The following is a 223,397-nucleotide window of genomic DNA, read 5'->3' on the forward strand; positions in this document are numbered from 1 at the left end:
GATCGACCAGCTGGGCCTGATGAACGACATCTGGGCGCTCGGCATGGCCGGCCTGCAGCCCTCGTCGGATTACCTCGACCTCGCCAAGCGCGTGCCGGTGGATGCCGATCCGCAGATCTGGGGCGACGTTGCCGACAGCCTGCGCGGCCTGGACCGTTACTACGAAGGCACGGGTGAGCGCCAGGCGCGCTTTCGCAAGTTCGCCGTCGCCACGCTGCGTCCGGTGATGGCGCACGTGGGCTGGGATGCGAAGCCGGGCGAACCCGATCCGGTGGCGATCCAGCGCACCGACCTGATCGCCGCGCTCTCGCAGCTCGGCGACGAGCAGGTGATCGCCGAAGCGCGTCGTCGCTTCGCCGCTTCGGAGACCGATCCGAACGCGATGCCGGCGCCGCTGCGTCGCACGATCCTCGGCGTGGTCGCTTCGCATGCCGATGCGGCGACGTGGGACAAGCTGCACACGATGGCGAAGAACGAAAAGACGCCGCTCGTGCGCGACCAGCTCTACACCATGCTGTCGATCGCCGATGATGCGGCCATCGCGCAGAAGGCGCTGGACCTGGCGCTCACCGACGAACCGGGCGAGACCAACAGCGCGGGCATGATCGCGGCCGTCGCCGGCGACCATCCGGACATGGCGTTCGACTTCGCCTCCGCGCATCGCGATGAAGTCGGCAAGCGCGTGGACTCGACCTCGAGCAGCCGCTACTACCCGGGCCTGGCGAATGGTTCGCTCGATCCGGCGATGGTCGGCAAGCTGCGCGCCTACGCGGACAAGTACATCGCCGCCGGCTCGCGTCGTCCCACCGACACCGCGATCGCCACCATCGAGTACCGCACGAAGGTGAAGCAGGACCGCCTGCCGGCCATCGACACCTGGCTGAAGAAGAACGGCGGCTGATCCCGGCGCCACGTTGACCCGACGGGGTCGGAGGTTTCCTCCGGCCCCGTTTCTTTTTTGCAAATTCGACAGGTCTCCAATAAATAGGCCATTCGTTCGCGTTCGAACCTGAAGCTGCCTTCCGGCCTTCTGGCCGCCCCCCGGTTGCGATTACCGTTCGGTCCCAATGCCCATGCACGATCCCGCCATCACGCTCGCCACGCCGGACGACCTCCCGCGCCTGCTCGCGGTCTGGGAGTCGTCGGTGCGCGCCACCCATGCGTTCCTCCCGCCCGCGGAAATCGATCGGCTGTCGCCGCTGGTCCGCGATCTCCTCGCGTCCTTCGTGCCCCTGCATGTGATCCGCGATGCCACGGGCGTGCCGTATGCCTTCCTCGGCGTGGCCGATGGCACGATCGAAATGTTGTTCGTGCACGACGACTGGCGCGGGCGCGGTGCGGGCAGGCGCCTCCTCGAACATGCAGTGACCGCGCTCGGTGCGAAACGCGTGGACGTCAACGAGCAGAACGCGCAGGGCGTCGGCTTCTATCGCCACCTCGGCTTCCGCCAGGTGGCGCGTTCACCGCTCGACGGGCAAGGGCATCCCTATCCGGTCCTGCACATGCTGCGACAGGACGCCCCCACGCGGCGGCGCTCGGCCGCATGAGCAAGCGCGCGCTCCTGTCGCTCACCTTCGCCACGCTCGCGTGCATGGCGTGCGGCGCCGCCTTCGCGCAAGGCGCCGCGCTGCGCAACGCACTCACCGCGCCTGCGGCCGCCACCACGACTGCGCAGGGCGCAGGCACCAAGGACCTCGCCGCGCGCATCCAGGCCTTGCGCGCCGTCATCGACCCCGCCGCCGAATCGCTTTCGGAAGACCGCGCGGATTTCCTGCGGCGGCAGTTGCTCGCCTCGCTCGAGCGACGCGAAGACATGGCGCAATCGATCCGCGATGTCGCCCGCCTCGCGCAGCAGCCCTCGGCCACGAAGGTCCCGCCACCGCAGAGCGTGCTGGCGCTCGACGACCAGCGCCGCGAGCTGCAACGCCTCGAACAGGAACTGGCGGGTGGGTTGCGTCGCCGCGCCCTGCTTCAGGAAGAACGCGACGCGTCGGCGCAGATGCTCACGCAGAAACTCAGTGCCCAGCGCGCCCTCGTCGACGCGGGTGCAGCGCCCGCGACGCTGGAAGTGGCCAGGCTCGAAACCGAACTCGTCGAGACCTCCACCGCGGAGATCGACCAGATGCTGGCGTTGATCGACGTGCAGCAGCACCTGGCGCAGGCCCAGCACGATGCCATCGCCACCCGCTTGTCGCACGTCGATGCACGCAAGATCAGTGTCACCGCGCAGGACGAGGCGACCATCGACGCGCGCATCCGCGCGCGGGGCGATGAGTTGCGCCGCCGCATGGCGGTGTCCGCCATCGCCCGCGAACGTGCGCGCGCCGAGCTGCTGCGTGCCAGCCCCGCCACGCCGCCGCTGCGCCTGGAGGCGTTGAAGGAGCGCGTCGCCAACGCAGACATCGATCTCGAACTCGCGCGCGAAGCCCTGACCAACCTCGCCACCGAGCAGGCCGTGTGGCAGACGGTGCTGCGCCATTACCGCGACCGCGATCCCTCTGCACTCGTCGAAGCGCACAAGCTCGGTCCGGTGCTCAAGGAACGCCTGGAGCGTCGCCGCGATTTCCTGCGCGCGATGTCAGAACAGGTGCTGGCCCGCACCGGCGCGCTCGACACCGAGATCGAACAGGCGCCAAACGCCCCCGATGTCGCCGACAAGCGCATGTTGCGCGACGTGTTCGATGCGCGCCTGCAGATGGTGCATCGCGCGCAGTACGACGAAGGACGCGTGGCCGACATGATCGAGCGCGTGCGCGCCGATTTCGACCAGGGCATGCGCATGGCGCCGTGGCAGGAACGTGCGCGCGTGGCCTGGGCCATGATGCGCGACGGCGTGTCGCGCTTCTGGAACTTCGAACTGTTCACCGTGCAGGAGACCGTCGAAGTCGACGGTCGCCAGACCGAGGTGCCGCGGGGCGTGACCGTGGGCAAGGTGGTGAAGGCGCCCTTGCTGCTGGTGTTCGGCCTGTTCGCGGCGATCAAGCTCACGGCCTGGTGGGAGCGCTGGCTGCATCGCCGCCGCGGCGTGGAGGAGGGCAATGCGCGGCTGTTGCGGCGCTGGGTCCTCGCCTTGCTCATCGCCGCCGCGGTGCTGGCGAGCCTGGCCATCGCCGGCATTCCGTTCGCGGCCTTCGCCTTCATCGGTGGCGCGGTGGCGATCGGCATCGGCTTCGGCATGCAGGCGCTGTTCAAGAACCTCATCAGCGGCGTGCTGGTATTGATCGAACGTCCGTTCCGGCTCGGCGACGTGATCGAAGTCGGCGCGCTGCGCGGCACCGTGGTGGACATCGACCTGCGCACCTCCGTGATCCGCGACGCCGACGGCGCCGACACGCTGATCCCCAATTCGGTGTTGATGGAAGAGAACGTCAAGAACGTCACCTACCGCTCGCGCATGCACCACCAGGTGCTCGACGTGGTGGTGGATGGCGACTCGGATTCGCGCGCCGTGGGCGATGCGATGCTGGCGGCGGCCGCGCGCCACGGGCAGTTGGCCGACGATCCGGAACCGACCGTGCTGCTCGACGAATTCGCGGACAACGGCCTGCGTTTTGCATTGCATTACTGGATCGAACTGCGCCCCGGCACCGACCGCCGCCGCATCGCGAGCGACCTGCGCCTGATGATCCTGGGCGCGTTCGCGGACGCCGGCATCAGGATGGCCCCGCCGCCGCCCACATATCGTTGATAGCGGTATGCCACTGGCCAAGCTGACGCGACCCAAGTTGCACCAGGTGTTGGCGCGCGAGCGCCTGTTTGCGCGACTGGACGATGCCACGCGGCCCATCGTGTGGATCGTCGGTCCGCCGGGCGCGGGCAAGACGGCGTTGGTGGCGAGCTGGTTGCACGCGCACAAGGTGGGCGGCGTCTGGTACCAGGTGGATCCGGGCGACCGGGATCTGTCGACGTTCTTCCATTACCTCGGTCTCGCCGCGCCCGCCACGCGCAAGCGCGATGCACCGCTGCCGCCGTTCACCGCCGAACACGCGTCGGATCCCGCGGGGTTCGCGCGCCTGTTCTTCCGGTCGATGTTCGAACGCTTCAAGCCGCCGGCCGCGATCGTGTTCGACAACTACCACGAGCTGCCGCCGGGCGCGCCGCTGCACGCCTTGTTCAACGCGATCGCGCGCGAGGTGCCCGAGCGCACGCTGCTCATCGCCACCAGTCGCGGCGAACCGCCGCCGGAATGCGCGGAGCTGCGCGCGATGGATCGCATCGCGATCGTCGATTGGGACGAATTGCGCCTGACGTTCGATGAAACCTGCGGCATCGCCGCGCTGCGCCAGCACCTGGACGACGCCACGCTACGCGCCGTCCATGCACAGGCCGACGGCTGGCCGGTGGGCCTGGTGCTCACGCTCGACCAGGTGCGACGAGGACACGTGGATGCGACGACCGCCGCCTCGCAGGGGCGCGAAGTGTTGTTTGGCTACTTTGCAGGGCAGATCCTCGCGTCCCTGCCCGAGCCCGTGCAGGCGAGCCTGATGCGCATCGCGCTGTTGCCGCGCGCCACTGCGGCGCAGGCCGCCGCGATTTCGGGCGATGCGGGCGCAGACCATCTGCTCGATTCCCTGTATCGCAGGCGCCTGTTCGTCGAGCGTCGCGGCGAGGCCTATCAGTTCCATGATCTGTTCCGCGCATTCCTGGTCGAACGCCTGGAAGCGACGGTGTCGCCGGAGGCGGTCACGGCCTTGCGTCGCCATGCCTTCACGCTGCTCGCGCAAGCCGACCAGATCGAAGCGGCCTTCGATTGCGCCGCGGCCGCGCGCGATTGGCCGGCGGCTGCGCAACTCGCGTTGCAGTGCGCGCCGCGCTTGCTGGAACAGGGGCGCGTGGCCACGTTGAAGAGTTGGTTCGACGTGTTGCCGTTGGAGGTCCAGGACGCATCGCCGTGGCTGATGCTTTGGCGCGGTGTGTCGCTCTCTCCGTTCGCCCCGTTGCAGTCGCGCGGCATCTTCGAAGCCGCCCATGCGCGCTTCGGCGAAGCCGACACGATCGGCCGCATCCTGAGCCTCGGCGCGATCATCGCCACGCATTACCTGGAGTTCGACCACGGCCAGGTGGACCACTGGCTCGACCTGCTGTTGCCCGAACTGGAAGCCGCGCCGGAGTTCCCCGCCACCGCGGCGGAGGTGCGCGTGAACGCCGCCCTTCTGTTCGCGCTGAGTTTCCAACGCCCGAAGGCGCCGCTCATCGATGCGTGCCTGGCCCGCTTGCGCGTGCTACTGCAGCGCCCGGACGTGCCCGTCAACCCGCGCGTCGATGCCGCGACGCTCATGCTTGCGCACCACCAGACCATCGGCGACCTGGAGGAAGCCGAACGCATCGTGGCGATGGCATCGCCGTGGGTCGCCGATCCGGCCACCACACCGGCCTATCGTGCGCTGTGGTTGTTGCAGCTTGCGCACCTGCGCCCCAAGCAGGGGCGCGAAGCCGAAGCGATGCGCATCTACGACGAATGCGAGAAGGTTGCCGACGACAATGCCTTGTCGTTGCCGCCGCTGCGCATCTTCGTGCACCTGGGGCGCGCGATTGTCGCGTTGCAGGCAGGCGACCCCGACATGGCGGAAGCCGAGCGCGTGAAAGCGGCGGCGTACTGGAACTTCGCGCGCAAGCTGGATCGCGCGCTCGACGCTGCGATCAGCGGTTGGATCGCCCTCCAGCGCGGCGAGCATGAGAAAGCGCTGGCCTGCGCGCGCGCCGAAGTCGAAGGCATGGATGCGTACGGACCGATCTGGTTGCGCTTCGGCGGACGCTTGCTGGTTGCGATCGCGGAGTTCGAAGCCGATCCCGCCGCAGACGTCGCGCCCATCCTCGCCGAGGCGCGCGCCTTGCTCGTGGGCACGTGCCTTGGCCGGTACGAATACGCGATCGATGCCACCGAAGCGTGGATGTGTTTGCGCCGCGATGGCCTCGAAGCCGCGCGGCCCTTGATCGAACGCAGCTTCGCGGGACGCGACGCACACCACGGGCAATTCCTCGTGCGCGCACACCCGACGCTGCTCTCGGAGGTCTACGGCGCCGCACTGGAACTCGGCATCTCCGAAGGCGACGCACGCCGCGCGATCCGCGACTTCTCGCTGCGCGCCCCCAACCCCGATCCGCCGCGCTGGCCGTGGCCCTTCGAAGTGCGCACGCTCGGCGGCTTCGAAGTGTTGCGCGAAGGCCAGCCGCTCGCATTCTCGCGCAAGCTGCCGCGCAAGACGCTCGCGTTGCTCAAAGCCATCATCGCCTTGGGCGGACGCAGCGTGTCGGAGCAACGCCTGCTCGATGCGCTGTGGCCGGACGAAGAGGGCGATGCAGGTGCACGCGCACTCGATGCGACCGTGCTGCGCCTGCGCACCTTGCTGGGCGATGCGGCGGCGATCGAACAACGCGGGGGGCGCGTCTCCCTGAATCCGCAGCGCGTGTGGGTCGACATGTTCGCGTTCGACCGCGCGCTCGTGATGGCCGACGAAGCGGCGCATCGCCATGATGCGGGCGCCGAACGCGCACCGCTGCAACGTGCGCTGGAACTCTACCGTGGCGCGTTCCTTGTTGAGGACGAGGGCGAATCCTGGCCCGTCGCCGCGCGCGAACGCCTGCGCGGCCGCTTCATCCATGCGCTCGCGCGCCAGGCCGAAACCTTCGAACGCGAGGGCGACGACACCGCCGCCATCGCCGCCTATCTGCGTGGCATCGACGCCGACCCGGCCATCGAATCCTTCTACCAGGGCCTGATGCGCTGCTACGACCGCCTGGGTCGCCGCAGCGAAGCCATTGCCGCTTACCAGCGCATGCGGCAGATCCTCTCGATCACCCTCGGATTGCAGCCCTCCGGCGCGAGCGAACGGCTCTACCAATCGCTCCGCCATTGATGAGCTTCAGGCACGACGGCAATCCGTAGCCAATAAGTGCCGCCCCCCGGGCGACCCTCTCCGTGCCCTCTCCGGAGACCCCGCTTGGCCCCCATCCGCTCTTTCGTCGTGCGCATCTACCGCAGCGGGCGGAACGGCCTCCACGGTGTCGTCGAGGACGTGAAGACCGGCCGCACGCGGCCGTTCCACTCCATCGCCGAACTGTGGGAGGCAATGCGCACGACACGTCGGTCCCCTGGGCACAAGGACGTGCCACCTCCTTCTTCCGAATAGTCCCCACGACTGGAACCCCCATGTCCCGTTTCGTTCGTCCGTTGCTGCTCCCGGCCGCCCTGGCCCTTGCCCTCGTCGCGTGCTCGCGCGCCGCAACGCCGACCGAAGAGGACGCGCGCCCCGTGCGCGCGTTGCGCGTCGGTGCTGCCGAAGACACCGCCGGCGCCACGTACTCCGGTGAAATCCGCGCACGCCGCGAAGCCGCGCTCGGCTTCATGGTCGGTGGCCGCATCCAGCAGCGCGCGATCGAAATCGGCGACACGGTCGAGAAGGGCGCGGTGCTGTTCCGCCTGGATCCCACCGACGCTGCGCTCAACGCGAATGCCTCGCGCAGCCAGGTCGCTTCCGCGCGCAGCCAGTACGAACAGGCGAAGGCCGACTACGCGCGGTTCTCGCAGCTCTCGGGCATGCAATACGTTTCGCGCTCGGAACTCGACAAGGCACGCATGAACCTGCAGACCGCGCAGGAAGCCTTGCGCGCGGCCGAAGCCAACAACGGCGTGGTTGCCAACCAGGCGAGCTACACGACCTTGCGTTCGACGGTGGCCGGTGTGGTCACCAGCCTCGAAGCCGAATCCGGCCAGGTGGTCTCCGCTGGCCAGGTCGTCGCGCGCATCGCCGAAGACGGCGAACGCGAACTGCTCGTCAGCGTGCCCGAGTCGCGCATCAACGAACTGCGTGCGGCGCGCAACCTCAGCGTCGAACTGTGGGCCGACCCGAGTCATCGCTACCCGGGCCGCCTGCGCGAACTCTCGCCCGACGCCGACTCGGTGACGCGCACCTACACCGCGAAGATCAGCGTACTCGGCGCCGACGACGCGGTGCGTCTCGGCATGACGGCGAAGCTGCATGTCGCGCTGCCCGCCTCGGGCACGTTGCGTCGCCTGCCCCTCACCGCCATCTACGACCCGGACGGCAAGTCCTATGTGTGGGTGGTGGATCCGAAGACCCAGCGCGTGGCGATGCGCCAGGTCGAACTCGCGCACGCGCAGGACGATGGCGTGCTCGTGAGCCGCGGGCTGCGCGACGGCGAAGTCGTCGTCACCGCCGGCGTGCACATGCTGCATGCGGGCCAGAAGGTCCGCACCACGCCCGCTTCCTGAGGTCATTCGTGAAAGGTTTCAATCTCTCGCGTTGGGCGCTCGCCCATCCGCAATTCGTGCTGTTCCTGATGCTCCTGTTCGTCGCGGGCGGCGTCTATTCGTGGCGGCATCTCGGCCAGGCCGAAGACCCGAACTTCACCGTCAAGGCGATGGTCGTGCAGGCGCAGTGGCCCGGCGCGAGCGCCGACACGATGGCGCAGCAGGTCACCGATCGCCTGGAGCGCAAGCTGCAGGAAGTCGCGGAAGTCGACTACCTCAACAGCTACTCAAAACCCGGCATCACGCAGATCACCGTGGTGCTGCGCGAGTCCGTGCCGCCCAAGCGCGTGCCCGACGTCTGGTACCAGATCCGCAAGAAACTCAGCGATGCGCAGGGCGAGTTGCCGGAAGGCGTGCAGGGCCCGTTCTTCAACGACGAGTTCGGCGACACCTTCGGCAACCTGTATGCGTTCACCAGCGACGGTTTCAGCTACGCGGAGCTGCGCAAGTTCACCGACCAGGCACGCGACGAATTCCTGCGCGTGCCCGACGTGAGCAAGGTGCAGTACCTCGGCTTGCAGGAAGAAAAGGTCTTCGTCGAGACGTCCTCGGCCAAGCTCGCGTCGATCGGCCTCGACCCCAAGGTGCTCGAAGACACGCTGCGCGCGACCAACACCGTCGTGCCCGCCGGCATCGTGCAGGCCGGCGAACAACGCGTGGCCCTGAAGATCACGGGCGAGTTCGACTCGGTCGAATCCATCGCCGACATCGGGCTGAACGCGAACGGACGCATCGTGCGCCTGGGCGACGTGGCACGCGTGTATCGCGGCTACAGCGACCCGGTCGAAAGCAAGATGCACTTCAACGGCAAGGACGCGATCGGCTTGGCCATCGCCATGCGCGACGGCGGCGACGTCATCCGCATGGGCCACGACCTCGACGCCGCGGTGGAACGCGTGCGCCGCGCGATGCCGGTCGGCGTCGAGATCCATGCGGTCTCCAACCAGCCGAAGGTCGTGCACGAATCGGTGCACGAGTTCACCAAGAGCCTGGCCGAAGCCATCGTCATCGTGCTCGCGGTGAGCTTCCTGTCGCTCGGTTGGCGCACGGGCATCGTGGTCGCGCTGTCGATCCCGCTCGTGCTCGCGACGACCTTCCTGGTGATGTATGCGCTGGGCATCGATCTGCAGCGCATCTCGCTCGGCGCGCTGATCATCGCGCTCGGCCTGCTGGTCGACGACGCGATCATCGCGGTGGAAATGATGGCGCTGAAGCTCGAACAGGGCTGGGATCGCACGCGTGCGGCGACCTTCGCCTACACGGCCACGGCCTTCCCGATGCTCACGGGCACGCTGATCACCGCCGCTGGCTTCCTGCCGGTGGGCCTGGCGAAGTCGAGCGCGGGCGAATACACGATCTCGATCTTCCAGGTCGTGGGCATCGCGCTGATCCTGTCGTGGCTGGTGGCGGTGTTGTTCACGCCCTACCTCGGTTACAAGCTGCTGCCCGAGCCCAAGGCCGGCGCGCACGCGCACGATCATGCGATCGATGCGAAGCACGGCTTCTATGGGATGTTTCGCCGCCTGCTCGAATGGTGCCTGGCGCGTCGCGGCCTCGTGCTCGGCTGGACGGTCGCGATGTTCATCGGCGCGATGGCCTTGTTCCAGGCCGTGCCGCAGCAGTTCTTCCCGGCCTCCAGCCGCCCGGAACTCATGGTGGACCTGTGGTTGCCGGAAGCGGCGAGCATCGCCGCCACCGACGCCGCGGTGTCGCGCCTGGAAGCGAAGTTGCAGCACGATCCCGACGTCGAAGCCGTCACCGGCTACATCGGCACGGGCAGCCCGCGCTTCTACCTGCCGCTGGACGTGCAGTTGCCGAACACCAACTTCGGCCAGGTCATGGTGATGACCAAGGGCGAGGAGGCGCGCGAGCAGGTGTATGCGCGCCTGGAAAAGACGCTGCGCGAAGACTTCCCCAACCTGCGCGGACGCGTGTCGCGCCTGGAGAACGGCCCGTCGGTCGGCTATCCGGTGAAGCTGCGCGTGTCGGGCCCCGACCCGCAGAAGCTCGACGAAGTCGTCCGCCAGGTGCAGGCCGTGCTGCGCAAGGACCCGGCGATCCGCGACGTGAACTCCGACATGGGCGAACGCCTGCAGACCGTGCGCCTGATCGTCGACCAGGACAAGGCGCGCACGCTGGGCGTGTCGTCGAAGCAGATCGCCGACACCACGCAGAACTCGCTGTCGGGACACGCGACCACGCAGTATCGCGAAGGCGACCAGCTGATCGACGTGGTGACGCGCCTGGAAGGCGCCGAACGCACCGACCTGGATAACATCAAGGACGCCAAGCTCTATACGCGCGATGGCAAGTTCGTGGCGCTCTCGCAGGTCGCGCGCATCGAGCTGGGCAGCGAGCAGAGCGTGGTGTGGCGTCGCAACCGCATGCCGACCGTCACGGTGCGCGCGGATGTCGTGGGCGCGGAAGGCCCGGACGTCACCGCGCGCAACTGGCCTGCCGTGCAGAAGATCATCGACACGCTGCCGCTGGGCTATCGCATCGAGATCGGTGGCGCGGCCGAATCCAGCGCGACGAGCCAGGCCTCCATCGCCGCGGTGGTGCCGTTCGCGATCGCCGTGATCCTCGTGCTGCTGATGATGCAGCTGCAGGACATGAAGAAGACCGCGCTCGTGCTGGCCACCGCGCCGCTGGGCATGATCGGTGTGTCGCTGATCCTGGCGATCTTCCGCGTGCCCTTCGGTTTCGTCGCGCTGCTCGGCACGATTGCGTTGGCCGGCATGATCATGCGCAACTCGGTGATCCTGATCGACCAGATCGACCAGGACCTGGCGCAGGGCCATACGCCGTGGGAGGCCATCGTGGGCTCGACCCTGCGCCGCTTCCGCCCGATCGTGCTGACCGCGCTGGCCGCCATCCTCGCGATGATCCCGCTCACGCGCTCCACGTTCTGGGGCCCGATGGCCTGGGCGATCATGGGCGGGCTCACGGTCGCCACGCTGCTGACGCTGATCGTGCTGCCCACCCTGTATGCGTGGGCCTATCGCATCCGTCGTGACACCCCCGCACGCGCCCCCGTGGCCGCTCCCGACGCCCCGGAACCGCCGATCGACGCGTTGCCGCAACCAATTTGATCCCTCGTGCATCCGAAGATGAAATCCGCTCGCTCCCACGCCATGGATCTCCGCCCCGCGCTGTTCTTCCTGCTGCTTGCCGTGTGCGGCCTGGTCGCGGCCGCCACGGTGGCCGTCACGGGCAACGACTCGGCGTGGCGGCACATGGCGGAACAGGACCTGGCGACGATCCGCGACACGATCGGCGAGCGCCATCCCGGGCCATTGGACACGCGCAATCCGGCCTTCGCGCAATGGAATGCGAAGGGTTACGACGAAGCGATGGCGCTTGCGGCGAAGGCGACCGATTTCCCGGGGTACGAGAGTGCGTTGCGCGCCTACGTCAACGGCTTCCACGACGGGCACTTGTCGTTGAATCTCGACATGCAAACCAGCCGCGCGTGGTGGCCTGGTTTCGTGATGGCCTGGCGCGACAACGCGTGGCGCGTGCACTCGGTGGCGAGCGATGTCGCCTCGCCCCATGCAGGCGATGTGCTGGTGGCCTGCGACGGCGTCGGCGCCGACGATCTGTATGCGCGCCGCGTGGCTCCGTTCTACGGCAATCCGGAAATCCGCAGCAGTCGCGTGGTGTCCGCGCCGCGCCTGCTGGTCGACACATCCACCGAGAAGCCTGCGTCACCGGCGAATTGCACGTTCCATAGCGCAAGCGGTGAACACACGATCGCGCTGGATTGGCGACGCGCGCAGTGGGATCGCCTTGCGCCGTTGCTGGCGGCCGCACGCACGGGCGCACCGCCGCCATTGGGCGTGCGTGCGGTCGCCGGCAACGGCACGTGGGTGAGCCTGCCGAGCTTCACGCTGCAGGGCACGGAGATCGACGCGACCAAGGCCGTGCTCGCGCAACTCGCCACGCATCGCGACAGCGATTACATCGTGGTCGACGTGCGCGGCAACGGCGGCGGCAGCTCCTACTGGGGCAGCGCCACCCTCGCGGCGATCTACGGCGAGGCCTTCGGCAAGTGGATGGATGACGAGGCGACGCGCAAGCAGGCGAACACGTACGTCGAGTTCCGCGTGTCGCAGGCCACGGCGGATCACTTCCGCAACGAATTGCCGCGCATGGCGAAAGGTGCGGGCAAGGAATCGGGCGACTACCGCTACTTCGAACGCATCGTCGCGGCGCTGGATTCGGCCGTTGCGCGCGGCGACAAGCTGCTCGACGATCGCGCGATCCAGCGTGCCGTCTACGGCGCGCCAAACACCACGCCTGCGCCGCGCCCCGATCCTGCGTACCACGGTCGCGTGTTCTTCCTCACCGATGCAAATTGCGCGAGCGCGTGCCTGGATTTCGCGGACCTGATGCTGTGCGCGCCGAACGTCGTGCACGTGGGTGGCGAGACCAGCGGCGACACCGCGTACATGGACGTCGCCCGTCGCCCGCTGCCGAGTGGTACCGGCACCATCGTGTATGCGACCAAGGTCTACCGCGACCGCGCACGCGGCCACAACGAAACCTACGCGCCGTCGCTCGCCTGGACGGGCGATGCGTGGGACACGCCTTCCATCGAAAAGTGGATCGCCGACCTGCAGCAAAGCGGCAAGGTGCCGGCGCAGAAAACGCCGAAGCACTGCTGACGCGTCAGAGACGCTCGGTCGGTTCCAGCGCCGCCGACTCGCCCGCGATGGGGGCGGGCATGCGCGCATTCGCGCTGGACTCCCAACGCCAGAACAACCAGCCCAGCGTGCTGAAGACCGCGGCGCCCAGCGCCAGGTGCATCGCGGAATGGCTGAGCAAGGGCGAGAGTACGCCAGCGATCACAGCGTTCGACACCAGCCCGCAGAAGGCCTGCAGCGACGACGCACTGCCGCGCTGGCGCGGATACATGTCGAGGATGGCGAGCGTGAGGATCGGAAAGACCAGCGCGATGCCGAAGGAGTTGAGCATCATCGGCAACACGGCCCACGGCACGGAAGGCTGCGGCACCAGCAGGTTGTAGCCGATGTTCGCGAAGACGGCGAGCGCGCAGAACGCAAACCCCATGCGCACCTGGCGGGTGCCGTCGATCCTGCCCGCGATGCGGCCCGACACGTACGCGCCGAGCATCATGCCGCTGATCATCGGCACGAAGAACCACGCGAAGCTGCGTTGGTCCAGGTGCATCAGGTCCATCACGAAGGCAGGGGCCGAGGCGATGTAGAGGAACAGTGCGCCGAAATTGAAGGTGCCCGCCGCCGCGAGCCGCTGGAAACGCGGATTGAGGAAGATCGCAACGTAGTCGCGCAACAAGGGCTTCGCACGCAGCGGCAAGCGCGCCTGTGGCGGATGCGTTTCGGGCAGCGCCACGAACGTGGCGAACCACAAGAGCGTGGAGAACGCGACCAGGAACCAGAAGATCATCGGCCACGCCGACCATCCCAGGATCCAACCGCCGATCACCGGCGCGATGGCGGGCGCGATGCCGAAGATCATCGACACCTGGCTCATGAGGCGTTGCGCGTCGTGCCCGTGCAGCACGTCGCGGATGACCGCGCGGCCGACGATAAGCCCGACGCCCGCACTCAATCCCTGCAGGCCGCGGAACCACAACAACGTCGTCAGGTCATGCGCGAGCGCGCAGCCGACCGACGCAACGGCGAACACCGCCAGGCCGCCCAGGATCACGCGGCGGCGGCCGATCGCATCGGACAAGGGCCCGTGCACCACGCTCGTCAGCGCATAGGCGATGAGGTAGGCGCTGATCGTCTGCTGCATCGCCACCTTGTCGGCGGCGAGCTGGGCGCCCATCTGCGGGAACGCCGGGAAGATCGTGTCGATCGAAAACGGGCCGAACATCGCCAGCCCGCCGAGGAGGACGGCCAGGCGACGCGTGGAAAGTGTTGCCGTCCCTGGCCCAGCCACGATCAGCGTTCCTCTTCTTCCTCGCGCTGTTCGTCGGTCACGGGGACCTCGAGCTTGCACGACTGCTGCGCACCGGCGGCGGTGCACGTGCACTGGCCGTCGCCCGCGAGCGAACGCGCGCGGCCCGCGGACTTGCCTTGCTTCACCCAATCGCGCGCCTGCTTGTTGGCGGCATCGCACGCGGCCTTTTCGGACGCGCCGGTCGCGGTGAAGGTCTTCTTCGCGTCCTGCGCATGCAGCGCGGGCGCGAGGAGAAGCAGGGCGGAAGCAATGAGGGCAAGACGCATGGCGACCCCTTGGGCTTGTGAACGTGCGCCGTATTCTACTTGCCGTTCCTGTACGTCGCCCGCAGCAGCTCGTGGAAATGGTGGACCGCGTTCTCGCGCAGCGGATTGAGCCGCCCGGGGACGTAGGAGCCCGACGACAATCCGCGCTGCACGTCCTCGCAGATGGTCAGGTCCTCCACCTGCACCTCGTCGCTGAAGCTCAGGTCCGCCGCGCGACGCGCCTTGCCGGCGTCGCTCTCGTCCATCGCGTAGTAGAAGTCGAACTCCACGCGGCATCGGTCCGCGCCCTTGGGGATCACGCGGTTGGTCTGCAGGCGGCCGGGGACGATGTTGAGCATCGTGTTGGGCCACATCCAGTAATACAGCGCGTCGCCGCCGCCGTAGAGGCTGTCGTCGCTTTCCAGCGGGCTCCACTGGAACGAATACCACTCGGCCGTCGCGGTGACGTAGCTGCGGTAATCCAGCAGTCGGTTGAGGCCCGGATGGATGTGCGGGACGTGGTAGCCCTCCAGGTAATTGTCGACGTACACCTTCCAGTTGCACGGCACGTCGTACCCGACGCGATGGTGATGGCCGTAATGTTCGAGTCCACGATCGGGGCCGATGCGTGCATCGATGCCGGCGACGAATGCATCGAAATCCGGGGAGCGCGTCGGATCCACGCACGCGAACACCATGCCTTGCCACACGCGCACCGCGAGTTGCGGGAGCTTCACGTCGGAGACGTTGAAGTCCGGCGCGCCGCTCATTTCGGGCGCGGAACGCAAGGTGCCGTCGAGCGTGTACGTCCAACCGTGGTAGCGACAACGCAGCGCCTTCGCCCCCAGGCCATCGCATTGCGCGAGCGGGCCGGCGCGATGGCGGCACACGTTGTGGAAGACGCGAATGACCTCGTCCGCACCGCGCACCGCGATGACCGGCAGGCCCGCGAAATCGGCGATCGCGTGATCGCCCGCGTTCTGCAATTGGCACACGTGCGCGATGAGTTGCCAGCCATGATCGAAGATCAGCGCGCGATCGACCGCGACGAACGCGGGATCGGCATAGAAGCGCGCGGGCAGGGCGGTGGCGTGGTCCAGCGGCTGCGGATCGAGGTCCGAAGGCGGCGGCGGAACGGCGGGGCGGGAGGTCGTGCGCGTCATTGCGGAAGTATGCCGCGCGGCCCGTCGGCGCGTCCGTGATGGGTCACGCCCCTGTGATCGGCCCCGCGCTACGGTCGCTGCGGAGGGGTGCTTGCCCATGCGCGATTTCGGTATCCAGCGCGAGTCCATGGTGCGGCGGCAGATCGCGGCACGGGGTGTCCACGACCTCGGGATCCTGGAGGCCATGCGCCACGTGCCGCGCGAGCGCTTCGTGGACGAGGCGATGCTGGAGTACGCCTACGAGGACGGACCGCTGCCGATCGCGGCGGGGCAGACGATTTCGCAGCCCTACATCGTGGCGCGCATGATCGAACTTGCGCGCATAGCGCACGGGGATCGCGTGCTGGAGATCGGAGCGGGGTCCGGTTATGCGGCGGCGGTGATGGCGCAGATCGCAGAACGGGTGTTCACCATCGATCGTGTCGGACAACTTGCGGAGCTCGCACGGCGGCGTTTCGTCGCACTGGGTTACGACAACATCGAAGTGCGCACGGGCGATGGCACGGCGGGATGGCCGGAGGTGGCGCCGTTCGATGCGATCCTCGCATCCGCAGGCGGGCCCGATGTACCGGATGTGTTGCGCGTGCAACTCGCGATCGGTGGTCGACTCGTCATGCCGGTGGGGCAGTCGCTGCATCACCAGCAACTGGTGCGCGTGACCCGCGTTGACGAAGTGACTTTCGAAGAGCTGTGGACCGACCACGTGGCGTTCGTGCCGTTGATCGGCACCTACGGTTGGCCGGACGACGGTCCGAGCGCGTGGCGTGCGTGATCAGCGTGCGGCGCTGATCGCAGTGACCATCGTGCGCACGGCGTGTTCCGGCGTCAGTCCGCTATCACGCACCAAGCTGCGCCAGGTGAAGAAATCGAGCGCAAGGCGGAGCAGGGCGCGTGCGGGTGCGCCGAGGCCTTCGCTGAGCACTTCGTCGTAGGCGACGTGATAGGGCGCCCAGCGCAATTCGACGATCTCGCGCACCAACGGTTGCGCGTCGGCATCGCGCAGCACGCAACCGGTGAGGTCGGCGTTGCGTTCGTACCAGGCGTAAAGCGCGGACAGGCCCGTCGAGAGACGTTCGTTGCGATCACGGATGGCGCGCCATGCATCGGCATCGGGCAAGGGATCGCGTTCCAGCGAAAGGGCGGAGCAGGCGAGCAGCAACGTGCGCTCGTCGGGGAAGTGCGAATAGAAGGTGTTGCGCTGCACGCCCGCGCGCTCGGCGACCATGCTGAAGGTCGTGCGCGCGGGGCCGACTTCCGTATGCAGGGCCACGGCCGCCTCGACGATCCGCCGCCGCGTATCGGCCTGCTGCTCAGCTCGCTTTCCGAGGGTGTATGTGCGGGTCATGTGGATTCACTATACACCTGTGTTCGGCCATATTGACAAGCATGGATATTGGGAGCACATTCGCGTTCGCCCAAATAGGGCGCCCCCTCCCCAGCGAGCACGGCCCCATGCAAACCCAAGTCGATGAAATCGCGGATGGCATCTACCGGCTGTCGACCTTCGTGCCCGACGTGGCACCGCCCGCCGGCTTCACCTTCAACCAGTTCCTGGTCCTCGGGGACGAACCGCTGCTGTTCCATACCGGCCCGCGGAAGATGTTCCCGCTGGTGCAGGAGGCCGTGAGTCGCGTCATCGCGCCCTCGCGATTGCGCTGGATCTCGTTCGGGCACGTGGAAGCCGACGAGTGCGGCGCAATGAACGAGTGGCTCGCGGTGGCGCCCGATGCGCAGGTGGCGCATGGCGAGATCGCCGTGATGGTGTCGCTCAACGACCTCGCGGACCGCGCGCCGCGCATGCTGAAGAACGGCGAGGTCATCGACCTGGGCGGCGGAAAGCGCGTGCGTTACCTCGATACGCCGCATACGCCGCACGGGTGGGACGCCGGCGTGATGTACGAGGAGTCGAGTGGCACGCTGCTGTGCGGTGACTTGTTCACGCAGGTCGGCAAAGCGCCGGCGCTGATCCATGGCGACATCGTTGGGCCCGCGCTCGTGGGCGAAGACATGTTCGGGTATTCGTCGTTGAATCCGAACATGGGGACGACGATCCGGTCGCTGTCGGCGCTGGCGCCGCGGACGCTGGCGTTGATGCACGGGCCGTCGTATGCGGGCGATGGCGCGAGTGCGTTGCGGGCGTTGGCGGATGACTACGATCGAAGGGCGTCGCTTCGTGGCGTGGCAATCGATCAGGCCGTGGCCGCGTAATCCACGCGGCAACAGGACCAACAAAAAGCCGCCCTCTCGGGCGGCTTCTGATCGACCCAGGCTGGTTGGCTTGGCCACGCCTTCCAGCCTGCCTCCGGGGGGCGCACCTGACCGAAGGACTTTAGCCCGCAGAGCGGGGACGCGGCGGACTCTACCTGCGTGCGGAACTCATCACAAGTGCTCCTGCCACGGGTGTCCCAATGCGTTCAAAACGCCTTGCCGGATGGCCTCGAGTTCCTTGAGCGAGACCTTCATCTTGTAGTACTCACGCCTGCCTCTCCAACGTCGGAAGTACCCGCGCAAACGGTCGAATGACACGACGTTGATCATGTCGCACTTGGCCCACACATCGCCCGCGCCTCCCCCTGGCAAGGGATCCCGATCGAGCCGTACATGCCAAGGTCGGACGATCTGCGGCGGCGTCGTGCTCAATGGAACGACCGTTGTCAGGCGAGCGCGTTGGCACGCCCTCGGCACAATGACGATCGCGATGCGCGTTTTGATCATCTCTGGCGCCATGCCTGAGTAGTCGCACCACAGCGCTTCGCCCAAATCCGGGTGGTAGTTGATGCCCATCGACGCGCTCGATCTCCTGCATCGAGCGTGCGCCATTCGACAGCGCGTGCAAATGCGACGGCAGCGCAATCGCGATGCGATCAGTCTCCGGATCGCGAGTCGGCCGTACCTGCACGCCCTGCTAACGCCCCCTCCGGCATCACTCCCCATTCGGCAGCGATGTGGAGGCGGCAATGGAAACGTATAGCGTCGGTTATCTCGTCGGCAGCCTGGCCAAGGCGTCGATCAACCGCAAGCTCGCCAGGGCGCTGACGAAGCTCGCGCCGAAACACCTCGTGATGCACGAGATCCCGATCGGCGAGCTGCCGCTCTACAGCTACGACTACGACAAGGATTTCCCCGAGGTCGCGCGCAAGTTCAAGCAGGCGATCGCCGATGTCGATGCGGTGCTGTTCGTCACGCCCGAGTACAACCGTTCCATCCCGGGTGCGCTGAAGAATGCGATCGACTGGGCGAGCCGTCCGTATGGGCACAACTCCTTCGCGCGGAAGCCGTCGGGTCTGATCGGCACTTCACCTGGCTCGATCGGCACCGCGGTCGCGCAGCAGCAGTTGCGCGGCGTGCTGTGCTTCTGCAACTCGCCGCTGATGAACACGGTCGAGGCCTACATCCAATTCAAGCCCGGCCTGATCGACGACGACGACAACGTCACCGACGAAAGCACCCGGCAGTTCCTGCACAACTACCTCAAGGAATACATCGCCTTCATCCAGCGCGTACTGACGGTGCATCCGCGCAAGCCGGTGTAGGGAGCGGGCCGCTCTGTCAATCCTTACGAAGCGCCAAAGGCCTTGCCACAATCGGGCCAGAACCGCCGCAACCCGCAGAACGCCGAATGCCCCAGTTTTCCCCGCAGCTCGCCCGCCAGATCGCGTCCACCATCGCCGCCGAGATCGGCGCCCAGGCCTCGCAGGCCCAGGCCGCCATCGCCCTGCTGGACGAGGGCGCCACGGTCCCCTTCATCGCGCGCTACCGCAAGGAAGTGACCGGGGGCCTGGACGACACCCAATTGCGCAACCTTGAAACGCGCCTGGTCTACCTGCGCGAACTCGAGGACCGCCGGGCCACGGTGCTGGCGAGCATCGCCGAGCAGGGCCAGCTCAGCGATGCGCTGCGGGCGGAGATCGAGGCCGCGGATTCCAAGTCGCGCCTGGAAGACCTCTACCTGCCGTACAAGCCCAAGCGCCGCACCAAGGCGCAGATCGCGCGCGAGGCCGGCCTGGAGCCGCTCGCTGACGCGCTGCTGGCCGATCCGACGCTGGCGCCGGAGGACTGCGCCGCGCGCTTCGTCGATGCCGACAAGGGCGTGGCCGACACGAAGGCTGCGCTGGACGGCGCGCGCTGGATCCTGATGGAACGCTGGGGCGAGGACGCCGCGCTCGTGGGCGAACTGCGCGCCTGGCTGCACGAAGTGGGTGTGATCCGCGCGCGCGTGGCCGAAGGCAAGGAAAACGAAGGCGCAAAGTATCGCGATTATTTCGATCATCGCGAATCGCTCGCCCGCATTCCGTCGCATCGCCTGCTTGCGCTGTTCCGCGCGCGCCGCGAAGAAATCCTGTACATCGACCTCGATCCCGGCACGGACGCCGACGCCGGGCACCAGCTGGCCGAAGGACGCATCGCGCACCACGTCGGCATCAGGGCGCAGGGACGGGCGGCGGACAAGTGGTTGCAGGACACCTGCCGCCTGGCGTGGAAGGCGAAACTGCATCTGCACTTGCTGCTCGACCTGTTCCAGCAGGCGCGCGAGAAAGCGGAAGCCGAAGCGATCCAGGTCTTCGGCGACAACCTCAAGGATCTGCTGCTCGCCGCACCCGCCGGCCCGAAGGCCGTGCTCGGTCTCGATCCTGGCCTGCGCACCGGCGTGAAAGTCGCCGTGGTCGATCGCACCGGCAAGGTGGTCGCGACGGAAACGATCTACCCGCACGAACCCAGGCGCCAATGGGATCAATCGCTCGCGGTCCTGCATGCGTTGTGCGCGAAGCATGGCGTCGAGCTGATTGCGATCGGCAACGGCACTGCATCGCGCGAAACCGACAAGCTCGCCGGCGAGCTGATCCAGCGCATGCCGAATGGTGGAATGCAGAAGCTCGTCGTCAGCGAAGCCGGTGCGTCGGTGTACTCGGCGTCCGAACTCGCGGCGAAGGAATTCCCGAACCTCGACGTGTCGCTGCGCGGCGCGGTGTCGATCGCGCGGCGCCTGCAGGATCCGCTCGCCGAACTGGTGAAGATCGAACCCAAGGCGATCGGCGTCGGCCAGTACCAGCACGACGTCGACCAATACCGCCTCGCGCGCGCCCTGGATGCGCGCGTGGAAGACTGCGTGAACGCCGTGGGCGTGGACGTCAACACCGCGTCCGCCGCGTTGCTTACCCGCGTCTCGGGTCTATCGTCGACGGTCGCGGAGAACATCGTCGAGTATCGCGACACGAATGGCGCGTTCAAGAACCGCAAGGCCTTGCTGAAGGTGCCGCGGCTCGGCGAGAAGACATTCGAACAGTGCGCAGGCTTCCTGCGCATCGCCGATGGCGACCAAGCGCTCGATGCCTCCTCGGTGCATCCCGAAGCCTATCCGCTGGTCGCGCGCATCCTGGAAAAGTGCGGGCGCGAAGTGAAGCAACTGATCGGCGATACCGCGCTGCTGCGCAGCCTCAAGCCGGAACAGTTCACCGAAGAACAGTTCGGCGTGCCGACCGTGCGCGACATCATCAAGGAACTGGAGAAGCCGGGCCGCGACCCGCGCCCCGAGTTCAAGGCCGCGCGATTCGCAGAAGGCGTGGAGGACCTCAAGGACCTCAAGGTCGGCATGATCCTCGAAGGCGTGATCAGCAACGTTGCTGCGTTCGGTGCGTTCGTCGACATCGGCGTGCACCAGGATGGGTTGATCCACATCTCGGCGTTGTCGGACAAGTACGTCAAGGACCCGCGCGAGGTCGTCAAATCGGGCGACATCGTCAAGGTGCGGGTGCTGGAGGTCGACGTGCAGCGCAAGCGCATTGCGCTCACTCGACGGCTCGACGACACGCCGGCGCCCGCGCGAGAACCGAAGCGCGATGCGCCCGTCAGTGGAAAGCGCGACGATGCGCGTGGCGCGCGTGACCCGAGAGCTGCGCAGCCGCCCGCGAACAATGCGCTGGCTGCTGCGTTTGCGCGCGCGAAGCGGGACTGACGGGGTGCCGCAGGCAAGTCTGAATGCGGACCCCACACCGTCGTCCAAAAGCTTCGCTTGATATAGTTCCGCTTGGGCAACGCCTCGCGTTTCCGCAACCCTGGACGGCCATGGATGCAATTTCGCTAGAAGAACTCGCCTTGCTCGAGGTGTTGAAAAGAATCTCTCGACACGAGGCGTTGACCGATGATGACTCCGTCGTTCGCGACAGAATGATCGAGAGCGGGTTGGTAGCTGAGAACGATGAAGGGCTCGAACTGACATCGGCTGGGATCGAGATGTGCAAGTCGCTGCAGCATCGGGTTGCCGCCGACGCACAGGTGGCCAAGATCCTGCAGCAACGCGAGAACGGCGACGTCAAAGCCCCGGCGGGGTAGGAGCCGCGAGCCCCTCTGACGTGGCACATCAGCCCGAGGCGGCAAGGGTTGCGCCCTTCACCCCCAACCCCATAGCCTGCCCCCCGACGCGCCTTCCGGCGCCCCAGGCAGGACCCACCCCGTGAAGCCACGCCACCTGTTGCTCGCACTCGCCGTCTCGGCCGCCGTGCTCACGTTCGCCGGATGCAAGAAAGCGCCGGAATCCGCCGCCCCGACCCCGGGCGGCGTCGCCACCACGCCCCCGCCTGAAGGCGAGACGGCCGACCAGTTCATCGCCCGCGTCAACAACGAAATCCGCGCCGGCTACCCCGAACTCACCTCCGCCCAGTGGCTCTCGTCCACCTACATCACCGACGACAGCGAACTGGTCGCCGCCAAGGCCAACGAACGCAACCTCGCGCAGCTGCGCGGGTGGATCGAGCAATCGAAGAAGTTCGAAGGCCAACCGATGTCGCCCGACACCGCGCGCGCCATCATGCTGCTCAAGACGCAAGTCTCGATGCCGCCGCCGAAGGATCCCAAGCAGCTCGCCGAACTCACCAAGCTCGCCTCCAAGCTCGAAGGCATGTACGGCAAGGGCACCTACTGCAAGGGCGCGGGCCCGCAGCAGCAGTGCCGCCAGCTCGGCGAACTCGAAGACGTGCTGCGCACCAACCGCGACTACGACGCGCAGCTCGACGCCTGGCAAGGCTGGCACTCCACCGCGCAACCGATGCGCAAGGACTACACGCGCTTCGCCGAACTGCTCAACGTCGGCGCGCGCGACATGGGCTACGCCGACACCGGCGAACTCTGGCGCTCGGGCTACGACATGACGCCCGCGCAATTCGCCGCGGAAACCGATCGCCTGTGGGCGCAGGTCAAGCCGCTCTACGAACAACTGCATTGCTACGCGCGCACGCAACTGACGGCGAAGTACGGCGACCGCGGCGCAGTGGCCGGCGGCATGCTGCCGGCGCACCTGATGGGCAACATGTGGCAGCAGGACTGGAGCAACCTGTGGGACATGCTGCAGCCCTACGCCAACGCGGGCGACCTGGACGTCACCGCGAAGCTGCAGGACATCCAGCGCCAGCAGTACAACCTCGCGCTCGCCAAGCACACCGGCAATCCGACCGCGAGCGATCTCGCCGACATGCAGGTCGCCGCCAACCTCGCGACCGCCAAGGCGATGACCGAACGCGCGCAGGACTTCTACACCTCGATGGGCCTGCCCAAGCTGCCCGCGAGTTACTGGGAGAAGACGCAGTTCATCAAGCCGCGCGACCGCGAAGTGGTGTGCCACGCCAATGCCTGGGACATGAACATGGCCGGCGACGTGCGCACGAAGATGTGCATCAAGCCGAACGAAGAAGACTTCACCACGATCTACCACGAGCTCGGCCACGTGTATTACTACATGGCCTACAACAAGCTGCCGCCGATCTTCCAGACCGGCGCGCATGACGGCTTCCATGAAGCGATCGGCGATACCATCGTGCTCGCGATGACGCCGGACTACATGCAGTCGATTGGCCTGGTGGGCGAACAGCAACAGAGCGACCAGGCACTGATCAACGCGCAGATGCGCATGGCGCTGGCGAAGGTCGCCTTCCTGCCCTTCGGTTTGATGATCGACCGTTGGCGCTGGGGCGTGTTCGACGGCACGATCAAGCCCGAGAACTACAACCAGGCGTGGTGGGACCTGAAGGCCAAGTACCAAGGCGTGGCGCCGGCGACGGCGCGTGGCGAGGAATTCTTCGACGCCGGCGCGAAGTACCACGTGCCGGGCAACACGCCGTACACGCGCTATTTCCTCTCGCACATCCTGCAGTTCCAGTTCTACAAGGCGCTGTGCGATGCGGCGGGCTACAAGGGTCCGTTGTATGCGTGCAGCTTCTACGGCAACAAGGCGGCGGGGGCGAAGTTCGAAGCGATGCTCGCGCGCGGTGCCAGCCAGCCGTGGCCGCAAACGCTGAAGGAGATGACCGGCAGCGACAAGATGGACGCGACGCCGGTGCTCGAATACTTCGCGCCGCTGCAGGATTGGCTGAAGAAGCAGAACGAAGGCCAGACCTGTGGGTGGAGCACGACACCGGTGGCGAGTGCGCCGGCGAGTGCGGCGACAACGAAGCGGGGCTGAGGCTCCGACAAAAAAAGGCCGCCCGAGAGGCGGCCTTTTTTACGCCACAGTCGAATCACTTACTTCGCGACGACGTTCGTCCCCTGCGGCACGACATAGCACGCAATCGCCTTCTTGCACGCCTCCGCCTGGATCTCCGCCAACTGCCGCGCCAGGTACTGCTCCGGCGACAAGCCCATCTTGTTGCGATACGCGTTATCCGCATCCGCCGTCGCTTCCTGCTCCAGCTTGCGCTGCTGCTCGGCGATCGTCGCGGCCACGAGCGTCAGGTTGCGCTGCTGTTCGGCCGCGGTGTTGTTCATCTGCGCCAGCACGTTGTCGTTCGGCTTCGCCTTGCCGAGGTTCACCGCCATCACTTCCACGCGGATGCCGGAGGCCTTCACCAGTTCGCGCAGTTGGTCCGTCACTTCCTGGTCGACCTTCTCGGCCGCAACAGGGTCGGACATCATCTGCGCCATCTTTTCCGACTTGACCGCCTTGCGGACGATCGAGTTGTAGGGCGAGAGCACGTTGTTCTCCCACCAGTGCGGGCCGAATCGCTTCAGCGTGTCCGCCGCGTCGACGACGCGCAGCTGCACGCTCGTGTCGAAGTCGAGCAGGATGTTGTCCATGGACGACAGGTCCTGGAACGGCACGTGCAACGTCTGCGGCGCGGTGGTGACGTAGATGATCGTGGTGGAGGGCCAGGTCATGTCGCGGCCTTCCGCGAGCACCTCGGGCCGGATGCCTTCATGGCCGAAGAAGTAGGGGCGGTCCTGGTAGACGGCCACGTCGCCCGGTTCGGGCTGGGCGACAGTGCATCCGATGGAGAGCATGGCGATGGACAGCGGAATGGCGAGCAGCACGACGCGACGCACAGAAGACTTCACTTGGTTTCCCCGGAAATTGCGGCCGTCAGGCTACCGGACCGCGTGGCCGGGCGCGAGCCGTCAGTGACCGAGCCAGCTCGAGAGGGAAGGCAGCAACGCCTGTGCTGAGTCGAACGCCCGACAGAGACCCGCTTTTTCCGCTGATCTGCGATCGATGCCGCTGACGAGGAACTGTCCCCGGTCGCGCGTCAGCGTGAACATGCGGCCCGGGCCACGGAAATCGACCACGAAATTGCCGAAGGCTTTCTCGGAGTACTGCCACGTGACCGGTGAGAGGTGTCCTGTGGCCAGGACGCCTGCCAGCGGGGCGAGCGCGTCCCGAATTTCAGGAGGCAGGTCTGACATCTTCAGTGGTGCGCCGACCGCAGCAACGCAGTGAGGATGCACATCCACGCCACCAGCACCAGCACGACCCGAACGAGATTCCCCGTGGCCCATTGCCGCGCAGCCACACCCAGCTCTTCGGCCGGCACTGAAAGCGGCGTCGTGAACAGCAACCGATTGCGTGGATAGTGGAATTTGAAGGTGATGACGTCGCTCGCCACGAGCGCAACAAGCGCGATGATCAATGGCCATCGCCGATCCGGGTCCGACCACTGCGTTGCAATCGCAACCAACGTGAGCAACTGCGTCGCCGGAGAGAGCACCCGAAACAAATTCGCGGGCGTGGCCGCGGCCATGAACAAACGCCCGTGCTCCAGCCCCTGCGGACCGCCGCGCAAATTGGGCGCGAGCACCACCGTGTCGTACAAGGCCGCGCCGAACAGCGCCCCCGAACACAGCAGCGCCAGCACCGTCACGACGTGTGCGAGTTCATGCATCTGTGCGATCCCCATCAGTGGCAGCGATATTGCCTCGCCGCAACCCGCGTACACAGGTCCGGCGCCCCGTACTTCTCCCACGCATCCACCAAGCCCCAACCCTCGCTCACGTCCGCAAACCCGGGCAGCGTGCGCAGCGGCGCGCCTTCCGGCGACCAGAGACGGAAGCCGACACCGGCATCGTCATTCGTGCGCGAGCGCATCAGGTCGAGCGCCCGCGGATACTGCTTCAGGCGCACCAGCGAGGCCACGACCCACGCCGGAATTTCTGCAGGCTTCGTCCCGACGCAGTCGTCGATGATCTGCAACGCGCGCGCCTGCGCCGCGGCGTCGCCGCCCAAGGTGCCTGCGAGCAGCGTGTCGAACTTCGTGGGCGATGGATCGCCACAAGACACCAACCGAATCTGCGGCGACAGCGCAATCAACTTGCGCGCCTCCTGCACTTGTCCCTTCGCAAGCGCGACTTCGCCCAGGCCCGGCTTGGCCAGCGACAATCCCAGCGATTCGGTGCGTTCGAACAAGGCCTGTGCGCTCTCCACGTCGCCGGCGTACAGGTATTGATACGCGCGCCAGTTGGCCGCGTTCGGCAACATGGGGTCGAGCGCGAGCGCGCGATCCATTTCCTCGATGCCCTGTTTGGTATAGCCCGCGACGAGCAGCCATTGCGCCAGGTACATGTGCGCCGACGCATCGTGCGGTGCCAATTGCACGGCGCGATCGAGATACGGACGCGAGCCCACGTAATCCCGCGCACTGCGCAGCGCAATCCCCATCACGTACACGGGTTGGGCGAGGTTCGGATCCTTCGCCATCGCGGCGCGGGCGTGCCGTTCGGCTTCGGCGATATGGTTCGGATCGCGCAGGTTGACGACGGCCTGCAGCAGCGCAAGCTGCGATTGCGCGCGCACGAAGTTCGGATCCAGCGCGAGCGCTTTCTCCGACCAGGCAATCGCGTCCGCCGCGCGCGTGTAGTCGCGCTTGCTCAACACTTCGGCGGCGCGCAAATACAACTGATACGCCTCCGGGCTGTTCGTCGCCTGCGTGACCAGTCGCGACTTCTGCTGGCCTTCCAGCACCGGCTGCAGCTCATCGACGATCGCGCGCGCAATCTGGTCCTGCAGCTTGAAGACATCCGACAAGTCGCCGTCGTACTGCTTCGACCACAAATGGATGCCATCGGTGCTGCGGATCAACTGCGCGGTGATGCGCACCTTGTTGCCCTGCGTGCGCACCGAGCCTTCGAGCACGTGCGCGACACCGAGCGCCTTGCCGATCGTGCGCAGGTCTTCGTTGCGCCCCTTGTAATAGAACGACGACGTGCGCCCCGCCACGCGCAGGTCGCGGACCTGCGCGAGCGCGTTGAGGATCTCCTCCGACATGCCGTCGGAGAAATAGTCCTGGTCGTGCTTCGGGCTGAGGTCGGTAAAGGCGAGGACGGCGATCGACTTGTTGTCGACGGCGGGCGCGGGTTTCGCGGCAGGCTTCGCCGTATCGACCACGCTTTGCCCCGGCCGCACGCTCGGTTGCCCGAGGTAATACCAGGCGACCCCCAGGGCAGCGAGCCCGATGGCGACCCCGATCACCCGCTTGTTGCCGACGGGCGAAGTCTCCAGCCGCACCCCTTCGGGCGTGACGTCGAGCACCCATGTCAGCACCACGACGATGGGGAAGCCAAGCAGCAGGACGAGGATGAAGACCCGCAGCGCCCAGGGCGGGGCATCGAAGGCGGGGAAGCCGATGCTGGCGGCCTGCACGGCCAGCCAGGCGGCGACGAGATAGACCGCGCCGACCTTGACGACCTTGCGTCGCTTCAACTCGGCGAACAGCGAACCTGTCATGCCGAACCGCCCGGAGTGGCCTGGAGCCCCGGGCGAACCTTACAACAAGTGGCCCATCAGGGCGGGGGGACCAGCAGGCTGCGCGTCTTCGGGCATACCAGTCCGCGCTCGGCGAGCCATTGCCACGACTCCTCGGCATCGCGCTCGACGTACTCGCGCGCCGAGCCCATGCGGAAGGTGTAGCCCCACGCGTCCATGTCGGCGAACACGCGCGCCGCGCCCACGCCCGGGATCGCATCGCCAAGCAGCGATTGCAGCACGCACACCGCATCTTCTTCGGCGACCGAATCGGTGGCGTCGGTATGCACCACCGCGCGCTTCTCCGGCGGCAGCACGATCAGGTGCGCGGCTTCATGCAGCAGGGAATGCACGGGCGTATCGCCGCGCGCGAACACGGTGGCGCCGACGAGCCCGGCTTCGGGCTCGCCCCAGTAACTACCGGGAATGGGGGCGCCGTCGTCGACGTGCACCAGTTGCAACCCGTAGCCGCCCAGCAGGGCGGCCACGTGGCTTCGATCGATATCCGACAACGTCAACACAAGCATGGGATCACCCCACCGCGGCGCGCTCCTCCGGCAGCGCCACGGAGATGTCCAGCACGTCGTGCTCGCCGTCCTTGACCACGTCGACCTTGACCGCATCCACATCGACGTTGACGTACTTGCGGATCACCTCGAGCAGCTCGCGGCGCAGGAGGGGCAAATAGTCGGGACCCCCGTGCGCGGAACGCTCCTGCGCGATGATGATGCGCAGGCGGTCCTTCGCAACCGAGGCGGTGTTCTTCTTGGGCTTCAGGAAATCGAAGATCGACATGCGTCAGCCCCCGAACAGCTTGCTGAAGAATCCCTTCTTCTCGGCCGTGATGAAGCGCATGGGCCGTTCCTGGCCCATCAGGCGCGCGACGGCATCGTCGTAGGCCTGGCCTGCATTGGATTCGAGGTCGAGGATCACGGGCTCGCCCTTGTTCGAAGCATTGAGGACATCCCCCGATTCGGGGATGACGCCGATCGTCTTCAGGCCCAGCACTTCTTCCACGTCCGTGATCGACAGCATTTCGCCGCCTTCCACGCGCGAGGGAGAGTAGCGGGTGAGCAGCAGGTGTTCCTTCACGCGCTCGCCGTTTTCCGCCTTGCGCGTCTTGGAGGCGAGCAGGCCGAGGATGCGGTCGGAGTCGCGCACCGAGGAGACTTCCGGGTTCACCACCACGACGGCCTGGTCGGCGAAGTACATGGCGAGGAACGCGCCCTTCTCGATGCCGGCGGGGGAGTCGCACACGATGTAGTCGAAACCGTCGTCCGCCAGTTCCTTCAGCACCTTTTCCACGCCTTCCTTCGCCAGCGCGTCCTTGTCGCGCGTCTGCGAAGCGGCCAGCACGTGGAGCGTGTCGAAGCGCTTGTCCTTGATCAGCGCCTGCTTGAGCGAGGCTTCGCCGTGGATGACGTTGACGAAGTCGTACACCACGCGACGCTCGCAACCCATGATCAGGTCGAGGTTTCGCAGGCCGACGTCGAAGTCGATGACGGCGACCTTCTTGCCCTGGCGCGCCAGGCCGCAGGCCAGGCTCGCGCTGGTCGTGGTCTTGCCCACGCCGCCCTTGCCGCTGGTGACAACGATGATTTCGGCCAAGTGCTGTCCTCCCTTGAGGAATTCTTATTCGATTGTTGTATCAGTCCAGCGCCGCGATGTGGAGCTGCCCCTGGTCGAGCCAGACCTGCACGGCCTTGCCGCGCAGGTCCTTCGGAATGTCTTCCAGCACCTTGTAGTGGCCGGCGACGGCGACCAGTTCGGCGTGGAATTCGCGACAGAAGATGCGCGCTTTTTCATTGCCCTGCGCGCCCGCGAGGGCACGGCCGCGCAGCGCACCGTAGATGTGGATGGAGCCATCGGCGATCACTTCCGCGCCGGCGCCGACGGTGGCGAGCACGGTGAGGTCGCTGTTCTCCGCATACACCTGCTGGCCGCTGCGCACGGGCGATGCCTGCATCATGCCGGGTGCGGCGCCCATGCGCGAGGCGGGGGCGGGCGGGGCGGCTTCGGCGGCGGGCGCGGATTGCTTGCTGCGCGCGGGCGCCGGTTCGGGCGCTACGGCGCGCGCACCGTCCGTCGGTTCGTACTGCGCGCGGAACTTGGAGAGTAGGGGCAGGCCGAGCGCGACCGAGAGTTCTTCGATCTCGCGCGTGCCGTAGGCCAGCGCCACGGGGAGCACGCCGGCTTCGCGCAGTCCTTCGACCAGCTTGCGCGCGGTGTCGGCGTCCGGGGTTTTCGTCAGGCCGCCGAAGTCGAGGATCACCGCGGCGCGTTCGAACAACTTCGGCGCGCGCTGCACGCGATCGCGCATTTCCGCGGTGAGCTGCGCCACGTCGAGCGTGCGCACGCGCAGGTTGGCGATGCCGACCTGGCCGATCTTGAGTTCGCCTGCCTGTTCGTAATCGATGGCCGTGCTCACGCGGCGGTCCCGGTGGGGCGGTGCGCGGCCAGCGGTGCGACGTCCGCGAGGTTGGCGCGCGGCTGCAACAGCCAGTCCGCGTTGGGCAGCGCGTCGCCGTAGGTCTCGCGCACCCATGCGTAGCTGCACAAGTCCTTCATCAGCATCGCGGCGCGATGGCCGCCGGGCATGAGGTTCTGGCCGACTTCGCGGAAACCGAAGCTGCCGTGGAAGAGCAGGGCGTGGTCGGTGCCCGGTTCCAGCAGCACTTCGCAGCACAGCTCCGGATAGCGCAGCTCGGCATAGCTCGACACGTCGGCATACAACGCGCGGCCCACGCCACCGCCGCGGCGGCGCGAAGCGACCACGATGCGATCGATGTAGAAGAAGGCCGTGTTGCGCGCGCGGAACCAGGCGAAGTTGTCGCTTTCGTGCGCGGCGCCCGAACCGAAGCCCAGCAGGAAGCCCGCGATCGTCCCGTCGCGCTCGGCAACCCGGAAATATTCGGCGGAGTCGAAGAAGCTGCGGAGCTTGGCCGCATCGAGCGGCAGGATGGCGGGGCCAGCGGCGTTGTTCAGTGCAAGGACGGAATCCAGCTCGTGCTCGCGCACGTCGCGGACGACAATCGACATTGAAGACTCCGGCTCTTCCGAAAAACGTTCGACGGGTAATGCGACCAGGCCCCCCGGCGCGGCGCGATTATCGCATGGGCCCGCCACCGGGGGGCATGACTTTCGGCTCCCCGCCGGCCGCTGGGATGGGGCTAGGATTCAGCTCATATGTTTGCCCGCTTCGGCCATGACCGCCTTTTGCGCTACGCCGGCCTGTTCACCTGGGCCGTCGTCAGCATTCCGTTGCTCTATTCCTGGCTCGTCCCCTTGTTCGGCGACGGCGCGGAAGAACTCGCCCTGCGCCCGATGCCCTGGCAGGGATGGGTGTCGTATTTCGCCTTCGGCATCAGCTATGCGTGGCTGACGCGCGGCCTCGGTGTGCGCCGGCGCGTGCTCACCGACTTCGCCCTCCTGCTGATCCTCACCCTCGCCGCAGTGGGGGTGAGCTACTACAACGAGAGCGGCCTGGGCAGCGTGCTGCTGATGGTCGCGGCCTGCGTGCTGCCGTGGCTGCTGCCGCTGCCGCTGGGCGTGGCCTGGCTGGTCCTGAGCCAGCTGGCGGTGGTGCCGGTGTTCGTGCACGGCCTCAATTTCCCGCTGCTCGAGGCGCTGATGCAGTCCGTGCTGTATGCGGGCTTCTCCGGCTTCGTGTTCGTCACCAGCCTCGTGGCCCGGCAGCAGGCGCAGGCCCGCGAGGAGCAGCGGCGCCTGAATGCGGAGCTGCGCGCCACCCGCGCGCTGCTGGCAGAAAGCGCCCGCATCAACGAGCGCACCCGCATTTCCCGCGAGCTGCACGACCTGCTCGGCCATCACCTCACCGCACTGAGCCTGAACCTCGAAGTCGCTGGCCATTTGTCGGAAGGCCGGGTGAAGGAGCATGTGCAGCAGGCCCACACCCTCGCGCGCCTGCTGCTCACCGACGTGCGCGAAGCGGTCAGCCAGCTGCGCGAGGGCGGGGCGATCGACCTGGGCGCGGCCCTGCGGCCGCTCGCCGAGAATGTCCCGTCGCTCGCCATCCACATGGACATCGAAGAGCCGCTCACGCTCGACGACCCCGAGCGCGCCCACGTCCTGCTGCGCTGCACGCAGGAGATCATCACCAACACCGTGCGCCATGCCGGCGCGCGGAACCTGTGGATCGATGCCCACCGGATCGAAGGCGGCATCGGCATCGAGGCCCGCGACGACGGGACCGGCGCAGAAGTCCTCACGCCCGGCCACGGCCTGCGCGGCATGCGCGAGCGCCTGGCGCAACACGGCGGCGACCTTCAGGTCGACTGCCGCCCGGGTGAAGGCTTCCGCCTGCGCCTGAACCTTCCCGCGACCACAGCGGGTCCACTGAAACCCACGCCCGAAGGAGCGATGGCCTGATGAACACCGGCACGATCCGCATCTGCCTGGTCGACGACCAAACACTGGTGCGGCAAGGCATCCGTTCCCTCCTCGCGCTTGCCGAGGGCATGGAGGTCATCGCCGAGGCCGGCGACGGCCGCCAGGCCGTCGACATGATTCCGCAGGTCCGCCCCGACGTGGTCCTGATGGACATGCGCATGCCCGTGATGTCGGGCCTGGAAGCCCTGCAGGCCCTGGCCCGCGCGAATGCCCTGCCACCGACCATCATCCTCACCACCTTCGACGACGACCAACTCGTCCTTGCAGGCCTGAAGGCCGGCGCGAAGGGGTATCTGCTGAAGGACGTGACGCTCGAACAGCTCGTCGGTGCGATCCAGACCGTCGCCGCGGGCGGCTCGCTGGTCCAACCGGCCGTGACGCAGCGCCTGCTGTCGGGCCTGGAGCACATGCGCAACGATTTCGTCAGCCTCGACCGTCCGGACCCGCTGACGGATCGCGAGACCGAGATCCTGCGCCTGATGGCCAGTGGCTTCTCCAACAAGGAAATCGCCAATTCGCTGGGCGTGGCCGAGGGGACGATCAAGAACCACGTCTCCAACATCCTGTCCAAGCTCGGCGTGCGCGACCGCACGCGTGCCGTGTTGAAGGCCTTCGAGCTGCAGCTGGTGTGACACAGGCTGGTGTTTAGCGGCGGGGCCTTTTGCTAGGATGGCCGGTCTGTGCGGGCCGCCCGGCGGCGGCCCGGTCTGGAGACCTACCGAATGACCCGTTTGATCGAGATCCTGATTTCCCTGGCGATCGTCGCCGCGCTGTTCCTCATCGTCGGCATCGTGCTGCCGTCCTCGCGCCACGTGAGCGAGAGCATCGAGACGAACCGCAAGATGGTGATCGTGCGCGACACGCTCAACAACCCGCGCCGCCTGAAGGATTGGAATCCTCTCGCGCTGCGCGACCCCAAGATGCAGTGGACCTTCACCGGTCCTGAAACCGGCGTCGGCGCCGGCGCGGAATACGTCTCGACCGTGCGCGACCTCGGCAAGGGCAGCTGGACGATCACCAAGAGCGAGCCGAACACGATCGAGTACGCGATCACCAGCCCGATGCGCGGCAACAACAAGCGCACGACGTTCACGCTCAAGCCCACCGGTCGCAACAACCGCAACGTCGAAATCACCCAGACCTTCGACGTCGATTTCGGCTTCGACCTGCTCGGTCGTTTCTCCGGCCTGTACATCCGCAGCGTCGGCGACGACATCAAGCTCGGCCTCGGCAAGCTGACCAACATGCTCGCTGGCGTGCCGAACTACGACTACGCGCAGGACTTCGGTCGCAAGGATCCGGCGAACCTGCCGAAGGTTGCGCAGCTCCCGGCCGAGAACCTCCTGTTCGCCTCGGCGTCCGTCGAGCGCGACCCGGACAAGATCAAGCTCGCGATGAGCAACAACCTGCAGTGGATCAAGAAGGTGATGGACGCCAACGGTCTCGAAGCCGCCGGCCCGATCCGCGTGATCACCACGGAATTCGCGGCGGACAGCTACTCCTTCGACACCGCGCAGCCGGTGAAGAAGAAGGGCGAGACCGGCGAGCCGACGGCGGTGTCGCCGAAGCTCGAAGGCCCGGTGCAGTTCCTGCGCACCGAGCCGGCGAAGTACGCCACGGCGGGCTTCACGGGCCACATGATGAGCCTGGCCAAGATGCGCGATTCGCTGCGCGCCTGGACCATGACGCGCGGCCTGGAAACGACCGGCCGTCCGTTCGAAGTGTGGACCGGCGGCCTCGAGCCGGGCTTCACCGATGATGGTCAGTTCCAGATGTTCTGGCAGGTCAAGTAACGGTCCTGCCGTTCACTGATTCGCTACGACGAACGCCGCGCCTGCGGCGTTCTTCGTTTCCGGGAGGCGAAACATGCGCGACACGATGCAGCACCCACGCCCGCCGATCAGTCGCTTGTTCGCTGCCAGCGGATGTCTGCTCGCGGGCGCGGCGGTCGCGCTTTCCGCGTATGCGGCGCATGGCGTGGACGGCGATGCGCGTGCACGGCTCTCGCTCGCGGCGGCGTTCGCGTTCGGCCATGGCGTCGCGTTGGCGGCACTCGCCGGCCACACCGTGCGCTGGTTGAAGACGCTCGGGCTCGCAGCCTTGCTGCTCGGCGTCGTGTTGTTCTGCGGCAGCCTGGCGGGCGCAGTGTTGCGCGGTTGGTCGACCGCCGCGGCACCTGTCGGTGGCATGCTGCTCATCGGCGGCTGGCTCGTGCTCGCCGCCCATTCCCTGCGACGCTGAGGAGCGATCGATGGCGCGCCGTGCCCGAGGATTCGATACCGAAGCCGCGTTCGCATATTTGACCAAGCGCGATCGCAAGCTCGGCAAGTGGATGGAACGCATCGGGCCGATCGCGCCCGACGTGCGCTGGCGCAAGCCTTTCGATCCGGTCGATGCGCTCGCGCGCGCGATCCTCTACCAGCAGTTGAGCGGCAAGGCCGCAGCGACGATCGTCGGGCGCGTGGAGGCGGCGATCGAGAGCGATCGCTTCCACTGCGACACGCTCGCGCGCATCGATGATGTGGCCTTGCGTGCGTGCGGCGTGTCGGGCAACAAGTCGCTGGCGCTGCGCGACCTTGCGTTGCGCGAGCAGCGCGGCGAGATCCCGACGCTGCAGCAGATGGCGTCGATGGACGAAGACGCGATCATCGCCGCGCTGGTGCCGATCCGCGGCATTGGGCGCTGGACGGTGGAGATGATGCTGATGTTCCGACTGGGCCGCCCCGACGTGTTGCCCGTCGACGACCTCGGCATTCGCAAGGGCGCGCAGATCGTCGACAAGCTCGAGGAGATGCCCGCACCGAAGGCGTTGATGGCGCGCGGCGAGAAGTGGGGGCCCTACCGCACCTACGCGAGCCTGTACCTATGGCGCATCGTCGATGAGGCTTCACCGCCCAAACCGAAGGACGCCAAACCGGTGAAGCGCTCGCAGGGTTAAGCGCCCGCGGTCGCCGGCGATGCCACGGGCGTGCGCGTTCCGAACCTGCGCTTGATTCGCAACGCGGGCCGCTCGACGCAGAACCACGACAAGGCCGCGAGCGCAATCGCAATAACGCTGGCGAACAGCACGTTGTGCATCGGCGTCCCCGGCGAATACAGCTGCACAAGCTGCGCCGCCGGCCAACCGTAGAGATACAGCCCGTACGAGAGGTCGTGGTGCGCAAAGCCCCGGCCAGGCCGGAGGAACGCGAGCCACAGCGTGCCGTAGCACACGAGCAGGAAGTAGGGCACCGCGAAGTACAGCGTGCCGCGCGTGAGTGCCGCCAACAGGAGCAAGGCCAGCACGATCCACCCCGACAAGGGCACGCGGTCGCGGTACAGCCATGCCGCCGTGCCGGTGATGAAGAACAGGACGCACCAGAGTTCGTTGACGCGCGCTTCCGGAATCGGCATCCCCGCGTGCTGGCCCCACCAGGCAAGGCCCGTCACGCCGAGGACGATCAGCAGCCACGGCAACAGATAACGACGTGCATCGACCATGCCGAGCAGGCCGGCGATCAGCAACGCGATATAGAGCTGGACCTCGATGGGCAGCGTCCACAGCGAGCCGTTGATCGCGGTGCGCGGCAGCGTTTCGAACACGCCGGGCAGGAAGAACTCTGCGCGATGCAGCGTGGCGTTGTGGAAGAAGTACTGCCAGGTCTGCGGCGTGCGCCAGTAGTCGGCGGCGGTGGTCAGCAGGGGGCCGAGCACGAAGGTCGACAAGCCCACGCACACCACCAGCGCCGGCAGGATGCGCAGCGCGCGCGAAGCCAGGTAACCGCGCACATTGTTGCGCATCAGGCTCGCGGCGATGAGGAACCCGCTGATGACGAAGAACATGTCGACCGCGACACCGCCGGCGAACTTGTACTTCGTCCATTGCGCAACCAGGTCGCCGCCCGGCGTGCCCGTGATCGCCCAGGCATGGCCATAGACCACCATCCACGCGGCGATGAGGCGGATGAGATTGAAGTGGTTGCGGCCTTCGGACCAGGCTTGCGCAATGGTGCGCGTGCGCATTCGCTCAGTGTCCTTGCCAGCGCCAGTGCCAGGGTTCGTACACGATGCCGTGCGGGTTGTCGCGCGGGTAGCTCATGACGAAGCCGTGCGCGCCTGCGTTGTCCCGCAGCCAGGCGAAGGCGCGTGTCTTTTCGAAGCTCTCTTCCGCCGACGGTTCGTCCGGCGTGCCGATGTCGAGCGCACGGCCGCCGTGGTGTTCGCTGAAGCCTGGCGCGGCATTGACCTTGAGGATCTCCTCCACGGTCTGCCCGCGCGCGAGCTTCCGTTCGAAGATGCCGAACTGGTAGTCGTGCGAGCGATAGCCGCTGATCGATTCGAGGACGACGTCGCTGCGCATCGCGTCGGCTTGCATGTGCTGCCATGCGCGCGCGGCATCGGGCAGGAGCCAGAGCGGGCGGCGGAAGCGATCGAAGCCGGCGAAGCCGAGGCGGTCGGGTTCGGCGACGAGGTCGAGTCCGCTGCGTTCGCTGTAGTCGTCCTCGTCCAGCCCGAGCGCGTCGAGGCGTTCGTGCAGGCGCGTCAAAGGCAGTTCGTAGATGCGCTCAAGCCCGGCGCGCGAATGCGCCGAACGGTCGTCGAGCGCATCGAGGGCGTCCTGCAAGCCGTCCTCGCGCCCGAGCGCATGCACCAGCGGCATCAGGCCTTCGGGGACTTCGGCGGCGAGATAGCGGCCGTCGCGCTTGCGGCGCAGGACACGCGTCGCGCGCGAGAGGACGCGCGCGTCATGGTTGCTGCGCGCGCGCAACAGACCGCCGGGCCAGACTTCGATGTCGGGCGTATTGACGAGGATCCTGGGCACGGCGCGCATGCGCGCCAATGTACCTCAGCGCGTGCGCCAGCCCCAGACCGCCAACGCGCCCAGGACGAGCGCCGCGACCCACGAAGCGGCGGTCGGCACCTGCAACTGGCCGATCGCCACGGGCAGGCCTGCGAAGGCGCGGTAGGCCTGGAGCAGCGCGATGACGCTGAAGATCGTCGCCGACACGGTGATGTACCCACGAGATGGAGCAGTGGCCATGGCACGTCCTCCCTTACATCGGTTTCTTGAGGTAGAGCTGCACGGGGCGGAGCGGGTGCGTCATGACGACGCTCACCAGTTCCCACCCCTGCAGGCCGAGCTGCGTCAGCTTTTCCTGCACCACGTCGCGGCTGACGCCCATGAAGCCCTTCAACTCCACGACCTGGTAACTCCAGCGATCATTCACCATCGTCGTTCTCCGTCGGAGGCGCGGCAGGGCCGGGGGGGAGCCGGCCTGCCTTGCGCAATGCGTCGCGCAACACGTACTCGATCTGCGCGTTGAGCGATCGCAGTTCGTCGTCGGCCCATCGCTGCGCAGCGCCGAGCACGTCGGCGTTGATGCGCAGCGGATAGGCTTTCTTCTCAGCCATCAGTACAGCGTGCCCGCGTTGACGATCGGCTGCGTCGCGCGTTCACCGCACAACACCACCAGCAGGTTGCTGACCATCTGCGCCTTGCGCTCTTCGTCGAGATGGACGACGCCATTCTTCTGCAGTTCCGCGAGGGCCATTTCGACCATGCCCACGGCGCCGGCGACGATGCGCGTGCGCGCCGCGATGATCGCGTTCGCCTGCTGGCGTTGCAGCATCGCCTGCGCAATTTCGGGCGCGTAGGCCAGGTGGCTGATGCGCGCATCGAGCACCTGCACGCCGGCATCGGCCAGGCGTTCGGACAGTTCCTGCGCCAGGTGCGCGCTGATTTCGGCGGCGTGGCTGCGCAGCGAGAGCTGGCCTTCCTCGTGCTGATCGTAGGGATAGCTGGTGGCCATCGCACGCAGCGCGGATTCGGACTGGATCTGGACGAAGCTTTCGTAGTCGTCGACGTTGAACACGGCTTCGGCCGAATCCACGACCTGCCACACGATCACCGCGGCAATCTCGATCGGGCTGCCGTCGAGCTCGTTGACCTTGAGCTTGCCGCTTTCGAAGTTGCGCACGCGCTGGCTGACCTTGCGCTTCGTATAGAAGGGGTTGTTCCAGCGCAGGCCGTTTTCCTTGACCGTGCCCACGTACTTGCCGAACAGGCTCACCACCGCGGCCTGGTTGGGCTCGACCATGTACAGGCCGAAGCTGCAGAAGACGGAGAGCAGGGCGACCAGCAGGCCTGCGACGATCCACGCCGGGGCGCCAGCCCGGACGCCGTTGAACATCAGGTACGCGCCGAACAGCACCGCCACGATGAAGGCAAGCAGCATCGGGATGCCGGCGGCGGAGCGGAGGGGGTTCTCTTTCATCGAAGGCCTCGTTGGGCGCCCCGGAAAGTAGGGCGCCTGCATGTGATATCACTCTGATATCAACTGCGCAACGGACAGGCGACGGACGGCGGTGCGTCAGGGCCCCGCGGGGAGGTAGACGAGAGGCGCCGGGCTGAACTCGCCGGTCGCCAGCAGGGCTTTGCCATCGGGCAGCCAGGCGATGGCTTCGGCCTGGTTGAGCCAGGGCAGGGGCGTCGTCGTGCGCGGCGGGCGGGTGACGGCGGTCTTCCACGCTTCGCCGGGTTTGCGCGGGTAGAGCAGCAGCCGGTCGTAGGTCAGGACCGCCAGGGTCATGCCGTCGGGCGAGAGATCCGCCGAGGTCACCTGTCGGCCGAGCGCGCGGCCGCGCGCATCGGCGGCGCCACCGGTCTGGTTCCCGGCATCGGCAGGCGGCGCGAGCAAGGCCACGCGCGTGGCGGTCTGCAGCCCCGGCCCCGGATGCAGCGGCAGCGAAAACAATTCGGACGGATTGCGCTTCTTCGAGATCAGCAGGATTTCGCCGGTCGCCACATCGACGGTCACCGCCTCGCAATCGCGCGGGCCGTCGGGCCAGCGAAAGGCGATGGAATACGCGGGCGACACCTGTCCGCCGTCGACGAGGTCGGGCTCGGGCACCACGTGCAGGAGCAGCGTGCGTCGCAAGCCGCCGTTGTCGCCCGTGTCCGGGACGAGCAACCAATGCTTGCCCTGCTCGGTGAACGACGCGAGGTCTTCCCAATCGGTGTTGTGCACGCCCGCCACGCGTACCGTGGCCAGCCGGCTGCCGCGCCGCGAGATCGCATGCAGCAAGGCATCGTTGCCGCCGTCCTGGATCAGCCAGAACGTGTCGGTGAACCGGCCCGACGCCGCGATGCCGCTGATCTCGTCGAGCTTGCCGTCGAGCACCACGCCCGACAGGCGCGGCTGCGGCGGGCCCGACTCACCGCACGCGGCGAGCAATGCCAGGAGCAAGGCGGCGAAGGAGAGGGCACGCAACATGCTCGGCAGGATGACATGGGCCGCGCGGGTACACTACGCGCCCTGCGCAGACTCCCCATGCCCGCCATGACGACGCTCGGCACTCCGCTGTCCCCCTACGCCACGCGCGTGCTCCTGCTCGGCTCGGGCGAACTGGGCAAGGAAGTGGCCCTGGAGTTGCAGCGCTTCGGCGTGGAAGTGATCGCCTGCGACCGCTACGCGCATGCGCCGGCGATGCAGGTCGCGCATCGCCGTCACGTGATCGACATGCTCGACGGCGCTGCGATCCGCGCGGTGATCGAGAAGGAACGTCCGCACATCGTGGTGCCGGAGATCGAAGCGATCCACACGCCCACGCTGATCGAGATCGAGAACGAAGCGAAGGCCGGCGCACACGACGGCCTTCGCGTGATCCCGACCGCACGCGCCGCGCGCCTGACGATGGATCGCGAAGGCATCCGCCGACTCGCCGCGGAAACGCTCGGCCTGCCGACGTCCCCGTATCGCTTCGTCGATACCTTCGAGGAATATCGCGCGGCCATCGACGCGGTTGGTTTGCCGTGCGTCGTGAAGCCGGTGATGTCTTCGTCCGGCCACGGCCAGAGCACGGTGAAAACCGACGATGACATCCAGAAAGCGTGGGACTACGCGCAGACCGGCGGCCGCGCCGGCGCGGGCCGCGCCATCGTCGAAGGCTTCATCGACTTCGAATACGAAATCACGTTGCTCACCGTGCGCCACGCAGGCGGCACGGCGTTCTGCGATCCCATCGGCCACCTGCAGCGCGACGGCGACTATCGCGAAAGCTGGCAGCCGCAGGCGATGTCGGCCGAAGCGCTGCGTCGCTCGCAGGACATCGCGAAGGCCGTGACCGACGACCTCGGCGGTTGGGGCGTGTTCGGCGTGGAGCTGTTCGTGCGCGGCGACCAGGTGTGGTTCTCCGAAGTCTCGCCGCGTCCGCACGACACGGGCCTGGTCACGCTCACCTCGCAGGACCTGAGCGAATTCGCGCTGCACGCACGCGCCATCCTCGGCCTGCCGATCCCCGCGATCCGCCAGCTCGGCCCGACGGCGTCGTGCGCCATGCTCGCGCACGGCAACGGCGTGCCGGTCTTCGACAACGTCGAAGGCGCGCTGCGCGACCCCGACACCGCGCTGCGCCTGTTCGGCAAACCGCGCGTGGCCGGGCACCGCCGCGTGGGCGTCACGCTCGCGCGCGGCAAGGACATCGACGACGCCCGCGCCCGTGCGCGCGATGCCGCCGCCGCCATCACGATCCGTCTGGAAGAATGAGCCGATGAACGAATCCGAAGGCTACGTTGTCTTCTTCTTCCCCCAGGCGCTCGAAGCGCTGGGCGAAGCGATCAAGCCCTACCTGCGCGAAGGCCCGGGCGGCGAACACGTGCTCTGCCACGAGATCGACACCGGCGGCGCGCTGCTCGAAATGACCATCATGGCGACCACGAACGACGGACGTTCGGTGTCGCTCGAACTGATGGTGCCGCAGTCGATGGTGAAGATGGTCGTGTCCGCGCGCAGCGATGCGTCGTTCGGCTTCTCGCCGCGCGTCGCGCCCGCGTTGATGTCCTCGCTGCCGCCGGTGGCGGGCAACGCACCTGCGCCCGATGCGCCGCCGCAAGCGATTCCGAAGACGGACGAAGCGCCCGCGCAGTTCACCCTCCAGGATCAGTCGAAGCTGCCGCCGGAAGGCTAGACGACCGCCATCGTCACGAAGTCCATCGGCAACCAGCGTCGGCCGTCGAAGGCTTCCAGCGGACGGAAGCGCCGCTTGTAATCCATCTTGCCGTGGCCTTCGATCCAGTAGCCCAGGTACAGGTGCGCGCGCTCGTCGCGCCGCGCCCATTCGATCTGCCGCAACAGCGCGAGCGTGCCGAGGCTGCGCTCGGCCAGGTCCGGATCGAAGAAGGTATACACCGCCGACAGCGCGTTCTCGACCACGTCGGTGATCGCCACCGCGAGCAAGCGGTTGTGGCCCGCCTCGTCGCGCTCGCGCAATTCCATGAAGCGCCCGTGCGACCAACTGCCGATCAGGAACTGATCGAATTCCACGCCGCCGTGTTCGTCCATGCCGCCGCCGCGATGGCGCGCGCGCAGGTAACGTTGGTACAGCGCGAGCTGCTCCTCGGTGCGTTCTGCCGGCACGATGCGTGACTCGACATGCGCGTTGCGCGCCAGGCAACGGCGCTGGCTGCGGTCCGGCTTGAAGCGCCCGACGGGAATGCGCACCGCGACGCACGCGCGGCATCCCTGGCAATGCGGGCGATACACGATGTCGCCGCTGCGGCGGAAGCCCCAGCCGAGTGCGAGCGGATACAGATCGGGCATGCGCGGATCGCGCGGGTCGAGCACCAGGTCGCGGGCGACGCGGGTGGGCCAGTAACCACAAGCGTGGTCACCCGTGTGGAACACGCGGAGCTCGTCCTGCTCCGGGGAGTTGTTGGCGCCCATGGAGCGAGCATAGCGCCAAGCGATGCGAAGGCTAGGTCAGAACGCGATCCGACCCGACATCACCAAGCCGGCGACCAGGCCGCCGATCCCGCCCAGCGCGCCGACGATCATCCCGATGCGACACATCAGGCGCTCGCGACGACGGCGGCGGGCGGCGCCTTCGGGGTCCAGGCGCGCTTCCATCGCGTGCCGGCGGGCCATGGCGCGCGGCTGGACCACGGCTGATTGCCAGAACACGACGGCCATGAACGCGCAGGTGGCGAGCGTGGGCACCAGCCAGCCGTGCGTGGACGCCGCCGTCCACAGCATGGAAGCGAGGAAGCCGATGATGGCCACCACGTTCACGATGGCCGAACGGATCAGCGCCCGACGTTCTTCCGCATCCATCGCCTCGCGCAGCTGTTTGCGCAGGCCCCACCAGATGCTCCCGAACGCGGCGACGAACGCGAACCCGATGCTGCCGGCCGCGCCGAGCAGGATCTGCCCGATCGTCTTCGCGCCGACCGCGCCCGCGCCGAGCATCGTGGCGGCGGCAGCAGGCGGACTCGCGACAACGAGCGCGCTGGTCACCACGGTCGCGAACGCCGAGGCCGGTGCCGAACTCTTCGCGAAATCCGCGAAGCGCGTGAGCAGGTCATCGCGCACTGCCTGGCGTGCGCGCGACAAGCGCTTGCGCACGGCCGCGTCCGACAAGCCCAACAGCAGCGCGACCTGTTTCGAACTCTGGCCTTCGCGGTAGTAGAGCAGCAGCGTTTCGCGGCTTTCCTCCGGCAGTGCGGAGATCACGTCCGCCGCGGCGGTCTGTTGTTCGGCATCGATCAGCGCATGCAAGGGCGAGGGCGCAGGATCGGCGGCCGCGGCGATCGCGGCTTCCATGTCGTCGGCCGGATACGGCGAACGCATCTTCGCGCGCTGATGGTCGCGCGCGAGGTTGCGCGTGATCTGCCGCAGCCAGGGCAGGAAGCTGTCGGGATTCTGCAGGCGGCGCAGGTGTTGCCATGCGCTGATGAAGGCGTCCTGCGCGATGTCCTCGCTGCTCGGCACATCGCGGACGATGGCCAGCGCGATCGCGGTGACGGTGTTCTGGCAGGCGGCGACGATGCGCCCGTAGGCGGCGTGGTCGCCTGTGCGGGCGGCCGGGAGGTCGCGGCGGATCAGCAGGTCGATGGTGGTGTCCATGCTGACTCTGACGCCGCCGCGGGAAGGATGTGACCTTACTCGACCGACAGGACCCGGACCACGTGCCAGTCGGCCTCGATGCGACGGACGAGCAGGGTGCGGACCTGGGTGCTGGGGCGGCCGTCGGTGCCGGTGCTGGTGACCGCCAGTTCCACCGTGCCAGTGCCCGAACCGTCGGTGCGCCAATTCTTGACGTCGAGCCCCAGGGCGTCGGCGGTCAGGTTGCCGGTGCAAGCCAGGCGCACGTTGGCCGGGTGCTTCCATTGCGCGATCACTGCATCGCTCGCCGGCGTGCCGTCGATTTGCAGGCAGACGACCTTCGCGTCGTGCACGTCCAGCTCGGTCGTGGCGAGCGTGGTTGCGAGCACGGGCGGGGTTTCGACGGCGTAGGCGCCGGGGACGGGTTCAGCGGGTACCTGCGTCGAAGCGGCGGCGGGCGCCTGTGGCTTGCTCGCGGCGTGCACTGCAGGCTTCGCGACATGCGCCACTTCACCGGTCGAGGTCTTGCGCGATGCACTCCACGCCAATGCGACGGCCACGACAATCGCGATCAACAACGCGATCTTGTAGCGGAACGCGCGCTTCTGCGGCGGCGGTGCCGCACTCGGCTCGGGCAGGCCCGCGTGCATCGACGGCGAAAGGAAACTGTCGCTGCCGCTCGCGCGCGTGGTCCCGAGCAAGCCCGCTTCGCGCAGCAACTGGCGCGCGCGCGGCTGGTCTTCGGACTTGATCACCCAGACCGCGGGCACGGGGCCTTCGTCGTCGCGATACGTGCGCCGCCCGCCCCAGCCGCCCTTGTAGGAACGCGGGTGCGTGATGCGGACTTCGATGCCGTGCTCTTCGAGGAACTTCGCGATGCCTTCGACGTTCTCGAGGCGCGGGCTTGCAAACACCTGCCGCATGTCAGCCCTTCTCCGCGACGCGGATCACGCCTTCCTGCGCGGTGCTCGCGACGAGCTTGCCGTGGCGGTCGAACACCAGGCCGCGCGCGAGACCGCGTCCGCCCTGCGCCGTCGGGCTGTCGATGGAATACAGCAACCACTCGTCCGCGCGGAACGGGCGATGGAACCACAACGCATGATCGAGCGAGGCCATGATCACGTTCGGCTGGTAGTAGCTGATGCCGTGCGGGAACGTGGCGGTGCCGAGCAGGTGGAAGTCGGAGGCGTAGGCGAGCAGGGCGCGATGCAACTCGGGCGCATCGCCGACGCGTTCGGAGAGCCGGAACCACACGTGCTGGTAAGGCGGGCGCTTCGGCGGATTCAACTCGTCGCGCGGATACACGTGGCGGAATTCGAACGGCCCCTGGCGCGAGAGCCAGCGCTGCACTTTCGAGGGCAGGCGCGCGAGCGTTTCGGGCGGGAGGTCGGGGGTAGGCGCGATGTCCTCGGGCTTGGGGACTTCGGGCATCGAGAGTTGGTGTTCGCCGCCGGTTTCTTCGCGTTGGAAGGAGGCGGCGAGGAAGAAGATCGGTTGGCCGTGCTGGATGGCGGTGACGCGGCGGACGGAGAAGCTGCCGCCGTCGCGGGTGCGGTCGACCATGTAGACGATGGGGGCTTCGATGTCGCCTGCGCGCAGGAAGTAGGCGTGCAGGGAGTGGGCGCTGCGGGCGTCTTCCACGGAGTCCATGGTGGCTTGGGCGGCGGAGAGGGCTTGGCCCAGAACCTGGCCGCCGAAGACGTATTTGGTGCCGATGTCGCGGGATTGGCCGCGGAAGAGGTTGTCTTCGAGGCGTTCCAGCGAGAGGAGTTCGATCAGTTCGGAGACGGGGGCGGTCATTCGCGCAGTATAGCGAGCGCGGTTTAGAGCCTCGGCTCCGGAGGGACGGACCGCCACGCCCTCGGTTATCGCGCCTGTCGGAGCGCCTCCAAGCCGCATCCTGCAACCGGAGCTCCGCCCGGGTGGCCATCCATGGCCGCCCTGCAGTCGCGATAACCGAGTGCGTGTCGGTCCTTCACCGCGATTTGGAAGCGCAGGGCGCTATTCGATGTAGCCGCGGAGTTCTGCGTTTTGTTCGCGCAGTGCGGCGATGCGGCGGTGCGCTTCTTCGAGGTCTTCGGTGTGGTCTTCGGACCAATAGGTGGTCTGGAGGATCTTGCCGACGTCGCTCCAAAGCTGCGTCATGAACCAGGACAAGGCGTAGGGGCGGAGGATGAAGTCGTGTTCGCTGGCAACAGTGCCAGGCTCGACGAGGCGCGACATCATGCGCAGGTGTTCGTGCAACTTGATCAGGGCGAGGTGGGCTTCCTCCGGGATGCAGAAGACGGTCGGTTCGCGGTGACGCAGGGTGGGCGCGGGTTGCATTGGGACCTCCAACGATTCGTGGGGGCGCTTGCGCCGCACGAACGGCGCAAGGAGTCGGGAGGCTGATATCCGCATTAGGACGGAATGACGTATTCCCTCTTTCAAGGTCTTTTATTGGCCATCCTCCCGACGCAGGAAGCGCGCCGGCACTCCGACGTTGAGCGCGTCGGTCTAATGCGAGATATCAGTCTCGATGCTGATCGTGAATTGCCCTTGCGTGCACGCCTATTGGACAGCGGCGCAACTTCAGGCGGATGCGTCCCGAAGCGGACTGGAGGCGTCCGCAGCTCCAGCGAATGGATCAGAAACAGGTCGCGAGCGCGTTCGAGTGCGCTTGGAACGCACTCGGAGACGTCGGCAACGCGTTCAAGTGGGTTCCGAACGCACCCGGAGACGTCGGCAACGCGTTCAAGTGGGTTCGGAACGCACTCGGAGACGTCGGCAACGCGTTCAAGTGGGTTCGGAACGCACTCGGAGACGTCGGCGATGCGTTCAAGTGCCTTGCAGACGCAATCGAACGCCCTTCAAGCGCACTCGAACGGGCCCAGGACCCAAATGGGTGCGTTGGGAACGCGTTCGAAGCACTGGCAAACCCGTTCGAGTGAGCGCAAGTCCCAATTGAGAGGTCGAGTGTCCGCTTTCGGCCAGAAGCGGACATTCGTCGTCTTCAGTTATTGGAGTACGCCGCACCGCTCGTCTGAATTGCGACGAGAATCCGCACACCGTGGCAAACAGGTCCATATTGAGTGGGCTAGCTTGCGAATCGGTTTACTAAGCCCTCTCAGAAGCGCCCTTGCCGCCACGCCCCTGAGGCGAGAATTTTGCGGCCCGAGGAAAGCGCAATGGAGTCCCCTAGAAGCAAACTTCGACGCCGTGCCAACGTCGTCGTCCGAAGTCTCGCGCCGCACCCCGCACCTTCGCGGACGGGATGGCCGCCCTTGTCTGAAACACCCTTGCTACGCCGGCGCCAAACTGACGCGCCGCCTTGGCATCTGGATGAATCCCCGCACGAATGGAAGCGTTGAGTCCGATCTCTTGAAGGTGGCCCGTCATGCATGCGCAACATGCCCTCTCCGCGGTGGAACTGGAAATCCAGTCTTTTGCCACAACGCTCAACCGCTGCTTCCGAGAGGCGGGTTGGGATGTCGTGGGTTCGTATGCTGAAGAAGCGTGGCCTGCATCGGAAAGAGCTGGTGCGCGATGGCCAGAAGTCAAATCTCGCGTCCGCGCAGCTTGGGAAGCCGGCGCCGCGGCGCGTCCACCCAAAGGTCACCGCGTCCTGGCGAATGAAGTTTCGACTCTTTGACCGTTGACGCGCCTCCTAGCGGAACTGCGCTATCAGCCAGAAGCGGAGACTCGCGAACGCCGAAGTGGGTGGTCGAACCTTCTCGTGCCGACTTCAAGCGACGGTGGCGGCAGATTCTGGAGCTCACCGAGCACTGCGATACAAATCTCGACCGCTTGTCTTGCAGCCGTCTCCACGCTGGTTGCCATGGGACTCGTATGGCCTCCGGCAACCAGCGCAGACACCAGGATCGCCGCCGAGAGCTTGTCGGAATCTTCGACTCGATCTTGATGGGAAGGGCGCTGTCATCCGCCAGCTCAGTGGAGTTTCACGGGGATGGGAGCGTAAAGGGCCTATCATCATCTGGCACTCGATTCGTACTTCTGGTCGTGCCCCGAGCCCCCGTGCAGCTCCAACTGGAGATTGCACCGTGCTCCAAGTCTATTCCCATCGCGACATCCCATGGATCCTCGTCCGGGGGCAGCCCACTTCTGCTGCAACGCGAGCATTTGGTGTTCTGCGCCATGAGGGGGGATTCCCAATTTGCCGCCTGACCGACTCAGAACAACGCCTCGTCCTTCGCGAGATCGCAGAACACGCGTTTGCCCGAGTCCCGAAGGCGACTGCACAGAGGCTGCTATCAGTGCCTACTAGGTTGCTCAAGAGACGATCAACTCGTTGGTTCTCATTCCGTGCGCCGTCTCCCCAGGCCGGTTGAACGAAAGAACAGTGGGCGCCAATCAAAACGAGACCTAGTTATGAACTGCGACAAGTTCCGCCTCCCCAATGTTCCAGCACCTCCCGCCATGCCACGGGAGGTTCCCGGGAGGACATCGTTTTTAAGGATTGGATCGAGGCCAGAAAACCTGACGAAGGCAGAGACAGAGGTCCTGACTGAAGAGAAGCGAAGGCTTATCGAGCAGATCGATTCGAGGCGAATCCCCATAACCATTACGAATGCGAAATGGTCATTGAAGATTTCTCTTGGTACCCGTTAGAAACGCATGCAGGCGATCACCTGCGATGTGGAACCAACGGGATTGACTACGCCAGAGTGGCCCCGGCGGGCCCTCACGATGAGTGGGTCGCCACGGTCAACTTGCATAGGCCAAATAACGAGCGTCGAAGCGCAACCTTCGACAGCAAGGACGAAGCCAAGGCCGGCGTACGTGAATGGTTGTGCGGCGCACTCGCCAGCAGGACGATGAAGTAAGTCCGCAGGCATGCGGCAACGGGAAACGGGGCTAAGGCCCCGTTTTTCGTACTGACTTCAAACCGTCGATGACGGCGGCAGCTTGCGGAGCTCTCCGAGCACGGCGAAATAGATCTCAACCGCTTGTTTTGCAGCCATGTCCACGCTAGTTGCCATTGGACTCGTATGCCCTCCGGCAACCAACGCAGATGCCAAAATCGCCGCCGAGCGCTTGTCGGAATCTTCTATTCGATCTTGCCGTTGATTGGACCATTCATTAGCCATCTCGTTCTCCAAGAGCGCGCAAACACTCGACAATTCGAGCAGTCCAAGCAGCGTGGCATAGTCGGGATAAAGTCGGTGGGAAAGGCTCTGTCATCCTCCAGCTCACGCAAGGTGGTCACCACCTTGGGAACAGATTGCTGGGTGCACCAGAGGATTCCCCATGATGACCCGCGACCTCGATCAACCACATTCGTCCCAAGGCTCGTTGGCTTCGATTGGCCGGCAACAGCTATTGGAGGCCGAAATGCGCGGCCTTGCCGTAACCGAGGAGCGCCACTCGAAATATCGGTACGGCGAGTTCGTGTATGACAACTTGGAGTCTGCGATGGCATACGCCAGGCTACAGCGCGACAGAACGCTCCGCCTGCCGGATTCGCGATAGATTCGCAACGATTCGTGCGCCGCTGATCACGTTGGCGTAGCTCACGGTCAACTCACGTCACGTGGCGCAACCTGCCATGGCATTACGACGCAATGTCGTAACGGCCACTCAGCGGCGCTGCACGCCCCCCCATTCCTTCCTCCGCACTGAGCCCCGCGTTCCTGTCGCCTCGACAGGAGCCACGGCTTCGGCCGATTCGCGAGCTCGCAATTCTGCGGTTCGTACTTCAAAGGCATCAACTTCTATGAACACTGTCACCAACACCGTTAACACCAAGAACCTCGTCGATACCGCTGCTGCCAACGGGTCGTTCAAGACATTCGGCAAGGCCATCGAACGCGCTGGCATGAGCGACATGCTGCGTGGCGTGGGCCCCTTCACCATCTTCGCCCCGACCGACACCGCATTCGAGAAGCTGCCTACCGGCAAGCTTGATAGCTTGTTCAAGGACGAGAGCAAGGAAGAGCTCGTTTCGCTTCTCAACTACCATGTCGTCAGCGGCCGCAAGCCCATCGCCGACGTCGGCAAGTGGGAGGCCGCCAGAACCGTCAACGGTCAATCCGCCCCGATCACGATGACGAAGGACCAGGTCAGCATCGATGGCGCGCTCGTCACCTCGGCTGACATTACGTCCAGCAATGGCATTCTCCACGGCATCGACAAGGTCAATATTCCGACCAAGAAGTAATTGGTGTCGTGACCAGGCGGCGGGCCTCATGGCCCGCCGCTTCGCTACCGAGCACCAGAGGACTGCGCCATGACTACCGTTTTCTCCACCATGCAAAGGCATATGAAGCGAGTCTTTGCCTTCAGCTCGTCGGCATTACGCCCAGGTCGCGGAACACGGACGTTCACCTTGCGCGAACTCCTGAAGGAATTAGAGGGTGCCCGCAGCCGCGCCATCCTTGCACCTCCAGATCTGACGAAGCTGCTGGCAGTCGTCAGTGGCGATCTCGCCGTTGCCGTCCGCTATCCGGAGCGCCGCGGCGGACCGGACACGCTTAGAACGATGGGCGCTTGGAACACGCGCTACAACCACCTGCGTCGTTATCTGCCACGCGAGTAAGTGACTTGGGATGGGGTCACGGCTTGATCACGGCCGTCGGCTCATCGTGCGTCGATCCAGCCGCGCCGTTCGCGCTTCTCGACATCCCGCCGACCTGCGAATTGCCCCGCGCGCACGCGCGCCGGTTTGCAGGAGAAAGGCGAAATGTCATCCACCTATTCAATGGTGAAGTGGCGCCCCTGGCGTTGGGCCTCCGCTGGCTTTTCCGCCGACCCCAAGACGCCTCAGCCATTGCTTGCCGCGCACGGTCCGGACGAAGCGTGCGATCGCGCATTGGCTGCTGCCGAGAACGAAGGCTGGCCGCTGACGACGACGCGGCATGAAATTCGAACGGAGGCCAACCCGTGACCCATCATTCGGCTGGCCACCGCAGCCCGGAGATGAATCGATGCATCGCAAACTGCACGGAATGCCACGCGGTTTGCATCGAGACGATCAGTTACTGCCTGTCGAAAGGCGGCAAGTATGCGGCCGAACACCACATCACGTTGTTGGCTTCATGTGCCGACATTTGCCGCACCAGCGCAGACACGATGCTTCGTGGTGCAGGTGTTCATTCGTACACATGCGCAGCGTGCGCATCGATCTGCGAACAATGCGCAGATTCCTGTAGCCGGCTGGACGATCCCGAGACGTCCAAGTGTGCTGAAGCCAGTCGCCGCTGCGCGGAAAGCTGTGCAGACATGTCCCCGAAATGAAGTATCAATCGCTGACGCAGCGCCGCTCTCGTGCACGGGCAATCCTGTGGAACCTCCTCGGCACGGCTTCCGCGACAACGAGGGTCGGCTGGCCAAAGCTATCGGCTACGCCCCTGTGCAGGCGACGCTCGGCCGATGCTGACCCTTGGCATCCCGACGGCCCGCCGGACCCATGGAAGCGGTAATGACGGGTGGTTGCTCCCGGAACGGACGCGGCGGGTGCCTGGTCCAAACGTGATGTCCGCTTTGGGTCGATAGCGGTCACTCAGACTCCCGGAAGCAATCGAAAGGACCGACTGTCCGCTTTCGGCCAAAAGCGGACATTCAACTTTCGCTAGAGCCATCCCGTAAAGCGGGAAACATGACTCTTCTGGAATGCTCCACCGCTGTCGGTGTCGAGATGAATCAGATATCCACGTTCTTGCAGCTTGGACTGACCCGTGACGACTCTGCATGTAACGCGACGGGGAGAGTCTTGGGTGCACATGGAGAAGTAGTAGTCATCGTCGCCGGCACGAACGACCTGGCCTTGCAGGTTCTTATCCATTCCGACCTCCAGGCGAGACGGATCTGGCGAGACCTCATATGGCGTAGAGGTCGGCAGGCCAGCTGATGCCAGAACCAACACGATGGGTGATTCACATGCGCACGGAGTGGCCGAGAACGACAGAAGCGAGAAGCCGACAAGTACGGCGACTGTGCTTGCCGCAAGCCCGGAAGCTATGACCGTTCTCTGCATGGCTTTGAATGCCTGATAGACCGGACGGGAGGATCGGGACTGCAAATTACGGGACTTAGTCCCGGCTAACAAGGCGATGCATGGCCGGTCTACTGGGCAGCGCCTTTGAATGTCCGCTTTGGGTCGAAAGCGGTCACTCAGAGGGCGCGGAAGCCACCACATGGGCCAGGAGCTTGCTTTCGGCCAGAAGCAGCCATTCTTGCCTCCACTGAGCAAGTGGTTTAGCGGCTTTGAGCCGGTTGCTTGCCAGGCATGACTGTCTCGCGAAGCAGGTTCTGAAATTCCCAAGCAGAGACGAAAAAATCGTTCGACCGGGGGAAGAGGACTGGCGCCTTCTGTACCCCGATAAGGTGGCACTTCAACGACTCGAAGCGATCAGTCTTGAGGCCCAGTGTTGTCGCTGGCTTTCCATTTGCGTACTCGTCGTCGTTGGCTTCCAAGTCGATAAACGAGTACACGGTGTAACGGTAGCGCCCTGGAGTGGGTTTGCACTCCCTCCCTCCGTCCTCGGCGCACTTGTGCAGACCTCCATACCCAATGCTGTGATACGCGCGGCCGTTGGCGCTGCCCTCGACTGAGCAACGCACCTGAAGCTGGCGATCCCAGTCTTTGAAGTATTTGAGAAGGTCAGTTCGGCTGGAAATGCGGAACTGGATCACCTGCCTCGGCACGTGTCGGCTTTCGGCAAACACATCTTCGGGAAAGATTGCTTCGTTCTCGAGAACTTGAATGGAGGCGTCTTCGAGTGTGACGTCAACCCGGCCGGGACCGAAGGGCAGGGGATTCGTGCAGGAAACAGCGGCGAGTGACAGGAGGCAAAGAACCCCGCGACGAAGCATGGCTGTGGCGCCTTGGCCTATAGACGGGCGCAGAATAGTCGAACGCGTGACCTCTTTGGCTCGAAAGCGATCACCGAGGCGCATCGGTATAAACGCCCGGGACATACCGCTCCATGAGGGTCCGGGGGTGGAGTGGGGCAGTGAAACCATACTGCGCGTACAGCCCGTGCGCGTCGCCCGTGGCGAGCGTGAAGCGCCTGAGTCCCTGGAGCCTCGGGTGCGAGAACACGGCATCCATGAGCACCTTGCCGTAGCCCTTGCCGCGGTGCTCCGGGAGGACGAAGACGTCCACCAGGTTGGCGAACGTGGCGTAGTCCGAAATGACGCGCGCGAATGCCACCTGGGTATCCGCGAGGTAACCGCCGAAGCAGAGCGAGTGCTCGACGGAGGTCCGCACCAGGGCGAGTGGAATGCCCTTGGCCCAATACGTTTCCTCCGAGAGGAAGCGATGGATGAGCGGGATGTCCAACTCGGCCTTGTCGTTGGAGATGCGAAGGTCTGTCATTGCGTCACCCGAGAGTCCCTGCAGCACAATATCTTGATGTCCGCTTAGGGTCGCCAATAGCGGGCAATAACGAATCGCTACGCATCAGGCAATTGGCCATCCATGGAATCTTGCCATCCATTCTCGTAGTAGTGCTCGCTATTGATAAGTAAGCACAGTGCATTGACGCGCTTCATGACCAAGCTGATGCCGTGATGGGTTGCGCCATCGTCCAATGACATGCGGACGGGCATGTCTTGGTTCTCGAATGTCTGCAGTTCCTCAATGAGCTGTCGGATCGTCTTGCCAGACGTCACCCACTTAGGGATTGGATGTCTAAGATCTTTCATGCTGTCTAACCCTCGACCGGACATCGCGCTTCGGCGCGAACGAATGGCGGCTAATTGGAGGCAAGTAGTTCCTGCCGCAGCACACTGATCACCACGCCATGCGCGACGACGATGGGGCTGCCATCGTGAACGGTGAATTCGAATCCCGGCCTCAGTCGTCCGGCCTGCAGGTCCGGCGCCAGAAACCACAACTCCGCCCTTGCGGATTGACCTGGCTGGACCTCTTGGCAGTCGAGGAACTCGATATGCGCGTCGTTGAACATCGTATGCCCGAGATGCTTTAGACCGAAGTCATTGTTTGGGCGCCAGCCACTCCGGCGTCCTCGAACCAGGCCGGAAACAAGCGTGATGTCAGCGAGCAGGTCGGGCGGAGATGGCGGTCGCGTCCGGCGAGGCGCGAGTTGAGCCACGCCTACCTGAAAAAGAAAGTACTGGCCCGGCTGCATCAAGTGTGGCGCGTGCTCACGCCACCAGTTCGCCGCGACCGGGTCAACGTCAGCGAGGAGATGGATGGCTGCTTGTGCTTCGACCAGGTATCCCGACCCGCGCGCGGTTCGACGAAACATGCGGGCGAACCATTGGCCGACGCGAGTTCGAGGGCGCGTCAGAACGCCGAAGGTGTGATGAGTGTGTGCGTGCGAGCAGGTTTGTGCGAGCGGCAAGGACAGGCCGACCCATGTCTGCCGGACCCACAGGGGCGCTTCCCCAGGGGGCGTCGATGTGATCAGGATGGAGACGTTGTCGCAAAGGTTCATGCGAGTTCATCAGCGCGGGTCATTCGTGCAGCCTACCGGACCACGTTCAATTTCGGCCAGAAGCGGTCACTCGTTCCCTTGACTAGTCAAGCCGGCACCAGAAGGCGAGCGTGTATCTCCCCAAGTCAATCGACTCCCAATCTGCGGGCTCGTGGATTGGCATGTCCAGAGTGACGGTCCTGAGGTCGATGTGCGCAGGGAACTCGGACAGGACGATGTCCGCCGCATCCTGACCCAGCTTGTGCGTGGCCCGAAACGCGGGGCAAGTGCTGACGACCTGCTCGGCGCCGACACGGATTTCAGTGCGGGCTAGCAGCGCATCGTTGTTGTCAAAGAGAGCCAAGTCAACGCGCATCGATGCTTCTCTGGTTCCAAGTGAGGGAAGCCGTAAGGGATGACCGCTTTCGGCCAGAAGCGGACATTCGGCGTCTACAGGTTGTGCAATGGAAACCAGACGCCGCGGATCACGATAGGGCCGGCATTCGGAACGACGTGATTCTGATCAAGGGCGCTGAACTCCACGTCCGATAAAACTTCGACGATCTTCTCGCCCGGGCGCGGGTACCCGAAATCGCTAAGCAGCTGCATTGCGTCGTCTTGCGACGCAGCGGTGACCCCGTACCCGAAGCCCGGGGTTGTCGTGAACCAGAATGGGATGAGCAATTCTCGGTGCATGGGGTTGGAGTGAAGTCGAGAGCGTGGAGCGAGTGTCCGCTATCGGCCAGAAGCGGACACTCAGTTGGCCAACTTACAACTTGGCAACTTCAGAGCGCCAGTAGACCCCGTCCTCGTCAGCGAACGCCAGGTGGCCCCACTTCGGATCGTGGATCACGATGCCATTGAACATGATGTCGTCAGGATTGCCCTGCTCATCTACTTCGTCTTGAACGAACGTAAAGCGCATCCCAACGGCGTCAGCGGGCGTCAAGCCCAACTTGGCCAGATCGTCCACAGAGCCGCGACACAGCAAGTAGCCGCGTTCGATCATCGCTGCGTTGAGGTCGATATAAATCTCGGGAAAGGGGTGAGGTTGTCTCATGTGACGACCACTTATGTAACCCTCTGAGTCCGCGCTAGCCCAAGCAAGCGGCGGTCGACCAACAACACACGCACGGCCGCTCGGTCGCCTAGACCCAATGTCCGCTTTGGGTCGTTAGCGGTCACCTGGTGACGATGGCAGCGTCGCCATAAGCACAGATGGGCCAATCAGAGTCCTTCGCCGCGGTCAGTTGCACCATTGCCGCTCGCAAGGAACGCCATCGTTGTTGCCGTCCATCTTGGTGTTGGGGCAGTGCTGGACGAAGTACGTCGCTTCAGCGCAAGAAGTCATTTGGGAGCACATAGTGCGCCCGTCGCATTTGAACAATGAGGCGGCGGCTTTGTCTTCGCGAGCTAGCGGAATCGAGGGGGATGCCGTGCTTTCAGGCCGTTGCCAAGCGGAGCCGTTCGCAGATGGCGACCTGTACTTTGCATACCCGAACCAGGCGATGCCAGCGACTAGGACAAGGATCAGGAGCTTCTTCACCAGTTCCGCCTCTCAGGTTCTCAAGGGGCCAATTAGCGCGTTCCCGATGCGACCGCCTTAAGAATTTTTCTCGGATGTCCGCTATGGGGCGAATGTGGTCACCCAGCCTGGCGCTGCAGCATCGGGTTCAGACGACGCGCGGTGGAGTAGGCCACGCCCCCCTGATATAAACGGCCGAGGGGACGGACGTCGGAGATCTCGTGCATCGCATGCTCCCAATGTTGTTGCTGCTTTCATTCGGCGTGGCGGGCTGCGCTTCGCAAGGCACACAGCAGTCGGTCGAAGACTCCACTTCGCGCTTCAAGATGCTTGCCGGGGCAACGACGCCGGCCGCGTGGCACCCCGGCGCCACGTGGTCCTTCATCGCGTTGAACAAGAACGGGGGAATCGAAAGCGCGTTCGTCTTCGAAGTCACGGACCGCATTGCGAGTACGTGCTCGGGAGGCGAATGGAAGCAACTGCAGGTCATCGCGGGAGATCGCAAGCGACTCAGCCAACCCGCGTATTCGATCCAAGGCCGCAATCTGCTGATCTTGCTGTCGACCGCCTTGTGCGATGCGGAGCCTGGATTTCGAGGAGAGCTGTCTGACGCAGGATTTACGGGTCGGAGCGAGTTCTCGCACCTCCTCGGCATGGAGGAGTTTGGGAAAGCGTATGGCGTGCCTGTAGACGCGACACCCGACGGTCGGAAGCCCGAGCTCACCCAGGACGAACTTGCGCTGGGCGTCGCAAGCCTGGGCCTGCCGTACCCGGGCTTGATTGCACGAATGGGATCCCCCGTGCGGGAGTCCGACACTGGCGAAGGCCGGCAATTGGAGTACCGCGGCCTGACGGTATGGATCGAAAAGGTAGCAAGTCATCCCGATCTGCCAACGCGGATCTACGAGGTGCTCAGCACATCTCCGACGCAGTGCACGCCGTCCGGCATCTGCCCGGGAATGCCGCTTGCGCGCGCAACTGCGATGTATGGCGCACCGGTCGTGGCGGATCGCGAGGATGGACGCTTCTTCGAGTACGTCGCGAAGGACGCATCGTGCTGGCTGCAGGTGGCCACGCGCGATGACGTCATTCGTTCGATTCGAGCGGAGTGCCAGCCGTAATCTCAAGCGCTGTAAGCACCCCCGCATTGCCGACGGGGCTAGCGGTTCGCCTGTCTGGCTGGTTGCCAACGCTCACCTGGTGACCCATGAAAATGGCCTGACAATGACCAACGGCACAATTCCCGACCCCGCCTGTCCCGCGAGACTCCGCGTTCATTCCAAGGAGTCCTGCATGTCCAGCAAGCGCATTGCCCTGACGTTCGCGGCCCTGATGACCGTCGCATCGGCCGCCCACGCCCAGCATTCCTCGGGCAGCATCGTCGGTACCGCGGTCACCGGCGACGTCATCGACGTCAAGGGATCCGACACCGGCTTCCACCGCGAGCTCAAGATCGACGAGGACGGCAAGTTCCAGCTGCGGTCCGTGCCGGTCGGCAGCTACATCGTCACCGTGACGCACGCAGACGGCACGACGACCGAGTCGTCGGTGGAAGTGCGCGTGGGGTCGGCGGCGCGGGTGAAGTAGTTTCGCCGCGTGCGCTCAGCGCACGCGTTCGACCTGGTCGATGTAAGCCCCGTATCCCGCCGCTTCCATCTCCTCCAAGGGGACGAAGCGCAGGGACGCGGAGTTGATGCAGTAACGCAACCCACCTTGGTCGCGCGGGCCGTCGTCGAACACGTGGCCGAGGTGGCTGTCGCCATGCGTCGAACGCACCTCCGTGCGCACCATGCCGTACGAGGTGTCGTTCAGCTCCTTGATGTGCCCGGACTGGATCGGCTTGGTGAAACTGGGCCAGCCGCAGCCCGACTCGAACTTCGCCGACGAGGCGAACAAGGGCTCGCCCGACACGATGTCGACGTAGATGCCCGGGCGATCTTCGTGCAGCAAAGCGCCGCTGCCGGCGCGCTCGGTGGCGCCTTCCTGCGTCACCAGGTATTGCTCGCGGGTGAGCCTGGCGATGGCATCGGGGTTCTTGGTGTATTCGGGCATGGGGACCTCAACGGACCGGTGCGCCGAAGCGCTTGGCAGAAAGCATCGCCGCTTTGTTGCGCTCGACTTCGCGGTCCTTCGGCGGGGTGAAGGTGGTCAGCGAATCGATCAGCGTCCTGGCCGCATCGCTGACTTGTTGCACGGCCAGGTTGAACGCCGCCTCATTGGCCTTCGATGGTGCGTTGAACCCGCTCAGCTTGCGCACGAATTGCACGGCCGAGGCGCGGATCTCGTCGTCCGTTGCCGGTGGGGCAAAGTTGAAAAGGGTTTTGATGTTCCTGCACATGGCGCCTCCGGGACGGGCTCGGCTTTGCAGATATTAGACCCGTGGGTGTGATCGCCCATGAATGATTGCTGGTCAGACTGCGGCACCGAACAGGCGCCCCACCCCGGCGGTCAGCCCCATTGCCAGCGCACCCCAGAATGCGACGCGCAGTGCCCCTCTGACGATCGATGCGCCGCCTGCATACGCAGCAACACCGCCCAGGCCAAGCAGCGCAAGCAGCGTGGTCAGCGTAATCCACGTCGCGGCGTTGGCCGTGGAGACCACCGACGCAACGACAGGAAGCGTCGCGCCAACGGCGAACGAGAGTGCGGATGCAATCGCCGCCTGCACGGGACGCGCGCGCAAGGTTTCGGTGATGCCCAGTTCGTCGCGGATATGTGCACCCAGGGCGTCGTGCGCCATGAGTTGATCTGCGACCTGCGTGGCGAGCTGTTCGTCGAGCCCGCGACGGCGGTAGATGGCCACCAGCTCCGCGCGCTCCAGGTCCGGCTGCGATTCGAGTTCCCGCGTTTCCCGCGAGATGTCCGCCTTTTCGGTATCGGCCTGCGATTGGACCGAGACATACTCACCCGCAGCCATCGACATCGCGCCAGCCGCGAGTCCTGCGACGCCGGCCGTCAACACCGCCGCCGATCCGGCACCCGTGGCGGCGACGCCGACCATCAGGCTGGCGGTTGAAATAACGCCATCGTTCGCCCCGAGCACCGCGGCGCGCAGCCAACCAATTCGTGAAGCCTTGTGCCACTCGGCGTGGAGATGGGGCATGCGTGCTCCTCAATGCGCGAACAGGATGGGGATCGGCGTCCCGGCCAGAAGATCGCGGGTGGTGCCACCCAGCAGCCATTCTCGCAGGCGTGAATGACCATACCCGCCGGCGATCAGGAGCTGGGAACGCGAGTGGGCTGCATGGATCAGGAGTCGCGTCGCCACCGATTGTCCGTTGCAAGTCAGGTGCGTCACGGTGGGAGCGATGTCGTGTCGGGACAGGTGATCCTGCAATGGTTGTGCCGTCGCCGAATTCGCGCCTGGTGAAGCATCGACCATCGCGCACTCGAGTGCCGTCTGGTGGTCGAAGATGCCGAGCGAGATCGCACCATGCAGTGCACGCGATGCTTCCATGCTCGAGTCCCACGCCACCGTTGCCCGGTGGAAGCGCGAAGGCGCGGCGCACTCCGCCGGCACGACGAGGAGCGGTCGGCCGCTCTCGAAGAGCATGACGCTGAAATACGCACGAGCGAACGACGCGTCGTCGGCACCGCGGATCGGCGCTGGGATGACGCACAGGTCGGCGATCCTTCCCCGGCGCGCGCAGGCGCGCATTTCATCGTAGGTCGGCGCATCGACCACGACGTCCCAGGAGCAAGGCGCGTCGCCCACCGACTCCCGGATCGCTTGCGCGCGGGCCTGTGCATCCGCGTCGATGTGGCCCGTCATCGAAGCAATCACCTTGTCCGGCGCGATTCCCCAGGGGCTGGGCATCGGCGTCGGATACTGGACAGGGACAAGGACCGTCAGATGGGCGTCGCGCGTGGCGGCCAGTCCGAGCGCATAGCGCAAGGCCGTGTCATCTCCGGTGGTTCCGGTCAGCGGCAGCAGGATGTCGCGAAGCATACGCAGCACCTCCAAGCTTGACTCCATCACGGTTCGTGCCCCTTTCCATTGATCTGGATCAAGGAACGCCGCTCCACGGGCGCGCATCGTGATTCCGACCTCCTCACTGAGGTGCGAACATGCTCAAGGACCTGTTCTTTCCGGTGACGGGCGCAAGCACCGACGATGCGACCCTTGCGATCGCCGAACAAATCGCGGACGCGTATCGCGCCAGGCTCATCATTTCCGTCCCCGTCGCTGTGCCGGAGGCCGTTGCCGCGCCCTGGGGCTTCGCGCCCGGCCCGGTGCTCGCGCAGGTCCTCGAAGAAGTGGAGATCCGCGCGACGAAGCGGGCGGAAGAACTTCGTCGTCGAATGGCGAATTCGAAAATCGCTTCAGACGTGCGCATGGATCGCACGCGCCTGTTCGATGCCCCCGAAGCGTTGACCCTCCAGGCGCGTTACGCCGATCTGTCCGTCATTGCGAAACCGCGTGGCGACGATGCATCGATCGCGCACGCTTTCTTCAATGCCTTCCTGTTCGAGTCCGGGCGTCCCGTGATGGTGGTTCCGGCCAACATCGCATCTTGCCGCTTCGACAGGCTGCTCCTCGCATGGAAGCCCACGCGGGAGGCCACGCGCGCGATCCACGATGCGCTTGCGCTCTTCTCGCCAAGGGAAGTCGAAGTCCTGGTGGTCGATCCCGAAATCGGTGACCTGGGCCACGGCGACGAGCCAGGTGCCGACATCGCCGCCCATCTGGCGGAGCGTGGGTTGAACGTTCGCGTGACGCGTCGTCCTTCAGGCACCATGAGCGTCGCCACCACGGTGCGGCTGCACGCCGCGGAGCGTGGGGCGGACCTCATTGTCGCGGGCGGCTACGGTCACTCGCGCATGCGGGAATGGGTGCTGGGCGGCGCGACCCGGGACTTGATCGAATCGCTCGAACTTCCGGTGCTGTTTTCGCACTGAGGCCAGGAGGCCCCGGCAGGACTACCATGCGCATGGCGCTTGAACCGCATCAACGCAGGAACCACGCCATGAACCGCCCATACGACATCGACACCGACACCATCCTCCACGCCGTCGGCACCGACTTCGACATCGCCGCCATCGGCGCCGCGCAGAGCCCGTGGTGGAACCGCACGCTCTGCGCCGTCAACGACACCTGGGTGCGCCTCGGCGTGCTGGACGGCGACTTCCACTGGCACAAACACGACGACACCGACGAATTCTTCCTCGTCATGGAAGGCCAGCTCGACATCGAACTCGAAGATCGCATGGTCACGCTGCAACCCGGACAGGCGTTCACCGTGCCGATGGGCGTCATGCATTTCCCGCATGCACGCGGGCGCACTGTGGTGTTGATGATCGAGCGGGCGGGCGTGGCGCCGACGGGGGATTAGCGCCTCAAGGCACCTGCGCGCTTGGCAGGCGGTCTTCCAGCCCGAAGGACAGTCGGAAGCTGGCCTCGGTGGCACGGGTCCGAATGAGCGCGAGCTGCGTGTAAACCAGCAGGATCAGGCCCATGGCCTCCAGGGTTTCCTCCATCGTCTGGTACAGGCGGTAGGTGAGATCCACCGTTTCGTGGTTCGCCTGGTAGTACTGGCCGCCCAACATCTCCATGCCGACGGCGCCGGACAGGAACACGACGGCCGAGAGGCCGAACAGGATTCGGAAGCGATTGCCGAGGCGCCAGAATTTCGGCGTGGCCCACATCGCGAGTGCGAGCACCGCGACCAGATAGGGAACGACCCAGGCGAAGAACAGCAATCCGCTCGTATGGAGGTGCGTGCGTACCGGCCCGATGAGTCGCTCGTGGATGGCCAAACCTTCGTCAGCGGCGAGAAACAGGAATGTCGCCGCCAGGACCAGCCACAGCCTGCGTTCCTTCGGGTCGCGCGCGGGCAGCCTCGCGAGCAGGAGGAACAGCGCGCTGGCGAGAAGGAAGAGGCAGCATTCGAACAACGTCGGGACGTTGCGCTCGAGGGCAAGGTTGAACATCCGAATGAGCCCGTACGGGTCGCCGTAGTGGAGCGCGAAGGTCAGATACAGGCCGGCGAAGTGCGCCAGCAAGAGCAGTGCGAACGCCGCAAGGAGCGCCCGGGCCACGCGTGCCGGCTCGAGGCAGACGTCGATGCTGATTTCCATGGGACTCCCCTCCCGCGGCCTGGACTGGCCTTGCTAGGCATAACGCAGGGCGGTGCGCGGAGCGGTCCGCTGGGGGGCAGCTCGGGCCCCGCTTCGCGCGACAATGGGGGCTCCACCCCGGGGACTAGTCCACATGAAGAAACTGATCCCGCTGTTCGCGGCCTTGGCTGTCGTCACTGCGCCGGGGGCATTTGCCGAACAACCCGACGCCGCACTGTCGGACACGATCTCAGCGCTCGACACCGCCGTGTTCGACGCCTTCAACCATTGCAGCGCCCCGGAGCAACTCCAGAAGCACGCCAGCTACTTCGCGCCTGACGTCGAGTTCTATCACGACACCGGTGGCGTCACCTGGTCGCGGCAGGACATGATCGCGAACACGGAGCAGCATGTGTGTGGCCATTTCCGTCGCGAGCTGGTGCCGGGCACGCTCAAGGTGTTTCCGATCAAGGATTTCGGCGCGATCGAGCAGGGCACGCATCGCTTCTGCCAGTTCGACACAGGCAAGTGCGAGGGGATCGCGGATTTCGTGATCGTGTGGAGCAATCAGGACGGGCATTGGCTGATCACGCGGGTGCTGAGTTACGGGCACCGCGCCAATGACTGATTGCCGGAAGAAAAAGTAGGCAAAAAATCTGGGTCGACGGTTAATTTCAGAACCGTCCCCCCGATCCCCTTTGCCCTCACATGCGCGTCCCGACCCACATCCTGTCGCTCCCCGGCGACGGCAAATTGGCCTACTCGCTGTACGGCGCGCCGAACGGCCGGCCGGTGCATTTCTTCCACGGGTTCCCCAACAGCCGGCTGTTCGCGGCCATGGTCCACCGCAAGGCTGCGGCCGCCGGTGTGTGCCTCGTGGCCGCGGACCGGCCTGGTTTCGGCGCGTCGTCTGCCATGCCTGGCCGCTCCCTGATGGATTGGTCGACGCAGGTGGAGGCGCTCGCAGACCACTTGGGGCATTCGCGATTCGATGTCATCGGCGTGTCGTGCGGTGGCGCGTACGCGCTGGCGTGCGCGGCGCAACTGCCGCACCGCATCGGCCGCGTCGCGCTGTTGGCGGGCATGGGGCCGATGGATCGTCCGGAGATCCGACGCACGCAGATGCCGGCGCTCAAGGCGATGTTCGGCCTGGCGAAGCTCCACCCGTGGCTGGCCAGCCCGATGTTCCTGCTGGATCGAAGCGTCTTCCGCGGCGATCCGGATCGCGCGCTGCGCATGGTGGCCGGTTTGCTGACGCCGCCTGACCGCGCCGTGCTCGACGCCGAACCCGACGTGGGGCGGCACTTCGTAGCCAGCATGGCCGAGGCCTATCGCCAAGGCATCGGTGCGGCGATGCAGGAGGCGCGACTGATCGCGCAGCCGCGGCCGTACCGGCTGGAGGACATTCGCGTCCCCGCGCATGTGTTCCAGGGCGGCGCCGACCGCCATGTGCCCGAAACGATGGGCCGCTATCTGGCGCGCACGATTCCTTCCGCCCATTGGCATCTGTTCCCCGAGGAGGGTCACCTCTCCATCGTTTGGAACCGGTTCGACGAGTGCCTGGCCGTGTTGGGAGTTGGCGGTGTTGGATACGCAGGTCACCGCCGCGGTCTTGTTGGCCGCAGGTAGCTTGCATACGCTTGGGCGCATGAGAAACCCCGCCGCGCTGTCGGTCATTGCCCTGTTAACGGGTTGCGCAACGTGCGCCGGCGGCTTGTCCGGCGTCGAAGAGCGCAATCTGCGTGGCGGCGGGTTTTGCGATGCGACGCTGCAAGTTTCCGGCGACTTCGGTTTCGAAGGCGTCGGTCACTTCCGACATTGCTTTTACAAGGCGCGGGATTTTGGGCAGTGCGACGGCATGTCCGTCGCGCCATCCGGATCGATCGCCTTGTGGCAGGACGTGTCGACGGGTTCGGTCGTAGCCTTCCGCCCAGGTTGGCATCAGCCGCAGGTGCTTCTCAGTTTCCCAACACCGAGCTCGTTGCAGTCGGCGAATTGGAACGAGCCCGCCGGGACTGTGACACTCAAGGCATGGAATCACGCAGACGAGCATCAACTGGCTATCCCCGGCAATGGCTAGCGAAGGGCGGGCACATGTCCATTTTTGGCCGATAAATCGACAGGAGCATCGTATGGGGTTGATTCCTCGGTGGACCCGAAATGCTTGGCATCTGTCGCTACTGCTCGTACTCACCGGCTGCGTGCGCGTAGGTGAGAGGGAATCCTGGAAAGGCGTCGCCTGGCACTACGTCAATCCGGCAGCCGGCGTTAGCCGAGTTCAGGCGATTTCGGAGATGGAAGCCCAGATCGTAGCGCTTGGCTTCAAGTCCGATAGTCCTATCCCCATTGATCCCGCGCACAAGATTTTCGACCGCGCCTACGAGGACCAGGCCTCGACCGTGCTGGTGGCGCTGGACAATCGCTCGGATCCGAACTGCTTCTCCGTCACTGTGATGATCAGACAATCATCCGAGGACTTCGTGCGCGCGCGAGATTTCGAGGACAAGTACGCTGCTGCCATCCACGGGATGCCCGGTTGGCGGGTGGGCGAAGGCGCATGCATGATCGTCGACGACAATGGGCGAGCGGTTCAGTCGCCTGAAGAAGCTCGCCGGATATCTCGCGAGCCGGGATGACTTGAAGGGGATGACCGGACTACGTGTCCTTGCGGCCCTGGACTGGGCCGCATCGAGGGGATCGTCATGCGACATCTATGTTTGTTTGCCGTGATCGCGGCACTCTCCGCCGCGTGTTCGCAGAAGGCGCCGCCCATGACGGAGGCGCAACTTATTGGCAAATGGTCGTGCGATCCGTCGAAGCGCCGGGTGTCGGGCGGAGAAGACGAAACGTTGTCGACGATCGAGTACCGCGCCGATCACTCCTATCAAGGTGTCGTCACGTCGTCATTTTCCGCCGGCAACGGCGTCGTCGGGTATCTGTCGATGCGATTGCACGAGGAAGGAAATTGGCGGATCGAAGGCGACGAGCTCGAGTCCACGATCCTGGTGTCCGAAGTGCTCTCCACGTCCAGCCCGCGTTACGGTCGAAAAGAGGTGCAGGCGATCCAGGCAACGCTGCCGCACAGCGACGGTGTGCACCGCGAATGGATCCGCGCCTTCGACGGCAAGCAACGCACGATGGACGACACGGCCTTTCTTGGGGCTTGGATTGGCGAGCCATGGGTGTGCACCAGGCTTTGACGCAGACCCAAGCGGACTCGTCAGGCCATCAAGCGTTCAAGCATCACCGACGCCATCACGCGTTCCCACGGAAACAACGGCCCAGGATCGCGCTTGCGACGCACCCTCCTGCCTGGATCGTCGTGCGCCTCGACCTCGGTCGTATCGAGGTCTTCATGCCCCGCAACGAAGCGCAGCGAAGGCACTTCAGACGCGAGCGTCCCGAGCAAGCCGATCAACGCCACGATCTGCGCCTCGGTATACGCCTCGTCCATCGCCTGGTGCCCCGCGTCCAGCCAGCGTGGATAGCGCCCCGTATTGACGAGCTCGATGCCCACCGACCGCGCGTTGTACCCACGCGTGTGGTGCGCCACCCGATCGCGCGGCACCCACTGATGCACCGACCCGTCCCGGTCGATGTAGTAATGCCCGCTGTTCCCCGTGCCCGATTCGTCGTAGTGGATGCGCTCCCCATACTCCCGGGCCGTCGCCAGGTCCGGCAGCTCCGTGCAATGGAGGACGACGAGGTCGATCTGCGATTCGGGGCGCGCGGCGAGGCGCGAGGCGTAGGGCAGCGGCAGGGTCGGCATGGCGGCGATGCTAGCATCGCGTCCTGTTCCCCCGATGCCGCGCCATGCCCGTCACGCCACCCCCCGGTTCCGCACTCGGCAAGCTGATGTCCACGCTGCCGCGGGACGGCCGCGTCGAGTGGATCGGCCTGCGTCCCAAGCGCGATGTCGGCATGCAGGAAGCCGACGCGGCCAACGCGACGGCCGGCGGCGGGCTCACCGGCGACCGCTACAGCGGCGGCAGCGGCAAGCGCGGCGTCACGCTGATCCAGGCCGAGCACCTGCCCGTCATCGCATCGCTCTCCGGCCACCACGACGTCGCGCCGGCGCTCCTGCGCCGCAACGTGGTCGTCTCCGGTATTCCGTTGCTCGCCTTGAAGGGGCGGCGCTTCCGCATTGGTGACGTCGTGCTGGAAGGCACCGGCACCTGCGATCCGTGTTCGCGCATGGAAGCGGCCCTGGGGCCCGGTGGCTTCAACGCGATGCGCGGCATGGGCGGCTTGTGCGCGCGGATCGTCGAGGGCGGCACGTTCCGCGTCGGCGACACGGTGCAGGCGCTGGAAGGGGTCACGGAAGATTTCAGCTTCGAAGGAACCGAGTGATGCGCGGTCATTGCATTCTTTCGCACGGGTTCGAAAGCGGCCCGGATGCGACCAAGGTGACGGCGCTCGCGCTCGTTGCCGAAACCTTGGGTTGGACATGCGAGCGTCCGGATTTCACGGACCTCGATGCGAAGCGCGAGGTCAGCGAACTCGGTGACGTGGCGGCGCGCTTGGAGCGCTTGCTGGGCATCGCGCGTGCGGCCGCTGCGAAGGGACCGCTCGTGCTCGCCGGTTCGAGCCTCGGTGCGTGGATTTCCGGGCGCGTCTCCTTGCAGGTCGATGTGAAGGGCCTGTTCCTGATGGCGCCGCCGATCCTGCTGGATCCGAAGCATCCGATCGATGCGGCACGCGTTCCCACGAGCATCATTCACGGATGGGACGACGAACTGATCCCCGCACGCGATGTCATCGCTTGGGCGCAGGCGCGCCGTGCATCGCTGCTGATGGTGGACGACGGGCACCGCCTCTCCGACCACGTCACCGCCAGCGCCGAAGCCTTCGGCGCGCTGCTTGCGAAGCTGTGACATGAAATTCTTCGCAAGCTGCGGCAAGGGCCTGGAATACCTGTTGGCGGACGAGCTGCTCTCGCTCGGCTGCACGCGCGCGACCGCCACGATGGCCGGCGTCAACGTGGAAGGCACGCTCGCCGATGCGCAACGCGCGGTGCTGTGGTCGCGCCTGGCCAGTCGCGTGCTGTGGCCGCTCACGGAGTTCGACTGCGCTGACGAACATGCCTTGTACGCCGGCGCGCTCGCGGTCGATTGGCCGCAGCACCTGGAGGCAACGCATACGCTCGCCGTCGATGCGCACGTTTCCGGCGACGCCATCACGCATGCGCGATACGCCGCGCAACGCGTGAAGGATGCCGTCGTCGACACGCTGCGCCAGCGCACGGGTGCGCGGCCGGATGTCGACGTCGAAGCGCCGGACCTGCGCCTGAACCTGGTGGTGCGCAAGGGCAGGGCGGTGCTGTCGGTGGATCTCGGCGGTGGCCCGTTGCATCGCCGGGGCTGGCGCCGCGCGCAGGGTGAAGCGCCCTTGAAGGAAAACCTCGCTGCGGCGGTACTGATGCGCGGCAGTTGGCCTGCGCTGTATCGCGACGGCGGCGCGCTGCTCGACCCGATGTGCGGCAGCGGCACCTTGCTGATCGAAGGCGCGTTGATGGCGGCGGATGTCGCGCCTGGTTTGCAGCGACACGGCGACGGCACGCCCACGCGCTGGCGTGGCTTCGACGTGGCGCTGTGGCACACCTTGGTCGAGGAAGCGAAGGCGCGCCGCGACAGTGGCGTCGCTGCACTCCGCCCCGTCTTCTTCGGCAGCGACATCGACGAACGCATCCTGCGCGCCGCGCGCGACAACGCGCTGGCCGCCGGCGTCGTCGAAGCGATCGACCTGCGCACCGCCGCGATCGAAACGCTGCTGATGGCCGAGGATGTCTCCGAGCGCGGCCTGGTGGTGTGCAATCCGCCCTACGACGCGCGCCTCGCCGCCGATCCGGCCCTGTATCGTGCCTTGGGCGACGCATTGCGCCGCACGGTTCCCAACTGGCGCGCGAGCCTGCTGTGCGGCGACGACGAGCTCGCGCGCGCCACTGGCCTGCGCGCCGCGAAGAAATACCAGCTGTTCAACGGCGCGCTCGAATGCAGCCTGATCGTCTGCGATCCGGTTGCGCCACCGCAGCGCGATCCGGGCGCACCGCCGCCGGTGCTGTCCGAAGGCGCGCAGATGGTCGCCAACCGCCTGCGCAAGAACCTGAAGAAGCTGAAGTCCTGGCGTGATCGCGAAGGCGTGGACTGCTTCCGCGCCTACGATGCGGACCTGCCGGAATACGCGGCGGCCATCGACGTCTACACCACTGCCGATACGCGCGAGACCTGGCTCCACGTGCAGGAATACGCCGCGCCCGCGGAGATTCCCGAAGCCACCACGCGCCAGCGCCTCAACGCCTTGCTCGCCGCGACGCGCGAGGTGTTCGCGCTGCCGAAGGAACGCATTGCGCTGAAGACGCGCAGCATCGGCAAGGGCGGCAGCAAGTACGGCCGCTTCGACCGGCGCAACGAATTCCTGGTGGTGCGCGAAGGCGATGCGCTGCTGCGCGTGAACCTCTTCGATTACCTCGACACCGGCGTGTTCCTCGACCACCGGCCCTTGCGCCTGCAGTTCGCGCGCGAGGCGCAGGGCAAACGCTTCCTCAACCTGTTCTGCTACACGGGCGCGGCGACGGTGCAGGCCGCGCGCGGCGGTGCGGCAAGCACGACGAGCGTGGATCTGTCGGGCACCTACCTGCAGTGGTTGTCGGACAACCTGCAGCAGAACGGCATCAGCGGCGGCCGTCACCGCCTCGTGCAGGCGGATGCGATCCAATGGTTGCTGGCCGACCGCGGGGACTACGACTTGATTTTCTGCGACCCGCCGACGTTCTCGAACTCCGCGCGCGCCGCCGACTTCGACGTGCAGCGCGAACACGTGCGCCTGCTGCGCGCGGCCATGCACCGGCTCTCGCCCGATGGTGCGTTGTACTTCTCGAACAACTACCGCCGCTTCCGCCTGGACACCGAAGCGCTCGCCGATGTCGCGGACATCGAGGACGTGAGCGCATCGACGATCCCGCCCGACTTCGCGCGCGATGCCCGCATCCATCGTTGCTGGCGCTTGCGGAGACCTGGGGCAAGCTGATGGAAGCGCGGGAATCGCGGCACCCCCACTGGTGGACCCTGTTCCGCCAGTGGCTGCGCGACCCGCTGCGCACCGCGGCCGTGTTGCCCTCCAGTCGCGAACTTGCGGCCGCGATGGTCGCCGAGCTGCCGCCCGGCACCACGCGCGTGATCGAACTGGGCGGTGGTACCGGCGCCCTCACGCGCGCGCTGCTCGCGCATGGCATCCACGGTGACTCGCTGCTGGTCGTCGAGCTCAACGAAGAACTGCACGAACACCTGCACGAGCGATACCCCACCGTGCACATCGCGCTGGGCGATGCCACCGAACTGCTGCACGTCGCCGAACGCTGCGGTTACCTCGCGGCCGGACCGGTGGATGCAGTCATCTCGGGCCTGGGCCTGCTGGCCATGCCCGTGTCGATGCAGCGCGCGATCCTGCAGCAGGCCTTCGCTGCCCTGCGCGAAGGCGGCCGCTTCATCCAGTTCACCTATGGCCCGCAGGCGCCGGTGGCCGACGAAGTCGTGCGGGGCCTGGGCCTGCGCGCGCATCGTGGCGACTTCGTCCTGCGCAACGTGCCTCCGGCGACCGTCTACGTGTACGAGCTGGCCGCATCGGCCGGGCGCGCCTGACAACCCTGCGTTCCACCAGCGACACTGGCGGCCACGCGAGGCCGACCCCAACCTTCCGGCTTCACCACAGGAGGTCCCCATGGCCACCACCACCGCAACCTCTTACGCCCGCGTGGCCCGCAAGCTGCGCGGCCAGGCCGCGTCCGATGGCGCGGGCGTCAAGCTCACCCGCGTGATCGGTTCGCCGCAGCTCGACATGCTGGATCCGTTCCTGCTGCTCGACGAGTTCGGCACCGACAAGGCCGAGGACTACCTGGCGGGCTTCCCGGACCATCCGCATCGCGGGTTCGAAACGGTCACCTACATGCTCGACGGGCGCATGCGCCACAAGGACAACCACGGCAACGAAGGGTTGCTCCTGCCGGGCAGCGTGCAGTGGATGACCACGGGCCGTGGCCTGGTGCACAGCGAGATGCCGGAACAGCAGGAAGGCCGCATGCGCGGTTTCCAGTTGTGGGTGAACCTGCCGAAGACCAACAAGATGGACGCGCCGCAGTATCAGGAATTTCCCGATGCGCGGATGCCGCATGTCCAGCCGGCGGCGGGCGTGGACGTGAAGATCATCGCGGGTGAAGTCGATGGTGCGCGCGGGCCGATCGTGCAGCCGGCGACGTCGCCGGTGTATCTCGACATCACCCTGGCGCCGAGTGCGTCGTGGGAATACGCGCTGCCGGAAGGGCACAACGCGTTCGCGTACTTCTTCGAAGGCGACGGCAGCGTCGGCCATGGCGAGGAAGCGCGTGCGTTGTCGTCTCAGGAACTCGCGGTGCTCGGCGGTGGTGAAACCTTCGCCGTGCAGGCCGGTGCGAAGGGTGGGCGTCTGATCCTCGTCGCAGGGCGTCCGTTGCATGAGCCGGTCGCGCGCTACGGTCCGTTCGTGATGAACACGAAGGAAGAAATCATGCAGGCCTTCGTCGACTTCCAGTCTGGGAAGTTCTGAGGTCCGGCAAGTTCTGACGCGCAGTCACTCGGGGAGCGGGATGAACTCCGTCTCGCCCTCGATCTGGCCGAAGCGGCCTTCGCGCCAATCGGCCTTCGCCTGTTCGATGCGGTCCTTCGACGAGGACACGAAGTTCCACCACATGTGGCGATGCGCATCGAGCGGTTCGCCGCCCAGCAGCATCGCTTTCACCGGCGTGCGTGCGCGCAGCTTGTGGCGCACGCCGGGATCGAGCACGAGCAGGTGTTGCGTGGGAATGTCCGCGCCGTCGACCTGCACGTCGCCCTGCAACACGTAGAGCGCACGCTCGGCCGCGCGCGCGTCGACTTCGAACTCCGCGCCCGCGGCCATGTCGACCGCGACGTTGAACGTATCCGCGAACACCGCGACCGGCGATTCCTCGCCGAACGCGCGGCCCGCGATCACGCGCAGCACGACGCCGGGTAATTCGATGCGCGGCAGCGACGCCTGGTCGTGGTGGAAGAACGCCGGTTCGCTTTCCTCGTGCGACTTCGGCAAGGCCACCCACGTCTGCATCCCGTGCGCCGGATGCGGCGCGCCACGCAGGTCCAAGGGCGTGCGCTCCGAATGCGCGATGCCGCGGCCGGCCGTCATCCAGTTCACGTCGCCCGGTTGGATGTCCTGCACGCTGCCGAGCGTGTCGCGATGGCGGATGGTGCCTTCCCACAGGAACGTGACGGTGGCCAGGCCGATGTGGGGATGCGGGCGCACGTCGATGCCGCGGCCCGGTTCGAACACGGCCGGGCCCATGTGGTCGACGAAGACGAACGGCCCGACGCTGCGGGCCTTGATCGTCGGCACCGCGCGACGGACCTGGAAACCACCGAGATCGTGGACGCTGGGAGCGACGAGGACGGTCATGGCGTGGGCCTCACTGTGCGGGATCGATGCGGACGGTGACGGGTTGCACTTCGCCGAACGCGAGGTCTTCCACCGTCAATCGCCACGCGCCCATGTTCTTCGACGGCGCTTCGGGCAGGTTGGCCGTCATCGGTGCGACGGTGCCGCCGACGGTCGCGAATTCGAAACGGATGTCGGCATCGCCTGCGCGGATGCAGCGTGCATTCGGCGGGCAACGCGAGTCCTGCGGCACGTCGATGTATTTCAGCGTCGCGCCATCGGGCAGGCGCACGGTTTCGCCCTGGTGCATGGAAACCGAAGTGCCTGCCGTGATCGAGCGCATGCGGGTGTCCTCGTGCGGTGTCGCGCTCGCGCAGGCAGACAAGGCGAAGGCGGCAAGCAATGCAGCGACCGTGCGAACCATGACGACTCCGGCATCCGTGGGAGACGCCCGAGTCTAGCCCGCCTTCGCGTGGGGCGGCGTGGTGGTGGTGAACGCCTGCGCCAGGCGCAGGGGTTCGGGTATGCGGTCGTCGGTGGTGAAGCGCATGCACAGGTCCGCCACGGACGGCATGGCCACGCGGTGCCCCGGCGAGACGACGATCGGCGGCGCCTTCGCCTGGCTGCGCAGCAACCAGCCGATCTGCTGGCCGTGCTCGCGCAGGGCCACGTAGGCGCCACGGATCGTGTGCAGCTCCATGGCCGTGCCCAGCAACGGTCGCGGGGAAATGCCGATCGTGGGCAAGCCGGTGGCCACGCCGAAATGCGAGGCGATGCCGAAGCGATGCGGATGCGCGATGCCGTCGCCGTCGAACAGCACGAGGTCCGGGGCCGCGGGCAACATCGACACGACCTTGAGCAGCGCGGGCATCACGCGGAAGGAGAGGAAGCCGGGCACGTAGGGCGTGGTCGCCTTCACGTGCGCGACCTGCGCATCGATCAGGTCCAGCGACTCCGCATCCACGAGCACCGCCACCGCGCGCAGGCGTGCGCCTTCGTCTTCCGCAGTGACGGTGACGCCGCCGATGGTATTGAGCGGCTTCGCGAAGCCGTCCTTCAACTGCACGCGCTGCACCAGCGCCTCTTGGAGCGCGTGTGCTTGGGCGACGGTGCCGTCCCAGGTGTCGGTCTTCTTGCGGGTCATCGGGGAAGCATAGTCCCCGGCGCGCGCCTCAGCGCAGCCCGGTGAACAAAAGGATGGCGGCGACGACCAGGTACAGGCCGAGGAAGACGATGTTGGCCGTCGAACTGCCCGGGATCAGCACCGCGCGCTCCGGCTTGCGCGGGTCGTAGAACACGTCCACTTCCTTGCCGACCTTCATCCCGTCGATCATCTCCAGCGCCTCGCGGAAGCGGATCCAGGCGGTCGCGCGGTAGCTCAGTCGCCGCGATTGGAACCAGCGTCCGCCGACGTTGTAGCGATAGTGCGCATGCACCGAGTGCGTGCCTTCCTGGTCGCGGAACGGGTCGTTTTCGAACTCCAGGTCGGGCATGTCTTCCACCCAGACCTTGGAGACCACGCCGGTGGTGTGCTCCCACGCGCGCGATTCCAGGCCCATGTGGATCTTCCACAGCTCGCGGGCGGCGAGGGCGAGGAGGAGGAGCGAGGCAAAGAACGCGATCTGTCCCATGCCGCGATCCTCGCCGGATCACGCCGCCCGTTGCAACGCCGCCAGCAAGCCCCGGGCCGCCTGCACCCGCGCGGTCGCGTCGGGCAGGTCGAGCTTCAGGCGCAGCTTGTCCGGGCCGTCCATGGCGTAGTGCTGCGGTTGCTTCTGGATCATCTGGATGACCGTCATCGGATCGACGTCCGGCTTGGCCTCGAATTGCAGGCGCCCGCCGGTGGGGCCGAGGTCGAGTTTGCGGATGCCGATCTGCGTGGCGTGCAACTTGAGCTCGGCGATGGCGAACATGTGCTTGGCCGCATCCGGCAACAGGCCGAAGCGATCGATCATCTCCACCTGCAGGTCGCGGAGTTCGTCGGCGTTGCGCGCGCTGCTGATGCGCTTGTACAGCGTCAGGCGCGCGTGCACGTCGGGCAGGTAATCCTCGGGGATCAGCGCCGGCACGTTGAGCACCACATCCGCGCCGCGACGTTCGAACGACGGATCTTCGTCGGGCAGCTTGCCCTGGCGGATCGAACGCACCGCGCGTTCCAGCAGTTCGGTGTAGAGGCTGAAGCCCACTTCCGCCATCTGGCCGCTCTGGTCTTCGCCCAGCAGCTCGCCCGCGCCGCGGATTTCCAGGTCGTGCGTGGCGAGGGTGAAGCCCGCGCCGAGCTCGTCCATCGAGGCGATCGCATCCAGGCGCTTGCGCGCATCGACGGTGATGCTGCGATTGTCCGGCACCACGAGGTAGGCGTAGGCGCGATGGTGCGAACGCCCGACGCGGCCGCGCAACTGGTGCAGCTGCGCGAGGCCGAACTTGTCGGCGCGGTTCATCACGATGGTGTTGGCGTTCGGGATGTCGATGCCCGATTCGATGATCGTCGTGCACAGCAGCACGTTGAAGCGCTGCTTGTGGAAGTCGAGCATCACGCGTTCGAGTTCGCGCTCGGGCATCTGGCCATGCGCGATGCCGATGCGCGCTTCGGGCACCAGCTCCTGCAGGTCGCGCTGCATGCGCGTGATGGTTTCCACGTCGTTGTGCAGGAAGTACACCTGGCCGCCGCGCGCGAGTTCGCGCTGGTGCGCTTCGCGCAACAACGCGCCGTCCCACGGCGTGACGAAGGTCTGCACCGCCAGCCGATGCGCGGGCGGGGTGGCGATGATCGACAGGTCGCGCAAACCGGCCATCGCCATGTTGAGCGTGCGCGGGATGGGCGTGGCGGTGAGCGTGAGCAGGTGGACGTTCGCGCGCAGCGCCTTCAGCGCTTCCTTCTGGCGCACGCCGAAGCGCTGTTCTTCGTCGACGATGACCAAGCCGAGGTCCTTGAAGCGCACGTCGCCCTGCAACAGGCGGTGGGTGCCGACGATGACGTCGATCTTGCCTTCGGCGAGTTTCTCCAGCTCGGCCTTGATCTCCTTGGTGCTCTTGAAGCGCGAGAGCACTTCCACCTTGATCGGCCAGTCGGCGAAGCGGTCGCGGAAATTGCGGTAGTGCTGCTCGGCCAGCAGCGTAGTGGGCACGAGCACGGCCACCTGCTTGCCCGCGGCGGCTGCCACGAAGGCTGCGCGCACCGCGACTTCGGTCTTGCCGAAGCCCACGTCGCCGCAGACCACGCGGTCCATCGGCTGCGAGGAAGAGAGGTCGCGGATCACTGCTTCGATCGCGGCGTGCTGGTCGGGCGTTTCTTCGAACGGGAAGGTGGCCGCGAAGGGTTCGTACATCGCGCGATCCACGTCGAGCGCGAGGCCTGCGCGCGCCTGGCGCTTGGCCTGGATCTCGAGCAGTTCGGCGGCGACGTCGCGCACCTTCTCCGCGGCCTTGCGCTTGGCCTTCGTCCACTGCTCGCCACCGAGCGAATGCAGCGGGGCGGTTTCGGCCGAGGCGCCTGAGTAGCGCGAGATGCGATCCAGCTGCGCGACCGGGACGTACAAGCGGTCGCCCTTCGCGTATTCGATCTCGAGGTATTCGCCGGGCGTGCCGCCGGCTTCCAGCGTGACCAGGCCGCGATAGCGACCGACGCCATGGTCCTCGTGCACGATCGGCGCGCCTTCGGTGAGCTCGCCGAGGTCGCGGATGATCTGTTCGGGTTCGCGTCCAACGCGCTTGCGGCGACGCGGTTGCGCGGCGCGCTCGGGGAAGAGCTGGCGTTCGGTGAGCACCACCAGCGGCGTGCCGGCGATGTCGGCATCGAGCGCGAAGCCGTCTTCGAACGGCGCCACCGCGATGCAGAAGCGATCCTTCGACGCGACGAACGTCGCCCAGTCGGCCACCACCTTCGGGTGCACGTCCGCGGCCTGCAGCACTTCGATGAGCGCTTCGCGACGGCCCGCGGAATCGGCAGCGACGAGCGTGCGGCCTGGGTAACTCGACAGGAAGGTCTTCAAGGCACCCGCAGCGGTGGTCTCGCGCGCGGCAACGGGCACGTCGGGCGCGGGTTGATCACCCAGCGCCTGCGCTTTCGCCGCCTTCGCCTGGTCGCCACCGACGACATCCACGCGTGCGAGCGTGTTGAGGCGTTCGCGCAGGCCTTCGGGCGAGAGATACAACTCCGTCGGCGGCAGCAGCGGCCGTTCGATGTCGTGGCGACGCTGTTCGTAGCGATCGGCGGTCTGCGACCAGAACGCATCGGCGCTCGCCAATGCCCCTTCGCACACGACCGGCAGCATGCGCTCGCCGAGGTAATCGAAGAGCGTGGCGGTCTTGTCGAAGAACAGCGGCAGGTAGTACTCGATGCCCGCCGGGGCCAGCCCCGCTTTCAAGTCCTGGAACAAGGCACTGCGCCGTGTGTCGATGTCGAAGCGATCGCGCAGGCCCTGCATGGCGCGCTTGCGCGCGTCGTCGTCGAGCGGCACTTCGCGGCCCGGCAGCAGTTGCACGGCATCGACCTTGTCGAGCGAGCGTTGCGATTCGGGATCGAAGCCGCGGATCGAGTCGATCTCATCGTCGAACAGCTCGACGCGATACGGCTCGTCGGCGCCCATCGGATACACGTCGAGCAAGCCCCCGCGCACCGCGAAGTCGCCCGGATCGAACACCTGCGGCACGTGGCGGTAGCCCGCGGATTCCAGCCGGCGCTTCTCCGCATCGAGATCCAGGCGCTGGCCGACCTTCACGTCGAAGGCATTGCCCACCACATAGCGCACCGGCGCCAGGCGCTGCAGCGCCGTCTGCACCGGCACGACGACCACGCCGCGCTTGAGCGTCGGCAGGCGCAGCAATGCGGCGAGACGTTGCGACACGATGTCCGCGTGCGGGCTGAACTGGTCGTAGGGCAGCGTTTCCCAATCGGGGAAGGGCAGGATCGGCAGCGTCGCGTCGTCGCCGAGCAGCGTGCGCAGGTCCGCTTCGAGCTGGTGCGCGCCCTGGTTGTCCTTCGCGATGGCGAGCAGCGGCCCGTCGTGCGCATCCGCGGCGCGCGCGATGGCGAAGGCGAGTGCGGACGGCGAATGCGGCGCGCGCCACCACGCGATCGCCTGGCCGGCGCGCGGGAGGGGCGGAGCGGGGAAGGTCGGTCGGGGCGTGTCGTTCATGCGTTCGAAAAAAGCAGGGCACCGCCGGAACGCATGCGCGGCCAGCGGAAGGGGCGTGGAGTGTAGCGAATCGGGGCTAACGCCGGCCTTGCGGCAAGGTCATGCCGATCAGGGTCAGGCCGCCTGCGGCGTTTCGTGGTGGTGCGTCGTGCGTGCCGGCGTCAGGTCGAGCACCACGCGCACCAGGCCAGGCTCGGGCGCCGCCTCGCGATGGAATCCCAGCGACTGCGCGAGCGCGAGCATCGGTTGGTTGTGTTCCTGCACGTCGCCCCACAGGCGTTCGAGCTTGCGGCCCTTCGCCCAGCGCACGAGGCGGCGCATCAGGTGCCGGCCCAGGCCCATGCCCGCGATGTAGTGGCTGACCAGGATCGCGAATTCGGCTTCGCGCCCGGAGTCGGTGATCGCCGCGCGCGCGACGGCGCCGACCAGCGCTTCGCCCGGCGGCAGCGGTTCGGCGGCCACGAGCGCGAACTCGCGCTTTGCGTCCGGGCGCGTGAGGCGATCGGCCTGGTCGGGCGAGAGTTCCTTCAGCGCATGCAGGAAGCGCTGGCGGATTTCATCGGGCTCCAGCAGCGCGAAACCTTGGCGCAACGGATCGGCATCGGCCGGTCGGATCGGGCGCACGAGGACCTCCCGGCCATTGCTGAGCCGGATGTGCTCGTGCCACGGGGGGAGTCGGTTGCGGGCCGCCATTCAGCGAGATTGCCAGACCGGAAGTGAAAGTCAGCTCTAGGGCGAGGGTCGCGACGGGTCGCATGCGTTCGGGTTGATAAACTCGCCGGCCCCCATTCATGTCTTGCAGGCGCCCATGTCCGGCAGCGGCGATTCCACCCGCGCGATCCTCTTCGCACTCGGCGCCAACTTCGCCATCGCCTGTGCCAAGGGCGTGGCGGCGTTCTTCACGGGCTCCAGCGCGATGATCGCCGAGACCGTGCACTCGCTGGCCGACTGCGGCAACCAGCTCCTGCTGCTGCTCGGCATGCGCCAGGCCAAGCGCCCGCCCACGCCGGACTACCCGCTCGGGTATGGCAAGGAAATCTATTTCTGGTCCTTCCTCGTCGCGCTGATGCTGTTCTCGGTGGGCGGCATGTTCAGCCTCTACGAGGGCGTGCACAAACTCAGCCACCCCGGGAAGCTGTCGAATGCGTGGTGGGCGATCGGCGTGCTGGTGTTCGCCATTGGCGCGGAGAGCGTGTCGATGCGGGCCTGCATCGTCGAGGTGAACAAGGCGCGTGGCGGACGATCGTTCTGGCGCTGGTTCCGAGAGAGCCGACAGGCGGAACTGGTCGTCATCTTCGGCGAGGACCTCGCCGCGCTGCTCGGCCTGGTGTTCGCGCTGATTGCGGTGTTCGTCTCCATGATCACCGGCAATCCCTTGTGGGATGCACTGGGCACGATCGCGATCGGTGTATTGCTGATCGTGGTGGCGGTGTTCGTGGCGGTGGAAGTGAAGGCTTTGCTGATCGGCCAGAGCGTGGATGCGAACGTGCAGGCGGACATGCGGACGTTCCTCGAATCGCAGCCGCAGATTGCGCGCGTCATCAGCCTGATCACGCTGCAGCTGGGCAACGACATCATGGTGTCGGTGCATGCGGAGATGCGCGATACGGGGACGCCGCGCGAGATGATCGACGGGATCAACGCGATCGAGGCGGAGTTGAAGCGGCGCTTTCCGACGGTGCGGTGGAGTTTCTTCGAACCGGAGATGGAAGGGCGCGGGCGGGACGATCAGGATTACGCGCCGACGGCGGGGTGATTCGTTTGACTTCGGAAGGACGGCCCGTCCTGCAAGGGCTTATGTCCTCGGCCGGTGCGCTGTAGCTGCATCCCTGCGGACAGAGCACCGTGCGCAAGGCCATCCATGGCCTTGCTCCGAGGACATAAGCCCTCGCATGCCGGCCCTCGTCGTTGATTCACTGGCACCGCTTCGGGGGCTTCAAGCGGGTGCGTGCAGCCACTCCACGCGCGCTGCACCACCGCCGTCCTCGCCTAACGCATGCCGGAGCACACGCAACGTCGGTTGCAGCTGCACATCGAACTGCCAAGGCGCATTGAGCACCAGCAAGCCGCTGCCGTTCATGCGCAGCGGTGAGTCGTCGGGACGCACGAGCAGCTCCGCAACGAGCGCAGACTTCGCAGGCAAATCCTTCGCCCGCCGGTAGAACGGCTGCAGCGTGCGGCGCAACTTGATCGGATACCACAACAGATAGATCGCCTGCGGCCACCGCGCCAACGCATCGCGCAACGCATGCAGCGCGACATCGAACTCTTCCAGCTGCGCCTCGAACGGCGGATCGATCAACACCAACCCGCGCCCGAACTTCGTCTCGCCGATGCGCGGCGGCAGCATGGCCTTCATCGCCGCATAGCCATCGCGTGCATGCACGGCCACGCGCGCGTCGTAGTGGAGCGCGTCCTTCAGCGCCGCGGCTTCTTCCGGATGCAGTTCGCAGCAGGCGATGCGGTCCTGTTCGCGCAGGGCATGCGCGAGCAACCAGGGTGAGCCGGGGTAGGCGGTCGGACCATGCTGGGCACGGCAGTCGTCGATGGCCGCGAGGTAGCGCGCGACCGCGGGATCCCGGGTGCCCGCCAGGCGCGCGACGCCGCCGGCGGCCTCGCCCGTGCGCAATGCGGCCTCGGCGTCGAGCTTGTACAAGCCGCGGCCGGCATGGGTGTCCAGCGCGAAGCACGCGGCGGGCTTGGCCAGCAGCGCGTCGCACGCGGCGAGCAGGACCACGTGCTTGAGGACGTCCGCGTGGTTGCCGGCGTGGAAGGCGTGGCGGTAATTCATGGCGGCAAGCATACGCGGCGGCTGTATGCTTCGGCCCATGCCGCTGCTGCTGCTTGTCGAAGACGAACCACCGATCGCCGACACCGTCGCGTACGCCCTGCGCGAGGACGGCTTCGACGTGCGCCATTGCCTGACCGCGGGCGCCGCCTTGGCGGCAGCCAAGGGCGATCGCTTCGACCTGGCCATCCTCGACGTGGGCCTGCCGGACCTCGGCGGGTTCGCGCTGTGCCGCGAGTTGCGCCGCAGCGCCGACCTGCCGGTGATCTTCCTCACCGCGCATGCGGCCGAAGCCGAGCGCGTGCTGGGCTTCGAGCTGGGCGCGGACGATTACGTGACCAAGCCCTTCTCGCCGCGCGAGCTGGTCGCGCGCGTGCGCGCGGTATTGCGGCGCGCCCAGGGCGGTGCGGCGACGACGCCGGCCAACGGCACCTTCGAGCACGACACCGACGGCCACCGCATCCGCTATCGCGGCCAATGGCTCGACCTCACGCGTTACGAATACGGCCTGCTCGCCGCGTTGCTGCAACGCCCCGGCGCCGTGTTGTCGCGCGCGCAACTGATGGATCGCGTGTGGGGCGATGCGCTCGACAGCGGCGACCGCACCGTGGACACGCACGTGAAGACCCTGCGCGCGAAACTGCACACCGTGGACCCGTCCGCCGATCCGATCCGCACGCATCGCGGCCTCGGGTATTCGATCGCGACCTGACATGCGCATCGGCCTGCGCATCTTCCTCGGGTACTTCGCCATCGTGGCGCTGTGCGCGCTGTTGCTCGCGCGCGTGTTCGTCACCGAGATGAAGCCCGGCGTGCGGCAGGCGATGGAGGACACGCTGGTCGATACCTCCAACGTGCTGGCGGAACTGGCCACCGACGATTTCCTCGCCGGGTACATCGCCGACGGGCGTTTCGCCACGCGCGTGAAGGAACTCAAGGGTCGCGATTTCGGCGCCGAGATCTGGGGCTTCGGCAAGCGCGCGGCGAACTACCGCATCTACGTGACCGACGCGCACGGCATCGTGGTGTACGACAGCGACGGGCGCGACATCGGCAAGGACTACTCGCGCTGGAACGACGTGTACCGCACTCTGCGCGGGCAGTACGGCGCACGCTCCACGCGCAGCGATCCCAACGACGACGCCTCCACCGTCATGCACGTCGCGGCGCCCCTGCGCGATGCCAGCGGGAAGATCGTCGGCGTGCTCACGGTGGCGAAGCCGAACCAGGCACTCGCGCCCTTCATCGCGCGCAGCCAGCGCACCGTGATGCGCTGGGGTTGGGTGCTGATGGGCACCGCGCTCGCCATCGGCGTGCTGATGGCGTGGTGGATGTCGCGCCAGCTCGGCGACCTGCGTCGCTACGCTAACGCGGTGACTGCGGGCGAACGCGCGAGTCCGCCAAAATCCACCGGCGAATTCGGCGAGCTCGGGCAGGCGTTGGAGACCATGCGCGTGCGCCTGGAAGGCAAGCAATACGTCGAGCAGTACGTGCACAGCCTCACGCACGAGATGAAGAGCCCGCTCGCCGCCATCCGCGGGAGCGCGGAGCTGCTCGAATCGCCCATGGAAGAAGCGGACCGCGCGCGCTTCGCCACCAACATCCGCACGCAGAGCGAACGCCTCGCGGCGATGATCGACAAGCTGCTTGCGCTCGCGGCAGTGGAACACCGGCAGCACCTGGAAACGCGCGAGCGCGTGGACCTCGTGCCGCTCGTCGACGAGGCCATCGCGCATTGCGCACAGCGCCTCGGCGCCGCGCACGTGGCCGTGGCGCGCACAGGCGAGGCGCAGGCCTGGGTCGAAGGCGATCCCTTCCTGCTGCGCCAGGCCGTGGCCAACTTCATCGAGAACGCGGCCGCGTTCTCGCCCGCCGACAGCACGATCGAAGCGCACGTTGCACGCGAGGGCGATCGGGTGTCGCTGCTCGTCGCAGACCGCGGCGCGGGCATCCCCGACTACGCTTTGCCCCGCGTGTTCGAGCGCTTCTATTCCCTCCCGCGCCCGGATGGTGGCAGCCGCAGCAGCGGCCTGGGCCTGTGTTTCGTGGCGGAAGTGGCGGCGCTGCACGGCGGCACGGCCACGCTCGGCAACCGCGACGGCGGCGGCGCGGCGGCCACGCTGGTCCTCCCGGCCGCCTGACTTCACCTTCGCCTCACCATCCCGCCATCGCCCGCGCACGCGGCGGGGCGAGGCTGCGCGCGTCGCCCACTCCGGAAGGAAGCCGCCATGCGCCTCGCATTCAAGACCGTCGTCGTCGTGTTCCTCATGCTCGGGTTGTTGATCCCGTTGATGTTCATCCACGCCACCATCGCCGAGCGCCAGGAGTACCAGCGCCAGGCGACGCAGGACGTGGCGTCCAGTTCGGCGGGACAGCAGGCGCTGGTGGGGCCCGTGCTCGTGGTGCCTTACGTGGAGCAGGTCGAAGAGGAAGAGGCCGGGCCGCAAGGTGTGCGCAAAGTGCTGCGCGACCGGGCGGGGCAGTGGACCTTCTTCCCCGCAACGCTGTCGATCGAAGGCACGATGACGCCGCACACGCTCAAGCGCGGGCTGTACAGCGTGCCCGTGTACGAAATGGCGATGAACGCGCGCGCCACGATCCGCGCGCACATTCCCGTCGATGGCGAGCGCCCGCGCAGGATCGGCGTTCCCTATCTCAGTGTGGGCGTCGCGGACTCGCGCGGTTTCGTCGGGACGCCGTCGCTGAAGATCGATGGGCGGTCGATGCCGATCGTCGGCGGCTTCGGCAGCCGTCCGATCGGCGGCGTGCATGTGCGCCTGGCGGTGCCGCGCCCGGGCGATGACCTGGTGTTGCCGATCGCCTTCGACGCCACGCTCGCCGGTACGGAATCGCTCGCGCTCGTCCCGATCGCGCGCGACAACCGCTTCTCGTTGCGCTCCACGTGGCCCGACCCGATGTTCCAGGGCAGCTTCCTGCCGCGCACGCGGATGGTGGACGAACGCGGATTCCGCGCGAACTGGGAGATCTCTTCGCTCGCGAGCAATGCGCAGTCGCAGTTCCTCCAGGCCAGCGGTCAGCAGGACGCGTTGTGGCAGCTGGCCAAGGGCGGACGCAACATCGATGGCGTCGGCGTGGCGCTGATCAACGCCGTCGACGGTTACACGCTGGCCGATCGCGCGACGAAGTACGGGATCCTGTTCGTGCTGCTGACCTTCGTCGGCTTCTTCATGTTCGAACTGATCAAGCAGTTGCCGATCCACCCGATCCAGTACGGCCTCGTCGGCCTGGCACTCGCGATCTTCTTCCTGCTGCTGGTGAGCCTGAGCGAGCACATCCCGTTTGGTGCCGCCTACCTGGTCTCTGCAACGGCGTGCATCGGGTTGCTGGGCTTCTACCTGAGTGCGGTGCTGCGCAGCATCGCGCGTGGCCTCGGGTTCGCGGCGATGCTCGCGGCCTTGTATGCAGCGCTGTATGGCGTGCTCGTGTCGGAAGACAACGCGCTGGTGCTCGGCTCGGGCCTGCTGTTCTGCGTGCTGGCCACGATCATGATCGTCACGCGCAAGGTCGACTGGTACGCGCTGCAGCAGCAACGCAACCTGGCCTCGCAGCCCGCGTAGGGGTCAGAACAACGTCACCCCAGGAACCAGCCACAACGCGGCGCCGGCGATCGCAGATCCGATCGCCGTCGCCGCGAGCACGTCGGTGGGGTAGTGCAGGCCGAGCACGACACGCGAGACCGCCACGGTGGACGCGAAGGGGACGAGGACCCAGGCGAGCATCGGGTAGTGCGCGAGTGCGACCAGCGTGAACGCCACCGCGTGCAACGTGTGGCCGGAGGGGAAGCTGAACTCGTCGAGCGGTGCGACCCAGGCGCGGATGCGCGCATCGAAGGCGAAGGGCCGCGGACGCTTGGTCCAGTGCTTGAGCAGTTGGTAGAGGCCGAGCGCGATCGCGCCGGTGACCGCGAGGTGCGTGGCGGCGAACAAACCATCCCACCCGTCGAAGATCACCATGCCCGCCATCAGCGCGTACCAGGCGATGCCGTCGCCGAGGCGGCTGGCGATCGAGAACACGGTGCGCACGCTGGGGTTCGCGCACCAATGATTGGTCCGCAGGCACCATTCGGCGTCACGCCTAGGCAAGTGCACGTTGCGCATGGTCGCGCCTCCGCAGGGCGAGCAATTGCAGGAGCGCGTCGAATTCCGCCGCGACCTGGTCGGGATGCAGGTGTTCCACCGCCGCGCGCGTTGCGTGGCGCATGCGGCGCAACGCGATCGGATCCTGTGCGAGGCGCACGGCCGCGGTGACGAAGGCCGCCGCGTCGCCATCGGGCACGCGGATGCCGTGCTCGCCGTTGCGCAGGTGTTCGCGCGCCGCGCCGTAGTCGTAGGCGAGCGTCGGTACGCCGCTGGCCATCGCTTCGAGCGTCACGTTGCCGAAGGTTTCGCTGCGGCTCGGGAACAGGAACAGATCGCCGCTGGCGAAATGGCGCGCGAGGTCTTCGCCGCGTTGCAGGCCGCAGAACACGAGGTCGGGGTTCGCTTCGGCGAGCGGGCCACGCAGCGGGCCTTCGCCGACGAAGACGAAACGCGCGTCGGGCCGCACGCGTTCGATCGCGCGGAAGGCTTCGATCGCGAGCGCCAGGTTCTTTTCTGCCGCGATGCGGCCCACGTGCATGGCGACCAGCGTGCCGTCGCCGGCGCCCCATGCGGTGCGCAGGCGCGCGTCGCGCTTGGTCGGATGGAACAGCGTGCCATCGACGGCGCGCGCCAGTCGCATCGGATGCGTGAAGTGGCGATGCGCAAGCCAGTCCTGCAACTCGCGCGTGGCGACGAGCGTGGCATCGCCCGCGTTGTGGAAGCGGCGCATCCAGCGCAGCGCGAGCGGTTCCAGGAACGGGAAGCCGTAGTCGCGCATGTAATGGTCGAAGCGCGTGTGCAGGCCGGTCGCGATCGGCACGCCGAGGCGTCGCGCGACGCGGCGCGCGGCCCAACCGAGCGGACCTTCGGTGGCGATGTACACCGCATCCGGTGTCGACGCTTCCCAATGTTGCGCAAGCGCGCGCAGTGCAGGCGCGCCGAAACGCAGGCCGGGATAACGGGGCAGGGGGAAGCCGCGCACGAGCAGCGTGTCGTCGACGCGCTCGCCATCGTGCGCCTGGCGCGGGCGCACGAGCCCGATGTCGTGGCCCCGTTTGCGCAACCCGTGCGCGAGGCCTTCGACGGTCAGGGAGACGCCGTTGATTTCCGGCGGCCAGGTCTCGGTGACGATCGCGTAGCGCATGCCGGGCAGGCTGGGCTTGCGCGATGACGCGTCGGTGTCTCCCCTGTGACAGTTCGCCACAGGCGTGCATTCCGGGGCTTGACAGGGCCGGGTGTGTTGGCTGTACTAGTCGCCACAGTACACCTAGGACACCCCAGATGGCCCGGACCCAGGCCCTGATGCTCCAGATCGCGACCGGCGACCCCCGGCCGATCAGCAAGCAGATCGTCGACGCCGTGCGCATGAAGATCGCGACCGCCGAGCTGTCGCCCGGCGACCAGCTGCCCAGCGTCCGCGGCCTCGCGCAGCAACTCACGGTCAATCCGAACACCGTCGCCAAGGCCTATGCCGAACTCACCACGGAGGGCTGGCTCGAATCGCGGCAGGGTCTGGGCCTGTATGTCGCGACGCCGCGCCAACGATTGAGCGATGCCGAACGCTCGCGCCGCCTGGACGAGGCCATCGCGCGCTTCCTCCACGACGTCATCGCCCTGGATTACCCGCCGGATGAAGTGCAGGCCCGACTGCACCGCGAGTTCCTCGCGCTGGCCCCCCGCAAAAGCGCCTGACGCCCCGGAACCGACATGAGCCTCCCCAACGACTTCGTCATCGAAACCGACGCGCTCACCAAGCGCTACGGGCGCAAGCTGGCGCTCGACCATCTCGACCTGCGCATTCCGCGCGGTCGCATCCATGCCGTGGTCGGTGCGAACGGTGCAGGCAAGTCCACGCTGTTCCGCATCCTGCTCGGCTTCCTGCCGCCCACTGTCGGCACCGCGCGCATCCTGGGCCGCGACTCGCAGCGCCTCACGCCCGAAGACCGCGGCCGCATCGGCTTCGTCAATGAAGAACACACGCTGCCGGGCTGGATGCGCGTGACCGCGGTGACCGACATGCATCGCCGCCAGTATCCGCGCTGGAACGAAGATGCCTTCCGCGATGTGCTCGGGCATTACCACGTGTTGCCGGAACAGAAGGTCGGGCAGCTCTCGCGCGGCGAACGTGCAGGTTTCAACCTCGCGCTCGCGCTGGCGCAGGGGCCGGAACTGCTGGTGCTCGACGAACCGACGCTGGGCCTGGACGTGGTGGCCAAGCGCGCCTTCCTCGAATCGCTGATGTATAGCAACGCGACCGACGATTGTACGGTCATCTATTGCTCGCACCAGATGGAGGAGATCGAACGCGTCGCCGACAACCTGGTGATCCTCGAACGCGGACGCCTGATGCACATGTCGGCGCCCGACGAGTTCTGCGCGCGCGTCACGCACTGGGTGGCCGACATTCCATTCAAGGGACCGGACCCGCGTTCGGTGCCGGGCCTGCTGCAGTTGCAGCGCCTGGATGGACTGCACCACTACCTGGTGCTGGACCAGCAGGACGACTTCGCCGAATTCCTGCGCGCCAGCGGCGCGCGTTCGGTGCAGAGCATGCCGGTGAGCCTGGACCGCGCGGTCAACGGCTTCCTGGCGAAGAACCACGCAGCGCCCGACGCACAGCGCGCGCACGCATGAGGACCACGACGATGTTGGATCTGTTCAAGGCCGAGTTGTTGCGCTTCCGCTGGTGGGCCGCGGGGTGCGTGGCGTTGCAACTCGTGGTGCTGGGCTTCCTGACGCGCGTGGTGGATCTCGCGCAGCAGCCCTTGCTGGTCTATCGCGTGTTCGGCGCCGTGTATGCGGCCGCGGGCCTGTTGCTCGGGCTGTACCAGATGGGCGGCTATCGCCGGCCCAACACGTGGCTCAACCTGTTGCATCGTCCGCTTGCGCCATCGCGCATCGCCATCGCGTTGCTCGGCGCAGGCGCGGTGCTGCTCGCGGTGGGCGTACTGCTTCCGTTGCTCACGATCGCGGGTTGGCAGGAGGGCATGACGGCGCGCGTCGTCGACACGCGGCACCTGCTGCTGGTCGGTTCGGCCTGGATCGTGTCCTTGTGTGGCTATCTCGTCGGCGCGTACCTGATGCTGGCGGACAAGCGCCAGGGATATTGCGCGGCGGTCTTCCTGTTGCTGATCGTGTTCTCGCAGGCGACGGGCTTCGGCGCGGTCACGCTGCAGTTGCTTTCGCTCGCCTGGTTGCTCGCCATGGTGCTGGTCGCGTTCAAGCCCAGTCTCGGCACCCCTGCGCGCGGTGCGGCACGCACGTTCGTCGTCGCCGCGCCGATGACGATGATGATGTGGTTCGCGCTGGTGATGGTCGGGTTCGGCGCGGAGTTCCTGTGGATCGCGCAGGGCTCGCATCCGAACAACGTCGCGGTGCCGAATGTCGACGGCGAGAAGGAAATCGAAGTGCTCGACGGCAAGGCCCTGTTCGTGAAGGGCCTGCGCAACAGCACCGATCCGGAAGCGCCGCTGTGGCGCGAGCAGGCGGCGATCGCGGACATCGACGGCCTGTTCCCTGGCCTGGGCGAAGCGCCGGCACGCAACCAGCTGACCAACATCGCGCCGATGGAATTCGACGATCCGCAGCGCCGCGTGCGTTGGGTCTTCAGCCACGACACGATGCGCTTCGAAGGCTACAGCCTGGTCGACAAGCGCGCGGTCGGCACGTTGGGCATGGCGGGGAATGCGCCGTTCCCGGCGCCCGTGCTGCCCGTCGGCGACAACCTGCTGGTCGATCGCTCGACGGTGTATCAGTTCGACGAGGACGCGAACCTCATCGTCCCGCGTGCGCGCCTGCCCGGCGGCGAGGCAATCACCGGCTACGGCAAGGCTGGCGACGACTTCGTGCTGGTCGGCGAGCGCGCGCTGTATTTCTATGACGCCCGTGCATTCGACGGCAGCGACGGCCTGCTTGCGCCGCGCCTGCGCGTGCCGGTGCCCGGCCGCATGGGCGACGTGCAGCGCATCGACGCAATGGAACTGCTTGATGGTTGGCTGCTCTCGTTCTCCTTCGCGCGTTCGTCCTACAACGCCGAAGGCACGCTGCCTTACCAGCAGATCGTGCGGGCATTCGACGACGGGCGATCGGCCACGGTGGCGCGCCGCGAGATCGCGCGCGACTACCCCGATGCCTGGCGCTACCAGAACTGGTATCCCTCGCCGGTGCTCTACACGGTGCAGAAGGCGGTGAAGAATGCGTTCGCGGGCGAGATGCGCCCCCTGCAAATGGCGACGGCCCCCGTCCCGCGCGCGATGCAAGTGTTCGCAGGCGTGCTGATGTTGCTCTCGATGCTCGGTGCCCTGTGGCGCGTGCGGCACACGGATCTGTCGCGCGCGGCGCGCATCGGTTGGGTGCTCGCGTGCGGCTTGTTGAGCGTGCCTGCGCTGATGGCGCTATGGGCGATGTATCCAGCACGCGAAACGGTGCCTGACGATCTCGTCGCGCATCCCGCCATGGCCTGATCGGAGAAACCTCGATGGCGATGTTCCCGAAGCGGTTCGGGTGGGCGTGGCTTGCCTGTGCGATGGCCTTCGCGCCGCAGGTGCCGGCGCAGGAGGTGGTGGACGCCGCGGCGCTGCGTGCGGAAGTCGCGAAGGAACGTGCGCGTCCGATCTCCCCTCGGTTCCCGCGCGTTGCCTTCCTCGCGCAACCCGTGCTGCTTGGCGCGTGGTTGTCGCCCGATGGACGCCAGGTGGCCTACCTGCGCGAAGCGGGGCGCAATCGCAGCGTGTGGGTCGTGTCCACGGCGGGCGGTGCGCCGAAGCAACTGCTGGCGCAGACCGAGGCGACGCAATTGGCCTGGTCGCGCGATGCCCGCTGGTTGTTCCTGCCGTCGCCGCGCCAGTTGTTTGCGCTGGCTGCGGCCGGGCAGGGTGGGTCGCGTGCGATCGCGAAACTCGGTGGCACGTGGGAGCGCGATTTCGAAGGCGCCGATCCCGCGCGGCCCGATGCGGCGATCGTGTCCGAATCCCCGCCGCTGGTCTCGCGCCTGCCCAAGCGCTGGCGCGTGTATCGCGTGGATGCGTCGGGGCGCGAAACCTTGCTGCACGAGGATGCGCGACAGGTCGTGCAGGTCGCCTTCGATGCGCGAGGTCGGCTGGCCTTCCTCGTTCGCGTGGAGGACCACCATTACGTCGTGCATCGCGTGCACGACGGCCGACTCGTACCGGCGCTGCGTTGCGGTGACCTCGCGCGCTGCATGTTGCTTGGCGCATCGGACGATGGGCGCGAGGCATGGCTGCGCACCGATGTGGGCTCCGACCTCGATCGCCTCGCGCGGCTGGATGCGACGAACCGCTTGCAGACATTGCAGGCCGATCCGCGCAACGAAGCCGACCTGGACGACGTGGCGTTCGATCCGGCCACGCGCACGCCTCTGTTTGCGCGCTACCGCAGTACGGTTGCGGCCACGTACGGGTTGACCCCGGAGGCGCGCGATCATCTCGCTGCCATCCAGTCAAAGCTGGCCAACCGCGACCTGCGCATCGAGGTCGGCCGCGCGCGTTGGCTCGTGCACGACCGCGCGACCACGCTGAAGGGCGAGCGCCTGCATCTGTACGATCCCGCAACGCGCACCTTGCGCGAGCTGGCGCTCGATCCCGCCGTTGCATACCGCAACAAGCCCGCGCCCGCCCTCCCCGAAGCCGCGATGGCGCGCAAGATCGCGTTCACCTGGCGCGCCTCCGACGGCATGCCGATCCACGGCTTCGTCCTCGTGCCCCCCGGCATCGACCCCGCGCGCGCGCCGCTGGTCGCGCACGTGCATGGCGGTCCCTTCAATCTCTTCCGTCCCGAGTTCACGGGCATCGGCCAGATGCTCGCCAATCGCGGCTACATCGTGTTCGAACCCAACTTCCGCGGTTCGACGGGCCATGGCCAGGCCTACATGCGCGCGGGCCGCGGCGATTTCGGCAACGGCCGCGTGCAGCGCGACATCGTCGAAGGCGTGCAGGCCCTGCACGCGCAAGGCATCGGCGATCCCGCGCGTACGGGCATCATCGGCGCATCGTTCGGCGGCTACTCGGCGCTGCAGGGCGTGACCTTCCAGCCGGAGGTCTTCAAGGTCGGCATCGCCGCGGTACCGCCCGCCGATCTCGGCTGGGTGCTGCGCTGGTATGCACAAAGCCCGGACACGACGGCGCGAGGGATTCCGCTCGCAACGACCATGCGCCTGCTCGACCTCGATCCCGCGAGCCCAACGGTCGCCGAACGCCTGCGTGCGCAATCGCCGATCGCGAACGTCGACCGCCTGTCACGCCCCGTGCTGCTGTTCGCGGGTGCGGAAGACGAGCGCGTGCCGATCCGCAGCGTCATGCACTACGCCGCGGCGCTCGCCTCGCGCGGCAAGGATGTCAGCCTGCTCGTCGATCCGAACGGCAGCCACCAGTTGCCCGACCCGCGCACGCGCGAGGCGTATTTCTATCTCGTGGAAACGATGCTGCACCGTCGCCTCGACGGCGCGGCGCCCGAACCCGCGGATGCAGCGCTGCAGGCGTTCGTCTCGCGCAACCTGCGTTTGCGAGGTCGCGACCTCGACAACGAACCGAAATCTCAGGCCGCTTCGACGCGCAAGGTGACGCCGAGCCCGGCGATGTAGTCGGGCTCGCCGCCGAGGTCCTGGCGCAGCAACGGGCGCTGTTCGAACCAGCGCTTGTCGAGCGTGAGCACCAGCGTGTCGCCGCTGGCCTTCGCGTCGATGCGCGGGATGTCGTCGGCTTCGTGCGAGCGATGCAGCAACACCGCGATGCGCAGCAAGGCCGCCACGCGCTTGGCGCTGGTGAGCAGGCGGTCGGGGATGGTGTCGAACGCGTTCTTCGTGATGTTGCGCCGGTGCGTGCGCACGAGGGCGGCAAGCACGCGCTGTTCCTGCTGAGAGAAACCCGCGATGTCGGAGTTCTCGAGGATGTAGGCGCCGTGCACGTGGTACTGGCTGTGCGCGATGGCAAGACCCAGTTCGTGCACACGTGCGGCGCGCGCGAGCATGCGGCGGTCGTCGTCGCTGAGCCCCCAGGCGTCCTGCACCTGGTCGAACAGCTCCATCGCGGTTTCCTCGACGCGCTGGGCCTGCGCGACGTCGACGCCGTAGCGTTCCATCAACGCAGCGACGGAGACATCGCGCGAATCGTCGGCGCCACCGCGGCCGAGCATGTCGTACAGCGCGCCTTCTCGCAGCGCGGCCTTGCTCACGGCCATGCGTTCCAGGCCGAGCACGATGAAGGCCGCCTCGAGGATCAGCAAACCGCCCGCGATGCTCGGGCGCCGTTCGCTCGACATGCCGGGCAGGTCGATGTCGGCGATGGTGTCGGCCTGCAGCAGCTTGTCGCGCACCTGTGGCAACGCAACGGCGGTGATCGCGCCCTTGGTGAGTTTCATCGCGGCGCAGATATCGCCGATCGCCTTGATGGTGCCGGAGGAGCCCAGGGCTTCCTGCCACCCGAGCGAGCGATACACGCCCGCGAACTGCTGGAACTCGGCGGCGACTTCGGTGAGCGCGGACTTCCAGCGCTTGCGCGAGAGCTTGCCGTCGGGAAAGAAGTGGCGCGTGCTCGCCACGCATCCCGCCTGGAGGCTTTCGCGTTCGATCGCTTCCAGGCCGCTGCCGATGATGCTTTCGGTCGAGCCACCACCGATGTCGATCACCAGCCGGCGTTCGCCGGGTTTCGGCGGTTGCGCATGCGCGACGCCGAGGTAGATCAGGCGCGCTTCTTCGCGGCCGGAGACGACTTCGATCGCATGGCCGAGCGCGGTTTCCGCGGGGAGCAGGAAGGACTGCGGATTCTTGAGCTGGCGCACCGTGTTGGTGGCGATCACGCGCACGCGCCACGGCGGAATGTCGCGGATGCGCTGGCCGAAACGTTCGAGGCTTTCGAGTGCGCGCTGGCGCACCTCGGGCGAAAGACCGCCCTTGCCGTCGAGCCCTTCGGCCATGCGCACCATGTCGCGCAGGCGATCGACCACGCGCAACTGACCGAGCACTTGCCGGGCGACCACCATGTGGAAGCTGTTCGACCCCAGGTCGACCGCGGCGAGCAGGTCGCCGTCCTGCAACGGCATCGCGGTCGCGCGTGGGCGGGCGAGGATGTCGTTCACGTGCACAGTTTCGCCAGCAGGCACGCCTGCGCCGAATGCGGCATGTGGTGGTCGTCCGGCGCGAGCTTGCGATACGTGCCGTCGGCCTGCAGTTCCCAGGCGTTGACGTTGTCGGCGAGGTAGTTCGCCAGCGCCTCGTCGTACACGCGCGCGGCGAGGTCCGGCGTGAGGATCGGAAAGCCGGTTTCGATGCGACGCAGCAGGTTGCGCTCGAGCCAGTCGGCGCTGGAGCAGAAGAGTTCGGGCGCGCCGTCGTTGGCGAACCAGTACACGCGATGGTGTTCCAGGAAGCGGCCGACGATGGAACGCACGCGGATGTTGTCCGACACGCCCGGCACGCCCGGGCGCAGCGTGCATGCGCCGCGCACGATCAGGTCGATGCGCACGCCGGCCTGCGAGGCCACGTACAGCGCGCGGATCACCTGCGGCTCATTGAGCGCGTTCATCTTCGCGATGATGTGCGCGGGCTTGCCTGCGCGCGCATGTTTGGTCTCGCGATCGATCCGCTGCAGCACGCCCGCATGCAGCGTGAAGGGCGATTGCAGCAGGCGCTTGAGCTTGATCGCCGGCGCAAGGCCGGAGAGCTGGCGGAAGATCAGGTCGACGTCGTTGCCGATGTCGGGGTCGGCGGTGATCAGGCCGAAGTCGGTGTACGCACGCGTAGTGCCCGAGTGGTAGTTGCCGGTGCCCAGGTGCACGTAGCGGCGCAGCTTGCGACCTTCGCGACGCACGATGAGCAGCATCTTGGCGTGCGTCTTGTAGCCGACCACGCCGTACACGACCTGCACGCCCGCATCCTGCAGGCGATCGGCGAGGCCGAGGTTGGCTTCTTCATCGAAGCGCGCGCGCAGTTCGACCACCACCGTGACGTCCTTGCCGTTGCGCGCGGCCTGCACGAGCTGGTCGACGATCGGCGAATCCTTGCCGGTGCGGTACAGCGTCTGCTTGATCGCCAGCACGTTCGGGTCTTCGGCCGCCTGCTTGATCAGCTCCAGCACCGGCGCGAAGGAATCGAAGGGGTGGTGCAGCAGCACATCGCCTTCGTTGACGCGTTCGAAGATCGCGTCCGTGTCGCGCAATGCGCGCGGCTGGAACGGAGGGTATTTCAGGTCCGGGCGCTGCACCAGGTCGTAGACCTGGATCACGCGGTTGAGGTTGACCGGGCCGTTGATGCGATAGACCGCGTTCTCCGGCAGGTCGAAGTTGACCAGCAGCGTGCGCACGATGTCGTTCGGGCACTGCTCGGCGATCTCCAGGCGCATCGCGCGCAGGTAACCGCGGCCGACGAGTTCGTCGCGCAAGGCGAGCGCGAGGTTCTCGACTTCCTCTTCGTCGACGATCAGTTCGGAATTGCGCGTGACGCGGAACTGGTACGCGCCCTTGACCTGCATGCCCGGAAACAGCTCGTCGACGAAGGCCGACAGGACCGCGGAGAGGAACACGAAGTCGCTCGGGCCGCCGGAGACTTCCGGCGGGATCTGGATGATGCGCGGCAGCGAACGCGGCGCGCGCACGATCGCCAGGTGCCCGGCGCGGCCGAACGCGTCCTTGCCCTTGAGCACGACGACGATGTTCAGCGACTTGTTGAGGATCTTCGGGAACGGATGCGCCGGATCCAGGCCGAGCGGCGAGAGCACCGGCAGGATTTCGTCGCAGAAGTATTCGCGCAGCCAGCGCGTCTGCTTCGCGCTCCACGCATCGCGCGGCAGGATGCGCACGCCGGCGGCGTTGAGCTGCGGGCGCAGTTCTTCGTTCCAGCAGCGGTATTGCGAATCGACGAGGTCGGCGGCGCGATCGTGGATTTCCTTGAGCACCGACTGCTGCGGCATGCCGTCGGGACCGGCGGGCAGGCCGAAGTCCTGCGCATGGCGGACGGTGGCGGCGCGGATCTCGAAGAATTCGTCGAGGTTGGTGCAGGAGATGCACAGGTAGCGCAGCCGTTCCAGCAGCGGCACCTGCGGGTCGCGCGCCTGTGCGAGCACGCGGAAGTTGAAGTCGAGCTGCGACAGCTCACGATTCGAGTACAGCGCGATGTCGCGCAGCGGATCGGTCTCGCCGGCGGGTTCGGCCGGCACGGGGGTGGGGACGGCGCTCATCGTGGGGATTCTATGCCCGTGGACCCGAAGCGCGATTCGCGCGCCGGATCGGTCTCGAAATCGTGGAGCTCTTCGCGCGGCAGCACGCGCTCGGGGCCGAAATGGCAGGCGAAGGTGCTGCCCTGTCCCACGGCGCTCTCGATCGACAAGCGCGCCTGGTGCAGGTTGAGGACGTGCTTGACGATGGCCAGGCCGAGGCCCGTGCCGCCGCTTTCGCGCGAGCGGCTCGTGGAAACGCGATAGAAACGTTCGGTGATGCGCGGCAGGTGCGCTTCTGGGATACCGAAGCCGGTGTCGGTGACGGCGAGCACGGCGCCACCCGCTTTGTCGGCGCCGAGGTCCGGCGCGAAGCGGATCCTGATCGTGCCGCCCGCCGGCGTGTAGCGCACCGCGTTGCTCACCAGGTTGGAGAACGCACTGTGCAATTCCTTGGTCGAGCCGCGCAGGTCGAGCGGCGCTTCATCCTCGAGCACGACGCGGTGGCGGCCCTGGCTCAGCGCTTCGGCTTCGCGACGCAGCGTGGCGAGCATCGGCGCCATCGACACCGGATCGTCCACCACGCCTTCCTGCGCTTCCAGGCGCGAGAGCGTGAGCAGGTCTTCGACCAGCTGCGTCATGCGCTGCGATTGCCGCTGCATTTCCGCGAGCATCGGCGCCCAGTCGGGATTGTCGGCGGGATCGAGCAGGTCGAGGTAACCGTGCACGACGGTGAGCGGCGTGCGCAGTTCGTGCGAGACGTTGGCGACGAAATCGCGGCGCATCTGCTCCAGGCGCATGAGCTTGCTGACATCGCGCGCGACCAGCAGCCACAACTCGTCGGAGTACGGGATCAGGCGCAGGCTCAGGCGCATGCTCGGATCCACGGGCGAGGCGGTGTCGAGCAGCGGTTCGGCGTTGCGTCCGGCAGCGAGCCAGCGCGAGAGCGACATCGTGTGCAGGCGATCGCCGAGCGGTGAGCCGAGGTCGCGCGGATATTGCAGGCCCAGCAGCGACGAGGCCGCAGGGTTGAACCACTGCACGCGCTGGCTGTTGCGTTCGAGCACGACCACCGCATCGGGCAGGGCCATCGCCGCTGCGCGATACGCACGCAGCATCGCGACCAAGCGACGCTTGCGCGTGCGCACGTCGGCCTGGCTGCGATGCAGCAATCGGTCGAGTTCGTTCCACACGCCATCGCCCTGCGGTGGCGGCTGCCGGGTGCGCGCGGTGAGGCGTTCGAGCACGCCGCGCAGTTTCCAGTAATGCCAGGCGACCACGCCGAGCGCGGCGAAGGTGACCACCGGCCAGACATGGTGCACGGCGACGCCCACGACCACCGCCGCGCCGAGGATGGCGGCGAGCTGGCCGAGGGTCAGGGTCCAGGCACTGCGTGCGCGGGGTGGCATGCGCCCCAGTCTAGACGGCTGCGGAGAAGCGGTAACCGGCGCCGCGCACGGTCTGGACCATTTCGTCCAGGCGATGCGGTTCCAGCGTCTTGCGCAGGCGCCGGATGTGCACGTCCACGGTGCGTTCCTCGACGTACACGCTGCCGCCCCACACGTGGTCGAGCAGCTGCGAGCGCGTGTAGACGCGTTCGGGGTGGGTCATGAAGAAATGGAGCAGGCGGTATTCGGTCGGGCCGATCTGCACCGGCGCCTCGTCGGCGAACACGCGGTGCGCCGCGCCATCGATGCGCAGCGGGCCGACCTTGACGCTGCCGTCCTCGTCGTCCTCGCGCGAACGGCGCATGACGGCGCGGATGCGGGCCAGCAGTTCGCGGGCGGAGAAGGGTTTGACGACGTAGTCGTCGACGCCGGCTTCGAGGCCGCCCACCCGGTCGTTCTCCTCGCCACGGGCGGTGAGCATGATGATCGGGATCTCGCGGGTCAGCGATTCCTTGCGCCAGCGACGGGCCAGGTCCAGGCCGCTGGTGCCCGGGAGCATCCAGTCGAGCAGGATGAGGTCGGGGACCTTGTCGGCGATGGCGGCTTGCGCCTCGCGGGCGTCGGCGGCATGGATGGGATCGAATTCGCCCCTGCGGAGGGCGAAGGCGACCATGTCGCGGATCGCAGGCTCGTCGTCGACGATGAGGATGCGTTTCTGCATGACTGGGGGATGGCGCCTGTTTCGTGGGCGAATGGTGCCATTGGACGACGCTTTTGTGACGGTGGGGTGACACCGTCACATGGACCGGGCTGAGGTCGCCCCGCGCCCCCGGGCTCAGTCCTGGAGAACCTCGTCCTTCACGCCCTGGCGGCGGAGCTCGAGCACGGTCGGCGTGATCGCGGCGATGCGGGCGTCGATGCGGGCGCGGGCGTAATAGTCGAGGTCGCCGCGCTTCTTGAGGTTTTCCAGCTGCATCAGGGCCCGTTCGGGGCGGCCGTTGAGGTACTCGGCCTCGGCGTGGGCTTCCCCGGCGCGGACCGGGTCGCCGGCCAGGTCGCTCGCGCGGCCGAAGGTCTCCTGGTAGGTCGGGTCGTCCGACGCGCTCGCCGCGAGCGGCCGCAGCACCGACTGCGCGCGCTTGCCGGAGGCCGCATCGCCTCGTTCGGCGAGCACCTGCGCATAGGTCAGCGCGACCGGCCGGTTGCGCGGCATGCGGTCGAGCAGGGCCTGGAAACGCTTGTCGGCTTCGGCGTGCTTGCCGGCGTGGCTTTCGGCTTCGCCCATCGCCAGTTGCAGCCACAGGTCGCCGGGGTGGCGTTCGATCAGCGGCGCGAGTTCCGCCATCGCGGCCGAAGGCTGGTTCGACAACAGGCGGGCGAGGGCGAGGCCGTAACGTTGCGAATCGTCCAACGGCGCCTTGTTGGTCATCTGCTCGTATTCGCGGATCGCCTGCGCAGGCGTGTCGGCGCTGAGCACGCGCAGGCGTTCCTTCGCGTAACCGAACACACCGGTGCCGGCCGGCGTCAGGCCCTGGTCGGGCAGGCGCAGGTTGGACGGCAACAGCGGATTCGCGGAAGCCCCGCCGGCAGCGAACGAGTTCTGCGGCTTCATCTGCGCCGCGCGTTCCTTCGCTTCGCTGATGCGCGTGACGGTGATCGGGTGCGTTTGCAGGTAGTCGGGCGTGCGTTCTTTTTCGCCGCCCTGGTTCACGCGCACCCAGCCTTGCAGCGTGGTGAAGAATTCGGCCATCGCGTTCGGGTCGTAGCCGCTGCGCGCGAGCGTCTGCATGCCGACGCGGTCGGCTTCGGCTTCGTTGTCGCGGGTGTAGTTGATCTGGCGCTGGTACATGAGCGCCTGGCCTGCGGAGAGCGCCGCCATGGTGGCGTCGTCGCTCGAGTTACCGCCGGCCTTCTGCGCGACCATGATCGCGCCGAGCATCGCCAGCAGAATCGGCACGCTGTCCTTCTGCGCGCGCTCGACGCCGCGCAGCACGTGGTCCTGCGTGACGTGCGCGATTTCGTGCGAGAGCACGCTGGCCACCTGGTCTTCGCGCGAGGCGGCGAGCACCAGGCCGGCGTTGGTCGCGATGTAACCGCCCAGCGTGGCGAACGCGTTGATCTGGCGGTCCTTCAGCAGGAAGAAGGTGAACTGCTGGCGCGGGCGGTCGCTGTTGGCGGCGAGGCGATGGCCCACCGACTGCAGCCAGTCCTCCAGCAGCGGATCCTCCAGCACGTAGCCGTAATGGCGCAGCTGGCTCAGCGTCATCGCGCCGTAGGCTTCCTGCTGTTTTGGATTCAGCATCTGTCCGGCGGAGGAGCCGATGTCGGGCAGGCGGTTGCCGGTGGTCTGCGCGGCGATCGGCGCAGCCACGACAAGCGTGGCCAGCGCGGCGCAAAGGGAGGCGGACAGGAGGCGAAGACGGGGCATGGCGCGCTCGAACTTACTCCAGGGACACGCGGCGTGACGCATCGGTGAAACCACAGTGTTGCACGGGCAGTCAGGCTCGGGGGGTGGAAAACCCCCTGCCGGTCACCGCATATTGCCGACCAGCCAGCAGGACCGAAGTTCAGGAGTTCCGAAGTGACCCATCCCGTGATCACCCTCTACAGCACCGCCATCTGCCCGTACTGCGTCGCCGCCAAGAACTTCCTCAAGAGCAAGGGCTTGAGCTGGACGGAAGTGCGCATCGACACCGCGCCGGGCGAGCGCGAAAAGATGGTGGCGCTGACGCGGCGCACCAGCGTGCCGCAGATTTTCGTCGGAGATCACCACGTGGGCGGCTACGACGACATGATGGCGCTGCACCGCTCCGGGCAGTTCGAACCCTTGCTGGTGGCCGCATGAGCGCGCCCAGCGGCGGTGGCGACGAAGCGGATCGCGTCCGCCAGTTCACCGAATTCCGCAAGCGCATGAACGAGCGGATCCTGGCCGAGCCGAACCAGGTCGTCCGCCGCTTCTTCGCGCTCGACACGCAGACCTACCACGCCGGCGCGCTCGACGTGAAGACCAAGGAGCTGCTGGGCCTGGTCGCCTCGATGGTCCTGCGCTGCGACGACTGCATCAGCTACCACGTGGCGCAGTGCCGCGAGGCGGGCGTGAACCGCGACGAGATGTTCGAAGCCTTCTCCGTCGGGCTGGTGGTCGGTGGTTCGATCGTGATCCCGCACTTGCGGCGGGCGGTGGACTTCCTCGACCGCCTCGAGTCCGGCGACGCGGCCGCCGCGCCGGCCCACGACCACGGTTGAACCCTACGGTGCCGGACGGAGGCGAAGCCCCGTCTGGCATAATGGCGGGCTTCGCAGTCCGGACGCCCCCTCATGCAGACCCCCGCGCAACACACCATCACCGTCCTTCGCGGCGACGGCATCGGCCCCGAGATCATGGACGCCACGCTCCATGTCCTGGACACGATGAACCTCGGCCTGCAGTACGAGTACGCCGAAGCCGGCATGACGGCGCTGGAGAAGGTGGGCGAACTGCTCCCGGCCGCGACGATGGATTCGATCCGCAAGAACCGCATCGCGCTGAAGAGCCCGCTCACCACGCCGGTCGGCGAAGGCTTCAGCTCGATCAACGTCGAACTGCGCAAGCGCTTCGACCTGTACGCCAACGTGCGTCCGGCCAAGAGCTTCCCGAACACCAAATCGCGCTTCGCCTCGGGCGTCGACCTGATCACCGTGCGCGAGAACACCGAAGGCGCGTACATCGGCGAAGGCCAGTCCGTGTCGGAAGACGGCGAGACCGCGCTGCTCACGCAGAAGGTCACGCGCCGCGGCTCCGAGCGCATCGTGCGCTACGCGTTCGAGCTGGCGCGCCGCACCGGTCGCAAGAAGGTGACGGTGGTGCACAAGGCCAACATCCTGAAGTCGACCTCGGGCCTGTTCCTCAAGACGGCGCGCATCGTGGCGGCCGAATATCCCGACATCCAGTGCAACGAGATGATCGTGGACAACACCTGCATGCAGCTGGTGATGAAGCCGGAGCAGTTCGACATCATCGTGACGACGAACCTGTTCGGCGACATCATTTCCGACCTGTGCGCCGGCCTCGTCGGCGGCCTCGGCCTCGCGCCGGGCGCGAACATCGGCACCGATGCGGCGATCTTCGAGGCCGTGCACGGCTCGGCGCCGGACATCGCGGGCAAGGGCATCGCCAATCCCTGCGCGTTGCTGCTCGCGGCCGCGCAGATGCTCGACCACATGGGCATGACCGACAAGGCGACGCGCCTGCGCGAGGCGATCATCGCCACGCTCGAGGCGAAGGATTCGCTGACGCCGGACCTGGGCGGGGAGGGCAACACGATGTCCTTCGCCAAGGCGATCGCCAAGCGCGCTGCGGTCTGAGTCGGATCGTCGCGACGCAATGAAAACGGCGCCCTTCGGCGCCGTTTTTTGTTGCAGCGTAGTGCGCGTTACTTGCGCAACTTCGCGAGCAGGCGCAGGAATTCGACGTACAGCCACACCAGCGTCACCATCAGGCCGAACGCGCCGTACCACTCCATGTGCTTCGGTGCGCCCCGTTCGACGCCCTGCTCGATGAAGTCGAAATCGAGCACGAGGTTGAGCGCGGCCACGACGACGACGAACAGGCTGAAGCCGATGCCGATCAGGCCCGACTCGTGGATGTACGGGATGCGGATGCCGAAGAACGACAGCGCGATCGTCGCCAGGTAGATCAGCGCGATGCCGCCGGTGGCGGCGACCACGCCGAGCTTGAAGTTCTCCGTCGCCTTGATCAGGCCGCTGCGGTACGCGAACAGCAGGGCGAACAGCGTGCCGGTCGTCAGCATCACCGCCTGCAGCACGATGCCGTTGAAGCGTGCGTCGTACAGCGCGGAAATCGCGCCGAGGAACAGGCCTTCGAACAGCGCGTACAGCGGCGCGGTGACCGGCGACCAGGCCGGCTTGAAGATGGTCGCGAAGGCGAACACGAGCCCGCCGATCAGGCCGCCCCAGAGATACAAGCCGAAATTGGCCGAGGGGCCTTCGGGTCCGATCGCGACGCTGTTCCAGGCGAAGGCCGCGGTGAGGACCGCGAGGAAGAGGAGCACCGCAGTGCGGTGGACCGTTCCGTTGAGCGTCATCGCCTCGCCGTCGCGGGAGACGACCGTGCCGCTGGAGAGGTCCAGGAACGTGGTTTCCTTGAGTGCCGGGTTGCCGGTTCGGAGCATCGGGACAGTCCTTGGTGGTGTGTTGGCGGCCCCGAGCATAGAATTCCCGGGCATCGGGGTATAGCGCAGTCTGGTAGCGCGCCTGCTTTGGGAGCAGGATGTCGGGGGTTCGAATCCCTCTACCCCGACCATTTTTTCGTTCGGCTTCTTTGCGCCCGTAGCTCAACCGGATAGAGCACCGGCCTTCTAAGCCGGCGGTTACAGGTTCGAGTCCTGTCGGGCGCGTTCGGGGTTCGCTGGACTCTACCCGGTGCGCGCAACGCTTTCTCGGCGAAAGTTCTGGCGGCGTCAGGCCAGATTCCTCCCCGTCGGTCACATCGGGTGGTGAAGGGCGTCTTTGTCCGTAGTCGACAGGAGACGCCGATATGCCTTGGTTCCGATGGTTGGTTTCCGCGTTCGCGATCGCCTTTCCGGTGCTGTTCGCTGCGTACTTGCTGCGCGGGCAATCGATGTCCCACGCACTGAGCGAATCGCTCGCGTGGGGCGCGATCAGTGCCTGGGTGTTCGTGATGGGGAAGATCAACAACGTGCGGCGCGGGCGGCGGTGCGCCGCGTGCGAGACGTTGGCGGAGTGAGCGCGCGGCGTTCCTGCGCCGCGCGCCCTGCGCGCGTTACTTCGCGGTGGATTCGGGCTTCGGCGTCGCAGCCGCAGCGTCGGTCTTGGCCACGGGCTTCGGGGCGGGGGCATCGCTGTTGGCGGTCAACGCCGCGACATACCACTGGCCGTCGATGCGCTTCCACACGAGCAGGTACTTGCCGACGTCTTCGACATCGCCGTTCGGCGTGCCGTACACGATGTCGTTGACGCCGATCTCGTAGGCGAGGTCGCCAGAGACTTCGATGTGCTTGGGCGTGCCCACCAGCTTCTTGACGCCCGACTGGCTGAACCATCCCTTGTAGGCTTCCAGGATTTCCGTGCTGCCCTGGAATTGCGGCGCGCCGTGCATCTGGCCCACGGCGTCGGGTGCCCAGAACGCGGCGGAGGCCTCGGCGTCGAAACGGCCCTCGGCGGCCTGGAAGTCCGCGCTGCGCTTCTGCAGGGCCGGGTCTTCGCCGGCGAAGGCGAGGGAAGTCGCGAGCAAGGCGCTGGTGGCGACGATCAGGGCAAGGCAACGTCCACGCATGGTCGATCCTCGATGGGCCGCGAAGTGCGGCGCGTCCATCGGAAAACGGATTTCCAAGCGGCTGATCGGCCAGAAACGACGCAAAAAGGTCGCGCGGCGCTTGCAACCTGCGGGCGACTCCTGAAAAATAGCCGGCCGTTCGCGACATTTGTGTGGCGAACGTTGTTTCAGTGGTGGCTGTAGCTCAGTTGGTTAGAGTACTGGATTGTGATTCCAGATGTCGGGGGTTCGAGTCCCCTCAGCCACCCCACTTTCGTTTCACCGGCCGCATGATTACAATGCGCGCCCTCGGGGCCGTTAGCTCAGTTGGTAGAGCAGTTGACTCTTAATCAATAGGTCCAAGGTTCGAATCCTTGACGGCCCACCAATTCCGAGAATGAAATCAGGCACTTAGGGAAACCTAGGTGCCTTTTTTTTGCCTCGCTCCTGGACCGCATTTTCCGAAAATTGCCCGATCATTTTCCGAGAACATCCCTGAGACCGTTGATTTGCTTGCTTAGAGCAATTGATTCTTGATCAACAGCTTTAAGGCGTTCCTTGGCGGAGGGGTCGTGCTCAACGAAGATCATCGGAACAACCTGCGGGGCCGAGCCGATGCCGTCGCCAGTTCCATCCACTTGGCTTGGACGTACTTCCAGATTCTCAAAGGGATGCAGGAGGCGTCAGCCGACGACCCAGAGTCGCCATTGACGCACCCGCACGCATACGACGCGATTTATCGCGCCGTGTTCCACGCCCTGTACCTTGCGGTCGGACAAGTAACAGATACGCGCAAGGACGTTGAGTCCCTAAACACGCTTGAGGCTATGGCGCGCCGCTACCCCGTCGAGCGCGAGAAGGTCGCGAAGGTCCACCGGGTTGTTCTAGGCGTCATACGACCAGACTCTGATTCGCCGCTTAGTCGGCTGCGGCGATGGCGTGATCTGCATGCCGCACACCGGACAATGGATGCTTCCAACCCGGCGTTCTATGTCGAGAACAAGTTGAACTTGGGGGAAGTAGAGCAGGCGATTGCTTCGTTAGACGCCGCATTGAGCGAGATTTCCTGGGAGCTGCTTGGCTACCGCTATTTGAACCGTGATTCGACCGAGGTTGTCGCGGCAAGCTGTGCCGCCCTGCTCACTCGGTACGGGCAACTTGGCCGAGCCGGCGGCGTAGAGGGGGCCTCCAACCCAAAGGCGTAGCGGGCGACTGCGCATAAGGGGGCGTTCTGTACCCCCTGGCAGTGACCGCTTTCGACCCAAAGCGGACATTGGCCCTTTCATGCAACCTCATCTGCCGATCGGGCGATACGCAGCGCGATCAAAGAACTGGTCTTCGTAATAACCCGAGACGTGCATATGGTATGGGAAGCTCGCCGTCGCGATGACCAATGCGTTGCCATTGGCCCCTATCAACTCCACCCCACCCAAATAGCGACACGTCGCACTCGCGGTTCCAGGAGCTGATCCCGGCTGACCGACGAACTGCATGACGGGATCAGAGCCGAGCGTCGGATGGTCAATCGGCGCCTCCGGATCGAGCCAGCTTTCCGTTTCTAGCGGCGCCACGCAGACGGGATTCGAGAGGGAAATCCTATGTTGCTCATCCATGAGCGGGGCAGGAACGACTCTCGCGATCAACGAGAACACCTCAAACTTGAACTCAAGGTCCTCGCCGTTGGCTACCAGTTCTACCCAACGCCCGTCGATCATCTGCAAAAAGCAGGCGGTGCAAGAATTGAAATGCGGGAAGTCCTTTGCAAAGCCAATCGCAACGACTCCCGTGGACAGGTGTTCCAGCGTAGCTAACGTGTTCGGCTCATGCGGGATCGCGTAGCGGTTCATTGACTGGGGAGCGGGCGGCGACGCGCGCAGTCTGGGGGGATTGCTAAGGGGGAGCAATGTCCGCTTCTGGCCGAAAGCGGACACTCGGCCCCCTCGGCGGGTTTCCACGCCTTTGAGTGCCCGCTTTCCACTCAAAGCGGACATTCGCTTTGCGATTGGCATTTGCGCTTACTTCACTTGCTCAATGTCCGGTAAAGGCCAGCTCTTGTCGAAATATGTCTCGGTGGGACCGTATAGGCGCAAGTACGTAAACCAAGCCTTGCCTGGGATCGTTGGAAGCCAGTTCTTTTCGAACCCGGAAGGGGCCTCCGGAGCAAAGTAGATATCGACGCTCCCATCAGCGTTCTTGAGCAAGTCCATGCGCGACGACCGCTCGGGGATCTCCTCCTTGTTCTCGATGTAGGCGCGTGTATCCAGGTCGTAGGCCGTCACGCACCAAAAGTTTTTTGCGGGTGCGTTGCGTGGAACGCGCAAGCGGTACGTGTTTGAGCCATCAAACGCATGACCGTCCTTGGAATGATAGGTCCCGAGGTACGCCTGACCAACACCGGGTGTCTTGATGACCATCCCTTTCGACGTCCCGCAAGCCTCGTAGGTGTATGCGGAGAGTTCGTCCAGTTGTCGATAAAATTCCGTTTCCGCAGTCCAATCAACGCATAGGACGTAGTCCCACTGCGCGTCTGCTCGATAGCGGCTTCCGGGAAAGCGTTTGTAGAACGAGTTCGCCTTGGCCATCGCTTCGCCAACGAAGGCGCCGTCCTCCAAGATCTTCTTTTGGCGTGCATCGGGACGAAACGGCTTCCCCTTTTCGATTCCCAGCGGCTTCAGAGTCGCCATCACGATGCGGTCACGCTCCTGCACCGGCTCTTGGTTAATGATGTCCGCAAGCAATTCCCAATAGGCCAGTCCCCTAGGCTGCGCCTGTAGATATGTCTTCCCCGCAAGCGTCAGGAATTTCTGCTGCGGAGGCTGCTCGCGCTGACTGTAGGGGTAGATACGCACACTTTCGAGCCACTGCTGCGCCTTGACCGGATCGGGATCGAGGGCACGGAAGCCGAGGGAAATGTTATTCGTCGTTGAAGGAAACACGAGGTAGCCCGTCGTGTCTTTCAATCCAGCCTGTTCGGGAGCGACGATGAGATATTTTGCACCCGCCCCTTTATCCGGTCCGGTCTGCCCCATATCCGTCACTGCGTGCTCCCAGGCATCACTGACGATGCTGCCGTTGGGTCCGGCTGGCAGGTCGATGACGAGGGGTCCGGTACGGGTGAGATTGATGTAGCTGACGATGTAAGGCGTCGTAGCGTTTGGCGTTAACCAACCAAGCTTCTCGCGATACGTTTGAAGGGAGACGATGTCACCGTCGCCTGCTCCGAGTGCTTGGTAATAAAACCGTTGAAACGTAGCAAAGCCGACCAGGGGCAGGCCCCAGATATACGCCTGACATGCGCGCTGGAAGTCGATGCTGTCGAAGAGCTTGGCCACCGTGTCTTCAGTCGGCAGGCCACTCTCGAATGACAGATTGCCAATAGGAGTGTCCACGCTGTGGATCTGTGCTGCGGCGGGATTCGGTTGTTGCGATGCCATGAGCCTTGCTCCTTTCGCGCATTCTTGGAGGCGGCTTTCTGTTGCGTCATCACCCCCGGCCATGCGCATGGTTAGGGCCGGTATTGCGGCGTTGCTGCGCGGTCTTGAATCGTGGTCGGGGTGCCTCAACTGAACAGTCCGCCGACCCAAATTATTTTGCGCCACTTGTTGCCCCTCCGCCGCGGATCGGCCTAATTCCGCCGATAGCGAATGTCCGCTCCTGGCCGAAAGCGGACATCGGCCGCCGGCGCATAAACGGCAATCTGACGCCCTGGCGCTACCGAAAGAGGTCAATGGATAGCTCCTCTTGGTAGGTGTCTGGCAACACCCCGAGGGCTACGTTGAGTGCGGTTACCGTCGTCCAGACCCCGCCTTTAGCGTCGTACTTGAACCGGATCCTCTGTGAGCGCAGCCACTCCTCGACGCCCGCGCGCTGGTGCCTGCCGCTCAACTCACGAAGGTCATCGAACTGCAGCACTTCGGTGTGCAACGGTGACCTGCGTTCGGGGCGAGGTTTGGTCATGGCAGCCGGACAATGCGGCGACGCTTCGGAAAATGCGAGCCACCTAGCGAACCTCTACAGCACCACAACTCGCCGTTACTCGGAAAATGAAGTGGTCTAAGTTGCTGATTTAACGGCTAACTTGGATTGACTCTTAATCAATAGGTCCAAGGTTCGAATCCTTGACGGCCCACCAATCCCGAGAAGCCCCGGCAGCGATGCCGGGGCTTTTTCTTTGCGCCCGCCCGTGGGCTCAGGCTAGCGCTTCCGCCGCCTGCACGCCCCACCACGCGGCTTCTTCGAAGATCGAGTACCCCGACAGGTCCGAATGCGCGATGCGCACGCGCCCGTCCAGCCCGCGCAGCGACGCCAGGCCCGCGTTGTGCAGGAAGCCCGGTGCCGGCACCGCCATTGCGTGGCCGCGGACGGTGATCGACAAGCGCCGCGTGCGACGCCAGAGCTGGTCGCCGTAGGCCTGCAGCAGGTCGGTCGCGGCTTCCTCGCGCAATTCCTCCGGGGAGGCGCGCATGAGCCAGGCGCGCGCCTGGCCGGGAGAGAGGCGATCCAGCGACTGGTAGGCGGAGAACACGCTGCGCGCGGTCGGTGCCACGCGCAGCAACTGGTGCGTGGACACGACGTAGCCCAGCCCACGCCCGCCATGCACCACGTTGTCCCAGGACAGGGCTTCGCCCGGGAGTTCGCGCGGATAGCCTTCGACCAGGAAGTTCGACACGAGCCACGCGGCGTGCGGGCTCGCGTGCGTCGTCGGGTCGTAGCCGCTGCCGGCCATGCCCGGCCAGATGTGCGCCAGCACGTGCAGCGGCATCGCGCTGACGACGTGGTCGGCGCGAAGCGTTTCGGTCGCCAGCGCTGCGCCGTCGTGGCGCGCGGACAGGACTTCGACGCCGTCGGCGCGATCGTGCACGCGTGCTGCGAATCCCGGGCGCAACCAGCGTTCGTGTCCGAGGCGGCGCGTCGTCGCTGCGCGCATGCGCGCGATCATTTCCGACAGTCCGCCCGGCCAGGTGAGCACCGCTTCGTCGGATGCGTTGGCCGCCTTGCCGTCGCGGCTCGCGAAGTAGTGCAGGCCCGCCCACGCGGACACCGAATGCGTGGACGCGCCGTAGTCGTCGCGGCAGCAGTAATCCAGGTACCAGCGCAGGCTCGGTGCGGTGTAGCCGTGGCGATCGAGCCAGTGCGCAAAGGTTTCGCGATCCAGTGCGCGCCATTCCTCGTCGGGGGACGACAACACGACCGGGATGGCGAACAGGCGTCGGCCGTCGCGCCCGCGGCGGATGCGCAGCGCGGCCACGTCCGCGAAGAAGCGCGCTTGCTGCTGCAATTCGTTCGGCGGCAGCCCCTGGCTCGGGAGCAGGTCGTTCTCCCAGCGGCCGTTGCGCAGCAGGCGTTCGCGCGGGGAATGCGACAGCGCCGCTTCGTCGTAGTAGGGCGCGCGATCGTGTTCGCCGTGCAGCAGCAGGCCGACATCCGCCAGGAGGCTGCGGATGTGCGTGGATTCGGTGGAAGGCAGCGGCAGGTAATGCGCGCCCAGCGGGTAGGCTAGGTCGTCGTCGCCGGGGCCTGCGTCGTTGCCTGCGGCGGCGTTGCCGCCATATTCGGGCCCCTGCAGCAGCACGAAGTCGCGCCGACCCGCGCGTGCGAGCGCCCATGCGCACGCCATGCCCGCGACGCCCGAACCGAGGATCGCGATGCCGGTGCGCAGTTCGCCGCGCGGCGGCGGCAGGGCCTTCGCATCGCGCAGCGCATGGCCTTCGCGCATGCCGGGGTAGTCGATGCGCGGCGTGGTTTCCACCGCGCGATGCAAACGCGTCGCACCGAATCCCGCCGCGCCGATCACGCACGCATGTCCCGCGCCGATCAGGAACGTGCGCCGCTTCATCAGCGGATCACCCGGCGCCAATCCTCGTCGAAGTAGCGTACGAGCGTTTGCTCGTCGAGGCGGTTGGCCGGCATGGCCAGGCGCGGCATGTCCTTCGGGAAGACGAACAGGTCGCGCATCGCGTCGGGCGTGAGGAAGCGCGTGGGCACCGACAGCGCGACCGGCACGGCGTAGTCGCGGCGATGGCCCGCGAGCAGGAAGCCCCAGTCGCCGAAGGAGGGCACGTCGCAGTGGTAGGCCCAGGTGTTCAGGCCGGCTTCGCGCAAGGTGGCGTCGATGCTCCAGAACGAGCGCGGCGCGTAGTACGGCGAGGTGGACTGCACCACCATGTAACCGTTCGCCGACAGGTGCCGCGCCATCAGGCGGAACATCGGCACCGAGTACAGGCGGCCGATGCCGAAGTTGGACGGGTCGGGGAAGTCGACGACGATGAAGTCGTACATGCCCGTGTTCGCTTCGAGCCAGCGACCGGCATCGTCGTTCACGACGGTGACGCGTCGATCCTTCAGCGATCCGCGGTTCAGCGCGAGCAGTTCGGGCGAGGTGGAGAACATGCCCGTCATCGCGGGATCCAGGTCCACCAGCGTGACGTGTTCGACGGATTTCGACTTGAGGATCTCGCGCACCGCGAGGCCGTCGCCGCCACCGAGCACGAGCACGCGGCGTGCGTGGGGCAGGGCCTGCAGGCCCGGGTGGACGAGCGCTTCGTGGTAGCGGTGTTCGTCGCGCGAGGAGAACTGCAGGTTGCCGTTGATGTACAGGCGCAGGTCGTCCTGCCAGCGCGTGACGACCAGGCGCTGGAACGGCGTGGATTCGGCATGCACGATTTCGTCGCCGTAGATGCCGCGTTCGGCCCATGCGGTCATGCGGCCGGAAAACGCGAGCCCGGTGCACAGCAAGGCCATCACCAGCACGCCGCGCGTGAGTTGCAGGCGCGGGCGGCTGAGCTCCTCGCGGAAGGCCATCGCGGTCCACAGCGCCACCGCCGTGTTGGACAGGCCGAACAGGAAGGCCGTGCGCAGCAACCCGAGGTAGGGCGCGAGCACCAGCGGGAACACCAGCGATACGACGAGCGCGCCGAGGTAGTCGAACGCGAGCACGCGGCTCACCAGTTCGCGGAACTCGGTGCGGCGCCGGTTGAAGATGCGCATCACCAGCGGGATCTCCATGCCCACCATCAGGCCGAGCACGAAGACCATCACGTACAGCGACGTGCGGAACGGCGTGGACACCCACGCGAAGATGATGAAGAGCACCGCGGCCGACGCGCCGCCGACCAGCCCGATCAGCATCTCCAGGTCGACGAAGCGATCGAGCACGTCCTCGTCTTCGACGTAGCGCGAGGCCCACGAGCCGATGCCCATCGCGAACAGGTAGCAGCCGATGACCGACGAGAACTGCAGGATCGAATCGCCGAGCAGGTAGCTCGCGAGCGCGCTGCTGATCAGTTCATAACCCAGGCCGCACGACGCGACGATCAGGACCGAAAGAATGAGGGCGCGATCGCGCATGTAAGAAAAATTCTGATGGAGGCCGGCGCACGCCCCGAGCCGGGCGCCCACTGTATCGACTGCGCATGCCTCGGCCAACTGGCTATACTCGCCGAGGACTTCGGGGGAGGTTACGGATGACTGTGTTCTTCGATGCGTTGGTGCCTTACCTGGCCTACCTCGCATCCGCGCTCACGATGCTGGTCGCGTTCGTGCTGGTCTACAGCCGCGTCACGCGCTTCGACGAATGGGCGTTGATCCGCGAAGGCAATGCCGCCGCCGCGCTGTCGCTGGGCGGTGCGCTGCTCGGTTTCAGTTGCACGCTCGCCTTCAGCATCGCGTTGCACGCGAGCTGGCATGCGTTCGTCGCGTGGGCGGTGGCCGCGATGGTCGTGCAGTTGGTGGCCTACGCCATCGTCGCGCGCGCCATGCGCCACATGAACCAGGCGATCCATGACGGCAACACCGCCATGGGCGGCCTGATGGGCGCCATTTCGCTGGGCGTGGGCGTGGTCAACGCCGCCTGCCTGACCTGACCTCCCGTTCGTTTCGCCGAGGGCTTTCGCCATGGGTATCGGTTCGTTCATCCGCAAGCAGTTCATCGACATCCTGCAATGGGTGGAGGACGGCGACGGCACGCTCGCCTGGCGCCATCCCATGGAGGACATGGAAATCCAGTACGGCGCGAGCCTGACGGTGCGCGATTCGCAGGTCGCGGTCTTCGTCAACGAAGGGCGCATCGCCGATGTCTTCGGCCCGGGCATGTACAAGCTCACGACGAAGACGCTGCCGGTGCTCACGGCGCTGCAGCACTGGGACAAGCTGTTCGAATCGCCGTTCAAGTCGGACGTGATCTTCTTCTCCACGCGCCTGCAGCTCGGGCGGCGTTGGGGAACGGCCCAACCGGTGACCATCCGCGACAGCGAGTTCGGCATGGTGCGGGTGCGCGCGCATGGCGTGTACAGCTACAAGGTCGCGGACGTGGAGCGCTTCTACCGCGAGATCGTGGGCACGCGCGGCGTGTACACGGTCGAAGACCTGGAAGAACAACTGCGCAACCTCGTGGTCGCCGCCATGGCCGACACGCTCGGCAACGGCGGCGTGCCGTTCCTCGACCTCGCGGCCAACCAGGCAGTGATGGCGCAGCGCATGCAGGTGCAGCTGGCGCCGGTGTTCGAGCGCTATGGCGTCGCGCTGGAAAACTTCGCGGTCGAAAGCGTGTCGCTGCCGGAGGAATTGCAGAAGGCGCTCGATACGCGCATCGCGCTCGGCATGTCGGGCGACCTCGACAAGTTCACGAAATACCAGACGGCCACCGCCATTCCGATGGCGGCGCAGAACGAAGGCGGCATCGCCGGCGTGGGCGCGGGCCTGGCTGCGGGCGCATTGATGGGGCAGGCGATGTCGCAATCGATGGCGCCGCCTGCACAGCCCGCAGGCGCCGCACCGGCGGCCGCCGCCGACCCGGTGGCGAAACTGCAGCAGCTCAAGCGCATGCTGGAACTCCAGCTGATCACGGCGGAGGAATACGACGCCGCGAAGGCGCAGATCCTGCGCAACATGGCCGGCTGACGATGCAGGAAGTCCTGTGCCCCCAGTGCGGGGCAGCGGTCCGCTTCGAATCCGCGGGTGCGGTGATGGTGGTGTGCGGCGCATGCCGCAGCACGATCACGAAGGACGCCGACGTCGCGAAAACCATCGGGCACCTGGCCGCGGTGGTGGAGGACGGCTCGCCGGTCCGCATCGGCACGCGCGGGCGACAGCAGGATCGCGGTTTCCATGTCGTCGGTCGCCTGAGCATGCAGTACGACGCGGGCGGCTGGAACGAGTGGTACGTGCTGTTCGACGACGGCGCCGATGGCTGGCTTTCGGATGCATCGGGGCAATACGCGCTGATGCGGCGCATGTCGGATGCGAAGCTGCTGGCGCCATTGCCTGCATACGAGGATGTGCGCGTCGGGCAGGGGATCAAGATCGACGGCGTGCTCTACTACGTCTCCGATCGGCGCGAAAGCCGCTGCATCGGCGGCGAAGGCGAGTTGCCGGTGAACGCCGCAGACGGCTGGGACGCGCGCGCCGCGGACTGCCGCAGGGGCCAGGCGTTCGCGACGATCGACTACGCCGACGACGCTCCAGTGATCTATTCCGGCACCGCCGCCGAGCGCACCGACCTCGATCCGCAGACGCTGCGCAGCAAGGACGAGATCAAGGCGAGCACGGAACGCTATCGCGGCCGCGTGATGCCGCTGGACTGCCCGAACTGCGGCGGCAGCGTGACCATCGCGGCGGCGATGGCGACGCAGGTGGTGTGTCCTTCGTGCAGTTCGCTGCTCGACTGCAGCGGCGACCGTGCGGAAATCATCGAAGCGAACAAGCGCGCAGCCACCCTCAAGACCACGTTGGCGCTTGGCGCCGTCGGCAAGTTCAACGTCCCGTACACCGTCATCGGCGTCATGCGCTGCGACGTACCGGGCGATACCTCCGAGCCGGCGTGGTTCGAATACCTGCTGTTCAACCCCGAGGCCGGTTACCTGTGGCTGGTGGAAACCGAGGACGGTTGGCAGCGCGTCACCGTCAGCGACGAGTGGCCCACCGTGGTCAGCGATGCGACCTGCATGTTCCGCGGCATGGCGTGGTCGCCCCAGTACGACTATCGCGCGCGGGTGACGGCCGTGTTCGGTGCGTTCAACTGGCGCGTGCGGCGCGGCGACTCCCGGCGCGTCACCGATTTCAAATGCCAGAAGCGCGAAACGCTGACGCGCGAGCAGACCGACGATGAGATCACCTGGTCGCTGGCTTCGGCGATTCCGGAGGCGAGCGTCAGGATCGCCTTCGGCCTGCCGAAGGCCGTGCGCGCGCCGGTACGCGCTGCCCGGGAGGAGACGGACGACGACGATGTCAACGTCGAAAACGCCACCGCGCCGTCCACCGTCGCCTGGATCGCTACGGTGGTCTTCTTCGTCCTCTCCGAGAGCATCAGCATGGGTGCGTTCTGGCTGGGCCTGGCGCTGGTGTGGGCGCCGGTCGCATTCCTGTACGCCCACGAGGAGGCGTCATGAAGCTTCGGTTGCTTTACATCGTCTATGTCGTCCTCGTGGTGGTGGCCTGCGTCGCCGCGGGCCAGGAAGACGACGACGGCCGCAGCTGGGGGAATTCGACCGGCCGCTCCGGATGGACCTCGGGCGGCGGGCACAAATAGCCCCGGGAGGGGGCTTGGGACGGCCGTCCGTTCCATTGGGCGGCCCCGGGCTTCACAATCGCCCCGCGCGAAAGTGGCGGAACTGGTAGACGCACTGGATTTAGGTTCCAGCGCCGCAAGGCGTGCGGGTTCGAGTCCCGCCTTTCGCATTTGCCCGCCCGGGGAGCCGCCCGATGTGGCGGCTGGCCGGTGTTTCGGCCAAACTACCCCGTTCCGCCGACCCGCCAGGGCCGGTCAGCCACCTCAATTCACGAAGAGCTCCCAGCAATGCAAGTCTCGGTCGAAACGCTCGGCAACCTCGAACGCCGCATGACCTTCCGCCTCCCGGCGGACACGGTCGACACCCAGGTTGGCGGCCGCCTGCGCGAAATCGCGCGCACGGCCCGCATCAAGGGCTTCCGCCCCGGCAAGGTGCCGACGAAGGTGATCGAACAGCGCTACGGCGACCAGGTCCGTTCGGAAATCCTCAACGGCATGCTGCGCGAGAGCTTCGATAACGCCGTGCGCGAGAACGAACTCCGCCTGGCCGGCAATCCGCAGATCGAGCAGAGCGCCGAAGCGGCGGGCGAAGGCGAACTGGCCTACGTCGCCACCTTCGAAGTGGTGCCGGACTTCGGCGACATCGACATGGCCGCGCTCAACGTCGTGCGCCACACCTCGGACGTCGAAAACGCCGACATCGACCGCATGATCGAAAACCTCCGCCAGCAGCGCCAGAGCTGGACGCGCGTGGAGCGCGCCGCCAAGGCCGGCGACCTCGCCACGCTGGAGAACTGGTCCGAAGTCGACGGCGTGCGCCGTCCGTCCGAGGGCGCGGAGAAGGGCAGCACGGTGCTCGGTTCGGGCGCGATGCTGAAGGAACTCGAAGACGCCGTCGTCGGCATGTCGCCGAACGAAGAGAAGACCGTCAAGGTCGACTTCCCGGCCGACTGGCGCATCGCCGAATTCGCCGGCAAGCAGGTGGACATCCACATGCAGCTGCTGGAGCTCTCCGAGCCGGTGCTGCCGGAAGTCGACGCCGCATTCATCCGCAGCTTCGGCGTGAAGTCCGGCGAAAGCGACCAGTTCCGCAACGAAATCCGCAGCAACCTGGAGCGCGAGCTCAAGGGCGCGCTGATGCAGCGCCTGCGCCGCGAAGTGGGCGAGCAGCTGGTCGAGAAGTACAAGGGCGTCGAACTGCCGCCGCGCGTGGTCGAGAACGAAGCCCGCTCGCTGCAGGCCAACATGGCCGAGCAGGCGCGCCGCTCCGGCCAGCGCCTGGATCCGTCGCTGGAGCCGTTCATGGACGCCGCGCGCAAGCGCGTGCTGGTCGCGCTGCTGGTCGGCGAGATCGCCCGCCGCAACGACCTGCGCCTGGAACAGCGCCGCGTGAACGAAACCATGCGCTTGATCGCATCTACGTATGAAGAGCCGGAGCAGGTCATTGAGTTGTACCGCAACGACCCCCAGCTCATGGCAGGCTTGCAGTCGCGGGTGATGGAAGAGCAGGTGATCGACTGGATCGCCGAGCGGGCCCAGCACACCGAGCAGGCGCTATCCTTCCAGGACGCGATCCGCCAGTAAGCGGGGCCGCACCAACGAGAGAAACCATGAGCCACGAAACGAAAGCCCTGAACCTCGTGCCGATGGTGGTCGAACAGACCAGCCGCGGCGAGCGCGCGTACGACATCTATTCGCGGTTGCTCAAGGAGCGGGTGATCTTCCTCGTGGGCGGCATCGACGACCACGTCGCCAACGTGATCGTCGCCCAGATGCTCTTCCTCGAGGCGGAAAACCCCGAGAAGGACATCAGCCTGTACATCAACTCGCCGGGCGGCATCGTCACGGCGGGCATGGCGATCTACGACACCATGCAGTACATCAAGCCCGACGTGAGCACCATCTGCGTCGGGCAGGCCGCCTCGATGGGCGCGCTGCTGCTGGCCTCGGGCGCGAAGGGCAAGCGCTATGCGCTGCCGAATTCGCGCGTGATGATCCACCAGCCGCTGGGCGGCTTCCAGGGCCAGGCCACGGACATCGACATCCATGCCCGTGAAATCCTCACCCTGCGCCAGCGCCTGAACGAGATCCTGTCCAAGCACACCGGCCAGGCCCTCGAGACCATCGCGCGCGACACCGAACGCGACAACTTCAAGAGCGCCGAGGCGGCGCGCGAGTACGGCCTGGTCGACCAGGTCCTCGAGCGGCGCCCCGAAGACTCGATCCAGGCCGCCTGAACGGGGCCGGCGCCGGGCGATCCGGCATGACATTGACCAGCGCGACGGGCTCGGTAGACAACCGGGCCCCGAATGCTATTCTCGGGCCGCAACCGTGTGGCCTAAGCAGGTGTGGGGAATGAGCGAAGACCGTCAAGGCCGATCCGGCGACAGCAACAAGATCCTGTATTGCTCGTTCTGCGGGAAAAGCCAGCATGAGGTCCGCAAGCTGATCGCGGGCCCGAGCGTGTTCATCTGCGATGAATGCGTCGAGCTCTGCAACGACATCATCCGCGAGGAGCTCGAGGAGAAGGCGCAGTCGGCCCGCAGCCACCTGCCCAAGCCCCGTGAGATCCTGGACGTGCTGGACCAGTACGTTATCGGCCAGTCGCGCGCGAAGAAGACGCTCGCCGTGGCCGTCTACAACCACTACAAGCGCATCGAGAGCCGGCAGAAGAACGACGACGTCGAACTGGCGAAGTCGAACATCCTGCTCGTCGGCCCGACCGGTTCGGGCAAGACGCTGCTGGCCGAGACGCTGGCGCGCCTGCTCAACGTGCCGTTCACGATCGCCGATGCCACGACGCTCACCGAAGCCGGCTACGTCGGTGAGGACGTCGAGAACATCATCCAGAAGCTCCTGCAGAAGTGCGACTACGACGTCGAGAAGGCGCAGCAGGGCATCGTGTACATCGACGAGATCGACAAGATCTCGCGCAAGAGTGAAAACCCGTCGATCACGCGCGATGTCTCCGGTGAAGGCGTGCAGCAGGCGCTGCTCAAGCTCATCGAAGGCACCATCGCCAGCGTGCCGCCGCAGGGCGGCCGCAAGCACCCGCAGCAGGAATTCCTGCAGGTCGACACGCGCAACATCCTGTTCATCGTCGGCGGCGCGTTCGCGGGCCTGGACAAGATCATCCAGCAGCGTTCGACGGAAGCCGGCGGCATCGGCTTCGGCGCGAAGGTGAAGAGCTCGGAGCGCAAGCAGGACGTCGGCAAGATCCTGTCGGAAGTCGAACCCGAAGACCTGATCAAGTTCGGCCTCATCCCCGAGTTCGTCGGCCGCCTGCCGGTCGTGGCGACGCTCGAGGAACTCGACGAAGCCGCGCTGATGAAGATCCTCACCGAGCCGAAGAACGCGATCAGCAAGCAGTTCCGCAAGCTGTTCGAGATGGAAGGCGTCGAGTTGGAACTGCGCCCGGATGCCCTCAGCGCCATCGCGCGCAAGGCGCTCAAGCGCAAGACCGGCGCGCGCGGCCTGCGCACCATCGTCGAATCGGTGCTGCTCGACACGATGTACGAACTGCCCTCGCTCGAGAACGTGAGCAAGGTGGTGGTGGACGAGTCGGTCATCGAGCACAAGTCCGAGCCCTACCTCATCTACCAGACGCCTCCGGCCACGCCGAAGGCCGCAGGGGCAGAATGATCCACGGCACCGGCCCAGCCGGTGCCGCCCAGCCAAGCCGCTGTCGCGCCCGTCCGTCGGGGCGCGGTACCGCCGTGCGCGCGCCTGTCCGGGACCACCCGGGGCGCCTTCACAAGCCCGACTTCGGGCCCCATCACGAATGCACCTCCGGGCGCTTGCATCCCCCGAGGGCACGCCCCATAACCGGTCCTGCGGCGCCGCTTGTGCGCCGCCTTGACCCCCGCCCCCCTATCGTGGGCCGAGGTCGCCGCACCGTACCGTCCTGACCACCACTGGAGCCTCCATGACCCAACATGCCGAAACCTTCGACCTGCCGGTGCTGCCGCTGCGCGATGTCGTGGTGTTTCCGCACATGGTCATCCCCTTGTTCGTCGGCCGCGACAAATCTATCCGCGCCCTCGACCAGGCGATGGAAGCCGACAAACGCATCCTGCTGGTCGCGCAGAAGTCCGCCGACACGGACGCGCCCGGCGCGAAGGACCTGCACGAGATCGGCACGCTGGCCCAGGTGCTCCAGCTGCTGAAGCTGCCCGACGGCACGATCAAGGTGCTGGTCGAAGGCATGTCGCGCGCCCGCGTCACCGACGTGGAGGAGAAGGACGGCGCGCTGTCCGGCCGCGGTGCGCAGGTCGACTCCGAATCCGCGCGCGAGCAGCGCGAAGTGGAAGCCGTCGCGCGCTCGCTGATGTCGCTGTTCGAACAGTACGTCAAGACCAATCGCAAGCTCCCGCCGGAACTGCTGCAGACGCTCAGCGGCATCGACGATCCGAGCCGCCTGGCCGACACCATCGCCGCGCACCTCGGCGTGCGCATGACCGACAAGCAGCGCCTGCTGGAAACGCTCGACATCGGCGCGCGCCTGGAACTCCTCGTCGGCCTGGTCGACGGCGAGATCGACGTGCAGCAGCTGGAAAAGCGCATCCGCGGCCGCGTGAAGTCGCAGATGGAGAAGAGCCAGCGCGAGTACTACCTCAACGAACAGATGAAGGCGATCCAGAAGGAGCTCGGCGAGATCGACGACGCGCCGAACGACCTGGACGAACTCGCACGCAAGATCGCCGAAGCCGGCATGCCCAAGCCCGTCGAGGCGAAGGCGCGCAACGAAATGGCCAAGCTCAAGCAGATGTCGCCGATGTCGGCCGAAGCCGCCGTCGTGCGCAACTACCTGGACTGGTTGCTCGGCGTGCCGTGGAAGAAGAAGAACAAGGTGCGCAAGGACCTCAAGGTCGCGCAGGACGTGCTCGACGCCGACCACTATGGCCTGGAGCGCGTCAAGGAACGCATCCTGGAATACCTCGCGGTGCAGGCGCGCGTGCAGAAGCTCAAGGGTCCGATCCTCTGCCTCGTGGGTCCGCCGGGCGTGGGCAAGACCTCGCTGGGCCAGTCGATCGCCAAGGCCACCAACCGCAAGTTCGTGCGCATGTCGCTCGGCGGCGTGCGCGATGAAGCGGAAATCCGCGGGCATCGCCGCACCTACGTGGGTTCGATGCCGGGCCGCATCGTGCAGAACCTCAACAAGGTCGGCAGCAAGAACCCGCTGTTCGTGCTCGACGAAATCGACAAGATGTCGATGGACTTCCGCGGCGATCCGTCCTCGGCGCTGCTGGAGGTGCTGGATCCGGAGCAGAACAACGCCTTCAACGACCATTACCTGGAAGTCGACCTCGACCTGTCGGAAGTGATGTTCGTGGCGACGTCCAACTCGCTCAACATCCCCGGCCCGCTGCTCGACCGCATGGAAGTGATCCGCATCCCGGGTTACACCGAGGAAGAGAAGCTCAACATCGCCATGCGTTATCTCGTTCCGAAGCAGCTGAAGGCCAACGGCCTGAAGGGCGAGGAACTGAAGATCGCCGAGAGCGCGATCCGCGACGTCGTGCGCTACTACACGCGCGAATCCGGCGTGCGCAACCTCGAGCGCGAAATCGCGAAGATCTCGCGCAAGGTGGTGAAGGAACTCGCCCTGGCCGGTCCGAAGAAAAAGGCGAAGTCGAGCACCGTCACGGTCACCTCGAAGAACCTGGACAAGTACCTCGGCGTGCGCCGCTTCGACTACGGCCGCGTGGAAACGGAAAACGAGATCGGCCTGGTCACGGGCCTGGCGTGGACGGAAGTCGGCGGCGACCTGCTGCAGATCGAATCCACGCTGGTGCCGGGCAAGGGCCAGCTGATCCTCACCGGCCAGCTGGGCGACGTCATGAAGGAATCGGCGTCGGCCGCGTTGTCCGTCGTGCGTGCGCGCACCGAGCGCTTCGGCATCGACCTGGACTTCCTGCAGAAGTACGACGTGCACCTGCACGTGCCTGAAGGTGCGACGCCGAAGGACGGCCCGAGCGCCGGCATCGCGATGGCCACCGCGCTCGTCTCCACGCTGACCAAGATCCCGGTCAAGAACGACGTTGCGATGACCGGCGAGATCACCTTGCGCGGCAAGGTGCTCGGCATCGGCGGCCTGAAGGAGAAGTTGCTGGCGGCCATGCGCGGCGGAATCCGCACGGTGATCATCCCCGAGGAGAACCGCAAGGACCTCGCCGACATCCCGAAGGCTGTGACGCAGGGCATGAAGATCGTCCCCGTGCGCTGGATCGACGAAGTGCTCGACCTGGCCCTGGAACGCCCGCTGGCGCCCACCACGGCCGGCAGCGTGGGTGGGGTCCAGGTGGCCGAACCGGGCAGTCCGCCGGCCACGCAGCCGGACGTCACGCATTGACCTCCCGTCGTTGCCGCGGAAAAACCCCGCTGGTATAACGACCGCCATCACCCGCTGCGCCCCATCGTGCGCAGCGGTTCTTAGACCGGGGAAGCCGCCAGGATGCGAACGCCGACTACGGGCGCTGCATTCGGCTTGCCCGGTCCCAACAGCGGTTTCTTACCGGGAGTCCCAAGCATGAACAAAGCCGAATTGATCGATGCCGTCGCCGAAGGCGCAGAACTGACGAAGGCCGATGCCGGCCGCGCCGTCGACGCGGTGATCGCTGCGATCACGAAGGCCCTCAAGAAGGGCGACACCGTGACGGTGGTGGGCTTCGGTACGTTCGCCGTGCGCAAGCGCGCAGCGCGCGAAGGCCGCAACCCGCGCACGGGCGAAACCATCAAGGTCGCTGCCTCCATGAATCCTGCGTTCAAGGCCGGCAAGGCGCTGAAGGACGCGGTCAACTGATTCGTTTCTTGTTGTGCGGCGGGTGCTTAGCTCAGCGGTAGAGCGTCTCCTTTACACGGAGAGGGTCGGGGGTTCGATCCCCTCAGCACCCACCACCCGCATAAAGATTTCGTTCCAAGTGTTGCGCGGCCCGAAGCAGATCAGTATTATTTCGGGCTCCGCGGAGTGGTAGTTCAGTCGGTTAGAATGCTGGCCTGTCACGCCGGAGGTCGCGGGTTCGAGTCCCGTCCACTCCGCCACTAGTTCCAAAGAAAAGCGCCCGAAAGGGCGCTTTTTCTTTGCCCGGCGGCAGGCCCGCCAGCCCGGCCCGGAAGCGGCTACACTGCGCGGCTCACGCACCAGGCCCGCTTCCAAGATGCTGCAGAAACTCCGCGACAAGACCTCCGGCTGGATCGCTTCGGTGATCTTCGGACTGCTGCTGATTCCGTTCTCGTTCTTCGGCGTCGAGCAGTACATGCACAGCAAGACCGAGACGTGGTCGGCCAAGATCGAAGCGCCGCCGACGTGGTGGTCGAGCGCGCCGAACTGGTGGCCCGCCTCGCTGCTGTGGACGCGCGAGGAAATCAGCAACCAGGAATTCCGCCAGCGCTTCGAACGCGAACGCCAGGCGCAGCGCCAGGAGCTTGGTGCTGCGTACGATCCGCGCGCCTTCGAAACGCCCGACACCAAGCGTCGCATCATCGACGAGATGATCGACCAGCGCGTGATGCAGATGGCCGCCACGCGCGCGGGCGTCTCCATCTCCGACGCGCAGGTGCAGAGCGCGATCGCGAGCATGCCGGTCTTCCAGGTGGACGGCCGCTTCAACAAGGAGCGTTACCAGTTCGCGCTCGCCTCGCAGCAGATGGCGCCTTCGGGTTTCGAGAAGGAAGTGCGCGACGGCCTGCAGGTCGACCTGCTGCCGAGCGGCCTGAACGATTCCTCGTTCGTCACCGCCAGCGAAATGGACCGCGTTCTCAAGCTGCTGGCCGAACAGCGCACCGTCTCCTACGTGCAGCTGCCTGCGCCGGCGCCGGACATGGGCCCGGTGAAGGGCGCCGAGATCGACGCCTGGTACCGCACGCATCATTCGGAATTCCGCGCGCCGGAAACCGTGTCGATCGAATACGTCGAAGTCGACGCGAGCGCCTTGAACGTGCCGCCGGCCGACGAAGCCGCGTTGCGCGCGCGCTTCGAGCAGGAGAAGGACAAGCTCGGTGCGCAGGGCGAGCGCCTGGTGTCGCACATCCTCGTCGCGGTGCCGGCCGATGCCAGCGTCGCTGCGCAGAAGGCCGCCGAAGACAAGGCGACGAAGCTCGCCGCCGAGGCCAAGCAGCCCGGCGCCGATTTTGCCGCGCTCGCGCGCGCCAACTCCGACGACACCGGTTCGAAGGCCAATGGCGGCGACCTCGGTGATGTCGCGCGCGGCACGCAGCCCAAGGCGTTCGAAGACGCCGTGTTCGCGATGCAGGCCGGCGAAGTGCGCGGCCCGATCAAGACCGAATACGGCTGGCACGTCATCCAGCTGCGCGAAGTGAAGACCGCCGCCGCGGTGACGTTCGAGGACATGCGCGAAAAGCTGGCCGCCGAACAGGCGACGGCCGATCGCGAGCGCGCCTTCAACGAACTGACCACCAAGCTCGTCGACCTGGTGAACAAGAACCCGACGGCGCTCGCGCCGGCCGCGAAGGACACCAATCTTCCGGTGCAGACGCTGGGTCCGTTCCCGCGCGAAGGCGGCACCGGCATCGCGAGCAACGTCGCCGTGCAGCGCGCCGCGTTCTCCGACTCGATGATCCAGGACGGCCTGGTGAGCGACACGATCGAAATCGCGCCGGACCACGTGGTCATGCTGCGCGTCACCCAGCACACGCCGGCGCGCGAGCTGCCGGTGGCGCAGGTGCGCGAGCGCATCGTCGCGGAAATCCGCGGCGAGCGGACGCGCAAGGCCGCGCAGGCCGCCGCCGATGCGATGGTGGCGCAGCTGAAGGCGGGCACGCCGATTGCGCAGGCAGCCGCAGCGAAGGGCCTGGTGGCCGTCGATCTGCCGACCGTGCCGCGTGGTGCGCCGCTTCCGGCGCGCGAGGCGACGCAGGCGTACTTCTCGGTGCCGTCGCCGGCGGCGGGCAAGGTGTCGCCGGGCAGCGTGCGTTTGCAGGACGGCAGCTTCGTGGTGTTCGCGGTCTCGAAGGTGACCGAGGGCGATCCGTCGAAGGCGACCGCGCAGGAGCGCGATGCGCTGCGTCGCCAGCTGGCGCAGGCCGGCGGCAACGACGACGCGCGTGCGTTCGTGGCGGCGATGCGTCGTGCGATGAAGATCGACGTCGCTGAGGACCGCCTGTAAGGGCGCTCCACTAGACGGGCGGATCGCCGCGAGGCGTCGTGCCCGTCTTGTCCACTCCATACGACAAGTCGCGGCCAAGACGGGCACGACACCTCACGTCGCTCCGCTCGCAACTTGATGCCCTCGCGGAGCGTCTGGGAATGTGGGCGCGTCGCAATCCATTGCTCGCGCGCCTACACCGTAAATTCTGATGGACGGCCCGTCGCCCACCTCGGCGCTGCGCCGTCGCGTGCGTCACCTTCGGCAGGCAACGTGCCTAGCGACATTTGTGGGCACGCGCCCCTTCGGACCGAAGGGGCGTTCCCCTGAATTGATATCTAGGCACCTTGCCCTCCGAAGCGGGACGCACATGCCGATGCAGCGAGCGAGGGGGCAAAGTGCCGTCCTTCCGAAGCCGGAAGTTGGCGCACGCGTTCGCATCGCAGGGGCCCTCGGCTCCCAGACGCTCCGCGCAAACATCAAGTCGCGAGCGGAGCGACGCGAGCCGTCGTGTGTGTCTTGGCCGCGACTTGTCGTATGGAGTGGACAAGACACACACGACGGCTCGTGGCGGTCCGCCGATCTGGTGGAAGCAAAAAGCCCGGCAAAGCGCCGGGCTTTTTCATTCCTGAGAAAGAAGGATCAAACCCCTTCGATCCCCGTCATCCCGAGGATGTTGTACCCCGCATCGACGTAGGTCACTTCACCCGTCACACCCGCAGCGAGATCCGAACACAGGAACGCCGCGACATTGCCGACGTCCTCGATGCTCACCGTACGACGCATCGGCGCGTACTCCTCCACGTGCCCGAGCATCTTGCGGAAATTCGCAATGCCCGCCGCCGCCAGCGTCTTGATCGGACCAGCCGAAATCGCATTGACGCGCGTGCCTTCCGGACCGAGGTTCAGCGCGAGATAACGCACGGTCGCCTCCAGGCTCGCCTTCGCCACGCCCATGACGTTGTAGTTGGCGAGCGCGCGTTCGGCGCCGAGGTAGCTCAGCGTGATGATCGCGCCGTTGCGGCCGGCCATCATCGGGCGCGCCGCCTTCGCCATGCCGGCGAGCGAGTACGCCGAGATCTCGTGCGCGATGTTCCAGTTCTCGCGCGTCAGGCCGGCGAGGAACTCGCCTTCGATCGCTTCGCGCGGTGCGTACGCGATGGCGTGCACCAGGATGTCGAAATGATCCCAATGTTTCTTCAGCGAATCGAAGCAGTTGGCGATCTGCGCATCGTCCGCGACGTCGAGCGGAATCACGATGTCGCTGCCGTATTCCTTCGCCGCGTCTTCGACGCGCGACTTGAGCTTTTCATTCTGGTAGGTGAAGGCGAGCTGCGCGCCTTCGCGGTGCATCGCTTCGGCAATGCCGCTGGCGATCGAACGCTGGCTCGCGATGCCCGTGATGAGCGCGCGTTTGCCCTGCAGGAAACCCATGGATCCTCCGAAATTCTGAGCGCGCCGGGTCCTCCGGCGGGGGGCGCTAGTGTGCCTGCGACGCGGCTCAGGGACCAGCCGCGGTGGCGCCGACGGCGCTCCCGGTGGCCGCGATCTCAGCCGTAGCGGCGGGGGCGAGCACGCGCAATGCGTCGTCGTCGTTGCGCGCGATGATGCGGCCGCCTTCGAACGCGGGGTTCATGCGCCGCACGCGCGCGGCATCCAGGCCCTGGTCGCGGGCCCAGGCCTCCAGCGTCTTCGCACCATGCGGTAGCGCACGGGCTTGCAGCAACGGAATCGGGCGGTCGAGCGCGCGCAACCATTCTTCGCGGTCGTCCGCGCTTTCGAGCAGGCACGACAGCGCGCGCAGCTTCTGCACGTAAGCATGCGTGATCGGCGAGAGGCCCTGGAGCGTTTCGGGTTTCGCGTTGCGTGCGTTCTGCCCGCTGCGGCGCAACGCGCCGAGCACGCGGTATTCGCCTGCGTTGTAGGCCATCACCGCCAGGCGCCAGTCGCCGGCGAACATGCCGTGCAGGGTCTTGAGATATCGCACCGCCGCGCGCGTGGAATCCACGGGGGACAAGCGACCGTCGTAACCGGGGCGTACCGCAACGTCATGGTTGCGCGCGGTGAGCGCGATGAACTGCCACAGGCCCGCGGGTCCGCCAGCGCTGCGTGCGCCGGGGCGGTAGCCGCTTTCGACGAAGGGAATCAGCGCGTATTCGGTGGGCAGGTGCGCTTCGCGCACGGCGTCCACCACGTAGCCGAACAGCGGCAGCACATCGTCGCCGTCGGTGGCCATGCGCTTGGGCGCGTTGGCGAAATGCTGGCGCCAGCGCGCGCTGCCGCCGTTGGCCGGACATTCGGGATCGGCCAGGCCGGCGCGGAACTGCGCATAGATGTCGCGGCCGCTGCGGGTGGGAAGCGTGGCGGACGACGAGGCAGTGGAGGGTGCAGCGGGTGTTTCGTTCGCCTCGGCCATGCGGGGCGGCGTCCTGGGGATCTCCTGCGCTGCCATCGCCATCGGCGAGAGCAGGGCGCAGGTCAACATCACCCAGTGCGCCCGCGACCTCATGCGCGGTACCCGTCTTTCCAGCGCCGCAATTCGGCGAATGCGTCCACGCGGTCGGCAAGCGCCCGGCCCGCGTGGGCGTTGACGGCCGCGCGCACGGGCGCGGCGTCGATGCGCAGGAACGGGTTGCAGACCGTTTCCTGCGCGAGCGTGGAGGGCACGGTCGCTTTTCCGGCGAGGCGCTGGCGCTTGGCCTCGACCGCGCGCTTTTGCAGGTCTTCGTTCGCCGCATCCACGGTCAGCGCGAAGGCGGCGTTGGCCACGGTGTACTCGTGGCCGCAGCACACCAGGGTGTCTCCGGGCAGCGCACGCAGGCGGTCGAGCGAATCCAGCATCTGGGTCGGCGTCCCTTCGAACAAGCGTCCGCACCCGAGGCTGAAGAGGGTGTCCCCACAAAACAAGACTTGATGGCCGTGGAATGCGATGTGGCTCACGGTATGGCCCGGGATCTCATGGACCTCGAAGACCCAGTCGCCGATGCGGGCCGTGTCGCCCGCGCCGACCCGCTGGGTGGCGGTGGCGATGCGGTCGTCGTGCGGCGCGATGACGGGCAGGTCGGGCCAGCGCTCGAGGATCCCGGGCACGCCGCCGATGTGGTCGTGGTGGTGGTGGGTCAGCAGGATGCCGCGCAGTTGTAGGCCGCCCGCCACTGCGGCGAGCACCGGGCCCGCTTCCCCGGGATCGACGACCAGACCCGTGCCCGTGTCGTCGTGCAGGGCCCAGATGTAGTTGTCCTCGAATGCCGGCAGCGGTCGAAGTCGCATCGCATCGTCGGGCTCTTCCAGCAGAATAGGGACCATGCCGTCGCCCGGATTCCCCAGTCAACCTGAACAGGCCGGCGCCCGTCTGGCCGGGCGCTGGTTTGCGTCTACGGCCGGGCGCGCCCTCTTGGACAGCGAAGACGAGATCGTCCGGCGCGCCGGGGACGAACGCCCCGGCCAACCCTGGCTGCGCCTGATGCCGACCGGTGGACTCGCGGTCGTCGGCGAACGCGAGCTGCCCCTGTACGTACATGGCGGCGCCTTCCACGGCCCCGTGCGTTGCGGCCTGCCGCTGCCGCTCGCCTCCGAATCGATCGGCACCGTGGTGTTGCAGCACGTGGCCGACGGTCCCGTGGCCGCCGACGCCATGCTCGAAGAAGCCGCGCGCGTGCTCGTGCCCGGCGGGCGGCTGTGGCTGCTCGCGCTCAACCCGCTCGCGCCTTATCGGCTGCGCTGGTTGCGCGAAGGGCCGACGGCGTCCGAACCGATCCGCTGGCGCCGTCGACTGCGCGCCGCGGGCCTGGTGCCCGAAGCGGTCTCGCAAGGCGTGGGCCCGCGATGGGACACTGTCGCCAACGCCACGCTCCAGCAGGGCGCCGGCATGCGCGCCGCCTATTTGTTGCGCGCGGAGAAACGCGTGAGTCCCCTGACCCCGATCCGCCCCCGCGCGACGCTGCGCATCCAGACCGGCGTGCCCGCTGCATGACGATCAAGCAAGTGGAGGCGCACACCGACGGCGCCTGCCTCGGCAACCCCGGACCCGGCGGCTGGGCCGCGCTGCTCCGCTACAAGGGCAAGGAACGCGAACTGGCGGGCGGCGAAATCCTCACGACCAACAACCGCATGGAGCTGATGGCGGCGATCATGGCGCTGGAGTCGCTCACCGAGGCCTGTTCCGTCGTGTTGACCACCGATTCGCAGTACGTGCGCCAGGGCATCTGCGACTGGATGCCGAACTGGGTGCGCCGAAACTGGAAGACAGCGGCGGGCGATCCGGTCAAGAATCGCGACCTGTGGGAACGCCTGCATGCGGCCAACTCGCGCCATCGCGTCGATTGGCGCTGGGTGAAGGGCCATTCGGGCGATCCGGACAACGAGCGCGTGGATGATCTCGCACGCGCCGAAGCCACGAAGTTCAAGGGGATGCAGGCAGGATGAGGCAGGTCGTACTCGACACCGAAACCACGGGGCTGTCCTGGGAGAAGGGCAACCGGGTGGTGGAAATCGGGTGCGTCGAACTCGTCGAACGCCGCCCCACCGGGCGCACGTTCCAGCGCTATCTCAACCCGCAACGCGAATTCGAACCCGGCGCGCAGGAAGTCACGGGCCTCACGCTCGAGTTCCTCGCGGACAAGCCGAAGTTCGAGGAAGTCGCCGAGGAGTTCCTCGCCTTCATCGACGGCGCCGAGCTTGTGATCCACAACGCGGCCTTCGACGTGGGCTTCCTCGATTACGAGCTGTCCCGCATCGAAGCCACGCCCGTGCGCTCCATCCGCGCGATCTGCGGCGTGGAGGACTCCCTCGGGCTCGCGCGCCAGCGCTTCCCCGGCCAGCGCAATTCCCTGGATGCGCTGTGTCGCCGCCTCGGCGTCGACAACTCGCACCGCCACCTGCACGGCGCCTTGCTCGACGCGCAGATCCTGGTCGATGTCTACCTCGCACTGACCTCGGGGCAGGGCGAGATCGGCTTCGCCGCCGAAGAGGCCGCACGCACCGCCGTCGCCGAATTCGCCGCCGCCGGCGGCCCGCGCCCGCGCATCAGCGCCACCGCGGAGGACCTGGCCGCGCACGACGCGCGCCTGGCCGTGCTGCGCAAGAAAGCCGGTGGCCGCGCAGTCTGGGATGCGTTGCTGGAAGAAGACGCGCCGGAAGCGTTGCCGGCGTAAAGGTCTGTTTTTCCGCAGGGCACGTGCCGCGCCCTCGCTCCGCGTTGCGCCTTAGTGGCGCCGCACCAGGACCACGGTGACGTTGTCCGAGCCGCCCCCGTCCAGGGCCGCCGCCACCAGCGTATCCACGCATTCCTGCGCGCTGCAGTCGTCGTGCCCCAGCACGTCGGCGATGTTCCGGTCCTCGACTTCCTCGGTGAGGCCGTCGCTGCACAACAGCAACTGCATGCCCGGGCGCAGCTCGCCCGTCATCGTCTCGACGTTGAGCTGGGTGGGTTCGGTGACGCCCAGGGCCTGGGTGACCACGTTGCGGTGCGGATGGCTGCGCGCCTGTTCGGTGGTGATCGCGCCCTGCGCGATCAGTTCCTGCACGTAGCTGTGGTCCTGCGAGAGCTGCGCGAGCTGGCCGTCGCGCCAGATGTACACGCGGCTGTCCCCGACCCACGCCACTTCGAACCGATTGCCCTGCACGCGCGCGGCCACGACCGTCGTGCCCATCGGCAGCGCGTCGTTGCGGCGGCGCGAGGCGCGGATGATTTCCTCGTCGGCGATGCGGATGGCCTGGGCGAGCGGGGTGCCGTCGCGCACTTCGCGCACGATGGTCTCGCGCGCGAGCGCGCTGGCGACCTCGCCGTACTCGTGGCCGCCCATGCCATCGGCGACCAGCCACAAGCCCAGCTCGCTATCGCCGTAGTACGTGTCTTCGTTGAGTTCCCGACGCAGTCCGACGTGTGTCAGGTGTCCGAATTCGATCATGGCCGAAGGGATGGGCAGGTTCCCGATGAGTAACGGCATGATCGCTGTGATCCGGCCGTGCAGGCGACGCGTGATTGGGGGCAGTCGGTCACGAATCCGGAAATGCGATCCGTACGCCGCCCGATGGAGCGCCTCAGGGCGCCGCGCCCGTGCGGTAGTCCTGGTACGACTTCTCCTCCACGTAGGCCGAGCCCAGTGCGAGGTTGATGTCCTTCTTGATGCGCGCGCGTTCGTCGTTCTCGAAATACACCGCGCGCGCCAGGCGCACGAACTCGCCGTCGAAGGCCTGCGCCTTCTCCTTGATCCGGATGTCGTCCTCGATCACCCACAGCCGCTCGTTCACGGCCTTCAGGTCGGCGCGCAGCTTGGCCACGTCGTTGCCGGCGGCCGGATGGGCCATCCAGGTCTTCTCCAGCGCCGACAGCTCGTTGCGGACGTTGGCCAGCTTGGCCGGGTCGCTCATGCGCTCGGACTTGATCTGCAGGATCGCGATCTTGTCGAGCAGTTCGCCGTAGGAGACCGGGACGAGGAGTTCGTTGGACATGAGGACCGGCTCGAAAAGGGGGCGCACAGTGTAGCCGCGCCTTGTCCCGGCCGGCGTGCGCCCGTATCATGCACGCCCCGCTGTTCGGCCGGTGCAGGCGAGCAACACCCGGAGAGGTGGCAGAGCGGTTGAATGTACCTGACTCGAAATCAGGCGTGCGTTTATAGCGCACCGAGGGTTCGAATCCCTCCCTCTCCGCCAGTCTTGAACGAGAACGCCCCGCAAGGGGCGTTTTGTTTTCCAGCTCGCGCGTGCTTCAGAAGCGGCCGGCCCGCCGGTCGGACCCGAAGCGCTCGAACGCCGCCACCGCATCCTCGACCGTCACCAGGTCCATCGCGCCTTCGCGTTCGATCTTCGTGCCCCACGGCAACGCATCGGCCGGCTTGCCGAGGAACTTGCGCGCGGCGTCGTCGTAACGGTCCACGCAATAGCGCAGGTCCGAATACGGACCGCTGCGCCGCGGATTGCTCGGCGCATGCAGGCCGAGCACCTTGGTGCCCATCGCGTTGGCGATGTGCGTGGGGCCCGAGTCGGGCGTCATCACCAGATCGGCGCGCGCCAGCAACGCGGGCAACTGCTTGAGCGTGTCCTTGCCTACGAGGTCGAGCGGTTTTGTGCGCATAGCGGCCATGATCCGGTCGGCCACGTCGCGTTCGAGCGCGCTGCGACCTCCGCACAACACCGTGCGCCATCCGCGCGAGGCCGCATGGTCGGCGACGGCCGCGTAGCGCTCGGGGCGCCAGTTGCGCAGCACGTGCGAGGAGCAGGGCGAGACGACGAGCGTGGGCATGCCGTCGTCGGCCCACTGTGCGCGCGCCCAGTCGTGCGCGGCCTCGGGCACCGGCAAGTGCCAGGACACTTCGGTCTGGCGCACGCCGAGCGGCTCGCTGAAGCTGCCGATCGCATCGAGCACGTGGATGCCCGGGCGATCGGGAATGCGCTCGTTGATGAAAAGCCCGTGCAGGTCCTTCGAACGCGATGCGTCGTAACCGATGCGGCGTCGTGCAGGAATGCAGGCCGACAGCAGGTTCGCGCGCGCGGCCACCTGCATCTGCAGCAACGCATCGAAGCGACGCCCGCGCAAGGCGCGTCGCAAGGCCAGCATGCCGCCGGCGCCGCTGCGCTTGTCGTAGACGAGGAACTCGACGCCGGGCAGGCCTTCGAGCAGTTTGTATTCGCCCGTGCCGATCACCCAGGTGATCGCGGCCTCGGGCCAGGCGTGCTGCAACGTGCGCACCAAAGGCACGACATGCGTCACGTCCCCGAGCGCCGACAGGCGCAACAGGCAGATCGAGCGCGGCGATGTGGGCGAGTCGGGCATGTTGCTTGCTATGCTCGGGCGATATGGCCGCGTTCGATGCCAATGAAAGCCTGATGCCGTTCCGCGAGGGGCTCGGCTATGGGGCGATTCTGTTCGACCGCACACGCATGCGGCAAGCGGAGGCGTCGTGGTTCGACCCCGACCACTGGGGCAGCCATGCGCATGCCGTCGGCTCGGGCGGGCGCGGCGCGGCCTGGTTCGTCGACGGGCCCTTCGGTGGCGCGGTGTTGCGCCACTACCTGCGCGGCGGCCTGGCTGCGCGCATCAGCCGCGACCGCCACCTGTGGCGCGGCACGGACCGCGTCCGAAGCTTCGCCGAGTTCCGCCTCCTGCGCACTTTGCTGCAGCGCAAACTGCCCGTGCCGGTGCCCATCGCCGCGTACTACGTGCGCAAGGGGCATCGCTATCGCGCCGCGATCCTGCTCGAACGCCTGGAGGGCGTGCACACGCTGGCCCACCGCGCCAACACGCCGGGCGACGTCGCGCCGTGGGAAGCGGCGGGCCGCCTGATCGCGCGCTTCCATCGCGCCGGCCTCGACCATGCCGACCTCAACGCCCACAATCTGTTGTTCGACGACGCGGGCGAGGGCTGGATGATCGACCTGGACCGCAGCGTCCTGCGGATCCCCGCCACGGGCTGGCGCGAGAACAACCTCGCGCGCCTGAAGCGCTCGATGCTCAAGCTGCGCGGCGAACGCGTGGTGCCACAGGTGGAAGACGAATACATGCGCCTGCGGGCCGCCTACGACGCGCAATGGAACAAGGGCTACTGACGTGGCCTGGTCCTTGCGCCTGCAGGGTGTCGGCAATGCCTTCGCCACCGAACTCGGTTCCGCCATGGCGACGATCGAGCGCGACGGCGCGCCCTGGCTCACCATCGACTGCGGCAGCGACGGCCTGACGCATTACCTGGCGCACTACGGTGCGCCGCCGCGCGCGGTCTTCCTCACGCACCTGCACCTGGACCACGTGGGCGGCATGGAGCGCCTGTTCGGCGCGGTGTACTGGAACGACGCGCTGCGCGGCCGCACGCCGCTGTACGTGCCCGCACCGCTCGTGCCGCACCTGCAGCAGCGCGTTGCTTCCTATCCCAATGTGCTCGCCGAAGGCGGCGCGAATTTCTGGGATGCGTTCCATCTCGTGCCGGTCGGCGACCACTTCTGGCACGACCGCGTGCGGCTCGACGTCTTCGCCACACGCCACCACTGGCCCGACACCAGCTTCGGCCTGCGCCTGCCCGGCAGCATGGCGTGGACCGGCGACACGCGCCCGATCCCCGAACAACTTGCGCGATCCGCCAACGAAGGCGAACTCGTCTTCCACGACTGCGCGCTGCACGGCAATCCTTCGCACAGCGGCATCGACGATCTCGAGCGCGAATATCCGGCCGAACTGCTCGCGCGCTGCCGCCTGTACCACTACGCGAGCGAAGCCGACGGCGCGGCGCTGGAAGCGCGCGGCCATCGCATCGTGCGTGCCGGTGACGTGGTCTCGCTGGCCGACAGCACCGCGCAGACGGCCCCGATGCGATGAGCGCGGCCTCGCCCGTGGTGCCCGCGTCGTCGGCGCTGCCGCACGACGTGCTTGGTCGTCCGCTGCGCGACCTGCGCCTGTCGGTCATCGATGCGTGCAACTTCCGTTGCCCGTATTGCATGCCGGCCGATCGCATCCCCGACGACCACGGGCTCGATGCGGCTTCGCGCCTGTCTTTCGACGAGATGGAAACGCTGGTGCGCGGCTTCGCGCGCCTGGGCACGCACAAGCTGCGCATCACCGGCGGCGAGCCGCTGCTGCGCAAGCATTTGCCGGACCTCATCGCGCGCCTGTCGAAGATCGCAGGCATCGACGATCTCGCGCTCACCACCAACGGCAGCCTGCTGGCGCCGCAGGCGAAGGCGCTGCGCGCAGCCGGGCTGCATCGCCTGACGGTGAGCCTGGATGCACTGGATCCCGAACGCTTCGCGGCGATGTCGGGCGGGCGCGGGAAACTCGAGGACGTGCTCGCCGGTCTCGCCGCCGCGCGCGAGGCCGGCTTCGAACGCATCAAGCTCAACTGCGTCGTGCAGCGCGGCGTGAACGAAGACCAGGTGCTGCCGCTCGCCGCCTTCGCGCGCGAACACGGCCACGTGCTGCGCTTCATCGAATACATGGATGTCGGCACCTGCAACGGCTGGCGGATGCAGGACGTGGTGTCGTCGGCGCAGCTGCGCGATCGCCTGCATGCCGCCTGGCCGCTGCGTCCGCTGGATCCGCAGTACCGCGGCGAAGTCGCCTCGCGTTACGCCTATGTCGACGGCGGCGGCGAGATCGGCTTCGTCAGCTCCGTCACCGCGCCGTTCTGCGGCGACTGCCATCGTGCGCGGGTGTCGGCGGACGGAACGCTGTACACGTGCCTGTTCGCGGCGGAAGGCCGTTCGCTCCGCGAAGCGCTGCAACAGGGCGAGGACGCGCTGGTGGAGACCGTGGCGCAAGCCTGGTCGCGCCGCGCCGATCGCTACAGCGAACTGCGCGGCGCGGCGAATGCGCCGAAGCGGCACGTCGAGATGTACCTGGTCGGAGGCTGAGTGGCGACGCGCAAATCTTCCCTGACGCACGTGGACCCGGCCGGACGCCCGTCGATGGTCGATGTCTCCGCCAAGCCCGCCACCGCGCGCGCGGCGAGCGCCGAGTGCCGCGTGCGCTTTCCCGCCGACGTCGCCGCGCAATTGCGCGCAAGCAAGTTGCGAAGCAAGAAGGGCGCGATCGTCGACACCGCGATCATCGCCGGCACGATGGCGGTCAAGCGCACCTGGGACCTGATTCCGTTCTGCCATCCCTTGCCCATCGATGGTTGCCGCATCGCGATCGACTGGGCCGGCGAGCGCGAACTGCGCATCGACTGCACGGTGCGCACCACGCATCGCACCGGCGTGGAAATGGAAGCGCTGACCGGCGCGACCGTCGCAGCGCTCACGGTGTACGACATGTGCAAGGCGCTGTCGCACCGCATCGTGATCGGGCCGGCGAAACTGACCGGCAAGCGCGGCGGCAAGCGGGACGTGGGAGACGTGGCATGACCGTACGCGTGACCGTGCTGTACTTCGCTTCGCTGCGCGACGTGGCCGAAACCGACCACGAAACCTTCGACACCGCCGCGCCCGACCTGCGCGTGCTGTACCTGGAGTTGCGCGCGCGCCATGGCTTCGCGATGCCGGTGGATCGTTTGCGCGTGGCCGTCGACGGTGCCTTCGCGCGCTGGGAAGACGCGCCGCGCGACGGCAGCGAGATCGCGTTCATCCCGCCCGTGTCGGGAGGCTGAGGTGGCGCGGTTCTCCCTGTCCGACACGCCTTTCGACGTCGCCACGCTGCGCGCCGGACTGCTCGACGCGCGCGTCGGTGGCTATGCGAGCTTCGAAGGCTGGGTCCGCGACCACAACGACGGCCGCCGCGTGACGGGCCTGCGCTACGAGGCCTACGCCGCGATGGCGCAGCGCGAAGGCGAGGCCGTCCTCGCGCAGGCCTGCGCGCAATTCCCGATCCTCGACGCGCGCTGCGTGCACCGGACCGGGGACCTGGCCATCGGCGAACTCGCGGTTTGGGTGGGCGTGACCGCCGCCCACCGCGACGCGGCCTTCGCCGCCTGCCGGTTCGTGATCGACGAGGTGAAGGCCCGCGTGCCCATCTGGAAGCATGAACGCTATGCCGATGGCGATGCGGGTTGGCTCCATCCGGAGTGATCCGCCTTGTCCGGGACTGCCGCCGAAGGCTAGAATCCGCGACCTCCGGAGAGGTGTCCGAGTGGTTGAAGGAGCACGCCTGGAAAGTGTGTAAGCGGCTAAACCCCGCTTCGCGGGTTCGAATCCCGCTCTCTCCGCCAGTTTCCACGTCGCGCCGCGACGCAGTTCCAGTCCATGGTGGCCCCGTCGGCCCCTCGCGACGCTAGGTCGAAAACCCCGCCAGGGCCGGAAGGCAGCAACGGTATCGGTCGATGCGGGCGCCGAGGCAAGTCGGCGGGGTCATCGCCATTTTGCGAAGCAAAATGACGATGACCCGAAAGTTTGCGGAGCAAACTTTCTAGCGGGGTTGCATGCCGACTACCCGCGCTGACGCGCGCCCCTTCTACCAGAAGGGGCTATGCCACCCGATGGGTTCGTCGTGATCGGTTGGTGGCTTGGCATGGCATCATCTCCCCATGTCCTATCTCGTCCTTGCGCGGAAATGGCGGCCTCGGCGGTTCTCGGAGCTGGTCGGCCAGGAGCATGTGGTGCGTGCGCTCACCAATGCGCTCGAGACGGGGCGCGTGCACCACGCGTTCCTGTTCACGGGGACGCGCGGGGTGGGGAAGACCACCATCGCGCGGATCTTCGCCAAATCGCTGAACTGCGAGCTCGGAACGTCCGCGGAGCCGTGCGGGGAGTGCAATTCCTGTCGCGATATCGATGCGGGGCGTTTCATCGATCTGCTCGAGATCGATGCGGCCAGCAACACGGGCGTCGATGATGTCCGCGAGCTCATCGACAACGCGCAGTACATGCCCAGCCGCGGTCGGGTGAAGGTCTACCTGATCGACGAAGTCCACATGCTCTCGAAGAACGCGTTCAACGCGTTGCTCAAGACGCTCGAGGAGCCGCCGGGACACGTCAAGTTCCTGCTGGCCACCACCGATCCGCAGAAGCTGCCCGTCACCGTCCTCTCGCGCTGCTTGCAGTTCAACCTCAAGCGGCTGGACGAGGGGCAGATCGCAGGGCAGATGACCAAGATCCTGGAGGCCGAGGGCATCGCGGCGTCGCCGGGGGCCATTCGCCAGTTGTCGCGCGCCGCCGATGGCAGCCTGCGCGATGGTTTGTCGCTGCTCGACCAGGCGATCGCCTACACCGGGAGCAAGCTCGAAGATGCGGGCGTGGCGACGATGCTGGGCACCGTCGATCGCACGCAGGTCGCGGGCATGCTCGATGCGCTCGCGGCCGGCGACGGTGCGCGATTGCTCGAGGTGGTCTCCGCGCTCGCCGAGTTCTCGCCCGATTGGAGCGGGGTGCTCGATGCGCTCGCCGATGCGCTGCATCGCGTGCAGGTGAAGCAGCTCGTGCCGGGGGCATCCGTGGATGAGGAGGGCGTCGATGTCGAAGGCCTTGCCTCGAAGGTGCGCCCCGAACTCGTGCAGCTTTGGTACCAGATGGCGCTCAACGGGCGCCGCGATCTTGCGCTGGCGCCGAGTCCCCGCGCGGGGTTCGAGATGAGCGTGCTGCGCATGCTCGCATTCCGGCCGGGCGAAGGCGCCGCGCCGTCGGGCGAAGGCGGTGGTAGCGGCGGTGCGCGCGTGAACAGTCCCGCGGCGGCGCGCGCTGCCTTGCAGGAACCTGCGCCGACGCGCGCAGCACCTGCGGCCGCGAAACCTGCACCCCCGAATCCGATGTCGTCGCCGATGGCCGATGCGCCGCGCGCCGCGCCGCGCAGCGAGCCGAGCGCGCCGCCTGCGCCAACGCCCGCGCGCGTCGAGCCGATCGCGAGCGCGCCTGCTGCGCCTGCCGCATCGTCCCCATTGGTCGACGCCGATTCGTGGACCGACATCGTGTCCCGCTGCACGCTCGGCGGTCCCGCGAAGGAGCTCGCCGCGCACGCCGGTTTCCTCGGCTACGCGGACGGCATCCTGCGCCTGTCGCTGTTGCCGGCCGACGAACATTTGCAGGTGCCGGGCCTGGTGAAGCGCCTGGCCGACGCGCTCGCGCCGCACCTCGGCGGGGCGCCGCAGATCCGCTTCGAAGCCGCGAAGGCCGGTGGCGAAACGCTGCACCAGCGCACCGCGCGCGAACGCGATGCGCGCCAGGTCGCCGCCGAGCAGGCCTTCCTCGCCGATCCCGACGTGCAGCGCCTGATGACGCGCCACGGCGCGACCGTCGTGCCCGATTCCATCCGTCCCTTCGACGAGGCCTGAGCGCCGCGTCCCCCCAACGAGAGACAGTCCCATGAAAGGAAACATTGCCCAGCTCATGCAGCAGGCGCAGCGCATGCAGGAAAACGTGCAGCGCGCGCAGGAAGAAATCGCCCGGATCGAGGTCGAGGGCAGCGCCGGCGCCGGCATGGTGACGGTCACCATCAGCGGCCGCATGGAATGCCGCAAGGTGCGCATCGATCCGTCCGTGATGTCCGATCCGGAAATGGCCGAAGACCTCGTCGCCGCCGCCTTCAACGACGCGGTCAACAAGGTCAATGCCGAATCGCAGTCGCGCATGTCCGCCGCCACCGCCGGCATGCCGATGCCGCCGGGCATGAAGCTGCCGTTCTGACGCCCGCGTCGTGGCGCTGATCGACCAGTTGATCGAAGCCTTGCGCGTGTTGCCGGGCGTGGGCCCGAAATCCGCGCAGCGCATGGCCTACCACGTGCTCGAACGCGAGCGCGTCGGTGGCAAGCGCCTGGCCGACGTGCTCGCCCAGGCCGTGGAGCAGATCCGCCATTGCGCGCGCTGCCGCGACTTCAGCGAAACCGAAGTCTGTGCGATCTGCGCGAGTGCCTCGCGCGATGCGCATTTGCTGTGCGCGGTGGAATCGCCTGCCGATCGCCTCGCGATCGAACAGGCCACCGGTTATCGCGGCCTGTATTTCATCCTGCAGGGACGCCTGAGTCCGCTCGACGGCATCGGCCCGCGCGAACTCGGGCTCGACCAGCTCGACCAGCGCCTGGCCGAAGGCGAAGTGCAGGAGCTGATCATCGCCACCAATCCCACGGTGGAAGGCGAGGCGACCGCGCATTACCTCGCGCAGCTCGCGCGCCGCCACAAGGTGCGCCCGAGCCGACTGGCGCACGGCGTGCCGCTCGGCGGCGAACTGGAATACGTGGATCGCGGCACGCTGTCGCATGCGTTCGGCACGCGCAGCGAAATGCCCTGACCAAGGAGCGTCCCATGTCCGAAGACACCATCTTCCACCGCATCCTGCGCCGCGAAATCCCCGCGGACATCGTGTACGAAGACGACGATGTCTTCGCCTTCCGCGACATCGCCCCGCAGGCGCCCGTGCACGTGCTGTTCGTGCCGAAGGCCAGCGTGCGCACGCTCGACGAGGCGAAGGCCGGGCACGCCGAACTGATCGGCAAGCTCGCGCTTGCCGCGGCGGACTACGCGCGCAAGGAAGGCTTCGCCGACGACGGCTATCGCGTGGTGATCAACTGCAACGACAACGGCGGGCAGACGGTGTTCCAGCTGCACCTGCATTTGCTGGCCGGCGCGCCGCTGGGACGCTTCGGTACGCCGCGCGCGTAAGCCGCGCGCTTACCAGTAGCCCCACCAGGGCCACGGCGCCGGATACGTCAGCACGTCCGGTTGGTAGTGCGGCCACAGGTACACCACGTCCGCCTCCACGTGCGGGAAGCGATAGTCGTAGCCGCCGATCTTCCGCGTGTCGTAACCGGAGATGTGGCCGGTGAAGGTGACTTCGCGGTTGGGTTCGAACACCGCCGGATCGTAGAAGCCCGCGCGGCAGGCGATGAAGCGCCCACCGGTATCGTCCGACGCCCAGTACGGACGCGCCGAGATGTCCAGGCGCGTGGCGATGACTTCGAAGCAGGTGCGGTTTTCGTGCGGTTCGGTCTGCACGATGCGGCCGCCCCAGCGCACGAGTTGGCCGGTGTAGTCGGCGCTGTTCGCATCGCGCGGGGTGATCGTGGCGAATTCGCCCTGCAGCGGCGTGGGTTGCGACGCGCAGGCGGCGAGCAGGGCGACTGCCAGGCCGGACAGGACTTTGACGACCTTCATGGCACGACTCCCGGGCGGATCAGGTTGGCGATAGTGCACACGATACGCCGCCGTGGCGATGTCATGGTCGATGGGCGGCCAGGTCGCGCAGCAGGGTGTCGAGCGGTTCATGGGATGCGCCGCCCCCGTAACGCCATCGGCTGAAACGCAGGCCGAGGGTCCGCAGCCTTGCGTCGCCCCCGGTGCGGGCGCGGTGCACCCGTTCGGTCCATTCCAGCGCAGGCTCGTGCGGCGCCCGGGCCAGGCCCAGCTTTTCGTAACGCTTGCCGAGCCGGCGCCAGGCGCGGAGCAGGGGGTCGCGTTCGCGCATGTCGCGGCTGAGCAGCCACACCGTCGCGGCCAGGCCGAGCAGGGCGACCAGCGCGAACAGCACCAGCAGGCGATCGGAGCCGAGCGATTCGATGCCGAAGGGGCGCAACAGGCGCGCCTGTCGCGTCGCATCGAAGCCCAGCACGAATTCGTTCCACCCGTTCAACATCCAGTCGCCGACGTTGTAGACGGGCGTGAGTCCCGCGAGCAGCGAACTGTTCGCCGCGGCCCGGTCCTCCAGTGTGTCGAACACGCGTTCGGGCGCGACCGCCGCGGTCGGATCCACGCGCGTCCAGCCGCGCGGCGGCAACCACACCTCGTTCCAGGCATGCGCATCGGAGCGGCGCACGATCCAGTAATCGCCGATCGGATTGAGGTCGGCGCCCGCATATCCGCCGACCACGCGCGTGGGAATGCCGGCCGCGCGCATCAGCACGGCGAAGGACGAACTGAACTGCTCGCAGTAGCCGCGCTTGTCGACGAACAGGAACTGGTCGACCGCATCGCGCCCTGCCACCGGCGTCTGCAGCGTGTAGCCGAAGTCGCGTTCGATCCAGGCGAGCGCGCGCCGCACGATCGCGGCATCGTCGGTGCCGGCTTCCTGCCGCCATTGGCGCGCCAGTGCGATCGCACGCGGGTTGAAGCCTTCGGGCAGGCGCAGGTTGCGCATGCGCGCGTAGGGCGAAAGCGTCGCATCGAACCCGTCGATCGTGCCTGATTGCATGCGCCAGCGCGTCACCGAGCTGAGCGGGCGCGCGGCGCGCAAGGCGCGGTCGGCGTCGAAGACCGCGCGGTCCGGCGCGAACAAAGGCATGTCGAGCGCGACGAGCTGGCGACGGTCGGTGGGTTCCATCGCGATCTCGTAATTCCACCGCTCGCCCGTCGCGCGCACCGGTGCGGGCGCGAAGGCCTCGACCGCGCGCGCACGCGACCACGTCCGCCCGTCGAAGTCGGTGAACACCGGTCCGCGGAAATACATCTGGTCGCGTCGCGGCGTGCGTCCGATGAAGTGCACCCGCGCGGCCGGCGTATCGTCGAGCAGCATGTCGCCCCAGCGTCCCGGCGACATGTTGTCGGCGAGCCCGGGACGGCCGATCGCGCGATCCGGCACGCCCCACAGGGGCGCGGCCAGGCGCGGGAACAACCAGAACGCCGCCATCGCGAGCGGCAAGCCGAGCACCAGCATGCGGCCCACGCTGGCCACGCGCTTCCACGGCGCCACCTCCGCGCGCGCTTCGCCCGATTCCAGGTCGGACAATCGCTGCAGCGCGATGAGCGTGAGCACGATGGCGAGCAGGCCGAGCAGCAGCGACACAGGCCCCTGGTCGAGCAGGAAGGTGGCGAACGGCGCGAACAACGCGAAGCCGAGCAGGCTGCGTGCGTCGCGCACGTTGTCGGTTTCCGCGGGCTTCACCGCGAGCATGGCGGCGAGCATCGCGCAGCCGGTGTCGCGCCCGAAATTGAATCCCATCGCGGCCACGACCGCTGCGGTCAGCGCGAGCGCGAGGATCACGCGCACCCAGCCGGCGAGCGGCCGCTGCCATGCACCGATGGCGATCGCAACGGCGGCAAGGGCGATTTCCGCCGCCAACGTCCGTGGCAACTGCAGCAACAACGGCAACAGGCACGCCGCTCCGGCAAGCAACACGAACACCCGCGAAGGCGGGTCGAGTTTCAGCGCCGTGCGCGGCTTGCGCTGCAAGCGCGACGAAGCAGCGACGACCGCGCTCACGCGCTGCCTCCGGGCATCAGTGCGAGCGCGCGCAGGCAGGCGTGGCGGTGCGCGGGCCCATGCCCCGGGCCGATCGGCGGATGGCCGGGCACGGCGAGGCGATAGCGCCGCGCATCGCGTTCGGCCTCGTCCACCCAGCGCGCGAGGCGGCGGATCCGCGCTTCATGCTCGAGCCCCTGCAATTGCCACCAGTCGAGCACGATGTCGGCCGATTGCGGGCGTTCGTATTCGCGCACGAGCAACTGGCCCAGGCGCGCAGTGGGCTTCCACGCGATCGTGCGCGCCGGATCGCCGCGACGGTATTTGCGCAGGTGGTGCACGTCGTCGCCGAGCGGATGCAGGCGCGCGGCCGCGGCTTCGCCTTCGCCGCCGGGCAGGGGCGGGCCGTCGGCTTCGGGCGCGGGATACACGAGCAAGGGTTGTTCTGGCCAGATCCACGACCACGCGCGCACCAGACCCAGCGGGCGCGTGGTCGACACGCGCAGGCGCGGGACGTCGAGCCAGCCGCGCCGCACGGTCGGCAATGCGATTTCGGCATCGCCGATGCCCTCGTCCAGCGACAGCATGCCTGTGCCCTCGGGGCAATCCACCCGCAATCCGCGGCGCGCGCGGCCTTGCTTGTCGGCGCGCACATGCACGCGCAACAGGATGGGCGTGCCGGCGGGCACCGGGTCGGCGCCGAGCGCGACGAAGCGCAGGCCGCTCAATTGCAGGTGCGCGCTGAGCAGGCTGGTCTGCGCCGCACCGGCGAGCAACAGCATCAGCAGCAGTGCAGGATTGTTGTTGTAGTTCAGCGCACCCAGGCCCATCGCCGCGAGCAGCATGGCGAAGAACAGGCCGAAGGGCGTGGGCAGCACGTAGATGCGGCCACGGTGGAGTTCGACGGGAAACGCTTCGGGTTCGCGCGGACGCGCGAAGCGCTCGATGCGTCGACGCAGCGCCTGCATCGCCTCTTGCATGGCGTCAGTCCACGGGCACCGCGTGCAGGATGGCGCGCGCCAGGTTCGCGCCTTCGCCCGCATCGGCGTCCCCGACCAGGCGATGCGCGCAGACCGCGTTGAACAAGGCCTGCACGTCTTCGGGCACCGCATGTTCGCGCCCGAGCAGCAACGCGTACGCACGCGCCGCGCGCAACAACGCAAGCCCCGCGCGCGGCGACAGGCCGACGCGCACGCCCGGGTGGCGCCGGCTGCGCGCGAGCAGCGCCTGCACGTAGGCGACGAGCGCATCGCCCGCATGCACGTTCGTCGCCGCCGTCCGCAACGCGAGCACGTCGCCGGAGCCGAGCAGCGGCTTCGCCTGCGCGATCATCGCGCGGCGATCCTGGCCGGCGAGCAGCGCGCGTTCGGCGTCTTCGTTCGGATAGCCGAGCGTGAGGCGCAACAGGAAGCGATCGAGTTGCGAGTCCGGCAAGGGATAGGTGCCCGCCAGGTCCACCGGGTTCTGCGTGGCGATGACGAAGAACGGATTCGGCAGCGCGTGCGTGGTGCCGTCGACGGTCACCTGGTGTTCCGCCATGGCTTCGAGCAACGCGCTCTGCGTGCGCGGCGGCGCGCGGTTGATCTCGTCGGCGAGCAGCACGTGCGCGAAGATCGGTCCGGGGTGGAATTCGAAACGTCGTGCCTGCGCGTCGAACACCGAGACGCCGAGAATGTCGGCCGGCAGCAGGTCGGAGGTGAACTGCACGCGTTGGAAGCCCAGGCCCAGCGTCGCGGCCATGGCGTGCGCCAGCGTGGTCTTGCCCAGGCCGGGTAGATCCTCGATCAGCAGGTGGCCGTCGGACAACAGGGCCACGAAGGCCAGGCGGACTTCCTGGGCCTTGCCCAGGACGAGGGTATTCACCTGCGCCTGCGCGTCCAGCAGGGCCTGGCGGAGCGCTTCGGGTAGCATCTTCGCGGCCGGGAGTGCGGACATGGCTTCCTGTCGGTCGGTATCGGCGTTGGCCATGGAGTGTACGAGGGCAGGAGTGCATGCGGAACGAACTCGACGAAAAGCGCGCGCGCAGCGTCTTCCTGGCGGCCTGGGCCGCGGTCCTGGTCGTGAAGGCGATCGTGGCCGTGCGCCTGCCCTTGTTCGTCGATGAAGCGTTCTATTGGCAGGAGGGCCGCCACCTCGCGCTCGCCTATTCGGACCTGCCCGGGCTGACGGCATGGCTCGCGCGGCTCGGGACCACGGTCGCCGGCACGAACCTGTTCGGCGTGCGCTGGCCCTTCCTCGTGCTCGGTGCGGTGCTGCCGTGGATGGTGGTGCGCATCACGCGCCTGGGCTTCAGCGAGGAGGCGGGCACGGATCGCACGCGCGCGGTGTTCGCCTGGCGTGCCGGCACGCTCGCCGTGTTGTTGCCGCTCGCCGCGACACTCGGCCTGCTCGCGGTGCCGGACGTGCCGATGGCCTTCGCTTCGCTGCTGTGCCTGCACGCCGGTGCGCGCTTGTTGCGTCGCGTGGATGCCGCCGGCGCGCTGCAACTCGGCGCAGGCCTGGCCATCGGTGCGCTGAGCCACTACCGCTTCGCTGCGGTGATCGGCACCGGTTTCATCGCGTTGATGCTGATGCCGGCGGGACGACGCGTGCTGATGGATGCGCGCACGTGGGTCGCGATCGTGATCGGCGCGCTCGCGTGGGTGCCCTTGCTGGTCTGGAACCTCGATCACGCCGATGCGGGCCTGCGCTTCCAGCTCGTCGACCGCCATCCGTGGTCCTTCCACCTCGATGGTGCGTGGTTCCTGGTCGTGCAGGCCGTGCTCGCCACGCCCTTGCTGTTCGCCGCGATGGCGCATGCGGCGGTGCGCGGGATGGATGGCCAGGGCACGCACCAGGCGCCGTTCGCGCGCTATTGCGCCCTGCTCGGTGCGTTGCTCGTGCTCGGCTTCGCCTTGCTCGCGTTCTTCGCCGACAACGAGCGGGTGAGTTTCCATTGGACGCTGCCGGGCCTGTTGGCCCTGTTGCCACTCGTGCCGGCGACGCTCGCGCAATGGCCGCGCCGTTGGCGACACGCGACCTGGGCGCTCGCCACCGCGGGCTTGGTGGCGACGCTCGGGTATTACGTCCTGGTCTCCAGCCCCGTCGCGCGTGCGCGCTTCGCCGCGGCGAAGTGGTATCCGTCGAATTTCGCAGGCTGGGATGCACTGGCCGACGCGGTGCGCGAGAAGCGCAAGGCGATGCCCGCGAACGCACGCATCGTCGCCGACAACTTCAAGGTGGGCGCCGAACTCGGCTTCGCGCTCGACGATCCCGGCATCACGGTGTTGCCGCATCCGCTCAACGAACGCCACGGGCGCGCGCCGCAACTGCAGGTGTGGTCGCTGCTCGCACGGGATGCGGGGGCGCTTCCACACGCGCCGCTGTTGCTCGTCGTGGGTGCATCGGAACTTCGCTATCGCGACCTGCTGCAGCATTACCACGCGCTGTGCGACCAGCTGGGCCCCTTGCCTGCGCCGCAGGTGGTGGGCATCGACCACGGGCGCCAGCGTTTCCTGCTGTTCGACCTGCCGGCCAAGCGCGTGCAGGGCGACTGCATCGCGCCTGCGATGGCCTACATCGACACACCGCGCTCCGGCGTGCGCGTGCCGCGCGATTTCGAAGTCGCGGGGTGGGCGTTCAAGGACGGCGTCGGGCTGGCGCGCGTGGAAGTCACGCTCGACGGCCAGGTGATCGGCGTGGCGGACTACGGACAGGCGGATCCGGGGATCAAGGCGTTCTGGCGCGTGTCGAACGATCCGCAGCATCCGTATGTCGCGTGGACCGCGCGCGTGCGCGCCGGCGCGGTGTCGCCGGGGCTGCACTGGCTGGGGCTGCGATTGACGGGCAACGACGGCAGCGTCGAGCAGTGGCCCGAGCAGCCCTTGCGTATCGTCGACTGACTACGGCAGCTGGAATCCCGCCGCGCGCAGCAAGCGCGCGGTGGCGATCATCGGCAGACCGATAAGTGCGGTGGGATCGTGCGTTTCGATCGCATCGAACAAGGCGATGCCGAGCGCTTCGGATTTGAAGCTGCCGGCGCAATCGAAGGGTTGTTCGGCGTCGACGTAGCGTTCGATCTCCGCGCGCGTGAGCGGACGGAAGCGCACGCGCGTGGCATCCAGCGCATCGTGCGCGACATCGCCGCGACGCACGCTCACCGCGGTGCGGAAGACGACGGCGCGATTGGACATCGATTCGAGCTGCGCGATCGCCGCGGCGCGATGGCCCGACTTGCCCAGCGGCGCCCCGTCCAGATCCGCGACCTGGTCGGAGCCGATGACCCACGCGTCCGGGAACTGTGCCGCGACCGCCGCGGCCTTGGCGCGCGCCAGGCGCAGGGCGAGGGTGGCCGGGGATTCGCCGGGCACCGGCGTTTCGTCGACCTCGGGCCGGGCGACGTCGAAGGGCAGGCGCAGGCGGCCGAGGAGCTCGCGCCGGTAGGGCGAGGTCGAAGCGAGGACTAGGCGAGACATCACAAACGCGCGCGTTCGATCTGCGCGAGCTGGGCTTCGATGCGCCCGCGGGCGGTGTCGATGGAGGCGCGGACCGTCCCCAGTTCCTCCACCGTGGCCTTGTCGCCGTGCTGCTGGAGCCACAGCCGCTGGCGGAGCATTTCGCGCAGGGCCTGGCGGACCGGGTCGTTGTCCTCGTCGCCGGCCACCGCTTCGATCTCGGCCCGGGCGGCGCGCAGGCGGGCTTCCAGGGCATCGGCGGCGTCCAGCAGCTCCTTCACCGCCCGGTAGCGCCGGGACTGCTTTCGATACATGAGGGCGAGGGCTGCCACGACCACCGCGGCGAGGACGAGCAATAAAGTGGTGGACACAGGGCGATCCGGATTCGAATGCTCGGCAGTCTGCCGTCGGATTCCCTGCCGGATCAAGCAGTTCGACCGAGGGCGGGTTTGACACGTCCGGGGCCGGCGCCTACCATTCCGCGGCTTATGTCCACGGATTCACCCGCAGACAGGGCTCCAAGGCACGGGGGACTCCCCGAGCAACTGGATGCCTGGCGCATGGTCGCTGCGCGACGCTCCTTCGAGGGCGCGCTGCCGCTGTCGACGATGCCGCGCCTGCGGGACAGCCTGGTGGACACCGAGGGCGAAGCCCGCGTCGAAGTCGATTTCGATACCGACGCGTTGCGGGTGCCCTACATCGAATTGCGGATCACCGCGAAGTTGCCGCTGGAATGCCAGCGCAGTTTGCAGCGGTTCGTTTATCCGGTGCGGATCGTGCAACGGCTCGGGCTCATCCGGGACGAGGCCGACGAAGAAGCATTGCCGGAAGGCTACGAGGCGCTGCTGGTCGGGGAACACGGCCTGCTGCACCCCGCGGAACTGGTGGAGGACGAACTGATCCTCGCCGTGCCCGTGGTTCCCGTGGCCCCCGGTACGGACGTGGTCGAGCAGGATTGGACCGCACCGGAAGAAGAAACGCAGCGCGCCAGCCCGTTCGCGGTGCTGGGGCAGTTGAAAGACAAACAGAAATAGGAAAGCCCGCCCGGGCGATCCGCTACACATCGGAGCAAGACCATGGCCGTTCAGAAGTCCCGTGTTTCCCCGTCCAAGCGCGGCATGCGCCGCTCGCACGACGCGCTGTCCGCCAAGCAGCTGTCGACCGACCCGACGACGGGCGAAATCCACATCCGCCACCACGTGACCGCCGACGGTTACTACCGTGGCAAGAAGGTCGTGGCCACGAAGACCCGCGTCATCGAAGAATGAGTGCCGCGCCCGGCGTCGCCGGGCCATGACGCCGCGGGCATCGTCCCGCGGCGTTTGCATTCCAATGGCCGTGCAAGCGGCCATCCTGCCAGGACAGGGGCATGACCCAGCAAGTGTTCGCTCGTATCGCCGGTACCGGTAGCTACCTCCCGGCGAAATGCCTCACCAACGATGACCTCGCGAAGTTCATCGATACGAGTGACGAGTGGATCGCCGCCCGCACCGGCATCCGCGAACGCCACGTCGCGGCCGAAGGCGAGACCACGGGCGACCTGGCCTACCACGCCTCGATGCGCGCGCTCGAAGCGGCAGGCGTCAAGCCTTCCGAACTCGATCTCATCGTCCTCGGCACCACCACGCCGGACCTGATCTTCCCGTCCACCGCGTGCCTGCTGCAGCACCGCCTCGGCGCGAACGGCTGTCCGGCCTTCGACGTCAACGCCGCGTGCTCGGGCTTCATCTACGCGCTGACGATCGCCGACAAGTTCATCCGCTCCGGCGCTGCGCGCACCGCGCTCGTCGTCGGTTCGGAAACGCTCACGCGCATGCTCGACTGGGAAGACCGCGCCACGTGCGTGCTCTTCGGTGACGGCGCCGGCGCCGTCGTGCTCAAGGCCGACACCGACACCGGCATCCTCAGCACCCACATGCACGCCGACGGCGGCAAGAAGGAACTGCTGTGGAACCCGGTCGGCGTGTCCGTCGGATTCAAGCCGGAAGAAAAGAACGCGGGCGTCCGCGTGCTGATGACCGGCAACGAAGTGTTCAAGCACGCCGTGAAGGCGCTGGATTCGGTCGTCGAAGAAGCGCTCGAAGCCAACGGCCTGGATCGCCACGACATCGATTGGCTGATCCCGCACCAGGCGAACCTGCGCATCATCGAAGCCACGGCCAAGCGCCTGGACATGCCGATGGAACGCGTGGTCGTCACCGTCGACAAGCACGGCAATACCTCGTCGGGTTCGGTGCCGCTGGCGCTGGATGAAGCCGTGCGCTCGGGCCGCGTGCAGCGCGGGCAACTGCTGCTGCTGGAAGCCTTCGGCGGCGGTTTCACCTGGGGCTCTGCGCTGTTGCGTTATTGACCGATCCGCGTATTCAACATACGCGGTCGTACAGACGAGTTCGAACCAACGCACTTATCATGCGCGGCTTCCTGAGCCGCCCCTCTTGAAAGGGTAGTCGCGTGATCGATCCCCAACTTGCTTTCGTCTTCCCCGGCCAGGGCTCGCAAGCGCTCGGCATGCTGGGCGATCTCGCGCAGCGCCATGCGCTCGTGCGTGCTGCATTCGACGAAGCTTCGCAGGGCGCGGGCGCCGATCTCTGGACGCTTTCGCAGGACGGCCCGGAAGAGCAGCTCAACAAGACCGAATTCACGCAGCCCGCGCTGCTCGCCGCCGGTGTCGCCGCGTGGCGCGCGTGGCAGGCCGAAGGCGGCGCGCAGCCAGCATTGCTCGCAGGCCACAGCCTCGGCGAATACGCCGCGCTCGTCGCCGCCGGTGCGCTCTCGCTGCACGACGGCGCGAAGCTCGTGCGCCTGCGTGGCCAGCTCATGCAGGATGCCGCACCCGCCGGCACCGGCGCGATGGCCGCCGTCCTCGGCGCCGAAGACGCACTCGTGCTGGAGGTCTGCACGCAGTCGTCGACGGGCAACGAGATCGTCGTGCCCGCCAACTTCAATTCCCCCGGACAGATCGTCATCGGTGGCCACGCCGCCGCCGTCGATCGCGCGCTCGCCACGCTCGCCGAACGCGGCGTGCGCAAGGCCGTGAAGCTCGCGGTGAGCGTGCCTTCGCACACGCCGTTGATGCGCGAAGCGGCCAATCGTTTGTCCGAAGCGATGAACGCGATGGCGTGGTCCGCGCCCGATCGCCCCGTCGTGCAGAACGTCGATGCCGAAGTGCACGACAGCGCGCAGTCGATCCGCGATGCGCTCGTGCGCCAGCTCTACCTGCCGGTGCAGTGGACCGCGTGCGTGCAGGCGCTGGCTTCGCGCGGCATCGTGCGCATCGCCGAATGCGGCCCGGGCAAGGTGCTGACCGGCCTGGTCAAGCGCATCGACAAGTCGATCGACGCACGTGCGATCGGCACCACCGCGGAGATGGAATCCGCGCGCACCGAATGGAGCAAGGCATGAGCGAGCAGACCCTGAAGGGCGAAATTGCGCTGGTCACCGGCGCGAGCCGCGGCATCGGCGCCGCCATCGCCGACGAACTCGCCGCCATGGGCGCGACCGTCATCGGCACCGCGACCACCGACAGCGGCGCGGCCGCGATCGGCGAACGCCTCGCCGGCAAGGGCGGACACGGCCGCATGCTCAACGTCACCGACGGCGCCGCGGTCGAAGCGCTGATCGATGCGATCGGCAAGGAATTCGGCGGCGTCTCCATCCTCGTCAACAATGCCGGCATCACGCGCGACAACCTGCTGATGCGCATGAAGGACGAAGACTGGCAGGCGATCCTCGACACCAACCTGTCGAGCGTCTACCGCACGTCCAAGGCCGTCATGCGCGGCATGATGAAGGCGCGCAAGGGCCGCATCATCAACATCGCGTCCGTCATCGGCGTCACCGGCAATGCGGGGCAGGCGAACTACGCCGCCGCCAAGGCCGGCATCATCGCCTTCAGCAAATCGCTGGCGAAGGAAATCGGCAGCCGCGGCATCACGGTGAACGTGGTGGCCCCGGGCTTCATCGCCACCGACATGACCGCCAGCCTGCCCGAGGACGCCAAGGCGGCCCTGGTGGGCCAGATCGCGCTGGGCCGCCTCGGCGAGCCGGCCGACATCGCCCGCGCGGTGGGCTTCCTGGCCGGACCGGCCGCCGCCTACATCACGGGTGAAACCCTGCACGTCAACGGCGGCATGTACATGCCGTGACGCCGGGGGCGACCCCACCCGTGGGGAGGGGGCGGGCCCTGACGCCGCGGCCCCCCGATTCCACTACACTATCCGCCTGAACAGACTCCCTGGAGGAGCAAGACACATGAGCAGCATCGAAGAACGCGTCAAGAAGATCGTCGTCGAACAACTCGGCGTCAAGGAAGACGAAGTGACCAACAGCGCTTCGTTCGTCGACGACCTGGGCGCCGACTCGCTCGACACCGTCGAACTGGTGATGGCCCTCGAAGAAGAGTTCGAGTGCGAAATCCCGGACGAAGAGGCCGAGAAGATCACCTCGGTGCAGCAGGCCATCGATTACATCAAGGCCCACGTCAAGGCTTGATTCCAGCCTTGCTGTGACCGACACGGGGCCGCGTTCGCGGCCCTGTGCGTTTGTGGATGAGCATGCGCCGCCGTAGGGCGTCGCGGGATTCGAAAGAGATAGGAGCAAGGCATGCGTCGTGTCGTCGTAACGGGGATGGGCGTGGTTTCGCCGCTGGGCAACGACCTGGCGAGCACCTGGGACGGGATCGTCAACGGCCGTTCGGGCATCGGTGCGGTCACGCACTTCGACGCCTCGGGCCTGACCACGCAGATCGCCGGCGAAGTGCGCGACTTCGACATCACCCGCTGGGTGGGTCCGAAGGACGCGAAGAAAATGGATGAGTTCATCCATTACGGCGTCGCCGCCTCGATGATGGCGCTCGAAGACTCGGGCATCACCATCGACGACTCCAATGCAGAACGCATCGGCGCCCTCATCGGCTCCGGCATCGGTGGCCTGCGCGGCATCGAGGAACAGACCATCAAGGCGCACGAAGGCGGCCCGCGCAAGATCTCACCGTTCTACGTGCCCAGCACCATCATCAACATGCTGCCCGGCCAGGTGTCGCTGCTCACCGGCGCCAAGGGCCCCAATTTCTCCGCCGTGTCCGCCTGCGCCACGTCGAACCATTCGATCGGCATGGCCATGCGCATGATCCAGCACGGCGACGCCGACGTGATGATCGCCGGTGGTGGCGAACGCGGTTCCACGCCCACCTCGATGGGCGGCTTCTGCTCGATGAAGGCGATGTCCACCCGCAACGACGACCCGACGCGCGCCTCGCGCCCGTGGGACGCCGCGCGCGACGGCTTCGTGCTCGGCGACGGCGCCGGCATCCTGATCCTCGAGGAATACGAACGCGCGAAGGCGCGCGGTGCGCGCATCTACTGCGAGCTCGCCGGCTTCGGCGCCAGCTCCGACGCCTTCCACATGACCGCGCCGAGCGAAGACGGCGACGGCCCCGCGCGCTGCATGGCGGCTGCGTTCAAGGACGCGAAGATCAACGCCGACCAGGTCGAATACCTCAACGCGCACGGCACCTCCACGCCGCTGGGCGACGTCGCCGAAACGCTGGCGATCAAGCGCGCGCTGGGCGACCACGCGTATCGCACGATGGTCAGCTCCACCAAGTCGATGACCGGCCACCTGCTCGGCGCCGCGGGTGGCGTGGAAGCGGTGTTCTCGGTGATGGCGCTGCACGCGAACATCATTCCGCCGACGATCAACCTCGAACAACCGGGCGAAGGCTGCGATCTCGACTACGTGCCCAACGTGGCGCGCGAGAAGAAGATCGACATCGCCGTGTCGAATGGCTTCGGCTTCGGCGGCACGAACGGCACGCTGGTCTTCCGCCGTATCTGACGACGAAGGCAGGGCTGGCGTGCTCGTCACCCGTTCGCTCGATCCGTCCCTCGACCTGCTGGCCCTGCACCGGCAGGCGCCGGCGCGTTATCCCGTGCTGCTGGAATCCAGCGCGCACGGGACGGCGCAGGGCCGCTGGGACATGTTGTTCGCCGCGGGCGGTGGGTCGTTGCGACTCGATCGCGATGGCGTGGTGCGCGATGAAAGCGGTGCGGTCGTCGACGGCACGTTCTTCGAAGCGCTCGATCGCGCATGGCAACGCGAACGCGTGCCGCGCGACGAACCACGCTGGCCCTTCCGCGGCGGTTGGGTCGCCTTCCTCGGCTACGAACTCGCGGGCGAAGTCGAACCCATCCTGGAACTCCCGCACGCCGACGGCGCGATGCCCGTGGCGTATGCGATGCGCAGTCCTGCCGCCGTGTTGCGCGACCATGCGACGGGCGAATGCTTCGTCGTCGCGGAGAGCGCGCATCGCGAATGGATCGACACGATCTTCCGGGATGCGATCGACGCCGCCGTGTTGCCGCCGCTGCCGGAATGGCGCGCACCGGCTTCGCTCGAAGAAGACGCACCGCAACGCTTCACCGACGGTGTCGAACGCGTGCTCGGCCATCTCGCTGCAGGCGATGTGTTCCAGGTGAATCTCTCGCGCGGTTGGCGCGCGACGTTCGACGCGCCGCTCCCGCCCACCGCGCTGCACGCGCGTTTACGCGAAGCCAACCCCGCACCCTTCGCAGGCCTCTTCGCGGGCGAGGGCTGGGCCGTCGTGAGCTCCTCGCCCGAACGCCTCGTCTCCGTGCGGGGCGACGCGGTGGAAACGCGCCCGATCGCCGGCACGCGCCCGCGCAGCCCCGGCGACGATGAAGCCGCGCGCATCCGCGAACTCGTCGGCCATCCGAAGGAACGCGCCGAGCACGTCATGCTCATCGACCTGGAACGCAACGACCTTGGTCGCGTGTGCACGCCGGGCAGCGTCGAAGTCGATGAATTGATGACCGTGGAAAGCTACGCGCACGTGCACCACATCGTGAGCAACGTGCGCGGCCGCCTGTTGCCCGATGCGACGCCCGGCGACGTGCTGCGCGCCGTGTTCCCCGGCGGCACGATCACCGGCTGCCCGAAGGTGCGCTGCATGCAGATCATCGCGGCGCTCGAAGGGCAAGGGCGCGGCGCGTACACCGGCGCGTTCGGTTGGTTGAACCGCGACGGCGACATGGACTTCAACATCCTCATCCGCAGTGCATCGCTCGAAGGCGAAACGCTGCGCTTCCGCACCGGCGCGGGCATCGTGATCGACTCGCTGCCGCAACGCGAACTCGACGAAACGCGGGCGAAGGCGCGCGGAATGCTGCGCGGGCTCGGGGTCGCAGGATGACCGAGCGCCTGTTCGCCGGCGACACGCGCATCGATGCGCTGCCGGGCGATGCGCGCGGTTTCGCGTACGGCGATGGCGTGTTCGAAACGATGCGCGTGCATCGCGGCGTCACGCCGTGGTGGGCGGCGCATCGCGCGCGGCTGGCGATGGGGACGCAGCGGCTGGGCATTCCGATGCCGGATGCCAACGTGCTCGAACGCGAAATGCGCTCGCTGTGCGACGACGGCGGCGATGGCGTGCTCAAGCTGATCGTCTCGCGCGGTGGCGGCGGTCGCGGTTACGCGCCGATGCGCGATGCCGCGCCGCTGTGGCGCCTCTCGCGCCATCCGCTTCCCGCGTCGCCGCGCGCGGAGGGGCTCGCGCTGCGCTGGTGCGACACGCGGCTCTCGGTGCAACCGGCGCTCGCCGGCCTCAAGCATTGCAATCGCCTGGAACAGATCCTGGCCCGCGCCGAGTGGGACGATCCCGCGATCGACGACGGCCTGCAGTGCAGCACCGAGGGGGAGGTCGTCAGCGCGACCTCCGCCAACCTCTTCCTCCTGCACGGCAATACCTGGACCACCCCGCGCATCGATCGCTGCGGCGTCGCCGGTGTGTGCCGCGCGTGGCTCCTGTCGCAAATCACCGCGACCGAGACGCGCGTCGCGCCCGCCGATGTCGAAAGCGCCGACGCCGTCCTCTTGTGCAATGCCGTGCGCGGTATCCTGCCGGTCGGCCGGTTGGGGGCGCGCACGTGGGCGCCACATCCGGCCATCGCCGATCTGCGCGTCCGCCTCGGGCGCGCGCATCCGGCTTTCGACCAGGACCCGACAGGACAGGCATGACACGCAGTCGACACGGCCGGCGCCGCGCCGGAGGAATCTCGAAACTGTTCCTTCTGGTGGTGCTCGCCGCGCTCGTCGCGGGCGGCTTCTGGGTGTGGCAGCGCTACACCGGGTTCGCGAACACCGGAATGTCGGGCATCACCCCGGGCGAGACGCTGGTGGTGGAGCGGGGCGATTCGCTCTCGAGCGTCGTCGGCAAGCTTCGCAAGGCGGGCGTGTCGGTCGGCCATCGCCTCGAATGGCAGGCGCTGGCGCGCGAACTCGGCGCGGCCAACCGCATCCAGGCGGGCGAATACGCCCTGGAGCCCGGCATGAGCCCGCACGACCTGCTCGTCGCGCTGCGCGATGGCCGCGTGCTCAATCGCCGCTTCACCATCGTCGAAGGCTGGAACATCCGCGAACTGCGCGCCGCCCTCGCCCGCAACCAGGATCTGCTGCACGAAACCGACAAGCTCGATGACGCCGCCCTGATGGTGAAGGTCGGTCATGCCGGCCAACACCCGGAAGGCCGCTTCCTGCCGGAGACCTACCTGTACGTCCGCGGCGACAGCGACCTGGACATCCTCCAGCGCGCGCACGTCGCCATGCAGCACGCGCTCGACAAGGCCTGGAACGACCGCGCCGTGCCCTCCGTCCTGCGCACGCCGGACGAAGCGCTGGTGCTGGCGTCCATCGTCGAAAAGGAAACCGGCGTGGCGGACGAACGCCCGCAGATCGCCGGCGTGTTCACGCGCCGCCTGAAGATCGGCATGCGCCTGCAGACCGATCCCACCGTGATCTACGGCATGGGCAGCGCGTATGCGGGCAACATCCGCCGCGCGGACCTGCTCGCCGACACGCCCTACAACACCTACACCCGCACCGGCCTGCCGCCGACCCCGATTGCGATGCCGGGCCTGGAAGCCCTGCGGGCCGTGATGCGGCCGGCCGATGGCGAAGCCCTGTTCTTCGTGGCCGTCGGCGACGGCAGCGGGCGTCATGTCTTTACGCGTACGCTGGCCGAGCACCAGGCCGCCGTGCAGGCCTACCTCAAGCGCTACCGCGAACAACAGCAGAAGGCGCAATGACGTCACTGTCCACGCAACCGCATTTCATCACGCTGGAAGGCGGCGAAGGCGCCGGCAAGACGACGGTGCTCAATGCCTTGCGCGATGCGCTGCAGCGCAACGGCCTGGAGGTGGTGACCACGCGCGAGCCCGGTGGCACGCCGCTGGCCGAACAGATCCGTGGGCTGCTGCTGGATCCGAGCCATGAGCCGCCGTCGCCGGAAACCGAACTGCTGCTGATGTTCGCCGCCCGCGCGCAGCACGTGCGCGAAACGATCCTGCCCGCGCTGCAACGCGGCGCGTGGGTGCTGTGCGATCGCTTCACCGACTCCAGCTACGCCTACCAAGGCGGCGGTCGTCGACTCGATATCGCCTTCATCGCCGAACTCGAACGTCGCGTGGTCGGCATCCGTCCGGGCCTCACGCTGCTGCTCGACGTCGGCGTGCACAAGGGACGCGAACGCGCGCGCGGACGCGACACCTCGCCCGATCGCATCGAACGCGAGCGCGACGAATTCTTCGAACAGGTGCGCGCCGCCTATCTCGCGCGCGCGCAGGCCGAGCCCGATCGCATGCGCGTCGTGGATGCGTCCGCGTCGGCGGAAGAGGTCGCTGCGCGCGCGGTCGCGCTGTTGCAGCAATACCTGCGGAGCGTCGCGTGACCACGCTCGCGCCGCTCGCCCCGTGGCAGGCGCGCGCGTACGCGCACCTGGTCTCCATCCATGAAGCCGGGCGGCTCGGGCATGGCGTGCTGTTCGCCGGCCCCGCGGGCCTGGGCAAGCGCGCCGTCGCGCAACGCCTGGCGCAGCGCATCCTGTGCCGCGAACCCGCGGGTGCCGAGCCGTGCGGCCATTGCAGGAGCTGCCAGCTCTTCGCCGCGGGCACGCATGCGGATTTCGAACTCGTCTCCTTCATCCCGACCAAGGATGGCGCGCGGATGCGCACCGAGATCGTGATCGAACAGATCCGCGAACTCGGCGAACGCCTCGCGCTCACGCCGCAATATGGCGGCGCGCAGGTCGCGGTGCTCGATCCGGCCGATGCGATCAACCACCACGCCGCCAATGCCTTGCTGAAGACGCTGGAAGAACCGCATCCGGGGCGCTTCCTGTGGTTGGTCTCGGCGCATCCGGCGCGCTTGTCCGCGACGATCCGCAGCCGTTGCCAGCGCGTCGAGTTCCGCCTGCCTCCACGCGAGGAAGCGCTCGCATGGTTGATCGCGCAGGGCCACAAGCCCGCGGCCGCCGAAGAAGCATTGGACGCCGCGCGCGGTCACCCGGGTCTTGCAGACCAATGGCTGCAGGGCGAGGGCCTCGCGTTGCGTCGCCAGGTGGCGGCCGACCTGGACAAACTCGAACGCGGCACCGCCGGCGCGCTCGCCACCGCGCAGGCGTGGGTGGCCGATGAATACGCGGAACTGCGTCTTCGTCATGCAGCGGACCTCGCATTGGAGCGGGCCGCCGGCTTGACCGACGCGGGGCGAACCCGCAGTCTGGCCGCGTGGTTCGACGCCGCGAACCGTACGCGTGATCTGCTTCGCACCACGGTGCGCGCCGATCTTGCGGTCACCGAACTGTTGTTGGCGTGGCGCGGCGATGCGCCCGTCGCGAGGGGGGGCAGGGCATGACGGCAGCAGTGGCAGGCGCAGGTGGCGCTCGGCAGGGCATCCTGTCGCTCGCGATCAAGGACAAGGCGGCGCTGTACAACGCGTACATGCCGTACCTGAAAACCGGCGGCATCTTCGTGCCGACGCCCAAGCGCTATTTCCTCGGCGACGAGGTCTTCCTGCTGCTCACCCTGCTCGAAGAAAAAGACCGCCTGCCCGTCGCGGGCAAGGTGGTGTGGGTCACGCCGCCGGGCGCGCAGGGCAATCGCGCCGCGGGCATCGGCGTGCAGTTCGCCGACAGCACGGAAGGCGAGGCGGTGCGCCACAAGATCGAGACGATCCTCGCCGGCACGCTGACGGCCGACAAGCCCACGCACACGATGTAATCCGCGCTGCGCGCTCAGCGCAGCGCTGGCGAGTCCCAGCCGGGTCGCGGCGCGAACCGATCCCCATGCGTGGCCTGCAGCGCCTTCAGGCGCTCGATGATGTTGTCCGCGCCCACCGCACGGATATGCGCGATCGGGCCGCCGCGGAAAGGCGCGAATCCCGTGCCGAAGATCACGCCCGCATCGAGCAGGTCGGCATCGGCGACCACGCCGTCGTGCAGCGCCGCCACCGATTCGTTGAGCAAGGGCAGGATCAGGCGATCTTCCAGGTCATCGGGCGCCTTGTAGTCCTTCGGCAATTCCGGCTTGCGCGGCCTGCCTTCTTCCCAGGTGTAGAAGCCCTGGCCATCCTTCTTCCCGCGCTTGCCCGACTCGAGCTTGTTCGCCAAACCCTGCGGAATCGGCAAGCCGAGGAAGGGCGCCAATTCGCGTCCCACGCTTGCCGCGACATCCAGGCCCACGGTGTCGACCAGTTCGATCGGGCCCATCGGCATGCCGAACTTCACCGCGGCCTTGTCGATCGCCGGGCCGGGAATGCCTTCGGCGAATGCGGCCATCGCTTCGAGCATGTAGGGGAACAGCACGCGATTGACCAGGAAGCCCGGCGAACCGGCGACCGGCACGGGCAGCTTGTCGATTGCGCGGCAGAACGCGGCGAGGCGACGCTGCGTCTCTTCCGCCATGGCATCGTGGTGGATGATTTCCACCAGCGGCATCAGCGCGACGGGATTGAAGTAATGCAGGCCCGCGAACTGCGCCGGACGCGCAATGTGGCTGTCCAGTTCCGTCAGCGGAATCGACGAGGTGTTGGTGGTGAGCAGCGCGTCGGGCTTGAGGCGCGGTTCGATGTCCGCATACAGCGCACGCTTGGCTTCCGGGTTTTCGATGATCGCTTCGATCACCAGGTCCGCGTTCGCCACGCCTTCGCCGGCGAGGTCGCCGCGCAGGCGCGCCGCGACGGCCGGGCGCTTCGCGTCATCCTTCACGCGCTTGGCGAACAGGTCGTGCGCACGGGCCAGGCCCGCATCGATGAAGCGTTGTTCGCGATCGGCGAGCGTGACCTCGAACCCCTTGTAGGCCGACCACGCCGCGATGTCGCCGCCCATCACGCCGGCACCGACGACATGCACGCGCGCGATGCCATGGTCCTTGCCGCCGATGCCCTTCAGGCGTTCCTGCAGGAAGTACACGCGAATGAGATTGCGCGCCGTCGGCGTGGAGGCGAGCTTCACCACCGACTTGCGTTCGGCCGACAGCAAGGACTGGATGTCGCCGCTGCTGCGTCGCCACGTTTCGATCATCGCGTAAGGCGCAGGATAGTGTTCGCGGCGCGCCTTGCGCGCGACTTGCTTGGCCAGCATCGGCGCGAGCAGTTGTCGCGCCGGCCAAGTGTTGGTGAGCCAGGCGAGCGCGCGCTGCTTGAACGGACGCGTGGTGCCGCGTCGCGCGAGTTCGATCGCCGCATCGGTGAGCAGCGCGGGTTCGACGACCTTGTCGACCAGCCCCATCGCCTTCGCCGCCTTCGCCGACAGCGTGCGGCCGGTCAGCATCACGTCGAAGGCCGCCGGTGCGCCGACCAGGCGCGGCAGGCGCACGCTGCCACCCCAGCCCGGATAGATGCCGAGCTTCACTTCCGGCAGGCCGATGCGGGTGGAGGGATCGTTGGACGCCACGCGATAGCGGCAGGCGAGCGAGATCTCGGTGCCGCCGCCCATGCAATGGCCGTGGATCGCAGCGACCGTGGGGCAGCGCAGTTCCGCCAGCCGCTGGAAGGTCTGCTGGCCGCGGCGGATCGCGTCGGCCACCGTGCCTTTCTCGTCGAAGGCCTGGAATTCCTTGATGTCCGCGCCGGCGATGAACCCCGCCGGCTTGGCCGAGCGGATGACCAGGCCCTTGGGCGGGTCGAGCGACAGCCGCTCCAGGATGGCGTCGAGCTCGAACAGCACCTCCTGCGAGAGCGTATTCACGCCGGCGCCGGCGCGGTCGAAGCTGAGCACCACGATGCCGTCGGCGGCAGTTTCGGCGCGCCAGTTCGAAAAGCGCAGACCGTCGAGACCAGCAAGCATGGCCACCATCCGTGAGGGAGCATTCTGGGGAGTATGGAGCGGGTCTATGATCCCGGCGGTATTTGATCGGCGTCAATGCCGTCCCCATTCAAGTCCCGTGTATCCCTGACACCCCATTCTTGCCCGGTGCATCGACCCCCGATGCGCCGATGAACTTTTCTTTCGATCGACTGTCCCAACGCCCGGCCACGGACGAGCGGACAGGAAGGAGCCCGGCGCCCACCATGGCCACGGAACACGAAACACAAGAGCTGGACCAGGCGCTCGTCGCCCGGGTGCAGCGCGGCGACAGCGTGGCGTTCGACCTGCTGGTGCGCAAATACCAGCATCGGATCGCGGCGTTGATCTCGCGTTACATCCACGACTGGGCCGAAGTCCAGGATGTCGCCCAGGACACCTTCATCCGCGCATACCGCGCGATCGGGAACTTCCGGGGCGACGCGCAGTTCTACACCTGGCTCCACCGCATCGCAGTGAACACCGCAAAGAACCACCTTGTCGCACACAACCGCCGCCCGCCGACCGACGACATCGACGTCACCGACGCCGAACAGTTCGACTCGGGCATCCGGTTGCGCGACACCGATACGCCGGAGCGTGAGCTGATGCGCCAGGAAGTCGAACGCACCGTGATGAAGGTGGTGGACCGTTTGCCCGCCGAGTTGCGCGAAGCGATCACGCTGCGCGAAGTCGACGGATTGAGTTACGAGGAAATCGCCGAGCGGATGCAGTGTCCGATCGGCACGGTCCGCTCGCGCATCTTCCGCGCGCGCGAGGCCATCGACGAGGAACTGCGTCCCCTGCTCGACAGCGAACCGAAACGCGAGCGTGCCAGCCGATGACGACTCCGACCAGCCATCCCACTTCCGACCGCGAAGCGCTCAGCGCGCTGTTCGACGGTGAACTCACGGGCGACGCCGCGCGCTTCGCGCTCAAGCGCCTCGACCACGACCAGGACTGGCGCGCCACGTGCGAGCGCTGGCATCTCGTCGGCGACGCGCTGCGCGGGCAGGGCGCCTTGTTGCCCGCCACCTTCCCCAACCGCGTGCGCGATGCCATGCAGGGCGGCGCGTTGCGCGCCGATGCGATGCACGCGACGCAAGCGCCTTCGGCCGCCGCGTTCGCTGGTGCCGCGAATTCCCGCGCGAGCGCCTGGCGCGGTCCGCGCTGGGGCAGCGTCGCGCTCGCCGCGTCCGCGGCGATGGTCGCCTTCTTCCTTGCGCGCCAGCCGGCCACCACGAACGTGCCGCCCGCCGCGCCGCAGGTCGCCGCCGCAACGCAGGTTGCGCCGAAGCTCACGCCGAAACCGCAGGCGCCCGCCGTGCAGGTCCCCGACATGCCGTCCGATGCGGAAGCCGCGAGCGCCGCCGCCGTGGCAGTGGCGTCCATCGCGCGTCCGTCGACGCGTGCGCGCAGTGCGCAGCGCGGCCGTGCCGCCACCGATCGCATCGTGTCGCAGGCCGTCGCAACACAAGCCGCCAGCGCGCCGGTGACAGGCGAAGCCCCGGTCACCGTCCTCGCATCGCAGACCGAACCCGCACGTCGCATCGACCGCGATCCGTTCGCCGAAGCTGCGGCGACGCCGCTCGAAGCGCCCTCGCGCCCGTGGCCGCGTGCCGTGTTGCCGCAATACAACGGCAACGGCGCACTCGCCGCCGATTACGCGACCGCACCGTCGTACTACCCGTTCTCGCCGCGCGAACCGCAAGCGACGCCGCGCGACGCAACGCCGCGCGAAGCGATCGACGCCGGCGCGCAACCCGCTCCGCAGCCGTAACGAAGACCACCCCAACCTCCATCGCACCGCCACCGAGGACCCGTCACCGATGCGTCTTCCGAACTTCCGCAATCCCACGCTGCGCAGCGCCTTGCTCGTCGCGGCTACCGCCACGGCCACGTCCGCGGTGCTGCTGACCAACGTCGACGCGCAGACCGCGCCCGCCGCGGCGCAGGCACCCCAGATGGTCGCCGGCCTGCCGGACTTCACCCATCTCGTCGACCAGGTCGGTCCGGCCGTCGTCAACGTCGAAGCCAACATCGGCGGCGGCGGGCGCGACCAGCCCGCGCTCGAAGACGACGAAGACATGCCGGAATTCTTCCGGCGCTTCTTCGGCCCGGGTATGCCCATGCCGCAAGGGCCGTCGCCCGGTCGCGGGCAGGGCGTGTCCTTCGGCACCGGCTTCCTCATTTCCGGCGACGGTTACGTCCTCACCAACCACCACGTCGTCGACGGCGCCAACGAAGTCACCGTGCGCCTGTCCGATCGCCGCGAGTTCAAGGCGAAGGTCGTCGGCAGCGACGAACAATCCGACGTTGCGCTGCTCAAGATCGCCGCCACCGGCCTGCCCTCGCTGCGCATGGGCGATTCGCGCCAGCTGCGTCCGGGCCAGTGGGTCGTCGCGATCGGTTCGCCGTTCGGCCTGGACCACTCGGTCACCGCCGGCATCGTCAGCGCGGTGGGTCGCGCCAACCCGTATGCGAACCAGCAGTACGTGCCCTTCATCCAGACCGACGTCGCGATCAACCGCGGCAACTCCGGTGGCCCGCTGCTCGACACGCGCGGCCAGGTGGTCGGCATCAACTCCCAGATCTTCAGCAACTCCGGCGGCTACATGGGCGTGAGCTTCGCGATCCCCATCGACGTCGCGATGAACGCCGTGGACCAGCTCAAGGCGCATGGCCGCGTGAGCCGCGGCCTGCTGGGCATCGGCCTGGAAGGCATCGACGCCGACCAGGCCAAGGCGCTCGGCCTGCCCGATACGCGCGGCGCGCTCGTGCGCGAAGTGCAGCCGGGCAGCGGTGCGTCGAAGGCCGGCGTGCAACGGCTCGACGTGATCCGCGCCTTCAACGGCACGCCGATCGACGATGCGTCTTCGCTGCCGCCGCTGGTCGGTGCATTGCCGCCGGGTGCGCGCACGACGCTCTCGATCATGCGCGACGGCAAGGCACGCGATGTCACCGTGGTGCTCGGCGAACTGGAAACGGCCGCCGAACCGCGCAGCATCCCCGCGTCCGACACGCCGGCGCCGTCGTATCGCAATTCGCTCGGCATCGTCGGCGAGGACATCGATTCGGGCGACCGCCAGCGCATGGGCCTGCCGAACGACGAAGGCGTGGCGATCGCGCGCATCGAAGGCCTCGCCGCCAAGCGTGCGGGCCTGCAGCCGGGCGACATCGTCCTCGCGGTGGGCCGGACCTCGGTGAACAGTGCCTCCCAGCTCGATCGCGCGCTGGCCGCGCTGAAGCCGGGCGACACGGCGATGCTGCTCGTCCAGCGCGGCGGCAGCAGCCGCTACGTCGCCGTTTCCCCGCGTTCCGAGTCCCAAACCCAGTAAGCGCACGCCGGCCCGGCCAGGGCCGGCACTGCATCGCCCCCGCCCCGACGGCACCAAACGGGGCGGGGAGGGGCGCTGTGCGATAATGCCGCGCTTTTTTCAGGCCTTCGCCATTCGATGCAGCACATTCGCAATTTCTCCATCATCGCCCACGTCGACCACGGCAAATCGACGCTGGCCGATCGCATCATCCAGCTCTGCGGCGGGCTCGAAGCCCGCGAGATGGAGGCGCAGGTGCTCGACTCGAATCCCATCGAGCGCGAGCGCGGCATCACCATCAAGGCGCAGTCCGTCTCGCTGCCGTACACGGCGAAGGACGGCATCACCTACCAGCTGAACTTCATCGACACGCCGGGCCACGTGGACTTCAGCTACGAAGTCTCGCGCTCGCTCGCCGCCTGCGAAGGCGCGCTGCTCGTCGTGGACGCCGCACAGGGCGTGGAAGCGCAATCGGTCGCCAACTGCTACACGGCGGTGGAACAGGGCCTGGAAGTCGTCCCGGTCCTCAACAAGATCGACCTGCCCACGGCCGACATCGACCGCGTCAAGAAGGAAATCGAAGCCGTCATCGGCATCGACGCCGAAGACGCCGTGTCCATCAGCGCCAAGACCGGCCTGAACGTGCCGGACGTGCTCGAAGCCATCGTGCAGCGCATCCCGCCGCCGAAGCCGCGCGACACCGACAAGCTGCAGGCGCTGATCATCGACTCGTGGTTCGACAACTACCTCGGCGTCGTCAGCCTCGTGCGCGTGATGCAGGGCGAGATCGTGCCCGGCACCAAGATGCTGGTGATGTCCACCGGCCGCACGCACCTGGTGGACTCCGTCGGCGTGTTCACGCCCAAGCGCAAGCCGCTGCCGAAGCTCGGCGCGGGCGAGGTGGGCTGGATCACCGCTTCGATCAAGGACGTGCACGGCGCGCCGGTGGGCGACACGCTCACCCTGGCCAGCGACCCGGCGAAGTCCCCGCTGCCCGGCTTCCAGGAAATGCAGCCGCGCGTGTTCGCCGGCCTGTTCCCGGTGGATGCCGAGGACTACCCCGCGCTGCGCGAAGCGCTGGAAAAGCTGCGCCTCAACGACGCCGCGCTGCGCTTCGAACCGGAAAGCTCCGAGGCGATGGGCTTCGGCTTCCGCTGCGGCTTCCTCGGCATGCTGCACCTGGAGATCGTGCAGGAGCGCCTGGAGCGCGAATACGACCTCAACCTGATCACCACCGCGCCCACGGTGATCTACGAAGTGCTCAAGACCGACGGCAGCGTGATGCCGCTGGACAACCCGGCCAAGCTCCCGCCGGTGAACCACATCGAAGAGATCCGCGAACCGATCATCCGCGCCAACGTGCTCACCCCGCCGGACTACGTCGGCAACGTGATCACGCTGTGCGAAGAGAAGCGCGGCTCGCAGGTCGGCATCACCTACATGGGCAGCCAGGTGCAGATCAGCTACGAGCTGCCGATGGCCGAAGTGGTGCTCGACTTCTTCGACCGCCTGAAGTCGGTCTCGCGCGGCTACGCCTCGCTGGACTACCACTTCGTGCGCTTCCAGGCCGGCCCGTTCGTGCGCGTGGACACGCTGATCAACGGCGACAAGGTGGATGCGCTGTCGATCATCACCCACCGCGCCCACGCCGACCGCCGCGGCCGCGACCTCACCGAGAAGATGCGCGAGCTGATTCCGCGGCAGATGTTCGACGTGGCCATCCAGGCCGCCGTCGGCTCGCAGATCATCGCCCGCAGCACGGTCAAGGCGCTTCGCAAGAACGTGCTGGCCAAGTGCTACGGCGGCGACGCGACCCGCAAGAAGAAGCTCCTCGAGAAGCAGAAAGAAGGCAAGAAGCGGATGAAGCAGGTCGGCCGGGTCGAAATCCCGCAGGAAGCCTTCCTCGCCGTATTGCAGGTCGACAACAAGTAAGCTTGCGCCGGCCGGGGTCCCCCGGGCCGGGCGACGCGCATAGGAGCTGGCATGGTGTGGTTCGAAACGATCCTGGTAGTGCTGACCCTGCTCACCGGGATCATTTGGCTGGGGGACAAGCTGTTCTTCGCCAAGGCCCGCGCCGAGCGGGCGGGCTTGCTCGATGAGAAGGAACCGTTGCTGGTCGACTACTCGCGGGCCTTCTTCCCCGTGCTGGCGGTCGTGCTGGGCCTGCGCAGCTTCGTCGCCGAGCCCTTCCGCATCCCCTCCAGCTCGATGATGCCCTCGCTGCTGATCGGCGACTTCATCCTGGTCAACAAGTACGCCTACGGGCTGCGGATGCCGATCACCAACAAGAAGTTCCTCGACATCGGCGAGCCCAAGCGCGGCGACGTGGTGGTCTTCCGCCCGCCGCACCACCCCGACCAGGACTGGATCAAGCGCGTGGTCGGCTTGCCGGGCGACACCGTCGCCTACCGGGACAACACCGTGTACGTGAACGGTGTCGCCTTCAAGTACCGCCCGATCGGCCAATATGTGGGCAAGGGGAAGGGTGCGGAGATGACCGGCGCGGACCTGCTGGAGGAAGCGCTTCCCGGCCGCCCGCACCCCGTCCTGGAACACGAGGATTATCCGTTCGGCATGCAAGGGGATGGCGAATGGGTCGTGCCGCCCGGCAACTATTTCGTGATGGGCGACAATCGTGATAATTCTGAGGACAGCCGATTCTGGCCGACGCACTTCCTGCCGGAGGAAAACCTCCGCGGAAAGGCCTTCCTGATCTGGCTGAATTTCGACATGGATGCCGGCGGCGTGGATTTCTCGAGGATCGGCTCGAACATCCCGTAATACGGCATCGGCAAGACAACGCGACCTTGGGGAGGGGACAACATGAAACGCACGCAACGCGGCATCACGCTGCTCGGGTTCATCCTGATCCTGGCCGTGGCCGGCATCTTCATCTTCGTCGGCATGAAGGTGGTGCCGATGTACATGGAGTACTACGCGGTCAAGAAATCGCTCCAGGGCCTGGCGCTCGAGCCGGGCATCGCCAACGCCTCGCCCGAGCGCATCCGCAACCTGTTCTTCCGCCGCCTGTACGTGAACTACTCGGAGAACGTGAAGGCGGAGAACGTGAAGATCGAACGCGCGCCCGGCGGCTGGCACATGACCGTCAATTACGAGGTGCGCCGCGAGCTCATCTCCAACCTCGACGTGGTCGGCAGATTCGAAGCGGCAAAGGACCTGACGCACGGTGGTCCGGACTGATCGCCTGCGCCTGCCCGGATACGACTTCGTCGATCCGGGCCTGCTCGCCCAGGCGCTGACGCATCGCAGCGCCGCGGCGCTGCACAACGAGCGCCTGGAATTCCTCGGCGACGCACTGGTCAACCTGTTCGTCGCCGAAGCCCTCTACACGCACTGGCCGAAGGCCGACGAAGGCACGCTCACGCGTGCCCGCGCCGAACTCGTGCGCGAATCCTCGCTCGCCACCATCGCCCGCACGCTCGGGCTCGGCGAACACCTGATCCTCGGCCCCGGCGAAATGAAATCCGGCGGCCATCGCCGCGACTCGATCCTCGCCGACGCGGTGGAAGCGATCGTCGGTGCGATCTACTTCGACGCCGGCTTCGAGAAATGCCGCGACGCCGTGCTGCCCTGGTTCGACACCGCGATCGCCGCGCTGCCGCCGCCCAACAAGCTCGGCAAGGACGCGAAGACCCGCCTGCAGGAATGGTTGCAGGGGCGCGGCAAGCCGCTGCCGGTGTACCGCCTCATCGCCGAAACCGGCGACGAACACGCCAAGCAGTTCCTCGTGGCCTGCGCCATCGCCGACCCGGCGCTGGAATGCGAAGGCACGGGCAGCTCGCGCCGGGCCGCGGAGCAAGCGGCGGCCGAGCGCGTCCTGGCCCAGGTGGATCCGACGCCGTAGCGTCGGGGTGAGGGGAGGCGGCGTCCCTTCCGCGTAGAATCGCGCCCCATGGAATCCTCCCCCTTCCGCGCCGGGCACGTTGCCGTGATCGGTCGCCCGAACGTCGGCAAATCGACGCTCGTCAATGCGTTGGTCGGCTTCAAGATCAGCATCACCTCCAATCGCCCGCAGACCACGCGCCACCGCCTGCTCGGCATCGCCACCTTCCCGCACGGCCAGCTGATGCTGGTCGATACGCCCGGCCTGCATCGCGAACAAAAGCGCGCGATGAACCGCATGATGAACCGCGCCGCGCGCGGTGCGCTCGAAGGCGTGGACGCCGCCGTGCTCGTGATCGAAGCCGGCCGCTGGGACGACGAAGACACGCTCGCCTACGACGCCCTGAAGGAAGCGGGCGTGCCGGTGGTGCTCGCGGTCAACCAGGTCGACCGCATCAAGGACAAGACGCAGTTGCTGCCCTTCCTCGCGAAGGTCGCGGGCGAGCGCGACTTCGCCGCCGTGCATCCGATCTCCGCGCTCAAGCGCAAGGGTCTGGAAGCGCTGGTCGACGACGTGCTCAAGCTCGTCCCCGAACAGGCTGCGCTGTACCCGGAAGACGAAATCACCGACAAGAGCCAGCGCTTCCTCGCCGGCGAACTCGTGCGTGAACAACTCATGCGCCTGCTGGGCGCGGAGCTGCCGTACGCCACGACGGTGGAGATCGAACAGTTCGCCGTCGACGGCAAGATGCTGCGCATCGGCGCGGTGATCTGGGTGGAACGCGAAGGGCAGAAGGCCATCGTGATCGGCAAGGGCGGCGAACGCCTGCGCGAGATTGGCAGCCGCGCGCGCGTGCAGATGGAACGCCTGTTCGACAACAAGGTGTTCCTGGAAACATGGGTCCGCGTGCGCGAAGGCTGGTCGGACGACGAAGCGGCGCTGCGCACCCTCGGCTACCACGACTGAGTGCGCATCGTCGGCGAAGCCGCGTATGTGCTGCATGCGCGCGCATGGCGCGAAACGAGCCTGCTCGTCGAAGTCCTCAGTGAAGAACACGGCAGGTTGGGTCTCGTCGCGCGCGGCGTGACGGGCCCGAAGAAACATGTCCTGCGCGCCGCGCTGCAACCGATGCAGCGCATCCGACTGGAAGCGGTGCAACAGGGCGAACTCGCGCAACTGCGCAACGCCGAAGCGCTCGATGCCGCTCCCTTGCTGCAGGGCGACGCCTCGCTCGCCTCGTTCTACGTCAACGAACTCGTGCTGCGCCTCGCGCCGCGCGGCGACGCCTTGCCCGAGTTGTTCGACGCGTATGGCCTGGTGCGCGCGCGGCTCGGCAGCGACGATCCCATCGCCTGGACCTTGCGCCGCTTCGAACGCGACCTGCTCGAAGCGCTGGGCTTCGGCCTCTCGCTCGACGTCGACGGCGACGATCATCCGATCGACCCCGCCGCCCGCTACCGCCTCGATCCCGAACACGGCCCGCGCCGCATGCGTAGCGAACGCGCGGGCGATCGCGACACCACCGCCACGGGCCGCGCCCTGCTGTCCCTGGCCGCCGACGAGATGCCCGACACCGACGACCTCGCCAGCCTGCGACGCGCGCTCCGCGAGGTTCTCGCCTACCACCTGGGCCCGCGCGGCCTGAAGTCCTGGGACATGCTGGCCGAACTCGGTCGCCTGTCGAAGCCGCGTTCGCCTTAGCACGCTATCCTCCGCCGCCATGACGCATCGGACGCGCCTGCTTGCCCTGCTGTGGATGTCGGCCCTGGCCGGCACCGCGCAGGCGCGCACGCTCGAAGCGGACGTCGCGAAGCTCCGCTTGCCGGTCGCCACGCTCGACACCGTGCACGTGCAGCTCGAATGGCCCGAGGGCGCAACGCAAGGCACCTTGTCGCTGCAGGCCGAGCGCGTACAGGCGGCGGACCTCGGCATCGATGCACGCCACATCGCGTGGACGTGTCCGTTGCAACGCATCGACACCGTGGGCTGGGCCTGCGACGGCACGTTGCGCAGCGCGGGCAAGTCGTTTCGCCTCGCGATCGCCTTCGACGAAGCCGGCCTGCGCGGCACCTTCGGCGACAAGCGTTCGACGATTGCGATGCACCGCGCCACCGCCACGCCCGATCTCACGCGCATCGACCTGACCCGCGTGCCCATCGTTTGGGCGCAAAGCCTGCTCGAACAATCCTGGGCCGATGCGCGCCTGCAGGGCGGCACGCTCGATGGGCGCGTCGATGTTGCCGCACCGTCGAAAGGTCCGCTGCAAATCACCGGTCGATTGAACGCCGCCGGCGTCAAACTCGAAACCACCGACGCGACGATCGCCAGCGACAAGCTCGCCGGCACCTTCGACTTCGACTACAGGATTTACGACGCACCGCATCCATCGCTGCTTTCACTCGACGGCACGCTGCACGGCGGCGAATTCCTCGCAGGCAGCGTGTACGTCGCGCTGCCTGCCACGCCGATCCGACTCTCCATCCGCGGCGAATCACGCGAAGGCGCGTGGACCTTGTCGCGCATCGACTGGGCCGACGACGGCGCGCTGCATGTCGCCGGCAGTGCCGCCCTCGACGCCGAAGCGAACCTGCGCACGCTCGACCTGACGATCCACAGCGACGACCTCGCCCCCGTCCGCGACCGCTACCTCACCGGCCTGCTCGGCATCGCCGGCGTCTCGGACCTCGCGCTCACCGGCTCGCTCGATGCGCAGGTGCGCGTGGACAACGGCGCCTTGCATGCCTTCGACTTCGTCCCGCACCACGTGGACATCGTCGAACCCACCGACCAACGCTTCGCCTTCCACGGCCTCGACGGCACGCTGCGTTTCTCGCGCACCTGGCCCATCGAGAGCGCCCTGCAATGGCACGACGGCGTGCTGTACGGCCTGAAGTTCGGCGCGGCGAAGTTGCCGATGCGCAGCGAAGGCGGCGCGGTCTCGCTGACGCAAGCCGTGTCGGTGCCGCTCCTCGGCGGCGCATTGCGCTTCGACAACATGACCCTGCGCCCGCCTGCCGACGGAAAGGGCGCCGAAGCGATCTTCGGCCTGAGCGTCGATAAGCTCGATATCTCGCAACTCGCCACCGCCCTGGACTGGCCCGTCTTCCGCGGCCAGCTCACCGGCCACCTGCCGCGGGCGCACTACGCCAACGAGAAGCTCGATTTCGAAGGCGGACTGTCGATGGCGATGTTCGACGGGCGCGTGGATGTGTCCTCGCTCTCGATGGAACGCCCCTTCGGCGTGGCCCCCACGCTCGCCGCCGACCTGCGCATCGACGACCTGGACCTGCTCTCGCTCACCGAAGTGTTCGACTTCGGCAGCATCACCGGCCGCCTGGACGGGACCATCGACCAGCTCCGCCTGGTCGACTGGTCCGTCACCGCCTTCGACGCCGAACTCCACACCGACCCGAAGCCCGGCCTGCGCCAGCGCATCAGCCAGCGCGCCGTGCAGAGCATTTCGAGCGTGGGCGGCAACTCGCTGATGACCTCCATCCAGGGCCAGCTCATCGGTTTGTTCGACGACTTCGGCTACAAGCGCCTCGCCATCGGATGCCACCTGGTCAACGAGGTCTGCGACATGCGCGGCCTCCATTCAGGGGGCGACACATTTACTATCGTCGAAGGTGCGGGGCTCCCGCGCCTGACGGTCATCGGCCACAACCGCCTGGTCGATTGGCCCACGTTCGTCGAGCGCCTGAGTGCGGTCGGCAGTGGCGAAGTCAGCCCGGTGGTCGAATGAAGGAGACGACATGAAATCGGCACGCTGGATGGGAGTTTCGGTGGCTTCGCTGTGGGCGCTCAGCGCCTGCGTCACGATCAACGTGTACTTCCCGGCCGCCGAGGCCAAGGAAGCGGCGAAGGAGTTCGTCGAGAAGGTGATCGGCCCCGACGCGGTGCCGGCGACGCCCGTCGAGACCACGCCCGAGAAGAAGCCCGAAGGTGGCAGCGGCGGCATGGCCAGCCTGCTGCAGCGCATCGACCCGCTGAGCCTGATCGGCATCGGCAGTGCGTACGCGCAGGGCCAGCCCGACATCTCGATCAAGTCGCCCGCGATCCAGGCCATCCAGGCCCGCATGGCCTCGCGCTTCGACGCCTCGCTGCGCAAGGGCTTCGACCTCGGCGCGCTCGGCTTCGGCAAGGACGGCATGGTGGTGCTGCGCGAGCCCGGCTCGCTCGAGCTCAAGGACCGCGCGGGCATGCAGACGGCCGTGGCCGACGACAACCGCGACCGCAAGGCGCTCTACAAAGAGGTCGCCGTGGCCAACGGGCACCCGGAATGGGAAGCGCAGATCCGCGACGTCTTCGCCAAGCAGTGGGTGGACAGCGCCCGCGGCGGCTGGTGGTACCAGGACAAGAGCGGCGGCTGGAAGCAGAAGTAAGCCGCCCCGGGGGATAATGCGCGGCCCTGAACCCGCCGCGCAGTCCCTTGGCCCGTATCGATCAAACCCCCTTCGAAGTCGCGATCACCGACTTCACGCACGACGGCCGCGGCGTTGCCCGCCGTCCCGATCCCAAACAGGAAGGCGCCGGCAAGGCGGTCTTCATCTCCGGCGCACTGCCTGGCGAAACCGTCGTCGCGCAGCTCACCGAACGCCATCGCCACTTCGATGAAGCGCGCACGCTCGAAGTGCGCGTGGCTTCTCCGGATCGCGTGCCCGCGCGCTGCCCGCACTTCGGCACCTGCGGCGGCTGCGCGTTGCAGCACATGGACGAAGACAAGCAGATCCACGCCAAGCAGCGCGTGCTGATGGAGAACCTCGCACGCATCGGCCACGTCACGCCCGAACGCGTGCTCCCGCCGCTCACCGATGCCGCGTGGGGGTATCGCCGCAAGGGCCGCTTCTCCGTGCGTCGCGTGGAGAAGAAGGGCAAGACGCTCGTCGGCTTCCGCGAACAGGACGGCCGCTACGTCGCCGACCTGCGCGAATGCCACACCGTGATCCCGCGCATCGGCATGAAGATCGCCGCGCTGTCCGCGTTGATCGATGGCATGGACGGCCGCAGCGATATCCCGCAGGTGGAATTCATCGCGGGCGACGACACCGCCGCGCTGATCTTCCGCCACCTGCAACCGATGTCCGAACGCGACCAGGCCGCGCTGACCGCCTTCGCGCAGGAACACGACTTCGCGATCTTCCTGCAGCCCGGCGGCCTCGACTCCGTGCATCCGCTCTGGCCGCACGGCCCGAAGCTCGCCTTCACGCTGCCCGACTGGAACATCGAACTGCAGTTCCGCCCGCTCGACTTCATCCAGGTCAACGAAGGCCTCAACCGCAAGATGATCGCCAGCGCACTCGACCTGCTCGACGTGCAGCCGGGCGACCGCGTGCTCGACCTGTTCTGCGGCTTGGGCAACTTCACGCTGCCGCTCGCGCGCACGGCGGGGGAGGTGGTCGGTGTGGAAGGCGATGCCGGCCTGATCCGCCGCGCCCGCGAGAACGCCGAACACAACCAGCTGACGAACGTCGACTTCCACGCGGCGGACCTGGCGACCGACCTCGCCAACCACGCCTGGATGCGCGCCGGCTTCGACCGCCTGCTGCTCGACCCGCCGCGCTCCGGCGCCGACGTCGTGCTCAAGCAACTGCCGCTCGGCGGCCTCAAGTGCATCGTCTACGTGAGCTGCCACCCGGCCTCGCTGGCCCGCGACGCCGGCTACCTCGTCAACGAACGCGGCTGGAAGCTCCGCGCCGCCGGCGTGATGGACATGTTCCCGCACACCGCGCATGTCGAGAGCATCGCGATGTTCGAACCACGCTGAACGTATGATCCGACGATCGAACCAGAAGGACACCCCCGCATGCTCGTGATCGGCATCGCCGGCAAGGAACTCACCGCGCAGGAGCGCGACTGGCTGCAGCATCCCGCGTGCGCCGGCGTGATCCTCTTCACGCGCAACTTCGCCTCGCGCGCCCAGGTGGCCGAGCTCTCGCAGGCCATCCGCGAAGCCACGCCGCGCCCGCAGCTGGTCTGCGTGGACCAGGAAGGCGGCCGCGTGCAGCGCTTCCGCGAGGGCTACAGCGCACTGCCGTCGCTGGAAGGCTTCGGCAAGCTCTACGGAAGCCAGCCCGATCGCGCGATCGAACTCGCGAAGGAACACGCCTGGCTGATGGCGAGCGAGATCCGCGCCAGCAACGTGGACCTGAGCTTCGCGCCGGTGGTGGACCTGGGCCGCGGCAATCGCGCCATCGGCGACCGCGCGTTCTCCGCCGACCCGCAGATCGTCGCGGAATTCACCCGCGCGTATGTCGAAGGCATGCACGCCGCGAACATGGCCGCGACGCTCAAGCATTTCCCCGGGCATGGTTCGGTGCTGGAAGACACGCATTACGACGATGCCGTCGACCCGCGCGAGCTCGATGACATCCGCGCGCTCGACCTCATCCCCTTCGTCGCCGGCATCGACGCCGGTGCCGACGCGGTGATGATGGCGCACGTGGTGTACCCGAAGGTCGCGCCGGAACCGGCGGGCTACTCGTCGCGCTGGATCGACGAGATCCTGCGCAAGGAGATGGGCTTCAAGGGCGTCGTGTTCTCCGACGACATCGGCATGGCCGCCGCGTTCTCCGCGGGCGGCATCAAGTCGCGCATCGACGCGCACCTGGATGCCGGTTGCGACGTGGTGCTGGTCTGCCATCCCGAACTCGTGCCCGAATCGCTCGCTGCCGTCGAAGGCCGCAACCTCAACACCATGGCGCTCGCCGGCCTGATCGGCCGCGGCCCACTTGCGTGGGAAGGCCTGATCGCCGACGCGCGCTACCACGATGCGAGCACGCGCCTCGGGGGCGGCATCGCATGAGCGCGGTGCCTGCGCTCGCCGATGCGCTGAAGCGCTCGGACGTCGTCCACGACCGCAAGGCCATCGAGCGCGCCATCGGCGAGATGGCGGTACGCATTCGCAACGACTACGCCGGCTCGGTGCCGCTGTACCTGACGGTGATGCACGGCGGCCTGCCGTTCGCGGGGCAGCTCGCGCTCGCCATCGGCGAACGCGGCCTCGACCTCGAATTCGATTACCTCCATGCCTCGCGCTACCGCGGCGCGCTCTCCGGTGGCGAGCTGCACTGGAAGCACCGCCCCGCGACCGCGCTGCGCGGCCGCCGCGTGCTGCTGGTCGACGACATCGTCGACGAAGGCCACACGCTGTTCCAGGTCCGCGAATGGGCGCGCGCCGAAGGCGCCGCCGAAGTCCGCATCGCCGCGCTCGCGGTGAAGCAGCACAACCGCTGCGTCCCCGACCTGGTGGCCGACTACGCGGGCCTGCGCGTGCCGGACCGCTACGTCTACGGCTACGGCATGGACTACTACGAACAGGGCCGCAACCTGCCCGCGATCTACGCCCTCCGGGAGTGAGCATGCGACACGACGACCTCGCCCTCGCCGTCATCGGCGGCACCGGCGTGTACCGGATCGCCGAACTGGAACACGTGGAGTCGCACCTGCCGGAAACCCGTTACGGGTTTCCCTCCGGCCCGGTGCGCGTGGGCATGCTGGGCGGCAAGCGCGTCGCCTTCCTGGCCCGCCATGGCGAAGAACACGGCGTGCCCCCGCACAAGATCAACTACCGCGCCAACCTGGTCGCGCTGCAGATGATCGGCGCCTCGCGCATCGTCGCGCTCAACACGGTGGGCGGGATCACCGAGCGCTTCGGGCCCACGGTGCTCGCGCTGCCGGACCAGTTGATCGACTACACCTGGGGCCGCATCTCGACCCTCAGCGAAGAGCCGGGCACCGACGTGTTGCACGTCGACTTCGGCGATCCCTATACCCCCGGACTGCGCGCGCAGATCCTCGCTGCAGCGCAGCGAGCGGGCGTCGCTTTGGTCGATGGCGGTTGTTACGGCGCCACCCAAGGCCCGCGCCTGGAGACGAAGGCGGAGATCGCGCGCATGCGCCGCGATGGTTGCGACCTGGTGGGCATGACCGGCATGCCCGAAGCAGGGCTCGCGCGCGAATTGGGCCTGCAATATGCGTGCCTTTCGATCGTCGCGAATTGGGCTGCCGGCTGTAGCGGCGATGCGGAGATCACGATGGCCGAAGTGCTGGCCAATGTTGAAACCGCTTCCAGCGGAATCCCGCCGTTGTTGCGAGCAATATTGGCGGGGTGACCGGGGTCGAGGTGGTGTTGCGAAGCGGGGTCTTCCATGCATACTCGCGCCGTGCGCAAGGATGCCCCCGCGCCTGGCGCACTTCACCGCATCCAGACGAGGTCACACAGGTTATGCAGTACGGCACCGTGAAGTGGTTCAACGACGCTAAGGGTTTCGGGTTCATCGCTCCGGAAGACGGCAGCGCCGATGTGTTCGTGCATTACTCGGCGATCAGTTCCAAGGGCTTCCGCAGCCTGCAGGAAGGCCAGCGGGTCAGCTACGACGTCGTGCAGGGCCCGAAGGGCGCGCAGGCGGCTGGCGTGATGCCCGTTGCCTGAGGCATAAGGACGCGACAAGACGTCCGCTAAAGACCCCGCCGGAGTTTTGGCGGGGTTTTTTTCTGGCCGATTGAGAAGCGGGGAACGGCTGCGACACCAGAACGTCGGACCGCCCCGCAGTCCGTTATCGCGCCTGTCGGAGCGCCTACAAGCCGCATCCTGCAACCGGAGCTCCGCCCGGGTGGCCATCCATGGCCGCCCTGCAGTCGCGACAACGGACTGCGTGTCGGTCCTCTGCGCGTGACGCGGGCGCGGCCTTGCTATCGTGGGTTCAAGATCGAAACACATCTCCACAATCAGGAGCGTCGGTCATGATCCGCATCGTTGTCTCGCTCCTGTTCGGTTGTCTGGCTTCGATCGCATACGCATCCGATGACACGGTTCGATGGCCCGTGCCATGGACGCTGGGTTCCGAGACCGCCTACGAGGGAAGTCTTGTCACCGAGCAGGAGAACGGTGTTGCCAAGTCGTCCTATCGGGTCACGACGACCGAAGTCCATCGCATCGTCGGGGCGTCCAACTCGGGCTTCGAGATGCTCGTGGAGAACCAAGGCTCGCGTATCGAAATGATCGAGGGGGATCCGGCTCGCGCCAACGCGCTGCAGCCAATGTTCAAGCTCTCCGATGCCTCTCCGACGCGCGTCGAGTTGGATGCCACGGGTCGGATGGTCGGGCTGCACGTCGACCCCGAACTGTCGGTGCAACTCAAGAAGGCGGGCAAACCTGGGCTTGAGTCCGTGATGCGGAGCCAGATCGACGCGCTTCCCGAGGATCAGCGCGCGCCATGGAGGGCGCAGATGGATGCCCTCGTCGAAAAGATCCTGGACCAAAACCTGAGCGTGGCTGCCATGGAAGCCACGCGACGGGAATGGTGGGACCTCACCGCTTTGGTGGGCCGGTCCTACAAACCCGGGGAAGTCCAGGAGGTGCCGTCGGCTTTCTTCAACTCCGAATGCGGCGTCATGCCTGCGCCGCTGTATTTCTGGCTGGACCCGACACGGACGGACGCGCACCTGGCGACCATCCAATATCGTCGCGCGGCCAAGGCCGACGCGGGAGAGAAAGGGTGCAGGGCGCCTGATTTCGAGCAGGTCGAGGAGGGCGACATTGTCTTCGACCGCGCCACTGGTCTGGTGGAATCCACCGAACTGCGCATCACCACGACGCAGGGCGTCGCGATGACGACAGTCAATGGTCGAACGAAGCGGAAGCAATGAGCGGCTGCACTCTCGTGTCACGCTCTGCTCTTGCCCTCGGTGTATCGTCAGACCGCCATGGACGAGCGCCCCGACAACCAGCCCCCCGAATTCGCCCCGCGCGACCTGTGGACCGATGACCTCGCCTTGCGCGAAGCCGTCCTCCGAGAAGGCGCAGGGCCTTTCGCGAACCATCTCGCCGCCTACGCAAGACTCGCTGGCGACACGATTTACGCACTCTCCTTCGACGCCCACCGCGACCGCCCGCGCCTGCGCACGCACGATCGCTTCGGCACCCGCATCGACCGCGTCGAATTCCACCCGAACTACCACACGCTCATGCGCGCCGCGATCGAGAACGGCGTCGCCGGTTTGTCATGGCGCACGCCCGAACCCGGTGCGCACGTCGCGCGCGCGGCGCTGAGCTATCTGCACCACCAGGTCGAACCCGGCACCAGTTGCCCGCTCACCATGACGCACGCCGCCGTGCCCACGCTCGCGCATGCGCCGGCCTTGAGTGAGTGGCGCAACAAAGCTGCCGCGCCGCATTACGACCCGCGCGAGTTGCCCATCGCGGACAAACGCGGCGTCACGCTCGGCATGGGCATGACGGAGAAGCAGGGCGGGTCCGATGTGCGCGCCAACACCACGCGCGCGGTGGCGCTCGCCGGTGACGGCGAGTACGCGCTCACGGGGCACAAGTGGTTCTTCTCGGCGCCGATGTCGGACGGCTTCCTCGTGCTCGCGCAGGCGCCCGGCGGGCTCACGTGTTTCCTGTTGCCGCGCCGCTTGCCGGACGGTGCGCGCAATGCCTTCACGCTGATGCGGCTGAAGGACAAGCTGGGCGATTGGTCGAATGCGTCGTCGGAAGTCGAATTCCAGGGGGCGTGGGCGCAGCGCGTCGGCGATGAGGGGCGCGGGGTGGCGACCATCCTGGAGATGGTCATGCTCACGCGGCTGGATTGCATGCTCGGGTCGGCGGCGGAGATGCGCATGGCGCTCGCGCAGGCGATGCACCACACGCGGTATCGGCGGGCGTTCGGCAAGGTGTTGGTCGAGCAGCCGTTGATGCGCAATGTGTTGGCGGACCTGGCGATCGAGGCGGAGGCGGCGCTCGCGTTGTCGATGCGCGTGGCGCGTGCGGTGGATGCGGCGGGCGATGTGCCGTCCGAGGCGGCGTTCGCGCGCATCGCCACGGCGATCGGGAAGTACTGGATCTGCAAGCGCGCGCCGGCTTTCGTCAACGAGGCGCAGGAATGTCTCGGTGGCGCGGGTTACGTGGAGGAGTCGTTGCTGCCGCGTTTGTATCGGCAGGCGCCGCTCAATTCCATCTGGGAAGGCAGCGGGAACATCCAGTGCCTCGACGTGCTGCGCGCGTTGCAGAAGGAGCCGGAGTGCGCCGAGGCGTTCTTCGCGGAGCTGCCGATGGGCCTGCATCCGACGCTCGACGAGGAAGTGATCTGGTTGCGCGAAGCGATGCGCAAGCCTGAAGAGGGCCGGGCGCGATATCTCGTCGAACGGATGGCGCTCGCCTTGCAGGCGGCGGTGTTGCTGTTGGCCTCCCATCCGCTCGCGGAAGCGTTCTGCTTCAGTCGGCTGGCGGGCGAGCATGGGCTCGCGTTCGGGACCTTGCCTGCGGGTGTGGCGATCGACGAGGCGTTGGCGCGCGCCTTGCCGTGATTACGCACCGAAGAATCCCTTAGCGCGACCTTCTTCCAGCTGCGGCGCAAGCCACGCCCACAACGCCGGACACCCCGCTTCGATCGGCGGACCAACCTTGCGCACCACGCGCTCGTAGCTGATCCCGTTCTCCACCCAACTACCGCCACCCTGCGCGAGGTTCAGCAGCACGGGCATCGCGCGATCAGCCGCATGGGCGAAGCGCGCTTCCGCCGTCTCGCCGTCTTCGAACTCTTCCCACAGCGCCAGGAACTTCGCGCCCTGCGCGTTCGGAAGCATGCCGAAGATGCGTTCCACCGCCACGCGTTCGGCGGCCTTGCGTTCGGCCAGACCTTCCTCTGCGTAAACGATAGTGTCGCCCGTATCGATTTCGCCGATGTCGTGCACCAGCAGCATGGAGACGACGCGATGCAGGTCGATGTCGGGTTCGGCGAACTCCGACATCGAGGCGGCGAACAGTGCGATCTGCCAGCTGTGCTCGGCCGAATTCTCGTAGCGGTCCAGGCCGATGGGCTTGGACTTGCGCGTCACGCCTTTGAGGCGATCGAGTTCGAGGATGAAGTCGATGATGTATTGCATGGTCAATCCAGGAATTGCAGCTTGGCCAGTTCCGCGTACAGGCCACCCTGCGCGAGCAGCTGCGCGTGCGTGCCTTCGGCGACGATGCGGCCGCGGTCCATCACGACGATGCGGTCGGCCTTAAGAACAGTGGCCAGGCGGTGGGCGATCACGAGCGTGGTGCGGCCTTGCATCAGGTTTTCCAGCGCGTGCTGCACGGCGCGCTCGCTCTGCGCGTCGAGCGCGGAGGTGGCTTCGTCGAGCAGCAGGATCGGGGCGTCTTTCAGCAAGGCGCGCGCGATGGCGATGCGTTGCTGCTGGCCGCCGGACAGGCGCGCGCCGCGTTCGCCGAGTTCGCTCGCATAGCCCTGGGGCAGGGCGGTGACGAACTCGTGCGCTTCGGCGGAACGCGCGGCCTGCGCGACCTCATCGTCGGTCGCGTTCAAGCGCCCGTAACGAATGTTGTCGGCGGCGGTGGCGGCGAAGATCGTCGGTGCCTGCGGGACGAGGGCGATGGCTTCGCGCAGTTGTGCAGGATCCAGCGCGCGCAGGTCGACGTCGTCGATGCGGATCGCGCCCTGCTGCGGATCATGGAAGCGCAGCAGCAACGCGAAGACGGTGCTCTTGCCTGCGCCCGAGGGGCCGACCAGCGCCACCGTCTCGCCCGGCGCCACGCGCAGAGTGAAGCCTTCGAGTGCCGGGGCATCTGCGCGTGTCGGGTAATGGAAGGAGACGTCCTCCATCGCGATCTCGCCGCGCAAGGGCGTCGGCAGCGGGACGGGATTCGCAGGCGCCACCAGTTGCGGCTGTTCGAAGAACAGGTCGTTGATGCGCCCCATGCCGCCGGAGGCACGCTGTACGTCGTTCCACACTTCCGCGAGTGCGCCGACCGAACCGCCGCCGAGCATGGCGTACAGCAGGAACTGGCCGAGCGTACCGGCGCTCATGCGATGGGCCACGACATCGTGCGCGCCGGACCACAACACGATGATGATCGCGCCGAAGAACGCCGTCATCGCCACCGCGGTCACGATGGCCTGCATGCCGATGCGCTTGCGCGCCGTCGCCACCGCGCGCTGCACGGCGTCGATGAAGCGACCACGCTCGTAAGGCTCGCGCGCATGCGACTGCACCGTGCGGATGTTGCCGAGCACTTCGCTCGCCAATGCATTCGCATCGGCCACGCGGTCCTGGCTCTGTCGCGAAATCTTCCGCAGCCGCGTGCTGCCCAGCACGATCGGCAGCACGAACAGCGGAATGCCGACTAGCGTGTAGGTCGCCAGGCGCGGGCTCGTCACGAACATCATGCCGATGCTGCCGAGCACCATCACGAAGCTGCGCAGCGCCACGGAAATGCTGGAACCCACCAGGCTGCGCAGCAGTTCGGTATCTGCGGACAGGCGCGAGACCAGTTCACCGCTGCGCGTGGTTTCGAAGAACGCAGGGTCCAGTCCGATCAGGTGGCCGTACAAGCGTTCGCGCAGATCGGCGACGACACGCTCGCCCAGCAGCGAGACGAAGAAGAAACGCGCAGCGGTGGCCAGCGCCAGCGCACTCGTGCAAGCAAACAGAATCGCGAAGGTCGCATCGATGTTCGACGCGCTGTTGAACCCGTGGTCGATCATGCGGCGCACGGCGACGGGCAGGGTGAGCGTCGCGGCGGAGGAGGCGCCCAGCGACAACAGCCAGGCGATGAACAAGCCGCGCTGGCGCTGCACGAACGGCCACAGCGCACGCAGGCTGCCGAGGCGGCCCTTGTATGTCGGTTCGGAGGTCGATGCCATCAGCCATTGTCCCCGATGCGCGCGCGATTGCGCGTGGCGTCGCGCAATTGGGCGGCCAGGGCGTCCACGCGGTCGGCGGGCAGACGCAGGCGGACGCGCAGGCCGTCGGCGTCGAACGCTTCGTCCAGGCGCTCCGCCCCGTGCGCGGCCAGGGCGGCGTGCACGGCGCCGGTGTCTTCGAAGCCGGCCTGCACGATGAGTTCGCGGTAATCGATCAGTGCACGGCGCGGCGCGGTACGCAGGCATTCGGCCGCGGCGCCGCCATAGGCGCGTACGAGCCCGCCCGCGCCGAGGTTCACGCCGCCATACCAGCGCGTGACCACCACCATGACGCGATCGAAGCCCTGGCCGTCGATCGCCGCAAGGATCGGGCGGCCGGCGGTGCCCGCAGGTTCGCCGTCGTCGCTGGAGCGGTAGTCGTTGCCGATGCGATAGGCCCAGCAGTGATGCGTCGCGGGCGTACGCGCGGTATCGGCCAGGAAGGCGAGCGCCTGTTCGGTCGATTCCACCGGCACGGCCTGCGCGAGGAAACGGCTGTGCTTCACCTCGATCGCGTGCGAGGCGGGCGAGGCCAGGGTGTCGCTCATTTCTCGAGCGGTCGCAGGTCTTCGGGGATGACGTATTCCGGGTAGCGCTTGCGGAAGGCCTTCAGGCTCACGCGCGCGTCTTCCACGTTGCCCGCCTTCTGCAATTCGCGGATGCGTTGCAGCCAGGCGTCGCGCACTTCCGGGCTGCCGGTGGTGGCGGGCGGGACGACTTCTTCGTCGGGCTCGGCGTATTGCGGTTCGGCTTCTTCGCGCGCGCGCTCGGCCTGGTCGGCGGCGCGTTGCAGGGCACCGAGGCTCGCGGCGGCGGCCGCCTTCGCGGCGGGGGCGGCCGCAGGTGCGGGGGCATTGGGCGGAAGTTCGACGACCATGTCGGCCGCGGCGTTGGCCGCTTCCGCAGGCGGCGGCGGAGGGGCGGGCGCCGCCGCGGCAGCGGCCTGGCGCGGATGCACCGCTTCGTCGAGCACGATGGCGGGCGCTTCGAAGGCCTGGGGCTTTTCCTGGCGCTCCTCTTCCGTCGGCGGACGGACCGCAGTGCGCGGCATCGGGCGCGGCGGCGCTGCGGGCGGCGGCGCTTCGGGAATCTCGAGCTTCCTGCGCGGCACGGATTGCACCGACATCGAGGGCTCGGTCTTCTTGAATTCGACGGCGTCGTCGCCGCCGCTGGGGCGCGCGGCGCTCGGCACGTTCGGCAAAGGGCGCAACTGCCACGCGATGCCGCAGGCGAGCGCAAGCGATGCGGCGAAGCCGAACACCGTCGGCCAGGTCGCGGCCTTGCGGCCCTCCCTGCGGCGCGGGCGGATCGGCTCGGGCTCCGCGGCTGCATGCGCCGCTGCAAGGATCTTCGCGTCGAGCGCGGGCGACGGCTCCGCATGCGGACCCAGCCGCGCGAGGCGCTGCGCGAGCGCGCGCTCTTCGGGCGTCAGTCCGTTGCCGGCGTGTTCGTCATGCGTGCTCATGTCGTTTCCGATCCCAGGCCCGCGCGCAACTTGTCCATCGCGTAGCGCAGCCTAGATTTGACGGTCTCCCGGCCCACGCCGGTGATCTCGCCGATCTCCTCCAGTGACAGTTCCTGTTCCAGGCGCAGCACGACCACTTCGCGCTGCTCCGGCGGCAGCGCATCCAGTGCGAGCTGCAGCCGCCGGCGTTGTTCGAATTCCGAAAGCACGCGCTCCGGCGTTTCCGGGTCGGGCACGCGCATGGCGCGTTCGTCGGCATCGTCGGGCGCCGGCGGCCGGTGTTTCAGCGCCCGCCAATGATCGCCCAGGCGATTGTGCGCGATCCGGTAAAGCCAGGTGCCGAAGGGCGCGTCCGGGGCCCAGCCGCTGCGGGCGCCGATCACCTTCTGCCAGATGTCCTGGAACATCTCGTCGGCCAGCGCATTGTCGCGCAGGTGCCGCAGCAGGAAGCGATACAGGCGCGTGCGGTGGCGGCCATACAGCTGCTCGAACGCGGCCGCATCTCCGGCGACCCAGTCCAGCATCAAACGCTCGTCGCTGGCCTCGACCCCCTCGTCCATGGCGCGCAGGTTACGGGGTGGCGAGGGAGGCGGGAAGCAGCTGAATGCAGGGAGGGCGGCGGCCATGGACTCTGGAACGGTCGAAATCGGCCCGCGGGGTTCGACCACCCCCCGCTACCACCGTTCATCCCGTTCACGCGACCGTTGCCGATCCTCGCCATTCCGGCAGGTGCGGGCTCGCTCGGACTGTGTATGCTGGCCCCATGGTTGGGGGGGAAGAAGTCAACGTGCGTAGCCCGGAGCTCGCTGGGACGACCGCGCCTGCTGCGCAGTCGGCAGGGCCTGCGCTTGCGCGCACGGTCCGCGAACTGCTGCCGCCGGATGCGCGCTTCGTGGTGTGCTGGCGCGAGCCGGGCCAGGATTTCTATTCGGCCGACGAAACCGCGCCGGCCTCGCTCGTCGCCCGTGCGCTGGCGATGCTCGGCAAGAAGGGCCGCGCGCAGGACGCCGAGATCCTCGACCACTGGACTTCCGACCACGGCATCGAGATCGTGCTCGCCGCCCAGGGCGCCTCGGGCGTGATCGCGCCGATGCGGCAGGGCTGGCAGGCGATGGCGCGCAGCGCCGTGGCCGCCTCGCTCGACGCCTGGCAGGCAAAGGCCCGCATCGCGACGCTGGAAAAGAGCGAGCGCCTGCAGCAGGCGCTGTACGAAATCGCGGACCTCGCCGGCTCGCAGCTCGAGATGCAGGAGATGCTCCGCCGCATCCACGCGGTGGTCGGCGGCCTGATGTACGCCGAGAACTGCTACATGGTGTTGTACGACGAAGTGCGGCAGTCGCTGCGCTTCCTCTACTTCGCCGATCGCCACGATCCCTACATCGCCGATCCGACGCACGAGATCCCGCTGTCGGAAATCCCGACCAGCCTGACGATGGCGCTGCTCAAGCATGGCGAACCGCTGCTGGGTCCGTCGGCCGCGCTGCGTGCGCGCCTGCAGATTCCGCACGATCCCTCGCACGGCCCCGATTCGGAAGACTGGCTCGGCGTGCCGATGCGGCGCGAAGGCGGCGTGTGCGGTGCCATCGTGGTGCAAAGCTACGAACACCGCGCGAGCTACACCGACGAAGACCGCGCGCTGCTCAGCTACGTGGCGCAGCACATCCTCACCGCGCTCGACCGCCGCCAGGCGCGCAGCGAACTCGAACGCCGCGTGGAAGAACGCACGCACGCGCTGCAGGAAGCCAACCGCGTCCTGCAGGCGGAGATCGTGGAGCGCCAGCGCGCCGAACGATTGCAGCGCGCGCTGTTCCGCATCGCCGAGTTGTCGATCACCTCCGAAAGCCTCGAGCGCTTCTACGCCGAAGTGCACGACGTGGTGGGCGAGCTGCTGTACGCGCGCAACTTCTACATCGCGCTGCTGGCCGGCGACGGCGACGAGCTGGAGTTCCCGTACTCCATCGACGAACGCGACCCCAGCCGCCCGCGCCGCAAGTTCGGCATGGGCATGACCGAATACGTCATCCGCACCGGGCTCCCGTGCCTGGCCGACCGCGCGGCGATCGAAGCGCTGGAACGCGAGGGCAAGGCGAAGACGAGCGGTACGCTTTCGCACAACTGGCTGGGCGTGCCGCTGTTCCGCGACGAGAACGTGGTGGGCGTGATCGCGGTGCAGAGTTATTCGCCGGCGGTGGCCTTCACCCCGCGCGACCAGGAACTGCTCACCTTCGTGGCGCACCACATCGGCAGCGGCCTGGAGCGCAAGCAGGCGCAGGATCGCCTGAAGACGGCGCACGCCGAACTCGAAGGCCGCGTGGAGTCGCGCACGCGCGAACTCGCCGCGGCGAACGCCGAGCTCATGGCGCAGATCGGCGAGCGCATGCACGCCGAGCGCCGACTGACGCACCAGGCGCAGCACGACACGCTCACGGGCTTGCCGAATCGCGCGCAGTTGCTGGAACGCCTGGCGTTGGCGATCCAGCGCGCCCGCGCGTCGGATCCGGCGAGCGAAGAACACCGCACCTTCGCCGTGCTGTTCCTCGACCTCGACCGCTTCAAGCTGGTCAACGACTCGGTGGGCCACGCGGTCGGCGATGAACTGCTGATCGAAGCGGGACGCCGCATCGTGGCGGCCGTGCGCGGCGGCGACACCGTTGCGCGCCTGGGCGGCGACGAATTCGCGATCCTGGTCGAACAGATCGACGGGCAGGGCATGGCGGAAGAACTCGCTGGCCGCGTGCTCGGTGCGCTCGGTGCGCCTGTGTGGATCGCCGGCCGCGAACTGTTCCCGACCGCGAGCATCGGCATCGCCCTGTGGGTGCCGCGCTACCGCAGCGGCGAAGACATGCTGCGCGACGCCGACGCCGCGATGTACCGCGCCAAGAGCGCGGGCCGCGACCGCAGCGCCGTGTTCGACGAAGCCATGCGCGACGAAGCCACGCGCATCCTCGACCTCGAAGCCGACCTGCGCCGCGCGATCAACGGCGACGCCTTCGAACCGCATTACCAGCCCATCGTGCGCATCGCCGACGGCACCGTGCTCGGCCACGAAGCGCTGCTGCGCTGGCGCCACGACAAGCGCGGCATCCTCGCGCCGGGCGAGTTCATCGGCGTGGGCGAGGACAGCGGCCTGATCGAACAGGTCGACTGGCTGATGTATGCGCGCGTGATCCAGGACATGGCGACTGCGCGCACCGAGGGCTATGTGTCGGTGAACGTCTCGCCGCGCCACTTCCGCTCGCCGGATTTCGCCGAGCGCCTGCTGGGCTTGCTCGAAGCCTGCAACGTGGATCCGAAGCGCCTGCGCATCGAGATCACGGAAGTCGCACTGTTCGACGACGCCCCGCGTGCGCTGCGCACGCTGAGCAACCTGCGCCACCACGGCGTGCTCGCCTTGCTGGACGACTTCGGCACGGGCTTCTCCGCGCTGTCGTACCTGCACCACTTCCCGATCGAGTGTTTGAAGATCGATCGCAGCTTCATCGCCGGTTTGTCCACGGCGCAGCCGGAAAGCCTGGCGGTGATCCGCGCGATCCTGGCGCTGGCCGGCACGCTGAGCATCGACACGATCGCCGAAGGCATCGAAACCGAAGCGCAACGCGATGCCCTGATCGGGCTGGGGTGCGTGAGCGGGCAGGGCTATCTGTTCGGGAAGCCGAGGCCTGTAACCGCGTCTTGACGAGCCGGGTTTAGGATGCGGGTTCGCCCGCGTTCCCCGGAGCCCGTCGATGCTCTCCAAGCGCTACCCGTGCTACCTCGCGAACCAGCCGGTCCAGACCAAGGCCGAGCTCGAAGTCCTCGACAAGTTCACCGGCAAGCGCGCCACGCGCGTGGCCTTCGCCGATGGGGCCTTGATCCGCAAGTCGATCGTCGCCGCGCACAAGGCACGCGAGGCGATGGCCGCGTTTCCGCCGGATGCGCGGCGCGATGTCCTGGAGCATTGCGTTGCACGCTTCACCGAGCGCAGCGAAGAGTTGGCGATGGCGCTGTGCGTGGAGGCGGGGAAGCCGATCAAGGACTCGCGCGGGGAAGTGACGCGCTTGATCGATACCTTCCGCATCGCCGCGGGCGAGGCGACGCGCAGCGATGGCGAAGTGATCGAGCTGCAGATCTCCAAGCGCACGCGCGGGTATCGCGGGATGGTGAAGCGCGTGCCGATCGGGGCGTGTGCGTTCATCACGCCCTTCAATTTCCCGTTGAACCTGGTGGCGCACAAGGTGGCGCCGGCGATCGCGGCGGGGTGTCCGTTCGTGCTGAAGCCCGCGGCGAAGACGCCTGTCGGTGCGCTGATCATCGGCGAGGTGTTGGCGGAGACGGATCTGCCGCGCGGGGCGTTCTCGATCCTGCCGTGTTCCAACGAAGATGCGGGCTTGCTGGTCGAAGATGAGCGCATTGCGTTGTTGAGCTTCACCGGTGGCCTGGTCGGCTGGGACCTGAAGGCGCGCGCGGGACGCAAGAAGGTGACGCTCGAACTGGGGGGCAACGCGGCGTGCATCGTCGACGAAGACCCGGGACAGTCGCTGGACAAGGTGGTCGAACGCATGGTGTTCGGCGCGTATTACCAGTCCGGGCAGAGCTGCATCAGTGTGCAGCGCATCCTCGTGCACAGCGCGATCTATGCGAAGTTCAAAAGGAAGATGACGGAGGCCGTGGCCAAGTTGCGCATGGGCGATCCGAAGGACGAGAAGGTGTTCATCGGTCCCGTGGTCGACGAGGAAGCGGCCAAGCGCATCGATGCGTGGATGGATGCGGCGATTGCCGGTGGCGCGAAGGTGCTGGTGCGCGGGCAAAGGCGCGGCAACCTGGTGCCTGCGGCGTTGCTGGAAAAGGTGCCGCGCGAGAGCGATCTGTATCGCAAGGAAGCGTTCGGACCCGTTGCGATCCTGGAACCGTTCGATGACTTCGACGCGGCGCTGGACCGCGTCAACGACAGCGACTTCGGCCTCCAGGCCGGCGTGTTCACCGGCTCGCTTGCGCACACGATGCAGGCGTGGGATCGGTTGGAGGTCGGCGGCGTGATCGTGGGCGACGTGCCCAGCTTCCGCGTCGACAACATGCCCTATGGCGGCGTGAAGCTGTCGGGGCTGGGACGCGAAGGCGTGCGGTATGCGATCGAGGACATGACGGAGCAGCGGTTGCTGGTCGTCCGCGACGTCTAGGTGTCGTCGTCCGGCTTGATCACGCGCAGCGGCAGGTGGCCGTCGGCCAGGCGCGCGTCGAGGCGTTCGCCCACGCGCGCGTCGTTCACGCTGCGGACCACGTGGCCGTCTTCGTTCAACAGGATGGTGTAGCCGCGCGCGACCGTCTTCAGCGGGCTCACCGCTTCCAGCGAACGCGCAACGCTGCGCAGGCGCAAGGCATCGTGCGTCAGCCGGCGGGCGATCGCGTTACGCGGGCGAAGGCGCAGGGATTCGAGCTGCTGGCGCAACACCGCGAGGCGGCGCTTGGGCTGCATCGTGCGCAGCACGGCGTCGGCGTGACGCATGCGGGCGCGCAGGCGGTCGAGTTGCTTGTGGAGCGCCGCATCGAGGCGCCGCTGCGCTTCGTTCTGGCGGCGATGCAGCATGTCGAGGCGCGCGCGCGGGCGCATCGCATGCAGCTTGATGGCCGCGCGATCCGTGCGTTGCTGGTCGCGCCGCAGATGGTGCATCTGCAAGGTCACCACGCGCCGCTGTAATTGCCGCAGACGCGCACGCAGGTCCTGCGCACTCGGCACCAGCAGTTCCGCCGCGACCGACGGTGTCGGCGCGCGCAGGTCCGCTACGAAATCGCTCAGGCTGAAATCCGTCTCGTGTCCGATCGCCGACACGACCGGCACCGGCGACGCCGCGATGGCACGCACCAGGCGCTCGTCATTGAAGGCCCACAAGTCTTCCAGCGAGCCGCCGCCGCGCGCGAGGAGGATCGTGTCGTAGCGCCCCGAGCGATACGCGCGCTGCAACATGGCGACGATCTGCGCGGGCGCGCCTTCGCCTTGCACGGGGACCGGCAACACCTCGACCTGCACGAGCGGGAAGCGCCGCGCGAGCACGCTCAACACATCGCGCACCGCTGCACCGGAAGGCGAGGTCAACACCGCAAGCCGCCGCACGAACGCCGGCAGCGGACGCTTGCGCTCGGTTTCGAACAGCCCTTCGAGCGTCAGCTTCTGCTTCAGTTCCTCGAACGCACGCCGCAGCGCGCCTTCGCCCGCTTCCTCCAGCGAATCGAGGATCAACTGGTAATCGCCGCGCGCCTCGTAGAGCGTGAGGCGACCGCGCGCGAGCACGCGCAGGCCTTCGCGCGGGACGAAATTCAGCCACTGGCTCTTGGGCTTGAACAGGGCGCAGCGCACCTGGGCGCGCGCGTCCTTCAGCGTGAAGTACAGATGCCCCGACCCCGGGCGCGAGAGATTGCCCAGCTCGCCCTCCACCCACACCAGCGGGAAGGCGCCTTCCAGCAGATCGCGCGCCAGCGTGTTGAGCTGGCTTGGCGTGAGGATCTGGCGGGCGTCTTGGGGCATTCAGGGGTGCCGGACGGCGGGACACGGTAGCGCAAGGCGGCGTCGCGGTCACGCCATTGCGCCGACGGTAGAATGGCGGCATGTCGACGACTTCGCTCCAGTCCCTGCCCCCGCCACCCTGCGCCGAACCGGCCTTCGGCCCCGCACCGCGCCGTGCCACGCGCCAGGTGTTGGTGGGCGGCGTTGCCGTTGGTGGGCAGGCGCCGATCGTCGTGCAGTCGATGACGAACACCGACACGGCCGATGTCGCCGCGACGACGAAGCAAGTCGCCCAGTTGTGGCGTGCAGGGTCCGAGCTCGTGCGCGTCACCGTCAACACGCCGGAAGCGGCGGCGGCCGTGCCGCGCATCGTCGAGAAACTCGCGATGATGGGCGTGGAAGTGCCGATCATCGGCGACTTCCACTACAACGGGCACCAGTTGCTCGCCAACGAGCCGGCCTGCGCCGAAGCGCTCGCGAAGTACCGCATCAATCCGGGCAACGTGGGCTTCGGCAAGAAGCGCGACACGCAGTTCGCGCAGCTCATCGAATTCGCCATCCAGTACAACAAGCCCGTGCGCATCGGCGCGAACTGGGGCTCGCTCGACCAGGCGCTCGCCGCGCAGCTGATGGACGAGAACCACGCGCGCGCCGAACCCTGGGATGCCGCGCGCGTGTTGCGCGAAGCGCTGATCCGTTCCGCACTCGATTCGGCCGATCGCGCGGTCGCGCTCGGGCTGCACGCCGATCGCATCGTGCTCAGCGCGAAGGTCAGCGGCGTGCAGGAACTCATCGCGGTGTATCGCGAACTCGCCACGCGGGGCGACTACGCGCTGCACCTGGGGCTCACCGAAGCGGGCATCGGCAGCAAGGGCATCGTGGCGTCGAGTGCGGCGCTGGCGGTGCTGCTGCAGGAAGGCATCGGCGACACGATCCGCATTTCGCTGACGCCGGAGCCGGGTGCATCGCGCACGCAGGAAGTCATCGTCGCGCAGGAACTGCTCCAGACGATGGGCCTGCGCGCGTTCACGCCGATGGTCACGGCGTGCCCGGGTTGCGGGCGCACGACGTCGGAGTTCTTCCAGGAGCTCGCGAAAGTCGTGCAGACGCACGTGCGCGAGAAGATGCCGGAGTGGAAAATCACGCATCCGGGCGCGGAGAACCTGACGCTGGCCGTGATGGGTTGCGTGGTAAACGGGCCAGGCGAGTCGCGCCACGCGAACATCGGCATCTCGTTGCCGGGCACGGGCGAGGCGCCGTCCGCGCCGGTGTTCATCGATGGCGAGAAGGCGAAGACGCTGCGCGGGGAGAACATCGCGCAGGAGTTCGTCGCGATGATCGATGCGTACGTGGATGAGAAGTACGCGGCGCGCTGATTAGCGCGTTCGGTACGCTTCCAACGCCGCCTCCCGCCCCGCCACGAGATCCACGATCGGCGCCGCCGGATAATCCCCCGTCCCGATCTCCGGCACCCAGCGCTTCACGTACGCGCCATCGGGATCGAAGCGCTTGGCCTGCAGCATCGGATTGAAGATGCGGAAGTAGGGCGCTGCATCGGCGCCTGTGCCGGCGACCCACTGCCAGCCGAGCGTGTTGTTCGCCAGGTCTGCATCCACCAGCGTGTCCCAGAACCACCGCGCGCCATGCTCCCAATGCAGGCGCAGGTGCTTCGTCAGGAAGCTCGCGACCAGCATGCGCACGCGGTTGTGCATCCACCCGGTCTCCCACAGTTGCCGCATGCCGGCGTCGACGATCGGAATGCCGGTGCGGCCGGTCTTCCACGCATCGAAGCTCTTCTCGTCGAAGCGCGCCCACGCGAAGTCGTCGAAGCGCACGTCGAGGTTGTGCGTCGGCGTGTGCGGGAAGTGGTGCAAGAGGTGGTGTGCGAACTCGCGCCAGCCGAGTTGTCGCTGGAAGGCCGCGCGCGCCTCCGCCGGTGCTTCGCACGCACCCACCGCAGCGAACACACGGTGCACGGAGACCTCGCCGAAATGCAGATGCGGTGAAAGCCGCGAGGTGCCATCGACGGCCGGCAGGTCTCGCGCTTCGGGATACGCCGATATGCGGGGCAGGGCTGCATCGAGCGCCGCGCGTGCGCCGACTTCACCCGGCGTCCAGTGCGACCAGAATCCACGATCCCAGGCGGGCGTCGGCGCAGGCAGCAAGGCATCCAGCGCTTCGCCCTCGTGCGTCACTGCGGGCAGGCGTTGCGGCGCATCCCACAGTGCGCGCACACGCACGCTCGCGGCCTTCCAGAACGGCGTGAACACCTTGTACGGATCGCCACCCTTCGTTGCGACATCCCACGGTTCCACCAACAGCGCACCGTTGAAGCTCTCCGCATGCAGCCCGGCCTTGCGCAACGCACGCTTGATCCCTGCATCACGCGCTTCGATCGCAGGCTCGTAGCGCCGCGTCCAGAACACCGCCTCCGCCCCATGCACCTGCGCCAATCGCAGCAGCGCCTCCAACGATGGCCCACGCGCCAACACCAGCGCAGACCCACGCGCCCGCAACGCACCGTCCAACGCCCGCAAAGACTTCCGCCGCCACGCCTCCGACGCCGCGCCCGGCACCCATTCCCCTTCCTCCTCCGGCGCATGCACATACACAGGCACCGGCGCATACCCCTGCGCCAGCGCCGCCTGCAGCGCAGGCTGGTCATCGAGGCGGAGGTCGTCGCGGAACCAGACGAGGGCGGCGGGCATCCCTGCAGTATCGCGGCTCAGTCGTGTGCGAAGCGATAAGCGAGCTGCAGGCGGAAGGACACGAGCGAATCGTTGTCCGACGAACCGTCGGGGACGCGCAACACCGTCAGCGGCACGTACAACACCTCCGCCGCCGCATGCCACCCGTGTCCGAAGTCGCGGCCCACGCCCGCCGCGAGATACGGCTGGTCATGCTGCGCCACCAGCCGCGAGCGATCCGGCAGGCCGTAGGTGAGTGCATTCACCTGCACCTCGTTCTCCATGCGCACCAGGCCCACCGTGCCGTGCCAGGTCCACGCACCGGTGACCAGCGCCGCCGTGCCATCGAAGCCGTAGTAGTTCATCCACAACGTGTCCGACGAACGCGCATCGCAACCGAAGGGATTGCGCACGGGATCCTGCACGCCCGCGATGTCGGCCGGACAGGTGATGTCGCCCACCGCCGCACCGTGTTGCCCGACGACGCGCGCGGACACGATGAATCCATTCGAGTCGATCAACCGCCGCCCGATCGCCGCCGAATACAGATCGCGCGGCTTCGTGCCGTTGAGGCTCACCGGCGGGACGATGCCGAGTTCGGCGACGAAGCCCCACGGCAAACCGATCCATCCACGCAGGCGCCCCACGACCGGCGACTTGTTCAGATCCTCGAGCTTGATCCCGTCGAAGCCCACGCGCCGCTGCGTGTCATCCAGCCGCGGCACGCTGCCGAGTTCCGCGCCCACCTGCATCTGCCACGGCGCCAGCGCCGGCTCGGTGCCGAACGGCGTCATCAGCGTCGTGCCCGTGTAGTAACGCATCGCCCAGGCTTCGGGCCGCGATTCGGTCAGGTTTTCATCGTTGCGGATGACGTCGTCCTGCGCCAGGGCCGTGGTCGACCAGGCGAGGCAGGCGAGTACGAAACAGGTTCGGATGGGCGCGGGCATGGGCCACCAATACCGAAGTACGGCCGGGCGGTTCAACTATCGCAGGGAAAGCATGAGGACTACACCTCAGCCGTGAACCACGCTTCCCCTTCGCCTGCATGGATTCTTGTTCATTCGCAGCGCTTTCGCGCGGGAGGCGGCCATGTCGTGGAAAGCGCTCAAGTGGCCATCCCTGGGACTGCTGCTGCTCGTCGGCCCGGCCCAGGCCACGTTCCATCTCATCAAGATCGTCGAGCTCTTCCCCGGCACGCCGGCGGCTCCCCAGGCGCAGTACGTCGTCCTGCAGGCCTACGCGGCGGGGCAGAACCTGCTCGGCGGCCATGCGATCACGATCTTCAACAACACCGGGGGACAGATCGCGAGCTTCACCTTCTCCTCGAACGTTTCCAACAGCGCCAACCAGATGAAGGTGCTGATCGCCACGCCGGAGGCGGAAGCCTTCCTCGGCGTCCAGGCCAACCTGGAGATCACTGCGCAGCTGCTGCAGCGCGGCGGCAAGGTCTGCTGGGCGGGCACCATCGATTGCGTGTCCTGGGGCAATTACACCGGCAGCACGACGGGCGTCGGCTCGCCATTCGCTCCTTCGATCGGATTGAGCTCACGGCAAGCCGCATTGCGTCGACTGAACATCGCCGGCGGCGCCACCACGCTGGAAGCCACCGACGACACCAACAACAGCGCCAACGACTTCCTCTTCGGCGCACTCGCACCGCGCAACAACGCAGGCGTGCTCGGACACGTGCCGGCCGCGACCTGCGGCAACAACCGCACCGAAGGACTGGAGGCCTGCGACGACGGCGGCAACACCGCCACGGGCGACATGTGCAACAGCACCTGCACCGCAGGCATCGGCACGTACCACGCGCAGGCGGATTTCAACAACGACGGACGCTCCGACATCCCGTGGCGCAACAGCACCAGCGGCGCGAACACGATCTGGCGTTCGGCGTACTCGCCGACCGTACAGTCCGTCACCGCCATCACCAGCAACGCATGGCGCATCGTGGGCGTAGGCGACTTCGACAACAGCGGCACCGCCGACCTGTTGTGGCGCAACATGACCACGGGTGCGAACGTGATCTGGCGCTCGGGCAACTCCGCGACGCAGACGGCCGTCACTGCGGTGACGAACCTGCAGTTCCGCGTGGTGGGCGTGGGCGATTTCGACGCCGACGGACGCGCCGATATCGCCTGGCGCAACGACACCACGGGCGCGGACGTGATCTGGCGCAGCGGCAACTCCGCCACGACGATCGCGGTCGCGACCCAGACCGGGCCGTGGCGCATCGTGGGCGTGGGCGACTTCAACAAGGACGGACGCGCAGACCTGCTCTGGCGCAACACCACCACCGGTCAGAACGTGCTCTGGCGCAGCGGCAGCAGCGCGACGACCACGACGCTCACAACGCTCGCCACCGCATGGAGCGTGGCGGGCGTGGGCGATTTCAGCGGCGATCGCGCCGACGACATCCTGTGGCGCAATGTCACCACGGGGGCCGATGCGATCTGGCGTTCCGGCAACTCGGCGACGTCGACCGCGGTGACCACGCAGACCGGCAACGCATGGCGCGTGGTCGCGGTGGCCGATTACAACGGCGACCGCCGCGATGACATCCTCTGGCGCAACTTCAGCACCGGCGCGAACAGGATCTGGCGCTCGGGCAACTCGGCCTTGCCGCAGGCCGTGACCACGCAGGCCAGCCAGGCATGGCAGGTGGCGCCGTAGCGCTTACTCCCAGTCGTGCCCGCCGGGTTCGGTCGCCAGCGTGGGCATGTTGAGCGAGGTTTCGATCTCCGAGAGCAGCATCTCGGTGATCGCCTCGCCGATGCGGGCTTCCCAGTCGCGCAGCTGCGTGCCGTCGGCGTGGTGCGCCCCGCGCATCTCCGCCAGGACGAGTTCGATCTTCTTGAAGTTCATGGCCGCCAACCCAACGGGATCCCCTGATCGGGTTACGTTGTAAGCGCCCCCGTGAGGCCAGCGTGAGAATCCCGGCGGGTCGCCGACGAATTGCGCTTACTGGGCGACGAACAGCGCCGCGATCTTTTTTGCAGTGCGGTAAGGCTCGGGCTCGTTGCGGTTGGTGAGCACCACCACCGTGAGGTGGCGCTGCGGGTAACGCACGATGACGTTGCGGAACCCCACGGTTTCGCCCGAATGCCACAGGGTTTCGCCGGTGATGCGCCAGCCGAAGCCGTACTCGACGTCGGGTTCGTCCGTCTTGGTCGCCGGTGTAAAGGCCTGTTTCCAGCTGGCGGCGTGCAGGAGCCGTTCGTCGTAGAGCGCGGCGTCCCAGTGCTGCAGGTCGTCGATGGAAGAATAGATGCCGCCGTCGCCGAGCACGGCGCTGGTGGTGCTCTGGTCGGTGCGCGTCCAGCGCCCGTCCTCCCGGGTGTAGCCGTAGGCGCGATGGGCGACGGTGGAGATGCCGTTCTCGTAGGCCACCGTGTGATGCATGCCCAAGGGTTCGAAGATGTGGTCGTGCAGGAAGTCGGCGTAACGCTGGCCCGAGGCCTTTTCGACGATCAGGGAGAGCAGGGCGTAGCCGCTGTTGCTGTAGCGGTAACCCTTGCCGGGCGCGAAGTACGTGCGGGTCTCGTGCGAAAGCAACTCGAGCACGCCGCTGTCGTGGATCTGCGCCGTGTCCTTCGGATCCATCAGGTCTTCGTAGTCGATCAGGCCCGAGGTGTGCGTGAGCAGGTGGCGGATGGTGATGTTGGATTGCGGCAGCGAAGGCAGCCAGCGCTGCACCGGGTCGTCGATGGACAGCTTGCCCTGCTCGGCGAGCATCAGGATCGCGGCGGAGTTGAACTGCTTGCTCACCGAGGCAAGGCGGAAGTTGGTGGCAGGCGTGATCGCCTCGCGCGCTTCCAGGTTCGCCATGCCGTAACTCTTGCGCACGATGGCCTGGCCGTCGCGCACCACCAGCACCGATGCACCGGGGCCGTCGCCCGCGTAGTCGTGCATGAGTGCGTCGATCCTGCTTTCGACGGATTTGTTGTCCGCGGTGGTGCCTTCCATGGGCGAGGCTCCCGTCGCGCAGCCGGCGAGCAGGAGGGCGGACAGGGGGATCCAGGCAGGCGCGCGCATCGCGCGATGGTAGCCGTTGTTGCAGAGCTACCTATGGTGCAGCGCGGCGAATGGGCTGGGCGAGTTGCTTGGACAGGCGGATCGCGTCGATGCGCCCGGCGTAATAGCGCGAGACCACGCCCTGGATGCGATAGCCCAGGGTCCGGTAGAAGGCGATCGCCCCGGGGTTGTCGGCGCGGCATTCCACGTCGATGCGGGCCACGCCCGCCACGCGCGCGCTGTCCTCGAGCCACTGGACCAGGTGCCGCCCGAGCCCCTTGTGGCGTTGCGTGGGCTGCACGCCGAGGAGCACCAGGTGGGCCGTGGTGTCCCCGTACTGCATGATCCCGAACCCGTGCAGCCCGCCATGCACATGGACCACGGCCACGTTGGTCGTGCGGCTCTGGATGGCGGCGAGCACGCGGATGGGCGTGTAACGCCAGACCAGCCCGTCCTCGATGTAGTCCCGGGACAGGGCCGCGATGGCGTGGGCGTCCTCGCGCGTGGCGAGCCGGATGGTGGGGAGGGCGAGCATGGGAGCGCGAGCCTACAAGGGTGGGCTACATGCATTTCGTCAAGATTCGGATGCAAAAATTTCACTGCGGATTACCTTTCCGCGCGCACGCTCGGGCCCTCGAAAACGGAGGCCGGATCATGCATCGTCCGTCGTTTTTCCCGCTCGCGGCGACCCTCGCGCTGGCCGCCCCCTTCACGGCCGGCGCCGCCACGCCGCACCAGCCGCAGTTCCGCATCGACAACTTCCATGCCCCCCTGCGCATCGACAACCCGCTGTCGGCCATGAAACCCGGCACGCGCACGGTCACCTTCGAACTCGAGGATGGCGAGTGCAAGGTCAACGACGTGGTGGTGACGAACACCGCCAAGCGCGATTTCAAGGGGATCTACGCAGGCATCGCCGCGCGCGCGGTGGTCGACCGCGTGTGGAGCGACCCGACCTGCAAGGGCAAGCGCACGTTGTTGCTGGAAGACACCGTCGACTATTACGGGCAGGACAACGGCGGCAACGTCTGGTACTTCGGCGAGAAGACCGTCGAGTACACCTACGACGACGCAGGCCATCGCACGAGCAGCGACTCCGCGGGTTCGTGGATCGCGGGCAACGATGGCGCGCTGGCGGGCATCGTCATGCTGGCCAGGCCGATGGTCGGTCAGTTCTATCGCCAGGAATTCCTTGCGGGCGAAGCGGAGGATGAAGCCTTGGTCGTCAACGTCGGCATCCACGCATCGACCGGGCTCGGCGATTTCTCCGGCTGCGTCCGCACGCGCGAGACGACCGAACTGTCGCCCGGCGACGTCGAGTACAAGACCTATTGCCCGAACGTCGGCACCGTGCGCGTCGAAGCGCCCTCGGTGCATGGCGGCGCCGAGCTGGTGGTGATCACGTCGCTGTAGCGGTACCGTGCGCCCGGAGACACTCCCGGGGCACGAAGCGATGAGCAGGACGTTGCGGTTGTTGGCCGTATCGTTGTTGTTGGCGGGCTGCGCGACGTCGCAGCCCGCGAGGCCGCGCGTTTCACCCGCGACCACACCGGAAGAAGCGGGGCTCGTCGACGTGCGTTCGCTGGTGCCCGACATCGAGCTCGACATGCGCTACGCGAGCGCGAACAACTTCACCGGTGCGCCGGTGGAGGGTTACGACGCGCCGCGCTGTTATCTGTTGCGGCCTGCGGCGGAAGCGTTGGCGAAGGTGGAACGCGCGCTGCGTGAGCGCCACATGCGATTGCGTTTGTACGATTGCTATCGCCCGGTGCGCGCGGTGCAGCGTTTCGTGGCGTGGACGCAGGCGCCGGAGGATGGGCGAACGAAGGCGGCGTATTACCCGGGGTTCGAGCGGCGCACTTTGTTGGGCGATTACATCGCGCCGACGTCGGGGCACAGTCGTGCGGCGACGGTGGATCTCGGGTTGTTGCAATGCGATGCGCAAGGGGCGGGGTGCGAGCCGATCGACATGGGCACGACGTTCGACTACTTCGATACGCTCGCGAATACGGATTCGCCGAAGGCGACTGCGCAGCAGCGCGCGAATCGACATGTGTTGGTGGACGCGATGGCGCAGGGCGGCTTTCGCAACTATCCGATGGAGTGGTGGCACTTCACCTTGAACCCGGAGCCGACGCCGGACGTGATGTACGACGTGCCGGTGCGGTGACAGCCTCCACCAGATGGGCGGATCGCCATGAGGTGCCATGTGTGTCTTGTCCACTCCATACGACAAGTCGCGGCCAAGACACACACGACACCTCACGTCGCTCCGCTCGCGATTTGACGATCTCGCGGAGCGTCTGGGGTCGTGGGCGCGTCGCCATCCATTCCATGCGCGCCTACACCGTAAATTCTGATGGACGGCCCGTCACCCACCTCGGCGCTGCGCCGTCGCGTGCGTCACCTTCGGCAGGCAACGTGCCTAGCGAGGTTTGTGAGCACGCCCCTTCGGACCGAAGGGGCGCCCCCTGAATTGATATCTAGGCACCTTGCCCTCCGAAGCGGGACGCACATGCCGATGCAGCGAGCGAGGGGGCAAAGTGCCGTCCTTCCGTAGCCGGAAGTTGGCGCACGCGATCGCATCGCGGTCGCACGTGGCTCCCAGACGCTCCGCGCAAACATCAAGTCGCGAGCGGAGCGACGCGAGACGTCGTGTGTGTCTTGGCCGCGACTTGTCGTATGGAGTGGACAAGACACACACGACGGCTCGTGGCGGTCCGCCCATCTTGTGGAGCGCGGGCAGCTCAGCCGCCCAAGCCCCCCAGCGGCGCCGGCGTCGCGACGCACTTTTCTTCCACCACGCTGTAGGCCTCGCCTTGCGGGCAGACGCGCTCCTTCTCCTTTTGCGCCTGGCTCTGGGACACGCATCGCTGCGCGCTCTCGTCGCAACGCTTCTTCGCAGAACACATCGGCCGAGCCGCGGGCTGGCACTGGTTCCTGCCAGGATTGCCGACGCAGCGCTCCACCCCGTTGCACCAGACCCCATCCTGGCAATCGTGGTCGGTGATGCAGGACTGGGCGAAGGCGCTGCCGGAAAAAGCGAGGGCAAGTGCGAACAGGGCAATCGGACGGAGCGACATGGGCGATCTCGCGCGAGGGCGTTCGCCTGTGTCAACGCGCGGGGCTACGAGACACGGCCACTACAACGTCGACGTCACCTCGCCACCGTTCGAGCGAAGCAACTCCGCCGCGTGGTGGCGCTGGTCGGCCGAGAACGCATGCACCACCACGGTCGTGTTGCCCGCCGCCATCGCATCACGGGTGGCCTGCACATAGCGATCGTGGTCCGGGCGGAGGGACACCAGGCCACCCAACATCAGTCCTGCGACGCCGCCGAAGAACATCATCACGAGCGCAGCGGCCACGGACGAGTTGACGATGAAGGGAATGCCGCGCGCATACAACGCCGCGAACGCCAGCAGGCCTACGACGATGCCCGCGACACCGAGCTTGACGTGCGCGACGACGATCGTTCGCCAGATCCCGCGACTCTCGGGTTCCAGCTTGCGACCCGGGTGCGCGTCGGCAGGCGTGATCACCTGAACCTGGGCGGCGCCCAGCGACAAGGCCGCAGCCACGCCCTGCGCCGCCTGCCGCGCAGCCGATTCGTTAGTGAATACGGCAGCGACTTTGCTGTTGCTCAGCTCGCCGGTGATGGAAGAGGGATGCGACATGGGGACCTCCTGCCGCGACGACCACCGCAAGCATCGCAGGTCCCCGGTCCTCGTTACGTGAGCGCATCAACTCCTGAAAAACGCCAGCAAATCCGGATTGATCACATCGCCGTGCGTCGTGCACATCCCGTGCGGGAATCCCTTGTAGACCTTCAGCGTCGCGTTCTTCAGCAGCTTGCTCGAGAGCATCGCCGAATCGGCAATCGGCACGATCTGGTCGTCGTCGCCGTGCAAGACGAGCGACGGCACCGTGATCTGCTTCAGGTCTTCGGTGAAGTCGGTTTCCGAGAACGCCTTGATGCATTCGTAATGTGCGTTGGCCGCGCCCACCATCGCCTGGCGCCACCAGTTCTGGCGGATCGGTTCGGACAGCGGCGTGCCTTCGCGATTGAAGCCGTAGAAGGGGATCGGGAAGTCCCAGTAGAACGCGGCGCGATTGGCTGCCAAACCCTTGCGCAATCCATCGAAGACTTCGAGCGGCGTGCCGCCGGGGTTCTTGTCGCTCTTCACCATCACGGGCGGCACGGCGCCGATGAGCACGAGCTTCGCAGCGCGGCCCTTGCCATGCTTCGCGACGTAATGCGCCGCTTCGCCACCGCCCGTGGAATGGCCGACGTGGATCGCGTCGCGCAAGTCGAGGTGTTCCGCGAGAGCGGCGACGTCGGCCGCATACGTGTCCATCTCATGGCCGCCCGATGTTTGCGTGGAGCGACCATGCCCGCGACGGTCGTGCGCGATGACGCGGAATCCCTGCGCGAGGAAGAACAACATCTGTCCATCCCAATCGTCGCCGCTCAACGGCCAGCCGTGATGGAAGACGATGGGTTGGCCCTTGCCCCAATCCTTGTAGAAGATCTTCGTGCCGTCGCCGGTGGTGATGTGCATGGTCGCTTGCGTCCTGGGCGTGGAGTCGCGAACTCTCGCACTCGAGTCGTTAAAGGAGAGCGCACATGAAAATCGTCGTCATCGGTGGCACCGGCCGTATCGGCAGCCGCGTGGTGCAACGTTTGAGTGAAGCGGGGCACGAAGCCGTGGCGGCCGCACCGCAGACGGGCGTCGACATCCTCAGCGGCAAAGGCCTGGACGAGGCGATGGCGGGCACGTCCGTCGTGGTGGACCTGACCAACTCGCGCACGTTCACGGGCGAAGCGCCGCTCGCGTTCTTCCGCACGGCCGGTACGCACCTCATCGCCTCCGATCGGCGATCCCGACGCGTTGCGTGGTTCGCGCAGTCCGATTACGCGAGACCGAGGCCGTAAGTCAGCGCCGCATCAGCGAGCGCCCCATCGCCAGCCCGAACCACATGGCGAAACCGAGCGTCAGGAAGCCGACCGCAAAGCGCAGCGTTTCGCCCTGCGACGTGAAGCTCGCCCATCCCTTGCGGGTGAGGTTGACGATCGACGCGTAGACGTTGCTGGTCGTCGTTGGCGACGTACTGGGTGTTGCACCCGACGTCGCGCTCGACAGCGTGGTGGTCGTCTTCCCGCGCAAGGGCGGTGGCGGCGATTTCGCGCCGTTCTTCTCACGCAGGCAATTCTGGAGCGTGCTGTACTGGATCTGCAGGCCGCTGTTGGTGCTGACGAACGCCACGTCGGGGCAGGCGTCGTGGTTGAAATCGCCGATCGTGACCGAGTGGGGTTGCGCCTGGTTGCCGATGTTCGCGTACTTCTTGGTTTCGCGATCGAGCGCGTACGTTCCGTCGCTCAACTTCGTTTGCTGCATGTAGCCGACGGATTCCCAATTGAAATGGGCGACGAGGAGATCGTCGCGCCCGTCGCGGTTCATGTCGGCGGCGACCAGGGTTTGGGGCTCATCGTAGGCCGGCCACTCGCCGACATAGGCGAATCCGCCCTCGGGGGTGCGGACCCAGTGGGTCAGCTTGGCGTACGGCGCATTGGCGTCGATGGACAGGATGATGTCGGGTTGGCCATTGCTGTCGAAGTCGCCGACGACGGGAAAGAATCCGGATTTGTCGGGTCCGCCAGCCGAGTATCGGATCGGCGGAAGGAAGTTATCGACACCGTCGTGGTAGGCCACCGCGATGCCGCTGTCATCCAGGGCGCTCCATCCGTACAGCATGTCGGGCTTGCCGTCGCCGTTGAAATCATGGATCAGGGTGACGCCGCTGTCGGTGACCGGCGCGAATTTCTTCCTGACCAGTCCGCCGGTGCCGTTGCTGTAGTAGATGGCCTGGCTGTAGATCGTGCCTACGCCCGAACCGCCCGTGCTCAGGACGACCAGCACGTCCATGTTGCCGTCGCCATCCATGTCGGCCTGCTGCAGGTAGAACGCGCCGTTTGCGCCGCTGATGCCGGTGTAGTGCACCGGCTTCGCCATGCCGGTCGGGCCGCCGAGCATGACGTACAAGCCACTGTAGGCGTCGTTGCCGTAGCCGGTGAACACGATATCGGTGTAACGATCGTGGTTGAGGTCGATCCCCATCACGTCGGTCAACTGGAGATGCAGCACCGGATAGGAGAGCGGATCGGCCAGCGTGCCGTCGGTGTTCTGGCGGTACACGTGCAGCATCCAGTCGCCGGGATAGGGGTTGGTGGAATCCCAGCTGCCGCCCAGCACGAACAGATCGTCGAGGCCATCGCCGTTCGCATCGCCCTTGACGACGCCGACGCTGTACTGGTCCATCGACACCAACCGCTGCGGCGTTGCATGGGTGAGCGTGGATGCACCGGCCGGCAGCGACGGCACCGTGAACTTGCCGGTGACCTTGCGGATGCGCATGTTGCGGGTGTCCGCGATGTACAAGTTGCCTTGCGCGTCGACAGCGATCCCCTCGGGCTCGTACAGCTTCGCAAGGCTCGCCGGGCCGCCGTCGCCCGCGAAACCGTGCTGCGAGCCGTATCCCCCATCGTCGAACGTCGTGTCGTTGAAGACGCCGACGACGTGCTGGATCGCGCCCGATGTGGAGATGAGGGACACCAGGTTCCCCAGGTTGGAGACGAACAGATTGCCGGCGGAGTCCGTGGCCAGCCCAGACGGGTAGAAGCCCCTGGTGACATTCGCGACGGGGTCGCTGCGGAATCTCGGCCAGCCGCCCATCACGCGCGAGATCATTCCCGTGGTGTCGACCTTGCGAACGGAGTAACCGTAGCGGTCGGCGATGAAAAGGTTGCCGAAGCGGTCCACGGCAAGGTCGGTGGGGGAGAGCTGGGCCGCCGTCGCCGGGCCGTAGTCGCCCGCTTCGCCCCAGGTGCCATTGCCAGCGACCGTCGTGATGACCCCGTTGGTGGCGATTTTCCGCACGCGATTGTCGTCGGCGATGTAAGCATTGCCGGCCGCGTCGAATGCAACGTCCTGGACCAGGGAGACCTTGGCGGACGCCGCTTGGCCCCCATCGCCGGAATAACCGGAAACGCCCGTGCCCGCGACGATCGTGACCACGCCGTTGGGTGCGATCTTCCCGACCTGCCAACGCATGCTGTACCAGACGTAGCCGAAGCGATCGACGGCGACGGTATCCGAACAGACCGATCCGCTCGTCGCCTGCGCGCCATTGACGGGCGGTTTGTCGTTGGCGCCATTGCCGGCAAGCGTCGTGATGACGCCCGCAGGCGTCACCTTGCGGATGCGGCATGTCTCGGCGATATACAGGTTCCCTGCGGCGTCGAGCGCAATGTCGGTCGGTTCGTTGATCACCGCCAGCTTCGCCGGTCCCCCGTCGTTGGGGCCGCCGGTACCACCGCCCGCGATGGTGTCGATCGTCGGCTCCGCGGCCACGGCCGCACCGCATGCCAGGGCGATCGCGAAGATCGCGCACTGTGTCTTTCGCATTCCGTTGTCCCCTGTGCCGCGGTCCGGCGGCAGGGGCGAACTTTAGCCGACGGAGGTCGGCCGGGACACGTGACTATCGGTCGCGTCGCCATCGACGTCGAGGTTAAGCTCGGTGCATCCCAGGCCAGCGGATCGACCTCTTGGAACCCGGAAACCCGATGTCGCATCCGCTGATCTTCCCCATGGCCGCGCAGGTTGCGCTGGCGGCCTGGCTGTATGTGCTGCTCACGGTCGTGCGTGCACCCGCGATCTGGGGGATCGGTCGATTGCCGGATGGCGGCAACCCTTGGGCCAGGTTCGAGCCGCGCATCAGCGCCAACCTGAGGAACCAGTTCGAGTGGCCGCTGTTCTTCTACGTCGCGTGTGTATTGCTGATCATGCGATCGGACACGAGCACTGCGACGCTCGCGCTGGCCTGGATCTTCGTGATCGGCCGCGTCCTGCATAGCCTCGTGCAAGTGTTGACCACCAATGTCCGCTTGCGCGGCGTGGTGTTCACCATCAACTTCGTGGCGGTGCTGGGGCTTTGGGCGATTGTGGTCTTCACTGGAACGCCAGAGTAAGCACGCGCAACGCATCGCGCGTTCGCTTGTCGCTGAGGTTGCTGTAGAGCATCACGTCCTGCGAGCGAATCGACGGCAGCGACAGCAACGCGCTGACGTCGACCGTGCCCGGAGGCGCGGCGCGCCGCGTCAGCACCGCCACCGCGAGGCCGGCGGCTGCGGCGGCGCCGAGGATCGCGGCGCCCTTGCCGACGAACACTTCGCGCCATTCGATGCCGGCCCGATCGAGTGCACGCACTGCCTCCGCGCGGATGCGGCACGACTCGCCTTGCGTCGCCAGCGGCAAGGGCTGGCCGGCGCGCGGTTCCCACCCTGCGGCCGCGAACCACGAGAAGGATTCCGCGAACACGACCTTGCCGCGCTTGCCGCGATCCTCGGGGCGCAACACCAGCACGGCGTCGAGTTCGCCGGTTTCCTGGGCTTGCATCAGTTCGTTGGTGCCGCCGATACGGATCTCGATCAGCAGGCTCGGGTCGTGATCGCGCATGCGCCGCAACAGGAACGGGAGTTCGCTGCCGACCAGTTGCTGGTTGATGCCGATGGCCAGGCGGCGTTGTTCGGTCTCGAAGGCGGCGGCCGCACGGTCGTGGGACGACACCAACTCGCGGGCGACGTCGAGAAAGGCGAGCCCCTCGACCGACAGGCGCACATGCCGCGGCGTGCGTTCCAGCAGGCGGCGGCCGAGTTGGTCTTCCAGGCGCCGCAGCTTGAGGCTGACCGCGGACTGGGTGGTGCCCAGTACGTCGGCCGCCTTGGTGAAACTCTGCAAATCGGCCGCCAGCAGGAACGCGCGGACGGCATCCACGTCCATCGACTTCATTCGGATGGATTCGATTTTGAAATGCCAGATATCGTTTTAGATCGGTTTTTCTTATCGATCAAGTGGCCTAGGGTGCGGGGGTCGATCCACGACCATGAGGACCACCGCGATGAAAATGACCGGCGCACTCTTCGCAATGCTGGCGGGCCTTGCCGCGCGTGACGCGCAGGCGCCTCGCGTCTTCCCACTGCAAGGCACCTGGACGCTGGTCGCCGCGGACAAGGTCCTGCCGAATGGCGAGACCACGCGCGACTACGGCGAGCACCCGAAGGGGAGGCTCGTCGTGGATGCCCAGGGGCGGTATTCGCTGCAGATCTTCAAGTCCGAGCGCATGCGTTTCGCCAGCGACAGCAAGGCCGATGGCAGCGTCGACGAGTTCAAGTCCGCCGTCATGGGCAGCAGTACCCACTACGGCACGATGACGATCGACGAACGGGCTCGGGTGCTCGTGTTCTCGATCGAAGGCTCGTCGTTCCCCAATTGGGAAGGCACGACACAACAGCGCCAGTACACGTTGGAAGGCGCCGAGCTGCGCTACAAGGTGCCGCCCCGGCCGGATGGGAGCATCCCGGTGTCCGTGTGGCACCGAGCGGATTGAAAAACAAAAAAAGGGCCTGCATTGCTGCAGGCCCTTTTTCATGTTCGTGGTGGAGCGGAGGAGGATCGAACTCCCGACCTTCGCATTGCGAACGCGACGCTCTCCCAGCTGAGCTACCGCCCCACGAGGGCGCGCAGTATACGAGCAGGGTGTCGCGGATGCCAAGGGTTGGGGCGCGAATCGCACGGATCGCTGAAAAACGGCGGCCTGCCGCACGCGCTCCTCCCCGAACGCGTACGGCAGGCCAGCCGGTGCTGCACACCACGACCAAGTGGGTTGCGCGCCTTGGGGGCTACGCAACCCGATCATGCGCGCCGCCCACGGGCGGCCATATCGGAATTCTTCTTAAGCGGGAAGATGAACAGGCCTCACCAAGAATAATTCTCGGGCGCCCCCCTCCCGGCCCCCCCATCCGGCTAAAATGCCGCCGCACAAAGCGCCCGCGCGATGCGGGCGTCGTTGTTTCCAGGGGATCGGCAGTCGTGTCTCGTTTTCTCAAGTTGGCCGCACGCGCGGCCACGCTCTTCGTTTGCGTCGGCGTTCTTGCTGGTTGCGCTTCGGGCGGCCATGCGCCGTCCTCGCTCCCCGATGCCGATCCCGTCGCCGCTTCCGTCGGCCGCCCCGAGTACCGCATCGGTCCCAGCGACCTGCTGGCGGTCACCGTGTTCCAGGTCAAGGACCTGGACCGCGAGGTGCGCGTCAACAACGCCGGCGAGGTCACGCTGCCGCTGATCGGCAACGTGCCCGCCGTGGGCCGCACGGTGCACGAGTTCGAGACGCAGGTCGCCGCGCGCTACCAGGAACGCTTCCTGCAGGATCCGCAGGTCACGGTCTTCGTCAAGGAGTTCGCGAGCCAGCGCGTCACCGTCGGCGGCTCCGTCGACAAGCCCGGCATCTTCCCGATCACCTCGCGCATGACGCTGCTCCAGTCGATCGCGCTGGCCGGTGGCCTCGATGAAGTGGCCAGCACGCACAACGTGTTCGTGTTCCGCACCGCGGGCGGGCAACGCGTGTTCGCACGCTTCGACGTGGCGCAGATCGAAGCCGGCGCGATGCCGGATCCCGAATTGAGTGGCGAGGACGTGGTCGTCGTCGACACAGCGGGCGGCAAGATCGCCCTCTATAACCTGATCAAGCTGGCGCCGTTCGTGGCCGTGTGGCGGTCGTACCGATGAGCGTCGTGAAGATCGAGGCCCCTGCCAGCGTGCAGGACGACAACAACGACAGCATCAACCTGCTGGAGTACTGGCAGGTCCTGCGCGACCGCCGCTGGATCGTGCTGGGCGTGACCGCGGCGATCACGCTGCTCGCGCTGGCCGTCACCTTGCTGATGACGCCGATCTATCGCGCGGCCTCGACGCTGCAGATCGAGCGCGACACCATGAAGATCATGGACGTCGAAGGCCTGACGCCCGCCGAGTCGCCGATGGACCGCGACTTCTACCAGACGCAGTACGAATTGCTGCACAGCCGCTCGCTCGCGCGCCGCGTGGTGCAGGACCTGCACCTGGAGAAGGCGCCGCTGTTCGCGAAGACGCTGGCGTCGGTCGACGCCGAGCTGGAAGGCAAGCAGGCTACGCCCGCCGTGTTGCGCGATGCGCGTGAACGCGCGCTGGTGGAAGAGACGCTGGACGATGTGACCATCGAGCCCATCCGCAATTCGCGCCTGGTCCGCGTCAACTTCGATTCGGCCGACCCGGTGCTGTCCGCGAAGATCGCCAATGCGTGGTCGGATGCCTTCATCGCGAGCAACCTGGAACGCAAGTTCGACGCCTCCTCGTATGCGCGCAAGTATCTCGAAGAGCGCCTGGCGCAGCTGAAGGGCCGCCTCGAGGATTCGGAAAAGGCGCTCGTCTCCTTCGCCACCGACGAACAGATCGTCTCGGTGGGCGAGGACAAGCCTTCGCTCAGCGCGCAGAACCTCAGCGAACTCAACGCGCAGCTCGCGCAGGCCCAGTCCGCGCGCATCCGTGCGGAAGCCGCGTGGGACCAGGCGCGCGCCGGCGATGGCCTCGGCATGCCGCAGGTCGTGCAGAGCCCGCTGATCCAGAAGCTGCGCGAATCGCGCTCGCTGCTGGCCGCGCAGTACCAGGAACAAGCGCGCACCTTCAAGGCCGACTACCCCGACATGAAGCGCCTGGCGGGGCAGATCGCGGAAACCGACCAGCAGATCGCCACTGAAGTCGGCCACATCCGCGAAGCCGTGCGTTCGGAATTCGAAGCCGCGCGCGCGCAGGAATCGCTGCTGGAAGGCCGCCTGACGGGCCTGAAGAACGACGTGCTCGACCTGCAGGGCCGCAGCATCCGCTACAACATCCTGCGCCGCGAAGCGGAAACCAACCGCCAGCTCTACGACGGCCTGCTGCAGCGCTACAAGGAGATCGGCGTCGTCGGCAACGTCGGCGCGAACAACGTGTCGGTCATCGACCGCGCGGACGTGCCGGAAAAGAAGCATTCCCCGCGCCTGGTGCTCAACCTCGCGGTCGGCCTGCTGCTCGGCCTGTTCGCCGGCGTGCTCGCCGCCTTCCTGCTGGAGCACCTGGATCGCCGCGTGCACGCGCCGAAGGAACTGGAAGACGAAGCCGGCGTGCCGGTGCTCGGTGCGATCCCGCGCCTGGCGCCGAACGAAACCGTCGTCGCCGCCTCGGCCGATACGCGCTCGCCGTTCTCCGAAAGCTATCGTTCGGTGCGCACGGCGCTGCAGTTCTCCACCGAACATGGCCTGCCGCGCAACCTGCTGATCACCAGCGCGGGCCCGTCGGAAGGCAAGTCGACCACGGCGCTCGAACTGGCGCGCAACATCGCGCAGGCCGGCAAGCGCGTGGTGCTGGTGGATGCGGACCTGCGCAAGCCGTCGATCCATCGCACGACGGGCCTGGCGAATGCCAAGGGCTTGTCGAACGTGCTGTCGGGTTCGGCGCAGGCCGCGGACGTGTTGCAGCGTTCGCTGGATGGCGCCTTCGACATCATGACCTCCGGTCCGCTGCCGCCGAACCCGCCGGAACTGCTGGCGGGCGACGGCATGTCGACGCTGCTGGCCGAATTGCAGGCGCGCTTCGACGTGATCGTGATCGACGGTCCGCCGGTGCTCGGCCTGGCCGATGCGCCGCTGCTGGCCAACGTGGCGGAAGCGACGATCCTGGTCGCCGCTGCCGAACAGACGCGCCGCGATTCCATCCGCCATGCGATCCGTCGCCTGCGCGCATCGCATGCCCACGTGCTGGGCGCGCTGCTCACGCGCTTCGACCTGCAGCGCAAGGGCGATGACTACGGCTACGGCGCCTACACCTACTACAGCTACGGCAAGAAGGCGGCGTGATGCGCGGGGTGCGCGCGGCGATCGCCATCGTCGCGGTGGGGGTCGTGGGTTTCGCGGCCCTCCAGCTCTCGCGCGTGGATACGGACGTGGGGCCGGCGTTGGGCCCCGATCGTGCGATGCGACTCGCGGACGTCGGGACTTCGGCGCCTGCCTCTGAACGTGTGGTGCTGGCGCGTGACGTGCTCGCTGCGCGTCCGCTCGACGGGCGTGCGTATCGCGTGCTCGCCTTGGCGCAGGACAAGCCGCAGCTCCTCGACGTGGCCAACGCACGCTGGCCGCGCGATCCGATGACCCTGGCCTCGCTCACCGACCGCGCGCTCGCGGCGGGCGACATCGCGGCCGGGCTGACACATTTCGATGCATTGCTGCGCGTCGCCCCCGGCGTGCGCGCCGAGATGCTGCCGCTGCTGCTGCCGCATCTGCACGATGCGCGCGTGCGCGAGGCGCTGGTGGATCGCCTGGCGCAGGATCCGCCGTGGCGCCATGCATTCCTGAGGGGGTTGCGCGAGGACACCGCGTACGCTGCGGACTCGGAGGCCCTGCTTGCGGCACTGGCAACGCGCGTGCCGCCGGATGAGGACGCACTGCGCACGCGGATCGACGTGCTCGACCATGCGGGGCGCCCTGCCGATGCGCGTCGCGCGTGGCTGGCGTCGGTGCATGCAGCGGAGGCGAACCCCGTCTTCGACGGCGCGTTCGAACACCCGGAGATCCAGGACGGTTATGGCTGGCGCCTGGGCGACGTGCCCGGCGTGCTCAGCGAATACGCCACCGATGCCCCCCAAGCGCGGGGGGTGTCGCTCTCGCTCGAATTCGAGGATCGTGCGATCGCGTCCACTGGCGTGCAGCAAAAGCTCGCGTTGCCGCCGGGACGTTATCGATTGCAGTCGGCCGCCCTGGATCGGGTGGCGAGCGAACGACCGTTCGAATGGCGCATCGCCTGCCGTGACGGCGCGCGCATCGCCAGCCTTCCCCTGGCGCGAACCGGGGAGTGGACGACGCAATCGGTGGACTTCGAAGTCCCGTCGGACTGCGAGGGGCAGACGCTCTTGCTTGCCAATTCGGCCCGCTCGATGGCGGAAAAACGACTGCGTGGTCGACTGCTTGTCGACGACGTAGGAATTTTTCTCGTCCCGTGATGCATTTCACAAACCCGTCACACACGGTAGACTGTTTCAGTCCGCGCCGAGACTCGGTGCACCCAGGGGAAAAAGGCAGTATGAAGTCGCTCGCTTTCGGTCTTATGGCCATTCTTTTTGCAGGCAACGCGTTCGCGCAGACGGCTCCGGCCCAGTCGCCGGGTACCGATTCCACGCCGGCCGCGCAGACCGAACAGTCGGCTGCTCCCGCCACGCAGACCCCGGTTGAAAACGCCACGCCGGTCGCGCGCGAAAAGCCCAAGAACACCACGTCGATCGTGCTCGGTGCCGTGGGCGCCGCGGTGCTGCTGGGCACGGCTTCGAGCGGCAAGGGCGACGACAGCAAGCCGCCGCTGAACGCGCAGCCCTCGAGCCCGTAAGCGCTCGCAGGTAAGCCGACCCAAGGACGGGCCGCGACTGCGGCCCGTTCTGTTTTTTGTCGCCCGTCATGTCTTCCGTCGCCCTCCCTTCGCTCCGCCGGGACACCGCTGCCTTCGTCTGCGCCGCGGTGCTGATCGTGGCTGCGTTGTTGTTTGGTGGCGGCCCGCGCGGCATGGGCGATGCAGTGGTGCACCTCGCGATGTTGCCGTGCCTGGCGCTCGCCGTCATGCGGTGGAATCGAGCCGAGGCGACGCGTTGGGAACGCGCGTTTGCTGCGTGGTGCATGTGCGCGCTTGCGTTGATCGCATTGCAACTTCTGCCGTTGCCGCCGGCCTTGTGGTCGATGCTGCCGCAGCGCGCGGGTGTGCTGGCCGATCTGACGCAGGCCGGTGTTTCGCCCGGCTGGCAGCCGATGACGCTGGATGCCTGGGCGACCGTGCGCGCGGGCGTTGCCTTCGTGACCTTTGCTGCGACGTGGTGGTTGTGCACGACGCTCGGCACGCAGGTGCAGCGTCGCCTGCTGCTCGTTGCGCTCGTCGTGGGCGTGGCGCTCGCATTCTTCGGATTTGCGCAGGCGGCAGCGTGGCCGCAGGCCGTGCGCTTCTACGCCTTCCATCATCCGATCGGTGCGATCGGATCGTTCGCCAACCGCAACCACTTCGCGGACTTGCTCGCGATGCTGTTGCCGATCTCCTTGGCGTTCGCGGCGCAGGCGCAGCGCGAGATGCGTGCGACGGTCGCCGCCTGGGCCTTTGCCGCGACGGCCGTGTTGTGGCTGGCCGCGGCACTGACCTTCTCGCGCACGGGCTTCCTGCTCGCTTCGTGCGCATTGGCGCTGAGCGCCGCAATCCTGTGGTGGCCGCGCGCCGGCATGTCGCGTCGCTGGATCGCACCGGTGTTCGCCATGGTGATCGCGGTGCTTGCCGTCGGCCACTACGCTTGGGACGGCCTGATGCAGCGCCTCGCCCAGGACCCGCTCGACGACCTGCGCTGGCAGTACCTGCGCCACAGCCTCGAAGCGATGCAGGCCTACCTGCCGTTCGGCAGCGGCCTTGGCAGCTTTCCCTTCGTGTACGCGCCGCTGGAACCGCTCGCCGAAATGGGGTCGACCTTCGCCGAGCGCGCGCACAACGATCCGTTGCAGATCGCGATCGAGGCGGGCTTGCCGGGCCTCGCGCTCGCGCTCGCATTCGTCGTGTTGGTGGCGTGGAAGACCGTTGGAAATGTTCGCGCGTGGCGGGCTGAACCGCTGCGCGCGGATCCGATCAGGAGCGTGATGGGGATCGCGCTCGCCGTTCCGCTGGTGCATGCGTGGGTGGATTACTCACTGCGGACCTTGGCGGTCTCGGTGTTGGCGGGGTTGTTGCTTTCTTACAGGGGAGGCGGACGCCAGGCCAAGGCCTGACCGACGCACAGGGGACTCTTCGAATGTTGTTTGCACCGATGCCGCAGGAACTGCGGCAAACGAGTTACAGGACCGGCAAGTACGCCGCGCTGCTCAGCTGGAGTCTGCGCTTCGCGGATGTCGCGACGATCGCAACCGCGGGCGTCGTGGCCTGGTGGCTGCGCTTCACAAACGTGGAAGTCTCGCTCGTCTACCAGCGGCACATCGCGATGGCGGTGCTGCTCGCGCTGCCCGTGCTGAGCCTGTCGAAGATCTATCGCAGCTGGCGCGGGCAAGGCTTGTTCGCCGAGTTGCCGGCGATGGCGGGCGCGTTCGGATTGATCTTCGGCCTGACGATCGCCTACGCGGTCGCGCTGAAGATCCCAGTGAACCTCTCGCGCCTGTGGTGGGGCATGTGGTTCCTGGGCACGCTCGCCGGCGGCGCGGCCTCGCGCATGTTCGTGCGTCGCGTCGCTTCGCTCGTGCGCGAAGCGGGCCTCGACGTGCGCACCGCCGTGATGGTCGGCAGCGGCAAGGATGCGCAGCGCATCGTCGACGCGTTGCATCGCCAGCGGAGCGCCGGCATCCAGGTGCTCGGTTGGTTCGACGCACAAGGGCAGGGCGATGCGATGCCCGACACCCCGCGCCTGGGCGACCTCGGACAGCTCGCGGCCTACGTGCAGATCCACCACGTCAGCCAGGTTTGGGTGACCTTGCCGATGAGCGCCGAACGCGACATCGCGCGCATCCTGGACGTGCTCGCGCATTCGACCGCCGACATCAAGTTCGTGCCCGACCTGCTGGGCCTGCAACTGCTCAACCACTCCGTCGAGCAGATTGCGGGCTTGCCCGTGATCAACCTGCGCGAGAGCCCCTTCGACGGCGACGCGCGTCTGCTCAAGGCCCTGGAAGACCGCGTGCTCGCCACGCTGATCCTGTTGCTGATCGCCCCGGTGCTGGCGGCGATCGCCGTCGGCGTGAAGCTCAGCTCCCCTGGCCCGGTGCTGTTCCGCCAACGCCGCCACGGCCTCGACGGCAAGATCATCGAAGTGTGGAAATTCAGAAGCATGCGCGTGCACAAGGAAGCGCACGGGACGATCACGCAAGCTAGGAAGGGCGATTCCCGCGTGACGAAGTTCGGCGCCTTCCTGCGCCGGACCAGCCTCGATGAACTGCCGCAGTTCTTCAACGTGCTGCAGGGGACGATGTCGATCGTCGGGCCCAGGCCGCATGCGGTGGAGCACAACCATCAGTACATGGGGCAGGTGGAGCTCTACATGCAACGGCACCGCGTGAAGCCGGGGATTACCGGGTGGGCGCAGGTGAATGGGTTGCGGGGGGAAACCGACACGTTGGACAAGATGGAAAGGCGTGTGGCGGCCGACTTGTTCTATCTGCAGCATTGGTCGCTGGCGTTGGACCTGCGGATCGTCGCGATGACGGTGTTCAACGGGTTCCGGGGCGAGCACGCCTACTAGCGCGCAGGAACTTCGACGACATGTCTTCCAATCGCCGCCTTTCGGTGAGCAGCGTCGCGTTCGCGCTCTTTGCTGCCCTCTACCTCGCCTCGTCCATGGGCCTGGCTGCAGTGTTGCTGGCCGACGATCGCGGCGTTGCCAACAACCCGGTGCTCTTCATCGTGTACTGGGGCGTCCTCTACGGCGCTTCCATCTTCCTGTACGCCATGGGCGGCGCCGTTCGCGTCGAGCGGCGGGTTCTGTTGCTCGCGGGTCTGGGATTCTTTGCCACGGCGTCGGCGCTGTGGTCCGTTTCTTCGGCAACCTCGGTCAAGTACGGTGCGTCCCTGCTCATGAACGTCCCGTTCTGCGCATGGCTGGTCAGGCGGTTCGATGTCCCGCAGCTGCTGCGCCTGGTCTACTGGACGATCCTCGGGATGGTCGTGGTGAGTTTGGTGCTGTCGCTGGCCGGCGCGGACATCGTGCGCTACATCGACATCCACGACCGCGACGACCTGCTGGGGAACGAACCGATCCGCGGTTTGTTCAACCACAAGATCACGGCCGGGTTGTATGCGGCGTTCGCGCTGCTGCTCTCCACCGTCGTGAAGTCGAAGGCGGTGCGCGCCATCGCAGGCGCGGTGCTGTTCTTCTTCGTGCTCAGGACCGGGTCGGCATCTGCGCTGGCGTTGTTGGCGATCTCGATCGCATTGGTCGCGATCGTCCGGTTTGCGGTGGCGAGCGGCATGTCGACGCGGCGCTTCGCGGCGATCTTCGCAGCGACGGCCCTCGCAACGACCGTGGCGGCGGTGTTCCTGGGTGGACCGGTGCTCGAGTTCCTCGGGCGCGATCCCACGCTGACTGGTCGGACCGTGCTGTGGGGGTGGGGCATCGATGCCTTCCTCCAGAGACCGTTCCTCGGGTGGGGTTACCAGGCGTACTTCGAAAGCATCGACGCCTACTGGAACCTCATGTCCTACGTGCAGTTCCAGAACTACGACGTCCCGCATTTCCACAACGCGTACATCCAGACGGCGGTGGACCTCGGGATCTTCGCGGTCGTGGCGTACGTCGCCCTCCTTGCGTCGGCGTTCTCGCGCAGCTTCGATGCCTACCGGGCGGGCAAGGACGTCATCCACGCGCAGTTGGCTGCGTTGATCCTGACGATCCTCATCGCGGGCGTCTTCATCAACGTCTTCCTCGTCTACAACAACTTCACGACCTTGCTGGCGTTCGTCGCGTTCCTCGCGGCGGGAACAGGCCGCCCGAAACGGAACCTCGCGCATGAATGACCATCCTTCCTGGCATCCGTTGCCGCACGTCTCCATTGCGGGCTGGAGGATCGCCATTGCGTCGCGACGCGAGCTGGCCGAGGCGGCGGTGTCGGACGCGATCGCGGCCAGGGCCTGCGCGGACGTTCGCCCGCGCCTGGTGTTCGATGCCAACGGGCATGGCTTGTCGATGCACGCCACCGATGCCGGGTTCAAAGCGTCGATCGACGCGGCGGACGTCGTGCACGCCGATGGCGGGTTCCTCGTCACCGCGTCGCGCTTCCTGTGCAAGACGCCGATTGCCGAGCGCAGCGCGACGACCGACCTCATCCACGACATCGCCGAAGTCGCTTCGCAGCAGGGTGTTTCGTTCTACCTGCTTGGTGGCACCGAAGACGCGAATCGCCAATGCGCCGAACTGCTCGCGCAGCGCTATCCGCACCTGGTGATCGCCGGCCGCCGCAACGGGTATTTCAAGGATGGCGACGTGGACCAGATCATCGCCGACATCAATGCTTCCGGCGCGGGCGTCCTCTGGGTGGGCCTGGGCAAGCCGCTGGAGCAGCGCTTCTGCGTCGAGAACCGCAAGCGCCTCCGTGTCGCGTGGGCCCTGACCTGTGGGGGCTGCTTCAACTACATCACCGGCGACTATCCGCGCGCCCCCATGTGGATGCAGCGCGCGAACCTCGAGTGGATGCACCGGATGGCGACCAATCCGCGCAAGCTGTTCATGCGCTACCTGCTGACCACACCCCATGCGCTGTGGCTGCTGTCGAAGGACGTGTTCAAGCGGGCGCTGCCGACGTGAGCCTGTTGAAGGCGCCGACGATGCTGCGGCAGCGCCTGGCTTCCGGGTTCGGCCAATCCCTGGTCGTGTTCGCGGTCAAGGGTGGCGCGGGTGCCGCGTCCCTGCTGGTGTTTGCCTGTGTTGCACGCATGTGCGGCGCGGAGGAGTTCGGACGGTTCGGTCTCCTGTTCAGTGCGGCGATGTTCGTCGCGTCCTTCGCCGCACTGGGCCAGCAAGCCCTGCTGGTCAAGGAGGCGCCGAAGCTGCGCCTGCAACATGATGCGGCCGGCGAGCGCGCGCTCTATCGATTCTCGATCCTCGTCACTGCGATCGGCGCGCTGATCGGGTTCGTTGCGCTGGTGGCATGGGGCCGTGCAGCAGGTGGGTTGGTGCTGCCCTCCGTTGCCGCCGCCGCGCTTTCCGTCCTGTTCGCGATTTCGCAGACGACCCTCGGCATCCTGCGCGTCAACGATCGGCTGCTGCTTGGCATTGCGACGCGCGACCTGGCATGGCGCCTGCTGGCCCTCGTCGGGCTGGTCGTTGTGTGGAGAGTGGGGGGCGCAAGCCAGTCCGCCGGATCGATGCTGCTTGTCGTGGCCGCAGCGCTGCTGCTTGCCGTGCTTCCGCACTGGCAGGTGATCCGCCGACGCCTCGGGGAGCTGGCGCATGGCGCGCGCGATGCCTCTGCACATCCGCGCACCTGGTTCGGCGCGACCGCAGGGTTGGCCGTCGTGGGCATGATTGCCGGCGCCGACCAGACGTTGTTCACCGTCGCGCTGGGACGGCTCGAATCGCCGGTGGGCGTCGGCGCGTTCTTCGCGTCGGTCAAGGTCGTCGAGGTGGTGAACCTGTTCATGGTGTCCGTCGCGCTCACGGTGGCGCCCGCGCTGTCGCGCGCAGTGGCGCTGGGTGATCGCGCGGTGTTGCAGGTGGAGTGTCGAAAGGCGGCCGGGTCGCTTTTCCTGCCCGTCGTGGCCGCTTGCCTGGTGCTGACCGTCGGCGCGCCCCTCATCCTGGGTGTGTTCGACACGTCCTTCTCGTCCGAAGCGAACGTCCTGCGCATCCTCGCCGCCGCGATGCTCGTCAATGCCTTGACCGGCGCGACCGGTCTGCTGATGCAGCTTGCGGGCATGCATTGGCGATTGGTGGTGTTCCAGGGCGGCGCGATCCTCGCCGTGCTCGCTTGCTTGCCGATGCTCGTCGGGCGCTTTGGCGTCGAGGGCGCGGCGTTGGCGTACCTGGCATCGAAGGTGTTGTGGAACGTGCTCGCGCTCGTGGCCATCAGGAAGCGCTTGGGCATCGATCCCTCGTGCCTGTCGCTGATGCCCGGGAGGGCGGTGGCATGACGGCGTTCCTGAGCATGAAGACGCAGTTCGAGAATGCCGGTGACGTGCTCATCAACCGTGAGCTCATTCGACTCTGCGCCGAGTGGGGCGATGTCGTCGTGGATGTCACGCGCTGTCCACCGGAGTTCCTGCGATCGCTGGATCTCGCGCGCCATGCGCCGGATGTCCGGCAGACGACGTCGGTCGGCCTGTTCGGCGCAATGCTGAAGACACGCCTGCGTGGGCAGCCGGCGTACTACTTCCTCAGCCCTGGCGGCTACTTCGGCGAGCGCCGTGGCCTGTCTGCCCTGGCGTTGGTCGCCAATACGGCCGTCATCGCTGCGATGCGGCTTGTCGGAGTTCGGGTCTGCCACGTGGGCGTGTCGTTCGAGCGACTCGGTCCCTTCCACAAGCGCATGCTCCAGCTGCGTGCGCGACTCTTGCATCGACTGATCGTCCGCGACGATGCGAGCGCCGCATACGCGCAGGACAATGGCATTCGCCACGCAGGCGTTTCGCCGGATCTTGCCTTTGGTGCGGCAGCCTACGCGCGCCCGGGCGAGCGTGGTCGACACATCGCCATCTCGTTTCGTTCCGACCAGACCCCAGCGCAGGGAGATGAAGTGATGCGACTGGTGCAGGCGCTGGATGCGGTGCTGCCCGTCGACGAAGACTTCCGATTGGTGGCCCAGGTCGCCCGGGACTGCCCGCTGATGGACAACGTTGCGCAGAGCCTGCGGGGATCACGCAGGCGCGTGGAGACCATGTACGTGCACGGCGATGTGGATGCGGCGCTTGCCGCGTACCACGGCTGCCGTGCGGTCGTGTCCAACCGATTGCATGCGCTCCTGTTTGGCGTGCTGGGGGGATGCACGCCCGTCGCCGTGATCAGCGATTCGGTGAACGCCAAGATCGGCGGGCTCTGGGCGACGCTGGGCCTTCCTGTGCTGTCCCTGGAAGGCGAGCCCGGCCTCGTCCTCGAGGCGCTTCGATCGTCCGAAACTGTTGAAACAGCGAAGCTCGCCGACCAGCAACGCAATGCGCTCCAGCGCACGTTCGGCGCATTGCTGCGCCCTGCCATGCAAGGGGGTTGAGCGAATGACGTCGCCTTGCTTCTCGGTGGTCATTCCCGTCTACAACCGGTCGAAGGAAATCGCACCTGCGTTGGAATCGCTCCTGGCGCAGACCGATGCGGACTTCGAATGCATCGTCGTGGATGACGGATCGAAGGATGGGCAAGCCCTGCGCGAAGTGGTGGACGCGCTGGGAGACGACCGCTTCCGCTATCTCCGTCGCGAGAACGGCGGCGGCGGTGCCGCGCGCAACTCCGGTATCGAAGCCGCGCGCGGTCGCTACGTCGCCTTCCTGGATTCGGACGATCGATTCCTCCCGGAGAAGCTCGCAGTGGTGCGGGAGCATTTCGCGAACACGGCTTGCGAAGCGCTGTACTCCAGGGCCTTCGTCGATCGCGGCGGCCCGGACTGTGTCTGGGTGCGTCCCGATCGCGCCATTGCACCTGGCGAAGACATGGGGGAGTACCTCTTCGTCGCCAACCAGTTCGTCCAGACGTCGACGATCGTGATGTCCGCCGACGCTGCACGGCGCGTGATGTTCGACCCGTCCTTGCGCAAGGGGCAGGACCTCGATTTCTGCGTCCGCGCACATGCCGAAGGCATTCGATTCTCGATGCTCGACAGGCCCCTCATCGTCTGGCTGGACGCGAGCGAAGTCGGCCGCACGTCCCGGCACGCGGGAACCCGCGCGCCCGTTGAATGGATCGAACGCAACGCACACTTGCTCACGCAACGCGCGCAAGCCGGATACCGTGCCACCGTGCTTGCCTACTACCAACCGAAATCCCGAGCGCTGCGCGTGGCCAGCGATTTCGTCGCGGGCCTGCGCGCAGGCGTGCCTCCCAAGGTGATTGCGCGCCAGGCCCTGCGCTTTGTCCTGCCGCGTTCCTGGTACAGGACCCTGGTGGATACGTTTGTCCGTGCGCGCACCAAGAGCAAACGCCAGTGACCCCCCGCATCCGCAAAGCCGTCTTCCCCGTCGCCGGCCTCGGCACCCGCTTCCTCCCGGCCACCAAGACGGTGCCGAAGGAAATGCTCCCCATCGTCGACCGCCCGCTGATCCAGTACGCGGTCGACGAGGCCATCGAAGCTGGCTGCGACACCCTCATCTTCGTCACCAACCGCTACAAGCACGCGGTCGCCGATTACTTCGACAAGGCGTACGAGCTCGAACAGAAGCTCGAACAGGCCGGCAAAGAGGCGCAGCTCGCCTTGGTCCGCAACGTGCTGCCTTCGCACGTGCGCGCAGTGTTCGTGACGCAGGCCGAGGCCCTCGGCCTGGGCCACGCTGTGCTCTGCGCGAAGGCCGTCGTCGGCGACGAGCCCTTCGCCGTCATGCTGCCCGACGATCTGATCTGGAACCGCGGCGACGGTGCGCTGAAGCAGATGGCCGATCTCGCGCAGCACGCGGGCGGGAGCGTGGTGGCGGTGGAGGACGTGCCGCGGGCGATGACTTCCAGCTACGGCATCGTGGACGCGCCGGATTTCGATGGGCGTTCGGGCCTGGTGCATTCGATGGTCGAGAAGCCCGCGCCGTCGGAGGCGCCGAGTACGCTCGCGGTGGTCGGGCGTTACGTGCTCGACAGTCGCATCTTCGGCCTGCTGGAAGAGACGAAGCCGGGGAAGGGCGGCGAGATCCAGCTTACCGATGCGATCGCGCGCCTGTTGCAGGAGCAGCCGGTGCGCGCGTATCGCTTCCAGGGCACGCGCTTCGATTGCGGCAACCACCTCGGGCTGATCGAGGCGACGATCCGCTTCGCGCTCGACCACGAAGTGTTGAGCAGCGGCGCCGCGCAGGCGATGCGCACGGCACTCGACGAGTTGGGCGTCGTCGAACACTGACGCCCGGTCGCAGGCCGCGAGACGTCGGATCGAACAATCCCTCCTTCGCCACGTCCGAAGGAGAGGTTCCATGGGCAAGTTGGGTGGATTGCTGATTCGTCCGGACGTCGCGGCGGGACCGCCGTTCCTGTTCGCCTGCCAGCGTTGCAAGCGCAGGTTCGTGCGCAATGTCCGCTGGGGCAGGGTGTGTCCGCATTGCCTGTCGTTGCGGGTCCGCCGCGTGCGCTTGCTCAAGTAGCGAATGAACGGTTCAGCGCCCGCTTCGAGCCGCTCGTCCGACGGGGGCTGGCGGCGCCTCGTCCCCCCTCGCTTCCGGCGAAGGATTCCAATACCGTCGCACTCCAGACCTGCCAGATCGCATCTCCATGGACGTTGCCCTCGCCGACACGCCGCGCCCCGTCCTCGAACAGGAAAGCCTCGCGCTCAAGAACGAGCGGGAAGCGCTGGAGCGTGAAATGACCTGGCAGCGGGAGTTCAACCCGAAGCGCGCCCTGGCCACCATCGCGCGCTGCATCCACGAAGCCAGCGTGCTCAACGAGCACATCGCCCTGGCCAAGCAGGACCTGGCCGTGGTGGAAGCCGGGATCTCGTCGGTGGAATTGATCGCGAGCCCGAGCCTGCCCCGGGCCCGGCGTTTTTCGGAACAGGCGGCCAGCCAGCGCGCACTGCAGGACGGCATGGCGCGGCGCCAGATCATCTCCACGCGCCTGGACGACCTGCGCAACAAGGTCAAGCTGGTCTTCGCCGAGGCCGGCCGCACCGAGGCGGACCTGGAGCGTCGGCGTTCGTTCGATTTCCCGAAGGCCGTACGCCGCGTGCTCGCCATCGAGGCGCGGGAAGCCGAGTTGCAGCGCGTGCTCGAGGCCGCCTGACCGCGCCGGCGCCCCTCAGCTCGGCGCCGAATCCCGTTTCACCCGCACTTCCATCAGGTGCCGGGGATGCCCGGAATCCGGATCGAAGGTGTATTCGGCGCTGATCGCATCGGCGCGGTCGTAGATGTTCTGCAGCCCGTGGCCCTTCTTGCCGGTGGAGATATCGAACTGGCCCGCGCCGTCGTCGATGCGCAGCATCACGTCGCTCGCCGTGAAGTGCTGGTGCATTTCCAGGCGGATGTGCAGGTATCCGCCGCAGCCGTGGCGCACGGCATTGGTGGTCACTTCCTGGCAGATGCGGTAGATCGCGGAGGCGACCTCGGACGGAAGCTCGTCGATCGGGCCTTCGATGCCGCACTGGTAGTCGATGTCGTGTTCGCGCGCGAGCACCGCCATCGGGCCCGCTTCCAGCGCGCGCTGCAGGCCGAAGCGGTCGAGCACCAGGGGATGCAGCGATTGGATGGTTTCGCGCAGGTGTTCGTGCGCGGTGGCCACCAGCGATTCGATGGAGCGCAGGCCTTCGCGCACGTGCGGCGCGTCGGTGGCGCGTTCCACCAGGCGCAGGCGCGTGGCGATGGCCGTCATGTCCTGGCCGAGCTGGTCGTGCAGTTCGGCGCCGATGCGGCGACGTTCCTCTTCCTGCTGCGAAACCAGGCGGTTGGCGGCGTCCGACAGCGCGCGCGTGCGCGAGGAAAGCATGTCGATCGAGGCCTTCAGCGCGCGGCCCTGCGTGCGCAGGGAGTCCGCGGAAATCCCCAGCGTCAGCGTGGCGAAGCCTGCGGCGGCCATCAGCAACTGCAACTGCACCGGGCGCCAGACCTCGAAAAGGCTTTCATCGCTCATGTAGGCGCTGGCGCTGAGCAGCACGAGCGCGATCGAGCCCGCGCGCCAGCCGAAGCGATACGCGATCCAGAACAGGATGAAGCTGGACAACACGATCGGATAGAACTCGATGCGTTCCACCGGCAGCATCGTCGCGCCGATCGCCAGCGCCGCGGGCAGGAAGACCACGCCGTGCCCCAGCATCGCGCCCCACGGGATCGGCTGGCCGCGCGGCACGCCGAGGAACATGCGAAACACCGGCGCCACCACGACGATGCCGATGAAGTCGCCGAGTGCGAAATTGAAGAGCGCCTGCACCATCGAGCGCGGCGCGCCATCGTCGATGGCGTTGATGATCAGCAGCGCGACCGCGCTGGCGAGCGAGGCGCCCATGCCGCACAGCAGGAAGCGCATCATCGCCTCGGGCGTCGGCGAGGCGGCGGGTGCGCGGCCGAAGCGCCAGATGATCGCCGCATACAGGCACCAGGGCACGACCGCGGCGGCGAGCAAGGTCAGATCGGAATCGAACCTGCCGCGATACAGGCCGATCAGGAAGATCGCGCCCATGTCGCCCAGCGCGAGTCGCCACCAATCGCGGCGCGGCGACATCCACAACGCGGCCAGGCGCAGGCCCGCGGGCAGGAACCAATACACACTCGAAAGTGAGAACAGGCCTGCATAGGCAGCCGCGTAGGCGAACGGCAGCAACCACGCGACTGGACGCTGGGACCAGCGACGCGTTTCAATGCGGGTCCCACGCTTTTGTCGGTCAGTTCCCATGCCACCCCTTCACATCGCACTCGTCGACGACCATCCCATCGTAAGGGCTGGCTTCCGGCAATTGCTCGAAATGGAGCCCGGCTGGAAGGTCACGGCCGAGCTGGGCAATGCGCGCGAGGTGGCCGCGTGGATGCTCCAGGGCACCTGCGACGTCATGGTCATGGACCTCTCGCTGCCCGACGGCGACGGCCTGGTGCTCATCCGCCACCTGCTGGCGCAGAAGCCGGACCTGGCGATCGTGGTGCTCAGCATGCACGACGGTGCGCTGTACGTGCAGGACGCGATGTCGGCGGGGGCGCGCGGTTACGTCACCAAGCGCGCGGCACCGGACGAGCTGGTCGATGCCATCCGCGCGGTGGGCCGCGGCGAGGTCTACCTCGGGCAGGACGTGCGCATGCATGCGGGCGATACGGGGGCGGGGCCGGAAGAGCGATTGCTGCCGGAGCTGACGAGCCGCGAGGCGCAGGTGTTCCTGTTGCTCGCGCGCGGGCACTCGGTGGCGCGTGTCGCGGCGACCATCGGCATCAGCAACAAGACCGCGTATGCGCATCGGGCGAACATCTACAGCAAGCTGCACCTGCAGTCGGATTACCAGTTGCATGAGTTGGCGTCGCGGCGCGGCTTGATCGCCGCGACCTGAACCGGCTCAGCGTGCGGCGTTCGCCACCAGCAAGGGCTTGAGCCGCGGTTCGAGCAACTGGCGACGCCAACCTGAAAGCGCCCCTGGCCAATCGTGGCCATCGAGCAGCGTCTCCAGCCAACGGCGCGACGCGAGCACGCCATCGGGCAACCCGAGTTCGCGCGAGACTTCTGCCGTCGTGTCCTGCAGTTTGCGCAGCGCCACTTTGTCGCGTTCGTCGGACTTCGCGGCAGGCGCATCCGCTTCGTCGGCCAGCGGCGTCGTCAGCGCACTCCAGATCGCATCGAGCAGGCTCTTCGGCGATTTCGGCGTCGCATCCAGCTGGCGCTTCAGGCCATCGCGGTCGATCGGCGGGTTGCGCGCGAGGGCGGTCGCCAGTTCGTTGTCGAGGATCCAGGTGCGCGGGCGGTCGTTGGTGCGCGCGTAGGCGTCGCGCCAACGCAACAGGCGCAGCAGGCGACGCTGCGCGGCTTCGTCCAGGAATTGCGCCGAACGCAGCGCCAGGTGCGGCCAGCGTTCGCCGTTCTCGTCGGCACCCTGCGCCAGGCGCGCGCTGTCTTCGTCGAGCCAGGCGCGGCGGCCGAGCTCGTCGAGCTTGGCGGCGAGCGCGAGGTAGATCGCGTCCAGGTGCACCACGTCGTCCGCGGCGTAATCCAGTTGCGAGGCGGTGAGCGGGCGGCGCAGCCAATCCGAGCGCTGCTCGCCCTTGGCGAGCGTCACGTGCAGCAGGTCCTGCACGATGCGCTGGTAGCCCATGCCCGCGCCGATGCCGGCCAGGCCCGCGGCGATCTGCGTGTCGAACAGGGGCGTGGGCGACACGCCGCACGCGCGCTTGAAGGCCACGATGTCCTCGGACGCGCTGTGCATCACCTTGAGCACGTTGCGGTCGGCGAGCAGGGGCGCGAGCGCTTCGCACATGCCGGGGACCAGCGTGTCGACGAGCAGGATGTCGCCTTCGATGGCGATCTGCACCAGGGCCAGTTGCGGCCAGTAGGTGCGTTCGCGGATGAACTCGGTGTCCAGGCCCACGCGGGCGGGGCGTCGCGCGAGGCGCGCGGAGAGGTCGGCGGGGTCGGAAATCCAGTGGTGCACGGAGCGGCTGCGCGGGGGACTGGCCGCCAGACTACCGGTTGCCGGACCCGGCGGCCATCGTCCACCATGCCGCGTCGCCTGCCGCTGGACCTCCATGACGTCCCTGAAGTCGTCGACATCGCTCCTGGCCCTGTTCGCGCTGCTGCTCGCGCTGGCCGCCTGCGAAGGCGCGCGCGACAAGGCCCGCGCGCGCCAGGAAGCCGGTCGCAATCCGCAGGTCACCATCAGCGGGGAAGAGGCCGTGTTGGTGCCCGCGTGGCAGCCGCCGGCGGTGGAGATCGCGAGTGGCGAGGAACCGAAAGTCCTCGCCGAGGCGAAGAAGGCGCTCGACGAGGATCGCCTGTTCGGCGGCGAGCGCGACGCGGTGCCCCTGTTGCTGGAACTGCGCGCGCGAATGCCGGACGACCCCGAGGTCGCACGCATGCAGGCGCGCGCCGTGAAGCAACTGATCGTCCAGGGCGATGCCGCGCTCGAAGACATGGACATGGATCCCGACGCCCTGCGGCGTGCGCACGAGATCGGCGAAGTCGCGCGCACCGCGGCGGGCGACGATCCCGCCGTGCGCGCGTTCCTCTCTCGCGTCGACGGTGCGGACCAATCCGTGAAGCTCGATGTGCTCGGCGAACGCGAATTCGCCGCCGGGCGCATGGGCGGCGAGAAGGAAGGCGAGGGCGCGCTGGCCTATTTTCGCGAAGCCATGCGTGGACGCCCCGGCGACGCGCGCGCGGCGCAGGGCATCGCGGCGGTGGAAAGCAACATGATCCGGCACGCCGAAGATGCCGCGGCGCGGGCCGACTTCGGTGAGTCCGATCGCTGGCTCGCCATCGCCGGCAAGGTGCGCCCCGGCGCGGACACGGTGGCGGATGCGCGCCAGCGCATCGCGATGGTGCGCCGCCTGCGCGTGGATGCCTTGCGCGACGAGGGCGTGGCCGCGTTGATGCGCGAAGGCGGCCTGCCGCAGGCGCGTCGCGTGTTGTCCGAGATGTTGCGCATCGCAGCGCCCGGCGATCCGGCGGCGTCGGAATTGCGCGAACGCATCGACCTGGTCGCGCACTACGGCCTGTTCCGCCCCGGCCAGGTGTTCACCGACGCGCTGCGCAGCGGTGCGCGCGGGCCGCAGATGGTGGTCGTCCCGCACGGCGGATTCCTGATGGGCGCGCGCGACGGCGAAACCGATGGCCGGCCCGCCGAGCGTCCTTCGCATTACGTGCGCTTCGATCGCGGCTTCGCGATGGCGCGGACGGAAACCACGGTGGGCGAGTTCCGTCGTTTCATCGACGCCACGCAATACCGCAGCCGCGCCGTGCGCCGCGGACATTCGATCGTGTACGACGAAAGCAGCGGCAACCTGGTGCGCCGGAGCAACGTGGACTGGCGCCACACGTACACCGGCGCGCTCGCCACCGACGACATGCCCGTGCTGCACGTCAGCGCACGTGACGCCGAAGCCTATGCGCACTGGCTCTCGCAACAGACCGGGGAGCGTTACGCGCTGCCGAGCGAAGCCCAGTTCGAATACGCGGTGCGTGCAGGCACGGTCGGGCCCTTGCCTTGGGAGTCGCGCATCCCGCCGCGCAGCGCCGGCAACGTCACCGGCGGACTCGACCGTTCGCCCACCGGTCGCCAATGGCACAACGCGTTCGCAGGCTATGGCGATGGCTATTGGGGCCCCGCGCCGGCGGGCGCGTTCGCGCCGAATGCATTCGGTCTTCACGACCTGGCCGGCAACGTCAGCGAGTGGGTGGCCGACTGCTGGCACGAGGGCTACCGCCGCGCGCCGACCGACGGCCAACCCTGGGTCAACCCGGGGTGTCGCCAGCGCGTGATCCGCGGCGGCTCGTGGTTGAGCGCGCCGGCGCAAGTGCGTTCGGCGTGGCGTTTGTCGACGGATGGCGACACCACCAATGCGCGGCTGGGCTTCCGCCTCGTACGGGAGCTGTAAGTCGCACTCACGGGAGAAGGCGATGTCGATGGATCCGAACCAAGGGCAGCAGCGGCGCGGCATCGGCGGCGGTGGCATCCGCTGGTGGGTGTTGCTGCTGTTCGCCGGTTACGCGGGCTATTACTGGCTCTCCAACCGCAGCACCGACCCGCTCACCGGCGAAACGGTGATGATCGACAAGAACATTTCGCCCGACGACGAGAAAGCCCTCGGCCTGCAGGCGTGGCAGGAGTTGCTCACCACCGAACATCCGTTGCCGCCGAGCGACCCGAATGCGCAAGCGATCCGCGGGATCGCCCAACGTCTGATCGCGAAGATCCCCGAGGTGTCCGACGCACTCGCGGCCGAGCACAACCTGCAGGCGCAGCACATCGAGAAGTCCTTCGACTGGGAAGTGAACGTGCTGCAGTCCGACCAGGTGAATGCCTTCTGCCTGCCGGGCGGGAAGATGGCGGTGTACACGGGCCTGATCCCGGTGGCGCAGAACAACGACGCGATGGCGATCGTGATGGGTCATGAGATCACGCATGCGTTGTTGCGGCATGGGGCGCAGCGGATGACGGAGCAGAAGCTGGCGCAGATCGGGCAGATGGCGGGTGCGATGAGTGGGATGGATCAGTCGCAGATGCAGGCGGTGATGTCGGTCTACGGGTATGGGCGTGCGTTGCCTTATGCGCGGAAGCAGGAGTCGCAGGCGGATGAGATGGGTTTGATGCTCGCTGCGGCTGCGTGCTTCAACCCGGAGGAGGCGATTCCGTTGTGGCAGCGGATGGATGCTTCCAGCGGTGGCAATGCGCCGCCCGAGTTCGCGTCGACGCATCCGAATCCTGGGACGCGCATCCAGAATCTCCAGGCGTTGATGCCGAAGGCGATGGAGTATCGGAAGCGGTTTTGCGAGACGGCGAAATAGGCCGGAAGCCTCCACCCGAAGGGCGCGCTGACCCGCCGCGGCGTTTGTTCCCTTTCTCCGCGGAGGGCACTTCGGGCCCGCCTTTACGCTCCGAAAGGGAACAAACGCCGCGGCGGGCCATCGCGCTCACAATGCGAGCGTCCGCGCGAAGCCCAACGCAACTTCATTCGGCCGGCGGTCCGCTTCCCACCAAAAGAATCCCGACCCTCTCTCGGAAACGCCATCCATGGCCACCGAGTTCGGATCGTTGCCCATCCATGGGCAACTCCCGGGATTCTTTTGGTGGGAATCGGACCTTCGCGGCGATGCGGGAATCACACCGCTTCGGCGCAAAGCTTTTGGCTTCCGAAGCGGTGATCCATCAATTCATTGCGAAGGTCTGCTTCCCATCAAAGCAATCCCGGGAACTGCCCATGGATGGGCAGTGATCCGAGCTCGGTGGCCATGGATGGTCTTCCGAGTGAGGGTCGGGATTGCTTTGATGGGGAGCAGACCGCCCTGGAAGATGGAGGGCGGTGGGTTTCGCGCGAATCGAACAAATCGCGTGCGCGTTGGCCCGTCGCGGCGTTGATCCCTTTTCGGAGCGTCGCTCCTGCGGAGAAAAGGGATCAACGTCGCGGCGGGTCCGACGCGCCCGTCGGGTGGCGCAGGCTTTAGAAGCTCATGAACAGACCACCATTCACCGGCACATTCGCACCAGTAATGAAGCCCGCATCATCGTTCGTCAGGAATTCCACGGTACGCGCGATCTCGGAAGGCTTGCCCAACCGACCCACCGGCACACTCTCGACGATCTTGGCGCGGATCTCGTCCGGCACCTTCATGACCATCGCCGTCTCGCAATAACCCGGCGACACACTGTTGACCGTCACACCCTTGCGCGCCACTTCCCGCGCCAGCGCCATCGTGAACCCGTGCATCCCCGCCTTCGCGGCCGAATAGTTCGTCTGTCCGAACTGCCCCGTCTGCCCGTTTACCGAACTGATGTTGACGATGCGGCCGAAACCGCGCGTCGTCATGCCATCGACGACCTGGCGGCACATGTTGAACACGCCGTCGAGGTTGATGTTCATCACCGCATCCCAGTCGGTGCGCTCCATCTTGCGCAGCGTGGTGTCGCGCGTGATGCCCGCGGCGTTCACCAGGATGTCGACGCCGCCATGCTGCGCTTCGATCTCGCGCACGAGGGCGGCGCAGGCGTCGAAGTCGCCGACGTTGCCGGGGGCGAAATGGATGTCGAGGCCTTCGACGTCCTTGCGGAATTCCGCGATGCGGTCTTCGCGGGCGGCGAGGTCGGTCGCCACCACGGTGCGCCCGGCACGGGCGAGGGTCTTGCAGATCTCGGTGCCGAGACCGCCGATGCCGCCGGTCACGACGGCCACGCGCTTGCTCATTGGATCCCCGGAAAGTGTTTGTTGCGGTGCAGCAGCGATGGTCGCGCCGAACCCCGGGCCGCGTCAACGCAGCGGCCGGGCTTGTTCGGGCGGGGCCCTCAGGCCTTGGTCTTGTCCTTTTCCTTCTCGCGCGGCGGCGGCGCGGCCGTGCGGCCCATGCCGCCGACGAGGTTCTGCTGGAAATCCTTCCACATTTCCAGGTTCTTCTCGGTCAGCTGGTTGAGCATCGTCCACGGCGCCTGGCCGATCAGCCCGCTCATCTGCTGGCGGAACTGCTGTTGCTGCTCGAGGAAGATCTGCATCGAGCGCTCCAGGTAGTTGCCCATGAAGCCCTGCAGTGAATCCCCGTAGAAACGGATGATCTGGCTGAGCAACTGGGTGGAGAGCATCGGCTCTCCGTCCTGTTCGTGCTCGGCGATGATCTGCAGCAGCACGCAGCGCGTGAGGTCTTCGCCGGACTTGGCGTCGCGGACTTCGAACTCCTCGCCATCGACGATGAGCTGGCGCACGTCTTCGATGGTGATGTAGCTCGAGATGCGCGTGTCGTAGAGACGACGGTTCGGATATTTCTTGATGACGCGGAGTGGCATGTGCGGTCAACCCCCGTAGAACGCGGGGTCGAGCATGGCGCACTGCAGCAGCGGAATGCAACAGGGCTGTCAAGACCCTCAGGTCATCATTGTGAACGGGTGGTTGGCGGGGGTTTAGCCCCCGCCGGGCGCCTCACCAGCCCATGTACTGGCCACCGTTCGCGCTCAGGTTGGCGCCGGTGATCCAGCCCGCCTCGTCGGGGATGAAGAAACTGACCGCATAGGCGATCTCATCCGGCTCGCCCAGGCGGCCGGTGGGGATCTGCGCCACGATCTTGTTGCGCACTTCCTCCGGCACGGCCATCACCATGTCGGTGCCGATGTAGCCGGGCGACACCGTATTCACGGTGATGCCGAACTTCGCGTTCTCCTGCGCCAGCGAGATCGTGAAGCCGTGCATGCCGGCCTTGGCCGCCGCATAGTTCGCCTGGCCGTACTGGCCCTTCTGGCCGTTGATCGAACTGATCTGGATGATGCGGCCCCACTTTTGCGCGCGCATGGCTTCGATGACGGGGCGGGTGACGTTGAAGCAGGAATCCAGGTTGGTGCAGATCACCTCGCGCCACTGCTGCGGCGACATCTTGTGGAAGG

Annotated in this window: 227 protein-coding genes, 10 tRNA genes and 1 other RNA gene (2 of these 238 only partly in view); 142 read left to right on the plus strand and 96 right to left on the minus strand. The window is 67.0% G+C overall.

What is annotated here, in order from left to right:
• The 7 genes from LVB87_RS08465 to LVB87_RS08495 all read left to right on the plus strand — a co-directional run.
• A protein-coding gene (locus LVB87_RS08465) for a M1 family metallopeptidase (protein WP_232897552.1) crosses the window boundary here: on the plus strand, positions 1-901 show its final stretch. 1,760 nt of this gene lie to the left of the window's left edge; the window shows 901 of its 2,661 coding nt (coding positions 1,761-2,661); its start codon lies beyond the left edge, outside the window; its stop codon occupies positions 899-901.
• A gap of 172 nt (positions 902-1,073) precedes the next feature.
• Complete coding sequence (locus LVB87_RS08470; protein ID WP_232897553.1) at positions 1,074-1,547, plus strand: GNAT family N-acetyltransferase; 474 nt, start codon at positions 1,074-1,076, stop codon at positions 1,545-1,547.
• On the plus strand, positions 1,544-3,688 hold the full coding sequence (locus tag LVB87_RS08475) for a mechanosensitive ion channel domain-containing protein (RefSeq protein WP_232897554.1): 2,145 nt from the start codon (positions 1,544-1,546) through the stop codon (positions 3,686-3,688). Before LVB87_RS08470 ends, LVB87_RS08475 begins: the two co-directional genes overlap by 4 nt.
• Before the next feature lie 7 nt (positions 3,689-3,695).
• Entirely contained in the window at positions 3,696-6,857 is a 3,162-nt protein-coding gene (locus LVB87_RS08480) for a BTAD domain-containing putative transcriptional regulator (protein ID WP_232897555.1), read from the plus strand.
• A gap of 293 nt (positions 6,858-7,150) precedes the next feature.
• Positions 7,151-8,233, plus strand: a complete 1,083-nt coding sequence (locus LVB87_RS08485; RefSeq protein ID WP_232897556.1) for an efflux RND transporter periplasmic adaptor subunit — start codon at positions 7,151-7,153, stop codon at positions 8,231-8,233.
• Positions 8,234-8,241: 8 nt separating this feature from the next.
• Positions 8,242-11,364: an efflux RND transporter permease subunit gene (locus LVB87_RS08490; RefSeq protein ID WP_305067737.1), complete on the plus strand. Its 3,123-nt coding sequence runs from the start codon at positions 8,242-8,244 to the stop codon at positions 11,362-11,364.
• A gap of 42 nt (positions 11,365-11,406) precedes the next feature.
• The gene (locus tag LVB87_RS08495) at positions 11,407-12,939 is read left to right on the plus strand and encodes a S41 family peptidase (RefSeq protein WP_232897557.1); all 1,533 of its coding nucleotides are present in this window, start codon (positions 11,407-11,409) and stop codon (positions 12,937-12,939) included.
• A 4-nt stretch (positions 12,940-12,943) separates the two neighbouring features.
• Here LVB87_RS08495 and LVB87_RS08500 read toward each other — a convergent pair whose 3' ends face one another.
• From LVB87_RS08500 to LVB87_RS08510, 3 genes are all read right to left on the minus strand, one after another.
• On the minus strand, positions 12,944-14,137 hold the full coding sequence (locus LVB87_RS08500; protein ID WP_232900519.1) for a multidrug effflux MFS transporter: 1,194 nt from the start codon (positions 14,135-14,137) through the stop codon (positions 12,944-12,946).
• Between the two features lie 68 nt (positions 14,138-14,205).
• Entirely contained in the window at positions 14,206-14,490 is a 285-nt protein-coding gene (locus LVB87_RS08505) for a hypothetical protein (RefSeq protein WP_232897558.1), read from the minus strand.
• Positions 14,491-14,525: 35 nt separating this feature from the next.
• A complete protein-coding gene (locus LVB87_RS08510; RefSeq protein WP_232897559.1) occupies positions 14,526-15,632 on the minus strand; it encodes an aromatic ring-hydroxylating dioxygenase subunit alpha in 1,107 nt (368 codons plus the stop codon).
• 97 nt (positions 15,633-15,729) lie between these two features.
• Between LVB87_RS08510 and LVB87_RS08515 the strand changes: the two genes are divergently transcribed.
• A complete protein-coding gene (locus LVB87_RS08515; RefSeq protein ID WP_232897560.1) occupies positions 15,730-16,404 on the plus strand; it encodes a protein-L-isoaspartate(D-aspartate) O-methyltransferase in 675 nt (224 codons plus the stop codon).
• Here the strand turns inward: LVB87_RS08515 and LVB87_RS08520 are convergent, their stop codons facing one another.
• Positions 16,405-16,977 carry a TetR/AcrR family transcriptional regulator gene (locus tag LVB87_RS08520; RefSeq protein ID WP_232897561.1) on the minus strand — a complete coding sequence of 191 codons (573 nt, stop codon included), beginning with the start codon at positions 16,975-16,977 and terminating at the stop codon, positions 16,405-16,407.
• 107 nt (positions 16,978-17,084) lie between these two features.
• Between LVB87_RS08520 and LVB87_RS08525 the strand changes: the two genes are divergently transcribed.
• A complete protein-coding gene (locus tag LVB87_RS08525) occupies positions 17,085-17,840 on the plus strand; it encodes an MBL fold metallo-hydrolase (protein WP_232897562.1) in 756 nt (251 codons plus the stop codon).
• Positions 17,841-18,011: 171 nt separating this feature from the next.
• Here the strand turns inward: LVB87_RS08525 and LVB87_RS08530 are convergent, their stop codons facing one another.
• Positions 18,012-18,416 (minus strand): type II toxin-antitoxin system PemK/MazF family toxin, encoded by a 405-nt coding sequence (locus LVB87_RS08530; RefSeq protein ID WP_232897563.1) that lies wholly within the window; start codon positions 18,414-18,416, stop codon positions 18,012-18,014.
• 173 nt (positions 18,417-18,589) lie between these two features.
• Between LVB87_RS08530 and LVB87_RS08535 the strand changes: the two genes are divergently transcribed.
• The 4 genes from LVB87_RS08535 to LVB87_RS08550 all read left to right on the plus strand — a co-directional run bounded on the left by LVB87_RS08535 (position 18,590) and on the right by LVB87_RS08550 (position 24,084).
• Positions 18,590-19,165 carry an NADPH-dependent FMN reductase gene (locus tag LVB87_RS08535; RefSeq protein ID WP_232897564.1) on the plus strand — a complete coding sequence of 192 codons (576 nt, stop codon included), beginning with the start codon at positions 18,590-18,592 and terminating at the stop codon, positions 19,163-19,165.
• Positions 19,166-19,251: 86 nt separating this feature from the next.
• A complete protein-coding gene (locus LVB87_RS08540; RefSeq protein WP_232897565.1) occupies positions 19,252-21,585 on the plus strand; it encodes a Tex family protein in 2,334 nt (777 codons plus the stop codon).
• 110 nt (positions 21,586-21,695) lie between these two features.
• Positions 21,696-21,962, plus strand: coding sequence for a hypothetical protein (locus LVB87_RS08545; protein ID WP_232897566.1), 267 nt, complete (start codon positions 21,696-21,698; stop codon positions 21,960-21,962).
• A 121-nt stretch (positions 21,963-22,083) separates the two neighbouring features.
• The gene (locus tag LVB87_RS08550) at positions 22,084-24,084 is read left to right on the plus strand and encodes a M2 family metallopeptidase (RefSeq protein ID WP_232897567.1); all 2,001 of its coding nucleotides are present in this window, start codon (positions 22,084-22,086) and stop codon (positions 24,082-24,084) included.
• A gap of 59 nt (positions 24,085-24,143) precedes the next feature.
• On the opposite strand, the gene LVB87_RS08555 is transcribed toward LVB87_RS08550, so the two are convergent.
• From LVB87_RS08555 to LVB87_RS08595, 9 genes are all read right to left on the minus strand, one after another.
• Entirely contained in the window at positions 24,144-24,899 is a 756-nt protein-coding gene (locus LVB87_RS08555) for an SPFH domain-containing protein (protein ID WP_232900520.1), read from the minus strand.
• Positions 24,900-25,013: 114 nt separating this feature from the next.
• A complete protein-coding gene (locus LVB87_RS08560; RefSeq protein WP_232897568.1) occupies positions 25,014-25,298 on the minus strand; it encodes a hypothetical protein in 285 nt (94 codons plus the stop codon).
• Between the two features lie 2 nt (positions 25,299-25,300).
• Positions 25,301-25,753, minus strand: a complete 453-nt coding sequence (locus tag LVB87_RS08565) for an anthrone oxygenase family protein (RefSeq protein WP_232897569.1) — start codon at positions 25,751-25,753, stop codon at positions 25,301-25,303.
• A gap of 35 nt (positions 25,754-25,788) precedes the next feature.
• Positions 25,789-27,612, minus strand: coding sequence for a hypothetical protein (locus tag LVB87_RS08570; RefSeq protein ID WP_232897570.1), 1,824 nt, complete (start codon positions 27,610-27,612; stop codon positions 25,789-25,791).
• A gap of 56 nt (positions 27,613-27,668) precedes the next feature.
• On the minus strand, positions 27,669-28,157 hold the full coding sequence (locus LVB87_RS08575) for a hypothetical protein (protein WP_232897571.1): 489 nt from the start codon (positions 28,155-28,157) through the stop codon (positions 27,669-27,671).
• Between the two features lie 4 nt (positions 28,158-28,161).
• Complete coding sequence (gene minE, locus LVB87_RS08580) at positions 28,162-28,425, minus strand: cell division topological specificity factor MinE (RefSeq protein ID WP_232897572.1); 264 nt, start codon at positions 28,423-28,425, stop codon at positions 28,162-28,164.
• A 3-nt stretch (positions 28,426-28,428) separates the two neighbouring features.
• A complete protein-coding gene (minD, locus tag LVB87_RS08585; RefSeq protein ID WP_232897573.1) occupies positions 28,429-29,238 on the minus strand; it encodes a septum site-determining protein MinD in 810 nt (269 codons plus the stop codon).
• Between the two features lie 40 nt (positions 29,239-29,278).
• On the minus strand, positions 29,279-30,058 hold the full coding sequence (gene minC / locus LVB87_RS08590) for a septum site-determining protein MinC (RefSeq protein ID WP_232897574.1): 780 nt from the start codon (positions 30,056-30,058) through the stop codon (positions 29,279-29,281).
• Entirely contained in the window at positions 30,055-30,669 is a 615-nt protein-coding gene (locus LVB87_RS08595) for a GNAT family N-acetyltransferase (RefSeq protein WP_232897575.1), read from the minus strand. The genes minC and LVB87_RS08595 overlap by 4 nt, the downstream gene beginning before the upstream one ends.
• 147 nt (positions 30,670-30,816) lie before the next feature.
• Between LVB87_RS08595 and LVB87_RS08600 the strand changes: the two genes are divergently transcribed.
• The 5 genes from LVB87_RS08600 to LVB87_RS08620 all read left to right on the plus strand — a co-directional run bounded on the left by LVB87_RS08600 (position 30,817) and on the right by LVB87_RS08620 (position 34,978).
• Complete coding sequence (locus tag LVB87_RS08600) at positions 30,817-32,019, plus strand: sensor histidine kinase (RefSeq protein WP_232897576.1); 1,203 nt, start codon at positions 30,817-30,819, stop codon at positions 32,017-32,019.
• Positions 32,019-32,672: a response regulator transcription factor gene (locus LVB87_RS08605; RefSeq protein WP_232897577.1), complete on the plus strand. Its 654-nt coding sequence runs from the start codon at positions 32,019-32,021 to the stop codon at positions 32,670-32,672. The genes LVB87_RS08600 and LVB87_RS08605 overlap by 1 nt, the downstream gene beginning before the upstream one ends.
• A gap of 90 nt (positions 32,673-32,762) precedes the next feature.
• Positions 32,763-33,833 carry an SRPBCC family protein gene (locus LVB87_RS08610; RefSeq protein ID WP_232897578.1) on the plus strand — a complete coding sequence of 357 codons (1,071 nt, stop codon included), beginning with the start codon at positions 32,763-32,765 and terminating at the stop codon, positions 33,831-33,833.
• Between the two features lie 73 nt (positions 33,834-33,906).
• Positions 33,907-34,281, plus strand: coding sequence for a DUF423 domain-containing protein (locus LVB87_RS08615; RefSeq protein WP_232897579.1), 375 nt, complete (start codon positions 33,907-33,909; stop codon positions 34,279-34,281).
• Positions 34,282-34,291: 10 nt separating this feature from the next.
• On the plus strand, positions 34,292-34,978 hold the full coding sequence (locus LVB87_RS08620) for a DNA-3-methyladenine glycosylase 2 family protein (RefSeq protein ID WP_232897580.1): 687 nt from the start codon (positions 34,292-34,294) through the stop codon (positions 34,976-34,978).
• Here LVB87_RS08620 and LVB87_RS08625 read toward each other — a convergent pair.
• The 7 genes from LVB87_RS08625 to LVB87_RS08655 form a co-directional block, all read right to left on the minus strand.
• A complete protein-coding gene (locus LVB87_RS08625) occupies positions 34,975-36,042 on the minus strand; it encodes an acyltransferase (RefSeq protein WP_232897581.1) in 1,068 nt (355 codons plus the stop codon). The two genes, LVB87_RS08620 and LVB87_RS08625, sit on opposite strands and share 4 nt — an antisense overlap.
• A gap of 4 nt (positions 36,043-36,046) precedes the next feature.
• Positions 36,047-36,850 (minus strand): M15 family metallopeptidase, encoded by an 804-nt coding sequence (locus LVB87_RS08630; protein ID WP_232897582.1) that lies wholly within the window; start codon positions 36,848-36,850, stop codon positions 36,047-36,049.
• 15 nt (positions 36,851-36,865) lie between these two features.
• Positions 36,866-37,060: a hypothetical protein gene (locus tag LVB87_RS08635; RefSeq protein ID WP_232897583.1), complete on the minus strand. Its 195-nt coding sequence runs from the start codon at positions 37,058-37,060 to the stop codon at positions 36,866-36,868.
• A 13-nt stretch (positions 37,061-37,073) separates the two neighbouring features.
• A complete protein-coding gene (locus LVB87_RS08640; protein WP_232897584.1) occupies positions 37,074-37,250 on the minus strand; it encodes a DUF4177 domain-containing protein in 177 nt (58 codons plus the stop codon).
• Positions 37,240-37,431 carry an Arc family DNA binding domain-containing protein gene (locus LVB87_RS08645; RefSeq protein WP_232897585.1) on the minus strand — a complete coding sequence of 64 codons (192 nt, stop codon included), beginning with the start codon at positions 37,429-37,431 and terminating at the stop codon, positions 37,240-37,242. Before LVB87_RS08645 ends, LVB87_RS08640 begins: the two co-directional genes overlap by 11 nt.
• The gene (locus LVB87_RS08650; protein ID WP_232897586.1) at positions 37,431-38,294 is read right to left on the minus strand and encodes an SPFH domain-containing protein; all 864 of its coding nucleotides are present in this window, start codon (positions 38,292-38,294) and stop codon (positions 37,431-37,433) included. The genes LVB87_RS08645 and LVB87_RS08650 overlap by 1 nt, the downstream gene beginning before the upstream one ends.
• Before the next feature lie 96 nt (positions 38,295-38,390).
• Positions 38,391-39,293, minus strand: a complete 903-nt coding sequence (locus LVB87_RS08655; RefSeq protein WP_232897587.1) for a hypothetical protein — start codon at positions 39,291-39,293, stop codon at positions 38,391-38,393.
• Between the two features lie 66 nt (positions 39,294-39,359).
• Between LVB87_RS08655 and purT the strand changes: the two genes are divergently transcribed.
• Positions 39,360-40,565, plus strand: a complete 1,206-nt coding sequence (purT, locus tag LVB87_RS08660; RefSeq protein WP_232900521.1) for a formate-dependent phosphoribosylglycinamide formyltransferase — start codon at positions 39,360-39,362, stop codon at positions 40,563-40,565.
• Positions 40,566-40,569: 4 nt separating this feature from the next.
• Positions 40,570-40,986, plus strand: coding sequence for a hypothetical protein (locus tag LVB87_RS08665; protein WP_232897588.1), 417 nt, complete (start codon positions 40,570-40,572; stop codon positions 40,984-40,986).
• Here the strand turns inward: LVB87_RS08665 and LVB87_RS08670 are convergent.
• From LVB87_RS08670 to LVB87_RS08690, 5 genes are all read right to left on the minus strand, one after another.
• A complete protein-coding gene (locus tag LVB87_RS08670) occupies positions 40,983-41,741 on the minus strand; it encodes an arginyltransferase (protein ID WP_232897589.1) in 759 nt (252 codons plus the stop codon). The two genes, LVB87_RS08665 and LVB87_RS08670, sit on opposite strands and share 4 nt — an antisense overlap.
• 36 nt (positions 41,742-41,777) lie before the next feature.
• On the minus strand, positions 41,778-42,920 hold the full coding sequence (locus LVB87_RS08675) for a sigma-70 family RNA polymerase sigma factor (protein ID WP_232897590.1): 1,143 nt from the start codon (positions 42,918-42,920) through the stop codon (positions 41,778-41,780).
• Between the two features lie 35 nt (positions 42,921-42,955).
• The gene (locus tag LVB87_RS08680) at positions 42,956-43,822 is read right to left on the minus strand and encodes a hypothetical protein (RefSeq protein ID WP_232897591.1); all 867 of its coding nucleotides are present in this window, start codon (positions 43,820-43,822) and stop codon (positions 42,956-42,958) included.
• A 1-nt stretch (position 43,823) separates the two neighbouring features.
• Positions 43,824-44,699, minus strand: coding sequence for an acyl-CoA thioesterase II (locus LVB87_RS08685; RefSeq protein ID WP_232897592.1), 876 nt, complete (start codon positions 44,697-44,699; stop codon positions 43,824-43,826).
• A gap of 201 nt (positions 44,700-44,900) precedes the next feature.
• Positions 44,901-45,224, minus strand: coding sequence for a hypothetical protein (locus LVB87_RS08690; protein ID WP_232897593.1), 324 nt, complete (start codon positions 45,222-45,224; stop codon positions 44,901-44,903).
• Between the two features lie 296 nt (positions 45,225-45,520).
• On the opposite strand from LVB87_RS08690, the gene LVB87_RS08695 reads away from it, so the two are divergent.
• The 4 genes from LVB87_RS08695 to LVB87_RS08710 all read left to right on the plus strand — a co-directional run bounded on the left by LVB87_RS08695 (position 45,521) and on the right by LVB87_RS08710 (position 49,782).
• Positions 45,521-45,829, plus strand: a complete 309-nt coding sequence (locus LVB87_RS08695) for a hypothetical protein (RefSeq protein WP_232897594.1) — start codon at positions 45,521-45,523, stop codon at positions 45,827-45,829.
• Positions 45,830-48,612: 2,783 nt separating this feature from the next.
• Positions 48,613-49,056 (plus strand): fasciclin domain-containing protein, encoded by a 444-nt coding sequence (locus LVB87_RS08700; RefSeq protein ID WP_232897595.1) that lies wholly within the window; start codon positions 48,613-48,615, stop codon positions 49,054-49,056.
• A 69-nt stretch (positions 49,057-49,125) separates the two neighbouring features.
• Positions 49,126-49,434, plus strand: coding sequence for a hypothetical protein (locus LVB87_RS08705; protein WP_232897596.1), 309 nt, complete (start codon positions 49,126-49,128; stop codon positions 49,432-49,434).
• Between the two features lie 144 nt (positions 49,435-49,578).
• Positions 49,579-49,782: a hypothetical protein gene (locus LVB87_RS08710; protein WP_232897597.1), complete on the plus strand. Its 204-nt coding sequence runs from the start codon at positions 49,579-49,581 to the stop codon at positions 49,780-49,782.
• A 684-nt stretch (positions 49,783-50,466) separates the two neighbouring features.
• Here the strand turns inward: LVB87_RS08710 and LVB87_RS08715 are convergent.
• The 9 genes from LVB87_RS08715 to LVB87_RS08755 all read right to left on the minus strand — a co-directional run bounded on the left by LVB87_RS08715 (position 50,467) and on the right by LVB87_RS08755 (position 54,641).
• A complete protein-coding gene (locus tag LVB87_RS08715; RefSeq protein WP_232897598.1) occupies positions 50,467-50,679 on the minus strand; it encodes a hypothetical protein in 213 nt (70 codons plus the stop codon).
• Between the two features lie 413 nt (positions 50,680-51,092).
• Entirely contained in the window at positions 51,093-51,710 is a 618-nt protein-coding gene (locus LVB87_RS08720; RefSeq protein WP_232897599.1) for a hypothetical protein, read from the minus strand.
• 70 nt (positions 51,711-51,780) lie between these two features.
• Positions 51,781-52,215: a GNAT family N-acetyltransferase gene (locus LVB87_RS08725; RefSeq protein ID WP_232897600.1), complete on the minus strand. Its 435-nt coding sequence runs from the start codon at positions 52,213-52,215 to the stop codon at positions 51,781-51,783.
• A gap of 77 nt (positions 52,216-52,292) precedes the next feature.
• Positions 52,293-52,544 carry a hypothetical protein gene (locus LVB87_RS08730; RefSeq protein ID WP_232897601.1) on the minus strand — a complete coding sequence of 84 codons (252 nt, stop codon included), beginning with the start codon at positions 52,542-52,544 and terminating at the stop codon, positions 52,293-52,295.
• A 50-nt stretch (positions 52,545-52,594) separates the two neighbouring features.
• Entirely contained in the window at positions 52,595-53,299 is a 705-nt protein-coding gene (locus LVB87_RS08735) for a hypothetical protein (protein WP_232897602.1), read from the minus strand.
• Between the two features lie 82 nt (positions 53,300-53,381).
• A complete protein-coding gene (locus LVB87_RS08740; RefSeq protein ID WP_232897603.1) occupies positions 53,382-53,654 on the minus strand; it encodes a hypothetical protein in 273 nt (90 codons plus the stop codon).
• A 74-nt stretch (positions 53,655-53,728) separates the two neighbouring features.
• Complete coding sequence (locus LVB87_RS08745) at positions 53,729-53,887, minus strand: hypothetical protein (RefSeq protein ID WP_232897604.1); 159 nt, start codon at positions 53,885-53,887, stop codon at positions 53,729-53,731.
• Between the two features lie 160 nt (positions 53,888-54,047).
• Entirely contained in the window at positions 54,048-54,338 is a 291-nt protein-coding gene (locus tag LVB87_RS08750; RefSeq protein ID WP_232897605.1) for a hypothetical protein, read from the minus strand.
• 186 nt (positions 54,339-54,524) lie between these two features.
• Positions 54,525-54,641: an excalibur calcium-binding domain-containing protein gene (locus LVB87_RS08755; RefSeq protein ID WP_343223426.1), complete on the minus strand. Its 117-nt coding sequence runs from the start codon at positions 54,639-54,641 to the stop codon at positions 54,525-54,527.
• A 401-nt stretch (positions 54,642-55,042) separates the two neighbouring features.
• Here LVB87_RS08755 and LVB87_RS08760 point away from each other — a divergent pair, with 401 nt between their 5' ends.
• On the plus strand, positions 55,043-55,924 hold the full coding sequence (locus LVB87_RS08760) for a hypothetical protein (protein ID WP_232897606.1): 882 nt from the start codon (positions 55,043-55,045) through the stop codon (positions 55,922-55,924).
• A gap of 172 nt (positions 55,925-56,096) precedes the next feature.
• Positions 56,097-56,390: a carboxypeptidase-like regulatory domain-containing protein gene (locus LVB87_RS08765; protein WP_232897607.1), complete on the plus strand. Its 294-nt coding sequence runs from the start codon at positions 56,097-56,099 to the stop codon at positions 56,388-56,390.
• A gap of 15 nt (positions 56,391-56,405) precedes the next feature.
• On the opposite strand, the gene msrB is transcribed toward LVB87_RS08765, so the two are convergent.
• The 4 genes from msrB to LVB87_RS08785 all read right to left on the minus strand — a co-directional run bounded on the left by msrB (position 56,406) and on the right by LVB87_RS08785 (position 58,767).
• Positions 56,406-56,855, minus strand: coding sequence for a peptide-methionine (R)-S-oxide reductase MsrB (gene msrB / locus LVB87_RS08770; protein WP_232897608.1), 450 nt, complete (start codon positions 56,853-56,855; stop codon positions 56,406-56,408).
• A 7-nt stretch (positions 56,856-56,862) separates the two neighbouring features.
• Positions 56,863-57,141, minus strand: a complete 279-nt coding sequence (locus tag LVB87_RS08775) for a DUF2277 domain-containing protein (protein ID WP_232897609.1) — start codon at positions 57,139-57,141, stop codon at positions 56,863-56,865.
• Positions 57,142-57,213: 72 nt separating this feature from the next.
• On the minus strand, positions 57,214-57,906 hold the full coding sequence (locus LVB87_RS08780) for a VIT family protein (protein WP_232897610.1): 693 nt from the start codon (positions 57,904-57,906) through the stop codon (positions 57,214-57,216).
• Positions 57,907-57,915: 9 nt separating this feature from the next.
• Complete coding sequence (locus LVB87_RS08785; RefSeq protein WP_232897611.1) at positions 57,916-58,767, minus strand: universal stress protein; 852 nt, start codon at positions 58,765-58,767, stop codon at positions 57,916-57,918.
• A 104-nt stretch (positions 58,768-58,871) separates the two neighbouring features.
• On the opposite strand from LVB87_RS08785, the gene LVB87_RS08790 reads away from it, so the two are divergent.
• Positions 58,872-59,702 (plus strand): universal stress protein, encoded by an 831-nt coding sequence (locus tag LVB87_RS08790; protein WP_232897612.1) that lies wholly within the window; start codon positions 58,872-58,874, stop codon positions 59,700-59,702.
• 68 nt (positions 59,703-59,770) lie between these two features.
• The gene (locus tag LVB87_RS08795) at positions 59,771-60,136 is read left to right on the plus strand and encodes a cupin domain-containing protein (RefSeq protein ID WP_232897613.1); all 366 of its coding nucleotides are present in this window, start codon (positions 59,771-59,773) and stop codon (positions 60,134-60,136) included.
• Positions 60,137-60,140: 4 nt separating this feature from the next.
• On the opposite strand, the gene LVB87_RS08800 is transcribed toward LVB87_RS08795, so the two are convergent.
• Positions 60,141-60,881, minus strand: coding sequence for a hypothetical protein (locus tag LVB87_RS08800; RefSeq protein ID WP_232897614.1), 741 nt, complete (start codon positions 60,879-60,881; stop codon positions 60,141-60,143).
• Between the two features lie 133 nt (positions 60,882-61,014).
• Between LVB87_RS08800 and LVB87_RS08805 the strand changes: the two genes are divergently transcribed.
• The 5 genes from LVB87_RS08805 to LVB87_RS08825 all read left to right on the plus strand — a co-directional run bounded on the left by LVB87_RS08805 (position 61,015) and on the right by LVB87_RS08825 (position 64,060).
• Positions 61,015-61,488, plus strand: a complete 474-nt coding sequence (locus tag LVB87_RS08805) for a nuclear transport factor 2 family protein (RefSeq protein WP_232897615.1) — start codon at positions 61,015-61,017, stop codon at positions 61,486-61,488.
• A gap of 80 nt (positions 61,489-61,568) precedes the next feature.
• A complete protein-coding gene (locus LVB87_RS08810; RefSeq protein ID WP_232897616.1) occupies positions 61,569-62,489 on the plus strand; it encodes an alpha/beta hydrolase in 921 nt (306 codons plus the stop codon).
• Between the two features lie 19 nt (positions 62,490-62,508).
• Positions 62,509-62,940, plus strand: a complete 432-nt coding sequence (locus LVB87_RS08815; protein WP_232897617.1) for a hypothetical protein — start codon at positions 62,509-62,511, stop codon at positions 62,938-62,940.
• 52 nt (positions 62,941-62,992) lie between these two features.
• Positions 62,993-63,496, plus strand: coding sequence for a hypothetical protein (locus LVB87_RS08820; protein WP_232897618.1), 504 nt, complete (start codon positions 62,993-62,995; stop codon positions 63,494-63,496).
• Positions 63,497-63,586: 90 nt separating this feature from the next.
• Positions 63,587-64,060 (plus strand): hypothetical protein, encoded by a 474-nt coding sequence (locus LVB87_RS08825; RefSeq protein ID WP_232897619.1) that lies wholly within the window; start codon positions 63,587-63,589, stop codon positions 64,058-64,060.
• Positions 64,061-64,080: 20 nt separating this feature from the next.
• Here the strand turns inward: LVB87_RS08825 and LVB87_RS08830 are convergent, their stop codons facing one another.
• Positions 64,081-64,629 carry an N-acetylmuramoyl-L-alanine amidase gene (locus LVB87_RS08830; protein ID WP_232897620.1) on the minus strand — a complete coding sequence of 183 codons (549 nt, stop codon included), beginning with the start codon at positions 64,627-64,629 and terminating at the stop codon, positions 64,081-64,083.
• A gap of 44 nt (positions 64,630-64,673) precedes the next feature.
• On the opposite strand from LVB87_RS08830, the gene LVB87_RS08835 reads away from it, so the two are divergent.
• The 5 genes from LVB87_RS08835 (at position 64,674) to LVB87_RS08855 (ending at position 69,437) form a co-directional block, all read left to right on the plus strand.
• Entirely contained in the window at positions 64,674-65,210 is a 537-nt protein-coding gene (locus LVB87_RS08835) for an MOSC domain-containing protein (protein WP_232897621.1), read from the plus strand.
• Positions 65,207-65,734, plus strand: coding sequence for a hypothetical protein (locus tag LVB87_RS08840; RefSeq protein WP_232897622.1), 528 nt, complete (start codon positions 65,207-65,209; stop codon positions 65,732-65,734). The genes LVB87_RS08835 and LVB87_RS08840 overlap by 4 nt, the downstream gene beginning before the upstream one ends.
• A 1-nt stretch (position 65,735) precedes the next feature.
• Positions 65,736-67,886, plus strand: a complete 2,151-nt coding sequence (rlmKL, locus tag LVB87_RS08845; RefSeq protein ID WP_232897623.1) for a bifunctional 23S rRNA (guanine(2069)-N(7))-methyltransferase RlmK/23S rRNA (guanine(2445)-N(2))-methyltransferase RlmL — start codon at positions 65,736-65,738, stop codon at positions 67,884-67,886.
• Entirely contained in the window at positions 67,853-68,497 is a 645-nt protein-coding gene (locus LVB87_RS08850; protein ID WP_232897624.1) for a methyltransferase domain-containing protein, read from the plus strand. The genes rlmKL and LVB87_RS08850 overlap by 34 nt, the downstream gene beginning before the upstream one ends.
• Before the next feature lie 79 nt (positions 68,498-68,576).
• Positions 68,577-69,437, plus strand: a complete 861-nt coding sequence (locus LVB87_RS08855; RefSeq protein WP_232897625.1) for a pirin family protein — start codon at positions 68,577-68,579, stop codon at positions 69,435-69,437.
• Between the two features lie 24 nt (positions 69,438-69,461).
• On the opposite strand, the gene LVB87_RS08860 is transcribed toward LVB87_RS08855, so the two are convergent.
• The 6 genes from LVB87_RS08860 to LVB87_RS08885 form a co-directional block, all read right to left on the minus strand.
• Positions 69,462-70,319 carry a pirin family protein gene (locus tag LVB87_RS08860; RefSeq protein WP_232897626.1) on the minus strand — a complete coding sequence of 286 codons (858 nt, stop codon included), beginning with the start codon at positions 70,317-70,319 and terminating at the stop codon, positions 69,462-69,464.
• Between the two features lie 10 nt (positions 70,320-70,329).
• Positions 70,330-70,722 carry a hypothetical protein gene (locus LVB87_RS08865; RefSeq protein ID WP_232897627.1) on the minus strand — a complete coding sequence of 131 codons (393 nt, stop codon included), beginning with the start codon at positions 70,720-70,722 and terminating at the stop codon, positions 70,330-70,332.
• Positions 70,723-70,755: 33 nt separating this feature from the next.
• Positions 70,756-71,442 (minus strand): endonuclease V, encoded by a 687-nt coding sequence (locus LVB87_RS08870; RefSeq protein ID WP_232897628.1) that lies wholly within the window; start codon positions 71,440-71,442, stop codon positions 70,756-70,758.
• Between the two features lie 28 nt (positions 71,443-71,470).
• Complete coding sequence (locus LVB87_RS08875; RefSeq protein ID WP_232897629.1) at positions 71,471-71,929, minus strand: DUF3592 domain-containing protein; 459 nt, start codon at positions 71,927-71,929, stop codon at positions 71,471-71,473.
• A gap of 18 nt (positions 71,930-71,947) precedes the next feature.
• Positions 71,948-75,436 (minus strand): transcription-repair coupling factor, encoded by a 3,489-nt coding sequence (gene mfd, locus LVB87_RS08880; RefSeq protein ID WP_232897630.1) that lies wholly within the window; start codon positions 75,434-75,436, stop codon positions 71,948-71,950.
• A 114-nt stretch (positions 75,437-75,550) separates the two neighbouring features.
• The gene (locus LVB87_RS08885) at positions 75,551-76,129 is read right to left on the minus strand and encodes a GNAT family N-acetyltransferase (RefSeq protein ID WP_232897631.1); all 579 of its coding nucleotides are present in this window, start codon (positions 76,127-76,129) and stop codon (positions 75,551-75,553) included.
• 115 nt (positions 76,130-76,244) lie between these two features.
• Between LVB87_RS08885 and LVB87_RS08890 the strand changes: the two genes are divergently transcribed.
• Entirely contained in the window at positions 76,245-77,192 is a 948-nt protein-coding gene (locus tag LVB87_RS08890; protein ID WP_232900522.1) for a cation diffusion facilitator family transporter, read from the plus strand.
• A 180-nt stretch (positions 77,193-77,372) separates the two neighbouring features.
• On the opposite strand, the gene rlmJ is transcribed toward LVB87_RS08890, so the two are convergent.
• Positions 77,373-78,227, minus strand: a complete 855-nt coding sequence (gene rlmJ / locus LVB87_RS08895) for a 23S rRNA (adenine(2030)-N(6))-methyltransferase RlmJ (RefSeq protein ID WP_232897632.1) — start codon at positions 78,225-78,227, stop codon at positions 77,373-77,375.
• Positions 78,228-78,252: 25 nt separating this feature from the next.
• On the opposite strand from rlmJ, the gene creB reads away from it, so the two are divergent.
• From creB to creD, 3 genes are all read left to right on the plus strand, one after another.
• A complete protein-coding gene (creB, locus tag LVB87_RS08900; protein ID WP_232897633.1) occupies positions 78,253-78,936 on the plus strand; it encodes a two-component system response regulator CreB in 684 nt (227 codons plus the stop codon).
• Between the two features lies 1 nt (position 78,937).
• The gene (gene creC / locus LVB87_RS08905; protein ID WP_232897634.1) at positions 78,938-80,365 is read left to right on the plus strand and encodes a two-component system sensor histidine kinase CreC; all 1,428 of its coding nucleotides are present in this window, start codon (positions 78,938-78,940) and stop codon (positions 80,363-80,365) included.
• Positions 80,366-80,452: 87 nt separating this feature from the next.
• Positions 80,453-81,802, plus strand: coding sequence for a cell envelope integrity protein CreD (creD, locus tag LVB87_RS08910; protein WP_232897635.1), 1,350 nt, complete (start codon positions 80,453-80,455; stop codon positions 81,800-81,802).
• 3 nt (positions 81,803-81,805) lie between these two features.
• Here the strand turns inward: creD and LVB87_RS08915 are convergent, their stop codons facing one another.
• Together LVB87_RS08915 and LVB87_RS08920 are read right to left on the minus strand one after the other, a co-directional pair.
• On the minus strand, positions 81,806-82,342 hold the full coding sequence (locus tag LVB87_RS08915) for a phosphatase PAP2 family protein (protein ID WP_232897636.1): 537 nt from the start codon (positions 82,340-82,342) through the stop codon (positions 81,806-81,808).
• A complete protein-coding gene (locus LVB87_RS08920; RefSeq protein ID WP_232897637.1) occupies positions 82,320-83,468 on the minus strand; it encodes a glycosyltransferase family 1 protein in 1,149 nt (382 codons plus the stop codon). The genes LVB87_RS08915 and LVB87_RS08920 overlap by 23 nt, the downstream gene beginning before the upstream one ends.
• Before the next feature lie 137 nt (positions 83,469-83,605).
• Here LVB87_RS08920 and LVB87_RS08925 point away from each other — a divergent pair, with 137 nt between their 5' ends.
• The 4 genes from LVB87_RS08925 to LVB87_RS08940 are packed head-to-tail and all read left to right on the plus strand — an operon-like array spanning position 83,606 to position 88,922.
• The gene (locus tag LVB87_RS08925) at positions 83,606-84,016 is read left to right on the plus strand and encodes a GntR family transcriptional regulator (protein ID WP_232897638.1); all 411 of its coding nucleotides are present in this window, start codon (positions 83,606-83,608) and stop codon (positions 84,014-84,016) included.
• Positions 84,017-84,031: 15 nt separating this feature from the next.
• Complete coding sequence (locus LVB87_RS08930; protein WP_232897639.1) at positions 84,032-84,958, plus strand: ABC transporter ATP-binding protein; 927 nt, start codon at positions 84,032-84,034, stop codon at positions 84,956-84,958.
• Between the two features lie 11 nt (positions 84,959-84,969).
• Positions 84,970-86,787, plus strand: coding sequence for a hypothetical protein (locus tag LVB87_RS08935; RefSeq protein WP_232897640.1), 1,818 nt, complete (start codon positions 84,970-84,972; stop codon positions 86,785-86,787).
• Positions 86,788-86,801: 14 nt separating this feature from the next.
• Positions 86,802-88,922, plus strand: a complete 2,121-nt coding sequence (locus LVB87_RS08940) for a prolyl oligopeptidase family serine peptidase (RefSeq protein ID WP_232897641.1) — start codon at positions 86,802-86,804, stop codon at positions 88,920-88,922.
• On the opposite strand, the gene ppx is transcribed toward LVB87_RS08940, so the two are convergent.
• From ppx to LVB87_RS08965, 5 genes are all read right to left on the minus strand, one after another.
• Entirely contained in the window at positions 88,877-90,379 is a 1,503-nt protein-coding gene (gene ppx / locus LVB87_RS08945) for an exopolyphosphatase (RefSeq protein ID WP_232900523.1), read from the minus strand. The genes LVB87_RS08940 and ppx overlap by 46 nt on opposite strands.
• Positions 90,380-90,411: 32 nt before the next feature.
• Positions 90,412-92,511, minus strand: a complete 2,100-nt coding sequence (gene ppk1 / locus LVB87_RS08950; protein ID WP_232897642.1) for a polyphosphate kinase 1 — start codon at positions 92,509-92,511, stop codon at positions 90,412-90,414.
• Entirely contained in the window at positions 92,508-93,896 is a 1,389-nt protein-coding gene (phoR, locus tag LVB87_RS08955; protein WP_232897643.1) for a phosphate regulon sensor histidine kinase PhoR, read from the minus strand. Before phoR ends, ppk1 begins: the two co-directional genes overlap by 4 nt.
• A 10-nt stretch (positions 93,897-93,906) precedes the next feature.
• On the minus strand, positions 93,907-94,596 hold the full coding sequence (gene phoB, locus LVB87_RS08960) for a phosphate regulon transcriptional regulator PhoB (RefSeq protein WP_232897644.1): 690 nt from the start codon (positions 94,594-94,596) through the stop codon (positions 93,907-93,909).
• Positions 94,597-94,710: 114 nt separating this feature from the next.
• Positions 94,711-96,303, minus strand: coding sequence for a M48 family metalloprotease (locus LVB87_RS08965; protein ID WP_232897645.1), 1,593 nt, complete (start codon positions 96,301-96,303; stop codon positions 94,711-94,713).
• Between the two features lie 153 nt (positions 96,304-96,456).
• On the opposite strand from LVB87_RS08965, the gene grxC reads away from it, so the two are divergent.
• From grxC to LVB87_RS08980, 3 genes are all read left to right on the plus strand, one after another.
• Entirely contained in the window at positions 96,457-96,720 is a 264-nt protein-coding gene (gene grxC, locus LVB87_RS08970; protein WP_232897646.1) for a glutaredoxin 3, read from the plus strand.
• Entirely contained in the window at positions 96,717-97,121 is a 405-nt protein-coding gene (locus LVB87_RS08975) for a carboxymuconolactone decarboxylase family protein (protein ID WP_232897647.1), read from the plus strand. The genes grxC and LVB87_RS08975 overlap by 4 nt, the downstream gene beginning before the upstream one ends.
• Positions 97,122-97,193: 72 nt before the next feature.
• Positions 97,194-98,219: an isocitrate dehydrogenase gene (locus tag LVB87_RS08980; protein ID WP_232897648.1), complete on the plus strand. Its 1,026-nt coding sequence runs from the start codon at positions 97,194-97,196 to the stop codon at positions 98,217-98,219.
• A 68-nt stretch (positions 98,220-98,287) separates the two neighbouring features.
• On the opposite strand, the gene LVB87_RS08985 is transcribed toward LVB87_RS08980, so the two are convergent.
• Positions 98,288-99,046, minus strand: coding sequence for a Bax inhibitor-1/YccA family protein (locus tag LVB87_RS08985; RefSeq protein WP_232897649.1), 759 nt, complete (start codon positions 99,044-99,046; stop codon positions 98,288-98,290).
• Positions 99,047-99,100: 54 nt separating this feature from the next.
• Here LVB87_RS08985 and LVB87_RS08990 point away from each other — a divergent pair.
• From LVB87_RS08990 to LVB87_RS09000, 3 genes are all read left to right on the plus strand, one after another.
• Positions 99,101-99,177, plus strand: a tRNA-Pro gene (locus tag LVB87_RS08990).
• 20 nt (positions 99,178-99,197) lie between these two features.
• Positions 99,198-99,271: transfer RNA gene (locus LVB87_RS08995), tRNA-Arg, on the plus strand.
• A gap of 140 nt (positions 99,272-99,411) precedes the next feature.
• Complete coding sequence (locus LVB87_RS09000) at positions 99,412-99,621, plus strand: hypothetical protein (RefSeq protein ID WP_232897650.1); 210 nt, start codon at positions 99,412-99,414, stop codon at positions 99,619-99,621.
• Positions 99,622-99,657: 36 nt separating this feature from the next.
• Here the strand turns inward: LVB87_RS09000 and LVB87_RS09005 are convergent, their stop codons facing one another.
• A complete protein-coding gene (locus LVB87_RS09005; protein WP_232897651.1) occupies positions 99,658-100,170 on the minus strand; it encodes a nuclear transport factor 2 family protein in 513 nt (170 codons plus the stop codon).
• 173 nt (positions 100,171-100,343) lie between these two features.
• On the opposite strand from LVB87_RS09005, the gene LVB87_RS09010 reads away from it, so the two are divergent.
• From LVB87_RS09010 to LVB87_RS09020, 3 genes are all read left to right on the plus strand, one after another.
• Positions 100,344-100,420, plus strand: a tRNA-His gene (locus LVB87_RS09010).
• 41 nt (positions 100,421-100,461) lie between these two features.
• Positions 100,462-100,537: transfer RNA gene (locus LVB87_RS09015), tRNA-Lys, on the plus strand.
• 184 nt (positions 100,538-100,721) lie between these two features.
• Positions 100,722-101,354 carry a hypothetical protein gene (locus tag LVB87_RS09020; RefSeq protein ID WP_232897652.1) on the plus strand — a complete coding sequence of 211 codons (633 nt, stop codon included), beginning with the start codon at positions 100,722-100,724 and terminating at the stop codon, positions 101,352-101,354.
• Between the two features lie 87 nt (positions 101,355-101,441).
• On the opposite strand, the gene LVB87_RS09025 is transcribed toward LVB87_RS09020, so the two are convergent.
• The 4 genes from LVB87_RS09025 to LVB87_RS09040 form a co-directional block, all read right to left on the minus strand.
• The gene (locus LVB87_RS09025) at positions 101,442-101,996 is read right to left on the minus strand and encodes a hypothetical protein (RefSeq protein WP_232897653.1); all 555 of its coding nucleotides are present in this window, start codon (positions 101,994-101,996) and stop codon (positions 101,442-101,444) included.
• A 168-nt stretch (positions 101,997-102,164) separates the two neighbouring features.
• On the minus strand, positions 102,165-103,583 hold the full coding sequence (locus LVB87_RS09030; RefSeq protein ID WP_232897654.1) for a DUF1254 domain-containing protein: 1,419 nt from the start codon (positions 103,581-103,583) through the stop codon (positions 102,165-102,167).
• A 755-nt stretch (positions 103,584-104,338) separates the two neighbouring features.
• Complete coding sequence (locus LVB87_RS09035) at positions 104,339-105,985, minus strand: NAD(P)-binding protein (protein ID WP_232897655.1); 1,647 nt, start codon at positions 105,983-105,985, stop codon at positions 104,339-104,341.
• Positions 105,985-107,496, minus strand: coding sequence for a polyamine aminopropyltransferase (locus LVB87_RS09040; protein ID WP_232897656.1), 1,512 nt, complete (start codon positions 107,494-107,496; stop codon positions 105,985-105,987). Before LVB87_RS09040 ends, LVB87_RS09035 begins: the two co-directional genes overlap by 1 nt.
• A 116-nt stretch (positions 107,497-107,612) precedes the next feature.
• On the opposite strand from LVB87_RS09040, the gene LVB87_RS09045 reads away from it, so the two are divergent.
• The 13 genes from LVB87_RS09045 (at position 107,613) to LVB87_RS09105 (ending at position 119,778) form a co-directional block, all read left to right on the plus strand.
• Complete coding sequence (locus LVB87_RS09045) at positions 107,613-108,011, plus strand: DUF350 domain-containing protein (protein WP_232897657.1); 399 nt, start codon at positions 107,613-107,615, stop codon at positions 108,009-108,011.
• A gap of 31 nt (positions 108,012-108,042) precedes the next feature.
• Entirely contained in the window at positions 108,043-109,047 is a 1,005-nt protein-coding gene (locus LVB87_RS09050; protein ID WP_232897658.1) for an SPFH domain-containing protein, read from the plus strand.
• A gap of 2 nt (positions 109,048-109,049) precedes the next feature.
• A complete protein-coding gene (locus tag LVB87_RS09055) occupies positions 109,050-110,534 on the plus strand; it encodes a DUF4178 domain-containing protein (protein WP_232897659.1) in 1,485 nt (494 codons plus the stop codon).
• Entirely contained in the window at positions 110,531-110,674 is a 144-nt protein-coding gene (locus tag LVB87_RS09060) for a hypothetical protein (RefSeq protein ID WP_232897660.1), read from the plus strand. Before LVB87_RS09055 ends, LVB87_RS09060 begins: the two co-directional genes overlap by 4 nt.
• A 67-nt stretch (positions 110,675-110,741) precedes the next feature.
• A tRNA-Leu gene (locus tag LVB87_RS09065) sits at positions 110,742-110,823 on the plus strand.
• 118 nt (positions 110,824-110,941) lie between these two features.
• Positions 110,942-112,237, plus strand: a complete 1,296-nt coding sequence (gene tig / locus LVB87_RS09070) for a trigger factor (RefSeq protein ID WP_232897661.1) — start codon at positions 110,942-110,944, stop codon at positions 112,235-112,237.
• A gap of 26 nt (positions 112,238-112,263) precedes the next feature.
• Entirely contained in the window at positions 112,264-112,890 is a 627-nt protein-coding gene (gene clpP, locus LVB87_RS09075; RefSeq protein WP_232897662.1) for an ATP-dependent Clp endopeptidase proteolytic subunit ClpP, read from the plus strand.
• Positions 112,891-113,008: 118 nt separating this feature from the next.
• Positions 113,009-114,295: an ATP-dependent Clp protease ATP-binding subunit ClpX gene (gene clpX, locus LVB87_RS09080; RefSeq protein WP_232897663.1), complete on the plus strand. Its 1,287-nt coding sequence runs from the start codon at positions 113,009-113,011 to the stop codon at positions 114,293-114,295.
• Positions 114,296-114,578: 283 nt separating this feature from the next.
• The gene (lon, locus tag LVB87_RS09085; protein ID WP_232897664.1) at positions 114,579-117,005 is read left to right on the plus strand and encodes an endopeptidase La; all 2,427 of its coding nucleotides are present in this window, start codon (positions 114,579-114,581) and stop codon (positions 117,003-117,005) included.
• A gap of 177 nt (positions 117,006-117,182) precedes the next feature.
• Positions 117,183-117,455 (plus strand): HU family DNA-binding protein, encoded by a 273-nt coding sequence (locus LVB87_RS09090; RefSeq protein WP_156641506.1) that lies wholly within the window; start codon positions 117,183-117,185, stop codon positions 117,453-117,455.
• Positions 117,456-117,475: 20 nt separating this feature from the next.
• Positions 117,476-117,550 (plus strand) — tRNA-Val (locus tag LVB87_RS09095).
• Positions 117,551-117,617: 67 nt separating this feature from the next.
• A tRNA-Asp gene (locus LVB87_RS09100) sits at positions 117,618-117,694 on the plus strand.
• Positions 117,695-117,810: 116 nt separating this feature from the next.
• Entirely contained in the window at positions 117,811-119,778 is a 1,968-nt protein-coding gene (locus LVB87_RS09105; RefSeq protein ID WP_232897665.1) for a SurA N-terminal domain-containing protein, read from the plus strand.
• Positions 119,779-120,399: 621 nt separating this feature from the next.
• Here the strand turns inward: LVB87_RS09105 and LVB87_RS09110 are convergent.
• From LVB87_RS09110 to gloB, 3 genes are all read right to left on the minus strand, one after another.
• The gene (locus tag LVB87_RS09110; protein WP_232897666.1) at positions 120,400-121,191 is read right to left on the minus strand and encodes an enoyl-ACP reductase; all 792 of its coding nucleotides are present in this window, start codon (positions 121,189-121,191) and stop codon (positions 120,400-120,402) included.
• A gap of 67 nt (positions 121,192-121,258) precedes the next feature.
• Complete coding sequence (locus tag LVB87_RS09115; protein ID WP_232897667.1) at positions 121,259-122,242, minus strand: lytic transglycosylase domain-containing protein; 984 nt, start codon at positions 122,240-122,242, stop codon at positions 121,259-121,261.
• A 20-nt stretch (positions 122,243-122,262) separates the two neighbouring features.
• Positions 122,263-123,027: a hydroxyacylglutathione hydrolase gene (gloB, locus tag LVB87_RS09120; protein WP_232900524.1), complete on the minus strand. Its 765-nt coding sequence runs from the start codon at positions 123,025-123,027 to the stop codon at positions 122,263-122,265.
• A 124-nt stretch (positions 123,028-123,151) separates the two neighbouring features.
• Here gloB and LVB87_RS09125 point away from each other — a divergent pair, with 124 nt between their 5' ends.
• Genes LVB87_RS09125 through dnaQ form a run of 3 tightly spaced genes read left to right on the plus strand, consistent with a single transcriptional unit; the run spans position 123,152 to position 124,910 of the window.
• Positions 123,152-123,730 carry a class I SAM-dependent methyltransferase gene (locus tag LVB87_RS09125; RefSeq protein WP_232897668.1) on the plus strand — a complete coding sequence of 193 codons (579 nt, stop codon included), beginning with the start codon at positions 123,152-123,154 and terminating at the stop codon, positions 123,728-123,730.
• Positions 123,731-123,732: 2 nt separating this feature from the next.
• Positions 123,733-124,182, plus strand: a complete 450-nt coding sequence (rnhA, locus tag LVB87_RS09130) for a ribonuclease HI (RefSeq protein WP_232900525.1) — start codon at positions 123,733-123,735, stop codon at positions 124,180-124,182.
• Entirely contained in the window at positions 124,179-124,910 is a 732-nt protein-coding gene (dnaQ, locus tag LVB87_RS09135) for a DNA polymerase III subunit epsilon (protein WP_232897669.1), read from the plus strand. The genes rnhA and dnaQ overlap by 4 nt, the downstream gene beginning before the upstream one ends.
• A 51-nt stretch (positions 124,911-124,961) precedes the next feature.
• Here dnaQ and LVB87_RS09140 read toward each other — a convergent pair whose 3' ends face one another.
• On the minus strand, positions 124,962-125,666 hold the full coding sequence (locus LVB87_RS09140) for a PP2C family serine/threonine-protein phosphatase (protein WP_232897670.1): 705 nt from the start codon (positions 125,664-125,666) through the stop codon (positions 124,962-124,964).
• Positions 125,667-125,799: 133 nt separating this feature from the next.
• Positions 125,800-126,210, minus strand: coding sequence for a DUF6165 family protein (locus tag LVB87_RS09145; RefSeq protein ID WP_232897671.1), 411 nt, complete (start codon positions 126,208-126,210; stop codon positions 125,800-125,802).
• 110 nt (positions 126,211-126,320) lie between these two features.
• On the opposite strand from LVB87_RS09145, the gene LVB87_RS09150 reads away from it, so the two are divergent.
• Positions 126,321-126,411 (plus strand) — tRNA-Ser (locus LVB87_RS09150).
• A gap of 55 nt (positions 126,412-126,466) precedes the next feature.
• On the opposite strand, the gene LVB87_RS09155 is transcribed toward LVB87_RS09150, so the two are convergent.
• A complete protein-coding gene (locus LVB87_RS09155; RefSeq protein WP_232897672.1) occupies positions 126,467-127,531 on the minus strand; it encodes a glycosyltransferase family 9 protein in 1,065 nt (354 codons plus the stop codon).
• Positions 127,532-127,554: 23 nt separating this feature from the next.
• Here LVB87_RS09155 and LVB87_RS09160 point away from each other — a divergent pair, with 23 nt between their 5' ends.
• The 12 genes from LVB87_RS09160 (at position 127,555) to LVB87_RS09215 (ending at position 134,766) form a co-directional block, all read left to right on the plus strand.
• Positions 127,555-128,304 (plus strand): 3-deoxy-D-manno-octulosonic acid kinase, encoded by a 750-nt coding sequence (locus LVB87_RS09160; RefSeq protein WP_232897673.1) that lies wholly within the window; start codon positions 127,555-127,557, stop codon positions 128,302-128,304.
• 1 nt (position 128,305) lies between these two features.
• Positions 128,306-129,064, plus strand: coding sequence for an MBL fold metallo-hydrolase (locus tag LVB87_RS09165; protein WP_232897674.1), 759 nt, complete (start codon positions 128,306-128,308; stop codon positions 129,062-129,064).
• On the plus strand, positions 129,061-130,095 hold the full coding sequence (moaA, locus tag LVB87_RS09170) for a GTP 3',8-cyclase MoaA (RefSeq protein ID WP_232897675.1): 1,035 nt from the start codon (positions 129,061-129,063) through the stop codon (positions 130,093-130,095). The genes LVB87_RS09165 and moaA overlap by 4 nt, the downstream gene beginning before the upstream one ends.
• Before the next feature lie 54 nt (positions 130,096-130,149).
• Positions 130,150-130,587 carry a cyclic pyranopterin monophosphate synthase MoaC gene (gene moaC, locus LVB87_RS09175; RefSeq protein ID WP_232900526.1) on the plus strand — a complete coding sequence of 146 codons (438 nt, stop codon included), beginning with the start codon at positions 130,150-130,152 and terminating at the stop codon, positions 130,585-130,587.
• Positions 130,584-130,829 (plus strand): MoaD/ThiS family protein, encoded by a 246-nt coding sequence (locus LVB87_RS09180; protein ID WP_232897676.1) that lies wholly within the window; start codon positions 130,584-130,586, stop codon positions 130,827-130,829. Before moaC ends, LVB87_RS09180 begins: the two co-directional genes overlap by 4 nt.
• A 1-nt stretch (position 130,830) precedes the next feature.
• On the plus strand, positions 130,831-131,247 hold the full coding sequence (locus LVB87_RS09185; RefSeq protein WP_232897677.1) for a molybdenum cofactor biosynthesis protein MoaE: 417 nt from the start codon (positions 130,831-130,833) through the stop codon (positions 131,245-131,247).
• 47 nt (positions 131,248-131,294) lie between these two features.
• Positions 131,295-131,387, plus strand: a tRNA-Ser gene (locus tag LVB87_RS09190).
• Positions 131,388-131,430: 43 nt separating this feature from the next.
• An RNA gene (ffs, locus tag LVB87_RS09195) (signal recognition particle sRNA small type) lies at positions 131,431-131,527 on the plus strand.
• 175 nt (positions 131,528-131,702) lie between these two features.
• The gene (gene dnaX / locus LVB87_RS09200; RefSeq protein ID WP_232897678.1) at positions 131,703-133,442 is read left to right on the plus strand and encodes a DNA polymerase III subunit gamma/tau; all 1,740 of its coding nucleotides are present in this window, start codon (positions 131,703-131,705) and stop codon (positions 133,440-133,442) included.
• A gap of 31 nt (positions 133,443-133,473) precedes the next feature.
• Positions 133,474-133,794 carry a YbaB/EbfC family nucleoid-associated protein gene (locus LVB87_RS09205; RefSeq protein WP_232897679.1) on the plus strand — a complete coding sequence of 107 codons (321 nt, stop codon included), beginning with the start codon at positions 133,474-133,476 and terminating at the stop codon, positions 133,792-133,794.
• Positions 133,795-133,804: 10 nt separating this feature from the next.
• The gene (gene recR, locus LVB87_RS09210; protein ID WP_232897680.1) at positions 133,805-134,395 is read left to right on the plus strand and encodes a recombination mediator RecR; all 591 of its coding nucleotides are present in this window, start codon (positions 133,805-133,807) and stop codon (positions 134,393-134,395) included.
• Positions 134,396-134,409: 14 nt separating this feature from the next.
• On the plus strand, positions 134,410-134,766 hold the full coding sequence (locus tag LVB87_RS09215) for a histidine triad nucleotide-binding protein (RefSeq protein WP_232897681.1): 357 nt from the start codon (positions 134,410-134,412) through the stop codon (positions 134,764-134,766).
• A 9-nt stretch (positions 134,767-134,775) separates the two neighbouring features.
• Here LVB87_RS09215 and LVB87_RS09220 read toward each other — a convergent pair whose 3' ends face one another.
• The 4 genes from LVB87_RS09220 to LVB87_RS09235 all read right to left on the minus strand — a co-directional run bounded on the left by LVB87_RS09220 (position 134,776) and on the right by LVB87_RS09235 (position 139,213).
• Positions 134,776-135,258: a Slp family lipoprotein gene (locus tag LVB87_RS09220; protein ID WP_232897682.1), complete on the minus strand. Its 483-nt coding sequence runs from the start codon at positions 135,256-135,258 to the stop codon at positions 134,776-134,778.
• A gap of 61 nt (positions 135,259-135,319) precedes the next feature.
• On the minus strand, positions 135,320-137,299 hold the full coding sequence (locus LVB87_RS09225; protein ID WP_232897683.1) for a DUF3488 and transglutaminase-like domain-containing protein: 1,980 nt from the start codon (positions 137,297-137,299) through the stop codon (positions 135,320-135,322).
• Positions 137,296-138,258, minus strand: coding sequence for a DUF58 domain-containing protein (locus tag LVB87_RS09230; RefSeq protein ID WP_232897684.1), 963 nt, complete (start codon positions 138,256-138,258; stop codon positions 137,296-137,298). Before LVB87_RS09230 ends, LVB87_RS09225 begins: the two co-directional genes overlap by 4 nt.
• Positions 138,259-138,262: 4 nt before the next feature.
• Positions 138,263-139,213, minus strand: a complete 951-nt coding sequence (locus tag LVB87_RS09235; RefSeq protein WP_232897685.1) for an AAA family ATPase — start codon at positions 139,211-139,213, stop codon at positions 138,263-138,265.
• A gap of 56 nt (positions 139,214-139,269) precedes the next feature.
• On the opposite strand from LVB87_RS09235, the gene LVB87_RS09240 reads away from it, so the two are divergent.
• A complete protein-coding gene (locus LVB87_RS09240) occupies positions 139,270-141,159 on the plus strand; it encodes a glycosyltransferase family 39 protein (protein WP_232897686.1) in 1,890 nt (629 codons plus the stop codon).
• Here the strand turns inward: LVB87_RS09240 and LVB87_RS09245 are convergent, their stop codons facing one another.
• Entirely contained in the window at positions 141,160-141,735 is a 576-nt protein-coding gene (locus tag LVB87_RS09245) for a Maf family nucleotide pyrophosphatase (RefSeq protein WP_232897687.1), read from the minus strand.
• The gene (locus LVB87_RS09250; protein WP_232897688.1) at positions 141,732-142,082 is read right to left on the minus strand and encodes a hypothetical protein; all 351 of its coding nucleotides are present in this window, start codon (positions 142,080-142,082) and stop codon (positions 141,732-141,734) included. Before LVB87_RS09250 ends, LVB87_RS09245 begins: the two co-directional genes overlap by 4 nt.
• 117 nt (positions 142,083-142,199) lie before the next feature.
• Here LVB87_RS09250 and LVB87_RS09255 point away from each other — a divergent pair, with 117 nt between their 5' ends.
• The 13 genes from LVB87_RS09255 to LVB87_RS09315 all read left to right on the plus strand — a co-directional run bounded on the left by LVB87_RS09255 (position 142,200) and on the right by LVB87_RS09315 (position 152,783).
• Positions 142,200-142,745 (plus strand): YceD family protein, encoded by a 546-nt coding sequence (locus LVB87_RS09255; RefSeq protein ID WP_232897689.1) that lies wholly within the window; start codon positions 142,200-142,202, stop codon positions 142,743-142,745.
• A gap of 42 nt (positions 142,746-142,787) precedes the next feature.
• Positions 142,788-142,979 (plus strand): 50S ribosomal protein L32, encoded by a 192-nt coding sequence (rpmF, locus tag LVB87_RS09260; RefSeq protein WP_232897690.1) that lies wholly within the window; start codon positions 142,788-142,790, stop codon positions 142,977-142,979.
• A 101-nt stretch (positions 142,980-143,080) separates the two neighbouring features.
• Positions 143,081-144,061 carry a beta-ketoacyl-ACP synthase III gene (locus tag LVB87_RS09265; protein WP_232897691.1) on the plus strand — a complete coding sequence of 327 codons (981 nt, stop codon included), beginning with the start codon at positions 143,081-143,083 and terminating at the stop codon, positions 144,059-144,061.
• A gap of 101 nt (positions 144,062-144,162) precedes the next feature.
• The gene (gene fabD, locus LVB87_RS09270; RefSeq protein ID WP_232897692.1) at positions 144,163-145,113 is read left to right on the plus strand and encodes an ACP S-malonyltransferase; all 951 of its coding nucleotides are present in this window, start codon (positions 144,163-144,165) and stop codon (positions 145,111-145,113) included.
• On the plus strand, positions 145,110-145,856 hold the full coding sequence (gene fabG, locus LVB87_RS09275) for a 3-oxoacyl-ACP reductase FabG (RefSeq protein ID WP_232897693.1): 747 nt from the start codon (positions 145,110-145,112) through the stop codon (positions 145,854-145,856). The genes fabD and fabG overlap by 4 nt, the downstream gene beginning before the upstream one ends.
• A 106-nt stretch (positions 145,857-145,962) precedes the next feature.
• A complete protein-coding gene (gene acpP, locus LVB87_RS09280) occupies positions 145,963-146,202 on the plus strand; it encodes an acyl carrier protein (protein WP_232897694.1) in 240 nt (79 codons plus the stop codon).
• 111 nt (positions 146,203-146,313) lie between these two features.
• The gene (gene fabF, locus LVB87_RS09285) at positions 146,314-147,546 is read left to right on the plus strand and encodes a beta-ketoacyl-ACP synthase II (protein ID WP_232897695.1); all 1,233 of its coding nucleotides are present in this window, start codon (positions 146,314-146,316) and stop codon (positions 147,544-147,546) included.
• Between the two features lie 19 nt (positions 147,547-147,565).
• Complete coding sequence (locus LVB87_RS09290; RefSeq protein ID WP_232897696.1) at positions 147,566-148,921, plus strand: aminodeoxychorismate synthase component I; 1,356 nt, start codon at positions 147,566-147,568, stop codon at positions 148,919-148,921.
• Positions 148,918-149,745, plus strand: a complete 828-nt coding sequence (pabC, locus tag LVB87_RS09295) for an aminodeoxychorismate lyase (protein ID WP_232897697.1) — start codon at positions 148,918-148,920, stop codon at positions 149,743-149,745. The genes LVB87_RS09290 and pabC overlap by 4 nt, the downstream gene beginning before the upstream one ends.
• Entirely contained in the window at positions 149,742-150,812 is a 1,071-nt protein-coding gene (mltG, locus tag LVB87_RS09300; RefSeq protein WP_232897698.1) for an endolytic transglycosylase MltG, read from the plus strand. The genes pabC and mltG overlap by 4 nt, the downstream gene beginning before the upstream one ends.
• Positions 150,809-151,453 carry a dTMP kinase gene (gene tmk / locus LVB87_RS09305; protein ID WP_232897699.1) on the plus strand — a complete coding sequence of 215 codons (645 nt, stop codon included), beginning with the start codon at positions 150,809-150,811 and terminating at the stop codon, positions 151,451-151,453. The genes mltG and tmk overlap by 4 nt, the downstream gene beginning before the upstream one ends.
• Positions 151,450-152,418: a DNA polymerase III subunit delta' gene (locus LVB87_RS09310; protein ID WP_232897700.1), complete on the plus strand. Its 969-nt coding sequence runs from the start codon at positions 151,450-151,452 to the stop codon at positions 152,416-152,418. Before tmk ends, LVB87_RS09310 begins: the two co-directional genes overlap by 4 nt.
• The gene (locus LVB87_RS09315; protein WP_232897701.1) at positions 152,415-152,783 is read left to right on the plus strand and encodes a PilZ domain-containing protein; all 369 of its coding nucleotides are present in this window, start codon (positions 152,415-152,417) and stop codon (positions 152,781-152,783) included. The genes LVB87_RS09310 and LVB87_RS09315 overlap by 4 nt, the downstream gene beginning before the upstream one ends.
• Positions 152,784-152,797: 14 nt before the next feature.
• Here LVB87_RS09315 and LVB87_RS09320 read toward each other — a convergent pair whose 3' ends face one another.
• A complete protein-coding gene (locus LVB87_RS09320; protein WP_232897702.1) occupies positions 152,798-154,849 on the minus strand; it encodes a 3-hydroxyacyl-CoA dehydrogenase NAD-binding domain-containing protein in 2,052 nt (683 codons plus the stop codon).
• Between the two features lie 224 nt (positions 154,850-155,073).
• Between LVB87_RS09320 and rpoE the strand changes: the two genes are divergently transcribed.
• The 18 genes from rpoE (at position 155,074) to LVB87_RS09410 (ending at position 173,314) form a co-directional block, all read left to right on the plus strand.
• Positions 155,074-155,691, plus strand: coding sequence for an RNA polymerase sigma factor RpoE (gene rpoE, locus LVB87_RS09325; RefSeq protein WP_232897703.1), 618 nt, complete (start codon positions 155,074-155,076; stop codon positions 155,689-155,691).
• Positions 155,688-156,626 carry a sigma-E factor negative regulatory protein gene (locus LVB87_RS09330; protein ID WP_232897704.1) on the plus strand — a complete coding sequence of 313 codons (939 nt, stop codon included), beginning with the start codon at positions 155,688-155,690 and terminating at the stop codon, positions 156,624-156,626. The genes rpoE and LVB87_RS09330 overlap by 4 nt, the downstream gene beginning before the upstream one ends.
• Before the next feature lie 49 nt (positions 156,627-156,675).
• Positions 156,676-158,184, plus strand: coding sequence for a DegQ family serine endoprotease (locus LVB87_RS09335; protein ID WP_232897705.1), 1,509 nt, complete (start codon positions 156,676-156,678; stop codon positions 158,182-158,184).
• Positions 158,185-158,301: 117 nt separating this feature from the next.
• Positions 158,302-160,095, plus strand: coding sequence for a translation elongation factor 4 (gene lepA, locus LVB87_RS09340; protein ID WP_232897706.1), 1,794 nt, complete (start codon positions 158,302-158,304; stop codon positions 160,093-160,095).
• Between the two features lie 51 nt (positions 160,096-160,146).
• On the plus strand, positions 160,147-160,944 hold the full coding sequence (gene lepB, locus LVB87_RS09345) for a signal peptidase I (protein WP_232897707.1): 798 nt from the start codon (positions 160,147-160,149) through the stop codon (positions 160,942-160,944).
• Positions 160,945-160,986: 42 nt separating this feature from the next.
• Positions 160,987-161,364, plus strand: coding sequence for a DUF4845 domain-containing protein (locus LVB87_RS09350; RefSeq protein ID WP_232897708.1), 378 nt, complete (start codon positions 160,987-160,989; stop codon positions 161,362-161,364).
• Positions 161,351-162,028 carry a ribonuclease III gene (gene rnc, locus LVB87_RS09355; RefSeq protein ID WP_232897709.1) on the plus strand — a complete coding sequence of 226 codons (678 nt, stop codon included), beginning with the start codon at positions 161,351-161,353 and terminating at the stop codon, positions 162,026-162,028. The genes LVB87_RS09350 and rnc overlap by 14 nt, the downstream gene beginning before the upstream one ends.
• 48 nt (positions 162,029-162,076) lie before the next feature.
• Positions 162,077-162,973 (plus strand): GTPase Era, encoded by an 897-nt coding sequence (era, locus tag LVB87_RS09360; RefSeq protein ID WP_232897710.1) that lies wholly within the window; start codon positions 162,077-162,079, stop codon positions 162,971-162,973.
• On the plus strand, positions 162,974-163,708 hold the full coding sequence (gene recO / locus LVB87_RS09365) for a DNA repair protein RecO (RefSeq protein WP_232897711.1): 735 nt from the start codon (positions 162,974-162,976) through the stop codon (positions 163,706-163,708).
• A gap of 19 nt (positions 163,709-163,727) precedes the next feature.
• Positions 163,728-165,749 (plus strand): hypothetical protein, encoded by a 2,022-nt coding sequence (locus LVB87_RS09370; protein WP_232897712.1) that lies wholly within the window; start codon positions 163,728-163,730, stop codon positions 165,747-165,749.
• 10 nt (positions 165,750-165,759) lie between these two features.
• Positions 165,760-166,389 (plus strand): YdbL family protein, encoded by a 630-nt coding sequence (locus tag LVB87_RS09375; RefSeq protein ID WP_232897713.1) that lies wholly within the window; start codon positions 165,760-165,762, stop codon positions 166,387-166,389.
• A gap of 47 nt (positions 166,390-166,436) precedes the next feature.
• Positions 166,437-167,771 carry a 23S rRNA (uracil(1939)-C(5))-methyltransferase RlmD gene (rlmD, locus tag LVB87_RS09380; protein WP_232897714.1) on the plus strand — a complete coding sequence of 445 codons (1,335 nt, stop codon included), beginning with the start codon at positions 166,437-166,439 and terminating at the stop codon, positions 167,769-167,771.
• A 39-nt stretch (positions 167,772-167,810) separates the two neighbouring features.
• The gene (nagZ, locus tag LVB87_RS09385; RefSeq protein WP_232897715.1) at positions 167,811-168,809 is read left to right on the plus strand and encodes a beta-N-acetylhexosaminidase; all 999 of its coding nucleotides are present in this window, start codon (positions 167,811-167,813) and stop codon (positions 168,807-168,809) included.
• Positions 168,806-169,363 carry a hypoxanthine-guanine phosphoribosyltransferase gene (locus LVB87_RS09390; RefSeq protein WP_232897716.1) on the plus strand — a complete coding sequence of 186 codons (558 nt, stop codon included), beginning with the start codon at positions 168,806-168,808 and terminating at the stop codon, positions 169,361-169,363. The genes nagZ and LVB87_RS09390 overlap by 4 nt, the downstream gene beginning before the upstream one ends.
• A 2-nt stretch (positions 169,364-169,365) precedes the next feature.
• Positions 169,366-170,118 carry an S-methyl-5'-thioinosine phosphorylase gene (locus LVB87_RS09395; protein ID WP_232897717.1) on the plus strand — a complete coding sequence of 251 codons (753 nt, stop codon included), beginning with the start codon at positions 169,366-169,368 and terminating at the stop codon, positions 170,116-170,118.
• A gap of 113 nt (positions 170,119-170,231) precedes the next feature.
• Positions 170,232-170,438, plus strand: coding sequence for a cold-shock protein (locus LVB87_RS09400; protein ID WP_232897718.1), 207 nt, complete (start codon positions 170,232-170,234; stop codon positions 170,436-170,438).
• Between the two features lie 311 nt (positions 170,439-170,749).
• The gene (locus LVB87_RS09405) at positions 170,750-171,655 is read left to right on the plus strand and encodes a hypothetical protein (RefSeq protein ID WP_232897719.1); all 906 of its coding nucleotides are present in this window, start codon (positions 170,750-170,752) and stop codon (positions 171,653-171,655) included.
• Positions 171,656-171,712: 57 nt separating this feature from the next.
• Complete coding sequence (locus LVB87_RS09410) at positions 171,713-173,314, plus strand: acyl-CoA dehydrogenase family protein (RefSeq protein ID WP_232897720.1); 1,602 nt, start codon at positions 171,713-171,715, stop codon at positions 173,312-173,314.
• Here the strand turns inward: LVB87_RS09410 and LVB87_RS09415 are convergent, their stop codons facing one another.
• Genes LVB87_RS09415 through LVB87_RS09435 form a run of 5 tightly spaced genes read right to left on the minus strand, consistent with a single transcriptional unit; the run spans position 173,315 to position 177,720 of the window.
• Complete coding sequence (locus tag LVB87_RS09415; RefSeq protein ID WP_232897721.1) at positions 173,315-173,893, minus strand: HD domain-containing protein; 579 nt, start codon at positions 173,891-173,893, stop codon at positions 173,315-173,317.
• 2 nt (positions 173,894-173,895) lie between these two features.
• Positions 173,896-175,656, minus strand: coding sequence for an ABC transporter transmembrane domain-containing protein (locus LVB87_RS09420; RefSeq protein WP_232897722.1), 1,761 nt, complete (start codon positions 175,654-175,656; stop codon positions 173,896-173,898).
• The gene (locus LVB87_RS09425) at positions 175,656-176,243 is read right to left on the minus strand and encodes a YigZ family protein (RefSeq protein ID WP_232897723.1); all 588 of its coding nucleotides are present in this window, start codon (positions 176,241-176,243) and stop codon (positions 175,656-175,658) included. Before LVB87_RS09425 ends, LVB87_RS09420 begins: the two co-directional genes overlap by 1 nt.
• Positions 176,240-177,160 carry a hypothetical protein gene (locus LVB87_RS09430; protein ID WP_232897724.1) on the minus strand — a complete coding sequence of 307 codons (921 nt, stop codon included), beginning with the start codon at positions 177,158-177,160 and terminating at the stop codon, positions 176,240-176,242. The genes LVB87_RS09425 and LVB87_RS09430 overlap by 4 nt, the downstream gene beginning before the upstream one ends.
• Positions 177,157-177,720, minus strand: coding sequence for an RNA polymerase sigma factor (locus tag LVB87_RS09435; protein WP_232897725.1), 564 nt, complete (start codon positions 177,718-177,720; stop codon positions 177,157-177,159). The genes LVB87_RS09430 and LVB87_RS09435 overlap by 4 nt, the downstream gene beginning before the upstream one ends.
• A gap of 227 nt (positions 177,721-177,947) precedes the next feature.
• Between LVB87_RS09435 and LVB87_RS09440 the strand changes: the two genes are divergently transcribed.
• Positions 177,948-180,836: an EAL domain-containing protein gene (locus LVB87_RS09440; RefSeq protein ID WP_232897726.1), complete on the plus strand. Its 2,889-nt coding sequence runs from the start codon at positions 177,948-177,950 to the stop codon at positions 180,834-180,836.
• 49 nt (positions 180,837-180,885) lie between these two features.
• Positions 180,886-182,316 carry an aldehyde dehydrogenase family protein gene (locus tag LVB87_RS09445; RefSeq protein WP_232897727.1) on the plus strand — a complete coding sequence of 477 codons (1,431 nt, stop codon included), beginning with the start codon at positions 180,886-180,888 and terminating at the stop codon, positions 182,314-182,316.
• Here LVB87_RS09445 and xseA read toward each other — a convergent pair.
• Complete coding sequence (gene xseA, locus LVB87_RS09450) at positions 182,313-183,659, minus strand: exodeoxyribonuclease VII large subunit (RefSeq protein WP_232897728.1); 1,347 nt, start codon at positions 183,657-183,659, stop codon at positions 182,313-182,315. The genes LVB87_RS09445 and xseA overlap by 4 nt on opposite strands.
• An 80-nt stretch (positions 183,660-183,739) precedes the next feature.
• Between xseA and ispG the strand changes: the two genes are divergently transcribed.
• Positions 183,740-185,014 carry a flavodoxin-dependent (E)-4-hydroxy-3-methylbut-2-enyl-diphosphate synthase gene (ispG, locus tag LVB87_RS09455; protein WP_232897729.1) on the plus strand — a complete coding sequence of 425 codons (1,275 nt, stop codon included), beginning with the start codon at positions 183,740-183,742 and terminating at the stop codon, positions 185,012-185,014.
• Here ispG and LVB87_RS09460 read toward each other — a convergent pair whose 3' ends face one another.
• Together LVB87_RS09460 and LVB87_RS09465 are read right to left on the minus strand one after the other, a co-directional pair.
• Complete coding sequence (locus LVB87_RS09460) at positions 185,015-186,346, minus strand: deoxyribodipyrimidine photo-lyase (RefSeq protein ID WP_232897730.1); 1,332 nt, start codon at positions 186,344-186,346, stop codon at positions 185,015-185,017. It abuts the gene before it with no gap.
• Positions 186,347-186,363: 17 nt separating this feature from the next.
• Positions 186,364-187,272 carry a hypothetical protein gene (locus LVB87_RS09465; protein WP_232897731.1) on the minus strand — a complete coding sequence of 303 codons (909 nt, stop codon included), beginning with the start codon at positions 187,270-187,272 and terminating at the stop codon, positions 186,364-186,366.
• A gap of 142 nt (positions 187,273-187,414) precedes the next feature.
• Here LVB87_RS09465 and LVB87_RS09470 point away from each other — a divergent pair, with 142 nt between their 5' ends.
• Positions 187,415-188,998, plus strand: coding sequence for an FG-GAP-like repeat-containing protein (locus tag LVB87_RS09470; RefSeq protein ID WP_232897732.1), 1,584 nt, complete (start codon positions 187,415-187,417; stop codon positions 188,996-188,998).
• 3 nt (positions 188,999-189,001) lie between these two features.
• Here the strand turns inward: LVB87_RS09470 and LVB87_RS09475 are convergent, their stop codons facing one another.
• The 3 genes from LVB87_RS09475 to LVB87_RS09485 form a co-directional block, all read right to left on the minus strand.
• The gene (locus LVB87_RS09475; protein WP_232897733.1) at positions 189,002-189,190 is read right to left on the minus strand and encodes a hypothetical protein; all 189 of its coding nucleotides are present in this window, start codon (positions 189,188-189,190) and stop codon (positions 189,002-189,004) included.
• Positions 189,191-189,286: 96 nt separating this feature from the next.
• Positions 189,287-190,291: a beta-lactamase family protein gene (locus LVB87_RS09480; protein ID WP_232900527.1), complete on the minus strand. Its 1,005-nt coding sequence runs from the start codon at positions 190,289-190,291 to the stop codon at positions 189,287-189,289.
• A 100-nt stretch (positions 190,292-190,391) separates the two neighbouring features.
• Complete coding sequence (locus tag LVB87_RS09485; protein WP_232897734.1) at positions 190,392-190,874, minus strand: GNAT family N-acetyltransferase; 483 nt, start codon at positions 190,872-190,874, stop codon at positions 190,392-190,394.
• A gap of 119 nt (positions 190,875-190,993) precedes the next feature.
• On the opposite strand from LVB87_RS09485, the gene LVB87_RS09490 reads away from it, so the two are divergent.
• Both LVB87_RS09490 and LVB87_RS09495 read left to right on the plus strand, forming a co-directional pair.
• The gene (locus LVB87_RS09490) at positions 190,994-191,752 is read left to right on the plus strand and encodes a hypothetical protein (protein WP_232897735.1); all 759 of its coding nucleotides are present in this window, start codon (positions 190,994-190,996) and stop codon (positions 191,750-191,752) included.
• Positions 191,753-191,792: 40 nt separating this feature from the next.
• The gene (locus LVB87_RS09495; protein WP_232897736.1) at positions 191,793-192,509 is read left to right on the plus strand and encodes a M15 family metallopeptidase; all 717 of its coding nucleotides are present in this window, start codon (positions 191,793-191,795) and stop codon (positions 192,507-192,509) included.
• 577 nt (positions 192,510-193,086) lie between these two features.
• Here the strand turns inward: LVB87_RS09495 and LVB87_RS09500 are convergent.
• The 3 genes from LVB87_RS09500 to LVB87_RS09510 form a co-directional block, all read right to left on the minus strand.
• Positions 193,087-193,422, minus strand: a complete 336-nt coding sequence (locus LVB87_RS09500) for a hypothetical protein (protein ID WP_232897737.1) — start codon at positions 193,420-193,422, stop codon at positions 193,087-193,089.
• A 60-nt stretch (positions 193,423-193,482) separates the two neighbouring features.
• On the minus strand, positions 193,483-194,016 hold the full coding sequence (locus tag LVB87_RS09505; RefSeq protein ID WP_232897738.1) for a hypothetical protein: 534 nt from the start codon (positions 194,014-194,016) through the stop codon (positions 193,483-193,485).
• 66 nt (positions 194,017-194,082) lie between these two features.
• On the minus strand, positions 194,083-194,901 hold the full coding sequence (locus tag LVB87_RS09510; RefSeq protein ID WP_232897739.1) for an alpha/beta hydrolase: 819 nt from the start codon (positions 194,899-194,901) through the stop codon (positions 194,083-194,085).
• Positions 194,902-194,966: 65 nt separating this feature from the next.
• On the opposite strand from LVB87_RS09510, the gene LVB87_RS09515 reads away from it, so the two are divergent.
• Complete coding sequence (locus LVB87_RS09515) at positions 194,967-195,275, plus strand: NAD-dependent epimerase/dehydratase family protein (RefSeq protein ID WP_232897740.1); 309 nt, start codon at positions 194,967-194,969, stop codon at positions 195,273-195,275.
• Position 195,276: 1 nt separating this feature from the next.
• Here the strand turns inward: LVB87_RS09515 and LVB87_RS09520 are convergent, their stop codons facing one another.
• Positions 195,277-197,805: an FG-GAP-like repeat-containing protein gene (locus LVB87_RS09520; protein ID WP_232897741.1), complete on the minus strand. Its 2,529-nt coding sequence runs from the start codon at positions 197,803-197,805 to the stop codon at positions 195,277-195,279.
• Between the two features lie 158 nt (positions 197,806-197,963).
• Here LVB87_RS09520 and LVB87_RS09525 point away from each other — a divergent pair, with 158 nt between their 5' ends.
• Entirely contained in the window at positions 197,964-198,368 is a 405-nt protein-coding gene (locus LVB87_RS09525; protein WP_232897742.1) for an MAPEG family protein, read from the plus strand.
• Here LVB87_RS09525 and LVB87_RS09530 read toward each other — a convergent pair.
• The gene (locus tag LVB87_RS09530; RefSeq protein WP_232897743.1) at positions 198,349-199,188 is read right to left on the minus strand and encodes a LysR substrate-binding domain-containing protein; all 840 of its coding nucleotides are present in this window, start codon (positions 199,186-199,188) and stop codon (positions 198,349-198,351) included. The genes LVB87_RS09525 and LVB87_RS09530 overlap by 20 nt on opposite strands.
• Positions 199,189-199,297: 109 nt before the next feature.
• On the opposite strand from LVB87_RS09530, the gene LVB87_RS09535 reads away from it, so the two are divergent.
• Entirely contained in the window at positions 199,298-199,786 is a 489-nt protein-coding gene (locus LVB87_RS09535; protein ID WP_232897744.1) for a lipocalin-like domain-containing protein, read from the plus strand.
• A 47-nt stretch (positions 199,787-199,833) separates the two neighbouring features.
• Here LVB87_RS09535 and LVB87_RS09540 read toward each other — a convergent pair.
• A tRNA-Ala gene (locus LVB87_RS09540) sits at positions 199,834-199,909 on the minus strand.
• A 359-nt stretch (positions 199,910-200,268) separates the two neighbouring features.
• On the opposite strand from LVB87_RS09540, the gene LVB87_RS09545 reads away from it, so the two are divergent.
• From LVB87_RS09545 to LVB87_RS09610, 14 genes are all read left to right on the plus strand, one after another.
• Entirely contained in the window at positions 200,269-200,961 is a 693-nt protein-coding gene (locus LVB87_RS09545; RefSeq protein WP_232897745.1) for a polysaccharide biosynthesis/export family protein, read from the plus strand.
• The gene (locus LVB87_RS09550) at positions 200,958-203,105 is read left to right on the plus strand and encodes a polysaccharide biosynthesis tyrosine autokinase (protein ID WP_232897746.1); all 2,148 of its coding nucleotides are present in this window, start codon (positions 200,958-200,960) and stop codon (positions 203,103-203,105) included. Before LVB87_RS09545 ends, LVB87_RS09550 begins: the two co-directional genes overlap by 4 nt.
• Positions 203,105-204,244: a hypothetical protein gene (locus LVB87_RS09555; RefSeq protein WP_232897747.1), complete on the plus strand. Its 1,140-nt coding sequence runs from the start codon at positions 203,105-203,107 to the stop codon at positions 204,242-204,244. The genes LVB87_RS09550 and LVB87_RS09555 overlap by 1 nt, the downstream gene beginning before the upstream one ends.
• Positions 204,245-204,348: 104 nt before the next feature.
• Positions 204,349-204,624 (plus strand): hypothetical protein, encoded by a 276-nt coding sequence (locus tag LVB87_RS09560; RefSeq protein WP_232897748.1) that lies wholly within the window; start codon positions 204,349-204,351, stop codon positions 204,622-204,624.
• A 68-nt stretch (positions 204,625-204,692) separates the two neighbouring features.
• The gene (locus LVB87_RS09565) at positions 204,693-206,030 is read left to right on the plus strand and encodes an O-antigen ligase family protein (RefSeq protein WP_232897749.1); all 1,338 of its coding nucleotides are present in this window, start codon (positions 204,693-204,695) and stop codon (positions 206,028-206,030) included.
• 23 nt (positions 206,031-206,053) lie between these two features.
• Positions 206,054-207,487: an undecaprenyl-phosphate glucose phosphotransferase gene (locus LVB87_RS09570; RefSeq protein WP_232897750.1), complete on the plus strand. Its 1,434-nt coding sequence runs from the start codon at positions 206,054-206,056 to the stop codon at positions 207,485-207,487.
• Positions 207,488-207,507: 20 nt separating this feature from the next.
• The gene (locus LVB87_RS09575; RefSeq protein WP_232897751.1) at positions 207,508-208,758 is read left to right on the plus strand and encodes an O-antigen ligase family protein; all 1,251 of its coding nucleotides are present in this window, start codon (positions 207,508-207,510) and stop codon (positions 208,756-208,758) included.
• A complete protein-coding gene (locus tag LVB87_RS09580; RefSeq protein ID WP_232897752.1) occupies positions 208,751-209,545 on the plus strand; it encodes a WecB/TagA/CpsF family glycosyltransferase in 795 nt (264 codons plus the stop codon). The genes LVB87_RS09575 and LVB87_RS09580 overlap by 8 nt, the downstream gene beginning before the upstream one ends.
• Entirely contained in the window at positions 209,428-210,870 is a 1,443-nt protein-coding gene (locus LVB87_RS09585) for a lipopolysaccharide biosynthesis protein (protein WP_232897753.1), read from the plus strand. Before LVB87_RS09580 ends, LVB87_RS09585 begins: the two co-directional genes overlap by 118 nt.
• Positions 210,867-211,943 (plus strand): polysaccharide pyruvyl transferase family protein, encoded by a 1,077-nt coding sequence (locus LVB87_RS09590; protein ID WP_232897754.1) that lies wholly within the window; start codon positions 210,867-210,869, stop codon positions 211,941-211,943. Before LVB87_RS09585 ends, LVB87_RS09590 begins: the two co-directional genes overlap by 4 nt.
• 4 nt (positions 211,944-211,947) lie before the next feature.
• Positions 211,948-212,871, plus strand: coding sequence for a glycosyltransferase family A protein (locus LVB87_RS09595; protein WP_232897755.1), 924 nt, complete (start codon positions 211,948-211,950; stop codon positions 212,869-212,871).
• Positions 212,868-213,764 (plus strand): UTP--glucose-1-phosphate uridylyltransferase GalU, encoded by an 897-nt coding sequence (galU, locus tag LVB87_RS09600; protein ID WP_232897756.1) that lies wholly within the window; start codon positions 212,868-212,870, stop codon positions 213,762-213,764. Before LVB87_RS09595 ends, galU begins: the two co-directional genes overlap by 4 nt.
• 70 nt (positions 213,765-213,834) lie before the next feature.
• Positions 213,835-214,002: a hypothetical protein gene (locus LVB87_RS09605; RefSeq protein ID WP_232897757.1), complete on the plus strand. Its 168-nt coding sequence runs from the start codon at positions 213,835-213,837 to the stop codon at positions 214,000-214,002.
• Between the two features lie 127 nt (positions 214,003-214,129).
• Complete coding sequence (locus LVB87_RS09610) at positions 214,130-214,636, plus strand: hypothetical protein (protein ID WP_232897758.1); 507 nt, start codon at positions 214,130-214,132, stop codon at positions 214,634-214,636.
• Between the two features lie 15 nt (positions 214,637-214,651).
• Here LVB87_RS09610 and LVB87_RS09615 read toward each other — a convergent pair whose 3' ends face one another.
• Positions 214,652-216,166: an MASE1 domain-containing protein gene (locus LVB87_RS09615; RefSeq protein ID WP_232897759.1), complete on the minus strand. Its 1,515-nt coding sequence runs from the start codon at positions 216,164-216,166 to the stop codon at positions 214,652-214,654.
• A 70-nt stretch (positions 216,167-216,236) separates the two neighbouring features.
• Between LVB87_RS09615 and LVB87_RS09620 the strand changes: the two genes are divergently transcribed.
• Entirely contained in the window at positions 216,237-216,878 is a 642-nt protein-coding gene (locus LVB87_RS09620; protein ID WP_232897760.1) for a response regulator transcription factor, read from the plus strand.
• Between the two features lie 6 nt (positions 216,879-216,884).
• Here LVB87_RS09620 and rnd read toward each other — a convergent pair whose 3' ends face one another.
• A complete protein-coding gene (gene rnd, locus LVB87_RS09625; protein ID WP_232897761.1) occupies positions 216,885-217,970 on the minus strand; it encodes a ribonuclease D in 1,086 nt (361 codons plus the stop codon).
• Between the two features lie 94 nt (positions 217,971-218,064).
• On the opposite strand from rnd, the gene LVB87_RS09630 reads away from it, so the two are divergent.
• Positions 218,065-219,912, plus strand: coding sequence for a formylglycine-generating enzyme family protein (locus LVB87_RS09630; protein ID WP_232897762.1), 1,848 nt, complete (start codon positions 218,065-218,067; stop codon positions 219,910-219,912).
• 22 nt (positions 219,913-219,934) lie between these two features.
• Complete coding sequence (locus tag LVB87_RS09635) at positions 219,935-220,822, plus strand: M48 family metallopeptidase (protein WP_232897763.1); 888 nt, start codon at positions 219,935-219,937, stop codon at positions 220,820-220,822.
• Between the two features lie 653 nt (positions 220,823-221,475).
• Here LVB87_RS09635 and phbB (LVB87_RS09640) read toward each other — a convergent pair.
• The 3 genes from phbB (LVB87_RS09640) to phbB (LVB87_RS09650) form a co-directional block, all read right to left on the minus strand.
• Positions 221,476-222,216 carry an acetoacetyl-CoA reductase gene (phbB, locus tag LVB87_RS09640; RefSeq protein ID WP_232897764.1) on the minus strand — a complete coding sequence of 247 codons (741 nt, stop codon included), beginning with the start codon at positions 222,214-222,216 and terminating at the stop codon, positions 221,476-221,478.
• Positions 222,217-222,314: 98 nt separating this feature from the next.
• A complete protein-coding gene (gene phaR, locus LVB87_RS09645; RefSeq protein ID WP_232897765.1) occupies positions 222,315-222,806 on the minus strand; it encodes a polyhydroxyalkanoate synthesis repressor PhaR in 492 nt (163 codons plus the stop codon).
• A 133-nt stretch (positions 222,807-222,939) separates the two neighbouring features.
• Positions 222,940-223,397 carry the 3' portion of an acetoacetyl-CoA reductase gene (phbB, locus tag LVB87_RS09650; RefSeq protein WP_232897766.1) on the minus strand. Its footprint extends 283 nt past the window's final position, so the window shows 458 of its 741 coding nt (coding positions 284-741); its start codon lies beyond the right edge, outside the window — the gene reads right to left on this strand; it ends in the stop codon at positions 222,940-222,942.

The organism is Lysobacter sp. KIS68-7 (genome assembly GCF_021284745.1).
Taxonomy (GTDB): Bacteria; Pseudomonadota; Gammaproteobacteria; order Xanthomonadales; family Xanthomonadaceae; genus Noviluteimonas.

Bases quoted from the DNA above. Each gene is read 5' to 3' on its own strand.
- LVB87_RS08965 (WP_232897645.1), bottom strand. From the start codon at position 96,303: ATGCCCCGTCTTCGCCTCCTGTCCGCCTCCCTTTGCGCCGCGCTGGCC.
- LVB87_RS09590 (WP_232897754.1), top strand. From the start codon at position 210,867: ATGACGGCGTTCCTGAGCATGAAGACGCAGTTCGAGAATGCCGGTGAC.
- LVB87_RS09415 (WP_232897721.1), bottom strand. From the start codon at position 173,893: ATGCAATACATCATCGACTTCATCCTCGAACTCGATCGCCTCAAAGGC.
- phoB (WP_232897644.1), bottom strand. From the start codon at position 94,596: ATGCAGAAACGCATCCTCATCGTCGACGACGAGCCTGCGATCCGCGAC.
- LVB87_RS08525 (WP_232897562.1), top strand. From the start codon at position 17,085: ATGCAAACCCAAGTCGATGAAATCGCGGATGGCATCTACCGGCTGTCG.
- LVB87_RS09515 (WP_232897740.1), top strand. From the start codon at position 194,967: ATGAAAATCGTCGTCATCGGTGGCACCGGCCGTATCGGCAGCCGCGTG.
- LVB87_RS09040 (WP_232897656.1), bottom strand. From the start codon at position 107,496: ATGCGCGATCGCGCCCTCATTCTTTCGGTCCTGATCGTCGCGTCGTGC.
- LVB87_RS09025 (WP_232897653.1), bottom strand. From the start codon at position 101,996: ATGAACCGCTACGCGATCCCGCATGAGCCGAACACGTTAGCTACGCTG.
- LVB87_RS08870 (WP_232897628.1), bottom strand. From the start codon at position 71,442: ATGACCCGCAAGAAGACCGACACCTGGGACGGCACCGTCGCCCAAGCA.
- LVB87_RS08640 (WP_232897584.1), bottom strand. From the start codon at position 37,250: ATGGTGAATGATCGCTGGAGTTACCAGGTCGTGGAGTTGAAGGGCTTC.
- phoR (WP_232897643.1), bottom strand. From the start codon at position 93,896: ATGCCACCCCGCGCACGCAGTGCCTGGACCCTGACCCTCGGCCAGCTC.
- xseA (WP_232897728.1), bottom strand. From the start codon at position 183,659: ATGCCCCAAGACGCCCGCCAGATCCTCACGCCAAGCCAGCTCAACACG.
- LVB87_RS08505 (WP_232897558.1), bottom strand. From the start codon at position 14,490: ATGCGTCTTGCCCTCATTGCTTCCGCCCTGCTTCTCCTCGCGCCCGCG.
- LVB87_RS09060 (WP_232897660.1), top strand. From the start codon at position 110,531: ATGAAGCTTCGGTTGCTTTACATCGTCTATGTCGTCCTCGTGGTGGTG.
- LVB87_RS09520 (WP_232897741.1), bottom strand. From the start codon at position 197,805: ATGCGAAAGACACAGTGCGCGATCTTCGCGATCGCCCTGGCATGCGGT.
- creD (WP_232897635.1), top strand. From the start codon at position 80,453: ATGCGCCTCGCATTCAAGACCGTCGTCGTCGTGTTCCTCATGCTCGGG.
- mltG (WP_232897698.1), top strand. From the start codon at position 149,742: ATGACACGCAGTCGACACGGCCGGCGCCGCGCCGGAGGAATCTCGAAA.
- purT (WP_232900521.1), top strand. From the start codon at position 39,360: ATGACGACGCTCGGCACTCCGCTGTCCCCCTACGCCACGCGCGTGCTC.
- LVB87_RS09575 (WP_232897751.1), top strand. From the start codon at position 207,508: ATGTCTTCCAATCGCCGCCTTTCGGTGAGCAGCGTCGCGTTCGCGCTC.
- LVB87_RS08790 (WP_232897612.1), top strand. From the start codon at position 58,872: ATGCTCAAGGACCTGTTCTTTCCGGTGACGGGCGCAAGCACCGACGAT.
- LVB87_RS09475 (WP_232897733.1), bottom strand. From the start codon at position 189,190: ATGAACTTCAAGAAGATCGAACTCGTCCTGGCGGAGATGCGCGGGGCG.
- LVB87_RS08520 (WP_232897561.1), bottom strand. From the start codon at position 16,977: ATGACCCGCACATACACCCTCGGAAAGCGAGCTGAGCAGCAGGCCGAT.
- phbB (WP_232897764.1), bottom strand. From the start codon at position 222,216: ATGAGCAAGCGCGTGGCCGTCGTGACCGGCGGCATCGGCGGTCTCGGC.
- LVB87_RS08655 (WP_232897587.1), bottom strand. From the start codon at position 39,293: ATGTTGCGTGCCCTCTCCTTCGCCGCCTTGCTCCTGGCATTGCTCGCC.
- LVB87_RS09240 (WP_232897686.1), top strand. From the start codon at position 139,270: ATGCGGAACGAACTCGACGAAAAGCGCGCGCGCAGCGTCTTCCTGGCG.
- ppx (WP_232900523.1), bottom strand. From the start codon at position 90,379: ATGCCGTTGCAGGACGGCGACCTGCTCGCCGCGGTCGACCTGGGGTCG.
- LVB87_RS08885 (WP_232897631.1), bottom strand. From the start codon at position 76,129: ATGGCGGCCCGCAACCGACTCCCCCCGTGGCACGAGCACATCCGGCTC.
- LVB87_RS08740 (WP_232897603.1), bottom strand. From the start codon at position 53,654: ATGCGCGTTGACTTGGCTCTCTTTGACAACAACGATGCGCTGCTAGCC.
- lepA (WP_232897706.1), top strand. From the start codon at position 158,302: ATGCAGCACATTCGCAATTTCTCCATCATCGCCCACGTCGACCACGGC.
- LVB87_RS08940 (WP_232897641.1), top strand. From the start codon at position 86,802: ATGGCGATGTTCCCGAAGCGGTTCGGGTGGGCGTGGCTTGCCTGTGCG.
- LVB87_RS08725 (WP_232897600.1), bottom strand. From the start codon at position 52,215: ATGACAGACCTTCGCATCTCCAACGACAAGGCCGAGTTGGACATCCCG.
- LVB87_RS08915 (WP_232897636.1), bottom strand. From the start codon at position 82,342: ATGCGCAACGTGCACTTGCCTAGGCGTGACGCCGAATGGTGCCTGCGG.
- LVB87_RS08925 (WP_232897638.1), top strand. From the start codon at position 83,606: ATGGCCCGGACCCAGGCCCTGATGCTCCAGATCGCGACCGGCGACCCC.
- moaC (WP_232900526.1), top strand. From the start codon at position 130,150: ATGGTCGATGTCTCCGCCAAGCCCGCCACCGCGCGCGCGGCGAGCGCC.
- LVB87_RS08690 (WP_232897593.1), bottom strand. From the start codon at position 45,224: ATGCAACCCGCGCCCACCCTGCGTCACCGCGAACCGACCGTCTTCTGC.
- LVB87_RS09235 (WP_232897685.1), bottom strand. From the start codon at position 139,213: ATGTCCGCACTCCCGGCCGCGAAGATGCTACCCGAAGCGCTCCGCCAG.
- LVB87_RS09220 (WP_232897682.1), bottom strand. From the start codon at position 135,258: ATGAAGGTCGTCAAAGTCCTGTCCGGCCTGGCAGTCGCCCTGCTCGCC.
- LVB87_RS09550 (WP_232897746.1), top strand. From the start codon at position 200,958: ATGAGCGTCGTGAAGATCGAGGCCCCTGCCAGCGTGCAGGACGACAAC.
- dnaQ (WP_232897669.1), top strand. From the start codon at position 124,179: ATGAGGCAGGTCGTACTCGACACCGAAACCACGGGGCTGTCCTGGGAG.
- LVB87_RS09110 (WP_232897666.1), bottom strand. From the start codon at position 121,191: ATGGGTTTCCTGCAGGGCAAACGCGCGCTCATCACGGGCATCGCGAGC.
- LVB87_RS08710 (WP_232897597.1), top strand. From the start codon at position 49,579: ATGTCATCCACCTATTCAATGGTGAAGTGGCGCCCCTGGCGTTGGGCC.
- LVB87_RS09030 (WP_232897654.1), bottom strand. From the start codon at position 103,583: ATGGCATCGCAACAACCGAATCCCGCCGCAGCACAGATCCACAGCGTG.
- LVB87_RS08920 (WP_232897637.1), bottom strand. From the start codon at position 83,468: ATGCGCTACGCGATCGTCACCGAGACCTGGCCGCCGGAAATCAACGGC.
- LVB87_RS09405 (WP_232897719.1), top strand. From the start codon at position 170,750: ATGATCCGCATCGTTGTCTCGCTCCTGTTCGGTTGTCTGGCTTCGATC.
- LVB87_RS08600 (WP_232897576.1), top strand. From the start codon at position 30,817: ATGTTTGCCCGCTTCGGCCATGACCGCCTTTTGCGCTACGCCGGCCTG.
- LVB87_RS08975 (WP_232897647.1), top strand. From the start codon at position 96,717: ATGAGCGCGCCCAGCGGCGGTGGCGACGAAGCGGATCGCGTCCGCCAG.
- LVB87_RS09525 (WP_232897742.1), top strand. From the start codon at position 197,964: ATGTCGCATCCGCTGATCTTCCCCATGGCCGCGCAGGTTGCGCTGGCG.
- LVB87_RS08625 (WP_232897581.1), bottom strand. From the start codon at position 36,042: ATGCGCACGCGCACCATTGCGCAAGCCTGGTCCGAAGGCCGCAACCAC.
- LVB87_RS09565 (WP_232897749.1), top strand. From the start codon at position 204,693: ATGTCTTCCGTCGCCCTCCCTTCGCTCCGCCGGGACACCGCTGCCTTC.
- LVB87_RS08985 (WP_232897649.1), bottom strand. From the start codon at position 99,046: ATGCTCCGAACCGGCAACCCGGCACTCAAGGAAACCACGTTCCTGGAC.
- LVB87_RS09395 (WP_232897717.1), top strand. From the start codon at position 169,366: ATGCGACACGACGACCTCGCCCTCGCCGTCATCGGCGGCACCGGCGTG.
- LVB87_RS08500 (WP_232900519.1), bottom strand. From the start codon at position 14,137: ATGTTCGGCCCGTTTTCGATCGACACGATCTTCCCGGCGTTCCCGCAG.
- LVB87_RS09410 (WP_232897720.1), top strand. From the start codon at position 171,713: ATGGACGAGCGCCCCGACAACCAGCCCCCCGAATTCGCCCCGCGCGAC.
- LVB87_RS08810 (WP_232897616.1), top strand. From the start codon at position 61,569: ATGCGCGTCCCGACCCACATCCTGTCGCTCCCCGGCGACGGCAAATTG.
- LVB87_RS08650 (WP_232897586.1), bottom strand. From the start codon at position 38,294: ATGAAAGAGAACCCCCTCCGCTCCGCCGCCGGCATCCCGATGCTGCTT.
- LVB87_RS08780 (WP_232897610.1), bottom strand. From the start codon at position 57,906: ATGCCCCATCTCCACGCCGAGTGGCACAAGGCTTCACGAATTGGTTGG.
- LVB87_RS08620 (WP_232897580.1), top strand. From the start codon at position 34,292: ATGGCGCGCCGTGCCCGAGGATTCGATACCGAAGCCGCGTTCGCATAT.
- LVB87_RS09330 (WP_232897704.1), top strand. From the start codon at position 155,688: ATGACGACTCCGACCAGCCATCCCACTTCCGACCGCGAAGCGCTCAGC.
- LVB87_RS08615 (WP_232897579.1), top strand. From the start codon at position 33,907: ATGCGCGACACGATGCAGCACCCACGCCCGCCGATCAGTCGCTTGTTC.
- LVB87_RS08805 (WP_232897615.1), top strand. From the start codon at position 61,015: ATGAAGAAACTGATCCCGCTGTTCGCGGCCTTGGCTGTCGTCACTGCG.
- LVB87_RS09045 (WP_232897657.1), top strand. From the start codon at position 107,613: ATGACTGTGTTCTTCGATGCGTTGGTGCCTTACCTGGCCTACCTCGCA.
- minE (WP_232897572.1), bottom strand. From the start codon at position 28,425: ATGTCGATCTTCGATTTCCTGAAGCCCAAGAAGAACACCGCCTCGGTT.
- LVB87_RS08630 (WP_232897582.1), bottom strand. From the start codon at position 36,850: ATGCGCGCCGTGCCCAGGATCCTCGTCAATACGCCCGACATCGAAGTC.
- LVB87_RS08535 (WP_232897564.1), top strand. From the start codon at position 18,590: ATGGAAACGTATAGCGTCGGTTATCTCGTCGGCAGCCTGGCCAAGGCG.
- LVB87_RS09255 (WP_232897689.1), top strand. From the start codon at position 142,200: ATGTCCACGGATTCACCCGCAGACAGGGCTCCAAGGCACGGGGGACTC.
- LVB87_RS08820 (WP_232897618.1), top strand. From the start codon at position 62,993: ATGGGGTTGATTCCTCGGTGGACCCGAAATGCTTGGCATCTGTCGCTA.
- LVB87_RS09500 (WP_232897737.1), bottom strand. From the start codon at position 193,422: ATGTCGCTCCGTCCGATTGCCCTGTTCGCACTTGCCCTCGCTTTTTCC.
- LVB87_RS09145 (WP_232897671.1), bottom strand. From the start codon at position 126,210: ATGTCCAACGAACTCCTCGTCCCGGTCTCCTACGGCGAACTGCTCGAC.
- acpP (WP_232897694.1), top strand. From the start codon at position 145,963: ATGAGCAGCATCGAAGAACGCGTCAAGAAGATCGTCGTCGAACAACTC.
- ispG (WP_232897729.1), top strand. From the start codon at position 183,740: ATGTCGACGACTTCGCTCCAGTCCCTGCCCCCGCCACCCTGCGCCGAA.
- LVB87_RS09205 (WP_232897679.1), top strand. From the start codon at position 133,474: ATGAAAGGAAACATTGCCCAGCTCATGCAGCAGGCGCAGCGCATGCAG.
- fabG (WP_232897693.1), top strand. From the start codon at position 145,110: ATGAGCGAGCAGACCCTGAAGGGCGAAATTGCGCTGGTCACCGGCGCG.
- LVB87_RS09620 (WP_232897760.1), top strand. From the start codon at position 216,237: ATGCCACCCCTTCACATCGCACTCGTCGACGACCATCCCATCGTAAGG.
- LVB87_RS09420 (WP_232897722.1), bottom strand. From the start codon at position 175,656: ATGGCATCGACCTCCGAACCGACATACAAGGGCCGCCTCGGCAGCCTG.
- LVB87_RS08595 (WP_232897575.1), bottom strand. From the start codon at position 30,669: ATGTCGATTGTCGTCCGCGACGTGCGCGAGCACGAGCTGGATTCCGTC.
- LVB87_RS09435 (WP_232897725.1), bottom strand. From the start codon at position 177,720: ATGGACGAGGGGGTCGAGGCCAGCGACGAGCGTTTGATGCTGGACTGG.
- LVB87_RS08855 (WP_232897625.1), top strand. From the start codon at position 68,577: ATGGCCACCACCACCGCAACCTCTTACGCCCGCGTGGCCCGCAAGCTG.
- LVB87_RS08480 (WP_232897555.1), top strand. From the start codon at position 3,696: ATGCCACTGGCCAAGCTGACGCGACCCAAGTTGCACCAGGTGTTGGCG.
- LVB87_RS08510 (WP_232897559.1), bottom strand. From the start codon at position 15,632: ATGACGCGCACGACCTCCCGCCCCGCCGTTCCGCCGCCGCCTTCGGAC.
- LVB87_RS09560 (WP_232897748.1), top strand. From the start codon at position 204,349: ATGGCCATTCTTTTTGCAGGCAACGCGTTCGCGCAGACGGCTCCGGCC.
- LVB87_RS09530 (WP_232897743.1), bottom strand. From the start codon at position 199,188: ATGAAGTCGATGGACGTGGATGCCGTCCGCGCGTTCCTGCTGGCGGCC.
- LVB87_RS08700 (WP_232897595.1), top strand. From the start codon at position 48,613: ATGAACACTGTCACCAACACCGTTAACACCAAGAACCTCGTCGATACC.
- LVB87_RS08720 (WP_232897599.1), bottom strand. From the start codon at position 51,710: ATGCTTCGTCGCGGGGTTCTTTGCCTCCTGTCACTCGCCGCTGTTTCC.
- gloB (WP_232900524.1), bottom strand. From the start codon at position 123,027: ATGCGACTTCGACCGCTGCCGGCATTCGAGGACAACTACATCTGGGCC.
- LVB87_RS09595 (WP_232897755.1), top strand. From the start codon at position 211,948: ATGACGTCGCCTTGCTTCTCGGTGGTCATTCCCGTCTACAACCGGTCG.
- LVB87_RS09495 (WP_232897736.1), top strand. From the start codon at position 191,793: ATGAGCAGGACGTTGCGGTTGTTGGCCGTATCGTTGTTGTTGGCGGGC.
- LVB87_RS09335 (WP_232897705.1), top strand. From the start codon at position 156,676: ATGCGTCTTCCGAACTTCCGCAATCCCACGCTGCGCAGCGCCTTGCTC.
- LVB87_RS08495 (WP_232897557.1), top strand. From the start codon at position 11,407: ATGGATCTCCGCCCCGCGCTGTTCTTCCTGCTGCTTGCCGTGTGCGGC.
- LVB87_RS09580 (WP_232897752.1), top strand. From the start codon at position 208,751: ATGAATGACCATCCTTCCTGGCATCCGTTGCCGCACGTCTCCATTGCG.
- LVB87_RS09230 (WP_232897684.1), bottom strand. From the start codon at position 138,258: ATGCAAGAGGCGATGCAGGCGCTGCGTCGACGCATCGAGCGCTTCGCG.
- LVB87_RS08930 (WP_232897639.1), top strand. From the start codon at position 84,032: ATGAGCCTCCCCAACGACTTCGTCATCGAAACCGACGCGCTCACCAAG.
- LVB87_RS08475 (WP_232897554.1), top strand. From the start codon at position 1,544: ATGAGCAAGCGCGCGCTCCTGTCGCTCACCTTCGCCACGCTCGCGTGC.
- LVB87_RS08570 (WP_232897570.1), bottom strand. From the start codon at position 27,612: ATGACAGGTTCGCTGTTCGCCGAGTTGAAGCGACGCAAGGTCGTCAAG.
- LVB87_RS08695 (WP_232897594.1), top strand. From the start codon at position 45,521: ATGGATCAGAAACAGGTCGCGAGCGCGTTCGAGTGCGCTTGGAACGCA.
- rlmJ (WP_232897632.1), bottom strand. From the start codon at position 78,227: ATGAATTACCGCCACGCCTTCCACGCCGGCAACCACGCGGACGTCCTC.
- lepB (WP_232897707.1), top strand. From the start codon at position 160,147: ATGGTGTGGTTCGAAACGATCCTGGTAGTGCTGACCCTGCTCACCGGG.
- LVB87_RS09115 (WP_232897667.1), bottom strand. From the start codon at position 122,242: ATGTTGACCTGCGCCCTGCTCTCGCCGATGGCGATGGCAGCGCAGGAG.
- LVB87_RS09160 (WP_232897673.1), top strand. From the start codon at position 127,555: ATGGCCGCGTTCGATGCCAATGAAAGCCTGATGCCGTTCCGCGAGGGG.
- LVB87_RS08760 (WP_232897606.1), top strand. From the start codon at position 55,043: ATGTTGTTGCTGCTTTCATTCGGCGTGGCGGGCTGCGCTTCGCAAGGC.
- LVB87_RS09005 (WP_232897651.1), bottom strand. From the start codon at position 100,170: ATGCGTGGACGTTGCCTTGCCCTGATCGTCGCCACCAGCGCCTTGCTC.
- LVB87_RS09370 (WP_232897712.1), top strand. From the start codon at position 163,728: ATGACGCATCGGACGCGCCTGCTTGCCCTGCTGTGGATGTCGGCCCTG.
- LVB87_RS09425 (WP_232897723.1), bottom strand. From the start codon at position 176,243: ATGAGCGACACCCTGGCCTCGCCCGCCTCGCACGCGATCGAGGTGAAG.
- LVB87_RS09480 (WP_232900527.1), bottom strand. From the start codon at position 190,291: ATGGAAGGCACCACCGCGGACAACAAATCCGTCGAAAGCAGGATCGAC.
- LVB87_RS09445 (WP_232897727.1), top strand. From the start codon at position 180,886: ATGCTCTCCAAGCGCTACCCGTGCTACCTCGCGAACCAGCCGGTCCAG.
- LVB87_RS08775 (WP_232897609.1), bottom strand. From the start codon at position 57,141: ATGTGCAGGAACATCAAAACCCTTTTCAACTTTGCCCCACCGGCAACG.
- rlmKL (WP_232897623.1), top strand. From the start codon at position 65,736: ATGAAATTCTTCGCAAGCTGCGGCAAGGGCCTGGAATACCTGTTGGCG.
- pabC (WP_232897697.1), top strand. From the start codon at position 148,918: ATGACCGAGCGCCTGTTCGCCGGCGACACGCGCATCGATGCGCTGCCG.
- LVB87_RS09470 (WP_232897732.1), top strand. From the start codon at position 187,415: ATGTCGTGGAAAGCGCTCAAGTGGCCATCCCTGGGACTGCTGCTGCTC.
- LVB87_RS09375 (WP_232897713.1), top strand. From the start codon at position 165,760: ATGAAATCGGCACGCTGGATGGGAGTTTCGGTGGCTTCGCTGTGGGCG.
- LVB87_RS09215 (WP_232897681.1), top strand. From the start codon at position 134,410: ATGTCCGAAGACACCATCTTCCACCGCATCCTGCGCCGCGAAATCCCC.
- LVB87_RS08815 (WP_232897617.1), top strand. From the start codon at position 62,509: ATGAGAAACCCCGCCGCGCTGTCGGTCATTGCCCTGTTAACGGGTTGC.
- LVB87_RS09155 (WP_232897672.1), bottom strand. From the start codon at position 127,531: ATGCCCGACTCGCCCACATCGCCGCGCTCGATCTGCCTGTTGCGCCTG.
- LVB87_RS08575 (WP_232897571.1), bottom strand. From the start codon at position 28,157: ATGCTTGTGTTGACGTTGTCGGATATCGATCGAAGCCACGTGGCCGCC.
- LVB87_RS08560 (WP_232897568.1), bottom strand. From the start codon at position 25,298: ATGTCAGACCTGCCTCCTGAAATTCGGGACGCGCTCGCCCCGCTGGCA.
- LVB87_RS08865 (WP_232897627.1), bottom strand. From the start codon at position 70,722: ATGGTTCGCACGGTCGCTGCATTGCTTGCCGCCTTCGCCTTGTCTGCC.
- LVB87_RS08530 (WP_232897563.1), bottom strand. From the start codon at position 18,416: ATGGGCATCAACTACCACCCGGATTTGGGCGAAGCGCTGTGGTGCGAC.
- LVB87_RS08800 (WP_232897614.1), bottom strand. From the start codon at position 60,881: ATGGAAATCAGCATCGACGTCTGCCTCGAGCCGGCACGCGTGGCCCGG.
- LVB87_RS09320 (WP_232897702.1), bottom strand. From the start codon at position 154,849: ATGCTTGCTGGTCTCGACGGTCTGCGCTTTTCGAACTGGCGCGCCGAA.
- LVB87_RS08835 (WP_232897621.1), top strand. From the start codon at position 64,674: ATGCCCGTCACGCCACCCCCCGGTTCCGCACTCGGCAAGCTGATGTCC.
- LVB87_RS09000 (WP_232897650.1), top strand. From the start codon at position 99,412: ATGCCTTGGTTCCGATGGTTGGTTTCCGCGTTCGCGATCGCCTTTCCG.
- phaR (WP_232897765.1), bottom strand. From the start codon at position 222,806: ATGCCACTCCGCGTCATCAAGAAATATCCGAACCGTCGTCTCTACGAC.
- LVB87_RS08670 (WP_232897589.1), bottom strand. From the start codon at position 41,741: ATGGGCGCCAACAACTCCCCGGAGCAGGACGAGCTCCGCGTGTTCCAC.
- LVB87_RS08890 (WP_232900522.1), top strand. From the start codon at position 76,245: ATGTCCGGCAGCGGCGATTCCACCCGCGCGATCCTCTTCGCACTCGGC.
- rpmF (WP_232897690.1), top strand. From the start codon at position 142,788: ATGGCCGTTCAGAAGTCCCGTGTTTCCCCGTCCAAGCGCGGCATGCGC.
- LVB87_RS08830 (WP_232897620.1), bottom strand. From the start codon at position 64,629: ATGCCGACCCTGCCGCTGCCCTACGCCTCGCGCCTCGCCGCGCGCCCC.
- era (WP_232897710.1), top strand. From the start codon at position 162,077: ATGGAATCCTCCCCCTTCCGCGCCGGGCACGTTGCCGTGATCGGTCGC.
- fabF (WP_232897695.1), top strand. From the start codon at position 146,314: ATGCGTCGTGTCGTCGTAACGGGGATGGGCGTGGTTTCGCCGCTGGGC.
- LVB87_RS08935 (WP_232897640.1), top strand. From the start codon at position 84,970: ATGTTGGATCTGTTCAAGGCCGAGTTGTTGCGCTTCCGCTGGTGGGCC.
- LVB87_RS08795 (WP_232897613.1), top strand. From the start codon at position 59,771: ATGAACCGCCCATACGACATCGACACCGACACCATCCTCCACGCCGTC.
- LVB87_RS09105 (WP_232897665.1), top strand. From the start codon at position 117,811: ATGCTGCAGAAACTCCGCGACAAGACCTCCGGCTGGATCGCTTCGGTG.
- LVB87_RS09140 (WP_232897670.1), bottom strand. From the start codon at position 125,666: ATGATCGAATTCGGACACCTGACACACGTCGGACTGCGTCGGGAACTC.
- LVB87_RS08485 (WP_232897556.1), top strand. From the start codon at position 7,151: ATGTCCCGTTTCGTTCGTCCGTTGCTGCTCCCGGCCGCCCTGGCCCTT.
- LVB87_RS09465 (WP_232897731.1), bottom strand. From the start codon at position 187,272: ATGCCCGCGCCCATCCGAACCTGTTTCGTACTCGCCTGCCTCGCCTGG.
- mfd (WP_232897630.1), bottom strand. From the start codon at position 75,436: ATGAACGACACGCCCCGACCGACCTTCCCCGCTCCGCCCCTCCCGCGC.
- LVB87_RS09400 (WP_232897718.1), top strand. From the start codon at position 170,232: ATGCAGTACGGCACCGTGAAGTGGTTCAACGACGCTAAGGGTTTCGGG.
- tig (WP_232897661.1), top strand. From the start codon at position 110,942: ATGCAAGTCTCGGTCGAAACGCTCGGCAACCTCGAACGCCGCATGACC.
- LVB87_RS08715 (WP_232897598.1), bottom strand. From the start codon at position 50,679: ATGGATAAGAACCTGCAAGGCCAGGTCGTTCGTGCCGGCGACGATGAC.
- LVB87_RS08605 (WP_232897577.1), top strand. From the start codon at position 32,019: ATGAACACCGGCACGATCCGCATCTGCCTGGTCGACGACCAAACACTG.
- LVB87_RS08860 (WP_232897626.1), bottom strand. From the start codon at position 70,319: ATGACCGTCCTCGTCGCTCCCAGCGTCCACGATCTCGGTGGTTTCCAG.
- LVB87_RS08470 (WP_232897553.1), top strand. From the start codon at position 1,074: ATGCACGATCCCGCCATCACGCTCGCCACGCCGGACGACCTCCCGCGC.
- LVB87_RS08750 (WP_232897605.1), bottom strand. From the start codon at position 54,338: ATGAGACAACCTCACCCCTTTCCCGAGATTTATATCGACCTCAACGCA.
- LVB87_RS08685 (WP_232897592.1), bottom strand. From the start codon at position 44,699: ATGACCGCCCCCGTCTCCGAACTGATCGAACTCCTCTCGCTGGAACGC.
- moaA (WP_232897675.1), top strand. From the start codon at position 129,061: ATGAGCGCGGCCTCGCCCGTGGTGCCCGCGTCGTCGGCGCTGCCGCAC.
- clpX (WP_232897663.1), top strand. From the start codon at position 113,009: ATGAGCGAAGACCGTCAAGGCCGATCCGGCGACAGCAACAAGATCCTG.
- LVB87_RS09610 (WP_232897758.1), top strand. From the start codon at position 214,130: ATGGACGTTGCCCTCGCCGACACGCCGCGCCCCGTCCTCGAACAGGAA.
- msrB (WP_232897608.1), bottom strand. From the start codon at position 56,855: ATGCCCGAATACACCAAGAACCCCGATGCCATCGCCAGGCTCACCCGC.
- LVB87_RS09635 (WP_232897763.1), top strand. From the start codon at position 219,935: ATGTCGATGGATCCGAACCAAGGGCAGCAGCGGCGCGGCATCGGCGGC.
- LVB87_RS09605 (WP_232897757.1), top strand. From the start codon at position 213,835: ATGGGCAAGTTGGGTGGATTGCTGATTCGTCCGGACGTCGCGGCGGGA.
- LVB87_RS08875 (WP_232897629.1), bottom strand. From the start codon at position 71,929: ATGGGACAGATCGCGTTCTTTGCCTCGCTCCTCCTCCTCGCCCTCGCC.
- LVB87_RS09630 (WP_232897762.1), top strand. From the start codon at position 218,065: ATGACGTCCCTGAAGTCGTCGACATCGCTCCTGGCCCTGTTCGCGCTG.
- LVB87_RS09090 (WP_156641506.1), top strand. From the start codon at position 117,183: ATGAACAAAGCCGAATTGATCGATGCCGTCGCCGAAGGCGCAGAACTG.
- LVB87_RS09055 (WP_232897659.1), top strand. From the start codon at position 109,050: ATGCAGGAAGTCCTGTGCCCCCAGTGCGGGGCAGCGGTCCGCTTCGAA.
- rpoE (WP_232897703.1), top strand. From the start codon at position 155,074: ATGGCCACGGAACACGAAACACAAGAGCTGGACCAGGCGCTCGTCGCC.
- clpP (WP_232897662.1), top strand. From the start codon at position 112,264: ATGAGCCACGAAACGAAAGCCCTGAACCTCGTGCCGATGGTGGTCGAA.
- LVB87_RS09390 (WP_232897716.1), top strand. From the start codon at position 168,806: ATGAGCGCGGTGCCTGCGCTCGCCGATGCGCTGAAGCGCTCGGACGTC.
- LVB87_RS08705 (WP_232897596.1), top strand. From the start codon at position 49,126: ATGACTACCGTTTTCTCCACCATGCAAAGGCATATGAAGCGAGTCTTT.
- LVB87_RS09430 (WP_232897724.1), bottom strand. From the start codon at position 177,160: ATGAGCACGCATGACGAACACGCCGGCAACGGACTGACGCCCGAAGAG.
- LVB87_RS09555 (WP_232897747.1), top strand. From the start codon at position 203,105: ATGCGCGGGGTGCGCGCGGCGATCGCCATCGTCGCGGTGGGGGTCGTG.
- creB (WP_232897633.1), top strand. From the start codon at position 78,253: ATGCTTCGGCCCATGCCGCTGCTGCTGCTTGTCGAAGACGAACCACCG.
- LVB87_RS08675 (WP_232897590.1), bottom strand. From the start codon at position 42,920: ATGGACACCACCATCGACCTGCTGATCCGCCGCGACCTCCCGGCCGCC.
- LVB87_RS09315 (WP_232897701.1), top strand. From the start codon at position 152,415: ATGACGGCAGCAGTGGCAGGCGCAGGTGGCGCTCGGCAGGGCATCCTG.
- LVB87_RS08540 (WP_232897565.1), top strand. From the start codon at position 19,252: ATGCCCCAGTTTTCCCCGCAGCTCGCCCGCCAGATCGCGTCCACCATC.
- nagZ (WP_232897715.1), top strand. From the start codon at position 167,811: ATGCTCGTGATCGGCATCGCCGGCAAGGAACTCACCGCGCAGGAGCGC.
- LVB87_RS08730 (WP_232897601.1), bottom strand. From the start codon at position 52,544: ATGAAAGATCTTAGACATCCAATCCCTAAGTGGGTGACGTCTGGCAAG.
- LVB87_RS09350 (WP_232897708.1), top strand. From the start codon at position 160,987: ATGAAACGCACGCAACGCGGCATCACGCTGCTCGGGTTCATCCTGATC.
- LVB87_RS08680 (WP_232897591.1), bottom strand. From the start codon at position 43,822: ATGCGGCAGGTGTTTGCAAGCCCGCGCCTCGAGAACGTCGAAGGCATC.
- LVB87_RS08755 (WP_343223426.1), bottom strand. From the start codon at position 54,641: ATGTGCTCCCAAATGACTTCTTGCGCTGAAGCGACGTACTTCGTCCAG.
- LVB87_RS08765 (WP_232897607.1), top strand. From the start codon at position 56,097: ATGTCCAGCAAGCGCATTGCCCTGACGTTCGCGGCCCTGATGACCGTC.
- tmk (WP_232897699.1), top strand. From the start codon at position 150,809: ATGACGTCACTGTCCACGCAACCGCATTTCATCACGCTGGAAGGCGGC.
- LVB87_RS08980 (WP_232897648.1), top strand. From the start codon at position 97,194: ATGCAGACCCCCGCGCAACACACCATCACCGTCCTTCGCGGCGACGGC.
- LVB87_RS09180 (WP_232897676.1), top strand. From the start codon at position 130,584: ATGACCGTACGCGTGACCGTGCTGTACTTCGCTTCGCTGCGCGACGTG.
- LVB87_RS08635 (WP_232897583.1), bottom strand. From the start codon at position 37,060: ATGGCCACTGCTCCATCTCGTGGGTACATCACCGTGTCGGCGACGATC.
- ppk1 (WP_232897642.1), bottom strand. From the start codon at position 92,511: ATGAGCGCCGTCCCCACCCCCGTGCCGGCCGAACCCGCCGGCGAGACC.
- LVB87_RS09050 (WP_232897658.1), top strand. From the start codon at position 108,043: ATGGGTATCGGTTCGTTCATCCGCAAGCAGTTCATCGACATCCTGCAA.
- LVB87_RS09505 (WP_232897738.1), bottom strand. From the start codon at position 194,016: ATGTCGCATCCCTCTTCCATCACCGGCGAGCTGAGCAACAGCAAAGTC.
- LVB87_RS09035 (WP_232897655.1), bottom strand. From the start codon at position 105,985: ATGAAGCGGCGCACGTTCCTGATCGGCGCGGGACATGCGTGCGTGATC.
- LVB87_RS09460 (WP_232897730.1), bottom strand. From the start codon at position 186,346: ATGCCCGCCGCCCTCGTCTGGTTCCGCGACGACCTCCGCCTCGATGAC.
- LVB87_RS08515 (WP_232897560.1), top strand. From the start codon at position 15,730: ATGCGCGATTTCGGTATCCAGCGCGAGTCCATGGTGCGGCGGCAGATC.
- LVB87_RS09510 (WP_232897739.1), bottom strand. From the start codon at position 194,901: ATGCACATCACCACCGGCGACGGCACGAAGATCTTCTACAAGGATTGG.
- LVB87_RS09570 (WP_232897750.1), top strand. From the start codon at position 206,054: ATGTTGTTTGCACCGATGCCGCAGGAACTGCGGCAAACGAGTTACAGG.
- LVB87_RS08665 (WP_232897588.1), top strand. From the start codon at position 40,570: ATGAACGAATCCGAAGGCTACGTTGTCTTCTTCTTCCCCCAGGCGCTC.
- dnaX (WP_232897678.1), top strand. From the start codon at position 131,703: ATGTCCTATCTCGTCCTTGCGCGGAAATGGCGGCCTCGGCGGTTCTCG.
- LVB87_RS08545 (WP_232897566.1), top strand. From the start codon at position 21,696: ATGGATGCAATTTCGCTAGAAGAACTCGCCTTGCTCGAGGTGTTGAAA.
- LVB87_RS08555 (WP_232900520.1), bottom strand. From the start codon at position 24,899: ATGCTCTCCATCGGATGCACTGTCGCCCAGCCCGAACCGGGCGACGTG.
- creC (WP_232897634.1), top strand. From the start codon at position 78,938: ATGCGCATCGGCCTGCGCATCTTCCTCGGGTACTTCGCCATCGTGGCG.
- LVB87_RS09490 (WP_232897735.1), top strand. From the start codon at position 190,994: ATGCATCGTCCGTCGTTTTTCCCGCTCGCGGCGACCCTCGCGCTGGCC.
- LVB87_RS09485 (WP_232897734.1), bottom strand. From the start codon at position 190,874: ATGCTCGCCCTCCCCACCATCCGGCTCGCCACGCGCGAGGACGCCCAC.
- LVB87_RS09265 (WP_232897691.1), top strand. From the start codon at position 143,081: ATGACCCAGCAAGTGTTCGCTCGTATCGCCGGTACCGGTAGCTACCTC.
- LVB87_RS08645 (WP_232897585.1), bottom strand. From the start codon at position 37,431: ATGGCTGAGAAGAAAGCCTATCCGCTGCGCATCAACGCCGACGTGCTC.
- LVB87_RS08610 (WP_232897578.1), top strand. From the start codon at position 32,763: ATGACCCGTTTGATCGAGATCCTGATTTCCCTGGCGATCGTCGCCGCG.
- LVB87_RS08745 (WP_232897604.1), bottom strand. From the start codon at position 53,887: ATGCAGCTGCTTAGCGATTTCGGGTACCCGCGCCCGGGCGAGAAGATC.
- LVB87_RS09535 (WP_232897744.1), top strand. From the start codon at position 199,298: ATGAAAATGACCGGCGCACTCTTCGCAATGCTGGCGGGCCTTGCCGCG.
- LVB87_RS08735 (WP_232897602.1), bottom strand. From the start codon at position 53,299: ATGAACCTTTGCGACAACGTCTCCATCCTGATCACATCGACGCCCCCT.
- lon (WP_232897664.1), top strand. From the start codon at position 114,579: ATGACCCAACATGCCGAAACCTTCGACCTGCCGGTGCTGCCGCTGCGC.